The organism is Nitrospira sp. SG-bin1 (genome assembly GCA_002083365.1).
In the GTDB taxonomy this organism is placed as follows: domain Bacteria; phylum Nitrospirota; class Nitrospiria; order Nitrospirales; family Nitrospiraceae; genus Nitrospira_D.
In genome coordinates this window covers 1-168,304 of the sequence record LVWS01000043.1, presented here as the reverse complement: position 1 = coordinate 168,304, position 168,304 = coordinate 1, and the positions used below count along the sequence as shown (strand labels likewise).

151 protein-coding genes and 3 pseudogenes are annotated in these 168,304 nt (G+C 55.8%); 27 read left to right on the top strand and 127 right to left on the bottom strand.

Annotated features, from left to right (window positions below):
• Positions 1–731: 731 nt before the first annotated feature.
• Entirely contained in the window at positions 732–1,655 is a 924-nt protein-coding gene (locus tag A4E19_09210) for a hypothetical protein (protein ID OQW30913.1), read from the bottom strand.
• 8 nt (positions 1,656–1,663) lie between these two features.
• Positions 1,664–2,446, bottom strand: coding sequence for a hypothetical protein (locus A4E19_09205; protein ID OQW30912.1), 783 nt, complete (start codon positions 2,444–2,446; stop codon positions 1,664–1,666).
• A gap of 812 nt (positions 2,447–3,258) precedes the next feature.
• On the opposite strand from A4E19_09205, the gene A4E19_09200 reads away from it, so the two are divergent.
• Both A4E19_09200 and A4E19_09195 read left to right on the top strand, forming a co-directional pair.
• Complete coding sequence (locus A4E19_09200; GenBank protein ID OQW30911.1) at positions 3,259–4,032, top strand: hypothetical protein; 774 nt, start codon at positions 3,259–3,261, stop codon at positions 4,030–4,032.
• 784 nt (positions 4,033–4,816) lie between these two features.
• Positions 4,817–5,803, top strand: coding sequence for a hypothetical protein (locus A4E19_09195; GenBank protein OQW30910.1), 987 nt, complete (start codon positions 4,817–4,819; stop codon positions 5,801–5,803).
• Positions 5,804–6,686: 883 nt separating this feature from the next.
• Here the strand turns inward: A4E19_09195 and A4E19_09190 are convergent.
• A complete protein-coding gene (locus A4E19_09190; GenBank protein ID OQW30909.1) occupies positions 6,687–6,875 on the bottom strand; it encodes a hypothetical protein in 189 nt (62 codons plus the stop codon).
• A gap of 634 nt (positions 6,876–7,509) precedes the next feature.
• On the opposite strand from A4E19_09190, the gene A4E19_09185 reads away from it, so the two are divergent.
• Positions 7,510–8,481 (top strand): hypothetical protein, encoded by a 972-nt coding sequence (locus A4E19_09185; GenBank protein OQW30908.1) that lies wholly within the window; start codon positions 7,510–7,512, stop codon positions 8,479–8,481.
• Here the strand turns inward: A4E19_09185 and A4E19_09180 are convergent.
• The 3 genes from A4E19_09180 to A4E19_09170 all read right to left on the bottom strand — a co-directional run bounded on the left by A4E19_09180 (position 8,478) and on the right by A4E19_09170 (position 12,031).
• On the bottom strand, positions 8,478–9,062 hold the full coding sequence (locus A4E19_09180) for a hypothetical protein (GenBank protein ID OQW30907.1): 585 nt from the start codon (positions 9,060–9,062) through the stop codon (positions 8,478–8,480). The genes A4E19_09185 and A4E19_09180 overlap by 4 nt on opposite strands.
• Positions 9,063–9,135: 73 nt before the next feature.
• Entirely contained in the window at positions 9,136–9,597 is a 462-nt protein-coding gene (locus tag A4E19_09175; GenBank protein OQW30906.1) for a hypothetical protein, read from the bottom strand.
• 16 nt (positions 9,598–9,613) lie between these two features.
• Positions 9,614–12,031 (bottom strand): hypothetical protein, encoded by a 2,418-nt coding sequence (locus A4E19_09170; GenBank protein OQW30905.1) that lies wholly within the window; start codon positions 12,029–12,031, stop codon positions 9,614–9,616.
• 1 nt (position 12,032) lies between these two features.
• Between A4E19_09170 and A4E19_09165 the strand changes: the two genes are divergently transcribed.
• The 3 genes from A4E19_09165 to A4E19_09155 all read left to right on the top strand — a co-directional run bounded on the left by A4E19_09165 (position 12,033) and on the right by A4E19_09155 (position 14,263).
• Positions 12,033–12,440, top strand: a complete 408-nt coding sequence (locus A4E19_09165) for a hypothetical protein (GenBank protein ID OQW30904.1) — start codon at positions 12,033–12,035, stop codon at positions 12,438–12,440.
• A gap of 204 nt (positions 12,441–12,644) precedes the next feature.
• Positions 12,645–13,706 (top strand): phospho-2-dehydro-3-deoxyheptonate aldolase, encoded by a 1,062-nt coding sequence (locus A4E19_09160; protein ID OQW30903.1) that lies wholly within the window; start codon positions 12,645–12,647, stop codon positions 13,704–13,706.
• Positions 13,707–13,774: 68 nt separating this feature from the next.
• Complete coding sequence (locus A4E19_09155) at positions 13,775–14,263, top strand: hypothetical protein (protein ID OQW30902.1); 489 nt, start codon at positions 13,775–13,777, stop codon at positions 14,261–14,263.
• A gap of 261 nt (positions 14,264–14,524) precedes the next feature.
• Here A4E19_09155 and A4E19_09150 read toward each other — a convergent pair whose 3' ends face one another.
• The 11 genes from A4E19_09150 to A4E19_09100 form a co-directional block, all read right to left on the bottom strand.
• Positions 14,525–14,758 carry a hypothetical protein gene (locus A4E19_09150; GenBank protein ID OQW30901.1) on the bottom strand — a complete coding sequence of 78 codons (234 nt, stop codon included), beginning with the start codon at positions 14,756–14,758 and terminating at the stop codon, positions 14,525–14,527.
• 24 nt (positions 14,759–14,782) lie between these two features.
• A complete protein-coding gene (locus A4E19_09145) occupies positions 14,783–15,187 on the bottom strand; it encodes a hypothetical protein (protein ID OQW30900.1) in 405 nt (134 codons plus the stop codon).
• A gap of 167 nt (positions 15,188–15,354) precedes the next feature.
• Entirely contained in the window at positions 15,355–16,161 is an 807-nt protein-coding gene (locus A4E19_09140) for a hypothetical protein (GenBank protein ID OQW30899.1), read from the bottom strand.
• Between the two features lie 55 nt (positions 16,162–16,216).
• Entirely contained in the window at positions 16,217–16,924 is a 708-nt protein-coding gene (locus tag A4E19_09135; GenBank protein OQW30898.1) for a hypothetical protein, read from the bottom strand.
• Positions 16,921–17,955, bottom strand: coding sequence for a hypothetical protein (locus tag A4E19_09130; GenBank protein OQW30897.1), 1,035 nt, complete (start codon positions 17,953–17,955; stop codon positions 16,921–16,923). The genes A4E19_09135 and A4E19_09130 overlap by 4 nt, the downstream gene beginning before the upstream one ends.
• Positions 17,942–18,223 (bottom strand): hypothetical protein, encoded by a 282-nt coding sequence (locus A4E19_09125; GenBank protein OQW30896.1) that lies wholly within the window; start codon positions 18,221–18,223, stop codon positions 17,942–17,944. The genes A4E19_09130 and A4E19_09125 overlap by 14 nt, the downstream gene beginning before the upstream one ends.
• Complete coding sequence (locus tag A4E19_09120) at positions 18,220–19,287, bottom strand: hypothetical protein (protein ID OQW30895.1); 1,068 nt, start codon at positions 19,285–19,287, stop codon at positions 18,220–18,222. Before A4E19_09120 ends, A4E19_09125 begins: the two co-directional genes overlap by 4 nt.
• Entirely contained in the window at positions 19,275–20,252 is a 978-nt protein-coding gene (locus A4E19_09115; protein OQW30894.1) for a cobalamin biosynthesis protein CobW, read from the bottom strand. The genes A4E19_09120 and A4E19_09115 overlap by 13 nt, the downstream gene beginning before the upstream one ends.
• Positions 20,253–20,453: 201 nt before the next feature.
• On the bottom strand, positions 20,454–20,762 hold the full coding sequence (locus A4E19_09110; protein OQW30893.1) for a hypothetical protein: 309 nt from the start codon (positions 20,760–20,762) through the stop codon (positions 20,454–20,456).
• Positions 20,753–21,169, bottom strand: coding sequence for a hypothetical protein (locus A4E19_09105; GenBank protein ID OQW30892.1), 417 nt, complete (start codon positions 21,167–21,169; stop codon positions 20,753–20,755). Before A4E19_09105 ends, A4E19_09110 begins: the two co-directional genes overlap by 10 nt.
• Positions 21,170–21,265: 96 nt before the next feature.
• Complete coding sequence (locus A4E19_09100; GenBank protein OQW30891.1) at positions 21,266–23,608, bottom strand: hypothetical protein; 2,343 nt, start codon at positions 23,606–23,608, stop codon at positions 21,266–21,268.
• On the opposite strand from A4E19_09100, the gene A4E19_09095 reads away from it, so the two are divergent.
• Positions 23,595–23,810, top strand: a complete 216-nt coding sequence (locus A4E19_09095) for a hypothetical protein (protein OQW30890.1) — start codon at positions 23,595–23,597, stop codon at positions 23,808–23,810. The genes A4E19_09100 and A4E19_09095 overlap by 14 nt on opposite strands.
• A gap of 400 nt (positions 23,811–24,210) precedes the next feature.
• On the opposite strand, the gene A4E19_09090 is transcribed toward A4E19_09095, so the two are convergent.
• The gene (locus A4E19_09090) at positions 24,211–24,645 is read right to left on the bottom strand and encodes a hypothetical protein (protein ID OQW30889.1); all 435 of its coding nucleotides are present in this window, start codon (positions 24,643–24,645) and stop codon (positions 24,211–24,213) included.
• 219 nt (positions 24,646–24,864) lie between these two features.
• Positions 24,865–25,080, bottom strand: a complete 216-nt coding sequence (locus A4E19_09085) for a hypothetical protein (protein ID OQW30888.1) — start codon at positions 25,078–25,080, stop codon at positions 24,865–24,867.
• A gap of 106 nt (positions 25,081–25,186) precedes the next feature.
• On the opposite strand from A4E19_09085, the gene A4E19_09080 reads away from it, so the two are divergent.
• The gene (locus A4E19_09080) at positions 25,187–26,656 is read left to right on the top strand and encodes a hypothetical protein (protein OQW30887.1); all 1,470 of its coding nucleotides are present in this window, start codon (positions 25,187–25,189) and stop codon (positions 26,654–26,656) included.
• A gap of 247 nt (positions 26,657–26,903) precedes the next feature.
• Here the strand turns inward: A4E19_09080 and A4E19_09075 are convergent, their stop codons facing one another.
• Entirely contained in the window at positions 26,904–27,206 is a 303-nt protein-coding gene (locus A4E19_09075; protein ID OQW30886.1) for an antibiotic biosynthesis monooxygenase, read from the bottom strand.
• A 104-nt stretch (positions 27,207–27,310) separates the two neighbouring features.
• On the opposite strand from A4E19_09075, the gene A4E19_09070 reads away from it, so the two are divergent.
• A complete protein-coding gene (locus A4E19_09070; protein OQW30885.1) occupies positions 27,311–28,273 on the top strand; it encodes an AraC family transcriptional regulator in 963 nt (320 codons plus the stop codon).
• A gap of 430 nt (positions 28,274–28,703) precedes the next feature.
• Here the strand turns inward: A4E19_09070 and A4E19_09065 are convergent, their stop codons facing one another.
• From A4E19_09065 to A4E19_09020, 10 genes and pseudogenes are all read right to left on the bottom strand, one after another.
• Positions 28,704–29,951: a hypothetical protein gene (locus A4E19_09065; GenBank protein ID OQW30884.1), complete on the bottom strand. Its 1,248-nt coding sequence runs from the start codon at positions 29,949–29,951 to the stop codon at positions 28,704–28,706.
• 498 nt (positions 29,952–30,449) lie between these two features.
• On the bottom strand, positions 30,450–30,920 hold the full coding sequence (locus tag A4E19_09060; protein ID OQW30883.1) for a hypothetical protein: 471 nt from the start codon (positions 30,918–30,920) through the stop codon (positions 30,450–30,452).
• Positions 30,921–30,943: 23 nt separating this feature from the next.
• The gene (locus tag A4E19_09055; protein OQW30882.1) at positions 30,944–31,786 is read right to left on the bottom strand and encodes a hypothetical protein; all 843 of its coding nucleotides are present in this window, start codon (positions 31,784–31,786) and stop codon (positions 30,944–30,946) included.
• Complete coding sequence (locus A4E19_09050; protein OQW30881.1) at positions 31,783–32,157, bottom strand: hypothetical protein; 375 nt, start codon at positions 32,155–32,157, stop codon at positions 31,783–31,785. The genes A4E19_09055 and A4E19_09050 overlap by 4 nt, the downstream gene beginning before the upstream one ends.
• Positions 32,147–32,572, bottom strand: a complete 426-nt coding sequence (locus A4E19_09045) for a TonB-system energizer ExbB (protein ID OQW30880.1) — start codon at positions 32,570–32,572, stop codon at positions 32,147–32,149. The genes A4E19_09050 and A4E19_09045 overlap by 11 nt, the downstream gene beginning before the upstream one ends.
• 370 nt (positions 32,573–32,942) lie before the next feature.
• Positions 32,943–33,203 carry a hypothetical protein gene (locus A4E19_09040; GenBank protein OQW30879.1) on the bottom strand — a complete coding sequence of 87 codons (261 nt, stop codon included), beginning with the start codon at positions 33,201–33,203 and terminating at the stop codon, positions 32,943–32,945.
• A 144-nt stretch (positions 33,204–33,347) separates the two neighbouring features.
• Positions 33,348–33,731, bottom strand: coding sequence for a hypothetical protein (locus tag A4E19_09035; protein OQW30878.1), 384 nt, complete (start codon positions 33,729–33,731; stop codon positions 33,348–33,350).
• Positions 33,683–34,450 (bottom strand): hypothetical protein, encoded by a 768-nt coding sequence (locus A4E19_09030; protein ID OQW30877.1) that lies wholly within the window; start codon positions 34,448–34,450, stop codon positions 33,683–33,685. Before A4E19_09030 ends, A4E19_09035 begins: the two co-directional genes overlap by 49 nt.
• A gap of 328 nt (positions 34,451–34,778) precedes the next feature.
• A pseudogene (locus tag A4E19_09025) lies at positions 34,779–37,814 on the bottom strand (multidrug transporter AcrB).
• 55 nt (positions 37,815–37,869) lie between these two features.
• Positions 37,870–38,937 (bottom strand): hypothetical protein, encoded by a 1,068-nt coding sequence (locus A4E19_09020; GenBank protein OQW30876.1) that lies wholly within the window; start codon positions 38,935–38,937, stop codon positions 37,870–37,872.
• Positions 38,938–39,299: 362 nt separating this feature from the next.
• Here A4E19_09020 and A4E19_09015 point away from each other — a divergent pair, with 362 nt between their 5' ends.
• The gene (locus tag A4E19_09015) at positions 39,300–41,234 is read left to right on the top strand and encodes a cytochrome C (GenBank protein ID OQW30875.1); all 1,935 of its coding nucleotides are present in this window, start codon (positions 39,300–39,302) and stop codon (positions 41,232–41,234) included.
• A 135-nt stretch (positions 41,235–41,369) separates the two neighbouring features.
• Here A4E19_09015 and A4E19_09010 read toward each other — a convergent pair whose 3' ends face one another.
• The 3 genes from A4E19_09010 to A4E19_09000 form a co-directional block, all read right to left on the bottom strand.
• The gene (locus A4E19_09010; GenBank protein ID OQW30874.1) at positions 41,370–43,964 is read right to left on the bottom strand and encodes a hypothetical protein; all 2,595 of its coding nucleotides are present in this window, start codon (positions 43,962–43,964) and stop codon (positions 41,370–41,372) included.
• 99 nt (positions 43,965–44,063) lie between these two features.
• Entirely contained in the window at positions 44,064–45,020 is a 957-nt protein-coding gene (locus tag A4E19_09005; protein ID OQW30873.1) for a hypothetical protein, read from the bottom strand.
• Positions 45,021–45,121: 101 nt separating this feature from the next.
• Positions 45,122–45,715 carry a hypothetical protein gene (locus A4E19_09000; protein ID OQW30872.1) on the bottom strand — a complete coding sequence of 198 codons (594 nt, stop codon included), beginning with the start codon at positions 45,713–45,715 and terminating at the stop codon, positions 45,122–45,124.
• Positions 45,716–46,003: 288 nt separating this feature from the next.
• Between A4E19_09000 and A4E19_08995 the strand changes: the two genes are divergently transcribed.
• Positions 46,004–46,771, top strand: coding sequence for a hydrolase TatD (locus A4E19_08995; GenBank protein ID OQW30871.1), 768 nt, complete (start codon positions 46,004–46,006; stop codon positions 46,769–46,771).
• On the opposite strand, the gene A4E19_08990 is transcribed toward A4E19_08995, so the two are convergent.
• Positions 46,758–47,321, bottom strand: a complete 564-nt coding sequence (locus A4E19_08990; GenBank protein ID OQW30870.1) for a hypothetical protein — start codon at positions 47,319–47,321, stop codon at positions 46,758–46,760. The genes A4E19_08995 and A4E19_08990 overlap by 14 nt on opposite strands.
• A gap of 84 nt (positions 47,322–47,405) precedes the next feature.
• Here A4E19_08990 and A4E19_08985 point away from each other — a divergent pair, with 84 nt between their 5' ends.
• The 3 genes from A4E19_08985 to A4E19_08975 all read left to right on the top strand — a co-directional run bounded on the left by A4E19_08985 (position 47,406) and on the right by A4E19_08975 (position 49,856).
• Entirely contained in the window at positions 47,406–48,671 is a 1,266-nt protein-coding gene (locus tag A4E19_08985) for a hypothetical protein (protein OQW30869.1), read from the top strand.
• Between the two features lie 30 nt (positions 48,672–48,701).
• Positions 48,702–49,439 carry a hypothetical protein gene (locus A4E19_08980; GenBank protein ID OQW30868.1) on the top strand — a complete coding sequence of 246 codons (738 nt, stop codon included), beginning with the start codon at positions 48,702–48,704 and terminating at the stop codon, positions 49,437–49,439.
• A gap of 108 nt (positions 49,440–49,547) precedes the next feature.
• Complete coding sequence (locus tag A4E19_08975; protein OQW30924.1) at positions 49,548–49,856, top strand: phosphate starvation-inducible protein PsiF; 309 nt, start codon at positions 49,548–49,550, stop codon at positions 49,854–49,856.
• A gap of 83 nt (positions 49,857–49,939) precedes the next feature.
• Here the strand turns inward: A4E19_08975 and A4E19_08970 are convergent, their stop codons facing one another.
• The 64 genes from A4E19_08970 to A4E19_08655 form a co-directional block, all read right to left on the bottom strand.
• Positions 49,940–50,590, bottom strand: coding sequence for a serine O-acetyltransferase (locus tag A4E19_08970; protein ID OQW30867.1), 651 nt, complete (start codon positions 50,588–50,590; stop codon positions 49,940–49,942).
• A gap of 19 nt (positions 50,591–50,609) precedes the next feature.
• On the bottom strand, positions 50,610–51,095 hold the full coding sequence (locus A4E19_08965; protein ID OQW30866.1) for a 2-C-methyl-D-erythritol 2,4-cyclodiphosphate synthase: 486 nt from the start codon (positions 51,093–51,095) through the stop codon (positions 50,610–50,612).
• A complete protein-coding gene (locus A4E19_08960; protein ID OQW30865.1) occupies positions 51,092–51,769 on the bottom strand; it encodes a hypothetical protein in 678 nt (225 codons plus the stop codon). The genes A4E19_08965 and A4E19_08960 overlap by 4 nt, the downstream gene beginning before the upstream one ends.
• 154 nt (positions 51,770–51,923) lie before the next feature.
• Positions 51,924–53,468, bottom strand: coding sequence for a hypothetical protein (locus A4E19_08955; GenBank protein ID OQW30864.1), 1,545 nt, complete (start codon positions 53,466–53,468; stop codon positions 51,924–51,926).
• 37 nt (positions 53,469–53,505) lie between these two features.
• Positions 53,506–54,429, bottom strand: coding sequence for a fructose-bisphosphate aldolase (locus tag A4E19_08950; protein OQW30863.1), 924 nt, complete (start codon positions 54,427–54,429; stop codon positions 53,506–53,508).
• Positions 54,430–54,472: 43 nt separating this feature from the next.
• On the bottom strand, positions 54,473–55,471 hold the full coding sequence (locus A4E19_08945) for a fructose-bisphosphatase (protein ID OQW30862.1): 999 nt from the start codon (positions 55,469–55,471) through the stop codon (positions 54,473–54,475).
• Positions 55,472–55,526: 55 nt separating this feature from the next.
• A complete protein-coding gene (locus A4E19_08940) occupies positions 55,527–56,303 on the bottom strand; it encodes a hypothetical protein (protein ID OQW30861.1) in 777 nt (258 codons plus the stop codon).
• Positions 56,304–56,344: 41 nt separating this feature from the next.
• Positions 56,345–57,775, bottom strand: a complete 1,431-nt coding sequence (locus A4E19_08935) for a phosphomannomutase (GenBank protein OQW30860.1) — start codon at positions 57,773–57,775, stop codon at positions 56,345–56,347.
• Between the two features lie 48 nt (positions 57,776–57,823).
• Positions 57,824–59,275 carry a hypothetical protein gene (locus tag A4E19_08930; protein OQW30859.1) on the bottom strand — a complete coding sequence of 484 codons (1,452 nt, stop codon included), beginning with the start codon at positions 59,273–59,275 and terminating at the stop codon, positions 57,824–57,826.
• 8 nt (positions 59,276–59,283) lie between these two features.
• A complete protein-coding gene (locus tag A4E19_08925; GenBank protein OQW30923.1) occupies positions 59,284–59,775 on the bottom strand; it encodes an HAD family hydrolase in 492 nt (163 codons plus the stop codon).
• A gap of 152 nt (positions 59,776–59,927) precedes the next feature.
• Entirely contained in the window at positions 59,928–60,779 is an 852-nt protein-coding gene (locus tag A4E19_08920) for a hypothetical protein (protein ID OQW30858.1), read from the bottom strand.
• An 83-nt stretch (positions 60,780–60,862) separates the two neighbouring features.
• Positions 60,863–61,879, bottom strand: a complete 1,017-nt coding sequence (locus A4E19_08915; protein OQW30857.1) for a dTDP-glucose 4,6-dehydratase — start codon at positions 61,877–61,879, stop codon at positions 60,863–60,865.
• Positions 61,880–62,620 carry a spore coat protein gene (locus A4E19_08910; GenBank protein ID OQW30856.1) on the bottom strand — a complete coding sequence of 247 codons (741 nt, stop codon included), beginning with the start codon at positions 62,618–62,620 and terminating at the stop codon, positions 61,880–61,882. It lies immediately after the preceding gene.
• 113 nt (positions 62,621–62,733) lie between these two features.
• A complete protein-coding gene (locus tag A4E19_08905) occupies positions 62,734–64,635 on the bottom strand; it encodes a hypothetical protein (GenBank protein ID OQW30855.1) in 1,902 nt (633 codons plus the stop codon).
• Positions 64,626–65,723: a hypothetical protein gene (locus A4E19_08900; protein ID OQW30854.1), complete on the bottom strand. Its 1,098-nt coding sequence runs from the start codon at positions 65,721–65,723 to the stop codon at positions 64,626–64,628. Before A4E19_08900 ends, A4E19_08905 begins: the two co-directional genes overlap by 10 nt.
• Before the next feature lie 55 nt (positions 65,724–65,778).
• On the bottom strand, positions 65,779–66,594 hold the full coding sequence (locus A4E19_08895) for a glycosyl transferase family 2 (GenBank protein OQW30853.1): 816 nt from the start codon (positions 66,592–66,594) through the stop codon (positions 65,779–65,781).
• Positions 66,591–67,391: an alpha-L-glycero-D-manno-heptose beta-1,4-glucosyltransferase gene (locus tag A4E19_08890; GenBank protein OQW30852.1), complete on the bottom strand. Its 801-nt coding sequence runs from the start codon at positions 67,389–67,391 to the stop codon at positions 66,591–66,593. Before A4E19_08890 ends, A4E19_08895 begins: the two co-directional genes overlap by 4 nt.
• Positions 67,388–68,704, bottom strand: a complete 1,317-nt coding sequence (locus A4E19_08885) for a hypothetical protein (protein OQW30851.1) — start codon at positions 68,702–68,704, stop codon at positions 67,388–67,390. The genes A4E19_08890 and A4E19_08885 overlap by 4 nt, the downstream gene beginning before the upstream one ends.
• A gap of 148 nt (positions 68,705–68,852) precedes the next feature.
• Positions 68,853–69,881: a hypothetical protein gene (locus A4E19_08880; GenBank protein ID OQW30850.1), complete on the bottom strand. Its 1,029-nt coding sequence runs from the start codon at positions 69,879–69,881 to the stop codon at positions 68,853–68,855.
• Positions 69,882–70,057: 176 nt separating this feature from the next.
• Positions 70,058–71,041: a hypothetical protein gene (locus tag A4E19_08875; protein OQW30849.1), complete on the bottom strand. Its 984-nt coding sequence runs from the start codon at positions 71,039–71,041 to the stop codon at positions 70,058–70,060.
• A 60-nt stretch (positions 71,042–71,101) separates the two neighbouring features.
• Positions 71,102–72,247 (bottom strand): glycosyl transferase family 1, encoded by a 1,146-nt coding sequence (locus tag A4E19_08870; protein ID OQW30922.1) that lies wholly within the window; start codon positions 72,245–72,247, stop codon positions 71,102–71,104.
• A 169-nt stretch (positions 72,248–72,416) separates the two neighbouring features.
• The gene (locus tag A4E19_08865; protein ID OQW30848.1) at positions 72,417–73,301 is read right to left on the bottom strand and encodes a hypothetical protein; all 885 of its coding nucleotides are present in this window, start codon (positions 73,299–73,301) and stop codon (positions 72,417–72,419) included.
• On the bottom strand, positions 73,302–74,486 hold the full coding sequence (locus A4E19_08860) for a hypothetical protein (protein OQW30847.1): 1,185 nt from the start codon (positions 74,484–74,486) through the stop codon (positions 73,302–73,304).
• 22 nt (positions 74,487–74,508) lie between these two features.
• On the bottom strand, positions 74,509–75,255 hold the full coding sequence (locus A4E19_08855; protein OQW30846.1) for a methyltransferase type 11: 747 nt from the start codon (positions 75,253–75,255) through the stop codon (positions 74,509–74,511).
• Positions 75,248–75,868 (bottom strand): hypothetical protein, encoded by a 621-nt coding sequence (locus A4E19_08850; GenBank protein OQW30921.1) that lies wholly within the window; start codon positions 75,866–75,868, stop codon positions 75,248–75,250. Before A4E19_08850 ends, A4E19_08855 begins: the two co-directional genes overlap by 8 nt.
• Positions 75,869–76,079: 211 nt before the next feature.
• A complete protein-coding gene (locus tag A4E19_08845; protein OQW30845.1) occupies positions 76,080–77,006 on the bottom strand; it encodes a hypothetical protein in 927 nt (308 codons plus the stop codon).
• Positions 77,007–77,044: 38 nt separating this feature from the next.
• Complete coding sequence (locus A4E19_08840; protein OQW30844.1) at positions 77,045–79,276, bottom strand: hypothetical protein; 2,232 nt, start codon at positions 79,274–79,276, stop codon at positions 77,045–77,047.
• Positions 79,277–79,494: 218 nt separating this feature from the next.
• Positions 79,495–80,367 (bottom strand): hypothetical protein, encoded by an 873-nt coding sequence (locus A4E19_08835; protein ID OQW30843.1) that lies wholly within the window; start codon positions 80,365–80,367, stop codon positions 79,495–79,497.
• A complete protein-coding gene (locus A4E19_08830; protein ID OQW30842.1) occupies positions 80,364–83,843 on the bottom strand; it encodes a hypothetical protein in 3,480 nt (1,159 codons plus the stop codon). Before A4E19_08830 ends, A4E19_08835 begins: the two co-directional genes overlap by 4 nt.
• 266 nt (positions 83,844–84,109) lie before the next feature.
• Complete coding sequence (locus A4E19_08825) at positions 84,110–84,571, bottom strand: hypothetical protein (protein OQW30841.1); 462 nt, start codon at positions 84,569–84,571, stop codon at positions 84,110–84,112.
• 20 nt (positions 84,572–84,591) lie between these two features.
• Positions 84,592–85,764: a hypothetical protein gene (locus A4E19_08820; protein OQW30840.1), complete on the bottom strand. Its 1,173-nt coding sequence runs from the start codon at positions 85,762–85,764 to the stop codon at positions 84,592–84,594.
• Between the two features lie 118 nt (positions 85,765–85,882).
• Positions 85,883–87,466, bottom strand: a complete 1,584-nt coding sequence (locus A4E19_08815) for a hypothetical protein (protein ID OQW30839.1) — start codon at positions 87,464–87,466, stop codon at positions 85,883–85,885.
• A gap of 16 nt (positions 87,467–87,482) precedes the next feature.
• The gene (locus A4E19_08810) at positions 87,483–88,829 is read right to left on the bottom strand and encodes a hypothetical protein (protein OQW30838.1); all 1,347 of its coding nucleotides are present in this window, start codon (positions 88,827–88,829) and stop codon (positions 87,483–87,485) included.
• An 18-nt stretch (positions 88,830–88,847) separates the two neighbouring features.
• Complete coding sequence (locus tag A4E19_08805; GenBank protein ID OQW30837.1) at positions 88,848–89,636, bottom strand: hypothetical protein; 789 nt, start codon at positions 89,634–89,636, stop codon at positions 88,848–88,850.
• Positions 89,637–89,720: 84 nt separating this feature from the next.
• Entirely contained in the window at positions 89,721–90,659 is a 939-nt protein-coding gene (locus tag A4E19_08800; protein ID OQW30836.1) for a hypothetical protein, read from the bottom strand.
• A gap of 45 nt (positions 90,660–90,704) precedes the next feature.
• Positions 90,705–91,406: a phosphohexose mutase gene (locus A4E19_08795; GenBank protein ID OQW30835.1), complete on the bottom strand. Its 702-nt coding sequence runs from the start codon at positions 91,404–91,406 to the stop codon at positions 90,705–90,707.
• Between the two features lie 7 nt (positions 91,407–91,413).
• Positions 91,414–92,568: a CDP-4-keto-6-deoxy-D-glucose-3-dehydrase gene (locus tag A4E19_08790; protein ID OQW30834.1), complete on the bottom strand. Its 1,155-nt coding sequence runs from the start codon at positions 92,566–92,568 to the stop codon at positions 91,414–91,416.
• A 70-nt stretch (positions 92,569–92,638) separates the two neighbouring features.
• Complete coding sequence (locus A4E19_08785) at positions 92,639–93,175, bottom strand: hypothetical protein (GenBank protein OQW30833.1); 537 nt, start codon at positions 93,173–93,175, stop codon at positions 92,639–92,641.
• Positions 93,176–93,183: 8 nt separating this feature from the next.
• Positions 93,184–93,783 (bottom strand): hypothetical protein, encoded by a 600-nt coding sequence (locus A4E19_08780; protein OQW30832.1) that lies wholly within the window; start codon positions 93,781–93,783, stop codon positions 93,184–93,186.
• A 101-nt stretch (positions 93,784–93,884) separates the two neighbouring features.
• Positions 93,885–94,856: a GDP-fucose synthetase gene (locus A4E19_08775; GenBank protein ID OQW30920.1), complete on the bottom strand. Its 972-nt coding sequence runs from the start codon at positions 94,854–94,856 to the stop codon at positions 93,885–93,887.
• A gap of 7 nt (positions 94,857–94,863) precedes the next feature.
• Positions 94,864–95,865, bottom strand: coding sequence for a kinase (locus tag A4E19_08770; GenBank protein ID OQW30831.1), 1,002 nt, complete (start codon positions 95,863–95,865; stop codon positions 94,864–94,866).
• Positions 95,866–95,913: 48 nt separating this feature from the next.
• A complete protein-coding gene (locus A4E19_08765) occupies positions 95,914–97,440 on the bottom strand; it encodes a B12-binding domain-containing radical SAM protein (protein OQW30919.1) in 1,527 nt (508 codons plus the stop codon).
• 102 nt (positions 97,441–97,542) lie between these two features.
• The gene (locus tag A4E19_08760) at positions 97,543–98,406 is read right to left on the bottom strand and encodes a hypothetical protein (protein OQW30830.1); all 864 of its coding nucleotides are present in this window, start codon (positions 98,404–98,406) and stop codon (positions 97,543–97,545) included.
• A 74-nt stretch (positions 98,407–98,480) separates the two neighbouring features.
• A complete protein-coding gene (locus A4E19_08755) occupies positions 98,481–99,443 on the bottom strand; it encodes a hypothetical protein (GenBank protein OQW30829.1) in 963 nt (320 codons plus the stop codon).
• A gap of 53 nt (positions 99,444–99,496) precedes the next feature.
• The gene (locus tag A4E19_08750) at positions 99,497–100,984 is read right to left on the bottom strand and encodes a hypothetical protein (GenBank protein ID OQW30828.1); all 1,488 of its coding nucleotides are present in this window, start codon (positions 100,982–100,984) and stop codon (positions 99,497–99,499) included.
• A gap of 33 nt (positions 100,985–101,017) precedes the next feature.
• Complete coding sequence (locus A4E19_08745) at positions 101,018–101,494, bottom strand: hypothetical protein (protein ID OQW30827.1); 477 nt, start codon at positions 101,492–101,494, stop codon at positions 101,018–101,020.
• Between the two features lie 122 nt (positions 101,495–101,616).
• The gene (locus tag A4E19_08740; protein OQW30826.1) at positions 101,617–102,120 is read right to left on the bottom strand and encodes a hypothetical protein; all 504 of its coding nucleotides are present in this window, start codon (positions 102,118–102,120) and stop codon (positions 101,617–101,619) included.
• Between the two features lie 172 nt (positions 102,121–102,292).
• The gene (locus tag A4E19_08735; GenBank protein ID OQW30825.1) at positions 102,293–102,880 is read right to left on the bottom strand and encodes a hypothetical protein; all 588 of its coding nucleotides are present in this window, start codon (positions 102,878–102,880) and stop codon (positions 102,293–102,295) included.
• Between the two features lie 104 nt (positions 102,881–102,984).
• A complete protein-coding gene (locus A4E19_08730) occupies positions 102,985–104,016 on the bottom strand; it encodes a hypothetical protein (GenBank protein ID OQW30824.1) in 1,032 nt (343 codons plus the stop codon).
• Positions 104,007–105,038, bottom strand: a complete 1,032-nt coding sequence (locus A4E19_08725) for a hypothetical protein (protein OQW30823.1) — start codon at positions 105,036–105,038, stop codon at positions 104,007–104,009. The genes A4E19_08730 and A4E19_08725 overlap by 10 nt, the downstream gene beginning before the upstream one ends.
• 103 nt (positions 105,039–105,141) lie before the next feature.
• Complete coding sequence (locus A4E19_08720; protein ID OQW30918.1) at positions 105,142–106,074, bottom strand: methyltransferase type 11; 933 nt, start codon at positions 106,072–106,074, stop codon at positions 105,142–105,144.
• 193 nt (positions 106,075–106,267) lie between these two features.
• Positions 106,268–108,010, bottom strand: a complete 1,743-nt coding sequence (locus tag A4E19_08715; protein OQW30822.1) for a hypothetical protein — start codon at positions 108,008–108,010, stop codon at positions 106,268–106,270.
• The gene (locus tag A4E19_08710; protein OQW30821.1) at positions 107,964–109,055 is read right to left on the bottom strand and encodes a hypothetical protein; all 1,092 of its coding nucleotides are present in this window, start codon (positions 109,053–109,055) and stop codon (positions 107,964–107,966) included. Before A4E19_08710 ends, A4E19_08715 begins: the two co-directional genes overlap by 47 nt.
• A gap of 1 nt (position 109,056) precedes the next feature.
• Positions 109,057–110,391 carry a hypothetical protein gene (locus A4E19_08705; GenBank protein OQW30820.1) on the bottom strand — a complete coding sequence of 445 codons (1,335 nt, stop codon included), beginning with the start codon at positions 110,389–110,391 and terminating at the stop codon, positions 109,057–109,059.
• 105 nt (positions 110,392–110,496) lie between these two features.
• Positions 110,497–111,150: a hypothetical protein gene (locus tag A4E19_08700; GenBank protein OQW30819.1), complete on the bottom strand. Its 654-nt coding sequence runs from the start codon at positions 111,148–111,150 to the stop codon at positions 110,497–110,499.
• Positions 111,151–111,166: 16 nt separating this feature from the next.
• Entirely contained in the window at positions 111,167–112,912 is a 1,746-nt protein-coding gene (locus A4E19_08695) for an ABC transporter permease (GenBank protein OQW30818.1), read from the bottom strand.
• Positions 112,900–114,042: a lipid-A-disaccharide synthase gene (locus tag A4E19_08690; GenBank protein OQW30817.1), complete on the bottom strand. Its 1,143-nt coding sequence runs from the start codon at positions 114,040–114,042 to the stop codon at positions 112,900–112,902. Before A4E19_08690 ends, A4E19_08695 begins: the two co-directional genes overlap by 13 nt.
• Positions 114,043–114,133: 91 nt before the next feature.
• Entirely contained in the window at positions 114,134–115,081 is a 948-nt protein-coding gene (locus A4E19_08685) for an oxidoreductase (protein ID OQW30816.1), read from the bottom strand.
• A gap of 94 nt (positions 115,082–115,175) precedes the next feature.
• Complete coding sequence (locus A4E19_08680) at positions 115,176–116,030, bottom strand: hypothetical protein (GenBank protein ID OQW30917.1); 855 nt, start codon at positions 116,028–116,030, stop codon at positions 115,176–115,178.
• A 23-nt stretch (positions 116,031–116,053) separates the two neighbouring features.
• On the bottom strand, positions 116,054–116,872 hold the full coding sequence (locus A4E19_08675; GenBank protein ID OQW30815.1) for an acyl-[acyl-carrier-protein]--UDP-N-acetylglucosamine O-acyltransferase: 819 nt from the start codon (positions 116,870–116,872) through the stop codon (positions 116,054–116,056).
• Between the two features lie 114 nt (positions 116,873–116,986).
• Complete coding sequence (locus tag A4E19_08670; protein OQW30814.1) at positions 116,987–117,439, bottom strand: 3-hydroxyacyl-[acyl-carrier-protein] dehydratase FabZ; 453 nt, start codon at positions 117,437–117,439, stop codon at positions 116,987–116,989.
• 31 nt (positions 117,440–117,470) lie between these two features.
• Positions 117,471–118,013: a hypothetical protein gene (locus tag A4E19_08665; GenBank protein OQW30813.1), complete on the bottom strand. Its 543-nt coding sequence runs from the start codon at positions 118,011–118,013 to the stop codon at positions 117,471–117,473.
• Positions 118,014–118,032: 19 nt separating this feature from the next.
• A complete protein-coding gene (locus A4E19_08660) occupies positions 118,033–118,605 on the bottom strand; it encodes a hypothetical protein (protein OQW30812.1) in 573 nt (190 codons plus the stop codon).
• Between the two features lie 13 nt (positions 118,606–118,618).
• Positions 118,619–120,892: an outer membrane protein assembly factor BamA gene (locus A4E19_08655; protein ID OQW30916.1), complete on the bottom strand. Its 2,274-nt coding sequence runs from the start codon at positions 120,890–120,892 to the stop codon at positions 118,619–118,621.
• Positions 120,893–121,425: 533 nt separating this feature from the next.
• Here A4E19_08655 and A4E19_08650 point away from each other — a divergent pair.
• The 5 genes from A4E19_08650 to A4E19_08630 all read left to right on the top strand — a co-directional run bounded on the left by A4E19_08650 (position 121,426) and on the right by A4E19_08630 (position 128,062).
• The gene (locus A4E19_08650) at positions 121,426–122,310 is read left to right on the top strand and encodes a UTP--glucose-1-phosphate uridylyltransferase (GenBank protein OQW30915.1); all 885 of its coding nucleotides are present in this window, start codon (positions 121,426–121,428) and stop codon (positions 122,308–122,310) included.
• A gap of 248 nt (positions 122,311–122,558) precedes the next feature.
• Positions 122,559–125,057: an endopeptidase La gene (locus A4E19_08645; GenBank protein OQW30811.1), complete on the top strand. Its 2,499-nt coding sequence runs from the start codon at positions 122,559–122,561 to the stop codon at positions 125,055–125,057.
• A gap of 9 nt (positions 125,058–125,066) precedes the next feature.
• Positions 125,067–126,113: a hypothetical protein gene (locus A4E19_08640; GenBank protein OQW30810.1), complete on the top strand. Its 1,047-nt coding sequence runs from the start codon at positions 125,067–125,069 to the stop codon at positions 126,111–126,113.
• A gap of 9 nt (positions 126,114–126,122) precedes the next feature.
• Positions 126,123–126,629 (top strand): hypothetical protein, encoded by a 507-nt coding sequence (locus A4E19_08635; GenBank protein ID OQW30809.1) that lies wholly within the window; start codon positions 126,123–126,125, stop codon positions 126,627–126,629.
• Between the two features lie 14 nt (positions 126,630–126,643).
• Positions 126,644–128,062 carry a hypothetical protein gene (locus tag A4E19_08630; protein ID OQW30808.1) on the top strand — a complete coding sequence of 473 codons (1,419 nt, stop codon included), beginning with the start codon at positions 126,644–126,646 and terminating at the stop codon, positions 128,060–128,062.
• Between the two features lie 192 nt (positions 128,063–128,254).
• On the opposite strand, the gene A4E19_08625 is transcribed toward A4E19_08630, so the two are convergent.
• The 6 genes from A4E19_08625 to A4E19_08600 form a co-directional block, all read right to left on the bottom strand.
• Entirely contained in the window at positions 128,255–128,845 is a 591-nt protein-coding gene (locus A4E19_08625; GenBank protein ID OQW30807.1) for a hypothetical protein, read from the bottom strand.
• A complete protein-coding gene (locus tag A4E19_08620) occupies positions 128,842–129,978 on the bottom strand; it encodes a hypothetical protein (GenBank protein OQW30806.1) in 1,137 nt (378 codons plus the stop codon). The genes A4E19_08625 and A4E19_08620 overlap by 4 nt, the downstream gene beginning before the upstream one ends.
• Before the next feature lie 107 nt (positions 129,979–130,085).
• On the bottom strand, positions 130,086–130,769 hold the full coding sequence (locus A4E19_08615) for a TIGR00266 family protein (protein OQW30805.1): 684 nt from the start codon (positions 130,767–130,769) through the stop codon (positions 130,086–130,088).
• A gap of 41 nt (positions 130,770–130,810) precedes the next feature.
• Entirely contained in the window at positions 130,811–132,295 is a 1,485-nt protein-coding gene (locus A4E19_08610; protein OQW30804.1) for a hypothetical protein, read from the bottom strand.
• 96 nt (positions 132,296–132,391) lie between these two features.
• On the bottom strand, positions 132,392–136,366 hold the full coding sequence (locus A4E19_08605) for a hypothetical protein (protein ID OQW30803.1): 3,975 nt from the start codon (positions 136,364–136,366) through the stop codon (positions 132,392–132,394).
• Between the two features lie 516 nt (positions 136,367–136,882).
• Positions 136,883–137,266: a hypothetical protein gene (locus A4E19_08600; protein OQW30802.1), complete on the bottom strand. Its 384-nt coding sequence runs from the start codon at positions 137,264–137,266 to the stop codon at positions 136,883–136,885.
• A 273-nt stretch (positions 137,267–137,539) separates the two neighbouring features.
• On the opposite strand from A4E19_08600, the gene A4E19_08595 reads away from it, so the two are divergent.
• Entirely contained in the window at positions 137,540–139,057 is a 1,518-nt protein-coding gene (locus A4E19_08595; GenBank protein OQW30801.1) for a hypothetical protein, read from the top strand.
• 154 nt (positions 139,058–139,211) lie between these two features.
• The gene (locus A4E19_08590) at positions 139,212–139,556 is read left to right on the top strand and encodes a hypothetical protein (GenBank protein ID OQW30800.1); all 345 of its coding nucleotides are present in this window, start codon (positions 139,212–139,214) and stop codon (positions 139,554–139,556) included.
• Between the two features lie 180 nt (positions 139,557–139,736).
• On the opposite strand, the gene A4E19_08585 is transcribed toward A4E19_08590, so the two are convergent.
• The 14 genes from A4E19_08585 to A4E19_08520 form a co-directional block, all read right to left on the bottom strand.
• Positions 139,737–140,576: a hypothetical protein gene (locus tag A4E19_08585; protein OQW30799.1), complete on the bottom strand. Its 840-nt coding sequence runs from the start codon at positions 140,574–140,576 to the stop codon at positions 139,737–139,739.
• A 125-nt stretch (positions 140,577–140,701) separates the two neighbouring features.
• Positions 140,702–141,589 (bottom strand): hypothetical protein, encoded by an 888-nt coding sequence (locus tag A4E19_08580; protein ID OQW30798.1) that lies wholly within the window; start codon positions 141,587–141,589, stop codon positions 140,702–140,704.
• A 139-nt stretch (positions 141,590–141,728) separates the two neighbouring features.
• Positions 141,729–142,613, bottom strand: coding sequence for a hypothetical protein (locus A4E19_08575; GenBank protein ID OQW30797.1), 885 nt, complete (start codon positions 142,611–142,613; stop codon positions 141,729–141,731).
• Positions 142,614–142,988 (bottom strand): hypothetical protein, encoded by a 375-nt coding sequence (locus A4E19_08570; GenBank protein ID OQW30796.1) that lies wholly within the window; start codon positions 142,986–142,988, stop codon positions 142,614–142,616. It lies immediately after the preceding gene.
• Positions 142,989–143,160: 172 nt separating this feature from the next.
• Positions 143,161–144,033: a succinate--CoA ligase subunit alpha gene (locus tag A4E19_08565; GenBank protein OQW30795.1), complete on the bottom strand. Its 873-nt coding sequence runs from the start codon at positions 144,031–144,033 to the stop codon at positions 143,161–143,163.
• 155 nt (positions 144,034–144,188) lie between these two features.
• A complete protein-coding gene (sucC, locus tag A4E19_08560) occupies positions 144,189–145,367 on the bottom strand; it encodes a succinate--CoA ligase subunit beta (protein OQW30794.1) in 1,179 nt (392 codons plus the stop codon).
• An 80-nt stretch (positions 145,368–145,447) separates the two neighbouring features.
• Positions 145,448–147,031, bottom strand: coding sequence for a fumarate reductase (locus tag A4E19_08555; GenBank protein ID OQW30793.1), 1,584 nt, complete (start codon positions 147,029–147,031; stop codon positions 145,448–145,450).
• Positions 147,032–147,105: 74 nt separating this feature from the next.
• Positions 147,106–147,819 carry a 4Fe-4S ferredoxin gene (locus tag A4E19_08550; protein ID OQW30792.1) on the bottom strand — a complete coding sequence of 238 codons (714 nt, stop codon included), beginning with the start codon at positions 147,817–147,819 and terminating at the stop codon, positions 147,106–147,108.
• Between the two features lie 84 nt (positions 147,820–147,903).
• Entirely contained in the window at positions 147,904–150,132 is a 2,229-nt protein-coding gene (locus A4E19_08545) for an isocitrate dehydrogenase (protein OQW30791.1), read from the bottom strand.
• 25 nt (positions 150,133–150,157) lie between these two features.
• Positions 150,158–152,407, bottom strand: coding sequence for an aconitate hydratase (locus A4E19_08540; protein OQW30790.1), 2,250 nt, complete (start codon positions 152,405–152,407; stop codon positions 150,158–150,160).
• A 156-nt stretch (positions 152,408–152,563) separates the two neighbouring features.
• Positions 152,564–154,384, bottom strand: a complete 1,821-nt coding sequence (locus tag A4E19_08535; protein ID OQW30914.1) for an ATP citrate lyase — start codon at positions 154,382–154,384, stop codon at positions 152,564–152,566.
• Between the two features lie 75 nt (positions 154,385–154,459).
• Positions 154,460–155,656, bottom strand: coding sequence for an ATP citrate lyase (locus A4E19_08530; protein OQW30789.1), 1,197 nt, complete (start codon positions 155,654–155,656; stop codon positions 154,460–154,462).
• A gap of 176 nt (positions 155,657–155,832) precedes the next feature.
• On the bottom strand, positions 155,833–156,672 hold the full coding sequence (locus A4E19_08525; GenBank protein OQW30788.1) for a hypothetical protein: 840 nt from the start codon (positions 156,670–156,672) through the stop codon (positions 155,833–155,835).
• Positions 156,673–156,911: 239 nt separating this feature from the next.
• On the bottom strand, positions 156,912–157,322 hold the full coding sequence (locus tag A4E19_08520; GenBank protein OQW30787.1) for a hypothetical protein: 411 nt from the start codon (positions 157,320–157,322) through the stop codon (positions 156,912–156,914).
• A gap of 100 nt (positions 157,323–157,422) precedes the next feature.
• Here A4E19_08520 and A4E19_08515 point away from each other — a divergent pair, with 100 nt between their 5' ends.
• On the top strand, positions 157,423–157,782 hold the full coding sequence (locus A4E19_08515; protein OQW30786.1) for a hypothetical protein: 360 nt from the start codon (positions 157,423–157,425) through the stop codon (positions 157,780–157,782).
• Between the two features lie 38 nt (positions 157,783–157,820).
• On the top strand, positions 157,821–158,000 hold the full coding sequence (locus tag A4E19_08510; GenBank protein OQW30785.1) for a hypothetical protein: 180 nt from the start codon (positions 157,821–157,823) through the stop codon (positions 157,998–158,000).
• Positions 158,001–158,250: 250 nt separating this feature from the next.
• Here A4E19_08510 and A4E19_08505 read toward each other — a convergent pair whose 3' ends face one another.
• The 3 genes and pseudogenes from A4E19_08505 to A4E19_08495 form a co-directional block, all read right to left on the bottom strand.
• Positions 158,251–159,399 (bottom strand): hypothetical protein, encoded by a 1,149-nt coding sequence (locus A4E19_08505; GenBank protein ID OQW30784.1) that lies wholly within the window; start codon positions 159,397–159,399, stop codon positions 158,251–158,253.
• Positions 159,400–159,570: 171 nt separating this feature from the next.
• Positions 159,571–159,878: pseudogene (locus A4E19_08500) on the bottom strand (transcriptional regulator).
• A gap of 10 nt (positions 159,879–159,888) precedes the next feature.
• Complete coding sequence (locus A4E19_08495) at positions 159,889–161,067, bottom strand: hypothetical protein (protein ID OQW30783.1); 1,179 nt, start codon at positions 161,065–161,067, stop codon at positions 159,889–159,891.
• Positions 161,068–161,105: 38 nt separating this feature from the next.
• Here A4E19_08495 and A4E19_08490 point away from each other — a divergent pair, with 38 nt between their 5' ends.
• Positions 161,106–161,354, top strand: coding sequence for a hypothetical protein (locus A4E19_08490; GenBank protein ID OQW30782.1), 249 nt, complete (start codon positions 161,106–161,108; stop codon positions 161,352–161,354).
• Positions 161,355–161,498: 144 nt separating this feature from the next.
• Here A4E19_08490 and A4E19_08485 read toward each other — a convergent pair whose 3' ends face one another.
• The 5 genes and pseudogenes from A4E19_08485 to A4E19_08465 all read right to left on the bottom strand — a co-directional run bounded on the left by A4E19_08485 (position 161,499) and on the right by A4E19_08465 (position 165,640).
• Positions 161,499–162,833: a ferredoxin oxidoreductase gene (locus A4E19_08485; protein OQW30781.1), complete on the bottom strand. Its 1,335-nt coding sequence runs from the start codon at positions 162,831–162,833 to the stop codon at positions 161,499–161,501.
• Between the two features lie 39 nt (positions 162,834–162,872).
• Positions 162,873–163,637, bottom strand: a complete 765-nt coding sequence (locus A4E19_08480) for a 2-oxoglutarate:ferredoxin oxidoreductase (protein ID OQW30780.1) — start codon at positions 163,635–163,637, stop codon at positions 162,873–162,875.
• 115 nt (positions 163,638–163,752) lie between these two features.
• A pseudogene (locus A4E19_08475) lies at positions 163,753–163,983 on the bottom strand (hypothetical protein).
• 22 nt (positions 163,984–164,005) lie between these two features.
• Positions 164,006–164,722 carry a ferredoxin oxidoreductase gene (locus tag A4E19_08470; GenBank protein ID OQW30779.1) on the bottom strand — a complete coding sequence of 239 codons (717 nt, stop codon included), beginning with the start codon at positions 164,720–164,722 and terminating at the stop codon, positions 164,006–164,008.
• Between the two features lie 24 nt (positions 164,723–164,746).
• A complete protein-coding gene (locus A4E19_08465; protein ID OQW30778.1) occupies positions 164,747–165,640 on the bottom strand; it encodes a ferredoxin oxidoreductase in 894 nt (297 codons plus the stop codon).
• Between the two features lie 465 nt (positions 165,641–166,105).
• On the opposite strand from A4E19_08465, the gene A4E19_08460 reads away from it, so the two are divergent.
• The 3 genes from A4E19_08460 to A4E19_08450 all read left to right on the top strand — a co-directional run bounded on the left by A4E19_08460 (position 166,106) and on the right by A4E19_08450 (position 167,698).
• Positions 166,106–166,354, top strand: a complete 249-nt coding sequence (locus A4E19_08460; protein OQW30777.1) for a hypothetical protein — start codon at positions 166,106–166,108, stop codon at positions 166,352–166,354.
• A gap of 26 nt (positions 166,355–166,380) precedes the next feature.
• Complete coding sequence (locus A4E19_08455) at positions 166,381–166,800, top strand: 7-cyano-7-deazaguanine reductase (GenBank protein OQW30776.1); 420 nt, start codon at positions 166,381–166,383, stop codon at positions 166,798–166,800.
• A gap of 91 nt (positions 166,801–166,891) precedes the next feature.
• A complete protein-coding gene (locus tag A4E19_08450) occupies positions 166,892–167,698 on the top strand; it encodes a diadenosine tetraphosphatase (protein ID OQW30775.1) in 807 nt (268 codons plus the stop codon).
• A gap of 14 nt (positions 167,699–167,712) precedes the next feature.
• Here the strand turns inward: A4E19_08450 and A4E19_08445 are convergent, their stop codons facing one another.
• Entirely contained in the window at positions 167,713–168,258 is a 546-nt protein-coding gene (locus A4E19_08445; protein OQW30774.1) for a hypothetical protein, read from the bottom strand.
• Between the last annotated feature and the right edge of the window lie 46 nt (positions 168,259–168,304).

The following is a 168,304-nucleotide window of genomic DNA, read 5'->3' as shown; positions in this document are numbered from 1 at the left end:
CACGGCGCTTCGCCGTCCACCGCTCAATGGGTTCAGTGGGTTCTTCTGCCATCTCGCCACCTCCTCGGTCCACTCAGGACCCTGTCGTGAAGGTGGTCTCCATTGCAAGGGGAGCAGGATAGCAGTACATACGGTACCCAGCCACAAGGTCGGTGTCATCTATGACAATCACTATTCAGTTGGTAGCATGAAGATCAATCCCCGTACGACATCTCATCGTACCATTCATCCACATAGGTACCTTGAAAATGACTGCCAGGATCTCAACGCATTAAGGCTCATGGCAGTCTAATTCACCTAACCTATCCTGCTATACCCAGCCATGGTTAAGTCAGTGAGGACGCAATCATGGTCCGAAGGGACCGAGTATTTGTTGGACATGTCCAACAAGATGTCATCTCTTCAAACAGACAACATCAGATTAGCAGCCGATCCACAGTCGCAGGGCAGACACAGGTTTTACCGGGAGAGCGAGCAGGGTCGTCGACGTGCCCCAAGTCTAGTTAGTCCGTGACGAGTGATACGAGGCAGCACGGAGGTTGTTGGACATGTCCAACAACCTCGCCCCCAGCCAAACTCATGCGACTCGATGGCGAGATCAGCGTGATAGCTAAAATTGGCTATGGGAAATTCCAGAAACCAGGAGCTGATGTGGCGGCTTGATGTAATGAGCGGTTCCCGGTCGTCCCCCTCTCCGTCTCTGATTGGAGAGAGGGACGAATGACGGGGAACTACTGGAAAATGATCTGCTCAATCTGACATTGACGAGCCGGTACTTCTTCTTGCTTGCCATCCGCAAAGTTGACGATCAGGTGATTCGGTTGCTGCGGGGCATGCTGCAGGTCCACCGTCCCTGATCGATCCTGAAAGATAACGATTAACGACGGCATCGTTGTCGCTGAACTTGGCATCTGCTTCTCATTTCCCTGCTCATTTTTCGACAGGGGAACTTTCTGTTTTTGTGGGCCTCTGAGCTTGGCGGATAACGCCGACACGGTCGCACGCGTGATCTCCTGGTCGGCGGCACACCACCGTTCGACCTCCTTGGGAAACTCCCTATGCAGATTCCGCAAATCGTAGAGCGTCTTCGCTGAGAGACATTTCCCTGACGTGTAAATTTCCTCGATGCAAGCCGGTGGATCGATGAGCGCGAGATGATTGGTCACCATCGACCGATTCACTCCAAGAAGTTCGGCAATTTGAGCCTGTTTTTCCCCCTCGTCCATCTTCCGCTTGATGAACATCGCCAGCTCGCGTGGCTTCAGATCTTCCCGCTGCAAATTCTCGATGACTTGCTGGTAGTCGGTATGCGATCGATCGACAAACGCGGGAATCGTGTTTTTCCCGACGGCTTTGGAGGCCCTGAGCCGGCGCGCGCCAAAGTTCAAGATCCATCGCTTTTGCTCGGTTGGGTGAGGACGGATCGATACGGGCGTTTTGACTCCGTGCAGCCTGATGCTGCTCTCCAATTCCTCCATGCCCTCCGCGTCGAATTCTTGGCGGGGCTGAGCCGGATCTTCATCAATGTCCTTGACCGGAATTTGAAGCGGACGCCCCAAGACTTCAGCCGTCACGGTCCGCTCTTTCGCGATCGGATCGGGAGCCGGAGCCGGTGCAGTACGATCTAGAGCCGTGAGATCCAACGTTGCGATCATCGGTTTTTTCATTCCATCACCCCCATCGTATGAGCCACTTTCTGAAAGATCGGTTTGAGATGCAGCCACGCCTCGCGTGAACTGGTTTTTTGCAAGGTCCAGATCGGTGCCCCCATCGCCTGCGCCTCCGCCACGGCCGTGCGTGAGGGAATGGCGGCCATCCGCCCATCCTCCAGTCGAATGAACAACGAGGCAAACGCCGTACAGAGTTGTTCGAAATTCGCGCGTTGAAAGGGTGTTGGCTCGACAAGATTCGGGAGGAGCCCAATGAATCGGAGATCTTTATTCAGCGTACTTTGTATCTTCAGGACCTGCGCCCGCAACGCGGCGATGCCGTCGACGGCCTCTTGGTTCAATTGAATGGGAGACAGCACAAAATCGCCTACCACGAGTGAGGCGAGCACACGGATATCAGGGTTCGGATTGGTGTCAATTATGGCCACATCAAATCGGTCGTCCATTTCGTTGAGGAATAGCCTGAGATTGTTCGCGAACTGGTTGTGGTCTTCTTCTCGTCGCTCCAGTTTGAGCAGATCACCGTGTGACGGAATCACCACAAAGGTTCCACCCTCAATGGTGGTAACCGGCTCGGTCAACAGTTGGTTGGCCGTGACGGACGAGATGGTGGCCAGCTTTGAGGTGCTGATGTTTTTTGACGTGTTCCCCTGATGATCCAAGTCAATGATCAAGACCCGTTTCTTGAGCTGTTCGACGAGAAAGTACCCGAGCTGGCAAGCAATCGCCGTTTTCCCCACGCCGCCTTTCTGATTGGCTAAGACCAATGTTTTCATCAACCTCTCCTTCTTCCTGGACGTGTGACTCCGACCTTCTTCAGTGGCTTCTTTTCAGAATGACCTGCGTCACGAATCTCTCGCCTTCATTTCCCATCTTGTGGAAACTGACCACGACGTGAACAACGTGTTTCCTCAAATCTGTCTGGAAAATATTCTCCCTTCCGTTCTGAACGGAGCAGTATCCTAGGCAGGGAGAATTGTCAATCCTCTTCCACACTTTTCATTCCTAAGAGTGGTCTGGTGAGTACCAGGCTAGGAGTGAACAGAGAGGGTGAGTTGGAAATCCAGCACGTCGGAAGGTTCGAACGAGCAAGTGCGCGCATCGTTCCGCGAAAAAAATGAACGGCGGCGAACGAAAGTATGTTCGTCCTGAGCCGTCCTCCCGAGATGAGAAACGGTTGGCAATAAATATGATGTCCACGAACAGGCCGTTCTGCTGCACCCGAAGAACTCGATGGCTTGGCAGCGGAGTTTGTCACGCCTTGAAACAATACTGCTTGGGTTAGGATGGATCATCCAGAGTTGAAACTGCTGAAAGTACACGGGATCAACAGATCCTCTGAGATATCTAGTCCAGTGATCCGCCCTTGACATCCTCCCGTGCAGTGTATAATCAGGCGTCCTTATTATTGCGTGAAACCTTAATAGGCTGTTGTGAGAGGTCCACCTGGAAAGTTGGAATCCTTGTGAGAGTGTTCACACCCCATGTCACTGCCGCAGTTTGTTTGCTTCTCGCGGGCTGTTCCCTGGTCGAACCACCAAAGAATGGGACGGAGCCCCGATCCGCTGATCCTGCTTACGCGGCGAGCGTGAGCGTCATTGCCGAAGGCAAGTATGTGGATTCCTGTCGCGCGAAAGGCGTCCCGATTCCGCCCGATTGGAAATCCTCCTCATTGGAATGGGAGGCCCACGGCAATCTCAAGACCATTCTCCTGACGCCGAATGATCTCGACCAAACCCCGGTTGATCACACCTCGTTCGCGAGCATCTGGTCACACGCCCCTCCTCAAGGAAAAGGCGCCTGTATCGCGCTGGGCAGGAGTGACGGATCGTTCCAAATCATCTGCCAAAGCGCTACGACGGGATATGCTTGTTTTTGGGGGAACGACCCACATGCATCGAGCACGAGGTGGACACCCGACACCGCGGAAGTGCGGCTGTCCTCACTACGCGACCCCGTCCAGGGATTTGCTCCGGATACCGTCCCATGTACCGAATGCCATCGCGGCAACAACGCTTTCCTGTATGCCCCTGATGATCCCACCTGGGCGACCCTGTTGAGGCCCGAACATGCTCGTCCGACATTCACGACCCGGGTTGAACAGTCGTCACACTACGGACACCTGACGTTCGGCGCCACGACCATCACATATCCTCGTTTTATTCCCATTGGAGGAAAATCCATGGTCTTGAACAACCCGCTTCCCACCACAACCGGCTGTTCCGGATCCTGTCATGAATTGCATGTAGCGATCCTGAAGAAAAACCATACCACTGCGGGCTACGTCCGTGTCCCACGGCCCATGGGCCCCAACTGCGCGGAAAACTCCCCACCAGACGATCCCACGAGGAACTGTTACTGACCGACGGGCCAAGGTCCGATACAGATCAACAATACGGTAAGGCCTGTCTAGGTACCAGCCCCCGGTGATCGGAAGCCGAGCACCTTCGTTTTCGCCTATCCCCCATAACCCATCATGATGCGAGGAGGGCCGCCCACCCTCCGCACATCAATACGTGACGGCGAAAACGCAATGATAGAATATTAATATTAAATACCTAATCAACGTGTTTTCTTCATTGTTCCTTCATTATTGGAGGCTGAACCATTCATACCTGCTATCTCCCATGTGTATAGAACGGCGTAAGTGTTTGGAATAAAAGCAATCGCTCTTCACTACAGTTCGGCATATGTGTTGCTTAATTCATTTCCTCTAAGAAGCGGCCTCCAACATCACCTGAAAGTCGACTGTTTCTACTGTTTTCCTTACGATCTACCCATGGTCTGTGCTGAATCTCACGCCGATGAAAATGGATCAGGATCTTTCGTATTTTCATAGACTCTCATGGAAGACGCCCGTTCGCACTATGGCATCGAGGTGGAATTCCAACACTCCGAGTGTTCCCCTCGATATCCACAATGGAGAATCGTTACAGGAATACGATGAATGAGACATGTCTTTGCGTTCCAGCCCTACGCGACTGGTAAAGCCATTGTTCTCCTGGTCGTACGACATGAAGCCACTATTCCACATGACGTCCAGCGGGAGACTGCCTCCGATGCGGGGCTGATAGCGAATGGCGCGAAGTATGATGAGCGCGATTGTTAAACCGAGAATAAGAACGGATCGGAATCCGGGTGCGCGGATGGATCGAACCATCGTTCATTATTCTGATGATGCGGTCGCTCCTGGGAAACTTGGAACGTGCTTTCGAGAAGGGGCCAAAGCCGTTCTACTCAGTGATCCTCGAGCCGCTTGGATCTGGAACCAAGTGGTGGATCTTCAGTCACCCAGTCGCGCCTTGGGTTCTGAAATCCTCTCCGGGAAAAACGACTTCCTCTTTCGACTCGCGCACAATCATATTTCCAGGAATCACACCGCGGGGGACATGTTGCGGTTTATCCCCGGTGGGATCGGTCACGTTGCACGAAAGATTGTGATGAGACGCGAAGAAAATGGGCGCTTCGAAACACTTCCTTCGCATTTTTCCGGTGATGCCGTTCCCAAGGATCTCTTGGACACCAGCTGGAATCTCATGACGGATATCATGCGAGCCACGTTTCCCGCGCAATGTTCTCTCCCGCCCTACAAGGTCAGTGTGGAATTGCTGAAGTATCCCTCCTCTTTCGAAGACATCGAACGTATCGGCAGTCTACTTCGGGACAGCTGCGGCGAATGGACTCGCATTGGAATGGCGATGGATACATGGAAAGCGAGAACCGTTGGGCTGTTTGACTTCAAGTTTTTAAGGGATTGCACGGCCTTCGCGTCGCTCATTCCCGGCGTTCACGGAATTCTCAGTGCGATCAATGGATGGATGGTTCCCTTTAGCAATAAATGCGCTCCCGACGGAACCTCCATTATCGGATCTCCACATTGCGACGGAGGAAAGATCTTGACCGCTTTGCTCAGTGAACGCGAGACATTGATCACGCAAGTATACACGGGCGAGCGGTGGCAGACTTTGCCGCTCGCCTCGGACCATCTTGCGATCTTGCCATCCGCACAACTCGATGGCCGGCTCGGTATTTCTCCAACGTTACACCGCATTTTGATCAAAGACCGTTTGCGCGGTGAGTTCCCGACCAAACCCAATATTACGTTATGTCTAACGGCTAGTTTGCATGGATGACGGATTTTCTGCTTGAGAATGCGGAAACTGAACTCCTCAACTCGGGCCGGCAACCGGCGGCTGGTAGCCTATCCCGACTGCCAACCGGCCTCATCGTTTCTTGGTTCCACCCTTATCCTTACATCAGAGAGGTGCTAAATCCGCGAAGAGCCTTGCGGCTTATACACCGGGTTTCGGGTGGGTTTGCTCCAGCCGGTTACACGAAACCGATTGACTCACCCCGCGAACGGAAGGTGTCAGCCTTACTCACACGACACTCACACGACTGATTCGCTTAGAAACCGTCAAAACAAGCGGAGCTGGCCAAGATGCCGTATGCTTTTCCTCCATGCCGACGATCTCCGCTTTCTCAGTGGTTTCCCCGTAGATTGACCGGGTATCTGCAGAGCGTCCGCTGGTATCCAGGTCCCCACCAACTCGAAACAGGCAAGATCTTCCTCTCGAAGGTCCACACTCCACGGTGAAACGGCTTTGGTTTGTGTTCCCACAGGCCGATTCAGGAACCGTAATTGGCAGTACCATTCGCCTGTCCACCTTGTCCCGACATGATGGACCACGGCGAGTAGGCCCGCCGGGCTACCGAACCAAACCGCAGTCTGCCGAAGATAGGTGCCCTCAGTAATGTCATCACACCTCATCATGGTAGCCAATGGTTACATAATTGAAAGGTAAGGTCAAGCTGAACATCGCGCGATACCGCGATACTATCCTTGTTTCTTGGGGGCCTTTCGGGAAGCCCTGAGATGGTCCAGAGGTGCGAGACGGCAAGAAGCCTGGACAGCGTACGTCAGGAACTCAGCGAAGAGTAGACCTTTGACGGGGCCTGACGGAAAGAGAACAGACGGAAACTTCCACACTTCATCAGCTCAGTCTTAATTCCCAGTTACTGTCTGGAATCTCTTCCGGTCCTGCGCGTGGGTCTGACGAGGAATTGGAGCATGGTCCCGTCCGTCGTTTTCGTCATCACAGAATGCGACGGTGACGGTAACCAACGGCGACTCTTCCACTCCTTGTACAATATGATCCCGACCGCCATAGCCACCATCCCTCCGAGTAGCCACCATACGATCATGCATCCTCCCTGACCTTAAGGCTCAATGCGTGCTCGCATCGACACGATTCCGCGGACGCGAGATATCCCTGGACAGCAGGTCTATTCCAATACTCCGTCGTTTACGATCGGCCCTCAATGCGACGAGACACGACCGACAACCTCGTCTCTTTTATCATAGACCGATGGAATTGCATAATGTCTGATACAGCACCGCCTCGGGTGCGGACTGTCGATTTCGTCATTCTCCTTGCCAGAGCGTTCCGCCGCGACTCAGTCAGACCCACTTCATTGGGTTGGATATCGCATGAGACTGTTCGAGCCCTTCCGGCCACCATCGAAAACCGACCGCTGTCGCAAACACTCTCGACATGAACTTTTCGGCTTCAATGCCTGGTAGCTGTGGCGGACGATGTACTCACTGAAACGGCCTCCCCATTGGGGCTCTGACTCGAATCCTTCTCGATCCGGCAGGCAGGAGTTTCCGTACAATTAATCATCCTCCTGTTGCCGATACCTGAAGTGGCGCAGCCATTCCTTCGCCTCAGTGATCCACCGCCACGCAGAGCACACTCTGCAGCTATCCTTAGGACCGACACCCTTCATCTTCCCGGCTCATCCCGGTACAATGACCTGTGCCCGATCCAGGAAGAGTATGAACGTAACTCCGATTCCTTTCTACATCCTCTGCGGTTCGCTCGGCGCCGGAAAGACCACTCTGCTGATGCGGCTGCTGGAACATTGGAAAACACAAGGTCGGCGCTCCGGCGTCCTGATGAATGAAGCGGGGTCCGTCAGCATCGATGGTCCTCGTGCTGGAACGCTGGCCGAGCAGGTCATGAACCTGGCCGGCGGTTGTGTCTGTTGCGACACGAAAGAAGATCTCTCATGGGGAATCGCACAGCTGGTGCGCGATCATGGGTCGGATATCGTGATTCTGGAATGTTCTGGCCTGGCCGATCCGGCTGAAGTCATCGATGCGGTGACGGACGCCTATACGGCACGGTTGGTTGCTCTCGAACGAGTCATCGCACTCTTGCATCCGGTCTCGACAGAAGAAAGCCACTCCAGCGCCTATGTGACGACGCAAGCCATCCGCTGCGCCGACGAACTCATCTTGAACAAGCGGGACCTCTATGTTCCAGGCCATTGGGAGCGGTTCCGCGCCGGGATCCTCGACCAAAACCCCTACGCCCGTCTCTGGGAAACGTCACATGCACGGCTTGATGCCGCCGATCTTCTGGCGCCACGTCCATCGATGAAACAAACCGCACCGACGAATGTGCTGTTCGGCAAGTCGCGATCAGGCTCCTCGCAGCGCGCGACATACCATCCCCTCGCCACAACGATCCCGCTGCGGGGTCCACTCAATCGGCAGCGATTCCTAGCTTGGATCAAGACGTTCCCCAAGGAACTCGAGCGGGCAAAAGGCTATTTCAGATTTGCGAAAGAGCCGGAGCTGCAAGAATTCCAGTATGCGTTGCCGGAACAGGCCACGATCACGCCGCTCACTCTGTTGGATGAACCGGAGCCGGCGCTGGTACTCATTGGACGGGGATACGATGTGGAACGTTTGCGAACTGATCTCTTAGCCGCCTTGGAACACCAACCGGGGCATGAGTATTAGGACTGCACTTCCGCTTCCTTGACCAGCCCTACGACCGACACCAACTTTTTCCTGAACCGAGGCCATCGCAGGAGTGCCCAGGCAGCCCCTCCACCCAATACCCCTCCAAGCCCCCACCCACCCAGTACATCCGTCACATAATGCGCGCCGACATAGACCCGCGCAAACCCGACCAGCGCCACGATGGGCCAGCTGATCCAGCCCGTCCTAGGATAGAGGACTTGTAAGAATGCCGCGATCGCGGCGGTATTGGTGGCGTGATTAGATGGAAAACTGAACAACGCTCCGCAGCCGCTCGGCTCTATCTTGACTGCTTCGACAAGCGCTCGACATGGTCGAACCCGTTCAAAGACCCATTTGAGCTGTCCGCCGAAAAAATCGGACAATCCGACCGCCGCTCCTAAAACCGGACCTCCCAGCAACGCCTCTCGTCGATTACTCCAAATCCAAAACGCGATGGCGCACGCTCCAGGCACATAGAGCATGCTGCGATTTCCCACTTGAAGGAAGAAATGATCGGCGGCCGCCGACTGGCCAGCCAAGCCGTTGATCGCCAGGAACAGCGTCTCATCCACGCCCATGGGTGCGACGATAAAGTGTTCCCCGTCACCGGTCAAGCATCAACCGATCTCTCGCCGAATCGTGTTGGAAGTTTCACCGTGTTCGGAAATGGATGCGGACTGTCAGCTCGCCGTCGACCGGATCGTCCCCATTCATCTGGGGATCGAACGTCCACCTGCCCAGTGCATGAACTCCGGCTGCCGTCAGCTCTCGATGTTTACAGGGTTCAAGCACCACGACGGTCACCTTCGCGTGCTTGGAGACCAAGAGGCGGGCTTTCATCCAATCGTCGATCTCTTGACCGTTGAGCGAGGCGGGAATACCGGGCCATGGGGTGGACTTGGCCACGGGACCCAACTGCCGATCTTTATTCAGAGGCAGTCCATGAACATGCACCTCCGGCAACTCCAAGACATCTTCCTGGTGGTCGCCTTCGTGCGTGGCCTCGTCGCCCACCGCCGCGAACGCAGCGGCGGGGCTAAGCAGCAGGCCGAGGACGCAGGCCTGTACACTTTGTCTGCCGATGAACCGTAAGGTCTCAACCAATATATTCATCGAGGCACTTTATATATCAGAAGAACCATTGCCCGCGGAAGAAGAAGGAGCGCGGCATGCCGGCATGCGAGACACCGAGGCCGATACTGCCCTCCCCCTGATTGATGAAATACTTTTGATCCAACGCATTCACGATATCGAACCCCAACAAGAATTTCTGGCCATGCCAGGGTAACGGAATCACATGCGCGATCGAAAAATTATAGATCGTGTATGTCGGGCTATGACTCGAGTTGGTCTTGGCGCCTTCTTCTGCCGTCCGCAAGCCTGATGCAAACAGCACCTGTCCGGTGATGGTCGTCCGTTCGAACAACCGATAACTCAGGACTCCTGACGCGGTCAGCGTCTGCTGGTGATCACAATGGACCCCGCTCCGTGAATTGATGTCCCCGATTTCCGCCGCCTCCAATAAAAAGTGGCCGGATTGCAGCCCATACCCCTTACACTGTCCCCATGCGATATTCCCACGTCCCGTTAGATTTTCCATAAACCACACCTTGAGCGCGGCATCGGCACCTCGGGCCCAACCTCTCTCAAAGGCAAAATAGTTCAACAACGGCGTTGTCCCAAACTGACCGGCGTCCGAAAGATAGTTGGCTAACTTATAATAGCCCGTCAGCTGCAGAGTTGCCCAATCCGTCAAGGAATGGACACTGCCGATTTGAAAGTAATGGGCCCGTTCCGCCCGAGGTTGGTTGTTGGTCGTATCTTCCGGAGCCGCTTTTGTTCCGGCCGTATTCAACTTGGCGAAGGAAATCGCTTCCAGATTCGGAGGAGTAAACATGCGACCGTAGAAGGCGTGGAAAGCATGGGAAGGATTGTATCGGTAGGTCACGCCGATTCGGGGACTGACCTGTCCTTCGTCACGAAGGTACTGGACTATATCGGCACGTACACCGATGTTGAACGTCCAATGTTCGTTCGGAGTCCACTGATCTTGAATCCAGAACTCCTGTCGCCAGCCGATCAATCGATTATCGGCGTTCGGAGTGATCACGCCTCCCGTCGGATTTCCCGCTCCGTCGTCGAGAAACGTAAACAGTCTCGTCTTATTGATGGCTTGAGTCCGATCGATCTGAAACCCGGCTTTGATCAAATGTTCCTTACTATGGACGTACGTGTAATCCAGACGCACGCCGCCTGAATAGCCGGTGCGATCTTGGCTGCCGGCTGAGAAAGGCTCCGTTTCGTCGGGCACATAGGCCAAAACATTGAATGGGTCTGTCCTGAACGTCGCCCGCGTGTGGCGGAAATATCCCGCGAGGCTGAAAAAGTTACGCGTGTTGATATCGTGGCGCCACACCAAATGGCCATATTGATTGTTCTCTTTCTGGTTCTCATCTACCATTTCCGATGGCACGGGCGTAAACCCTCCCGGTAAGAGACCCACAATGGTGGGATTGAGAGCCTGTCCAGGGAGCGTGGGAATCTGATACTTCGCGATGGAGTTCAAGAACAACAAGGTGAAGTTATTGTTGTTGTCATGCTGATAGTCTCCACGAAACATCGTTTGGTTGCGCTCGCTCTGGCCATGAAAAATTGAATGACCCAGAGTAGGCGGTTCGATGCCACGATTCGTGGCTGTATGACTGTTCAAGAAATAGTAGCGGAACTTCTCACCGATCGTCCCACCATACTCGACCGATGGGTTGATCGTTTTATTGGAGCCGCCGAACATTTGGATCGAACCAAATCCGGGTTTCGTCCCGCTCTTGGTCGTAATGTCGATGAGCGCAGCCGTTTTGTTTCCCACGTTGGCTTCCATACCGCCCAGCACGATATCGGCCCGCTCCCAAGCCCGCGGGGTAATCACATCAGAAAACGTGGACGACACCGTGTCCGGAATCGGGACGCCGTCGATACGCAGCTGAAGATTGGCATGGTCTTGACGAATGTGCACTTGCTTTAACGACCCGTACACGGCACTCGGAATCGTCACCAGCAAATCTTCAAGATTGATGTTGTTTCCACGAGGAAGGACTTCGATTTCCCTCCGACTGAGGGAATAGGTCTCGCTGGACGCTTTGGTCGGGATGGGAGGCAACGGGGAGACCACCTCAAGCGCCACTTCCTTCGTCTTCGACAGGGTGAGCGTTACCGGCTTCTGTGGCTCCTCGCTTAAGCTCAACACCACGTATTCGCTCCGATAGGTCTCCTGCACTGCGCTGACGGAGTAGGTACCCTTCTCCGGCACGGTCAGTTTGAATTCGCCGGCAACGTTCGAAACCCCGGACGATACCATTTCACCTTCCTGATTTTTCACTTCGATGATCGCCTGCGGCACCCGCCGAAGGTCCTGGTTTTGGACAACCCCCTTGATCGCCAGGATGTACTCGTTGTCCTGCGCATACACGACCGAGAATAGCCCCCCTACCGCAACCAGAACCATCAGCGCAACGGTCCTGTTCAACACACGTCTCATGACTGGATGCATCATGTCCCTCCTCACTCACAAACCCGCAATAAGTAAGCTGAAACGGATGGACTTGGCAGACGTCGTCCGCACGGCCCATCCATCGATTCTGTTACGTGACGTGATATCTCAGCTATACTTGAGGCGGAGCGCGGGAAGGACCGATGAGCAAGAGGGCTGTCGACAGGAGTACGGATTCTGGTGGAGGTTCCTGCTGCCGGACAACATCGCACACGGCGAATCGCGGAAGATCCAGATCGACCGAACCGGCAATATGGTGCTGGACCCACTGACAGATGTCCGTCTCCGAATGTTCATGGCCATCCGAATCGGCGGCAGCCAACTCGTGGTGAACATCCTGAGCGGCGGCGAACGGAGCAAGCCCCAGGATGATGCAGATCATCCCCAACGCCGCTCCGGAGCGGAGTAGCGGCCAGAGGTATCTCAGCCTTCTCAAAAACATGGCGGTAGAATAGCCATCCATAGGTCAGAATTGCAAGAACCGCTGAAACCGGTCGTCAGATGACTCAATCCAGTCCCATCAGCAACCGGTATGGACTTTTACGGTGCGATTCGCTACAGTGCTACCCCCTCGGCCAGGGCCGTTGAGAACACTTACGGACGCGACCATATCATGAGTAGACCCATCGACAATCAACATGTTATCGAAATTAAGGCGCTGCCCTCCCCGCGCGCCATCAAGACCAAACTTCCGATTACCGATCAAGCGGCTGCCCTCGTTGTTGAAACCAGAGAAGCCATTCGTCGAATCCTCCATGGAGAGGACCGAGACCGTCTTCTGGTAATCGTCGGCCCTTGCTCCATCCATGATCCCGGAGCGGCCTATGAATATGCCGCCAAACTGAAGCCCGTGGCCGATGCTTTGCGCGATCGCTTCCTGATCGTGATGCGGACATATTTTGAAAAGCCACGCACCACAGTCGGATGGAAAGGCCTGATCAATGACCCGCATCTCGACGGGACCTGCGATATCGCAACGGGGATGGAGTTGGCCAGAGCGATTCTCCTCAAGATCAATCAATTGGGCCTCCCTTGCGGAACGGAACTGCTGGACCCCATCAGTCCACAGTACATCGCCGACCTCATCAGCTGGGCGGCGATCGGTGCCCGTACAACCGAAAGCCAAACGCATCGAGAAATGGCCAGTGGCGTGTCCATGCCGGTTGGTTTTAAGAACGGCACTGAAGGCAGCCTCCATGTCGCCGTCAATGCCATGACTTCCGCCCGCACCCCACACCACTTCGTTGGCATCAATGCCGACGGCCAGACTGCCATCATCAAAACCATGGGCAATCCCGACCGCCATATCGTGCTTCGCGGCGGAGGCGGACGAACGAACTACGAAGCACAGGATGTTGCCAAAGCTGAGGCTGCGGTCGCCGGAGAAGGCATCGCCCGCCCGATCATGATCGACTGTTCGCATGACAATTCCAAGAAAGATCACACCCGCCAAGGTTTCGTCGCCCATGAAGTGCTGCGGCAGTTTCGTGAAGGTCGCCAGACCATCATGGGCTTCATGCTCGAAAGCAACCTGCATCCCGGGAAACAGGCGTGGAGGGAAGGCGTGGCTCTTCAGCATGGCGTTTCCATCACTGATGCCTGCTTGGGCTGGGGCGAGACCGAACAGCTGTTGCATGAGTTGGCCACCGCAATCACTCCGAAGCCCGTCTCCTGATCTCTACCTGTTCCCTCTACCAGAAGCTCTTGTGCCTTTGCAGCAATGCCCACAGGACTTCGTGACCGATGGGCCATCGGGATGCCGATGGCCGCAACCGAGATCACCGAGTCCACCGCCGAACATGTTCTTCAACGTTGCAAGAGGCGCCAACGAATCCGCAGGCAGGTCCGACAGACCGGCCATATGTGCAGCCAAATCCACGCCCGCCGAGAAAGACGACAAAATTCTCGACAGCCCAGTTCCACATCGCGGACACGTCTCAACCGGAGGCTCGCTCATCGATTGCCGAAAAGCGAACCGTTTCGGGCAGTACAGTGACTCCAAGCAGTGCTCGGCCACATATTCATAGATCGGCATGGTTGACGGCCCCCTTCTCTTCCTTGATCTCGAACCGAGCTTTTCTTACGTCTCACCACGACAAGCTGATCAGGATGAAGTCCGGCAAAGCCGATCGTGCCAATGTGTATCCAATCGGAGTCATTACGAAAGGCTCGGTTGGGCGTGAATTGACCGACTTCCGAGCGTTGAAGGAAGCCGGTTGTGTCGCGGTGTGATGACGGCCGGCCAGTGATGGAGGAACAGCTCCTGGATCGAGCACCCAGCCGCCAGCTAGAATACGGACGAAGGGCTCCGCCTCTGAGTACCTCTTGTTGACCATCCGTCACCATCGGTCTAGACTTTATCAGGTCGTACCCAACTCTGTTCACGAAAGGAGTCCTTCGATGAGTGACCACCCTATCCATGTGCATCACAATCATCGGCATGGCACGAACTGCGGGCATCCGGCCATCTCCCATGATGACCACACCGACTATCTACATGACGGACATCTCCACCATCCGCATGGCGACCATGTCGATGAACACCAGCTCGACATCACCACACAGAACCCGGCGGCATGCACGCCAAGCCATCGCTGCGATGGGCATGAGGCCGGGCATCGCCATGGTACGAACTGCGGTCATCTGACTGTGCCTCACGGTGACCATGTCGATTATCTTGTCGCCGGCCACTTGCACTTCGCCCATGGCGCTCACTGTGATGATCATGGATTCCTGCAACTCGCTTAGTACCTAGTGTCCGGTGCTGGCGTGGGACGCTTGACTCAACGGTGCCCCAATCTCGCCGATCAGCCGTTCTAGAAATCCTCTTATTGAGGCCGGCCGCATTTGATCGGACGGAATCTCAACTTTTAGAAAAACCCCGTCCCGCAATGCGAATAGTCCGTGAGCGATACGATGATGATCCTCCACGCCGACTCCAAAGGCCTCCCGACTCGCCTGATCCGCGCAACAGAGGGAGTAGCCTGCGGCTTGAACATTCGGATGAAAACGGTCCACTTCCCGCCAATGGTCCTCGTGATCCGCGGACACATGAACGATCTTCCATTCCGGCAACCGTTCGCGGCCACGCTCCTCAAGATCGACGATTTGCGCGAGACAGGCATGCTTTTCAATATTAGGCAGCGTCGAGACCACAACCAGACCGTAGCGAAGTTCATCAGCGGTGAGCGGTTTATCGGCAAGCCTCGCAGCAGGAATGACGGACTCGCGATCAGGGGTTCTCCACGAAACGGAACCCGTCCTGTAAGTTGATGCTCTCTCTCCTAGCTGCGCTTGCCTTGTCATCTTCCGGCCTTCCGTCGTTAATGCGGCAACATGGTCAACGTCGCGATGGTCACCATTCCCGCGATCATCATGGCGAACTGCCAGACCCCCTTGGCCGCCCCCATCCGTCCATGCAAACCAGGCACGAGATCGGCCAACCCGATATACAGGAAAGAAGCGGCCGCCACGCTGAGCGCATAGGGAACGATCGTCTCCGCATAACCGAGTCCTCCATAGGCGGCGACGACACCGACCAGCGTCCCCATCCCCGATAGGGTGTTCCAGAAAAACGCTTTCCAGCGAGAAAACCCGCTTGAGAGGAGAATCGTGAAATCACTCAGCTCTTGCGGCACTTCATGGCCCAACACGGCGAGCGTCGTGACCAACCCCAGTCCCGGCGACGCCACACAGGCCGCACCGATCGCGATGCCGTCGGCCATGTTATGGACCGCATCGCCGATCAAGACCAACATCCCCGTCTTCTTCTCCATCCCCTGAGCATGGCCCTGTCCATGTCCGTGGGTCTCGTGTCCGCTTTCAGGCAGGTCCTCGTGCGAATGTCTCCAGATCACCGTCCACTCCAGCACGAAGAACAGGACGAGTCCCGCCAGAATGGATATTCCCACTTCGTAAACATTAATTCGCTCCAACGCCTCGGGAATCAGCCCGATGATCGCGGTAGCCAACATCGTCCCCGTGGCGTAGCTCAGCAGATAGGGCATCACGCGTTGACGCCACCCGTCCGGAATAAACAAGACGACCGCGGCGGGCAAGAGAGCACCCAGACTTCCCAACAGCCCTAGACACAACACAAACCACCAGGTCGACTCGTTCGGCAAGCTCACCGCTCCTCACAACGGCCATGTTGCTCCTTATGAACACCGTTACAAAGCTGCATCGTTATACCTCGTGCTCCGACAGTTCGATCACCCGCGTTTTCACCAATCCTCGTTCGCCGAATGAGACGCGCCGACGCCAGGGAAGCCACAGGCCATTGACGTCCTTATATTCATTGACGTAGCTCTCCATTCCGATCACGGACTGCCCATCGAGCGAGAAATAGGTCATCACATAGTGGCTGGAGTATTGTTTTCCATCCGGCGCATGATCACAGCGCTCGATGGTGTTGACTCGCCGCTCCGTCATCGGCGTGATCCGCCCGATCTGGGTGTACTGCCCGTCCTTGATCCGATACCAGGAATCGAGCCGTCCTCCGGTCAGCAGCACACGACGACCTCGTGGGTGCGGCACAGCGGGATCATCGTGGGGATCGAAGGACAGCACATACTTGCCGTCGCCTTCTTCGAACGTGGAAAACGCCAAGTGCATGCCCTGGGTCCAGAGCCGTTCTCGCACCCACTCTTGAATGGCGGCATCGGCTGCATCCAACCGCACCGTCGTCTCCTTCCTCGGCACCAGACTGACGCTGCCGCTGTAGACACGCCCCTCATCGTTCAGCGAAAGCATCGCCCGGTATCCGGCAAAATCAGCCGGCCATCGATACATGCGACCATGGGCGTCTTGAACCTGCCGGCGCGCCGCCGGATCATCGGCAGGCGTTGCCGCCTGGCTCGCCATCGGTTTCATGGTCTCACTCCCTTGCATCATGACGTCCTCCTTGTCGCACCACCCCATCGTGCCGTGTGGGGTTTCCCCCGGCGAGTGGGTCTCACCAGGCACGTTTCCAAGCCCTCGAGAAAGCGTTGCCAGGGTACCCGCCGTCCAATGACCACGAGTCTGGCCTGTGATTGTCTGACTCCTGTATAGGGAGTCAGTGCCAACGACCCCATAATCCATTGAAGCTCTTGAAACCCAGTTCGCCCCTGCACTTTCACAAAGCCCTTCATGCGGATCACAGATCGCTCGAATCGCTTCAACCAGGCTTCGAGACGAACGGGATCGAACGATTTCAGAATCTTGAAACTCCCACTCCGATACCCGATCGCTGAATCCTTGACCGTACCCAGTTCAATCGATGGTGTCTTCATCATCGCCATCCCCGTGAGCACTCGGCCCAGTTCAACCTCGGCATGCACCGCCCGGACGATTGTGGCCGTCGGATTCACGGCCTTGATACGCCGTTCCACGAGATCGGCCTGACGGCCGTTGATCTGATCCAGCTTGTTCAACACCACCACATCCGCCTGCTTGAGATGATCTTCCGCCGCAGGCCAATAGGCCCCGAGTTTCAAAAACCGTGGCCCATCGACCATGACGATCACCGAGGCCAACGCCCCTCTGATTTGTGAGCTCGACTGAGTGAGCGCCTTCTCCACCCCCATGACCACTTGGCCGGTATCCGCCAACCCGGTCGTCTCGATAAACAGCGGTGCCCCCTTCGTCTCCTTCACCAGGTGTCCGACTTTTTCGCTGAACTCTCCCGACAGATCACAACAGATACAGCCACTGAGGAGTGCCTGGAGTTCGATGTCGTTCGAGCGAGGATGGTCATGGAGCAAGGCCCCATCCACGTCGACTTCTCCGAATTCATTCATGAGCACGGCCGGCTTCACGCCTCGGTCCAGTTCGTGCGCCAGTGCCCGTTTGAGCAGAGTGGTTTTTCCGCTCCCCAGAAATCCGGCGATCACGTAAATCGGTGTCACCTTGCTGCGGCGGCGGGCATGATCAATGCCGGTCATGATGTGCCTCCCCCTTGACGGCCAACTCCTCGACATCGGATGGACCGATTTCAGTGGCTGTCTTATGAATCTTGTACTGTTGGGTATCGCGCGATCCTTTAAGTACGGCGATCACGGTTTCGATCGGCGGACAGCCTGGTTCGCGACATTCCAATTCCGTGACCATGACCGTCGTCTCGTCATTCAGATGAAACACCGCTCTAGTCCAAGCTTTAATACGATCGGCCTGATCCACCGGAATCGTCCGCTTTCCACCGAACAAGTTCATGCCCGATCCTCAATGCCATGAACGGAAAAGAGCGACACCACGCCGTCACTGGCGCCGGTCGCCAACCAAGAATCATTGGAACTCCAGGCCACGCACGACAGTCCACCGGTCTTGTTCACCTCCTGACTCAACAGAGGTTTGGTCGTCTGCGGCTCCCAGAGACAGAGCAGCCCGTCTTCTCCGACCGTCGCAACGAACGATCGGTTGGGATGGCAGGCAATTTCCTGAATCCATCCCAGATGTCCTTTAAAGAGCCGACCGCCGGTGCCTTCGAATTTCTTCATATTCCATGAGACCAAGGACGGGCCGGACGCGGTGAACAGGTTGAGACCGTTATGGTCGAATCGTACCGACGTGACTTTCACGGGATAGCCGGACATGTGCCAGTTCTGCTCACTGTCCGTGCGGAACAAATGGACTGACCCGTCGAGGTTTCCCGAGGCCAGATATTGCCCACTCGGACTCACCGCGACAGTCAACAGGGCGCCGTCATAGGGAAAGGGCCTCACCGGTTTCTCCTGCCCGATCTTCCACAGCCAAGCTCCCCCATAGGCAGAGGCCACGACGCCACCGCCACGCGGCATCCAAGCCAAAGCGGAAATCGTCGTCTTATACGCCGGCACTTCAGCGGCAAGCTCAGGGATGGACGCAGGGTCGATCCTCCAGATGCGAAGCGTTTTCCCCGCCGACGCGGCCAGATACTGACCATCCGGCGACCAGGCAAGATGCTCGACCCACGAACCTTGCGCTCCAACGGAGAGCACCGCGCGTTCCTCTCCGGTGTCGGCATTCCATATTCGGACGACACCGTCCTGCCCCCCCGTCGCTAACTCTTGCCGCTTTGGATGCCAGTCCAACGTCATGGCGGACCGCTGATGCCCCTTCAGTTCGCTAACAGGGTTGAGAGAAGCAGCTTCCCAGATGGCCACTTGGCCCGACGTGGCGCAAGCGGCGAGTCTCGTGCCACCGGAAGAAAAGGATACGCGATGAACGTAATCGCCGAGCAGCACTCGACCGATCGGGCTCAGCGTGACGACCGCCTGGCGTTTAGCTAGACGAGGCATGATCGGAATCCCTTCGTCAGCGCGGCACGATCCAAATCTTTCCCGATGAATACCAGCTGATTATTGCGAACCTCACCGGATTTCCACGGGCGATCGGCTTTGCCGTCGAACAACATATGCACGCCCTGGAAAACGAACCGATGGTCCCGATCTTCAACATTCAAAATGCCCTTCATCCGATAGATCTTTGTCCCCATGGTGCTCAGCACCTCGCGGAACCAGTCGTTCACCTTTCCCTCATCGACCAATCCATCCTCGACGAGGGCCACGGAGAACACGCTGGGATCATGCTGGTGCGCCTCTTCTCCTAAGAAGTTGGGATCGATTTCGAGCTTGCGGCTCAGATCGAACGCGCCGATATTCAGCAATCGATTGATCTCAATCCTCGCATCCTTGGTCCGATGAATCTTCGCCATCACGTTGATCGCCCGCACTCGTGCTTCCAATACATTGACCGCCCCCGCCGGAACGAGGTCAATCTTGTTCAATAAGATGACATCGGCAAAGGCGATCTGCTCCTTCGCTTCGGGACTCTTGTCCAGATGTGCCCAGATGTGCTTGGAGTCGACGACGGTCACGATGCCGTCCAGCAGAAGCCGCCGCTTCATCTCATCATCGACGAAGAACGTCTGCGCAACCGGGGCCGGATCGGCCAGTCCGGTCGTTTCGATCACCATGTAGTCAAATCGGTCCTTCCGTTTGAGAAGATTCCCGATGATGCGGATCAAATCTCCCCGTACCGTGCAGCAAATGCAGCCGTTGTTCATCTCGAAAATCTCTTCATCTGCCCCGATGACCAGCTGATTGTCGATGCCGACCTCGCCGAACTCGTTCACAATCACCGCCACTCGCTTGCCATGCTCGGTCGTCAGAATGCGGTTGAGCAGGGTCGTCTTCCCTGCCCCCAAAAAGCCGGTCAACACCGTCACCGGCACCGGAGCTAACAATTCAGCCGTGGTCGCCATACACACCTCCTCATGACACAGGTTGAAAAACTCCTCGGACACATTCTGCAGGAGAAGATCGGATGCCATTCTTCAGGGTACTGAAGAACGCCCAACCCCTTGAGTGCCGGTTTCCGGGAGGCGGAAAGCGACAACTACCCGATCTTCCCCGCATAAGGTGCAGAGAACAATCCACAGCCACTCAACAGTAGAACTGGATAATTACGAGCTGAAGGAAGGAGGACCGCGGACAGAATCAAAAGGACGGGAGATGTACCTGAAAGCGACCTCGACACGAGACGGAGGTGCGACAATAACGGGAAGGAGCACAGGCGGTGGCGTAACAGAATGGAGACCAGCACTGGCGGCATGGTCGAGCCAGGCACAGACATCCTGATCGGAATGTTCATGACTCGTTCCGGCGGCAAAGGTATGTTCCAGCAGCAACGGATGGAGCGTCAGCACCAACAATACATAACCGACGACAAGAGTCCACCTGCTACCTACACCTATCAGTCGAGTCATCGGCATTGCGGACACCAACCAAAAAATTCAAGAGCGTGACCGTCTACGGCAAATTTAGTCTGCTCCTCGATGAGCTTCGTCAACTTTTTCAACGGGCACAGCATCAGATCAATGATTTTCCCACAGCCTCGGCATTGAATATGGTGATGATGGGCCCGTCCATGAACCACTTCATAGCGCATCTGTCCTTCGTGAAACCCGACGGCATTCACGAGACCCAACTCTTGGAGCATCGCAAGGTTGCGGTAGACCGTCACAAGATCGACATCCGTTCTGGCCTTGACCAAACCCGCATGCACCTCGGCGGCAGTGATCGGGAGTGTGTTTCGCTCAAGAACGGCGAGAATGGCCTTTCTGGCCTTCGTGAGCTTCTTCCCACCCGCTTTGAGACTATCGACAATTGAAGTGGCCATTGGCATTCTGTAATGCAAGTTGTTTGCATTTAACAGTTTCTGTCGCCTCAAGTCAAGCGACCGCATCGCGAAGCGTGCTGCCTCGTGGTCCAATCATCACCACCGATACGTGATGCTCCCCACCACGGTCCGTTGCGCGCCGGGACTGCAGAAATCGCTCCCGCTTCGCGTAAAACATCCGTAATGATCCTGGTTCAAGAGATTGTTGACGTTGACCGCGAGTCGGTAATTCTTCCAGACATAATCCACCATCGCGTCTCCCAACACGAAACTCGGCACATTGAAGGTGTTGGTCTCATTGCCGTAGGTTGACCCTGTGTATCGCGCTCCACCCCCGATCCCCAACCCCTTGAACATTCCGCTTTGGACGGTGTACCTTCCCCAGATCGACCCAAACTGTGCCGGTGTCTGCACGAGTCGTTTCCCTTTCTCGGCGGGATTAACAGTTTCCAGCACCTCATTGTCCAAGAACGTATAGGAGGCGATCAGATCGATCCCCGACTTGAAGCTCATCAATCCTTCCAGCTCCAACCCACGGGAGCGCGCCTTCCCGCGCTGCACCGGCAGAAAGGTGCCAGGATCGAACTGCACGTAGTTTTCCCTCGTCAGGTCGAACAGCGCGACTGTGAACAAACTGCGGGTGCCCGGCGGCTGATACTTGATCCCGAATTCATATTGTCGGCCGGTCTCCGGCGTAAAAGGCTGCCCGGAGGCGTTTATCCCGATCGATGGTAGAAAGAACGTCGACCAGCTGGCATAAGGCGCCAACCCGCTGTCGAATAGATAGGTCAAAGCGGCGCGGCCGGTGGCTTTCTGATCATCCTGCTCGCTTGTGAGACCCGTCAGGTTGTTCTTGATTTTGTTGCTGGTCCAATCGTGCCGGCCTCCCACTGTGAGAAGCCAATGATCCATAAATTTGATCTGGTCCTGGACATACAGGCCGGTTTGAAACTGAGTCGTCTGCTGATCCAGAAATGTCGGAGGCGGAAGAAACGATGCGCCGAAATCGTGCGGATTGAAAATGTCGATGGGAGACGCGCCTGCAAACGTTTGCCGAGAATGTACCCCGATTCGCTGGAAATCGAGACCGCCCACGACCCGGTGATGGAACGGGCCGGTTCCGAAGGAGCCGTGCACCTGATTGTCGAGAGCGAATGAGGTCAGATTTCCAAAACTCCCGAAGACACCGCGTTGCACGGTGCGCAGATCGGCGTCGAATGAACTGCTGAACACCGTGACATCGTCCACCCGCGTCTGGTTGTACCGAAACTTCTGCAGGAAGCTCCAGTTCCCAGGCAACTGATGCCGCAGTTCATACCCGAATGACGATTCCACGCGATCATACTTGTCCACTCCGGGTTGTCCCGTAAAACGATGACGCGCGATACGGCCGTTGGGATTGAACCGCAGTGATCCTTCGGCGGGGAATGCTTGCGAACTGCCCAGCGTGTCCTTCTGGTAATTCACAAAAAACGTCACCTGTGTCTCGGAACTGATCCGCCAGGTGAACGCCGGTGCGATATACACACGATCATTCGGGACATGGTCGAATTGCGTGCCGCTTTCCCGAAAGAGGCCGGTCAACCGATAGCTGAAGGCATCGCTGTCGGTTAGTCTCCCGCCCAAATCCATCCGTCCCTCGTATCGACCAAAATTCCCCGCCAAGAATTGAAGCTCCCGGAGGGACGTAGTGGTAGGACGCTTTGAGATATAGTTGAGCAACCCACCGGGACTCCCTTGCCCGTACAAGAACGACGCCGGTCCGCGCAAGACGTCGATCTGCTCGGCGCCGTATGGCTCCAGGTTGTACCCCAGGGCGAATCCGGGATTCCGTAATTGCAAGCCATCCTTGAACAAGCCGTCGGTGGTGGCGTCAAATCCCCGAAACCGGAGCCATGTGAATCGTGGTTCAAACCCGAACGTCTCCGCTTGCACACCCGGCGTGTACCGCAAGGCTTCGGCGAGTGTATGCACCTCTTGGTCCACCATACGCTCGCGCGTGATGACGGTGATGGACTGCGGCGTCTCGATCAATGGAATATCGCTCTTGGTCGCGGTCCGCGTGTCCTCCGCCACATAGCCTCGTTCTTTCACATCTTGCACGACGATCTCCGGAACCGTGACGGGCTTCTTGACAAGAACGTCCTCCTCAGATTCGTGCAGCGGATCGGACGACACACGCGAAGTTTCATCCGCTGACACGTCGGTATCGGATGCCTCCGACACCAACGTGCCGGCACGAGGTGCAGTCATGCGAATGCCGAGCCTGGAACGTGACAAGAGTTCCGCAAGCGCCGTTTCCGGCGGCATCTCACCGGAGACGCCATCGCTCTCCATTCCTTCCACCATGTGCTCGCTGTACACCACTTGCCAACCGCTTTGGCGGACAAAGGCGTCCAACGCACCTCGGAGAGACTGCCGCTGGATGTCAAACATCATTGCCGCGCGTTCGATCGGTGACGCTGTCGGCGGCGGAGGCTCGGCCCATGAAACGTTGGTCAGTACACAGACCAGGCAGAAGATGACACAGGATTTCCCTCGACCGCTTCGCGGTCTATCGATCGGTTGGTTCACGATGCTCCTTTCATTGCATTCAACCTTGGTACGTATTCGTCAGGCGTTTACAGAAACTTGGCTCTAAGAAACCTGTTTTTGTCCACATGTCGCACAGGCGCCCGCCAGCTGGACGTTGGGCACACCCGTCTTCCTCACGCTCGTTTCAGCCAATCACCGACCTGAGGATGTGGGTGAAATACTTGTCTGTGATGCCGCTACATCTTGCGAAACAAGGAGCCCATTGTCGCCACTACGGCAGACCTACATCTCTTTCAATCGTCACTCCGGCCGCCCGCTCTAGGACACTCGACCACACCCATATCCCTACGGTCGCGGCGACCAAAATGGCGATCGCGGTCGCCAAACTGAGGAACACGGGGAGAGCGTCGTGGATGCGAAAGTCTCGTCTCGTCATGCGCCATCCTTTAGGTCAATGTCATCAACACACGGATTGATTCAATTCGGTCAACTCCTCAAGATCTCCCTTAGTGACACACTTCACTCGCGCCAGATCGGGTGGCTTGCGACGTTTGACCGAGAGAGGGCTGTGCCACAATCGATGCAAGGCGCCCAACCGCTGCCGCAAACGCCTGAAACTCCTCGCGTGAAAAGTGAATGGTCATTGCTCCGCTTATGAGGCGAAGCCCACCGCAATCGCATAACACCAGTTTCATCGGCTGATCCGTTCTGAGCAGTTTTTCCACGTTGCGTTTCTCCTTGTCCGTGTGAGTTGTTCTTACCTGTACGTACGGCGATGCACCGGGAGGATAGGCCGGCCAGGCCACACGAGCGCCTCCTCGCGATACCAACCGCAGTTCACGCACTTCCAATGCCTTCCCTGGTAGAAATCCATCGGCAGTTCCCCAATCAACATCTCTCCGCATTTGGTACAGATTCTCTGCATATCCCCCCCCTGACATGCGCCGACACTCGCATCCTGTCGGCGCTGCTTCGAATTGCGAGGCAATAAAAAAGCCCAAGGGTCGTCCTTCGACACCTTGGGCTCCGGTCTTGTCGACCTCTGGCCTCGCTACTTAACAGCGCGTACTACATAATCCGTATACTTCTCAGTACGCCTCTCCTCACAATTGATATGAGTTCTCAATATCATTATAGACAAGCCTTGTCAACCCCCTCCATTAGTCCCGCATTACAGTAGGCCACTGAGAAATGTGCGAAACAGCGACGTACTCGACATGAGACTGGTCATATGGCGATTGACCGTACCAAACCCGCATGTTGATTCTGTTCCTCACCAAAATGCCGGCGTACCAGTTGTACCTCGCCTCCGCTGCGCTGCAGCCATTCCCATTCCCGATGTGCTCCTCGATGTCCACAATCTCGATAGGGGTCATCTACTTGCGGGCTGCGGCAGTTGCATTTCTCTCCCTTAGGCGATGACACTAAGGGACATCATACCTTACCGTATAATTCCGATGTCTCGACCTGACAACCGTTTCCATGATCGGCTTCGTTCTCCCCGTATCGCGGCGGCTCTGGAACGTGAAATTAATTAAGTTGCTCATCACTCCGGATTTTCGTCTGCCTCGACTGCCGGGCGTTCCTCTGCCTCGTCGTCAGGTCACCTCGATTTATTACGACACGACGGCATATGACCTCGCTCACGCACGGATCACCTTGCGTTATCGGATAGATCAGGGGAAAAGGACATGGCAGCTTAAAATTCCGTTGGGTGACGACCGGCAAGAAGTGGAAGCGGCGGGCGACCAGACCGAACCTCCAGCCTCGCTGCGCGGCTTACTGATTCTCCACCTTGGACATCGGAAATTGGTGCCAGTCCTGACGCTGCGCGTCTGGCGAAGGGGCTTCCTGGTGCGTCATGGCCGAATACCCGTCGCTGAGATCGTCCTGGACACGGTGTCGGTCGAAAAAATGAACGGATCCGCCATTCAACGCTTTCGCGAACTCGAAATCGAACAGCGGCAGGGCGATGCGGCCGCGCTTCGCTCCCTCGAACAGCACATGCGCGAAGCCGGTGCTTCCGATCATGACGGACGGCCAAAGTTCTTTCGGGCCCTCTCGCTCCCAGTCCCCACCCCCCCTTCCCCGCCTGACGCGAGGGCGCCGGTGCTTGAGCACGTGAAGTGGGCGGTAGCCACACATGTTGGATGGCTCCTTGCCCATGACCCAGGCACAAGGCTCGGCGCCGAAAACGAGAGCCTGCATCAACTGCGGGTCGCAACGAGACGCCTGCGTGCGGTGCTCCGCACAGCTCAACCGATTCTTCGTCCTGCCTGGGTGACGTCCCTGCAACAGGAGCTCGATTGGCTCAGCGACCTTCTGGGGACGGCCCGCGATCTCGATGTCCAGATCACTTACTTTACGGAAGAAGCAGCCGGATTGAACGTACGGGACCGCAAACTGTTGGCCAAATTTATCGCCCATCTGTGCTCTCAACGAGAGGCCGTTCAGCAAATCCTCGTCAGTGAGCTCACGAGCGCCCGCTATCTCGAACTCATCCGACGGCTGCGACAAGCGGCACAGAACCCCTCGGTCGTGGAATCTCCCCTGACCGTGCGGCAACTCGCCAGACGAACATTCAAGCACCTGCGCAAGGCGATCGGCCGGCTCGCCTCCTCTCCATCGGACGCCCAATTGCACAAGATCCGCATCAAGACTAAGCGAGCCCGCTATGCGGCGGAACTAGCTCGCCCCTCGGTGGGCAAACCTGCCGGCCGTTTTATCGAGTCGGCGCGTGCAGTCCAGGATGCCCTGGGTATCCATCAAGATGCGATTCAGGCGGAGCGTCACATCCGTCAATTCTTGAAGTACTCGACGAGTGTGCGCGCCGGATTTGTCGCAGGACGCATGGCTGAACGACAACACCTTCGTCGAGACACCGTCCGCAAAGGGATGAAACGGCTGTTCAAGGCTTTGCTGAAACGGGGCAAGAAGGCCTGGGACCGATGATACCGTCGGACGAACCGATCAATTATAAAGAGAAAGCGAGACCCTCCACGACAGTCGCTGATGACTCGGGATGCGCACGGTGACGGGTGATAGTCCGCGAGGATCGCTACCTCGACTCCACTTCCGTACAAGTCATTTGATCCTTCGCCACATTGCGCACCCTAGCGACACCCTCTTCTCCAACGGTGCGTCACCGGAACGGTTACCAACGGGTTCCACTGGTATCCACCTATGTCTTGCGACCGCGTCACTGCGTAATCTTTGCTGCAAGCACATCGACCTGTTCGATGTGGGGTGGTTCAGCCAGCAACTCCGACGCTTTCGCCATCAGCGCTGCAGCAATCTGCCCGGCCAGATGCGCTTTGCGGCCCGCCTCATCGGCAAACGCATCGAAGATGCCGAATGTCGACGGCCCCAACCGCAGTGCGAACCAAATTGGCGTCGCGGCTTCCTGATTCGCCAGAGCAAGCCCACTCTCAAGAAAGCTGGCGACCTCGGCTTCCTTTCCCGGCTTGGGATGCAATCGCACTAATAATCCAACTCGTACCATGATGGCCTTCCTTTCCAATGTTGTGGATAATGGCAGGCGTATTCTAGGCACAGCATCCCGAATGAACTAGTGGCAAGAATGACAATTATGATACAGTTCTCGCCATGCGGATTTACGTGCTGACTCTCTCTGAAGTGTTCGACACAGGCTTGTCCACCCTTCTCGACACGTTCAGCGTGGCAAACGCTCTGGCGGAATCCGCCGGGACATCATCCACTCGCTTCGATGTGACGATCGTTGGTGTTCGATCCCGTATCCGCACGAGCCAGGGGTTGTCGGTACCGGCGCAGTCGACGTCAGGACTTCCCCATCCCGATGTTGTACTCGTTCCAGCCATCGGGGCGAAGCAGCCCGACACATTGCGAACGGCACTTGAACGGCGAGAGACAGCCGATGCACAAGCGTTGCTCCGTGCATGGTCTACCCGTGGCACCCTCGTCGGCGCAGCTTGCACCGGCACGTTTGTCCTCGCCGGATCATCGCTGCTCAACGGCCACCATGCAACGACGTCTTGGTGGCTCGCCCCGTTCTTCCGTGAACGGTATCCGCATGTCAAGCTCGACGAATCACGAATGATCGTCAATGCCTCGCGCTGCGTGACTGCCGGCGCTGCGCTGGCACACCTCGACCTGGCGCTATGGCTGCTGCGACGCCGAAGCCCAACATTGGCGTCCCTGACCGCTCGCTACCTCGTCGTCGACCCGCGGCCGTCTCAGGCGGCGTTTGCCATTCCCGATCACCTAGCTTACTCGGATTCGTTTGTCGAGCGGTTTGAGCGGTGGGCACGGCGGCAATTGCCTGACGGTTTTTCTCTCTGTGAAGCAGCTCGTGCCGTCGCCACAAGCCCACGGACGCTGGCACGCCGTCTGCAATCCGTGATGGGCAAGTCTCCACTCGCATACTTTCAGGATCTTCGTGTCGAACGAGCGATTCATCTGCTGCAGACCAGCGACGCCAGTGTTGACGAGATTGCCGCACTGGTCGGTTATGCAAATGGGGTGACGCTGCGAACGCTCATCCGGCGGAAGATCGGGCGTGGGGTACGCGAGCTGAGAGCGCGAATCTGATCTGACTTTCGACGGGCCGATACCTCCAAAAATCCGGGCGATTCTCGCCACGACAGACGCGGTGCTCCCCCCATAGCCTCACAGGCACGATGCAGAACAGCAGCTCGCGCCTTTCAACAGCCCTCCGGACGCTTCCAGCGGGCTTCTGTCATCACATACCGCTCAATCGCATCTATCGGCTTGCGCCCGTGCTCGGATTCTGGTTCAGAGAGAGGAACTACGTTCTGCCTTCTAGCTCATATGCGCATTCATGCTTTATCACTGCTTTTCAAAAAGGCGTCACGGGCCGCGATGCCGCGATCGGTGTGATCCGTAAAGAAACCATCGATCCCCGCACTCGGAAACGCTTTGATCTCGCCGGCGCCAGTGAACGACATGTTATCAATCCCCTTTGGTCTATTTTCGAACCCATCTCACACCACGAGAGTCGTCACCCCCCGTCGTCATCACACGTCTTTTGCCGCCGATGCGCCTGTCGCTTCAACCACCACATCCGCAGTGCAGTCACATAAAGAATGAGCGGAACGAACCCGCACACAAAGACGACCCATCGGCCGGCAAGACCGAATGCCTCACCGTTATGAAGCGGAAAGAGCCACGCCACAAAGGTGTCGCCGGCGCTGAAAGTCTCCCAATCACGGACCTTAAGAACCGTTCCGCTGTACTGATCCAACGAAACCACACTGTTGCCACTCGATTCTCGGACATCACCGGGTTGACGCACCCAAATATGGTACACATCCGTAACCTCATGGGGAATACCGATGAACGTAACCGCTCCTTGCGGAAACAGTCCCTTGGCGAGACCGACTGCTCGCTCGATGGAAAGGGCTGGCGCACCCGAGTTGGGATGGGATTGCAATGAACGTTCGTCGTCTGCTTCATCGACCGGGGAAAACACGGAGACGATTGGGATTACATAAGCTGGGAATACCAGATACAAGCCCGTGACCGCGAGCACTGACAGCACGATTGCACCATATGCTCCACTGAGTTTGTGCCCCTGGTGATGGCGACGGATCCGGCTTGTTCCGGCGATCGGGAAGAACGCCTGCCGCAACTTTTCTGAGCGAGGCCACCAGAGATATAGACCCGTGCCGATCGACAGGAGGAGTAAGATCGCGACCAATCCGACGATCGTCTCACCGGGGTCATCCAGCAGCAATGACCGATGCAACTCATAGATGAACGAGACGAGGTACCCACCCCATTCTCGATCCCGACTCAAGACCGCTCCGCTGTACGGATCAATCGTAACCTGGTACCACCGAAATTGGTCGAGTTGGTCAGTCGGCACCTTGTGCCAAGCTTTAACAACCTCGCCTTCGTGAGGCGGCAGCTCAAGGCCGTCCAGCCGGCCGCCGGGAGGAGCCGCGGCCTGGGCTGTCGCGAGCACTTCAGTCAGCGACTTGTAGGGACCGGAGCCGTTCGTCGTCAGCAGTGCCGGATTCAACCATTCATCGATGGCCTTATAGAACACTAAGAAACTGCCTGTGAGGCCCATCAATACGAAGAGCCCACCACCGAACAGTCCAAGATAGAGATGTACACGCAACCACAGGCGGCGGAATGGATGGCGGGGGATGGACGCGACAGACGGCAAGTCAATGCGGCGAATCTCGGGCACAACCGCATGAGTCGTACTCGACGCCCGCGCAATAGTCTCCTTGCGATTCATCATGCACATCCTACGAATCACCGGCACAGAGCCATACAACTTCCCGGCATATCCGTCATTAATGAGTGCGAGCTGGACAGGGACCGGATCAGAACCTACTGATGGGAGTTTACCGACGATGATTCGGATTCAGCCGCTGGGCGGCATTCCTCGGATGGCTGAATGGTGAATGGTCACGAAGCGCCCGCAACGCGTACACTTGATGACGAGCTCCTCCCCCTGCCACCGCGCGATCAGCTTGCCACAGTGGCACCGGACGTCCGTTCCCCTGGCCGGTGAAACGCATTCATTCATGTCACCATCTCCGCCTCTTCCCGTCATGATCGTGGCAACCGATCATGACATTCCTGGCCGGCACGCTCACGTTTCCCGACATAGCGCGCCGCTTCCATCCTCATTAATAGATACCGGAATTCCCCCGATCCGAAACGTCTCTCACATTCTCTGCCCATAGGCGCACAGATGATCGTTTATGCAGTGGGCACTAGCGGGCCCTGGTTATTTGAACGTCAACTTCTTGAGCTCGGACGCCGCCAGCTCCACTTCTCCGAAATCGGATTGCCCCTTGAAGCTGCCCGCGATGGCCAAGACAAAGTCGCCGGTCTTGCCGTCCGCCAGCGTAATGGAGATATTGGGCAACGACCCATTCCCGGACGGTTTGAGATCGATGAACTTGATGCTGTCGAATTTGATTTTGACCGTGGCTGTCCCTCGCTTGACCGGCACTTCTTTGAGTTCATGGGGGACAAACGATGTCTCGCTGATTTTTTCTTCCCAATAGAAAATGACGTTTTTCAGATCCGTCTCGACGCCTTTGGCATCCATGGCGAAGGCGTGAAAGGCCTTGTCCGCTCTCCCATCCGTTTTGTTCTGTGCCCAGGCCGGGCCGCCAGGCATCCAGAGCGCTCCGATGACGAGCATGGCTTGCGCCACATGCATTGTCGTTCGAGGGATCATCCAGCGATTCATAACAATTCTCCTTATTGATCGAATCACCCATCCAATCGATAGTTGATGGGGATAAGAATGGTGATCTGTCGTTGACCGAGAGGGTGCTTCAGTCTCAAGGGAGAGGCTTTCCTCATCACCGCCATAGCCTCCGCATCCAAGACCTCCCGGCCCGAGGTTTCGGCGATCTGAACTCCCATCACTTCTCCATCATCGCGAATGACCGCCGACACAACCACCTTGCCTTCCCAGTGGTTCATCCGGGCCAGCGCTGGATATCGTTTCAGCTCTTCGATGCGGCTCCAGAGCGTATCCCTCAGCCAGCCGTAATCCGCCCGCGTTTCGCGATGAAGCACCTGCCGATACTCCACCGGACGATGCTCGGTGCGTGGAGCGACCGACTCAACAGGCGCAGTCTCCTCGATCACGGGTCGCTCTGACGATTCCACCGGCGTCTCCACGACAGGGGTCGAGGTCACCGGTTCACTCTCTGTCGATGCGACGGCCGCATACTCCATCACCGGCTCGGCATTCATGACCACGTCCTGGACCATCCGAGTCGTTTCCACCGGAACGGTGACCTCCTGCTGCGCCGGCGGCTGTTCGGCGATCACCGGCTTGGTCTGTCGGACGGAGGGACTCGGCTTGGCAGGAGGGGGCGCCGGTTGCACGACCGGTTCAGTCTGTTGTGACTCCGTGTGTGTCGGCGCTTCCACCATTGAGATCTCCCATTGAAACAGCGACGGCGGAAGCGGTGGCTCCATGGCTTCTACGACGAGCAGCGATGCCGCGATTCCCAGGCCGTGCAGTAGAACCGACACCAGCCACCCATGCGTTTGATCGGACACCACACTTGTGTTTCGACGATCGACCGCCAGAGTAGTCATGATCGGAGCACCTCCAAACTCACTTGTCGAAAACCAAGCCCTCTCACCTCATCAACCACCCCCACAAACCGCTCCAACACCGTGACGCGATCAGCCCGGAGCACGACCGCGGACTCACGCGGATGCTTCGTCAGCACGGCCGTCAGCTCATCTCCTGGGATTGGTTCATCATTCAGGAACAGGCGGCCGTCGGCCGTCAGGGTAATCATCAGGGGCACGTCCTTGTGGTCGTTCACTGCCGTGGCTCTCGCCAGTTCGACAGGGACCTGCCCCGTCGAAATGAACGTGGCCGTGGTCAGGACAATCACCAAGAGGACCAACATGACATCGACCAGGGGAATAACGTTGATCTGATTCAGCTCACGTTCCATGCTGCACCTTATACAGCGTGAGCAACTCAGAGACTCGCCGCCGGAGGATGTTGTTCAGCACGACGCACGGGATGGCTACCAGCAGCCCGATGGCCGTCGCCTTGAGTGCCAAGCTGAGCCCAACCATAATTGTGCCGACCGCCATCGTGCCCGACGTCCCTATCGTATGAAACGTCAACATGATGCCCGAGACGGTTCCTAATAACCCAATGTAGGGTGCATTGGCAGCCACGGTGCCAATCACGATCAGCCGTTTGGTCAATGCCATTTCCAGTAGTTGTATGTTCTCGAACTGCGTCGGTGTCACTCGCCGATAGTAGAGCCACCGCTCCACCGCCACGGCCAGCGCCCATAGGCTGAGCGTGACCAGGAGCCCGATAATCCCGTAATCCACCAAGTGCTTCAGTGCATCCATCTTTGCTTACCCTCTTCCAAACATGAAAAAAGCCCACAGCCGCCGTACAGGCAGCCATGGGCTCCGGTCTTCAAGGACCTCTGGCCTCTGACTGAGACCATCGCGCAGCGTCGGTCTCAGATAGTGATTTTGATAATTAGTATCAATACATGGTGGAGAGTGTCTCTGTCAACCCCTTCTCTGGACACAACCTAGACTGGGCCCTGCCGCTAAATCTGTTCCTCTAGAACATAGCCAATTCATCACAGACCTAGCCATGACGGAGAGACACGCTCAACTTTATGTAGACGAATCGCGTACTGATTACCTCACCTCCACACAGAACAAGAGTCCCCTCGCCGATGGCAGCCCAGGTTGATCACACGGGACGCTACGACAGTTCCAGATGATAGCGGTCCAACGTCGTGGCCTTGTGACGCGCGAGATTAGACAGCGACTTGTTGTAGTCGATGATGGCCCGCAACTCGTTCCCCTGGGCCGTCGCCAGGTCGCGCTGGAAGTCCAGCGCGAAACGCGTGGTACTGAGCCCGACTTTCAGCCGTTCCTGTTCGGTTCTCAGCTGTTTTTCAGCCAAAATGCGCGCCGACTGAGTCGTTTCAATTCGTTTAAAGTCCGTCTGGACCCGACGCACGGCCTCACGAACGCCGAGGATAATTGGTGACGGACGCTTTCAAGGGCGATTTCGGCATTCTTGGCTTCCAGTTGCCTCCTCGTGTAGGTGCTGATGGCGGCGCGATTGCCGAGCGGGTAGCTGAACAGCAGGCCCGCGCCATAATTATAGAAATCTCCGCTGAAGTTTCTGGTGAACGAATTGCCAGTCGCTTCCCAGCCCAGAAAGCCCCATTGTGCCTTGGGTGGAGAGCGTGGGAAGCAACTGGTTGCGGGCGAATTGCTTATTGAGCTCGCTGGACTCAATATGCTTTTGGGCTTGGACGATTTCCGGGCGCTGCTCGATTGCCGTATCGATGGCCGCTTCGAGACTGAGGGGTTCGAGATAGACGACGGGGGCGTCGATGGGCGTGACGCGCACATTTTGCCGCAGTTCGGCTTCGCCTGGATTTAAGATGGTCCGCAGTTGATCTTCTTCATCGCGAATGATTTTCTCGGCTATCAAGACCTGTTCCACTCTGGAAGCGACGGCGGCCTCGGCCTGGAGCACATCGACGACAGACATGACTCCTGCCTTGGCTTGGCACGATTGTTCGCCAAGAGCTCTTCAGCCGCCTTCAACGCAGCTTGGGCGACCTTCACGTTCTCCCTCGCAAACACCAGTTCCCAATAGTTTTGTTCGACCGACGCAATGACGGTCAGGACCCGATCCCGAAAATGTGCTGTTCGACGACCGCATTGTTTTTGGGCGGCCTTGATGAAGGTCGGATTGATCGAGATCCCGGCATTCTTGAGCAGCGGCTGATTGAACGTGAGCGTCAACCCGCCTGTCCAGGCAGGGTTGAACAGGAATCCTTCGGCGAGATCCTGATTCACACTGTTTCGCGCCGGGCGATAACTCACGTCCACCGTGCCCCCGTCAAGAGGTTTGGTCGCGGCATCGACGCTCAACACATGGTTGCGCTGGTCTAACTTCGTGATCCGGTTGAGCTGAAACCCGGTCGCCCCGAATACGGGCCGATTGAGAGGATCGACCGTTCGGAGATACTGACCGTTCACACTCACCGTGGGATCGAACTTCGCTTGTTCGACGACGATGTCGGTCAATCGACTCTCTTTGGTGTGGCGACTGATGCTGATGTCGAGGTTGTTCTGCAGCGCGCGAACCGCCGCATCCGCCAGCGACACCGCTTTATGACGTTCCTCAAGAGGAGCCGGTGGGATGACATCCTCGCTCCAACTCCGAGATGGAGACACAAGGCCACACATCCCAACGATCATCACCGCTGCGAGCCCTGGGTGAACCGAAAATCGAGAGTCCATAACACCTTCCCATGACCAGCGTCTCCGCCGGAGAACCGGCACAACATCGGCTCTATGAAGTGATCGATCGCTCTCTCGAAGCCTACGACCCTATTCCTTCTGGTGACGAGACTACCCGACGTGCTCCACACTACATAAGCGGTCCTGCATCGGCCGATCTTCCCGAGTCGAAAGCCGAGGGGCTTTCGCGTAAGTCAGTGGTGGCGGCAGATCGCGGATCGATATCGCGGTTTGCGCCATGAAGACCATGAGGCTGCCACGTCCCATCGGTCTCAAGTCCCTTCGCGCCTGCAGAAAGGATCCTATAGCCGGCTGGAACCAGTATCAGCGTCACAAGGGTGGAAACGAAAAGCCCTCCGACGAGGACGACCCCGATCTGTCGTCGGCCCGCGGCCCCTGCACCGGTGGCCAGTGCGAGCGGCAAAGCTCCGAGGATGGTCGCACAGGTCGTCATCAAAATCGGACGAAGTCGTAACGCGGCCGCTTCAATGACCGCCCGGGACACATCGAGCCCTTTGTCACGAAGCTGATTGGCGAATTCTACGATGAGAATCGCGTTCTTCGTGACGAGCCCGATCAAGATGACCAACCCGATTTGACTATAGATCGTGAGAGTTCCATCGATCGCCGCCAGAGACAGTACCGCCCCCGACAGAGCCGGGGGCACCGCAAGAAGAATCGTCCATGGATGCCGGAAACTCTCGAATTGCGCCGCCAGTACGAGGAAGATCACCGCCAACGCCAGCACGAACGTGACATACAGGTTTCGATTGCTCTCCGCGAACATCTTCGACTCTCCGGCGTAGGCCGTCCTCATACCGGGCTTGATGACGTCCTTTGCCGTTTCATCCAAATAGTGCAAGGCCTGCCCCAGCGTAAAGCCGTCGGCCAGACCCGCGCTGACCGTGACGGCGCGCATGCGATCGAAATGATTCAGGGCTTCCGGAGCGGGCACTTCACTGATCGTGACGACATTGTTGAGTTGGACCAATGCGCCGTCATTTCCCCGAACATAAAGCCGACTGATGTCCGACGGTGTCTCGCGTTGCCGGTCGTCGATTTTGGCGATCACCTTGTACTGTCGGCCGTTGTGTATGAAGGTGCTCACCGGCCTTCCACTGAGCAATGTCTCGAGCGTCCGTCCGATGGTCATGACCGATACGCCGAGGTCCGCCCCCTTGTCCCGATGCATCTCGACGGCCACATGCGGAGTATTCAACGCTAAATCCATTTCGGGCGTCAGGAATCCGGGATGGTCCGCCAGCCGTGCCATCATGGTTTCCGCAACCCGCTGCAACTCCTGATAGTCCAATCCTCCAAGGACGAACTGCACGGGCGTCTTATCGGACCATTCCCCGATAGCAGGAGGATTCAATAAGTAGGCCTTCACGCCGGCCAACTTGCCGAGTTGTTGATTCACACTTGCGATGATCTCCTGCACGCTCCTGGTACGATCGTTCCAATCCTTCAAGGTGATCCAACTCTCGGCTCGATTGACTCTCGTCGGACGGTCTCCACGGGCTACGATCGTATAAATGTGTGTAATCTCGGGGACCGTCTTGAGCAACGATTCCAATTCCTTGGCGTAGGTATCGGTATATCGGAGCGTCGCGCCCTGGGGCGCGGTGAGAAAGCCGGAGAACCACCCCGCGTCTTCGAACGGGGCCAGCTCGGACGGGAGTCGATTCACGATGGACAGGCTCGCGAGGCTCGCTCCGATCGCGACGAGGACGATGACCGCCCGTGCGTTCATGACCCATGTCAATCCATGACGATAGCGTTGAACGACATCGTCCGCCAGCCGTGCCGCCGATTGAAACCGGATCGATCCAATGTCACGGCGAAGCAAGCGTCCGCACATCATCGGCGTGAGGGTCAGCGCCACGAAGCCCGACAAGAGCACGGCCGACGTGACGGCGATCGCCAATTCGGCGAACAGTTGACCTACGATTCCGGTCAGAAAGGCGATGGGGACGAAGACCGCCACCAGCGAAATGGTCGTCGCGACGACGGCAAAGGCGATTTCGTTCGTACCTTCGATGGCCGCCCGTACAGGTGACATGCCGGCGACGATCCGTCGATGAATGTTCTCCAGCACGATGATGGCGTCGTCCACCACGAGTCCCATGGCCAGCACGAGTCCGAGCAGGGTCAGCACGTTCAACGAACAGCCGGTCACCGCCATGACCGTGAAGGTGCCGATGATCGAGGCCGGAATAGCCACGGCAGGCACGAGCGTGGCGCGCACGCTCCCCAGGAAACAGAAGATCACCAGCACGACGAGAGTCAGCGACAGCCCCAAGGCCACATACACTTCATGCAGCGACTGTTCGATCGGGGTCGAACTGTCCCAGGCGAGCGTCATATGCATGCCGGCCGGCAGTCCCGCCGCGATGGCCGGAAGCCGTTCCTTGACCGCGCGCGCCACGGCCAACGTATTGGCCATGGACTGGCGAGACACGGAAACACCCAGCGACGGCTGGCCGTCGAATCGCCCGAGTTTGCGGGTATCCTCCGCGCCGAGTTCGACACGGGCCACATCCTCCACGCGAACCGGATACCCATCACGGTAGGCTACGATCAGCGATTCGAACTGTTTCGGCGAGTTCAACGCGCCCTTCAGCGACACACCGAATTCCATTTGACCGCTCTCGATACGGCCGGCCGGGATCGAGGCGTTCTGGTTGCGGATGGCCTCTTCGACCTCCTGAACGGTCAAACGTCGAGCGGCGAGCCGCTCTGGATCCAACCAGATCCGCATGGCATAGCGCCGTTCGCCGTCGAGGTATGCCGCCGACACTCCGGGAATCATCACCAACTGCGCCTTGATGAACCGGTCGGCGATGTCGGACATTTCCAGCTCGGAATGGCGGTCGCTGGAGACGGCAATCCACAGAATTTCCGTGTTCTCGGCCGCGGCCTTTTCGATATGCGGTTCGAGAATGCCCAGCGGCAGCAGCGGGCGAATCTGGGACACCCGATCGCGGACATCGTTGGTCGCCCCGTCCAGATCGCGCCCCAATTCGAATTCGAGCGTGATCAACGACGTTTCTTCGCGGCTCGCCGACGTGATCGTCCTAAGTCCTTGAATGCCGCTGAGCGAGTCCTCAAGCGGCGTGGTCACGTCCGACTCGATGACGGAGGCGCTGGCACCCGCGTACACCGTCCGCACCGAGACGATGGGCGGCCTGATGTCGGGATACTCGCGCACCGGCAATTGGAGAAAATTCAAACATCCGAACAGGATCAGCAACAGCGTCATGACGATCGCGAACACCGGCCGGCGGATGCATGTCTCGGAAATGTTCACAACGGCACCCGATGAATCTGGGAAGTGACGCTCATAGCAGGCAGGATTTCCGTCGTTACTCGGATGAGGTGATCGAGACGAGAGCGCCGTCGTGGAGCTTGTGGGTCCCGGTCCGGACCACATGATCGCCCTCGTGCAAGCCCGAGCGGACCTGAACCATTCCCCGTTCACGCAGGCCTACGGTGACTTCCGTCAGCCGGGCGGTTCGGTTCTCGACCCGAAACACCATGGCTTTGTCGTGCCGCAGAAATTCCGCCTCTTCAGGGATCAGCAACGCATGGGTATTCTCGCCTATGGTCAGCTTCACGGTGACGAAGAGGCCAGGGCGCAGGGTACCGGCCTGATTCGGAATCGCCGCACGAACCGCGACCGTACGATTGGTCGAATCGACTCGCGGGTCGATCGCCGTTACACGACCCACGAACGTCTCGCCCGGAAAGGCTTCCGTCATGACGGTCAGCTGCTGACCGATATAGAGACGACTCAACAAGACTTCAGCCACCTTGAAATCCACGTGGAGAGTACTCAGGTCCTCCAGGTTGACGATGGCTTGCCCCGGCTGGACATAATCTCCGACTGAGACGCGACGAAGCCCCACGGTTCCGCTGAACGACGCACGGATGACGGTTTTCTTCAGGCGGGCCGCATACAGCAGGCGGTTCGACGTCGCCGCTTGCCAGGCCATTCTGGCTTCATCGATCTGTTGAGCCGGCACAATGACCTCTTGCTGATCGTTCAGCCGTTTCAACCGTTCGTACGTCACCTGAGTCATTTTTTCCTCCGCCGCCGCCTGATTCGCTTGGGACTGCAGCTCTTCCGGGTCCAATTCGACTAGGGGGATCGCCCGCGCGACAAACTGGCCATCTTTAAAGTGGATCCGGCGGATCACGCCCGCAATCTCCGGCCTGACGATGATCGAGGCCATCGCTTCCAGCGTTCCCACGGCCTGAACTGATTCGGTGATGGACCCGGCGACGACCGGAACCACGTCCACGAGAATAGGCGGATCAGACCCAGGCGCGGCGGTCGGTGATTCGCTGGACGACCGGCCACCCAGCTTGATCGTCATGAAGACGGTCAAAACCGCGATCCCGACGGCAATAGTGAACGTTTTCAAGTTCATACCTGGCCTCTTCTCCTCGCCATAAGGTTCCAGACGGAGCCGATCGAGGCGGTACCCTAGCGTATCTAAGACGGATGAACCATTGGAAACCTCACCTACTAATAAGGACTATCACCTTAGGATTCCTCGCAGTGACATTCTTAGGGTGGGATTCGGTTCACGATGCAGTGAACCTAATAGAATGAGTCTTCACAGGACTTTTGCGGAATCTAAAATTCCTCTTGTCCTGTATCAGTGTCTTCATTTACAAATGCCTTTCAACTCGCTGTCGTGCGCCGGACTCGGATGGGTCCGAGCGACGTGCAACTCTGGGTAACCCCGGAGAGGCGCACATGTCCAGGAAGTCCGACGCGATAACGCCCATGCGTATTTTCTTATTATTGAGCCCTTTGCCATGGTGGCTGGTCACGGTGCTGGTGACCGCAAGCCTGCACGGCGTTGCCATGGCCTCGCCGGCTGACGACGAGAAGGCACAGACCATCGTCCACATGCTCGATTACATCGCCGTGGATTACCCGGAGTGTGTGCAGGATGGCACGGTCGTCAATGCCGACGAATACACGGAACAGCGAGAGTTCGCCATTCAGGCCGTCACGCTCCTCAATAAATTGCCCGCCGTGCCGGAACAGCCGGCGCTCCTGCAGCAGGCTCGCGGACTGCTCGCGCAGATCGACGCCACGGCGTCGGGTAGCGAGATTTCGGCGCTCGCCGGCCGGCTGCGTCTCGGCGTAATCCAGGCATGGGCGCTGAGCGTGGCTCCGCGACAGCCTCCCGACCTCCGGCAAGGTGCAAAACTCTTTGCGCAGCATTGTGCTGGATGCCACGGCTCGCAGGGGCGGGGCGACGGACCGCTGTCGACCGGGATGGAACCAGCACCACGCAACTTTCACGATGACGCTCGCATGCGCCAGCGCAGCCTGTACGGCCTCTACAACACCATCTCGCTCGGCGTGGGCGGCACGCCGATGCGCGCCTACACCGATTTTTCCGAGGCCGACTGCTGGGCCTTGGCTTTCTTTGTCGGTGGCCTGCGCGCGGATTCCGATATACTGGCGAAGGGAGAGGCATTGTGGCGGCAAGGCGAAGGGAAAGGAACGTTCAATAGTTTCCGCGCGCTGGTGATGACACCCCCCGGCGAACAGGCCGCCGCCGACTCGCCAATGGACGCCGTGCGCGCCTACCTGACCCGGCATCCCGATGCGCTGCAGACCATGGTTCACACACCACTCGCCTTCTCGCGCGCCAAGCTCGAAGAGGCATCGCGGGCCTATGCGAAAGGCGATCGAGACAGCGCGCGGCGCCTCGCGATCGCGGCCTACCTCGAAGGGTTCGAGTTAATCGAATCGACATTAGACAACGTAGACTCGCCGCTACGCCTTGAAACAGAACGTGAGATGATCGCGCTCCGCTCGGCCATCGGTGAAGGGCGACCGTCCGAGGCCGTGACGGCGCAGTCGGTACGAGTCATCGCGCTGCTCGACCGTGCGGACACCGCGCTCTCTGGAAGTAATCTGTCACCGAGTGCGGCCTTTGCCAGTTCCCTGGTGATCCTGTTACGCGAAGGACTGGAGTCGATCCTTGTGGTTTCGGCTATTGTGGCTTTCGTCGTCAAAACCAAGCGACAGGAGGCCTTGCCCTATATCCACGCCGGATGGATCGGAGCCGTCGCGTTGGGGGGTGTCACATGGGGAATCGCCGGCTACGCGCTGAAGATGTCGGGCGTCGGCCGCGAATTGACCGAAGGCATCACCGCCTTGCTGGCCGCGGCCATGCTGCTCTATGTCGGCTGGTGGTTGCACAGCCGCTCGAACGCGCAAGCCTGGAACCGCTTCATCCGCGAACAGATCACCGTGGCGCTGGGCATGCGCACACTGTGGGCCATGGCCGGCATCTCGTTCCTCGTCGTCTACCGCGAGATCTTCGAGGTGATTCTCTTCTACGAAACGCTGTGGGCGCAGGCCGGCGTCGATAGGCATGAAGCGGTGCTGTGGGGCATCGTGGCCGCGGTGCTGATGCTGGTCTTGATCAGTGGCGTGATTCTTCGTTACAGCGTGCGCCTGCCGATCGGTCCGTTCTTCACGATTTCCTCGATCCTGCTGGCCTTGATGGCCATCGTCTTTGTCGGTAACGGAATTGCGGCCCTGCAAGAGGCAGGTGTGTTGGACGTGACAAGGATTCGCTTCGTCTCACTGCCTTTACTGGGCATCCACCCGACCCTGCAGACCCTTGTGCCACAGGCGCTGATGCTCCTCGTGATCGCCGGAGGGATCTGGGCTAATCGGGCGAAGACGGACTAGCGCGAACAGCACCCGAATGAGTGCGTGCAACGTGCAAGTGGATGGTCGGTTCTTGGTTTTGCACCTCTCCCGTTTGATTGGCCGAGAGCAGTACAAGGTCAAGAACTGTCCTCCATTTCACCTCGAACAGTTTGACTAATTGAACTCCAGTTTCACCGAACCGATCACGGTCAGCGGAGCACCGGGATACAGGGCCAGGCCGGAGAACTGAGAGCCCGTGAAGTAGCGCTGATCGAGCAGATTGGTGAAATTTATGGCCGCCAAGAGATTCGTCCTGTGGAACAGTTCCGGTTTTCGGTAGTACACTGCCGCATCCAACCGGACAAAACCGGGCATGTCAAACGGCGTTCCGCAATCTGCCGGATTCTGGCATGTGTTGATCCCCTGACGACGTCCCTGCGCATAGATTCCGACCCCCGCCCCCAACCCCTTGGCAAGTCCTTCCTGGAGAAAGTACGTCGTCCACAGGCTCCCTTGATGCAGCGGCACATTCGCGAGCCTACTCCCGATGGCGAAAGTATTGTCTTCTGTGACCTTCGCGTCCGTATAGGCGTAGGTTGCAATGATGTTCCAGCCTGGCCAGATCTCCCCGTTCAGATCGAATTCGAACCCCCGGCTGCGCTGCTCGCCCGCGGTGACCGAGAAGAACGGGCCATTGACGGGATCGGTCGTCAACACATTCCGCTTGGTAATATTGAAGCCAGCCAGGGTCGAGCGGAGCCGCCCGCCCGCCGCCTGAAACTTCAGACCACCCTCGATGGCTTTCCCCCGTTCAGGTCGAAAGATGTCTCCCGTGAAGCTGCGCGCTCCCGCGAACTGCGGGGCAAAGGATTCCGTGTAGTTGGCAAAGATCGACACCCACGGCCAAGGCTGATACGCGGCTCCGATGGAGGGGCTGAACGCGGTTTCCGTCGTATTAGTCCCTCGCGTTGTAGGATCGAAGTCATCCGGCCGGCTCCTCTCTTTTTGCTCAATCACATCATATCGCCCACCCAGATGGACGTGCAGGTTCGGCAAGAGGTCGATCTGGTCCCCTGCATAGACGCCCAGAATGCTGTTCGTGCTGAGAAAATTATCCGCAAAAGGAAGTGGGCCATCGGCAAAGAGGCGCTGCGCCGGGTTAAATATATTGATAAACCCGCCCAGCGCCGCAAAATCGCTCCGGAACTGCTGCGATTGCACTTCTCGTCCCAGCTCCACGCCAAGGATACTCTTGTGTTTGACCGACCAGGTCGTGAATGACCCTAGCAGTTCATTCTGCCAATAGTGCGACTGATTGGTCGAAGGCAGTTCAAAACGCACCAGCGACAGCACGCCTGTGGACGGAGTGAGTTCCCAGCCTTCGAGACTCGAGTAGTTTTCACGCGTGACGGCTGCGCGAAAGGCGCTGCGCAACCGAAGCTGAGCATTCAACTCATGAAGCAGTATCAGTGTGGCCTTTCCACCATGCGACTCCAGTCGACGAGTCGGATCGCCAAGAAAGCGGCTGATCGGAATGGGCGCCGGCCCGCCACCCAGCGCAACAATGCCGCGATCAATCGGCGTCTTATCATATAAATATTCGCCTTCGAACCGAAAGGTCGTGCGCGGTCCGATCTCCCACCCGATCGTGGGGGCCAGAAAGACTCGGTCGGTCTTCACGCCTTCCCGGAAACTCTCTGCCGACTCATACATGCCGTTGAACCGATAGGTCAGCGTTTTGCTCTCATTCAGCGGCCCGCCGACATCGATGGTCGGACGGTACAGGTTGTAACTTCCAAAAATCATTTCGGGGGCATAATATGAGCTTTTTAGGGGAGCCTTCGTGATCTGATTGATCACACCTCCCGGATCGGAACGGCCATAGAGGTAGGATGGGGGGCCCTTCACGACCTCAATGCTTTCAAGGTTGATGATATCGCGTGACACCCGCGAACCGAACGTACTGTCATCGCGGAACCCGTTCTTGAACACATTCAAAGTTGACGTGAACCCACGGATCATGAACTGGCCGCCTCTTCCACCTTGCGATTGTGACAGAAACACGCCGCTCACGTTCCGCAACGCGTCATTCATGCGAATCACTTTTTGATCCTCCATGACCTGCCGCGTAATTACTTCGACGGAGCGGGGAATATCATGGATGGGCACCGGAATCCTCATGGCAGTTGACGCGTCCTCGGCCGTATAGCCTTGATTCCGCATTTTCACCTCTTTCACCGTGACTTCCGGGACCTTGATCGGCTTTTGCTGAGCAATCGCCATCGACTCACCTGCCGGATCCGGTGACGTTCCCCTCTCCTCCCCCAGCACCGGAGAAGTCGCAGCGGGTGGATCAGCGCCCGGCACGAGCGTCACGGCATTGGCTCCGGTCACGCGATAAGTCAGTCCTGTTCCGGTCAACAGCACTTGCAGCGCCTCCTCCGGGGTACACTTGCCGCTGATGCCGGATGAGATCCTGCCGGCGATCAACTCAGTTGGAACACTGACCTGCCAACCAGTGGCCTCGGCGAAGGCATTCAACGCACTGCCAAGCGGTTGCGTGGGTATATTGAACTCGAGAGGAACGCTTGGCGCCCCAGTGGAAACATTGTCTTGAGCAAAAATATCGCCCGCTACAGGCACCACGAGAGTAAAAAGGAACAAGACCAAGCTGAATCGCCGCAGCCATGATGGATATATCCACCCTGCCCTCTCCTCTTGAGAGTGTGAAACACAGTTTTCGTGGTCGTTCATTGCTTGCCGTTTCATGATCCCAAACGCCTCCTGTTCTGAACCATCCCTTAGGAGACGCAGAAAAATAGGCATTCCCTCACCTGTTTCGATGCACAGGAAATGTTTTTGAAAAAATTAGAAGAGAAGAACGAAACGATTAGCCAGACCGACCATCGAGACCGGAACAGTTTTGACAAGCAGCTCAAGCGCGGCAACGGGATCGTCCACGTTATAGGTCCCTGTCACGTTGGTTTCACCCACACGCTGGTTCAATAGGACGATCGTGCCTGGATGATACCGTCGCAACTCTTCCAGCACTTGGGCAAACGGCACGCCATTCACAATAAGCCGTCCCTGCAGCCAGGCAGAGGCCACCGGCACATTGACAGAATGCGGTCGACCCATGTGGCCATGCTCCGTCCGGATCTGCGATCCGGCTGTGACCGCTACCGGAGAAGTGGTCTGACCGTGAGAATGAACTTCGACGGCCCCTTCGAGGACAGTGATTTGCTCTCCACTCGACTGTGCCCGGACGACGAAGGTTGTTCCAACAGCTCGAACGGCGGTTGCGGTACTGTCCACGATAAACGGACGGGCTGCATTCTGCTGAACGTTAAAGAGGACTTCGCCTTTAAGCAGCCGAACACGACGAACCCCGTCGTCAAATAAGAGCGCGATCGCTGATTGCGTATTGAGCGTGACAATCGAGCGGTCCGGTAACTCAACCGTGCGCCGCTCTCCGGATCCGGTCCGATAATCGGCCTGCCAGCCTGTGGTTACATCAACATGATCGGCTAGGATAGCCGCCAACACAATGCACGCGGCAGCCAGAATCGGCCATCGTAGAGCGAAGACAGGCTTTGCCTTGAACCCGGACGCCCCTACCCCAGCCGCAACAGCCGCAGCCGCGCTCAGCTCAGGACTCTCCCATAATCGAGAGACCTTATGGTACAGGAGGGCATGCCGAGGACTCTGCGCCTGCCAGGCCTTGAACGCTCGATGGTCCTCCTGCGATCGGCCGCTGTTCTGCAGACGAATGACCCAAGCTACGGCTTCTTTCCTGAGCCGGGCTTCTTCCTCCGAAAGCACCATGTTATCTGAATCATTCGTATTCTGCATAAGCCGGTCTTGTCGCAGGTGAGCGACGAGACCGGAGCCAGTATACAGTGTGACGATTCAACGGACCAAGATCCTCACTGGCGGCGGTCTATTGCGTCGAGAGCCTCACAACTTTGATCCAGCGCACGCATCAGTAGCTTTTCCACCCCGCTCTCCGAGATGTTCATGCGTGCGGCGATTTCTTGATAGGAATACCCATACACTCGGCACAGCACGAACGCTTCACGGCTGCGCGGAGGAAGCTGCCCGATCGCCTGGAGACACAGGCGAAGCCGCTGTTTGGCGAGCAGCTCCCGTTCCGGCGAAGGCGCTTGAGAGGGTACTGCCATTGCGGCATCCATGCCATCGATGGTTTGGACGCCGTTCTTCTCTTTCCGCAGATGGTCTATCGCCAGATTCGCCGCAATGCGATGGAGCAACGCACGCGGCTGCTCAACAACGTGCGTGTCGGCAAGCCGAAGCAGCCGCAGATACGTATCCTGCACGAGGTCCGCCGCTGTTTCGCGTGATTTCACCATACCGACAAGCCGACGTGTGAGCTCTTCCCGGTACCGATGAAACAGAGAGGCGATCTGCACATACGAGAGGGTCAGTGCGGTTCCCACATCAGAAATATCACGTGAAACTATGAGTTCAGCTTCTACGAGATGTGTGTCTTGAGTCCTCATCATCCATCTCCTTATGATCCATCGCGCTCAATAAAAAAGCCCAAGGCGTCACGACGCCTTGGGCTCCGGTCTCCACGACCTCTGGCCTCTTCAATGATCTTGATAATTGCTATCAATAGATGATGGGTTCTGTTTCTGTCAACCTCTTTCTCCTCTACCGAGATGGAGCGTTCGTATAACTAAGGTTCCGTATCATTTACAACAACTCCCGGTCCGAGCTTCAACGACGGATTCATCCGAGGCCTCCGGCTCTTCCGCTGCAGGAATCGCCCGTGCTACGATACCCCGATGCTGATCGACACTCACACGCATCTGGACGATGCCCGTTACAACGACGACCGGGAAGCCGTGATCGCCCGCGCACGGGAGGCCGGCGTTGAGGCCTTTATAACCATCGGCTGCGATCTCGCCACCAGCCAAGCGGCCGTACAGCTTGCTGACCGGCATCCATTCGTCTATGCCTCGATCGGTGTTCACCCGCATGAAGTCAAGCACATCCAGGACACCTGGTACGACGAGTTTCGTCGCCTTGCGAAACATCGACAGGTCGTGGCCTATGGTGAAATCGGACTGGATTTTCACTATAACCATTCGTCGCCGAAAGACCAGCGTGAGCGGTTTCGTGAGCAGGTTCAGCTCGCGCGTGAACTCAAGCTGCCCGTGATCATCCACACGCGGGAAGCCCAGGAAGACACGATTACGATTTTAAAGGAAGAGAAAGCGTCAGACGTCGGTGGGGTGTTTCATTGCTTTTCCGGGGACGCTTGGCTGGCAAAGGATGCGCTGGACCTGGGATTCTATCTGTCCTTTTCCGGGATCCTCACGTTTCAGAACGCGACCATGCTCCGTGAGATTGCCGCGAATACGCCGCTGGACCGCCTGTTGATCGAAACCGATTGTCCGTATCTCACGCCCGTTCCCTATCGGGGCAAACGAAACGAACCGGCGTATGTATCGCAAGTCGCGAAACAGCTGGCGTCGCTCCACAATATGTCTGTGGATGAAATTGCCGGACGAACCAGCGGCAACGCCAAGCGGCTGTTCAAAATCGCTTAAGCCGTCGGTCCCGCTGCCTTTGTGATTTTGAGGGCTTACGCGGATTTCCTTTCTTCTCCGGCCCTCGTGTCGGTCGAGCATCATCCCCTAAATCCAGCTCTTTATAGGGGATGGTACCCGTGGCACCCGGTGACATCCTGAGCTTTTCCGCGAATTCACGAGCCCCCATGACAAAGGCCCCGTGAGCTCTGGCTGCATTCACGATCTCATGGTCGGAACTCACGACAGCACAATCCGCCCCATACTCCCGTGCCAGCCGTTGGATGACCTGATCCGCCCGTTCACCGCGTTTTGAATAGATCACGTGAACTCCGGCACGATGTTCCCGCTGCTCCGTCGGCTGGCCCTGCTGCCACCCGTCGAACACCACGGTAATGAGATGGTTCTTGCGATGGCGATAGGCTGCCAGATCCTGCATCAACCTGTCGCGGGCCGATTCCAGACGACCGGAAAGGTGTCGGGCACCGGCCAGCAAGTTATAGCCATCGATGATCAGATGCATCGGCATACACCACGCTACCGTGGCCACGAGCAGACAGTCAATCCGCATCCTCCTAGCCAACCGGCGTAATTCTTGACAAGGCAACGGACATCTGAGAATAGTTTCCCATTGTCATCTATCCCCAAAGGGCCCATGCACGTACGAAAGCCTCGGCTCCTTTCATTCCAGCCCATCTTCCTCATGCCCAGTGTCCTCTTCTTTCTCTCTCTCCAGGGAATCCTGATCCAAACGACTTGGGCTCGGTTATCGGATGATCGTCCGCCGCCCGTGCTGTCATCGAAACAGGGTCCCGTGAGAGGGACGATGGCGTCCCTGGCTCCCGTTACGATTCGTAATTTCCGTGTGATGACGAGTCCGGAGAAAACCAGGTTGGTATTGGATCTGGACCGTCACGCTACCGTCATCGAGCGGCGAGTGGCTAATCCAAGTCGCGTGGTGATCGCCCTTCCACACGCATGGCTCAGCCAACCGGCGCAAACCAAGGCCAGAAACGGCACCGTCCCCTCACCTTTCATCGTCACTCAATCGCTTCCCCACGCTGTCGCCGTCTCTCTCCCGACCACATCGTTCCAGAGCTATAAACACTTCACCCTTTCCAATCCCCCGCGGTTGGTCATCGACGTGATTCCTCCCGCTTCTTCCGCAATGGATTCGCAGGAAGCTCCGCAGCGGTCAACTTCGCCCCCCTCACAGCTTGTGGTGCCGCGTGCCAAGGGCTACAGGACCATCGTGATCGATCCGGGCCATGGCGGGAAAGATCCTGGGGCTCGAGGCATCCGAAAGACCGAGGAAAAGGATATTACGCTCAGGGTTGGACTCCAGCTCCGTGAGCTCCTCATCAAGCAGCCCGGCGTGCGGGTGCTCATGACCCGAGAGAGTGATGTATTCATCGAGCTGGAAGACCGCGCCAAGTTTGCGAACAGCCACGAAGCCGATCTTTTTGTTTCCATCCATGTCAACTCTCACCCGTCACGCGCGGTCAAGGGGATTGAAATCTATCACTTTGGAGAAGCCAAGGATCAGCGGGCTCTCGAAGTCGCGGCACGGGAAAACGGCACGCCGATCAGCCACACCGGAGTCGGCTTGGAATACCTGCTGGCGGATCTCTTGACGACGAAGAAGATCGAGGAGTCACTTGAGCTCGCGTGGAACGCGAAAGAAGCCATGGTCTCCCAGATGAACGGGCCGTACGCGGTCAACGACCATGGCGTCAAGACGGCTCCATTTTATGTACTGCGGTTCACGAGCATGCCCAGCATCTTGGCCGAGATCGCTTACATTTCCAACCCGGACGAAGAAGATCTTCTCAGGAAACCGACGTTCGTCCGGGATGTCGCTCAATCACTCTACCATGGCATTGTTTCATTCCTTGCCAATAATAGACCGGATGTCCGATGAACGTTGAACTCGCCGCCTCCCACATACTTCATGTCCACCATCAAACTCGTTCTCGAATATGACGGCACGGCTTACGCCGGCTGGCAACGTCAACCCAACCGGCCCACGATTCAAGAAGCGGTCGAAACCGCTGTCTTCGGTGTCACACAAACTAAAGTGGCGGTCATTGGCGCGGGACGCACCGATGCGGGAGTGCACGCGCTGGGACAGGTCGCGAGCTTTCGTATTGACCATGGCTTATCGCCACGGCAATGGACCAGGGCGCTGAACGCACACCTCCCGGAAAACATCGTGGTGCGATCAGCCGCGCTCATGCCCGACACGTTCCACGCGAGGCACTCGGCACAAGGCAAACTGTATGAATACCGTATTCTGAATCGCCCGGAGCGTCCGGCGGTCGAGCGTGACCATTGCTGGCATGTTCATCAGCCCCTCGACGACGCAGCGATGCAACAGGCAGGACGTGCCTTGATCGGCACCCATGATTTTTCGTCATTTCAGACCCAGCCCACTGACAATGACGACCCATTCTGTCACCTGCAGCGGCTCACCATTGCGCGAGAAAATGATTTGTTACGGATGGAATTCTATGCCGACCGCTTTTTGAAACAGATGGTACGCTCCATCGTCGGGACGCTCGTTGAAGTAGGCCAAAACAAACGCACCCCGGACAACTTCACAACCATCCTTGGGGCGCATGACCGCTCTGCCGCCGGCAAAACCGCTCCGTCACAAGGACTCTTTCTTATCCGTGTCGATTATGGATAAGACACCGTCATATGTGCACTACAGACAAATACGTACTATTTTGCTATGATGGCATGCATACTTGCACCTCACATCTCACCACAAAGGAGTTACGATATGCGGACAGTCGTGCATGTCCTGACATTGACATTGTTTGTCTTGAGCCTGGGAGCACCTACGTTGGCCGTGGCCGCGCCCGGCCAGCAGAATAAGATGAAGGCGTGCAACGAACGGGCGGATGCAAAGGGGTTTGGTGAGGGGAAAGGCGACGAACGGAAGGCGTTTATGAAGGAGTGTCTCTCCGCCAAGTCGGCGAAAGGCGGAGGCGGCAAGGACACTCAGCAAAATAAAATGAAGACCTGCAACAAGGAGGCAGGGGAGAAGAAATTGAAGGGCGACGAGCGGAAACAATTCATGAGCGACTGCCTCTCGAGCTAGCTCGCATCCAGTCTTTATCCCCGGCGCGGCCCACGCCGCGCCGGATCGATTCCCCTACGCAAGCCGCTCAATAGTGAGGACTGTCATGGCAGGGATGGCTTGTCCTGATTTTCGAGTTTCTTTCGGAGGTCGATCAACTCTTGCTCGAGCGTGAGGAACCGATCGCTGATGGGGTCCGGCAAATTCACTTGATCCATCGTGGCGTCAGGCAAGCGTTCGCCCTGAGTCTTGATCACACGGGCTGGTACACCGATGACGGTGGAATTGGCCGGCACGTTCTTCAAGACCACTGAATTGGCTCCGATCTTCACGTTATCACCGATGGTAATCCCTCCCAGGATTTTCGCGCCTGCTCCCACCACCACGTGATTCCCCAGCGTCGGATGTCGCTTGCCTCGCTCTTTTCCGGTCCCGCCCAACGTCACGCCTTGAAAGAGGGTCACATAATCCCCGATTTCCGCCGTTTCTCCGATCACCACGCCCATCCCGTGGTCGATGAAAAAACCGGTGCCGATTTTCGCAGACGGATGAATCTCCACACCGGTCACCCAACGGGCCAGCTGCGAAATGACCCGCGGTAGGATCGGGACATCCTGTGCCTTCAGCCAGTGAGAGATGCGATAGGCCAGTAGCGCATGGAACCCGGCATAGGTGAGGATCACTTCCAGCTTGCTGGTCGCGGCCGGATCCCGGTCAAAAACCGCTTGGAGATCTTGTTTGATGGCGGCAAACATAGATGAGTGTCTCGTGATGTCAGGCCGGTTCGATCAGACACACCGCATGCGCGATCATCCCTTCTTCGTGCCCGACCGCGTCCAAACCTTCTCCACTTTTTACTTTGACATTGACCAGATCTGGATCGATGCCGGCGGCCGCGGCTATTTTCTTTTGCATGGCGTGAAGATGCGGTCCAAGCCGAGGAGCCTGGGCCACAATGACGGTGTCGATGTTTCCCACCCGATACCCCTTCGCATGCAGTTTCCCCATGACGTCTTCCAACAGCTTCAAGCTCGAGATCCCCTTATACTTGGAGTCCGAACTCGGATAGTGACGACCGAGATCTCCCTCTCCCATGGCTCCTAACAAGGCATCGCAAACCGCATGGACCAAGACATCGGAATCAGAGTGGCCGAGCAAACCTTTCTCATGCGGGATTTCAATTCCTCCCAAGATCAATGTACGGCCCTGACCAAGCGGATGAACATCATAGCCATAGCCGATCCGAAATCCTTTGTTCATATCGATCCTTTCATACCGCTCATACCGCCCGATCGACGCGATGCCAAGATCGCTTCACCAATGACCATATCCTCCGGCCTCGTCACCTTGATATTCTCCCCGCTCCCTTCCACGACCACCACCTCGTGACCGGACCACTCGAACAAGAACGCATCATCGGTGGCATGAACCCCTTCTGCATGGGCTTTCCGATGGGCGGCCAGCAATCGATCACGCCGGAATGCCTGAGGCGTCTGCGCCAGCCAGAGCGGTCCGCGATCGACCGTCCGTTCGACACGACGGCCCGTTCCAACCTGTTTGACGGTATCACGCATCGGCAAGGCCACAATCGCTCCGCCCACTCGGCGGGCCGCTTCGACGACCTCGGTCACCATACGCTCGGTGAGAAACGGCCGCACCGCATCATGCACGACCACGATCTCGGTTTCCACAGGCACGTGCTCGAGCGCATGCCGGACCGAATCCTGGCGTTCCTTTCCGCCTGCCACCACTTTCGTGATTTTCGAGAACCCAAACCGAACGGCGAGATCGTTAAGACAATAGTCGAGATCGGCCTGCGGGACAGCCAATATGATCTGGTCGATGTCGGGAGAGGCCTGAAGAACACGGAGCGAGTGAACAACGAGCGGTTCACCACCCAAAGCGAGAAATTGTTTAGCAACCGAGCCGCCCATGCGAAGGCCTCGTCCGGCGGCAGGGACGAGAGCCACAGTGTGGTTCTTCACGACCGTAGTCTAGACTATCCGTACTGCTCGAGAAAATCGAACGAATCTGATTGTTCGGGATACTTTGGCATCGCCCCGCAGGCTAGACCGCCTTCACCATTTCTCATGGGCGAAGCGTCAGATAGATCGTCCGCCCCTGCCGTTTCAACAGAAGCAAGACGGCTTGGTCCTTCGGTAGCTTGCCGGCGATCCGTTCAAACGCCTTCACCGACGTCACAGACTGACGATTCACCTCGAGCACGATATCGCCCTCTCGGACGCCCAATTCTTCCGCCGTACTGCCGGGCTTGACTCGAACGATCACCACACCTCGCTCGCTCGGTTTCAACCCATACCGGCTCGCCAATTCTTCGTTCAAGTCTCGGACATCAAGGCTGGAAAGCACGCCGGTCGGCGTGGCCGATTCCCCCCCATCGTCATCGCCGTTCTGCGACATCGACTTGGGCTGCTCAACGATCGTGAGATCGACGGTTTTCGGCTTCTTGTCGCGAATAAACTTGATCGTGACTTTTTTCCCGACCGGTGTCTGAGCAACGGCATTGCGCAGATGGGTCGGTGAATCCATGGGTTTGCCGTCATATTCGATGATGACATCGGCTCGTTCGAATCCAGCCTTTTTCGCCGGACTGTCATCCATGACATCGCTGACAAGCACACCCTTGGTCTCCGTGATACCGAACTGGGACGCCAATTCCGGTGTCAACTCTTGAATGGAGACCCCGAGCCAACCCCGAACGACTTTTCCGGTTTGTACGAGCTGCCCCATAATGGACTGAGCCATGTTGCTCGGCACGGCAAAACCGATCCCCATGTTGCCGCCACTCTGGCTGAATATGGCGGTGTTGATCCCGACCAACTCACCCCGCACATTGACCAAGGCTCCGCCGGAATTGCCGGGGTTGATGGCCGCGTCCGTCTGGATGAAATCCTCGTATTCGGCGATACCGGCGGCGCGTCCGAGCGCGCTGACGATTCCCAAAGTGACGGTCTGTGTCAGTCCGAACGGATTCCCGACGGCCAAGACAAACTCGCCGACTTCCAGTTTGTCCGAATCGGCCCAGGGTACGGTCGGAAGCCCTGTTGCGTCGATCCTCACCACGGCCACATCGGTCTTCGGATCGGTCCCGATCAGCTTCGCCTTGAATTCGCGTTTGTCCGAGAGAGTGACGCGGATTTCGTCCGCCTTCCCGACCACATGGTTGTTGGTGATGATCAACCCGTTCGATTCGACGATCACACCGGATCCGAGCCCCCGCTCCTTTCTTTCTTTCGGATGCTCGAATTTCCTGAAAAACTCGTCGCCGAAAAACTTCCGGAACAATGGATCGTCAAACGGCATTGCGCCGGAACTGTCTGAACGCCCGCTCTTGGTTGCGTAAATATTCACGACCGCCGGCTTCACCGATTTTGCAATATCTACGAACGTTTGATTGCTCCCACTCAGTACGGGCTGCGGGGCGGTCGAAACCGGCCTGGCGATGGGAGGCGGCGGAGCGACCGATGAATCAGGGACCGCATGCCCCGTAGGCAACCAGCCAAGGTCCGAAGCCACCACAAACCCGATGATGATGCCGGCCGTCAACAACGTGGCGGCCACAAGCCAGCTTCTGGTGCCCTGAGGTTTACGGTCGAACTCCGGTTGATTCATGGTATTAATTCGCCTTTAATTGCTGTTACGCGAAAGCTTACTGAATCTCGCCGCTGTAAATCCCCATAATGGTGTGGAGAAACTTAATGGCCTCGGCTTTCGGGCGCTGGAACGAATTCCTCCCGATGATGCTCCCGAAGCCTCCTCCATCCCGGATCCCCCGGGCTTCTTCAAACACATTCTTGTCTTCGCTCTTGGCTCCGCCTGAAAAAATGACGATCCGACGACCATCGAACGAGCTCTGGACCACGTGCCTCACTCGCTCGGCCAGCGTTTTGATCGGAATTTGGCTCGATTCATACACCTTTTTGGCGGCCGCTTGTTCCAAGTGCGCGGTCGGCAACTTCACCTTAATGATGTGCGCTCCCAGTTGAGCGGCGATTTGCGCTGCGTAGGCCACGACATCCATGGCCGTCTCACCCTCTTTGCTCAAACTCGATCCTCGCGGGTAGGACCACACGACGACGGCAAGACCGTGGGCCTTGGCTTCTTCCGCAATGGCCCGCAGTTGCTCATACATGGCGTTGCAATGAGTGGAGCCTGGATAGATCGTGAATCCGACGGCCGAACACCCCAACCGGAGGGCATCCTTCACACTTCCGGTCACCGACGGCAGCGGATCCTTGTCGTCATGGAGCACATCGTGATTGTTCAACTTAAGAATCAACGGAATCTGGCCGGCGAACTCGTCCGCGCCGGCTTCCAGAAAACCCAGTGGCGCAGCATACGCGTTACATCCCGCATCGATCGCCAGCTGGAAGTGATAGTGCGGATTGTATCCCGGGGGGTTGGGCGCAAAACTTCGCGCCGGTCCATGCTCAAACCCCTGATCCACCGGGAGGATGACTAACTTGCCGGTCCCCGCTAATTTACCGGAGCGCAGCATGCGCCCGATATTCGCCTTCGTCCCGGCATTATCGCTACCGTACCAACCGAGAATCTCTTGTACACGATCTCCCATGATTCCCTCCCGAATACCATCACGTCATCATACCAATGCGCAACTAGGCTCTTCCCTGAATATGGGCCTCCGCCTGCTCGACATCGAGGCGGCTCCCGATGATCAACGGCACACGCTGGTGTAGTTTTTTCGCTTCCACGTCCAATATCCTGGACGTTCCAGTCGTCGCCTTTCCACCGGCAGCTTCGACAACAAGAGCCAGCGGGTTCGCCTCGTACAGTAGCCGAAGTTTCCCTTCGGGTTTATCCACTTCACCCGGATACAGATAAATGCCCCCCCCGAGCAACAGACGGTGCACATCGGCGACCAAACAACCGGAATAACGACCACTGTATGGACGACCGGTGGCCTTGTCGCTGACTTTGAGCCAATCGAAATACTTCCGTGTTCCCTCCAACCACTTCTGCGAGTTGCCCTCGTTTGCAGCGTAGATCTTGCCTTTTGCCGGAATCTTGATGCGCTCGTGCGACAACACATACTCTCCGATCGCCGGTTCCAGGGTAAAACCATGCACCGCTTGACCGGTCGTGTACACGAACATCGTACTCGATCCGAACAACAGATACCCTGCGGCCATCTGTTCGACTCCCCGCCGCACCAGCGCAGCTTCTGTGGGCAACCGATCGGTCGAATCGTGTTTGAGGATCGAAAAAATAGCACCGAGCGGCATATTGCAGTCCGTATTGGACGACCCGTCGAGCGGGTCGAACAATACCATGTACTTCCCACGCAATCCCTTCCCCGACACGATGATCGGCTTCTCCATTTCCTCGGACGCCAGGGCACAGACGCATTCGGTCGACTGCAAGACGTTCACGAAGGTGTTGTTTGCAATGACATCCAGTTTCTTGACGGTTTCACCCTGTACATTGGTTTCGCCTGTTGTTCCACGGATATCCATCAGACCGGCACGCCGGAGATCTTGTGCGATCTGTTTGCCGATCAAACCGATGTCGGTCAGGAGACCGGTGAATTCCGCTTTCTCCTGTGGAATCAACGACTCGTGTTGGGCGACGAAACGATTCAGTGTGGGTAGCGTCATCGTCTATGCAGTATAGCCTGGTCAAGAGTGCCTGAGCAATCGATGCTCCGTGATTTTATTGATCACGTCTGGATGTCGGCATCCCGTCTACCAAATCGGCAACGATGGACCCAAGCACGACCTTCGCTTTCATTCGCACCGGGATCTTCCGTTCATCATTCGTAACCCATACGCGGATGTTGCCCTGATTCATAAACAGTCCATGGAACGGCATGATCACCAGCACCCGGACGGTTTCCGTCTTTCCCCAGACGCCTTCAATAGTTTCGATGGCTTCGACACGAACCTCGACAGGACGATTTTTCTTGTCGTGATACACATTCATCTTCAGTGAAGCACCCGGACTCGGCGGCAAGATGGTACGGGTATAGTACAAGCATGAAATGATGTCCTGCGTCCCGGCCGGGATAGGGAGCGTCTCCGTCGTCCCTCCTCTGACAGCCGTGACCGTGCCCTCTTTTTGTTGGAAGGCGTACTCAATATCTTCTTTCTTTTTACCTTCACGCCGGCGGAACGTCATATGTTCCGGAGTCAGTGTTTCCAAGTCCAGCTGTGATTCCACTCGATTGTCAACTGGGAAAAACTTGGTGATGATGGGAGTTGACTGCGCAGTCCCGACCAACTTCGCGACGGTTTGGTCATGTGCGCCATCCATGCGGGTCACCTCCATCACCGCAATCACGGCAGTAAGATTGAGCCAGGAAACCTCGTAGGTCAGCCGTTCTCCAATGTGAAACGGACGCTTGGCTTCGCCGAGAGGTTCAAGCTCCATACAGGCCGCTGAGTGTGGTGAAAGGGCGATCATAGCCAGGATGACGACATACCGACACATCCGGTCAACGGCGGGAGTCTCAAGAGGCCACCCGGGGCGTGTCAGCACCCGACCGACCGTTTTGCCACCGCGAGTTCGTCTTCGATGAGCGCCCGAATGACGTGCAGTTGTGCGGAGGATGTCGCCTCAAATCTCAGGACCAAGGCTGGTTGGGTGTTGGAAGCTCGAACCAGCCCCCACCCATCGTCGAAGATGGCGCGGACGCCGTCGATCGTAATCAGGTTTTGAAGCGCCAGTTTCCTCGGCCCAAGACCCTGTTTGGCCTTCAGGTATTCGGTAAATCGCTGGCGAATCCGCTCAACAACATCGAACTTGACGGCATCAGGGAGATCCACTCGGATCTCAGGAGTGACGACCGACGGAGGCAGATCAGACACCAATGCCGAAAGCGGCCGATGAGCCTTCGCCAAAATTTCCACGAGCCGGCACGACGCATAGACGGCGTCATCGTACCCAAAATACCGATCCGCAAAGAACATGTGCCCTGACATTTCACCGGCCAAGACCGCGGCCTCTTCCTTCATTTTCGCCTTAATCAGCGAATGACCCGTCTTCCACATGATGGCGCGTCCGCCGCGCTTGGTAATGTCGTCGTAGAGGCTCTGAGAAGCCTTCACTTCCGAGATGATGGTGCTGCCGGGCTTCGTAGCCAGGATGTCGCGTGAGTAGAGAACCAAGAGACGGTCGCCCCACAACACGTGACCCTGCTCATCGACAGCTCCGATTCGGTCTGCATCCCCGTCATATCCGATTCCCACATCGGCTCCATGATCCTTCACTGCCCGCATGAGATCGGAAAGGTTCTCCAGCACCGTGGGATCTGGATGGTGATGGGGGAAGCGTCCGTCCAAATCGCAATACAAGCCTGTGACTTGACATCCCAACAACTCAAGCGCTTGTTTGGCAACGAGGGAGGCCGCGCCGTTGCCGCTATCGATCACGACTTGCAGTCGATTCGCGTGAACATGAGAGAAGCTTTTCTTGATGTATGCCAGGTAATCCGGGATGATCGGATGCTCCGAGAGATGCCCATTCCCCGACACAAATACGCCTTCTTCCATCACTCTTCGAAGTTCCTGAATTTCCTTTCCGTGGATGGCCGTCTTGCCGACACAGATCTTGAACCCGTTATATTCGGCCGCGTTGTGACTCCCGGTAATCATGATACCGCCGCCGACCGGGAGCGTGAACAACGAAAAGTACACCAAAGGAGAGGGACACACTCCGATGTCGATGACATCGAGCCCTCCGGCAAGCAACCCTTTTACAAGCGCCTTGTGAAGTGCTGGGGAGCTCAACCGACCATCGCGGCCGACGCTGATCGTTGTCACTCCGCGCCTACCTACATATGTGGAAAAGGCCCGACCCAAGCGTTCGGCCAAATCTTCAGTCAATTCGCTGCCGACAATTCCCCGAAGATCATATTCGCGAAACAAACCCACACACCCTCCTTCAGAAGACCGATTCCTCATCAGCCCCACTCGGTCCTCTGCCCGCTCTCGTCGGCTTCATCACACGAATCAACTTTTCGCTATCCGACCGTAATCGTCCTTGAACCGCACGATATCATCCTCGCCGAGATAAGGCCCGTTCTGTACTTCGATGATATGCACCGTCTCCTGCCCGGGATTTTCCAAGCGATGTTTGGTTTTCACCGGAATGGCCGTGCTGTCGCCGACCGTTAAATCGAAGACCTCCTGCTCCCTTGTCACGCGCGCGGTGCCGGCAATCACCACCCAATGCTCGCTTCGCCGATGATGCATCTGGAGCGAGAGTCGGCCACCGGGATTGACCGTCACACGTTTGACTTTGAACCCCGGCCCTTCTTCCAACACCGTATAAGACCCCCATGGCCGCTGCACGGTCAGGTGTTCCAAGTGTTCGGGTGCTTGCTGCCGTTTCAGAATGTCGACGACCTGCTTCACATCCTGCGCCCGCGATTTCGGACACACCAACGTCGCGTCAGGAGTATCCACCACCACCATATCTTCAAGCCCGATCGTTGCCACGATGCGCCGATCTGCATAGACGATCGAACGCCTACTTTCAAAGTCGACCACCCGTCCCGTGACCACGTTACCGGCCTTGTTCTTTTCCGCGACTTCGTCCAAACTCCCCCAACTCCCGACATCGGACCACTTAAACGTCACCGGTACCACCGCCGCCTTCGACGACCGCTCCATGACACCGGTGTCGATTGAGACCGGTGTGATTTGACGATACACGTCATCGATCGACTGTCTTGACGCACCCTCTTTTTTGAGTTTCCGGATGCGATCCATCGAGGCCATGATCGCCGGTTGGTGAAGGCCGATCTCCTCCAAGATCGTGGCCGCGCGCCAGACAAACATGCCGCTGTTCCAAAAGTAGTCTCCCGCCTTCACGTACTGAGCTGCTTTCGTGGCATTGGGCTTCTCCACGAATTTTCGGACGAGATATCCTCGTAACTTTCCTTGCTTGCCCAGTAGAGCCTTGTCCTTGGGCCTGATATAGCCGTAGCCGGTTTCCGGCCTGATCGGCTTGATCCCGAACGTCACCAAATAGCCTTCTCCGGCCAACTGTGACGCCAATTGAACCGCCGCTTCAAAATCACGCTGGCCCGTCACGATATGATCCGCGGGAACGACCAACATGAGACCCTCCGGATCACGTGCCGCTACTTCCAGAGCGGCAAGCGCGATGGCAGGCGCTGTATTTCTCCCTTCCGGTTCGAGGAGAAATCCATCCGTAAGGTCTTCTTTCCAGTCGACCAATTGCGTGCGAATGAGGTCGGCTTGTGCGGCATTCGTCGAGATCAGCACATGGGAAGCAGGCGCACAGCCGAGGACGCGTCGCATGGTCTGCTGGATCAACGTATGCTCCCCGCCTATCCGCAAAAGCTGCTTGGGAAACAGATGACGACTCAACGGCCAAAACCTGGTCCCGCTCCCTCCCGCCATGATCACCGGATACAACGCATGTGTCTTTGTCATCGTTCACCTCAACGGCGCGACTTGGTCGTCTTCGGTTCGTCGTAAGAGTCGTAAGAATGGAGGATCATCTCGGCAAGCTCACGCACCGCCCCCTCCCCCCCCTTCTGTCGGCAGACATAGTCGACGACGTCCAACACTTGCGGAAGAGCATCCGCAGGGGCTGCGGACAATCCCGCCGCCTTCAAGGCTTCGATGTCGTTGACATCGTCACCGATATACGCAATCTGCCGGAGCGAGAGACTGTATCGCATGGCCATATCTCGAAGCACCGACAACTTGTCCATTACTCCCTGATGGAGCTCGGGAATGGCGAGCTTTTCGGCCCGTCTGGCCACCAATCGGGTTCGCTCTTGGGTCACGATGGCGGTGATGAGTCCGGCCTTCTGGAGCAATTTGATTCCCATCCCGTCACGGGTATTGAACTTCTTCCATTCATCGCCCGACTCGGAATAGTACATGCCGGCATCGGTGAGGACTCCGTCCACATCAGTGGCGAACAACCGGATTTCTCGCAAGCGATTCTTCGCGGGTATGTGCCAAGTTTTCGATTTCACGCGCGTATCGGTAGAGGAGTCGGATGTCCTGGAAAGAATGAGTTGCTATCTTAACCAGTCTCTGAACACTTGAAAAGGTTTTTGACCGATCGGAGCACTCAAATAGAACTCCCAGGAAGCGGGTGGGCGGCTTTGGCAAATCGGGCCAGAGCCTCGCTCCATTCCGGTAATACAAGGCCCAGAGAGGCCAATCGGTCCGGATTCAATACTGAGTACGACGGTCGCTTGGCTGGACGTCCTGCTTGCTCCGTTGTAATCGGTATGACGGGGCAGCAGAGTCCCATTTCACGAACGATGGCTTGCGCAAACTCATACCATGTGCACTGGCCGCGATTGGTCACGTGAACTATTCCTTCCGCATCCTTCCCGACCAACGAAGCCATGGCAGCGGCCAGGTCTTCGACATACGTAGGGCAACCGGATTGATCATGCACGACCTTCAAGATCGATTCGCTCTGCGCAGCCCGCATGATCGACTTCACAAAATTTTTTCCGACTGATCCATAGAGCCATGCGGTCCGGATGATGAGCGCCCTGGCGCCAGACGCCAGAACGGCCTGCTCTCCTTTCCATTTCGAAAATCCATATCGGTTGATCGGACGAGGACTATCATCTTCACGATACGGGATCCGCTGCTTCCCATCGAACACATAGTCGGTGGAAACATAGATCAACCGTGCCCCGACCCGAACGGCGGCACGTGCGATTTGCTCGGTTCCCGTGGCGTTCACCGCCAACGCGAGGTCCGGCTCTCGTTCGGCCCCGTCTACATCGGTGTAGGCTCCCGCATGGATGATCAAGTGGGGAGCGGATTCGATGATCTCTTCTTCAACACTCGAGCGAGTCAGATCAAAGTCCGGCAAGTCTTTGGGTATGACTGTTTCGTACCCAAACACCTCGCATAGCGCGCTGCCCAGTTGCCCGCCGGCTCCGGTAAGCAGAACTCTCATATCGGCAATGAACTCGGTTGAGACGAAGCTGCGGTGAAGTTCTCGAGAAAGTTACGCGCGGCTATTCAGCGGCAATCGCCGTCTCAACTGGCTTGTTGTAACCGCTTACCGTACATCTGTTCATAATACTTTCGGAACTCTCCGGACTTGATGGGGCGCCACCAGGACTCATGTTCTCGATACCATTGAATCGTCGCGCGCAGCCCATCTTCGAACGGGACGACCGGACGCCATCCAAGCCGACGAAGCTTCCCGCTATCAACCGCATATCGTCGATCATGACCGGGTCTGTCTGCCACGAAGCGGAGCAAGGTCTTCGGTTTGCCTAGGCACGAGAGAATCTCCTCGGCGACCGCAATGTTTTCGCGCTCGTTTCCCGCACCGATGTTGTACACGGTTCCCGGCTCTCCATGGAAAAAAGCCCGTTCGATCCCGGCACAATGGTCTTCGACGGCCAGCCAATCGCGATGGTATCTGCCGTCGCCGTACAAGGGCAACAGCTGATCATCTATCGCATTCGTGACGAAGAGAGGAATGAATTTTTCCGGATACTGATTGGGGCCATAGGTATTGCTGCCCCTCGTCACCACCACCGGAAATTGATAGGTAGTCCAGTAGCTCAACACCAGGAGATCTCCGCCTGCTTTGCTGGCTGAGTAAGGGCTACGCGGCTCAACTCGATCTCCTTCCGTTGACAGACCGGATTCGACGCTGCCGTACACTTCGTCGGTACTGACTTGAAGAAACCGTTTCACCCCAGCATGTCGTCCTTGTTCAAGCAACACGCCCGTGCCCACCACATCCGTGCGCGCGAAGCATCCCGGATCAAGGATCGAACGGTCGACATGCGTCTCCGCCGCACAATTGATGATGCCCTCGATGCGATGCTTGCGAAGCACGGATGAAACCAACGATCCATCACAAATGTCGCCATGGACAAACACATACCCGCCCTTTCGGCTGACCGTATCCAGATTGGTCAGATTCCCCGAATAGCAGAGAGCATCGAGGTTGACAACCTGGTGCTGTGCAGAGGCGACTAGACGCCGGACAAGGTGGGACCCGATGAAACCGGCACCGCCGGTGACAAGGATGCGCATCTATGCCGCCAGATCAAGATTGTTGGCACCGGTTTGGCCGACCAGCTGATTGGCCAGATGGAGAGACTCGATGGTGCCGGCATCCGTCCACCATCCCTCGAGCAGATCCCATGTCAGCATTCCGGCCTTGATATAAGCGTTGTTGACGTCGGTAATCTCCAGTTCCCCCCTCGCTGATGGTTTGAGCGAACGAATAAACCCGAAGACTTGGGAATCATAAAAATAAATCCCCGTGACGGCATACGGAGATCGAGGATGAAGCGGCTTTTCTTCTATCTTTACGACACGTTCTCCTTCCAAAACCGGCACGCCAAACCGTTGTGGATCCGGGACTTCTTTGAGGAGAATCCTTGCCCCACTTCGCTGATGGCGAAAGTGATATGCTGCCTTGGCGACGTTCCCTTGGATGATGTTGTCGCCCAACATGACGCAAATGGATTCTCCATCGGCAAAGTGCTCGGCCAACCGAAGTGCGTCGGCAATGCCACCCTCGCCTTCCTGATAGGTATAGTTGAGATGTTTGAGCCCGAACTCTGTTCCGTTCCCGAGCAATCTTAAAAAGTCACCCGCATTGTTCCCACCCGTCACCAACATGATTTCAGTCACACCCGCATTGACCAACGTCTGAATCGGATAATAGATCATCGGCCGGTTATACACCGGAAGCAGATGTTTGTTTGTAACCTTGGTGAGAGGCAATAACCTGGTTCCCAACCCACCCGCCAGCACGACGCCTTTCACTGCGATACCGTCCTCTCGTACGCGGTTCCTCGCTGTCCTTGTCGATTAATCTCAGTTCACACCATCTGGACAATAGCACGAAGGAGGCAAACCGACACTTGAATGTGCAAAACCTACGAAACCCACTGGGAAAGCTTAGGTTGGAAACTCGGCACCAGCCGCTTGAGATCGTGAAGCAGTTCTTCTTCATCGCTTTTAGGAAGCCTTGCCGGCAGTGACTCTACCCATTCAGCCAACTCGCCCACCGGGACAGGAGTGCCGACCGCTCGATGGATTTTGGGATGGGCGGTGGGTTCCGCTCGCTCGCTGTGCTCAAACAATTCTTCGTACAACTTTTCTCCAGGCCGAAGCCCCGTAAAGACGATGTCCACGTCCTTCCCTGGCACGAGGCCGGCCAACACGATCATGTTTCTGGCCAAATCGGCGACTTTGATTTGCTCGCCCATGTCGAGAACGAAGACTTCTCCTCCCTGCCCCATCACACTTGCTTGGAGAACGAGATGGACGGCCTCGGGAATCGTCATAAAGAATCGCTTGATCTCCGGATGGGTCACGGTCACCGGACCACCTTTGCGGATCTGTTCGGAGAACAGAGGCACCACACTCCCGTTGCTTCCCAACACGTTGCCGAACCGTACGACCGTAAACTTTGTGAGACCGGTGTGATTGAGCTCCCGTACCAGGTGCTCCGCGATCCTCTTGGTGACGCCCATGACACTCGAAGGGTTGACGGCTTTATCCGTGGAGATCAGCACAAATCGCTCCACGCGTGTTTTCGACGCGACCTCGGCGACCGTTCGAGTTCCCAATATATTGTTGCGAACTGCTTCCTTCGGATTCAGTTCCATGAGGGGAACATGCTTGTGTGCGGCAGCATGAAAGACGATATGCGGTCCGGTCTCACGAAACACTTCCGCCACGCGATCACAGACCGTCACGTCTCCGATGGCTGGCACGATCTTGACTGCCGGGAAACCCGCTTGTAACTCTAGGACAAGCGAATGGAGTGAATTCTCGTAGCGTTCGAACAGGACTAAGGCGTGGGGCTTATGTCGGGCGATTTGCCGGCATAATTCCGATCCGATTGAACCTCCCGCCCCCGTCACGAGCAGCGTCTTCCCGGTAATGAGGGGATACAGCTCGTGGCAATCCGTATCGATCGGCTCCCGCTGCAGCAAATCATCCAAATTCATCGGTCTGACTTGCTGAAGCAAGACCGAATCGCCGAGGAGTTGCTTCACACTGGGCAAGGTCTTGATCGGAACCGTGCAGCCCTCGGAAGCCGCCAAGATTTTCTGTTTCACCACCGTTGAAGCCGATGGGATAGCGACGATGATCTCTTGGGCATTCAGCTGATCGGCCGCTTTTTTGGTATCTGCGATCGTCCCGACGATCGGAATTCCATGGATCTTTTTCTTCTGTTTGATGGGATCGTCGTCCACGAACCCAACCGGACGGCAGTCATAATTCGCATCGGACAACATGTCTCTGACCACCAACTCGCCCGCATGGCCTGCTCCGATGATCAAGACGCGTCGTGCGCTCGGACTGACGACCTGGAGCCACTCCCGGAAGCCCCGTACGGCCAATCGGATGCCGGCCAAATACAATCCGTTCAATACTCCCGTCAAGATGATCACGGATCGGGGATACTCTGTAATCCCCCCGATATGATGGATGACTCCATAAAAGACCGCTGCGCTGATCAAAGAAGCTATGAGGATCTTCCCGAGATCGTGAAGACCGACATATCTCCAAAGACCTCGTTGGATCCCGAACACCCATAAACCCGCGCCGAATATCAGCAACACGGCGGGCACATGGTCCCACATGATGTGCCTGTATTCCGGAGGGATGTCTCCCTCGAAGCGCAGCTCAAAAGCCGCCACGTTGGCCGCCAAGATCAAGACCAACTGTGTGCCGATCACGACAAACGATCGGTAAGCAAGCACGAGGTTTCCGTATCGCCCAGCGATGGCGTGGAAGAGCTTCGCGGCAGTCTGTTTCATACGCATGGAGTCGGGAGGCGGAACCTACTTTCAGCCAACATCGTTTCAACGGCCTGGATCACGCGATGCACAGACAGCCGTTGGAGGCAGTCGCTTAAGCTGTTCACGTGGCGGTCGCACCCTTCGCCAAGACAAGGCACGCAGTCTCCTTCTCCTTGAAGGAGAAACACATTTCCCTGCCGCTGCGATCCCTGTCTAACCCACGGGCTTGGCGCCGTTGGAGGAAAATCCTTCGGCCAGGGTCCCCACTTCACGGGATTCGATGGACCAAACAGCACGACGCTTGGTGTGCCGACGGCGGCCGCCATATGACTGACGGCCGTGTCCGTCCCGACGTACAGATCGGCATGGGTCAGGAGGTAACCAATCGCCGGCAAAGTCACACAACCGACAAGATTCACTGCATCCGGCAGTCCTTGGATCACCTGTCGGCAATACTCCTGTTCGGTTGATCCCATTCCAGTCACGATAACCTTCATTCCACGGTCGTTCAGCCAATGTCCGAGCGCAACCCAGCCGGCAACGGTCCAGGTCTTATAGGCAAACTTAGGAGTGATATGAAGAACCGCATATGGTCGAGACCCGTGCATTTGAGGAAACACACGACAAACCGATTCTTCATCATCGGCAGTCCAGCGGACAACCGGAGTTCCCAGCGATTGGACGTCCAAAGATGCCAGTAGCCTGAGATTCATGACGACCGTATGGGTATGGAGGTTGTCAAACGGCACCCACCCATGGAGCAGCTCCCGTTTCCACCACGACTTGCCGTCGGTCAAGAGAGTGCCCAGGCGATACTTCCCCGCAACCCAGGCATGAAAAGTCGGACGGTCGCCCGCCAAGACCGACAAGGCAAGGTCGTAGCGACGCCAGATCGAAGCGAGCAGCATGATGTGCTTTCCGATCGACGGACGTTCGGCGATCGTCCAGATGCGATGGATATCGGGATTCGCGGCTACGACGGCCTGTGTTCCTTCAAACACAAGCATATCGATCATCAGATGCGGCAACGCCGCCTTAAGGGAACGTACGACCGGCGTAGCTAACAGAACGTCTCCAATTCGACGCGTACACACGACCAGCGCGCTGTTCATTTCCCGGGTCAATTTACAATCCGTATTTCGTCGTTACGGCGCCGGCCGGTCAACATCAGAGACCACCACATTGTTCGAGCCCGATGGCGGCTCGAACGGTGGACGAGCGCAAAAGATCATCCAGACGCTTCTGATTGTCGGTTAGCGTCATGCGATCCTGCTCCGGATGCCATAAATGGAACACCGCCGCAGCCATCCGTGCGTTCTTATGCTTCACTCCCGCGTGGAGCAGTCGAATGACCAAGTCGGAATCCTCCAACCCCCATCCTTCGTAGGACTCATCGAGTCCATTCACACGGATCAGATCATCCCTCCATACGGAGAAATTGCATGTCTTGATCCCTTTCCAGCGATCAGGCGCCCATTTACGAAACGGACCATCAGGGATTTTTATCAGTGGAAGCACTCGATTGACGTCCCGTTTCGACCAACACCATACCCAATCGATTGGGCTCCATGTATGGATCGGCAATCGCTGGCGAAGGATACGGCTCGTCAGCGCGGCTGAAAGCAATACGCGATTCGATCCGAGGAAGTAACCCGGCTCCGCCAGTCGTTTATGGACTTGCACGAAATGTCGTGAGGGAACACAGTCTCCATCGGTAAAAACAATATAGTCGACGCTCACCGACGCGACGGCACGATTGCGGATGGCGGCGGCTCGAAATCCCCGATCTTCCTGCCACACGTGCGTGAGCGGGAAGGGTGCCCGTCGTACATAGTGCCGGATGACCTCTTGAGTCTCCTGCTTCGAACCGTCATCCGCAACCACGAGCGTGAAATCTTGATCGCTTTGACTACAATACCCTTCCAGCACAGCCGCCAGCGCATCAGGACGATTGTATGTCGTCACGATCACCGCAGTTTTCATTTCGAAGGCGAGCTGCCGGGGCGCCGGAGCGGCATCTGTTTGGGGAGCGACCACATTTCCTGCTGTTCAAACCGTTTGGCATACCGATAAAAGGTTCCTTCGAAATTACCGAATGCGATGACAAACCCGGCCCAGCCGTCCAGAAACCCCCGCTTCGCCACATAATGCTTGAGAAATGACCAGATGCCATGAAACAACGCACTCCCCATCGATACTCGTTGGTCGGCAAGCTTCAACACTCCCAATGATGAATAGCGGTTGGCCTTCTTGACCACCTCCTCAAAGTCCCTGAATGGGATCTGCCAAATCGCATGGTTCAGCCGACCGACCGGCTTGGGAGTCAATAATTCATATCCTTCGTGAACGGGAGATTCCACGTAGTTCATGGATCCTTTGCGAAACAATTGCGGCTGACGAAAATTCGGATACCAGCCGGAATGTTTGATCCAGCGTCCCATGAAGTAATTCCGTCTCGGCACAAGATAGGCGTCATGCGCCGGAGTTCCGCTCAGGATCATGAGGATTTCATCCCGGACCTCCGGCGTGCATTGTTCGTCCGTGTCGAGACTGAAAATCCATTCATACGTACAGGCTTTGATGGCTTGATTTCGCAGATGGCCGAATCCCTGGAACGGAATCTGGACGACGCGGGCTCCCAAGTCTTGGGCGATTCGAGCGGTCTCATCGGTACTGGCGGAATCGGCCACGATGATTTCGTCGGCCCACAGCACACTGTTGATGGTATCGGCGATCTTCTTCGCTTCGTTGTAGGCGATGATATAAGCGGAAAGGCTCATGTCTTCGTTTCAAATCGTGGATCAGTCCCGGAACACATGAGACCGGAGAACAGGCAGTAAAACAGTTTCTCGGTATGGTCGTTGAGCGCAGGTTGGAAGAGACATGCGATTGCAATGGTGACGACCACTCCTCTGGCGATCAATCGGTCCGTGGCATCACCGACAAAAGGTGACCCTCGCCATTGTTGCGCGAAGAGCCAGAGCAGGAGACAAAGTCCGATCACTCCGACTTGTACCATAATCAGGAGGTATTGGTTATGGGGATGAGTCGGAACAGACAGGCCGAGCTTCTGGACGCGCATCGCGTATGCGTGGGTAAATCCTCCGGTGCCGACGCCCATCAGCGGGTGATCATGAATGATCTGGACCGTGTGATAAAAGAATTCCATCCTCTCCGTAACCCCATCGTACGTAGTCGTCTGCGGATTCCATTGCGCGACACCGCTGGCCACAAGGTCAACGCGATCGCGGAACGATGTCGAGACCTGATAGGCAGCCGAAAAAGTCACACTGAGAACAATGGTCGCTGCTACGACACCTCGCCATCCAAAGTACATGTGGAAAGCCACCATAGCAAGTCCGGCCAACACCACGTACCCCGTTCGGCCTTGTACCATCAATAAGACATTGCCCGCGGCCAAGCATGCCGCCCCGGCCCAGCCCCATCGTGCCCATCGATGCGAGGACTTCCAGGCGAGCATCCCGAACAACAAGACGCCGAATGCCATGAGCATGTTATGGGTGGTGTGCTTTTTAAATATACATGGGTTGGACAGATCACACGAAATGGGTATTGAAAGCACACAAGGATTGGACGAATCACAATTGAAGATCCAGCCCTTCGGAAGGAAGCCTCCGCTCAAGGCGAGAGACAGTGCCAACGTCACGATCAACGAAGCCGCCAATGCGCGGAGCGCGCGATTCCGATCTTGAGCATCGACGGCCAAGGAGATCAACAGAGGGATCAGGAGTAGCGTAGCGTACTTCTTTACCGACAACGCTCGATCTTCTACCGCGCCCTCGCCCCACAAAGTCCCTACCAGCAACCAACCGAACAATAGGAGCGCGGCCAACGCCACGGGATTCGCACTGACTCGGCGGAGTCTCTCCCGCCACCCTCCACTGACCGCCCAACACAATACGAGAAGGCCCAGGAGGATACTGTCTGCGACGACCCAAATGGGAATGGTGAACCCAAGCGCAGTCGTCGTCCAACCCGCCGCACGCTTCGCCTCCGTCTGGAGCAGGCTCATGCGCAATAGGGACGAATCGAGAACCGGTCCGATGCCTGAAGTTCTCTTTGTAACGGACATCTCTCGAAGCTATCCTGATTAAGGAGCCCGCCGGACACCGTGTCGCGCGTGGTCTTCAGCGTGAAGGGCGTCTGATCATCCATGCCCTTATCATGTTCGAGGAAGAGTCGAGCTCGTGTGATACGGCGAGGCGCCAAACAAGACCGCGCTACGCTTTGACGGTCACACGCGCAGGAGCCTGTTCAGAAACCGCCCGTGCAGAACTCTCTTCGCCAACCACATGAGCCTCTCGAACAGGGCGAGATTTTCGGGGCGTCTGTTCCAACCGATTGACGAGGATTCCCAAGACAAGAAACATCGCCGACCATACACCTAAAATAATGAGACGCCATTTTTCCGAGGAGTGATGATAGAGGACCGCCAGGCCTCCACACAGCATCATGATTCCGTACTCCGTGAGCACGGTCCTGCGATGACTCCATCCGCTTAGAATCAACCGCTGATAATAGTGTTCCCGGTGGGCTTCCCAAATCTTTTGGCGACGAATCGCTCGTCGGAGTAACGTCACGGTGGCATCCACGATGAATGGCGAGAAAATCATGACAGGGACCCACAGCTCGAATATTCCGTCGCGAACGCCGAGAATCATCAATGTTCCCGCCAAGAATCCAATCGTAATGCTGCCCGCATCACCCATGAAAATACGAGCCGGTGGGAAGTTATGGACAAGAAACCCAAACGCACTCATTGCCACGAAGGACGCGATAATGAACAAGACGGGGAACTGAGCCTGCCATCCAAAATAGGCGAGAAACCCGAACCCCAAAAAGGTCATTCCTCCAGCAAAACCGTCCATACCATCCATGAAGTTATACAGGTTCGCCATCCAGAGGAGGACGAGGATACTGACCGGAATCGAGGTGATCCCCAGCAGCAGGGTCGGTCCTCCGGGTATGGGGATGGAAGACAAGGTCAAACCCACACCCCCGATAATGATGCACGCGGAGACCGCCTGTATCCCTAAACGGAGACCCGCAGGGAGACCGACACAGTCATCGAGAAAGGACACCGTAAACACAAGGAGCATGGACGCCACAATCCAGAGACTTCCTGAGGCGAGGCCCTTTGGCAAGACAGGCTTCGACGGCTGTGCGATCGCAAGAACGCTGGCGGCAGCCATGAGCGCGATCACCACACCTAACACGATGGCCAACCCTCCGGTCTGGGGGGTCGGCATGGAATGCAGTGTCCGTTCGTTCGGATGAGCGAGGACGGAGAGAAACGATTTCCGGGAACATAAGTTTCTGGTGAGCCACCAGGCGCATATACCGGCCAAGAGAGCCGGGAATATGACTATTACACTTGGCATAGCTGGCGGTTATCTGATGTAGGCCACTTTTTTGTATACCGTGCTCAGACTCTTATCGACTGCCGATAGAACGCAATCAACTCCGGAACCGTTTCCTTAAAAGAGTGTGCGGCCTGATATCCTAATTCATGAGTGATGGACCCGGCACTGAACCAAGCACTACCGATGAGCTTGGTCAGCTGATTCGTCGTTAAGGGAGTATGCCGCCCACTGAAGACTTGGAGCAAGTCCCCCAATCGGGCGCCCCCCTTGAGTACCCAGAGTGGAACTCGCCATCTTGCAGGCGTCTTTCCCAATCCTGCGCGCAACCACTCATACAGATCAGTCACACAATAGGGGTCGGCATCAGCGACAATATACGCTGATCGCCTAAAGCACGACACCTGCAGACAAAGGGATACCGCATGCACGAAGTTTTCGACATGCAAAAGACTTCGGACCGTCGAAAGACGAGGCAAAGGGGGAAATCGCCCATGGTCGATCGCTTCGATCATTCGGTACAGGTTGCCTCTCATGGTCGGACCGTAGACCATCGGTAGACGGAGCGAGACTGCCGTGAAGCGATGGCGCGTTGCATAGTCGGAGATAAGTTGCTCCGCTTGCCACTTTGACTGACCGTATGGAGTCTGTGGATCGGGCGGTCGTGCTTCATCAATACATCCACTCGTCTCTTCCCCAAAGACTTTCACTGAACTCGCAAACACCATCCGAGGCACCCCGGACCGCACCGCTGCATCGAGGATGTGCCTGGTGCCTTCGATATTGACGACTTCGTAGTCCTTCTCTTGTCCCGAATCCTCCATTGCGTGGACTTTAGCCGCGAGATGCACGATGGCGCCACACCCGCTCGCGAGTTCCGCAGGCACCGGATATCGAACATCCGCAACGATCGTTTCGGCCTCCCGCGGGACCAACGAAGACCGGCCCGGTTCACGAATGACCGCCCGCACTTGGTATCCGGATCCGCAGAGCCTCCGGACAAGACATGATCCCAACAATCCGGATGCGCCTGTCACCAAAACCCGCATATGAAGTCACTGAATCGGATCGAGGTCCTGCAGTTCCAGCCGATGAACCACTCATTAGGATCATGTGCCACTGCAGAGTACTTCATGATACAAAGCCAAGGTTTGCCGAGTCACGACGGTCGAGGAAAATTCCTTCACGACGATCTCTCTCCCTCGACAACCCAATTCACTTCTCAATTGCGGACTCATTAGTAACATGACGATGGCATCTGCCAACGCAACGGCATTCCGGGGAGGAACCAGGAGACCGTTTATACGATGCCGGACAACTTCGCGGCAACCCGGGACATCGGTCGCGATGATCGGTTTTCCACATGCGGCCGCTTCCAGGAGACTGACGGGAAGTCCTTCGCGGTAGGACGGCAACACAACGATGGCCGCGTTTCCGAACACCATCGGCATATCGTTTCGTTGTCCCCACCACTCAATCACCCCTTCATCCTGCCATTGGTACAATTGATTCGAGTGAATGCTTGCCGGGTTGTCTTCATCACACCGCCCTGCAAGGACAAACCGCGCATCCAGCTTCATCTCTTTCACGATCCGCGCCGCTTCCACGTACTCCCCGACTCCTTTATCCCACAACATCCGGCTGGCCAACAGGACAACGAGTTCTTGAGGATTCTCGTCCATAGGACGGAACCGGTTTACATCTACTCCCGTTCCCCGAATAACTCGCGTTTGACTGTGCTCTACGATGTGATCACGCACCAGCTGAGCCTGATCCTCTTCATTTTGGAATACCGCGATCGAGCTGGCGGCTTTGCAGGCCACATGCAGCCCAAGCTTTAAGAACTGACGGAAGAATCTTGCCTTCAATTCTTCGCTGGTGAACGCGTAGCCTAATCCGGCAAATACATTGATCACGGAATGGACTCCCGCAAGGCGGGCCGCGATGGCCCCATAGAGAATCGGCTTGATGGCGACGTGAAAGACAAGATCAGGCTTTTCCGTTCGGTAAAGCCGAACCAACTCCATAATGGCTCGAGATTCTCGTATCGGGTTCAGACTTCGGCGAAGCAGAGTGATAGGAAACAGTTTGAAACCTTGTCGGGTGATCTCCGGGCCGTGTTCCTGGACGCGCATCGCGAGCAGCACTTCAAACCCAGCATCCCGCGCCGCCTGTGCGAGCCCCACCCAATGCAGTCGGAAGTACCAGTCCTCCGTGATGAAAAACAAAATCCTCGGGATGGAATTTGGCCGCACTGTCACGATGAGAACGCTATCCGATGACGCACATCACGGTTTCATGCTACTGAATGAACGCTTTCGACCGACAACCTTAGATGGTCAAACTCTAGGGCAATGATGCGTCGTAACACAACGGCTGAAGATCCAGCAATGAATCATGTCATTGCTCCGTCAACAGTAGCTGTCATCTGGTTCCGCACTCCGACCCACTCACGTCTTGCCAAACCACCCGCCATTCATTCCGCACCCGGTCGTTCACAGCCTGAAACGACCGCCTCGACGATCGGTTCAGTGCACCAGCCAGATCCAGCAGGACATCTCGTCCAAACCCGAGGCTATGGACGAAGATTCCTTGCATGGAGCGAAGGGCGGAATGGGTATCGTGTACTTGTCCGACGAGTCGGCGGCAATAGTTCAATCGACCACGTCCCAATTTCCTTGCCGCAATTCTGTCCATGCGATAACCCAAGAGCACTTCCTCCAACGCCGCAAATCGGCTGTGAGCAAAGCTCTGAAGAAGGAGTGCCTGATCTTCGCATCGCGTATCTTCGTCGGAATAGGGATGGGCCAAGAACCAGCCCCGCTTGCCCATCCATGTCGGATGGGCAAGCGGAAATCCCCACCATGGTCTTCGACAAATGGCTTCATGTGAGCTAGCCGTGGGATAACATCCGATGATCTCGCCTTCGCCCTTGAAAATCACGGCGCCCGTTCCCAGCAAATCGATGTCGCGATGCTCTTCCAGGAATTGAACCTGCCGCTCAAGACGTTGCGGATACGCCACATCGTCGGCATCCATCCTGGCGACATACTGTCCCTTCGCGAGACGCACGCACTGATTCAACCGTGAAGCGAGGCCCATATTCCCTGTCGGCTCTTGAAGGAATCGGATTCGAGAATCTTTCACACTCAATATGATCGCTGCGGTTCGATCGGTCGAACCATCATCGACGACGATCAGTTCCCAGTTTGGATACGTTTGGGCAAGGATCGACCGCAAAGCCAGGCCGATGGTTCCGGACGCATTGTACGCCGACATCGCAATAGTGACCAGAGGCCGGGCGTCCAATCAACTTTCCCTGTAGAACATCCGACCCGGCCACCCCGCGGCGGTATAGGTCCAGGCACCGCGTAGTCTCCAAGACAGCTCGAAAACCAACCGACGCGCCGCACGAGGGCCGCGGTCTTTCCCCCAGACGAGTGAAACAACCGATGCCAGCAGTGCTCGGATGATTCGAATGGCCGTTCCTGTGGAGTGGTCCTCTGCAGCGGTTTGAAACGTCGCCCAATCCACGGGCAACGCGCGCCGACGTGGAATACGGCGGGTCAGCTCGTCCAATAGCTCCTCAAACCGTCGCTCGTAGGTATGGTCGCAGCGCACCCGTTCATATCCGGAACGGGCGATCCTATCGCGCCGATCAGGACATGAGAGCAGCATCTTTACCTGTTGGACCATTTCCTCCCCACCCTCGAATGTCACAACCTCTTCCCCGATCCGGAAGTATCGCTCAAGGTTCGGAGCCTTTTCGGTCAGGAGACAGCCTCCATACCCGGGCACTTCGAAGACGCGCGCTTTGATCTGTCGGCTCTCTGGATTCAACGGACCATGTGCTCCATCGCTAAAATTAAGGCTGATCTGCGACTCGCGAATGATGTCCCCCATCCGCTTAGTCTCCACCGCGCCTTCCTGCCATCCATGTCCGAAACAGGTGACCTCGATGCCTTCGCGGCGAAGCCGGGCGATCATGGCTCGACGGTTCCCATAGGCGGCACCGACAAAGCTCACGGGATATCGACAGGCCTCAGCAGGGAGAGGAGGCATCAAGCTATCAGCCTTGGCCGCCCACTGAGAGAGGCAAACCGAATTGATGCCGTCTTGATGGTAGCGGTCGATCATCTGGGGGTAGGTGGTCACAAAGAGATCGAATTCCGACGCGATCAGTTTGGAAAACATCGGATACTTCCAGGAATCATCCGTCGACCAATTGATCACCCAGGTTCCACTGTTCCGAATGACTCGAACGGTCTCAAGCCACACTTCATAATGCATCAGCACACAGAAGACAACGTCCGGTCTGGTCTCTTCCACCCGTTGCAACAAAGCCTGATTCAAACGAGAAAAATCCCCATGGGGTTCGCGCGACAATGACTCGAAGAAACTGACCTGATGTTCTAATCGTCTGAGTGCGGGAATAAAATTCGCAAATTCGGGACCTTCTCCGCGCACAGGGTCGCCATAAGCATGTTCTCCCATCACACACAAAATCTTCATGGCATCACGTGTGCCGAGTCCGTCTGGCCGTCACATGGTAGCCGACGGTAAACCGCCTCTCGTGGTCGAACTGATCCAGCCATTTGCACGATACAGGGATGATGAAACCAAGGACGGGACAAAGCGCGACCCATATCGGAAGCCAGAGTAGCCGAATCCCGAGGGGAAGACTCCTGCTTATCGGATTGGTCGTTTGAAGAAACCTCAAGGATTCTTGTGCGAAAAATCGAAACGACCCTTCGTTCGGTTCAATCGAGATGTCTTCAAATCCGGCTGCTTTCAAAAAGCGCTCGTACCACCAAGGCGTATAGCCGCCGTAGTAATGATAAGGTTCTTGATGAATTCCTGATCCAAGCGGTGCGGTGAGAACGAGCGTTCCTCCCGGCTGAAGAATCCGCGCCAATTCGTTCACCACACGGATAGGCTCTGGATGATGCTCCAGCACCTCCGTACAGAGCACCACCCCAAAGCTGCCGTCCGGCACCGGGATGGCGGTCACGTCCGACACGAAGTCGAGAGCCCCATAGCCCCCATGTCGGAGCTGGTCGCCCCGCAACGGGGCGAGGTCTTGCGTACGGTAGTGGCAGTGTGCGAACAGTGCACGATACGGGCAAGAGCCGGCGCCGACATCCAGCACGCTCGTCCCACTCGGCACCAGCGACGCCTGTTTCGCAATCCAACGATCGCGCCGCACGACGTTATAAGCAAACAGCTCGCTCTGAGCCAACCAGGCCCGTAGAGACCTACTCACGTGCTTTCACAAATTCGAAAAGGCCACATCCATACTCTAGGTTGGCAGCAGTTTCTGGTGAAACATCCTCATTGAACTGTCCCACATCGTCTACAAGAGAAAAAGATATGAGCATGAGTTCCTTGAAGAAGTCCCTGACCGTCTTCGGCGAAAACACTCGATGCGCATTGAAACAAACCCGTTCGCGTCCGACCGGTACTGATAGAAAGAGCGTACCACCGGGCATTAACACGCGCTGGAGTTCAGAAGCTGCGAGCTGACTTCCGTCAGGATTCAGCGGATCGCCATATCGCCCAAGACCCACATGTTCAATGACATGCAGGGATGATAGTGACCCAATGCTGTCATCACCGAATGGCAATCGCACGATATCTCCTGCCAGCGAAGTAAAATTGGAGAGGCTGACGCGAAGCGGACGATAATCGACGAACACGGTTTTCACGGCGGCGCTCAGCACATTGATCATCATCGCACTGGAACCCACGTCGACATGAAAAGCCGGACGGGATCCTTGTAACCGCCTTGCAAGCCATGCAGCCTGAAAGAAATAATGCGGATCGAAGGGCGTGTCTACGACACGGTCAACAAGGCAGGGGTAAGAGTCCCTGAGCAACAGCTGCTGGGTGGCAGCCTTCTCGTTATAAGCTTTCCATTCCGCGAGGTAGCGAGGCAATGCACCAAGACTGGTGAGGAAGTGGGGGCCAAGAAACGCCGCACCCCATCGGATAATTGCGCTATTGCGAAAAAGATGCCTCACAACGCGGGAGAGAGCGGCAATGGTCAATGGGAGCGGCCTGAAAACGATGGGACAAGAGAAGGATGTACTATTGGCATACGCCGTCGGTGATACTCCAGTATTCAAGTACATCATGAGGAAAGGGTCTTTCTCGCTCAAACATCTGTACCATAGCGGAATAGCTCGTCAGGTCTCTGACATAGAGCGACTTCCAGTCATCAACGCACTGTTTCACCTGGCTTGCCCAATCATGGTGTTGAACATCCACCTGGGTACAACAGGAGGATATGTGAGAGCTATCGTGTGTCCCCAGCGAGACTGTGGCTCGTCCGCTTTGGAGTCCGGCGATAACTCGCATTAATGACAACCACTGCCAACCTCCTCGCTGAGGAATATTGACAATCACTTTCCCCGACCGATTGATTGCGTTGCGACGCTTCCTTGATACGAATTTTCTCGGACACATGACGGATAGCCCCGCAGCCTCCAACATGGAAAGCAGCCGAGCACGATATTCCGTCATGGCTCCGGTAAACACAAGATCGTTGACGACGATATCAGAAGGACTCTCTGTCTCAAAATTCAAGCCTCTGCCGAGATCCGGAAATGGGATTGCACGCACCTCAACACCAGGCACAAGCGTTGAGATATTTCGCAACTCAGGCAAGTCACCCAAGACGAAGAAACAACGGAGATAGGGCAGGCACTCCAACAGATGCTCCATCCGAGTGAGAATTGTGGACGAGTGCATGTAATCGTTGTGACTCCCCAGCGGAGCACCGTGGAAATAGATCTGGCCATGCTGAAAATCCACATGCTCGGTCATGATCACCGCGATTCGTTTCCGCGATGACCGGCAAAAGTCGAGCAACACATTTCTACTGTTTTCCGTGGAGAACCCTTCAATGAGAACATTCAGAGACGAGGGACGCGGCTGTTTCCCGACGGAAACCGGATAGCCGTGCTGACGGAAAGCAGTGACCGCAAAGCCCACTTGATCACCGATCCCATACAATTGATGATTGTAGACCCAGCAATGGATCGAAGGCTTCTTCAGCGGGTGCCTCGTCTCGACGCTTCAACAGAGTCGGCAGGATTCTGCCAGACCTGGTGCCATGCCGACTCGACGGTGGATGCAGTCAAAATTTTGCGTTGAACTTCTTCAAGCGAGGGGCCTGAAAAGAAAGGAGTATATTGTTTTGATAGTAACTTTGATTTTACGAATGCGCCCTCACTTTGCAAAATAGCGTAAAACTCTCTACCTTGACGGACGATATTGAAATTGTGAAACCCTTCCACAATAACCTGAGCTGATTCAGTGTCTTCTTCAAAATCGAACGACTTCGATATCGACATGCTGGCAACGATGCTTCCAAGCACCTCATCTACAGAATGTCCTCGATAACAAGACGAATAGCCACCGGCCTCGGCCTTCTTCGGAGAAAATTCTCCTTCGCGCTGAAGTATGGCATAGTATCGATCACGATGTCGGATAATGTTATGTCCCGAGACTCCCTGACGGACGAGTTCGATATCGGGCTCTGCGTTGGGCCTGGCGAACCCGAGTCCTCCATGCCGACGATACACCGCAAGGACCGAGGCTGCGTAGTGATACAAGGCTGGAAATGGCCTCAGAGTTTTGGAAACCCATCGAACCAACTTGCGCCGTATTCCTTCCCGACGCCCTCCGAGCGGGTGAAGGTATGTTCCTTCCAGTTCTTCCAAGGTATACGCGTACGTCACTTCTGGTGCGCTAGGTTTATGATATCGGGCCAATACGGACCAGTCATTCAGCTCGATGCGAGGATTGCCGTAGGTCTGGATCATGGCACCACCCAATTCCCATACCATGGCGAACTCCGTCTTTATTCGTAACATAGGCTGCGGGGGGCTCTCAAACACTCGTGCCCACTCACCGCTCTTGATCGTGCACTCGTTCAAGCAACGGCTCAGGTGATCAAAACCGGACTCTCCGGTAACGGACGCTGGCCTGAAGCGAGCGTATAAATCCACCACCAAAGCCCAGAAATCCTGGGCAAACCTTTGCCCCGAAAACCGCTCTCGGGCATACGTCTGCGTACACCTGTGCATATCCCAATAAGTATCTTCCTTCTCCAACAAAGCACACACGCGGCTTCTCAGTTGTTCAACCAGAAGATTGTCAAGCTCGGCGTTTCGACTAGATTGGCCAAACAAGAGATCCGTTCCTGCGCCTTTGGGCCAGACTTCCTTTCGTACACCGTATAAAACGATCCCATTTTCCCCATCGGCGACGCACACCGTGATACCCATGGCATCGGACACGACTGGAATCGCTCCCGCTCTCATGGCCTCCATGATCGAAACCGAGTGCAAATCCGCACTAGGGAGCAGGAAAAAATGCGCGCTGGCCATCAAAGATTGTATTTCATGGCTGGCCAAATAGCCTTGATCCCAAACAATACTTCGGCCGATTTCACCCTTCACCCAAGATACATCGACTCCATACTCCTGCAACTCGATATCACCAGGCATGGCACAACGAAGCATCAGGAGGCCGCCTCGACCACTGACGACCATCTCCTTCCAAAAACGTAAGACGAGATGCCCCCCACGACGAAAGAAATTCACCGGATTCTGGTTCGCGGAATTGACAAACAAGAACCGCGGCCTGGAAAGCGACGGCTTTTGACATGGTTCGTGAAGAGGGAGCGCATCGTCACTTAGCCCAATTCGCGAGGGGAACAACTTCTTGTCGATGGTTGTGTCGGACAAGAATGCGCTAAGCGCACGAAGCGTCTCGGGCACATGGGAAAAGATTCCGAGGCACAGAGGATGGGCAAAAATGCTTCTATAATGCTTCCTGAGATCTTCGTCGCTATCAACACTGTCGCCCCCTTGTTGCGCAAAAGGGAACAAGATCGGTGCAAACGACTCGCAGTGAAAAACAAACGGCCGTTTGAGAGAGGGGAACGGTGCAGTGTGATGAAACTCTATGTCGCCCTCCAGTGCGGCAGTCAGAACCTGGTCGGGAGGCCAGAAATATTCCTCATACTGAGTTGCAACGGGGTTTTCATCAACTCGACGAGAGCGGGCGGCGTGCTTTTTTATTTTCTCGACCGTGGCCTTCCGTACCGACGCATCGCCCTGAAACTTGCGATACAGTTCGACGTTATCCCACGCCGACAGCTTGATATTCTCGGGGGCATGATCAAACAATGCTCGATAAAGCGGATGAAACCCATCCAACGGAATGTAGTGGCTTAGGTTCCAAGGGATCGCGACGTTCAAGATAGGGCTGGTCATTTAATGCTATGTCGTCAGTTCATTGACCGAGCGATGGACCAAACAGCACAACTCACTTCGGTCGTGCGTCAGGGGACGGGGCGTTCTCTTATCGTTATCACGCCCCTCTCCTCTTTTATGATGTATTTGCGTACCTGTAATCAACCTCTGCCAGACCTTCACCTCAGATAAATGCGCACCTATGCTCAAACTGAAAAGTGATGCCGCTACGTGATGCGTTACTGCGTGGCCAAGAGTGATTGAGGGTATTCTTGAGTGAATGCAAATGCGAGATGGCGTCCGTCACGATTGAAGAAAAACCCGTTGGGACCGCCAGGCGGATGGGACAGCAACACGAGCACCATGCTGACCACGGCGTACGGACTCTCTATGGATCCCTGATTCATTTCCGTACGCGCTTCGCCTGGCACCAAAACGTTGATCTGAACGTCCTTGCCCGGATATTTCAAGGCACATTCGGCCGCAAGAGAGGCCCCTAGCGTATTAAGAGCTGATTTACTGATATTGTAGGGACCAAAACCAGGAGTCGAGGCCCAGCCGGCAAAAGAGGATAGAAAGATGATTCTAAATTCATCGTCATGGCTTAAGAATGGCATAGCCGCCTTGCAGGTCAACCAGGGTCCCGTCACATTCGTAGCGAGAAGGTCCGTCCATGCCGCAGCACTTTGGTCTGCAAGTGGATAGGACGTGGCTCCCTGTTGAGGGAGCGCGGCGCTATGCACCAGCCCATAGAGACTCCGAGTGAAAAGGCCGATGGTCTCCGACGCCCGGGCCAGGTCGGTTTCCAGTCGAATATCCGCCGGGACCGAAACGCAGCGGCTGACGTCAATGCCGAGCGAAACCCCCTCGGCCAGCGTCTCGTGCAATTTCTCGATTCGTCTTCCTGAAATAAAGACTCGGGCGCCGGCGGCGGCAAGCGCCAGCGCGATGCATCGTCCATATCCGGTGCCTGCGCCTGTTATCCAAAAGCTTTTGCCTTTCAGCCGTTCCCATCTGGCTAGCGGCAACCCGAACCGATGCTCCTGCCAGGACGCCGGGGCGAGGTTCTGTAAGATGCCGGGAGTTGAAATGTTTTTCTGGAACAACCTCATGCTTCAACGGCACTGCACGATCTGACATTGTTGTGACCCAGCGCAAGGATTTCATTTTCCACCGCATCACGGGAAACGTCGCGAATGACGCCTGGCATCTCTAGGACGTCGATCTCCGTTAGATCAATGGGCCCTAACGCATGCGGCATGCCATAAATCCAGCCCTCATAGGAGATCACATCGTATCCTTCCTCCGGCATCGTACGAAGCAAGACAGGCGACTTTGTAAATCCAGATGCGTGCGAACGACCATCGCTTGTGGCGGCCGAGACCTTCCCTGACTCTCCCCCGAGTTTCCGGATCAGACCATCCACTTCGGCTATGGTGTCTCCGACCAACATGCCGGGAATCGACGAGAGTAACCCGGAATCCCATTCCACATAGGCCCCATGTGGGACCCCGTAGAACATGCCGTCAAACTTCACGAGGTTGTAATTGCCGATCGTCCACAACAATTCCGGTTGAGCATTCTTGGTCACGACGGACAGGATGGAGAAATTTTCCCCTTTCACAGGCACTCCGATCGGTGTTTCATTACCGACGCCTCGTCGCGCGACAAGGCGCATGGCACGCTTCAGCGGCTCTTTGACATACGCAACGACGACTGCGTGGGGGAGCATGCAGGCGAGTTGCAGATCGTTCAGGTGCCCACCGTTCCCTCTGTTAAAACGTTCCTGACGGATGAGGCGACGAAGCTCTCCTTCAAATGATTCGGGCAGCAGCTCGACCATCCGGCGCCATACACTGACATTGCGCTTACCTGCTTCCTCGCCCCTCGATCGTCTTTCGATGGACGATTTCCGCCCAAACGGATCCTTCAGGACCTCTTGGTCCACGGCGATATGCATCTTGCCGACTCGTAGGATGCGGGGCTTTCTGGGGATCTCAATTGATTCGGACCTTTCCCCCACGCTGTCCACGCGCATGTAGGATCCGGATTCCCGCTGCTTCTTTTGATCATCGTAATGACCGCGGGAATTCGCCCATCGGGCACTTTCTTCAATAGCCACGATGAGGTCCTCTTCGGTTGGATGCCGAAGAATGCCGGGGATTGCGGATGCTTCCGGACTGGTTATATCCACGCTGCTGAGTGCGGCCGGAATTCCATAATACCAACCGTTATGGAAAATAATCGTGTGGGTGTCCATTTTGCGAACCATGCGCGGCGCCAGACCGGCGATCCCAAACAACGGCGGTTCCGCGGCTGGCTTCGCTGAATCCTCCGATGGCTTGCCCGCTTCCTGAAGCATCGGCAGCAGTTTGGCGGGGCGTGACGGCTCAAGGACCGCGAGAGGGCCACGCTGGCTTGAGGCTTCCAGCGCCGCCTGTCCTTCGATGTCGTTGGACTCCGCATCACGGTCTTTTCCTCCGGCGATTTCAAATTCCCCGGCGCTGATCGACGTGCCCGATGTCCCCGTCCTGGCTTTATCACGATTGAATTTAACATCCTCAATCACCCGGTTGGCCCACGCTCCAACATTAAACCCGGCGTCGTGCAATGCAAGCACGATACGCTCGAATCGTTCCTTGCGGACTTGCGCGTCGATGTATGGATCGATACTGTGCCACTGATCTGCGGGAAGAGCTCTCGGATACTTCTCGTACATTATTTCCTTGGGTTCCTTCAGTACAATGTCGTGAGATGCCGGATCGATCCAATAGACGCTTCCGTTCACCAGGATCAGCGGATTGATGTTCGCCAAACGCCCGATATAGTGACGATTTTTAAGAATGAGCTCGATGCCCTCCTCCACGTCTTGGTCGGTTTCCCCGGGAACACCGATGACCCAGTTAACCTCCGTAAAAATCCCGACCTCCCAGCAATCCTTCAGGTTCTGGGTGATCATGTCAACCGTGTACCCCTTCATCTGCAGCCGCAACGTCCGCTCCGAAAAAGCATCGATTCCGAAACGAAGCGCGACAAAATTGGCCTCCCTCAGCTTTTCGAAGAAGGCTCGGTTTTGTTTCTTATTGACGCGTAGCTGGCCGGTAAGCTTCACCTTGCGGTGTAGGCCGCGGCGGATGATCTCATCACAAATCTCCATGACCCGTTCGGGCATGCCGCCGAGATCGCTCTCGTTAAACATGAACAAGTGGCAGCCACGTCCGACCAACCACTCCAGTTCATCGACAAAATTTTCTTTGGTGCGAATGCGCCAGTAGAATCGTTCCGCGCAGAACGTGCAGCGCGACCAGCGGCATCCGCGGCTTGCGATGATGGGAGTCAGCTGGTAGTCATTGAAGTTTCTGTACACGCTCAGATCGCACCACTCGTATTTGGGAAATTCGATTTGATCCAGATTGTGAATCATGGGAGCTGGAAGATAGGAATAGTCCGGCGTATCGAAGCGGGACAGGACACCCGGTTGGTTGAACGGTCGCTCACCCTTTGCCAATGCCTCCAACAGCGGACCGGCCGTGAGATCCGCTTCACCGATGCACATATAGTCGCATTCCGGGAATGCGCGGCGGCCGACATCCGCGTTGTAGCAACTGAACCCGCCGACCACGATCATGATGTCGGGCAATTTCGCTTTGACGCCGAGCGCAACTTCCCGCGCCGCCGCCTCATTGCATCCTTGGATTGAAAGCCCGAGTACTTTCGGCCGTGCTGCGACCAATGCCGCGATCGCCTCGTCGATGACCGGCCTGAAGAACTCCAACACTTCATTGCGCCCGGTTGGACCTGAAGCTCCTCCACCCGTTGCAGTCCACAGATCGTAGTGCTCCGCTTGCCACGGATCCTCCGGCAACACCAAATCACCAGGGAGCGTGATGCGGCCGCCCATGTCAAAGAGCCGGTGAACATGAAATCGATGGTAGGAAATAATATCCAGATCGACGATTTGAAAGGACACTGCAGTCTTCTTCAGGGCGTTGTTCAAATATCCCAATCCATTGGGCATCAAAGACAAGTTACGTGAGGGACAGTCCACAATGGCCACATCGAGATCTTTCCTGAACTGGATCTCAGGGATATCGATCGGATAAATATTGCGCGGTAACGGCGTCCACCCGCGGGCTGGAATGACCTCGGGTTCGACGTCGGCTAAAATCATGAGGTCGACGATAGTGACCGATCGAGGCAATTGCCTCGCCATCTGCATACGTGGAACCGCCAATGTTTCGCAGAGGAAGACGGTCTGTGTCTCGTTTGGCAGCGCGCCCAACCGGATACTGGCCAGACCATGCGGCTGATGCAACTCCGGGGAATTGTCGTACAACACGGTGCCGACAATCCTGGCGTTGAGATCAGGGACATGCTGCAAAAGATAATCTACAAACCTCTTCGAACCCACCAGGGCAAGGCCGGGCAACGTCATGAGATGCGCGCCAAGCGCATGCAAACATGCGACATCGTCCTGTCCATTGTCGAAGGCGAAGCATTGATGAGGGCTGAATATGACGCGTGTCCCCTCTACCTTAGTAGTTGCATGGCCTTTCTTAAGAGTCAGAACGACGGCTGTATCGGTCATCACTTACCTCATACGCAGATTAAAGATCCATACCTCACCTGTTATTCGGTCCTCGGGGATTACTTCCATCGGGCAGAAAGACAATACTGATGTGACCGAATAATGACCTAAGATACACAAGCACACATGTGGCATCAATTCACTTTCTGACTGTTCACGATCACATAACCATCCCTGCATCAGATCCAGAGCCAATCACGGTCCAACTCACAGTTTCTCCTCGTGATGAGGTTTCCATCGCGGTTCAGTGGAGCACCAACGGCGGATTATCGATGCGAAGGCTGCGGTGCATACCTTGGGAGAGACCGCACTTGGTCAATAGTGGCGATCAATTGGGCCGCGTCCCATTGACTGCTCGCGTCGCACAGTGCCATGAGTTCGTCCGGAATTGTCCCTTTATTGATCGCGGGCATACCGACAATGGGCTTATTGTGTTTCTTTGCCATTTCGACTTCCATGTCGACCCACAGTCGGGCGCTCCGAATCTCATATACCCCAGCAAGGAGCACGACGACGTGCGCGGGAATGATCTGGCTTTCCAGGGAACTACGGATAAATCGGCCTCCGGCTTCCGTATTCGGACTGATGGCAGGATCATGCCAAGGCAGACTGAAGTTGCGCCACAGAAGTCTCGGCACCTTGTCCATGAGTTCTGTAAATTTTGTCCAATCTTCATGAAATCTCCAGGCATGAGTGACAAAAAGGTCATAATTTTTTGAAGTTCGCATTATGAGCATCCCGGAATTGATCAAAACCTAGTATAACCCCTAGAGGCCACGTAGACTTTCTGTAGGAGCCCCTCGTAGTTTTCAGAAACCAGCAAATCTGGATGAACTCTTCCCTCGTCCGTCGACAGATCAAGGTTGCCGACGCTTTGAGGCGCCGCGTAGAAAGCATCTTTAACTTTTACGATATTGTATCCCCTCACGGAACACAGCAATGTTGGATGGTCCGCCGGTACGTTATGATTCACCCTGCGTGGGGCGACATGATTTCTGTACAATGCGCCCAGCATTCCTGTGAGACGTTGACCGACAAGTGAAACCATGTTCTTGCGAATAGGTTTCCACAGGTGATCTCCGAAATAGCGCCCCATAATTTCTTTCGCCAAGGAGACCCATAACCACCTGATTGCCCACGGTGAATACCCCCCTTGCCCCGTCAAATCGGCGTACCGTGTCTCAAGCGCGGATCCGATACAACGATCCTTCATCCGTAAAGCCCAGATCTCAGAATTTTCACGCAACGGTTGAAATCGGCCTGTCGAAAACGCTTCAACGGCCGTCAGCGCATGACCATCAACATGGGGATAGGCCTTTTCCAGCAGCTGTTTCAGTGATGCCTTCTGACCATTCGTGCCGATGGGATCCGGATGCGCGAAATGCCACAGAGCCACTGATGGGTCATGCCACTGTTCAGGCCACCCGGCATTGATCAGGCGCCATCCCAAATCATAAGGCCCGCACAGATAGCCTTTGTAACTGGGATGTTCATCGAACCCTCCGAATCGGATCGCGTCGCTCCGGCGTACGGTCATACAAGCCCCCTCGTTGACGATGAGGGGCCACCATTGCCAGCGGTCGCGGTCTTTCAATGTCTCGGTGGCGGTCAGGCCTTCGGGATAGAGGAGGGACGTGCGCCATTCATAGTGCATGAGCACCAGCGGCACGGCAGACTTCTCGCCCTCCATCTGAAACGAGCGAAAGACCGAACGAACAAAATCCGGCGGAAACACAGCATCGCTATCACACACGCAGATCAATTCACCGCGCGCATGCAGCAATCCCGCGTTGTAACCGATGTGCTTGTGATAGATACCTTGCTGATTGCATGTGATGACGACATCCGCTTTCTTCATCACTTCGTCGACGACACGGTCATAGACTTCCACCCAGATCAGCTCATACTGATCCTTCGGCACATCCTGTTGCAGTAGCCAATCAAGAGTGGTGAACCGTTCGCGACAGCTCCAATCCAATAGAATAATGGACAGGCGAGGTGAGGGTGGTGATGTGTTCTTGTGAAGGATCATAGAAATACTACCCAGAGACCGCCTTGAGCCTGCCGAGTTTGCGAACGCGGGCCAGAACCGCCTCACATTCCGCTTCGACTACCACATCTGGAATGGTTGAGAAATCGGTCTTGTCAACCTCTAGGGGACCAAGCCGATGCGGTATGCCAAAATACTTACCATCATATGCCACGATGTTGTAATCACCTTCTGAGAACACCAGCTGGGGAGGCTTCAGGGTAACCTTCGCGTGGTTCCGCCTGGATTCAGAATCAGCGTTACGAACACGAGCGAGAGCCGAACTAAATCTACCTTCCACGATCACGTTTGGAATAGTGGAGAAATCGGTCTTATCTACCTCGAGACAACCCAGACGATGCGGTATGCCAAAATACTTATCATCATATGCCACGATATTGTAATCACCTTCTGAGAGCACGAGTCGGGGGGGTTTAGGGGAAACCTTAGCGTGGATAAGTCCGGTCATAAAATCAACATCGGTGACGTAAGGGCCGAGCTCCGCCGTGAAGTAGTTTTCAACGCAGTCTGCATCAAGCTTGTGAAAGGCGATACCAAATTTGTAACAGTCGCAGGCCGCACAGTCCGACGGCTCATTAATTATCAATTGCCGTATTCGATTCGCCTCCTCACCGAACCAGATGTCCTCGAAGCTGGCATTGTGTAGATTGCCGACCGAGTACTTATAACAGAGTTGGATATCACCATTGGCCAAGATCGTGGCACTAGTAAAAGCCGCACGGCAGTCATAAAAATGCATCAACGGATGATCGCCGAGCTGAAATCTCTCCCGTAAGCTCAGAATCTTTCGCTTCTCCGAATTGTTGGAATAGACATACAAACCAGCGTAGTTCTCTGGGAATCTTTCTCGAACCGGAGAGGCGTATAGATATGGAAGAAGCATGACCGTTTTCAGATTATGCTCGATCAAATGCACCGCAGCACTATCAAATACCCTCTTCATCTGTTCTCTAACTGGGTACAGGCTTTCTGGGATCAACTCCTGATCGGGATAGCGTACCTGCATCGGCAAAAACCGCACTACATCAAAATCATGACGATCCCAAAAGTCGAGAATCTCGATCGACTCATCGAGGTTACTTCTCATCGTTGTTGTATTGATAAGGAACCCCGTTTGCCTACCCGCAAATCCCGATCTTGCAGCCAAAATATTACTCATCGTGTCATTATGGTCGGCTCCGCGACGGATATACTCGAATGTATCTTTTCGAATCCCATCGAAAGAAAAATTGATGATTTCCATATCGCAATCAAGCAATCTCTTTAACTTATTTTTATCAAGGAGTGTCCCATTGGTAATGAGTTGCATCCTGATGCCTAGATCAGCGAGTCCTCCCATAAGCCGGTCAAAGTCGTTATATAACAACGGCTCAAAACCGGAACCGATGGAAGCGTATGCTCCCTTCAATGCCTTCAACTTAGGAACTAGATTGACGTCAAAAACCGGATGTTTCTCGGAAGGCATGAAACTGACGTGACACATGCGGCACCTAAGATTACACGCCTCTACCGGGTCGATTTCGATCATTTTCGGCAAGGACAGCATTCCATTCATATCGAAGTATCGATTCATTGTTTGGTTCCTTAAGTCAATCGTAAAATGAAGGTCGAGCCCGTGCTTGCTCCTCTAGAACCTCAAAGGTCGGATCGAGATCGACAAGACCATCAAACGGTCGGTCTCGTTCCAAGGACACCATACAATGGGCAATCGATCGGCGAACATCCAGCACACATCCGCCTCGAGTACCGTCTACTTCCAGAACGGCAAGATCCAAAAAATAGTCTCCGGGACTTACTGTGAGTGCAAATGCAAATTTAAAAATCCATACATCTCCGCTAGAGGCAGATCTTATTTGCCTACCCATAATAATTGTATTCGTGGCATAGACATAAATTCCCTCCACAGTCTTAATGCAGAATCCGGCTGCAGGAGACGGGACATCACCAAAGAATGCCACCTTTACATAGATATTGAGATTCGACCGAAAGGGAACATCCACAACGTCCCACACATCGTCACATTGAAGCGCATAATCGACGATCTTGGCTTCACCGTTTCCAAATCTCGTTTCGGTCTTATTGTAACTTCTCCGTGCAGAGCAGATATCGTCCATCTGAGGCTTGCCAAATAAATCAAGCCCTCTACAATTCATACTCTTGCCGACTTCATTTTCAGCGACACTCCGCAAACCTTGTTCAGAACCGTTCCTTCCAAAGAGCAGCTCATGATACTTATCGACAATCAAACCAGGCTCCCCGACCGCTATCAGCTTCCCATGATCCAGTAAAACAACCTGCTGGGCATAGGTCGTGACCAGCGCCATACTGTGAGTCACGAACAAGATCGTGATGCCTCGCTCGCGCAAGGCCGACAAATGTTCGTAACATTTGTGTTGGAACTTCGCATCTCCTACCGCCAATGCTTCATCAATAATCAGAATATCAGGATCTACATGAATCGTGGCGGCAAACGCAACCCGCACGAACATTCCGGAGGAATACGTCTTGACCGGTTGATCGAAAAACTCGCCAATGTCGGCAAACTCTTCGATGAGCGGCATGCGCCTGATCATCTCATCACGGGGGACTCCCAGTAATGCGCCATTAAGCATCACATTGTCGCGACCAGTGAAATCTGGATTGAACCCAGCTCCTAATTCGAGCAACGCCGCAACCCGCCCATTCACAACTACGCTGCCGCTTGTTGGTTGGACTATTCCTGCAACGATCTGAAGAAGAGTAGATTTCCCAGATCCATTACGTCCGATAATTCCGATGGTCCGCCCCTTTGGAATGTCCAGACTCACCCCGTTTAGGGCCAAGAACTCTCGGTGATACCGTTTCCGGAATGGATGGAATGTCTCGAAAAGCCGCTCCTGGGGAGAAGCGAAGAGCCGAAACTTCTTCGACACGTTTCTAACGGAAATCGCGATCATCTGATGGCGTAGAAGAGGCTAGATGACATCCGCGAATTCCTGTTTCAGTCGGCCGAACACATAAGCACCCGCTAGAAAGAAAAAGAACGCAATGCACCAAAAAAACACGGTCTGGCCAACATCCGGCACCTGATGAGAAACCATCACATCGCGATACCCCTGAATAATGTAACCAAGAGGGTTGTACCTTAAAATGGACCGATACTGCTCTGGCAAATTATCGGGAGACCAGACAATGGGAGTCACCCAAAACAAGAGATTCAACCCGATGCCGAGACCGTGAGAGATATCCCGATAGAACACTTGCATTGCGGATAAGAACCAACCTAATCCTATGACGAGGACACAAATGCAGAGAACGAAATAGAACGCCAGAAACATAGAGGGATGAAACACGACATTATAGTACGCCAACATCGCCACTAGGATGACCGTGAAGACGGCGTGGGGAACTAGACTTGCCGTTAGGTGGACTACTGCCAACACTTCAGACGGGAAAACAGTCTTCTTTATAAAATGTGCATTCCTGACGACGGAATCGGTGATCGAGGTCAATGCCTCGTTGAAAAACAACCAGGGCACAAAGCCGGACACAAACCAGAGAATAAATGGTGTACCACCGGTCACCTGAGACCGAAATCCGATCGCAAAAACGAAATAGAAGACGGTTACGACGGCCACTGGATGCACGAACGTCCAGAGGATACCTGCAAGCGTTCCAGCATACCGACTTTGGAGATCTCGCCACGCCAAAGGGTAAATCAGGGCCTGATGACGATAAATAGAACTGAGCAGGTGCACGATCATGCGTAACGAGAAATCATAAGGATTGCAGCATGCGATTTTGACGAGAATGACGGCAATGCGGCTATTGTGCAGTCTCAGATTGCCTTATACATTCCCATAACACGTGTTTTTGATCATCGTGTAGCCCTTGATCAAGTCGCTGATTCCTGCGTCGAGCGAATACATCGGTTTGAACCCGGTAGCCTCGATTTTCGCATTGGACACGATGTAGTTCCGTTGATCTGGATCCTTGCCGACCGGCGCGTCGAGAAACACAAAGTCCGGCACTTGCTTCTGGATGTGTTCGCACAATTCTCGTTTGGATACATTGGCATCGGATAGACCGACGTTGTAGATCTGGCCTTTCATCTTGTCGAAATGTTCGATGCCATGCTGGAACACCCGCGAGACGTCGCGCACATGGACGTAATTGCGCTTGAAGGAACTTTCGAACAACACGACGAACCGGTCGTAGACCGCTCGGTAGGTAAAATCGTTGACCAGCAAATCGATCCGCATGCGCGGCGACATTCCGAATACGGTAGCCAGGCGAAAACTGATCGCGTTTTCCCGCTGCATCAGCTCCTTCTCGATCGCTACCTTCTCCTTCGCATAGATGGAAATCGGATTAAGCGGCGAATTTTCAGTACAGAAGTTATTCTTATCCCCCGTTCCATAGGCGCTGTTGGTGGTGGGCATCAGTACCATCTGCTGCTTCGACAGAAGCTTGAGCATGAGCATAATGGCATCATGGTTGACGGTTGTTGCACCCACCGGATCCTGGCTGCACATCGGGGCCCCCACCAACGCGGCCAACGGGATCACGATATCGGCCTTCTTGATCAAGGGAGCCATCACGCTTTCGATGCGGATATCGCCTTTCCTCACCGAAAAGTTCGGATGATGACACACATGGTTGAGGCTGGCCTGTTTGTACAGGAAATTGTCCAGCACCGTAACCTTGTAACCCAACTGCAGAAGGTCCGGGACCATGGTGGAACCGAGATAGCCGGCGCCGCCGGTAACGAGAATGTGGTAACTCATCGACATATCCTCTTTTTGTGATTGATGACCAGTACGTTCATCGTCCTAGCCCGTTAACAACGTCGTAGCCCGATGATAGTCATCGGGCACGCCGATATCGATAAACGTCCCCGTGCACTCCACTCCAAACAACCGACGGCCCGCGGCGAAGGCTTCAGGGAACAGATCGCTTTCCAAAGACATCTTTTCATTAGGTCTCCGGCTTCCCGGCAGTATGCGTGGATGCACCCAATAGACCCCCCCATTGGCAAGGCGAGGTCCTTGCTCCACGCCGGATTTCAGCGACGTGATGCGACCCTCAGGCGACACCTCCATGCCCATGTACCGTCCCTCCTCACTGGTCTTGAATAGAGAGAAGCACCAATCTGCGTCACACTCCAGGGCATAGGTGTTTAATATGCTCCAATCCACTCGGAAATAGGTATCTCCATTCAGGAGCAAAAACGGCTCTCGGTGCCCGACTTTCTCCGCGGCAAGCAAGAAACCTCCTCCGGTCCCAAGCGGATGTTCCTCAACGGCATACTCGATGTCCGCCCCTTTATATCGAGACCCGAAATGCCGAGTGATGGCTTCGTGCCGGTAACCCACGGACAACACAAACCGGCCGATCCCCTGGCTGATCCAATAATCGAGTTGGTATTCAAGAAACGGACGGCCATTGATCGGAGCCATGGGCTTGGGCAGTTCCGGCACGGTGCTGCGTAACCTGGTCCCCAACCCGCCGGCAAGAATCACGGCTGAGGGCATGACACGCTCACACGGAGTTTAGAACCCGGCACAACTCATCGATCTCCTCATCGCGCAGATCCGGATAGTTGCCGATGTAGAAACCGTAGAAGTGGACATGCTCCGTTTCCGGAAAGAGCAGGTGGTGATCCTTGGGAACGATGCCTTTCAAATAGGGCTGGCGGAGTTGATTGCCTCCACCGGCGCTCCCGCGGCGAAATTCGATCCCCGCCTCGCGCATCACGCTCATGAGGCGCTCGACCAAGACCTTGTCCGGTCGTTTGAGAATGAGATTGAACGCGTAGTTACTCGAGCCCTCGATCTTGAAATCGGTGCGGTATCGACTGGAGTCGAGCTGCCGGAGGAACCGGAGCAGATTTTCGGTCCGTCGTTTCACGTTGCGATCCAGACGTTTCAGTTGGCTGCGTCCCAGGATGCCGCCGATTTCCGTATTCCTGGTGTTATAGGCCGGGAATGCAAAGATGAAATCAGGATTCAACTCCGGATTCGCCGATCGGTAGGCCGCAAGGACCGCCGGATCGTTGGCCTCGCGAACCATGCCGTGAGAACGCAACATGCGAACCTGTTGATACACCTCTGCATCATTCGTGCAGATCATCCCTCCCTCGATCGTGCTCATATGGTGCGCGTAGTAGAAGGAGAAATTCGAGATCCACCCCACACTCCCCAACTTCCGGCCATCGTGGGTGGCTCCATGAGATTCACAGACATCCTCGATCAAAGGGATACCCCGCCGGCGCAACTCACTCAACAGCCGGTCCTCCAACCCATCGAACCCCTGAACGTGGGTCAGGAATACCGCACGGGTTCGTTCCGTGATCGCCGCCAGGATCTTCTCGGGATCCATCGCCAATGTCCGTGGATTGATGTCCGCGAAAATCGGGGTGAAGCCGTTCTGCAGCACGGATGCGATATCGGACACCCAGGCCAACGGCGGCACAATCACGTCTCCGCCTTCTGGGTAGCGGATCTTCAAGACGGCCATCGTCAGGAGGTTCGCGGACGCTCCGGAATTGACGAAGACACTGTGCTTCACTCCCAGCCAGGCAGACCACTCGCTCTCAAAGGCCCGCACGTTCTGTCCGTGGGTCAGGATCGGATCATCCTGTTTCAGATGCTCGATGACCGCATCCAAATCTTCACGAAGTATATTGTTGCGCATCAATGGAAATTTCATGAACACCTAATAGCAGGATGCTGAAAATGAGAAGCACGGTCCGTCGCCATTACTTCTACTTCTCGTTGTAGTAGTCCCCGTATTCGACCACGATCGTACTGCGTCCGTCGTCGCGCAGCAACGCCCATTCATAGGCGGGGAATACGTCTTTCGGCTCTTCCAGACGGATGACCTCGATCGTACTGCACATCATGCGGATCGCCTCGGTGAAATCACCCACATGTTGATGCTGAGGATGGAGCGGACGCTGCGAGCCGATACCCGTCCGGATGATCGCCTTGGTCTTGTATCCGCCGTTGGACATGACGTGAATTTTGTCCAAGTGGTTGACCAACTGATTGGTCGCCAAGAGCAAAAAATTCCATCGCGGGAACATACTCACGGGAACGAGCCCGGTCAGCGCCAAGCCGGTGGTCATCCCCATCTGCATTTCTTCGGCGACAGGGAGCTCGATCAAGCGATCGGCCGGCACCTCCTTGAGCGTGTTGCTCATCGCGGTTCCCGCGACGGACACCGCTTGCCCAAGAAAGACCGTCCGCGGGTCTTGCGCCAGGAAATTCATGGACCGTTTGAGTTCATCAAAATATTTCATGTCTCACCTTAGAACTGGACCCGCACGCCGGCCCCGGCGTGCGGATACTTCGTTTCATAGCGGTAGTAGCTGATATACTCGTCGGCGGTATCTTCGAAACTCAGACGAGGCTGATTCCACACTTCCCTGGTATCGGTACAAACCGATTTTGCGTTGTCCTCAACGACGAAGTGGATCGGCAAGCGATGGTTTCGGCTGTATTTGATCGCCTCATGCGCGACTCCGGTTTCCGCCGTCATGTCACCCATGAAACAGTAGACCTTGGCATCCTCCCCTCGTCGTTGGATCGACATCGCGGCACCGACGGCAATGGGCAAGACACCGCCGACGATGGCCGAGGAAAAGACACGTTGCTCGGGAAAACAAAGAGAAATCGACCGCCCGGCGAGGATCTCCTCTCGCACACGGTCTTTTGGCACTCCCTTCAACAAACATTGATAATGAGAGCGCCATGAACAGAACACCCAATCCTGAGCACGAATATTGCGGAACACGCGGAGCATCGCCTCTTCATTCCCATAATAGAGATGAATGGGAGCCCGAATTTTTCCCGCATTGAATACCGCCGCTATTTCCTCTTCAAAGGCGATCAACTCTTCTTTCGTCATCTCCTCATCCTTCGTATGCCGCGCGCGAATGCGCAGACGGTTGTTGCCTTACCTTCGATCAGCTGCCATGCTGAACACTAGCCTCCTGCTACCCGTCCAATTTATCCTCGGACCTCTTGCAGGGAAGCCGACGCCGTCTCGACATGCCTTGCATACCATTGGTAGGTCTCCGCTAAGCCCTCGTGAAGCCCGATTTTTGGCTTCCACCCAAGCGACTGGATCCGTGCACTATCCAGCAGTTTTCGAGGAGCGCCGTCGGGCTTTGTCGAATCCCACTTGAGTTCCCCTTGATAGCCGACGACGCCGGCTATCAGCTCAGCCAGTTCTTTGATGGATACATCCTGTCCCACCCCAATATTGATGGGAAGCTCCACAGTCAAATCGTCTTGCCCGAGGAGATGCACACAGGCATCCGCGATATCGTCCGCATGGATAAACTCCCGTCTCGGCGAGCCGCTTCCCCACAAGGTGACCGATTCGGCACCGTTTACTTTCGCTTGATGGAAACGCGCCATCAGTGAGGACAACACATGGGCCGATTTCGGGTCAAAATTATCGTGTGGCCCATAGGCACTATTCGGAATCACGGGGATGAAGCGGGTCTCGCGGTCTTGTTTGTTATACGAGAGACACAGATACGTCCCCGCGAGTTTGGAAATAGCATAGGGGAGACTCGTCGGTTCAGGCCTACCCGATAAGAGCGCATCCTCGGCCATCGGCTGCGGACATTCTCGAGGATACATGCAGGAAGAACCGAATAGAATCAGCCTCCGCACGCCGGCCCGACGCGCGGCCTTCAGCACATTGAGTTGAACGGCCATATTCTCATCCATGAAATCGGCGGGAAAGGTCTGATTTTCCATGATTCCGCCGACGCGGCCCGCCGCGAGAACCACATACTCCGGATGCACCTCTTCGAAGAACGCGGACACTTGTCCGGCATCTTGCAGATCCAATTGACTGCGCCGCCTGGTGATCGGAGTCCGATATCCCTCCCGCTCCAACCGCCGAACGACCGCCGAGCCGATGAGACCGGCATGGCCCGCGACATACATGACGGCATCGCGATTCATCATCACGTCAGGAAAGCCCCTGAGGTTGATACAGGACGACTCGACTGCCGGTGCTTTCAAAACGGAAGGGAACATGCACTAAGTGCTTCAGCCGTTCATGGACCTTTGATTGCAGTTCGGGCTTTACGAACAACAACAGGAATCCTCCGCCGCCGGCGCCGAGAATCTTTCCCCCTAGAGCACCCACCCTCATGGCCTCTTCATACAGATGGTCGATCTCCGGCGTGGAGACCTTCCCGGAAAGACTGCGTTTACAGAGCCAGCTTTGATGGAGCAGTCGGCCGACTTCCTCGATCGGGGTCCTGGGGTTTTGAAGGATCTGGATGGCTTCATCGACCATCTCTTTCATACGGTGGAGTTCGGCCTCTCGGCTCTTGAAGTTGTCGATCTTGGACTTGGCGACTTCCGATGCGATGCGGGAGAACCCGGTGAAACACAACATGAGATGCGATTGAAACTCGCGCAACCGGTCCTTCGTCAAAATAATGGGCGAGACCTGAAACGTATCGTTTCTCTTGAAGTCGATTCGATTGAATCCGCCGAATGCCGCCGAGATTTGATCCTGCGATCCAACATTCTCCTTGATGATGTGTTGCTCCATATTGATCGCTTGGGAAGCGAGCTCGTCTTTCGAAATGTACTTCCCCCGCAAGGCCGCCAAGGCATGGATCAGTCCCACCGTAAAAGACGAACTGGACCCAAGGCCTGACCTTGCCGGCAGATCACCGTCGTGGTGAATTTCCAGCCCTTGGTCATCACACTCCGCCCAGGCCAGTATCGCGCGGACGGCGGGATGCTTGATTTCTTCGACGCGACGCACGTTCTCGATGATTGAATAGACGATGCGATGTTTGTGCTCGAAGAAAGGCGGGAGATAGCGACAGCTGATGTGACAGTACTTGTCGATGGAGGTCGCCAACACGACGCCCCCATGTTCTTGATACCAGGCAGGATAGTCGGTGCCGCCGCCGAAAAATGAAATGCGGAACGGTGTGCGCGTGATGATCATGCCAGAGTACTCATCGCCCTCTTCCCGTTCATAAGAATCGGAATGTCGTCAATCGCCCAGCAGCTTCCGGCGCAAGCGCACTTTGGCCATGGCTTCGACATTGGCCCGCTCCTTCTCGCCAAACTTCGTTTCGACCAAGGTGAGATACGCTGGATTCGAAAAATACTGTTGCCAGGCCTCATCCCGGAACTTGAGCACCTCGGCCGCCGTCACATGCTTTGTCGGAAGCGGCTGACTATCGTACGACAGAAAGGCATACCCGCTATAACTATCCGGCAACTTCCACCCTTGCTGCTTGGCCATATGGTACATCGGACTTCCCGGCAAGGCTTGACAGGGATACATATTGGCCATTTCGGTATTCAGTTCAAGCGCCAAATCCAACGTTTCCCCCATCGTCTCGAGCGTGTCGTCGGGAAACCCAAAGATGTAATTGCTGATGATGTTCATCCCGGCAGCCCGCACGTTATCGCATACTGCCCGAATATTGACCTCTTGAAAAGATCCTTTTGAGACCTCTTGCCGCACCGTTTGGTTGCCTGCTTCGATCCCAAGCGCCAACCAGTTGATGCCGGCTCGCCTAAACAAGTCGACATATTCATGGCGTACCGTGTCGACTCTGGCGTAGGCCCACATACGCAAGTGCAGGTCTCGCCTGATGATGTCCTGCAAAAGCGGCTCATAGTATTTTCGATTCAAGAAAAACATTTCATCGCTGATCCGGACCGTCTCCACCCCCATCTTCGCCAGCTTTTCGAGCTCGCCCGCGACCAACTCCGCGCTCCAGAACCGCATCCCTCTCGAATGGGAGGCATCGACGCCGTCGCCGTTATTCACGCGATTCACGATGTTGATCATGCAGAAATCACAGGCAAACGTACACCCCAACGACGTGTAGATCGCCGCGAAGGGAGTGCGTTTATCATGATCGAACTCGGCGTGCCAAAAATGTGCCCGATACAAATCCAGCGGACGTGACCGGTATGGCAGAAGATCCCATGCGTAGCCCGGCATATCGATGTCCATCCGATCTTGAGGGACGATTGATTGCGGCTCGTTCAGCACTGTTCGACGTGTCTCTCCGGAATCGCCCGCCTTGTATCCGATTCCCTTCACGGTCTCCAGCCCGGACTGGAGGTCGGTCCGCAGAAGATTGTGTAATGCATACACGCCTTCGTTGAGAAGCACGAAATCGACATACGGAAGTCGCAGGACATCCATCGGCAAGGCGCTGGTGTGAGACCCTACGAAACAGACGGGGAAGTTTGGATGATGTTGCTTTAGTTCAGCGGCCAGTGCGCTGGCCCCGATCATTCCGGTCGTGCCGGAATTGGGATTCTGTCCGTACACCACGAACACGACCAGCCGAGGCTGTGCGCTGTGTATCCGACTCACGGCTTCGGACAACGACAACTTTTCCGCGTCACAATCGAGAATCGCCACGCCGAAACCTTTTGCTCGGCATGACTGTGCGAGCAAGAGAGCCCATGTAGGAGGCTCAATCGCCGAATAGGTCTTTGCCAAGCCTTGATAGGCCTGTAACGATGAATCGGCGTTGACGAAGAGCACATCCAGTTGTCGGGAGTTTGTGCGTAGCTTATCCATAAGAAGCGTGATCTGATCTTTCAAGTGTCAGAAAGCCGGACCTCTATGAACTTAACCACCGAACACTACCTTCTAACTCTTTACGGCCTTGATATAGCAAACCCGATCAACGAAAGCACGTTGCCAGTAGGTCTTTTCAATGTGAAACCCTACACCCGCAATAAGGGAACACAATTCAGCGTAGGTTGGGTGCCATATGTGATGATCCTTGTATCGGCTATTCATTCGAGAAAGCACGAAACGGATCGCTTCCTTAAGCCTTTCCTTCGGCGTTAAGCGGCCCATTCGTCCGCCTTCCACGTACAATCCGACAATAAGCTGCCCTCCCCTTTTCAGCACTCTATGGGCTTCGAGCAATGCAATCTCCGGATTGTAGAAATGGTCTATGCAGGATCTCATATGAGCAGTATCAAATGATTCACTCCTAAGAGGAAGATGCTCCGCTAGGGCACAAATAAAGTTCGCTGGCTTTCTTAAGGATGCGAAAACTTCAAGGAGATTACTTTGTGAAGTAAGCCCTTCAAACACATCCAGATAAGGGTCGATAGAAACGTATTCCTGATCCTCTGCGATATATTCTCGCAAACGCCCTTGATGGCCTCCAATATCCAGACATCGTCCTACAAGAGGAATCGCCTCATATACGTCCCGCACGCCATCTTTTTCTTCAAGATAGAATTGTTTGGAATCACGAGATGCGAGTTGGTCCGTCCAACGTTCATATTCCTTCTGTCCCTCATTCCATAACTCCCCCACAACTCCCACATGCTGCGTCAGCAGACGTAAATCATAAATGCCTCTCACCATCGGATAGTGGCGGCCATAAGAAGATACAAGTGATGTCCCGCTTATAGTTAGAGGACTCTTATCAAGAGGGTCAACAAGAATCTCCTGTAACCAGGGGTCGACTTTTACGAACTTATTCATTACTACCATACATCTCCCACCGACTTACATCACCAAAACCGTCTTCCAAGAAACAATGCAACACGACCTTGGCAACCACTAGCTCAATAACTGCGCCATCGTCGACGAAATCGGCGGCTCAGCTCCCTTGCAATCGTATAAAGATCCCGTCTCAGTAAGTGGGACCTAAGCAGTTTGTGTCTCCAGATTTGACGCCGCAGCCGGCCGCGATCCTTTGACTCAAGTGTTCGCACTATGTCTCCTCGTCCGTTACGAAAGACATGAGTGACATCTCCCCTGAGTACTTGACGAACGTACGTCTTCGTCTGCCGGAGGTAGTCTTTCAGTGCGGGACCTTCAACATTCTGCAGGCGTTGGCTCCGCTGGTCATGATGCAGCCGCCCGAAGTTGGCCACAACCGGAATGAAGTATGGAACATACCCCTGTGTCATGAAATTGTATGTAAATCCAGGATGCACGCATGTGCGGAACCATCCTTCGGAGTTCTCATCCGGAAACCAACGTTTAATCACACTACTTCTGACGCAATAGTTTCCCTCCGTCAGTGGGAACCCGCTTGCCATCCAATATGCGAGAAATTCCTGCTTCTGTGGCGGTGGATCGTTAAAGAATTCCTGGAACGACACATTCAAGAGGTCGCCATCCTCCGACATGGTTTGAGCAAATCCCCATACCAGCGACACCTCGTCATCTTTTTCCAGAACTTCAACGCATTTTCTGAACCAATTTGGATCGAGAAACCCGTCTGAGACACAGCACTGGATGATGTATTGGCCTCTCGCCATCCCGAGAGCTTTTTGATAAGCCTCCACAACATGGTTGTCTTTTTCGGACACCCATCTCACGTGCGGATACTGCTTGAGGATAGAGACTGTTTCGTCTGTCGATCCGCCATCGACGACGATATGTTCAAAATTTCGGAAGGTCTGCGCTGCGACACTTTCAATCGTTTGCCGGAGAAAACGGCCATGATTAAGCGACGGCGTCACGATTGAGATCACCGGCTGCGTCACGGTTCGCAGATCCTCTCCAATCAAGGCATGCATGATCACTCGAACGTATTCTTATCGTTCTGGAATAGGTCCTCGTAAACAATCATTCACTGTTGAGACCCAGCACCGTATTCAGGGCAAGTTCGAGTCTCTTCATAAGCTCTACCTATCCCGGGAACGTGACGGATCCATTCTCTCGCCATGGCATACTGCAGAAGCACCATGGCAAGTCCGGAGATGGCCAGCGCCGCCATGGCTTTGCCGTCGGATAACTCCCCAAATCCGATACCCATCGCGCGTCCCAACAAACACAACGGAACGGCTAATGCTGCCGCGTACAACATTCGCCGAACCGGCCATGCGACCGGCAGAGCACGGCAACTGATGGGAATGACGGCGGCAAATACCACCACCGCAGCCGCTAGAAGCGCCAGTGCCGTACCCAGCAGAGGCTCGTAGGAAGCCAGAAGATAGACGAGCGCGGGCGCGACCAACGCGCCGAGCACGACGGGCAGAACGTTCACCGTCATGTCGACCTTCGCCAACCCAAGATGATGGAGCGTCGAGGAGATGGCTCGAAACGTCTCGGTCAATGCAGGCCATATGAGAATCGAGGCGATCGCTTGGAATTGTTCTCCCAAGAGGAGCTTCACCATGAAGGTTGCATTCCCTATCAAGAATGCGCCAAACAGCATGACGGCGGGAATGTAGGCTGCCGCATAATCGTTCCACGCTCGAGCCATCCCTTCCCGGTCTTGACCTTTGAGTGCTCGAAATAACGTCGGACTATAAAATTCGTTGAATAGACTTTCAAACGTCTGCATGGGTACCGAGCAGATCATGTACCCGGCTGCAAACAACCCCACGGTCGTGATGTCAGCAACCCAACTGAGCACAAACCGATAGCTTTGTGTCTGGATCCAAAAAAATAAGAACGCCATGGCCTGCGGCCCCACAAACAGGACGACCGTGCGCCAATCGAACGGGAGTACCTCCGGCGGGTGAGAGGCACCTATCGATACAATCGCTCTGGCATACCGATCTAAAATCACATAAGAAAGGGACGAAAGCAGAAACCCGCAGAAGATTCCGAACAACCAGATCTCAGGACTAGCTTCCTGTTTCGACCACCAGAGTGCCAACAGTAGGCCTCCCCACGCGGCAACATTCATGAACAAGATGTAGAGAAATCGATGGCCGATGAGATTCAGCCCTGAGCTCCCCATCGTATGAAGCGCAAAACCAATGGTATACAGTACGACTAGTCCTGCAGCCCAAGCCGGAGCCATTCCTGAAACCACTGCGAACTGAGCCTGAATCGCCCAGACTGCCGAACCACATGCCAGAGCAACAGACACGATCACGAATAGATAGGAAATCAACCGTCGACTGAGGATGCCGGCGTCCATCCACTCGAGACATCCACGGCCAATATAGGCCGTCATGGGCATTAACAAGGCCGATGTCCCGAGAATGGCAAGACTCATCAGTTGATTCATGCTCCCGACTTCGCCGGGTGACAACACCGTCGTCGCGGTTTTGATGGCAATAAGCCCCGCGAGGACTTGGAGACCTCGCCCAAGACTAAGCACCATGATGTCGCGGAATGGTGTTACCACGAACTCATCCTAGCGGAGGACTCCGCATCGCCCCTCCAATGCATCGGCAAGAGGTTGCCGCGCCGGAGGCACTATCTGTTCAGGTAATTGGGACGGACTGAAGAATCGTACTTCTTCGCTTTCATCACTACATGTGATGCACCCGGACAACACTTTCGCCCCAACGACAGCATCGATCAACTGAACGACATCCCCATTATCAGGGTACGTCACGATACGACCATCAGGATCGGAATACACGCCGATCAGATGCGTCACCTCCACGGTAAGGCCGGTTTCCTCCAACACCTCTCGTACTGCCGCATCAACGAGCGATTCTCCGGGCTCCACCTTTCCTCCTGGCAATCCCCACCACCCGCAATCACGACGTTTTTCCAAGAGCAAGGTTTCTCCTGGTCCTCGGACGACCACTCCGACTCCGACTCGTACCCGCATCCCCTCGACTACCGTGTTCCCGTACATCGAGTAAATCTTGGACGTGTTCATGCAGATAGCCTCAACCCCATGCTCTACAAGATTGGCTAAGCCAGCCGCTGTCTTCCCGCCGAAGAAGGAGATCGGTCACTTCATCGCAAAAGAGGAAATCGTCTGGTTCTACAACAGACTTTTCACGCCGGCACCACATCATTCACATCTATTTCTACCACCGCCGCCTGCTGGATCACACGAACCCCGATCACGAGTCGATATCGCTTATCCTTCCGCAAGAGAATCCCGTGTGCTCCCTGCAATGGCCCTCGAACAACTTCCACCTTCATCCCTTCATGAAGATAAGGATGGGGATCATAGGGAAGAACGCTGGTCATGAGGCGGCGCAGGCCGTTGATTTCCTCTTCGGGGATCGGTTCGGGCCGACTTCCGCTCCCGACGATTTCGACGACACCCACGATCTTTTGTACGGGAGTTTTTTCGTGCTGGGAGAATCGCACGAAACAATACCCCGAGAACAGCGGAACTTCGATTTCCTTTTTCCTGTCCTTCCATTGACTCAACCGTTTGATCGTGGGAAGCAATGGTTCGATTCCCTGCTTGTCCAACTGATCTCGCACCAGTTTTTCGTGGCGGGATTTGGTACGAAGGGCGTACCAATGGAGATTGTCTGTCCGATCCATTGGATCTATCTCGTGTGTGTCCGGCCTGTTTCGACTCTCTGGTCTTCCTCCTCTGCATTCCTTGTCTGTTCACAGATAGACAAGCTAGAGCTCTTCAACCAGACAGACCCTTTTCGACACAGCTTCGCCTTCTCACTTACAGTGAACAGAAAAACGAACCATTCTTTAACGCTTAGACCGGCAGGCCCAGCGTTAAAATCTTTTGGTCTGGGACGTGATACTGTCCCAACTTTTTTCGATGCTGCGCCGTCTGTTCAATATTCGCCAGCAGCACCGTATCGAACTCCCATCCGCTTAACGCTTCCAGAGGCCAGACCGGATAAGATAAGAATGACTCCGGCTGCGTATCATCTACGAATCCAACCAAGGTTATCTGCATTTCGCGAAGCGAAAGATAGGCCATTTCCGCAAGTTCACCGGTTCCATAGATGACGACTCGTTTCGATCCATGGTGAGCCGCGTGGGACAATGCTTGTCGTAGCCGCGCACGCATATCACGATAATGTGATAAGGAATACTCCATATAGAGATAGGTCAGCCTGGATTTTTCAGCGAATCCTTGGGGAGTCAGTAAATATCGGACGCGGTGCGAGGGAATCGTGGTGATCTTAATGTAGCCCTTCCGTGCCAATCGCTTAAGATAGAGATTGGTGAGACCCAGAGCAACTCCTAACTTTGTCGCGAGAGACCGCTGTGTGACCGCACCGTCCCGCTCAACTTCGGTCAGCAGGAGAAGATCTCGTTGCCCTTGGAGATTCATATAGTTAGAGTGATGAGTCCGACGTTCAGGATATGAACACAGAAGCGTATTTGAGTCAAGAGCGACATACAGAATGCAACGTTTCACCCGAACGGTCGGCCGTCTTACAGATGAAGCACGGTGAGCGCTGATTGAGGGGACGACTCTGACACCTTGGCGATGGCGGACGTGACCTTTGCAACAGTCAATCGATCAAGACAATCCCAATAGGGGCAGACCTCCCCGATACACTTGTCGCACGTGGGAACATCTGGTCGAAGCAGGACTCCGGTCCCTAGCGGCTTCCATCTCACCGGTAGATTGTTTCGCCGAGGGTCAAACATGGTGACCGCGGGAATACCCAAGGCCGCCGCCAGGTGAGCCGGTCCCGTCGCTCCCGAGACGACGACGTGGGCATTGGCGATCACCGACATCAGGTCTCGCAGCAACAGCTGACCCATAAGATCCACTACCCCTGAAGGAAGCGCCGTAGACCGCCGGAGAACATGTTCAAACTCTCCCCGCTCCTGATCGTTGCCTGTCAGCACAACGCCATATCCTCTGGATGCCAACTTCGTGACGAGATCGCGGTAATGTTCCAACCGCCACCGGCGCGCCGAAATTCCTCCCGGATGCACCACGATACGAGGACTCGGCAATCCCGACCAGCGGGATGCTCCAACGGCCCGTTCGACTTCGGTCAGGGTGAGCCCCGGCGGGATCACAGGCTGCGGACGCAAGCCCAATCCTTTTAGCATTTCAACGTTGTACTCGGATTCATGTTTGAGAAATTCGCTGCGATGTTCGTAGACAAGGCGATTGGCCAACAGGCTATACCACCGGTAACCAGTGGCGACTCGAATCGGTACGCCGGTCACCCATGCGGCCCACATGAGACGGCGAAACGGTTTCAGAAAAATCGTCGCCTCGACTCCGTCTGAAAAGGCGCGACGGAGTTCCTTCAATGAATCCGTGAAGCGAATGGTTCGTACATAATCCACGTCGGGATGGTGATCGAGAAGGGGCGCAACCGTAGGACTGGTGAGAAACCCAACCGCCACCCCAGGCATAAGACGCTTCAGTTGCGTCGCCACAGGAAGCGAGAGCAGGACGTCACCGATGCCGTCCGGGCGAACGATCAGGACGTTCATCGACATGGGGCGTGAGTCGCGGTCAGCGATCGTATCAGCTCAACCACGTGAGTCGGCTGAATGAGATGAAGACATTCCAACTCTGGATCATGTCGGCAGACACGATTGAAACAAGGGCTACAGGGAACTCCACCGGTCAGCACCTGATGACCATCCCCATACGGTCCGGTTCGAGCCGCACTCGTGGGTCCGAACATCGCCACGACCGGCACACCAAGCCCCGCGGCGATATGCATTGGGCCGGAATCGTTCGTGATCATGGCGGTCGCTTTCGACAGCAATGCCGGCAAACAGCCCAATGGAATTTCACCGCACAGGTCGATGAACGGATGGTCCGTCAGGGCCCTCAATCGCTCCGAGTAGATACGCTCCTCCGGACCTCCTATTATAACGACCGGATCACGATGCGCCTCATACAACCGATCCACCACGGCTGCGAAAGAGGTCAGCGGCCAACGCTTGGTCTGCCATCGCGCCCCGATATTCATGGCGATCCATGGCCGGTCCACCGAGAAGCCCCTGTGCCCACAGAGCGCTCGAACCGACGCCATGTCTTCCTCCAGCAACCTGAATCCAAATCGCGGTTTGGCAGGCAGAGACGCTCCCAACGCCGAGACAACCGAAAGATATCTGTCAACGGCATGGATATCGGGGCTGAGAACCGGTACGCGACGAGTATAGAACCATGGACTCCCCTCTCTGCCGTTCGCGAATCCAATACGTGTCGGTGCGCCGCTCACACGCGCCAAGACACCACTGCGAAACAACCCTTGCAAATCGATGGCGAGATCAAACCGTTCTGCCCGCAGCGCCAAACTTTCTTTGATCCAGCTCCTCACCGTCATCTCCACCGGCCACACACGGTCCACCCCCTCGGCCCGTTCGACCAAATCAGTCCACTGTCGTTTCACCAGCCAGGTCATATGCGATCCCGGCCATTGTGTTTTGATTGCCGACACAACGGGCAACGCATGGACGATATCGCCGAGAGAACTGGGCTTGATCAAAAGAATGCGGGCACTCTTCACAACCGCTGAGAAGCGCTTAGCGACGCAGTTCACAGTTACACCCTGGTGCGACCTCACCGAAGGACCAAGTAAGAACAGGTGTGATCATGCTTGCATATTCCGCTCATCCACATTCCGTCGAGCGGTCGCGCGATTGTGCCGAATAAAGCCCGTCGAGCAGCGCCTTCCCGCTCCTCGCGTCGGCTGTTTGGCGACGCTCTCGCAAAGACCGGCAGAGGCGCTGCCACATCCGCAGGTAAGGCAGCGGCGTCAGATGGTGTCGCACATTGCCGTGCTGACGCACGATCCTCGACACCCACTCATAGTTACCCGGAATAACGGCTTCGAACTGATCCGCGATCAGCGGTGCGGTGCGCGTGAAGAACATCGTGATGTTTCCACCGTCGCGGGAGATCAAGTGCCGGGCCTCGAACAACCCGTGTTTTTTGGCCAACCTTCGAAGGGACACGACATTGAAGTTATAGAGATGCGCTTCATGGAACGTACTGCGAGGAGACTGGCAAGTGGCCTCGACATTCGGCACTTCTACGACAAGCGTGCCGTCCGGCTTCAGCCAGGAACGGAGCAGCGCCAGAATGGAACCAGGATCCTCCGTATGTTCGAGGACATGCCAGATCGTCACCACATCGAACGAGTCGAGAGGGAATGTCGCGTCTTGCACGAACCCAACTTGAACCGTGAGCCCATATTCCCGTATGGAATAGTCGGCATAACCCCTATTGGGTTCAATCCCACACACACGATGTCCGAGCGATTGAAGCAGATAGGCGAACTCCCCTCCGCCAGTGCCGACATCGAGCACGGCTTTCCGATTCAGGAGCAGCCGTTCGATCTTTTCAAATCGTGACAAGGCCACATGGCCTGCGCGCAGAACATGCTTGGGTTTTGGGCTGTAGGTGTGCTTATAGGAGAGGCGATATTCCTCTTCGTAAAACTGCCGGGCGTCATGAGGGCGCGGATCCGACCATACAAGCCCGCAGGCCCGACAAATGACGGTCCGCAACGGCTTCCCGCTTCGGCTCCTGTTTGAAAGAATCGAGATCTCAGTACCACCGCAGAGGTTACAAGGAATGGAGCACCCGGTTGCTTGCGGATTCACGGTCACCATCCTCTTGCTTGAGCCACTCAGTTGACTCTCGCACGCATCATGCTCTCCACCCATTAACTTACGTATACGTCTCAGCCGGCACAAGACCGAGATGACACAGCATCTCCTCTCCTTAACGTACTCAGGGAGGCGCCGTCTGATGCGTACGATTCGAAGCAGCCATCCTCTCTGCATCGGACAATAGCCAGTCCGCAGCCTCTCTCAATGAAGCGGCGATCCAATCTGGAGCAGTTTCTGAATCCTTCCACCTTTCGGCTTCCTGAGAGGATACGACTCCCGTCGTCACCAAGATACTGCGCACGCCCGCCCTCTTCGCCAGCTCGATATCACGGAGGTGATCCCCGATCAGGTAGGCCCGGTTGAGATTCACCCCTCGGTCCCTCACCGCTTGATCAATCATCCCACGGTTCGGTTTCCGACACGCACATCCGTCGTCAGGATGGTGAGGACAGTAATAAATCGCGTCAAGTGAGGCGCTCGCAGCCTCGAGGAGACGCTGAAGTTTCACGTGCACGGCATCGAGATCCTCGCGCGACAAAAATCCTCGTGCGACTCCCGATTGATTGGTGACGACGATCAATCGGGCGCCGGCCCGTTTCAGGCTCGCGAGCGCCTCCGAGACGCCTGGAAACAACTCAAACTGATCGGGAGATTTGATATAGCCTGGGTCGGGATTGAGTGTTCCGTCTCGATCGAGAAAGATGGTATAACCGGAAAGGATCTGGTCTGTCTGGTCTGGACCAGATAGACGAGGCAGACCAGACGGACCGAATACACCCGCAAGTTGAGTCATTGCCGTCTCGTACACTTGCTCTACCGAAACCCTTGTCATACAACGGTGATCAATGGGACATTCCCTGAGGAGGCAGGGGGCACAGTCGACGGCTTCCCGTACGATCGACCGTTCTTGCCCATAAGGCGCGGTGGTTCGCCAATCGGTGGGACCGAATACCGCGACGACCGGGACACCACAGGCGGCGGCGATGTGCATCGGCCCGGTATCATTGGTAATCAGCAGGCGGCAACGCTTCACCACTCCCATGAGCTCCCGAATGGTCGTCGCACCGGATAAGACAACTGATCGCCCACCGACCTGATTTGCAATAGCCTTCCCCAACGGCTCCTCTCCCTTCGCCCCAAAAATGACCACGGCAACCTGCAAATTTCCAGTCTGGTTCAATTGGCGCACGAGTCGCTTCGCGACTTCGGCAAATCGGTCCGGCTGCCAACGTTTGGCATTACCATAGGTCGAGCCCGGGTTGATTCCGATAAGGAGATCAGAGGATTCGATACCGGCTGAAGCAAGCCGTACCTCGGCCATTCGGTCCTCGGCTGCCGATACGGTCAACGTGGGGAAAGTGGCTCCACCGGCCAGTCCCAATGGCTTCAGCAAGTTCCAATAGTACTCGACTTGATGCACCGGCACAGGGCCGTCGGGAAGAGCGATCGGTTCGGTCAGGAACAAGACTCGCCCGTCCGTAGCATAGCCATACCGCCGCGGAATCCCGGCGAGCCATGCCAGGAATGCCGCTTCGAATGCGTTCTGAAACAGTACCGCCAAGTCAAAGCCATACCGCCGTAACATACCAGCCAGCAACCACTTCCCTGCAAGCCCCGCATGAGCCCCTTGGTCATCGTACAGGAGCACGCCGTTAAGGCCCGGGTGGGCGGTGAATAACTCCGCGATGGCGGGTTTGGCGAGCATCATTACGTTCGCCTCGGGGAACAAAGACCGCAACCCCCGGACGGCCGGCTCGCACATGACCGCATCGCCGATCCAATTGGGAGCCCGGACCAAGATGTTCCGAGACCGATCTTTACGCATGAGGATCCAATCGCTGTATTCCGTCTGATGGCGGTCCATCGATCAACCGATGCAGCCGATCTTCTCCGCGGGTCACTTCAGTTCCAAGGCGCAGCATCCACCAAGAATCCTCGGGGAGAAGGAAGGGGGATAGTTTTCCGCCGTCCTTCTCGGTCGTCAGGACGATCTCCGCTCGATTGACTCGCAACTTGGCCCGGATCTGTCCGACTTCATGGTCATGGTAGCGATGATGATCGTCAAACACCGTCTCTCCAACGATCTTCACCTCAATGGATTCGGCTAACCGGCGGAATGATCGACTATTCCCGATCCCGCTGACCAACCAAGCTGTTTTCGTGCGACCCCATGCGATGGATTGTTGTTCCCCTGAAACGATCGCCAGGAATGATTCCGGTCGAAACACCGCTTCGATGGCGTCCTCGTATGGGAAAGCCACCGCTCGCAATCGGCTATGGATCGCTTCCACATCGTGATGCGAATCTGCCCGGGTAATCATCACGGCACTTGCCCGATCCAACTCCTGCAAGGGTTCGCGCAATCTTCCAGCTGGAAGTAGTGCATCGAGGCCTTCAGCGTCGGTGGCATCGAGCAGCACAAGATCGACATCACGATGCAGCGCCCGATGCTGAAAGCCATCATCGAGCACGATGCAGTCGACGGGGTACCGTTCCAGCACCCATCGACCAAGCGCGACTCGATCGGCTCCCACCGCGACAATGGCCTGCGGACAACGCTGCGCCATGAGAAACGGCTCGTCTCCGGCCTCCGATGGATCGACCAACAGCCGCGATCCATCGGACACCAGAAGATAGGGAACCTTGCTTGTCCGTTTGTATCCCCGGCTCAAGATGGCGACCCTTCGCCCCTGGGCCAACAGCCGCTGCGTCAGAAAAATAACGACGGGCGTTTTTCCTGTCCCCCCGACGGTTAGATTGCCGACACTCACGACACAGCAGGGTAGCCTGGTGGTCGTGAACCAACCTTGTCGATAGCACCACAACCTCAATCGGACGATGAGGCCGTACAACCCGGCAACCCAATACAGCCCTGTACGGACCGGTTGTCCAGGATGCAAGAGCGTCATGTTACGGTTTGGCCATAAGAGGTCCCGGCCCCGTTGCTACACACGAATCGGAATACGATGGCGCCGTGCCGAGACAGGTTTCAATGAACTCCAAACTCCGTGTGAGTGCGCCTTGGTTGTCCAACACCGCCTGCTTGGCTGCCTGTCCTACTCGATATCGGGTCTCAGGCTGACTCAGCCATTCTTCAAGAGAAGTAGCGAGGTCCTCTCCCGTCACTCGGCGACCCCCTCCAGCCTCGGATAAGAGCGTCGCAACCTCGGCACAATGGTCCGTATAGGGCCCAAATAGAACGGGCGTGCCCCACACCGCCGGTTCCAGCAGATTATGCCCTCCCACGGGAACCAACGTCCCTCCCACAAATGCCACGACGGCTTCCCGATAAGCCCGAGCCAGCTCCCCTCTGGTATCCAGGATAACCACACGCGGGCCGGATTGCTTTTCCCGAAGTTGACTCTTCCGGTGGACGACCAATCCGGCTTCTCGAAGCATCGCTTCGACTCGTTCAGCCCGTTCGATATGGCGCGGCGCCACCATCAATACCGTTGAGGGATGAGTCTTGACGATTTGCCGATAGGCCGCGGCCAGCAGTTCCTCTTCTCCGGGATGCGTGCTGCCGGCAAGAATCAGCTGTTCGTGCTCATCAACCCCGAAGCTTCGGCGCGACATCCCATCCGAACGAACGTCGGGCAGCGGTTGATCAAACTTGATATTGCCGGTGACGTGAACCCCCGTGGGTTCCGCCCCCAATGCAACAATACGATCTGCATCTCTCTCGGACTGCATCAGACAGAGAGTGAGCGTTCGGAGCACGGAGCGATAAAAAGAACGAATCACGGGCAAGTCCTGTCGGCGAAACGACCGGGAAGATAACCGTCCGTTCACCAGGACAGCGGGCACATGCTGTTCCCCTAACGTCCACAGTAAGTTCGGCCATAGTTCGGTCTCGACGAACACGTAGAGCACGGGGCGTAGGCGTCGAACCATCCCGGCCACGGCCCAAGAAAAATCCAGCGGGGCGTACCGATGTTCTGCAATGCCTCTTAAACGTTGTTCCACTGCCTCGCGTCCGGTCTCGGTGACCGTCGTCACGATGTAGCGGCACTCCGGATGGCGTTCGTGCAGGGCCTTCACGAGCGGAACGGCCGCCACCACTTCTCCGAGCGAAACCGCATGCACCCAAACAAGCGGCTGAGGTGATCCACCGCCGTCGGGACTGTGACCCTGCCAGCCCATTCGCTGGAAAAACCCTGGTCGACATCGGGGCTTGGCGAAGAGGACGCCTCCGATCACCGGTGCAGCGAGAAGAAGACCGAGGTTATAGAGAAGCTTCCACATGGACACACCACCGACCGCCGCGTGTCATACATACACATAGAGCACCGAGAAGCATTCGTCACTGCGCTTGGCGGTTACCAGTGATCTCTTGTTCCGCCTGATCCGTCAGTCGATTGAGGACCGTCTCGAGTTCCATACGGATTGATTCCAGCGAGGCTTCATCCGCTTCGCGTGAGACCCAGAGCGGATGTCCGTAGAGAAACAGTCCTCTGGAAAACGGATACGGGACCATGTAGCGATCCCAGCTCGCAAAGAGTTTTTTTTTGAGCAGGCGAAGACCAGCGGCACGATGGGAAGGCCTGTCGCCTTGGCGAGATGAACGACGCCGAGCTTTGCGACCTGGCGAGGTCCCTTCGGACCGTCCGGCGTCACGACCACATCCCGACCGGATCGTCCCAGCTTGATCAGGGCCCGAAGCGCCCCGGCCCCACCGCGCGTACTCGACCCTCGAACCGCTTCATGGCCGAACCGAGCGATGATCCTGGCGATGATTTCTCCATCGCCATGTTGGCTGATGAGCACATGCGAACCTCGCCCTCGGTACCCGACCGGGATCATCAATTGTTGAGCGTGCCAAAAGGCCAAGATAATGTTGCGCCCCTCCCGATACAACGCATCGAGCGCTTCGTGGCCGCGCGTCTCACACCGCATCGAGTGCGCGACGGTGCGAATGGCAGCGGCTGCGATCGGAGGCAGCAGCGAACACTTCACCCACTGGGCGGCACGCTTCCGGCTGATCCCATCCTCAGCACTCAGCACTCAACACCTCACGTCGTCACACACTGGTCACATCCTGAAATTGCATGGCATGTAGGCGGCGATAGACGCCTCCCTGTCGAAGCAATTCATCATGAGGACCTGTTTCAACGATGGTCCCGCGATCTAAGACGATGATACGATCGGCGTTTTGAATGGTCGAGAGCCGATGAGCGATCACGAGGGTCGTTCGGTTTTTCATCAAATTGGCCAGAGCCAACTGTACGATCCGTTCAGATTCGGTATCGAGTGCCGATGTCGCTTCATCGAGGATCAGAAGCGGCGGATCACGAAGAATGGCTCGGGCGATCGCCAGGCGTTGCCGTTCGCCGCCCGATAGCTTGAGGCCTCGTTCTCCGATGATGGTATCGTATCCTTGCGGCAGCCGCATGATAAAATCATGCGCATAGGCCAGTTTCGCCGCTTGTTCCACGTCGGCCTGATCGGCTCCGCTCTTTCCGAAGGCGATGTTGTTTCGGACGGTGTCATCGAACAAGACGACCTCTTGCGAGACGATTCCGATATGAGCCCGCAGCGAGCGTAACTCGTACGAGGCCAAGGGAATGCCGTCTATGAAAATACGCCCCACCGTCGGCTCATAAAAACGGGGCAATAAACTGACCAAGGTGGTCTTTCCGCTTCCGCTGCTTCCGACGAGCGCCACCACTTCGCCGGGTTTGATCGTGAGATCCACATCGGTCAGAGCGGGGACCGTTTGATTCTCATACCGCAGAGAAACGCCCTGGAATTCGATCGCCCGATGAATTCCGGACAGCGGAATCGTACCACGATTCCGAGACTGCTCGGTTTCCATGTCCAACACGTCGAAGACCCGTTCGGCCGCCGCCAACGCCTGTTGAATCAAATTGTTGGCCCCCGACAGTTTTTTGATCGGCGTATAGGCCATAAACATCGCCGCCATGAAGGAGAAAAAGGCCCCGGGCGTCATCATGTCATGAATGACCAAATAACCGCCGTACCAGATGATGATCGCGACGCCGATCACGCCGATGATTTCCATATGCGAATGACCGAGCGACCACACTTGATTGGACTTCAACGTGGTCGAGAGAAAGGCCTGATTGCGTTCCTTGAATCGCTCGGCCTCCGCCTCTTCGCGCCCAAACGCCTTTACGACTCGGATGCCCGCGAACGTTTCCTGGAGCGTGGAAGCCATGTCCCCCATCTGTTCCTGTCCACTGGCCGCCAGCCGCTTCAGCCGTTTTCCCACCCGCACCATCGTCAGCGCCGAAAGCGGGATCACGACCAGCGAGATCGCCGCCAACCTCCAATTCTGATAAAGGATCACGCCGACCATCGCGAGAAAGGTAAGACCGTTCTGGAAAATGTCCTTCACGACACTCGACGCGGCATTGGCCATCATCCCCACATCGTTCACGATTCGGGAGACCAAACGTCCCGACGTATTGGTGTCGTGAAACCCGACGGACAACCGCATCAGCCGCTGGAACAGTTCCTGTCGGATATCCGCCACGACACGATTGCCGACATAAGCCATCAAATATCCCACGCCGTAACTAAACACCGCCTTCAGCGTCGCGATGCCGAAGAGGGCCAACGGCAATACCAGCAGCATCTGCTCGTTTTTCTGGATGAAGATCTCGTCCAAGACCGGGCGTGCGAGCCAGGCATAGGCCCCGCTCAACAGCGCCACCAGACCCGAACAGACAAAGGCGGCCAGGAACCGCATGCGGTACGGCTTGACATAACTCATGAGTCGCCTGAATCGCTCTAAGCCTGACATGCCGCCAACACCACCTTCGCCGCTTTGGCTGACGCCCCTGGTGCTCCTAACGCGGTCCGAACCTGTGCCAAGTCTTGTTTCATCCCGTCATAGATCGTCCGATCCTCCAAGATTCGAAGAGCCTCTTCATACAATCGCTGCCCTGTCGCAGCGGACTGAAGCAATTCCGGCACGACCGTCCGGCCCGCCACCAGATTGACCAACCCGATCCATTTGACCCGGATCATGAATCGAATCACGATATTCGCGAACCAAAACGTCAGCGGCGTGGTTCGATAGAACAACACCATCGGGGTTCCGACCACAGCCGCTTGCAACGTGGCCGTCCCGGAGGCCACCAGCACAAGGTCCGACACCACCATCACTTCGGTGGCCTGTTCTTTCACCAGCGCGATAGGAACCGAGCTTCCCGCCAGGAGAGGCTGCAACAGATTATCGTGTATGGTGGAAGCTTGCGCCAGAATAAACTTCGTTTTTGGGTCTCGGCGAGCCAATTTCTCTACCGCATCGAGAAGAATCGGCAACAGAACCTGCACTTCACGTGGCCGGCTCCCCGGCAACAAGGCGATGACTCGCTCACCGACGGAAAACCCGAATCTGGTTCGGAGTTCCGTCCGATCATACCGGCTTTCCACTGCATCCAATATAGGGTGGCCGACGAACGTACAAGGCACACCCGCCTCATCGTATAACGACTTCTCAAACGGGAGTATGACCAGGACATGATCCACTCGCTGCTTGATCCAACGAATCCGGTAAGGGGCCCACGCCCAGATCTGCGGGGCAATATAATAAATCACCCGTAACCCGGCCGCCTTGGCGAAATACGCGAACCGCAGGTTGAGACCCGGATGGTCGATGAACACCACGGTGTCCCATTGTTTTGATCGGAATAACCGCCGCATCATGAGGAACCGTCGAATGATCGACAGTAAGGCCAAGGGACCGACCATCCCGATAACGTCAAATCGCCCCATTTCCTCCACCAATCGCACGCCGGCCGCCTCCATCGCACGCCCACCGATTCCAGCCAATGAAACCTGAGGATCGCGCGCTTTCAGCGCTTTGGCAAGATTGGCTCCGTGAAGGTCGCCGGAAGCTTCGCCAGTAACGATCAGAATACGGGCCATGACGATCTACAAGACCATAGGCATGATAGCGATCTGGTTCGCACGGCCGCTGAAGAACCGACATGGTCGGCCGACAGACGAATCTCCTCCGTCAGATCGCACGCGTTCCGAACGTCTTGATGGCGGAGAGCACGTGATGGGCCAGCTCAAGAGCGGCCGTTCCATCTTCGCCCGATACGACCGGACACGATTGGGTGCGAATGGCCTGCAGGAACGACTCTAGTTGTAATCTGAGGGGCTCATCATCGCCCGCGTGGACCTCTTCAACGGCCACCATCGGTCTCGCCCCAGACTCAGGTGTTCGGCGGCCGATCACTCCCTGACGAGATTGAAAATCCATCCAGAGATACCCATCCGGTTGGAATAGACGCAGTTGCCGCATCGCCTTCAATGAGACTCGGCTGGCGACCAAGCTGGCGACGCTTCCGCTTTCGAATTGGATGTACGCATTGGCGACATCGTTCGTAGAAGAACGTACCGACAGGCCGGCAGCCCGTACCTCTTCCACCCGACCGGGATTGCAGGATAACACCAAATCCAGGTCGTGAATCATCAAATCCAAGACGACATCGACGTCCGTGCCGCGCTCTCCGTAAACGCTCATTCGCTGGCCCTCGAACAACACCGGCCGCCGAATATGGGGCCGCATCAGCTGCATGATGGGGTTGAACCGCTCGCTGTGTCCGACTTGTAATGTGCACCTATTGATCGTGGCCAGTTCCACCAGCTCCCGAGCCTCCATCGGCAGCACGGCGATTGGCTTTTCCACCAGCACATGTTTCCCGGCTTCGAGGCAGGCTTTGGCAACGGGATAGTGCGCGGATGTGGGGACGGCAATACTGACGAGATCGACGTGTTTCAAAAGGTCTGGCAGACCATCATATGTCTGGGCCCCATATTGACGGGCGATGAGAGAAGCCCGTCCGGAGTCCTGATCGACCACGCCGACCAACATCGAGTCCTGCAACGAGGCATACAGTCTCGCATGGTGTTGCCCGAGATGCCCGACCCCGATTACTCCGGCGCGAAGTTTGGCCATACTAGCATGGGGTTCAATCTTGGAAAGTCTTGGACACCGATAAGGGATTGTCGTTTCGATACAGATGGATCAACAGCCATCGGTTCCATTCAGCTTACCCATTGGCCGTCGCCGCAGGGTTCGGCTCTTCTTCGCGAGCCACCCCAACGACGGCGATTCCGGCACTCTCCGCTTCACGGAGAAGGAGCTCTCGATCCAGCATGACGGACCGACCCGCTTCGACTGCGAGCACGGAAGCCTTGACGGAACGCATGACTTCGATCGTCCGCGGGCCGACGGCGGGCAAATCAAATCGGAGATCCTGTTGTGGCTTGCACCGCTTCACCACCACCGCTCCATCCTTGGCCAGTTCGCCTCCGCGCTTGATCGCTTCGTCGGTTCCTTCGACCGCTTCGACGGCCACGACGACTCGGTCTTTAATCACGACGCATTGCCCGATATCGAGACGGCCCGTCTCTTTGGCCACATCCCACCCATAGCGAATATCCACCCACTCTTTTTTGGTCGGCTGGCGGGATGTGAGCGTCCCTTCCTCAACCAATATTCCTTCGAGGCCGAACGTCGACTCGCAGATGGTGATACCGTCCTTTTCGAGTTCTGCCGCGAGTGCGCGTAGAATATCATCATCCTTCCAAAGAACCAATTTCGCGGCCAGAGCCAACACGCGGAAATCAGGACGGGCATGGCTATAGACGTGAGTTTTCTTAATCCCTCCCAACATGACGACGTTCCGCACGTCGTCGGCCTTGAAGGCGTTGATCAACTTATTGAGCTGGCCGATCTTCACCCAATGGATCCGATCGACATGCCGTTCAAGCTCCGGCTCCGTTTCACCTTCGTGAGCCACTGCAAAGACTCGAAGACCCATCTTGCGCGCGTTATCGGCAAAGATGATGGGAAACCGTCCATTCCCGGCAATCACCCCGATTCGACCGTCCGCTATAGGCATGGCCATGGTCATCGTGACAGGGGCTAGACGGGTTGATCGAACTCGCGTTCCATATCGAGGCTCACCGCCCGGGAGATTCCGCGTTTAGTACCTTCCATGAACATGAGAATCTTGGCGACGTCGGCCTGCCCCTTAAATTCCTTCTTCGCCAAGCGAATCGCCTCCGCCGTTCGATGCCCCTCCCGAAAGAGTAAATCAAACGCTTTTCTCAGCAAGGCGATACGGTCCGCCGAGAAGCCGTGCCGTTGCAAGCCGACGGTGTTGAGGCCATACAGATGTGCTCGATATCCCCCAGCGGCGAACGTAAACGGAGGAATATCCTGACCGATGGCGCAGCAGCCGCCGACCATGACGTACTCTCCGATGCGCACAAACTGAAGCACACCGGTCAACCCCCCGATCACGGAATGATCCCCGATGGTGATATGTCCCGCGAGGCTCGCCGCATTGGCCATGATAATCTGATCGCCGAGCCGGCAATCGTGCGCGACATGTACGTAGGCCATCAGAATACTCTTGGAGCCGAGCGAGGTCACCCCGCCCCCTTGAACGGTTCCCCGGTTGATCGTGACGTACTCACGGATAATGTTCTCCTGACCGATGACCACTTTTGTGGGTTCCCCTTTATACGCCAGATGCTGAGGAGGCCCTCCAATGGAAGCAAAGGGATGCACTTCATTCCGCTCCCCTATCTCCGTCCATCCCTCTATGTTCACATGCGAGAGGAGTCGGCTCCCTTTCCCGATCGCCACGTGCTCTCCGACGACACAAAATGGCCCAATCTCGACGTCATCATCGAGCGTCGCCTTGGGATGGACGATAGCTGTTGGATGTATCTTCACACATGCCCCCTTATGGTAGCGTCAAACATTACCGGCCGTTGGCCAACCACTGGATCACTGCCTTGTCCACCACTTTCCCCGACGGTTCAGGGGATTCCGGAGCGATGGAACCGCTTACCGTGTTTCCGTCTTCTCTTCCATCACCATCGCCGTCACCACGGCTTCACAGACCACTTCGTTGTCCACGTACGCTTTCCCTTGCATCTTCCAGAATGGCGGACGCTTCTTGAGTACGTCGATCTCAAACCGAAGCTGATCGCCCGGGACCACTGGACGCCGGAATTTGGCCTCCTCGACACCGGTCAGATACATGATCGTCTTCCCGACCGTTCCTCCCGACTTGAATACCAACACACCACCTGCTTGCGCCATGGCTTCGATAATGAGCACTCCCGGCATCACAGGGCGTCCTGGGAAATGGCCTTGAAAGAACGGCTCATTGATCGTCACATTTTTGACTCCAATGATCCGCTTATGCGGTTCAAATTCTTTGATTCGATCCACCAGCAAGAACGGGTACCGGTGCGGAAGTAACGCCTGAATTTCAGCCTGCTCGACCGCTGCCATTGGCTCTGCCTCCTCTCTGTCCCGAATAGGTTTACGGGTTCTGCCGATCAAACTCCTTGATGACCGAGTCCGTGACGTCCAACGCGGGTTGATAATAGAGGACGATGCGGATGAACGCCTCGTTCCCTTTGTCGAAGATTGCCGCGTAGCCCTCTTTCTGAGCCACCGCCCGCGCGGCAGCGGCGATCTTTTGCGCATATTCCGCGACCATCTCGCGCTGTTTTTGCTGCACTTCTCGATTGAACTCTTGAAGACGACGCTGATACGCTTCCATTTTTCCCCGTAATTGCTCCTCTTTCTCTTGCTTCGACTGATCGGTGAGCTTGGCGTTCGGATCTTGCAAGGACTGATCGAGATCCTTCAGTTCCTGCTCATCGGCGCTGATGATCTTTTGCCTGGTCATGGAATATCCCTTCATATCTTCCAAGGCCAGCTTCCCGGCCTTCGTTCGTTCCATCACCAGCTGCTGATCGATCACTCCGACGCGGACCGCCTCCCCTGCGTAGAGCGGACCCCCCCCCTGCGTCAGCAATACCACGATGCCCAGCCATGTCGCCCGCATTGCACCCGTCATGACGTCCCTCCCTCAGAAACTAGGGATATTCTTTGTTGAACTCTTCAATGACCGGCCCTGAAATGTCCAGACTCTCCTCATGATAGATGGTCGTCCCTCCCTTCGTCTTGTCGACGACAACCTGCAATCCGAGACGCTTGGCGACCTTCGCGGTGACGGTTTCAATCTTGTCGCGAAACCCTTCCAGAACGTCTTTTTGTTTTTCCTGGACTTCCCGATTCAATTCCGACGCCTTTTGCTGATATTCCTGCATGCGGCGCCGAAACTGTTCTTCCCGCTCCCGTTTCGCGGCGGGGCTCAAAACGGAAGACTGTTTGACAAAGTCCTCCTCCATTCGCCGCAATTCCCGTTCTTCCAATTCCATCAAGGCCTGCCGATTTTTCGAGAAGGAGGTCAGATTGTCTTTCGCCTTTTTGCCGGCGCTCGTCTCGTTGAGCACGCGCTGAGAATTGATCACGCCGATCTTCCCGTCGATTTTGCCTCCGCTTGCGGCACACCCGCCTAGCACTAGCATGGCGGTGACCGCCGTCGACATCAATGTCCATTGACACCGACCCGCCAATGGCCACCGTTTTCCACATCGATCCACCACGTCAAGGCTCCGACTAGAATAACGTCCCGATCGTAAACTCGAATACGCCAAATCGTTCACCGGTCCTTCGATCAAGGTTGAGTCCATAGGCGACACGCAATGGGCCGAAGGGAGAGATCCAGCGTCCCTCCAAGCCGGCCGCCGATCTTAAGTCGAGCGACAACGGTTCGTCGTCGTCAAACCCTTTTCCATAGTCAAAAAAGAGTACCCCGTTCAATTTTGCTTCGGAAGAGATCGTAAAGATCAGTTCATTGCTGAAAATTAATTGCTTGGCCGCACCGAATGGCGCCCTCGTCGTGGGAACGACGGGACCGGCCCTCCCGAAGGCAAACCCACGCATGGTATTGATGCCGCCCACAAAGAAGCGTTCACTGAGCGGGATCTGTGTCCCACCGAGTGCTTGAACCTCGCCGAAGCGCGCCCGCAGCGACACTCTCATGTCAAACGGAAGCGGAGTCACCTTGATCACATCGACGTAGTACTTGATAAAATTGTTGGACCCTCCCATAAGAGGCGTTCCGATATCAAACCCTCCACCGATACGCCAGCCGGAGCGAGGATCGAGGTAGTAGTCTCTGGTGTCACGGAACAAGGCAAACCGAAATCCCGTCGATGACTGTGTCCCCAATTGGCGGCATACGATCGGAACCAGATCAGGACAAATGCCGAATTGAGGGTCTTTGAACGTGATTTGCTCCCCAAAGATGCTGACGCTCCCCGTTACATATTCCGACAACCAGCGGCCGAGCGTGACGTTTCCGCCGGTTCGGTTCTCAAAATAGGACAGGAAATTCGTCTGCGTGAGGTAGCCGTCTATTTGCAATGACGTCAACGAATCGTACAGGTAGGGATTGCGGAAGGTAATGGACCCAAGTTGTCTTCGTTGGCCCAGCTGGCCGCGAATGCGTCCCAGATAACCGTACCCGCCTAAATTTCCTTGCGTGATATCGGCAATCGCGACCAGTCGGTCCAGCGTACTGAACCCACCGCCGAGGCTGAACATCCCGGTCGGTTTTTCTTTCACACGCACGTTCAGATCCACCTTGTCGGGCGCGACCTGATTCGGCAGTATTTCGACGGTCTCGAAAAAATTCAAGTTATTGAGCCGTTGAAAACTGCGTTTCAGAGAAGCCGTATCGATCACATCCTGTTCATCGACTCGTATCTCCCGTCGAATGACATTGTCCCGCGTTTTGTCGTTGCCATAGATATTGATCTGCCGGATCCGCATCATCTCCCCTTCTTTGATATTGAAGATGATACCGACCGTCCGTTCCTCATTATTCGGATTGACACTGGGCGTCACTTCGGCAAACGAGTACCCTTTGCTCCCATACAAATCCGTGATCCGCGTGATCTCATCTCGGATCTTGGCACGCTGAAAAATCTCCCCCTCCTTGAGCCTCAATCCTTCTCGAAGCTCGGGTTCTTCAAACACCGTATGCCCTCGAAACCCTATTTCTCCTATCGTAAACGGCTCTCCCTCGGTAATGGGGTACGTGACAATGAACCATTTGTTATCTTCGGTCAGTTCCACCGACGGCTGACCGACGCGAACATTGAAGTACCCCTTATTCAGCAGCACTTCCCTGATCCGCTCCACATCGTTGGTCAGCTCGTCGCGCTTCAAGACACCCGCATCGGACACCATCGATGGCAGCTTGAGCTTCGTGAAGAACCCGTACCAAGGGATCCATTCCCGAGTCGCCATGACAGCCAACATCTCGTTCTTCGTGGCCGCACGCAGTCCTTCGAAGATGACCGTCTTAATCCTGGCCTTCTCTCCCTCCGTAATATGGAAGGTCAGACGTTTCCGATCCCCGTCTAACGTCTCGATCACGGGAACAACTTGTGCGTTGTAATATCCGTCATGCTGGTAGGCCAGGCGGATAGTCTCTGCGCTTTCCTTCACCTGCTGTTGATCAAGAAATGTCTGGTTCTTGATGGTCGTTTTTTCCTTCAATTTCTCGTCGGTCAACTGTTCATTGCCGTCGAAAACGATCTCGGTAATGAACGGTTTCTCCTGCACGACAAAGGTCACCGCCATCCCCTGAACGACCGATTCGGTTTCAACCTGCACATCCTCGAAGAAACCGGTGTCGTATAAAATCTTCACTTGTCCGCGTACATTGTCCGGCGTGTAGCGATCGCCGACTTTCAGGGTGAGCCGACCGGCAATCGCCGGAACTTCGATTCGTTTGGCTCCCCGAATCTCGATCGAGGCGACCTTGAGTTCTGGAACCTGTGCGAGTGCTTCGAGCACGCTCCATAATATGGAGACGACCATGGCCGCGACCACGAACGATCGAGGTCTGTAGACGACATGCTCGATCACCGATAAGGATTCCTGTGACGAAGCATGGAGATGGTGGATACGGTCGGAACCATCACTGAGATCCTCTCCGTTATCGACGCACGTCAACTATTTGAACAGACGTCAAGTTGTCCCGCTCTGGAGAATGCACCCCGCCGCGAACGTACTCACATCGAGCCTCCGCGCGAGGCAGCTCATCGCTCGCATCTCCTCACACCACCCGTCCGCGCAAAAACTTCCGGATTATATTGAGGTCATCCCGCATTGTAAAGAAGCGCCCGCTCCCTGAAATGCGCGCATCCTCCTGGCCTGATCCGAACGTCGCCAAGCTCTCGCATTAATCCTGAACCTCACTCGCCATTCCAGAGCAGCGACACGCCACACACCTCGTTCGTGAGTATCGCCCGTATCTGTTCGCAACGACGACCACCTCACTTTCCATGCGATGAGTTCGTCGGTTTCTTGACTTCACACACCCCATCACATAGTATCCTTCCATGTCACGTCTGACTGTCAGAAAAGCGGTCATTCCCGCCGCCGGTCTTGGCACACGATTCCTTCCCGCCACTAAGGCATCTCCGAAGGAGATGCTGCCGCTGGTCGACAAGCCCCTCATCCAATATACGGTTGAAGAAGCGGTGGCCTCGGGTATCGAAGACATTATCGTCATCACCGGCCGTGGGAAACGCGCCATTGAAGATCACTTCGATCGATCCGTCGAGTTGGAAGAAAACCTGAAGGGCACCGGGAAGAGTCAGGTGCTCCATCAGATCCGTCAGATCTCGAACCTTGCCAATTTCTGTTATGTGCGACAATCCGAAGCCCTCGGCTTGGGACATGCCGTGTTGTGCGCGCAACACCTGATCGGCGACGAACCCTTCGCCGTCATTCTCGGGGATGAGATTATCGATGCCGATGTCCCGGGACTCGCACAATTGATCCACGTTTATAAAAAACGCCATGGAGCGGTTCTCGGGGTTCAGGAAGTTCCCAAGGCGGACGTCAGCCGGTACGGGATTGTGACCCCGAAGCGCCTGGCTCACGGTCTGCATCGGGTTGAGGATTTAGTCGAGAAGCCGTCACCGACCGATGCTCCATCCACCCTGGCCGTGATCGGCCGATATGTCCTTCCTCCGGAAATTTTTCCGATCCTGAGAAGGACCGCTCCTGGGAAAAATGGAGAAATTCAATTGACTGATGCACTCAAGACGCTTGCAAAAAAATCTCCGATGTATGCCCTTGAAGTAGAGGGACAGCGCCATGATGCTGGAGACAAGCTGGGCTTTCTGATCGCCACCGTTGAGTTCGCATTGAAGAATCCGGCATTGGGTGCAGAATTCCGCGACTACCTTTCGACCAGAATGCATACCGCACATAATCGTCGAGGATGATCCCATCGTCGTGGTGGGCGCTCAGTCGCGAAATTCCCGGCAACGACCATTCTGTACCCGACGTGATCGCGAACTGATCGTTGAATCTGGTGCACCGCGCCACCCAGATCGGTCATCAGGTCCAGGATGCCCCCTGCAGCTTATGGGTGACGCGCTTCATGTTGTACGGACGCGTGACGAATGGTTCCAAAATCTGGTTTGTCGAGTTCGCCATCTCTTTATGGGATAGATAAAGAACAGGCAGGCACATGACCGACCCAAACGAACAAGAAATTCAGCCTCCCCAAAATATCGAGGTTCCCGGCCAGCTCCCGCTCTTACCGGTGCGGGATATCGTCGTCTTTCCATACATGGTCCTGCCGCTTTTCGTCGGACGAGATATGTCGATCAAAGCCATCGAAGCGGCCCTGGCCGGCAATCGGATGATCTTCCTCGCGACTCAAAAAGCGCTCGATGTCGAGAATCCCACTCCAAAAGACATCCACGCGATCGGCACCGTCGGTCTCATCATGCGGATGCTGAAGCTGCCGGATGAACGGATCAAGATCCTGGTGCAGGGCATCGCCAAGGCTAAGATCACCAAATACATTCAGACCGACCCATACTACTCCGTTCGGATCGACAAGCTGATCGATACGAAGCCGACGGCCACGGCTCTCGAGGCGGAAGCCGTCATGCGGACCGTGAAAGAACAGATCGAGCGAATTGTGAGCCTAGGGAAAGTCTTGATTCCCGATGTCATGGTTGTCATTGAAAACCTTGAAGAGCCTGGCCGATTGGCCGACATGGTGGCCTCCAATCTCGGCCTCAAGGTCGATGCCACCCAAGCTGTCCTGGAAATCTCCGATCCGATTCAACGCCTTCGCCAAGTGAGCGACATTCTCGGGAAGGAAATCGAAGTCCTCTCCATGCAGCAAAAGATCCAGGCCCAAGCCAAGGGTGAGATGGACAAGACCCAGCGGGAGTATTTTCTGCGGGAACAGCTGAAAGCCATTCAAAAGGAGTTGGGGGAACTCGACGAGCGGGCGGAAGAAATCACGGAATTCCGCAAGCGGGTCAAAGACGCAAAGATGCCCGAGAAGGTGTTGAAGGAGACCGAAAAACAACTGAAGCGTCTGGAGAAAATGCATCCGGATACCGCCGAATCCGCGACGGTGCGGACCTATCTCGAATGGATGGTCGAATTGCCATGGTCCAAGCGGTCGAAGGATAACCTGGATCTGAAGGCTGCCGCCAAGGTGTTGAACGAGGATCACTACGACCTCGAAAAGGTCAAGGAGCGAATCCTGGAATATCTGGCCGTCCGAAAGCTCAAAGAGAAGATGAAGGGGCCGATCCTCTGTTTCGTCGGCCCACCGGGAGTCGGAAAGACTTCGCTGGGGAAATCGATCGCCCGCGCATTGGGGCGTGAGTTCGTACGGATCAGCCTGGGCGGCGTACGGGATGAAGCGGAAATTCGCGGGCATCGCCGGACCTATGTAGGTGCCTTACCGGGACGGATCATTCAAGGCATGAAGCAAGCGGGCACCGGCAATCCCGTGTTCATGCTCGACGAGGTGGACAAAGTCGGAATGGATTTTAGGGGCGATCCCTCGGCGGCCCTGCTGGAGGTTCTGGATCCGGAGCAAAACAGTGCGTTCACCGACCATTACCTCGGAGTTCCTTTCGACCTCACTGAAGTCATGTTCATCACCACGGCGAATCTGATCGATCCGATCCTTCCCGCGTTGCGCGACCGCATGGAGATCATCGAAATCCCGGGATATACCGAAGAGGAAAAACTCGGTATCGCCCAGAAATACCTGATCCCGCGCCAGCTCGAAGAGCATGGGATTACAGGCAAACATGTCCGCCTGACGGAGCCGGCGATCCGCCAGATCATTTCGCACTACACGCGGGAAGCCGGAGTGCGGAATCTGGAACGCGAGATCGCCAACGTGATGCGCAAGGTCGCGAAGAAAGTCGCCGAGGGCAAAGGCCAAGGGTTTCCGATCGACCCATCCAACCTCCATAAATATCTCGGCGTGTCGAAATATGTCCCGGAAGCAGAGCTGGAAAAAGATGAAGTCGGTGTGGCGACCGGCCTCGCGTGGACGGAGTCGGGAGGCGATGTCCTTTATATCGAGGCGACGGTAATGAAAGGGAAAGGCCAGCTGACGCTCACCGGCCACCTGGGAGATGTGATGAAGGAATCCGCTCAAGCGGCACTGAGCTATGTCCGCTCACGAGAAAAGACCTTGCATCTCAACCCCGGCATGTTCAGCAGGCAGGACTTGCATATCCATGTCCCGGCCGGAGCCATCCCCAAAGACGGCCCCTCGGCCGGCATCACGATGGCGACCGCCATCGCCTCGGCATTCTCCGGCACGCCGGCGAGACGTGACTTGGCGATGACCGGAGAAATCACCTTGCGCGGCCGTGTCCTCCCCATCGGAGGGCTCAAGGAAAAAATTTTGGCTGCGAAGCGGGCGAAACTCACCACGGTGATTCTCCCGCGTCGAAACAAGAAGGACCTGGAAGAAATCCCCAAGCATCTCCTCAAGGGTATTCAATTGGCTTTTGTCGATACCATGGACGACGTCATGAAGATTGCCCTCCGCCGAAGAGTCAAGACATCACCGGTCGCCAAGAGGCACTCGACTCCTCCTACGCCGGCCCGTATCCGACCTTTACGACCAGGGAAAGGCCGGCGATCGCCTGAACTTCCGGCGACGGTGATGGCAAACCGGCGGCCAGCCCGGTCATAGGATAGTGCCGTGGCCCGTCGTCAGGCCGACGCCTCCATCCATGAATTTGCGCTCATCCGATCGCTCGCAGACCGATTTGCCCATCGCGCACCGGGTCTCGTTCAGGGCATCGGCGATGATGCAGCCGTCATTGAGACCGCTTCCCAGGCCTGGTGGCATTTCACAACGGATTTGCTTGCCGAAGGGGTCCACTTTGACCTGAAATCGACTCCCCCTGAATCCGTCGGATACCGGGCGGCCATGGCGAATCTCAGCGATATCGCGGCAATGGGCGCCGTCCCTCGCTATCTGCTCGTTTCGCTTGCCATCCCAAGAACATTCAAGCAGTCGTATATCTATGTGCTGTACCGCGGTTTGATGAAGGCCTGCCGCCCCTATGATGTGGCGCTCATCGGTGGAGATACCTCGGCCTCCAAGGCCGGACTCTTTCTCAGCATCACCTTGGTCGGCACAACGAACGAACGTCGGGCGCTTTTTCGCCACGGGGCCAAAGCGGGAGATCGCATCTATGTCTCGGGTACGTTGGGTGACTCCCTGGCGGGTCTTCAGCTTTTGATGAGCAGCACCTCCTCCTCTCTCCGCCGGGGAAAGCAGAAAACCGAATTTTCGCGCTCCCATCGGCAATTTCTCATCCGCCGACACACCCACCCCGCTGCGAGAGTGGCGGAAGGCCAGTGGCTGAACGATCGACGACTTGCCTCCGCCGCCATCGATCTGTCCGACGGCCTCTCCGGAGATCTTCGGCATCTCTGCGATGAAAGCAAGGTCGGCGCCGAGGTTGAGCTCGGAAAGATCCCGATCTCACCGGCCTGCCGAGCCTATGCACGGGCGATCGGAGTCTCGCCGATTCGGCTCGCACTAGCCGGCGGTGAAGACTATGAGCTTCTGTTCACTGCATCGCCGCACAACTGCGATAAGATTGATCGGCAAGCACGAGCACGAGGTTACCGCATGACGCACATCGGAACGATTCGCCCGCATCGGTTCGGCATTCAAATGACATCCGAGGGTCAGGCCCGGCCTATGCCAGTCACCAGTTACGAGCACTTCCGCTGAAGTCCTGATATGGCTCACCAGAACTCAGCTCGGGGGAACCGATCATTCCGAGCGCTTCTGCGCCAAGTCCTCCATTTACAAGAGTCACCGCATCGCACCGCGCTGGCGTTTGCGCTGGGCGTCTTCATCGCCTTCTCGCCGACCTATGGTCTTCATACGGCCATGGTGGCCTTGTGTACCTGGCTCTTCGGTCTTAACTTTTTAGCCTTGTTGACCGGAGCGCTGATCAACAATCCTTGGACGCTCATTCCTATCTTAGGTGCGACCTATTGGACGGGCGCCTTGCTATTAGGACGCACCGATGCACCAACGTTCGATTGGCATGATCTGAGTTTCAACGGCATCTATGAGCAGGTTCTCCCCTACGCCGGTCCATTTATGCTCGGAGGACTGATTCTCAGTGTACTCGGAGCGGCAGTATCATACCCGGCTGCCTACTTTCTCATCACGAAATACCGCCATGCGGCCGGTGCTTCCACGACTGAACCGTTGCCGCCTTCGGACCGGGTGGGCTAAGATGTCCGTTACCCATGGAATCAGTAGACCGGCCCGACGCTCCGTATGATGGCTCTGCGCTTATTGCCGATCCCATCCATAAGTACGTCACCTTTACCGTTCCGTTCGCGAACCCCGATCCTCACGAGCATACCGAGAAAGACTTGATCGATTCTCCATGGGTTCAGCGGCTGCGATACATCTACCAGCTGCAGAGCGCCCGCTGGGTCTATCCCTCGGCTGAACATACCCGGTTCGTCCATTCTTTGGGAACGATGCACGTGGCGGGGCGATTCGCCCGACATCTGTATCCCTTTCTCAAGAAAGCCGTCAAAGACGTGCCCTCGGCCAACTTTGTCGAAGCATTCTTACGGGTGACGGCCTTGGTGCACGATATCGGGCACGGACCCTTTTGCCATTTCTTCGATGACAATTTTCTCCATGCCCATGGGCTCACCCATGAACGGTTGGGGCAAATCATCATCCGTGAACATCTGGCCCCTCTCATCAGGAAGATCCGACGAAGTCCCTCCGGCCCCTTCGCGAAAGGGGAGGAACTGAATCCCGACCAGATCGCCCACCTGATTCTCAAGGAGAAGGGTAAGGACAATTCCCGCCTGCCTCGCTGGTTGAACATGCTTCAGCCTGTCATCTCAGGCAGTTACACGGGAGACAACCTGGACTATGTTTTAAGGGACTCGTATATGTGCGGCGTGGCGGTCGGTCCGGTGGATCTGACGAGATTGATACATTATACGATCGTGACGGAGAAAGGGTTCACGATTCACAAAACAGGGCTTCCGTCCCTTCAAATGTTTCTGAACACCAGGATGTATCTCTACTCCAATGTCTATTTTCATCGAACCACCAGAGCGATTGATATCCATCTGCGGGATATCTTCGGTCAGACAATGAAGCTGCTCTGCCCCGAGGATCCGCGCAAGAACATGGACCGGTACCGTATCCTGACCGATTGGTCGCTCTTGGAAGAAGTCCGCGAATGGAAACAATCCCGACACAAAGCTCGCAGACAACTAGGACAGGAGTGGGCACGGATCTTGGGCCGGGACGTCAAGTGGAAAATGGCGTACAGCACGACGCTGAAAGAAAAAGGACAAGAGCGCGGCATGACATTTCCCAGCCATCGTCACTTTGAGCAGCTGATCGCCAAAGAACTGCCTTCCGGCCTAAGGCGGCTGCCGTTTCGCGTGGACATGGCCTTACTGGATCCACGCCCAGACCCCAAGGACCGCCGGGGAAATCCACTCTATGTGTACGATCCCGGGACCGGCCAAGTCTCTTCCGAACCGCTGGAAGAGTTCTTGGATCTTCTCCCCACGAGACTCATCCAATTTCGAATCTATTCTCTCGACCACCATCACGACGCCGCACTCTCGCAAGCTGCCGCCACCGTGCTCAACAAGACACCGACCAGCCTCGAATCCAACTACTGAACGATCGATGCCTCAATCGTCATGGCGTGAACATCAATACAGGCGAATCCTCCAGCTTGGCTGCCAGGGACCTCTCCCCACAAGGGAAAGGCTCAGATCAGCGTCCGCCGCGGTACTCGCGCGGCATCCATGAGGACTTCCGTGCCATGCGCCTATCGGCTTGATACGGTCACGACTTCCAACAGCGTGGCGTCAACGCCTGCGCTGTTTCCACGTCTTTACATTCGTGTGTCCGGAGCCATGCGACTGAAGACAGGAAGTGTCGCCTTGGGAGTGAACCTTCTCTGCTCGATCGGCGAGTGCGACATGGGAAGCACCGACTTCGTTTTCGCGGATTGTAATAAGTCCCAGCTCTCGTGGCAGTTTGAATCGCTTTGGTCCTGCCGAGCCCGGGTTGAACAGCAGCGTGTCACCGAACCATTCGTTCTTCGGTTGGTGGGTATGACCGAAGATACAAATGTCCGGTCGAGTGCGATTCAAAAATGCTCGTCCTTCTTTCGTGAGCTTTCCTCCTTCATAGACGACATGACGAATGGCGATTACACAGCCGGCCAACTCAATCGTGGCCTCAAAGGGGAAACCACTTCGTTCATACCCATCGACATTGCCGCAGACGGCCGTCACGGGAGCAATCGTTTCAAGTTGTTCGATGACGCCTCGCCCGCCGATATCACCGGCGTGAACAATATGATTCACGCCATGGAAATGGCGCATGATTGCCGGGTCGAACAGGCCATGCGTATCGGCAATCACACCGATGCGGATTGTGCCGGAGCGGTTCACGGGCTAGCCGGGGCACCGAGAGAGGTCTGGACCTTGGCCCACTCGAATGTAAAGGGTGCGGTATGCTGCTTCGACATACCTGCGAGCTCAACTCTCAGACGATCCGCTCTCGCGCTGCTCATCGGATGGGTGGAAAGCCACTCGACTCGTCCCCCATCTTTCTCCGCCAACCGCTGGAAAAAGGTGATCATGCCGGACGGATCGATCTTGGCGCGGTGGAGCATCTGAACACCGGTCACATCTGCTTCTGTTTCCTGCGCTCGGCCGAACTTCAGCGTCATCAATTCCACGCTGAGCTGCTTCATGATTCCCCCGAGCCCTTGCTGGTTTCCAAGCACGATTGACACAACGGTTACAAGACCCAGCTGCTTGACGATTCGTTCGAGCCCATGCCGCTGGAGCACATGGTTCAGCTCATGGGCCAGTACGCCCGCCACCTCTTCCGGGCTTTCCGCTTTTTTCATCAGTCCCGTGAACACGACGATATACCCACCGGGCAAGGCAAAGGCATTCACCACATCGCTCTTCACGACGGTGATCTCGAATGTGTAGGGGTTCTCCGGAATGGGATCGGTTAAGCGATGGGTCATTTCTTTGACCGCGGCCACGGACGGGCCGTCTTTCACCACATCTTGCTGCGCAAGAAAGTCCCGATAGGCCGATTCGCCTAGTTTCTGCTCCCACTCGACAGGAATTCGATTCACCGCGAGTTCAACCAGCAGGTCGCTTCCGAACCAGAGCCCCAGCACCAAGGCGAGGACGATCCCGCTCGTGACGCCCCAGACCATCCGATGCCGGTGCCGCACTCGACGCACTTGCTCCACCGCTCGCTGAAGCGGGACGGTCAGATGATCGGGCGCGGCTTGCCGGAAGGCATGAATCACATCGGGATGTTTCAGATAGAGTGTTCGCCGGCCCATCGGCCCCACCCAGTCGAGCACGAGCTGATCATGATCAAGCCCGCCGGCTGAGACCTTCATACTTGAAAACGGCACGGATGACGGCTGGCCCCGGCCGGCCTCAACGGTAAAGTTAATGGTGAGCCCATGGGCTTCGACATGGACCAGGCACGGCATGCCGCTGGCGGGAAGTTCGTCGCCGAAGCAAAGAGCGTTGGGAATGGGATCAGTCATCGAGTGGCATGCGGCGGTTCATATTTCTGCGACAGACAGCGCAGCCGTGGAGCACGAGAGAGTTATCCCCAGAGCTAAAACCTTCTCAGCAACCATGGCAATCGACGCTATTCTGTGACCGGAATGAACTGGCGGACCCACGCCCCGAACCCGCCTGGATTGCGGCTCTGAATGAACACGATCCCTGGCCCGCGGAACCGGCAGACAAAGCCTTCGCCGGACGTGAAGCTGGCGACCCATCCGGACGTGGCCTTTTCGATGTTGTACGTGGTCGTGGTGGACCACGCAACCAAATGGCTATTGTCCACGATATATTCCTGACCGGGTCTCAACTCGATCTTGTGAATGGCGCCGAAGCTGTTGAGAACGAGCATCCCTTTCCCGCTCATTTTAAGGATGAAGAACCCCTCTCCGCCCAGCAATCCACGGCTCATGCTCTGCATCTGGCTATCGATTGTAATTCCATCGGCACCAGCTAAGAACCCATCCTTCTGCACCATATACTCGTTGACACCATCGAGCTCCAGAATGACAATTTCTCCCGGGACAGTAGGTGCCAACAGCACCTCACCGGCACCTCGACTGGCGCGTAGCGTCTGGAAGAAGAACTTTTCTCCTGTCAAAAACTTTCGCGACAACGCTCCCAGAAATCCGCCCTCCATTTTGCTTTCGATGTCGATGGTCGGGGAGCAGGCCACCATCGCGCCGGACTCAGCCTTGATATGCTCTCCCTCTGCCAGCTCCACACGCACCATGGGAAATGCACCGGGATACAGGATCTCGCTTTTCATCCTACTTCTCCTCTATGTATGTCTTCAGACCTTTTGCCCGCTCATCCGGTCACCCATCCGTACACTCTTCGACTTGGCTCCGGTCCCTCCTCCAGATAACTCATTCTGAGCCGACCGAGGGCATCATTCGGCACCTCGAGCCGCTTCGCCTCCACATTGACTCCAAACACCTTGGCTGCATTCAATCCAAAAATTCGTTCCTTCACCCGCCTCGTCAAAGGCTGATACTGATGCTTTTCCAGCAATTCTTCGGGAATCTGGAATCGCCGGAACGCCTCGATCTGCCATTGCGGCGTTCCATACCAGATGGAATCCGTTCCCCACAGGACATGATCGACGCCGAATGCGCGAATAATCCGCCCCAGCAGATGCGCGCAGATCAACGGATAGGTCGTCACCAACTGCGCGAAGGTAGAACCCAACTCCATGTAGATATTCGAGATGCTCGGCTCCGCTTCTTTCAACCGGCAGAATTCAGTGGTCCATGGAATGTCACCGGTCTTCGCGAACACCTGATCGATCGATGCCACGCCGCGGAGCCCTGAGTGATACACCAAAAAACTGAGATCCGGGAAGTCCTTCGCCGCTTTGATCAGATCTCTCGGATGGTTATAGTCCGGCACAGGACCGAGGGGCAGCCCCTTGTGCACACATATGCGCTTCACGTCGAGCTTTCGCGCCTGCTCCAACATCGGATAGGCGATGCGCTCATCATCCATCCACCAACCTCGATCGAATCCCTTCGGACAGGAACCGGTGTAGCATTTCCATGCGTCGACCTTGAGCGTGTCAACCTGCATCGCCATGAATTCTAAATCAGCCGCGCCCAACTGAGGGGTCGTGAGACCGTGCGCCAGCATCCGTTGCGACCCGGCCAACCGATTGACCTCATCACGAATGTGGGCCATCTCTTTCGGCGGGACGACGGCCTCCTGAGGATAAGGCCCGGGCGGCGTACTGATCAAGCCGAGGGTCGTCTCGCTGTCGAAGAACACTTCTTTTACGAAATTCTTCCATGACAGATCATCGAGGGTGCCTCGATCATCTGCCAATTTGGGGTTGAGTCCTGCCTCTCGAATGTGCTTTCTCAACGACAACAGAGCCTGTTTGGAAACGGCACCCTTCCGACGGGATTCGGTATCGGACGGATCGTAGTGGGAACTGACATAGTGGGTCTGCACGTCGAAGATAAAATATGGATCGGCCTGCTGCTCGGCAAATGCCGCCGTTTCAAACAGCTCTATGTCGCCGATACTGAAAAACCGGCCGAATATGTCGTTCATGGCAAGCAGCGCAGCCGCCATACTTCCCGTTGTTTTGAGAAACTCCCGGCGCGTGGTCCCCAGCCGAGCCACCGCCGTGTTCACCAACTCCCTCGTGACTCGTTCGACACAGGCCTGCTCGGGCGTCTGTGCCATCGGGAGAAACTCCTCATTGGCTACGATCTGTGTCGGAACAGGCGTCGGCAACGTCGTCCCCTTCTTTATGGAAAGATCGCCAACACGTACGCGTAGTGACTGCTTCATGACAACTCCTCATCTCCCCACGGCCCGTTGATTGTGTGAAATACCCCAAAGCGATGTCAAGCAAACGTTCTCAGAACGGACGGACGTAAGGGGAATTTATCTGAGCTTGGAAGAGGACGATGAAGATTTCCCGGAAACAGCAGGCGTTTGTCCGGCAGGGATCTCTACCACCACATCTGACTGAGGATCGGCATCTTGATCCTTCCCGTCGTGTCCCACACTGTAGAGGGCACCTTTTTTCATGTTCACCAACATCGGCAGGCCCGTGTAGGGATCATAGAAACTCTGTCCTGCTTTGGCGATCCGTGTGAGCAGATCGCCCTCGGCAGAACCTCGCCTGAGCCAGGTCTGTAAGCTGGCCAGCCGAAGGTGGGCATCGGTATCGACCACCAACCCGCTGTACAGATCCCACGCAGGCAGCGGCTCGAGCCCGATGATATTCTCGATCGGATTCGTAAGATAATGCATCAGGCCGGATGCTGGAAAGTCGATATAGGTTTTCCATTTCGGCAATGAACTATATTTCCCTTCGGCCGCGGCTTTATTCGACGCATCGTAATAGTCCGCATAGTCATTGAGCCGCCGTTGCATCGGCAAGGGTAGAGTCGATGCCACCATGGTGTAGACCGACTGTTCTTCGGCTCTCGCGGCTTTCATCCTAGTCTCGTAGGTCTTCGAGGCCGAGACCAGTTCACTTTGCATGGGCCAGCGCAAAGAAAGTTCCACCTGATCCAGCGGGCGAAGGATTTTGGTGAGTGACCCCAAGTATCTCCCCTCAAAGTCCGAGCGTACGAGCAACCCCGAGGCGACAGCGATGTCGTCATTGATCGCCTGCAACGCCAGCATTTTAACCGGCAGAGTCCGCGCCTGAGCCAGCACGATGCGCCACGCTTCCATGTCCGTTTCGAGTCGATCGACACCGAGATCGGCACTGTGCAGAAACCCATCCGCCACATGGAGTTGATGGGCGAATGCCATCGCGGTACAGGGTGGACTTCCGGGTTGGCCATACCCCCAGTCTTCAAAGGAGAGCTTTTGCCACTGACCATACCGATGGAGCATCAACTGATGCTGGCTGGTCCATCCCTTGATGGTCTCCTGATGGGACTTGAAGGCACCGACGGGATCTGAACTGCGGACCCACCCTCGCATGACATTGGCTGATGCATTCGATCCTTCAACCAATCGCGACCCGGAACCTCCAAGACAAGCCAACGCCAGGTTGCCGTCGGTAATATCAAATTTCCGATCATGCCCTGCCTGTATCGGATCCTGACCGGACGGAGCGTCAATTCCGAGCAGGAGAAAGTATCCGTTCTTCTTGAAGTCCGACAGTGTCTGTTGGGGAGTAGTTGTGAGGCTTTGAAACGCAGGAGACGGCGACTCTTCCATGATGACCCAGGTCAGTCCGATCGCACCGATCCCTAGCGCGATGAGGATTACCGAAAGCATCACCAGTCCTACACATGTCATTACAATGGCACGCGTAGTCGAAAAGCATGTGCTCACAAATCCGGCTATCGCAATACGGGCTCGGCTCAGCGCAGAACTGGATTTTCGGCTGGGTTTTACCTCCGCGACATGTTCTCGCGTCTCAGTCGCTCGGACATTTCGGGACGACTCAAAGAGTACATCAACGGCAGCCGCCACTGACATGGACCGACTGTTTTCCTGTCGCTCTGAAATCGCCGGATGCACGTGGGCGGCCGAAGAGGTTTGAGGCTGTTCAATGAATCGAATCGATTCTCCTTCCTTGCCCCATTCATCCTGTTCAGGCGCTGGATCAGGTGTAGGAATTCGCGCCTCAACAAACGCGGTAGCCTGTGGTTGCGATTCATGAGTCTCCACCTCGGTGGACTCTTTGGCGAGATGCGGAGTTGTCGTCATGTCAGGTGGCGACTCCAAAATCCTTTGTCGCGCCGTGGACGACGGAGGAAGAGTCTCTTCCGTTTCCCTGCTCGACACCTCGCTGGTCAATGGTGATGGAGCGACTGGATACTCCTGAACCAGGTTCTCAACAATCACAGTGGAAGAATCATTGCTTGTTTCTAAAATAGAGCCAACATTCTGAGAGGGAACTTTCGGAGGAGTCACCACATCACCTGCAACCGGTCGGTTCTCCAAGAGCGGCGGAGGTATCGCCGCCATGGGAGCTTCCAACGGCTCTGGCACATCGATCATGCGAGCGCTCATCGCAGGAAGCTGCTGTGCTGGGTCTGTAACAGTGAGAGGCTTTTCTATCGGAAAAGACGTTTGCTTTGAACCAACAGGGGAAATCTCAGGTTCAGGAAAGGTGGCTGTCTGTGTAGTTTTCGCAATCGAAAATGAATCCGTGTCTGGGGCTGAACTATCTTGTGGTGACGGAGATTGTGCCAGGCTTTCACGAACCTTTGAGGTTGAATCAAGCTCCGGTCGATCGGACGAATGGGCTACCGCCGACTTCATATTCTCCGCCATCGGAGAATCCGCTTGCGCCGGAGGGATCGAAAGGACTGACTCCTGAACTTGATCCCATGGCATCGGTGCAATTGGAGACGCAGAAACGGCTTCGTTTTGGAACGGCATTGATCCTTCGTGCTTCGTGATCTCAACGGCTTGCTCGTCTGACACTTGCTCGCAGAGCGGTGATGCCGCGGAGGCGGGAGCAGACGGTTCCTCTACGTGAGTCCTCGTTAATTCAGCGGGGACAATCTGTGCGGCGGGATCATCTTTGAATTTCCACGCACTGTCAAAGACGGATTTCCATGAGAACCCGGGGTGTTTCCATGGTTCTGAAATCTCCTGATTTGACACCGGTTCTGGGCTTGATGGAGCAGCCGTGCTGAGCGGTTCCTGTGGAACCACCTCATTCGCCTCGGCCCGGGCAAGCTGGAAGGGGGGGTTGTCTTCTGACTCTGCTACTCCGTGCGTCGTGGGTTCCGCAATCCTGAATGCGGGCGGCGCCGCCTCTTCAATCCAGGACGAAGGCAGTAGGCTCACATCTTCATTCGATTGCGCCAAACTCGCCGGAGGCTCTTGGACATCGGCAGGCGTCACGAGTGCGGAAACCGTTGGCGCGCTGTTTACATCAACGGACGGCTCCGATCTGGTCTCGGCCAACAGCATATGTTGTTGCAGAGCCACGGAAGGATCCACCGTTGACATCACCGGATCTGGCGTTGGTTGGGTCTTGAAAAGTTCAGCAGCGGGCTCTGATGGAGTAGTGGATGGAGAGACATCTCCAAGAACAATGTGTCCGGTGGATTCGTCCATCCGCGCATCGGCTGGTGTACTCTCACGTTCATGGATGAGGGGTTCTTCCGATGCGGCAACTTGGACTTCACTTACGTGGCTCGCTATCGACTCGTGCCTGGGTGGATTGGAGGTCGGCAACGCTTCATCGAGAGACTGGTCCGGAGGTGCAGGAGAATCCGTGAACGTAGGCGAGTTCGGAGATTCCGATGATGGGACATTGGCTATTGTAAAGGATTCGGACTCTGTGGTTCGAGCATCTTGAATTTCCCATGGCATCACCCCATCCATTGGTTCAGACCCTGCCTGAATACCGTGACTTCCCTCAGACATGTCTTCTGATGGAGCGATAGTCGATTGCTCTGCATCGTTCGGCTGACGGGCTAATAACTCACCGGTTTGCGAGTCAAAAAAGGAAGCCAGCCGAAAGGCGACCGGACTCGCAGGAGCAAGTTCCCGTATTTTCGCGTAGAGCTCGGAGGGATGATGTGGGTTGTCGGGGTCGGGGTCTTCGATCAGGATATCGACCGCCTTGCCATACTCGGCCACGGCTTCGAGGGCGTCTCCTTTTTCTTGATAGAGCGCGCCAAGTTTTTCGAGGTAAGGTACACATCGCGGGCCGGCAGCCAAATATTCGCGAAGCAACGATTCTGCGAGCCAGTAGTCTTGGCGCTGAAACGCCTCGTCGATGAGTGAATCAAAAGCTTGTCTCGCAGGGATCAGGCTTCCGAGACGGAGATGGAGGGTCGCGAAAAGTCTCCGCGCCTCCATGTTATTCGGATCAAGCGTGAGTAATTCTTTCAGTGCGGTAGAAGAACGCCCATACTTCCCGGCGTTCATTTGAGTGATGGCGTCCTCGAGCAGAGCGGTCTTCCTGCTGTAGCCAACCACACCGCGCTTGTGGCCACGAAGGGCTTGGGTTTTATCGGATTTTAAAGGGGATTTTTTGTTCGCCCGCACGCTACAACCTTAGCAGATCGGCGCGCCGATGAGCTTGTATCGGTGTTACATCCGCGCTCACTGGATCCCTGGCATGGGCACTCATATAAAAGGTAAAACTTTCAAAGGACTGCAATCCGGATGCCTTACTTCCCTCATGACTTCCAAGAATAAGTCATTGAAAAATAAGAGTACGCCTCATGGGCACTTCCAGGGTTGCAATCTGCCATTCATTTTTGGACAGATCTTTGCCCTTCCAAGTTTCATGTGTAAGGATGAAAACCAATCAATCAGTCTATTTCCGTATATTTGTGAAATGTATGAACCGGCATCGCGTTTTGAGAAATCGGTCTGAATCAGAACTAGAAACGTCCGGTCTCCTTGGACGCTCAGGATGGCTGCGGCAACGCAACGCCACTATGTGCAGATTTGGTACTCATCAAAGGGTTCACTGGTCAATCGACCCCCAATCTCAAATACGTATCCTGGCAGAAGTGGCTCCCATTCCTTCTGTCTATTCCGTACCAACGCTTTTCCACAACGAAGACAATGAAGTCCTCCTTCCCATGAGATTTCTCCGACAAGATGCTGAACGGGCTTTGTGGATTCTTCGAAGTTGTCAGGCATCAGAACACGTCGGACCTCAATGATCAGAGGCCAGGCATGGTCTGGAGACTGGAGCTCTCCTCCATCCAACGCAAGAACCAGGAGCCCCAGGGCTCGCACGGGGTCACTATGGGCCTCATCAAGCAATTGCTGGGCTAGTGCCGTCACCTTTTTCTGTAGATTCATCGGGTCCATAGGCTGCTTCGTTCATGTGCGTATCCTCTTATCGGTTTTTTCTCGAAACTCATTAGCCATAAAGAGCTGAGTCGTCCCTTATCAGGCACAGTATCTCTCTTGCCTAGACCTCCTTCGAAAAACGTCATCCTGGTTGTGTCCTTCGACATGCCTGTGGTACGGTCAGGCTCACATGTTCAACCGGTACCACGAAATCAATAGTCCATCGTGCAAGCCCTTCCAAGAGTGTATCGTCCATTAAAAACGTCCAGGAAACTTGCAGCCTGCCTGCCTTTGTTGCTGCTGCTCTCCCTGGCCTTTCCACCGCTTCTGTTTTCCCAGGGCGGAGGAAGCCACCCGGCAAAAGTCGCATTGGACTTCAACGAAGTCGATATCCCCGTATTTGTCCGCTTTATCAGTGAACTCACCGGGAAAAACTTTGTTTTGGACGAAACCATCAAAAAGCAAGGCGGAAAAATTTCCGTGTTTTCTCCGACCAAGGTCTCGCCGGACCAGGCATTCAGCATGTTCGTCGCCGCGTTGGAAGCGGCCCGCTTAGCCGTGGTGCCGAAAGGAGGAAACCTCTATCAGGTCGTGCCCATGGGCGACCTTCCTCCTGAGCGGGGTGTGTTTGTGTACAAGCTCAAACATGCCAATGCCACGGACCTGGCCGCCGTACTGACCAATCTGGTGGCACGCTCTCAAACCGTCGCACAAGTCACGCCAGGCACCAGACCTCCGATCAGGCCGCTGACGGAATTCGAAGCCCCCGTCCAAGTATTCGCCGACAAGGCGACGAACTCGATCGTGATCAGTTCGACCAAACTCGCCTGGAGTCATCTCCAAGCCGTGATTCGTGAACTCGATATCCGGCGCAAGCAGGTCTTCGTGGAAGCGGTGATCCTGGAGGTCCAAGTGGATCGCCTTCGCCAAATCGGCACAGATCCGACCCAGGTCCTCGGTGCGGGAAAGTCCGGATTTTTACAGGGGATCGGCGGGTTCAACAGGGCACCGGAAGATCTGGCAACCTTCGCTCAAGCGATCACCGGCGCGGCGGCCGGCGGGGCAACCGGCGGAGCAGCACCGCTCCTGAATACGCTGAACGTACGCGCATTCATGAACCTTTTGATGAACCTGACCGATACGAATGTCCTCTCCACACCCCAGGTGCTCGCTGCCGATAACCAGAAGGCAAAGATCGTCGTCGGTGAAAATCGACCATTTCCGACCGGCCAGGCTCAAGGCATCACGGGGGGAACGCTCGTCACAATCGAGCGGAAAGACGTGGGCGTGACCTTAGAGTTGACCCCGCAGGTCCTCGAAGGGGATTTGATTCGCCTGGAAATCAAGCAAGAGATCACGGCCATCGCGGAAAACGTGGCGCAAACTATCGGCTCCGGTACGGCGAGCATCCCCGTCGGGCCGACCACGACGAAGCGATCCATGGAAACCACGACGGTCGCGCAGGATCAACAGACACTCGTGGTGGGCGGACTCGTGCGGGACAACGTCACGATCAGCGAACGGAAAATTCCTCTTTTGGGAGACATTCCATGGCTCGGGTGGCTGTTCAAGTCGCAGAATCGCCAGACAGAGAAGCTGAATCTTCTCGTTTTTCTCACGCCGCACTTAGTTCGGGACGATGCGGACGTAATTGAACTGAATGCGAGGAAAGCCAAAGACATCAATACCCTGCAACGAGATAACCGAATTGAGGAGCCCACCAAACTCAAGCAAGATGTGCTGGAGCGCCTCGAACTACCGTCAACCGTCCCTCCTCCTTCTTCGATAGACCACCCCAATAGGCCGTAAGGCAGATACAGCTATAAACCATTCTCCATCACCTACCTCAAACACCGATTCCGCACATCGTTCGAGAAGCTATGGTAGCCTCCGGCCCCCCCTTCGGGGAATGGCCCGTCGTCACCTATCTCGTTAAGCTGCAGACCGAGGGAGGGCATACCACATGGTTGATACAACCGTGAACTGGCGAATCCATCGGCGGCTTCCTGTCGCCTACCCCGTGATATTCGGTGGCGCCCCGTTCGTTGGAGAAGGGGTGGTTTCTGACCTATCCGTTGCCGGCTGTTCCGTCACCTGTAAACGAACCGTCCTGACCGGGAGCTACATCAAGCTGAGTGTTCTCCTGCCGGATCCGACCTCATCTCTGTTCATCGAACTGGGAAAAGTCCGCTGGGTCAAGGAACATACCTTCGGCGTCGAATTCATTCGCATCCCGATGATGACCCGCCACCGATTGGATCGAGTCGTGTCTCAACCGCTGGCCCACCCTCCTGCAGTAGTCGTCTAAGCTCCTCTATTACCACTCCTGCTCAAACTAATACGACGAGTCGGTCAGGAGGTCAGCCGACCCACACACTGGTTATTTGACAGGGGAAGAACGGTTGGAAGGAAATGTCGGTAGTTGAAACTCAACCACCCACCCCACTTTCACGTGGAGCGGGTGTGCGGTCAATGTTCTCGTAAGGGTCTACGGCTTGATGTCAAAGTGAATCGACATACCCGCATGCGCGAAGATCGTGTCGATCGTGGATTCATAGGGGTTAACAACAAACTGGCCATTTGTGAAGGCAGGGGGGGTCTGCACGAACCGATCCGTCGTCAGGTCGTCGTGATGGGCGTGGATATACTTCGCCTCCGCAAACACGGCCACGTACTTGAAGAGATGCACCTTGATTCCTCCCACGCCCTGAAATCCTATCGTTGTACTTCGTTGGTCGGTGATGGCGTTGAAAAAACCCGTCCCTCTTTGTCCACCTGGCCTCATCGCCATCTGGTGCGCGCCCACGCCGATTCCGACGTACGGAAACCACCGCCCGTTGGGATAGGCCTCGGAAATCGCCAGAGGGTAGCGAAGCAGAAAATTGGAGCCGACGTAGATGCCCTGAACCTCCGTCGTTTCGCCTCCATTTGCCGGATTAAAATTAAAATTTTCCACGCAGCAGGCTACATCCGCATACCAAATAAAGCCGGTGATTTCCACGCCCAGATCGAATCCCAACAACTTGTTTCTGGTTGGAAACCAGATCCCCGCGTTGCCGCCGACCGAGTGTTTCGTCTGATAGTCGATATTCGGGACCACCGTCGGCTGGGTCCCGTCCAAAAACGTGGCGTCATGGCTGCGTGGAACTGCGATGCCTGCCATAACGGAAATATAGGGCTCGAGCGTTCCGGAGGACATGGTCGGAAGACCAGACGAGAGGGCATAGGGATCGGCGACCCGTTGGCTATACGGATCATCTGCCCGAGTAAGATCCGCAGAGCCGAGGACACAGAGGAGACATACCATCGCCGAAATTCTCGTTTTCATTCAGCGTCCTCCAAAGATATAGCAACCATGTTCTGCGATGAATCTCAAAGGGACTGGCTCCGCCCAAAGGGGGACAACCCTAGTTAGGATAGTCCCCCGCGCGCTGCCTGTCCCCATTTTTCCCCCTACGGCTTCCAGTCAAAGTGAAGGGACAAGCCCGCATGCACCAAGACCGTATCGATCGTGGATGAATAGGGATTCACAAAAGGAGTCGGCAACGAACCGTCCGGATTAGGGAATAGACCGCCATCGGGGGAGTTCGCGAACCGATCAGTCGACAGCCCGTTGTGCTTGGCATAGAGATACTTCGCCTCCACAAACGCCGCCACGTACTTAAAGAGATGCGCCTTGATGCCGCCCACTCCTTGAAACCCGACCGTCGTATCCCGTTGGGCCGTGTTGACGGCGGTCAGAAAGCCCCCCCGAAATCCACCAGGCTTCATCGCCATCTGGTGCGCTCCCACGCCGATTCCGACGTACGGAAACCACCGCCCGTTAGGATAGGCCTCGGAAATCGCCATCGGGTAGCGAATCAGGAAATTGGGGCCGACGTAGGCGCCTGAGATTTCAGTCGTGGTACCCCGATTGGCCACTCCGTTAATATTCTGACTCCCCGTGGGGTCATTATTATAAAAGTCCCGACAGCAGGCCACGTCTGGATACCAAACATAGCCGGTGAGTTCCACGCCGAGATCGAATCCCCACAACTTGTTTCTGGTTGGAAACCAGATCCCCGCGCTGCCTCCCCATGAGTGTTTCATCTGATAGTCGACATTCTCGATCACCGTCGGCTGGGTCCCGTCTTGAAACGTGGCGTCCCTACTGAACGGAATCGCCACGCCCGCCATAAAGGACATATAGAGCTCGAACGTCCCGGAAGACATATTCGGGAGACCAGACGAGAGGGCATAGGGATCGGCGACCCGCTGGCTGTACGGATCGTCCGCTCTGGTGAGATCCGCAGAGCCGAGGACACAGAGGAGACCTATCATCGCCGAAATTCTCGCGTTCATTCAGCGTCCTCCCAAGGTAAAGCAACCATGTGTTTCGACGAATGTGGGTCGCGCAATCTAAGCTCCATCAGTCGATCATCACTGACTCAGTGTTACGGGACGAGTACGTCTGCCTGCAACTCGCCTTAACTTCCTGACCCTACGGCTTCCAGTCAAAGTGTAGCGACAAGCCTCCATGCACCAAGATCGTGTCGATCGAGGACGAATATTGATTAAGAACTAGAGGGCTCCCTTCTGGTGGGGATGGAAACGTGATGATTTGGGACTGCCCGAACCGATCCGTCAGCATCCCGTTGTGATGGGCCTGGAGATACTTCGCCTCCAGAAAAAACGCCAGGTACTTGAACAGATGTGCCTTAACTCCTCCCATTGCCATCCATCCGACCGTCGTATCCCGTTGGTCGGGGATGGGGTTCGTCTCCAAATTACCCCCATTCACACAGCACGCACTCAGTCCCCGGGATCCACCTGGCCTCATCGCCATCTGATGCATGCCCACGCCGATCCCGACGTACGGAAACCACCGCCCGTTGGGATAGGATTCGGAAATCGCCATCGGGTAGCGAATCAGAAAATTTGGGCCGATGTAGAGGCCTTGGATCTCCGTCCCGGTGCCTTCACCCGTCGCGGGATCACGATTATAATTGTCCCGACAGCAGCGCACGTCTGGATACCAAAGAAAACCGCTGAGTTCCAGACCGAGATCGAATCCCAATAACTTGTGTCTGGTTGGAAACCAGACTCCCAAATTGCCACCGATCGAGAATTTCGACGTATAGTCGACCTTCTCGACTATCGTCGGCTGGGTACCATCGGTAAACGTAGCGTCCTGACTGAATGGAATTCCCACTCCCGCAAAAAAGGACATATAGGGCTCAATCGTCCCGGAGGACATGGTGGGGGGATCAGGCGAGATCGCATAGGGATCGGCGACCCGTTGGTTGTACGGATCTTCCGCCTGGGTGAGATCCGCAGAGCCGAGGACACACAGAAGGCAAACGATCGCCGAAATTCTCGCGTTCATTCAGCGTCCTCCCACGGTAAAGAAACCATGTGCTTCGACGAATTGGGGTCGCGCAATCTGAAGATCCGTCAGTCTATTGTCGATGGTCAGTGAGGCGATCCGAGACGATGACGTCTGCGTGAGACTTGACTTGATCCCCGGTTCGGCTGGAGTGGTTCTTGACATAAACATCCACCTCTCCGCCTCCAGAGCGATCAAAAGGGGATGCTCTTGTCGCATCGTAGGGGCGGCCGGCGCCCACAGTAGCAACCCCGCGTTCAGTTTTGAAAATAGATAAAACGGATTGAAGCTATCGGTAAATCCAATATCCCAGCAGGCATGACCGTGTCGACGGAATACCGGACTCTTGTTCACACCTTCGCCGGCGGTCGTCACAATTCGCTCCTCTACAGCTCCGCAACACCAGCGAACAACTATTGAAAAGCATGGCAAGACATGACAATCGTCACACCTGCCCCACGGAGGGAAGCTGATGCACTGGCTGGAGAGATGACGCCCACAACGTCGTGGTGAAAGAAGATGGGAACAGGAGCACGTACTCGGAAACCTATCGTCCTAACGCTTTCTTGACCGCTTCGCCGATCTCCGCCGGATTCTTGACGACTTTGACCCCGGCCGCTTCCAGGGTTTTCATCTTTTCGGCTGCGGTTCCCTTGCCGCCGGAGATAATGGCGCCGGCGTGGCCCATGCGGCGGCCCGGAGGCGCCGTGATGCCGGCGATGAAGCTGATGACCGGCTTCTTCACGTGTTTCTTGATGAACTCGGCCGCTTTTTCCTCGGCGTCGCCGCCGATCTCGCCGATCATGACAATGGCCTGCGTCTCCGGGTCTTTCTCGAACAACGGCAACACATCGACGAACCCCGTACCGTTGACCGGATCACCGCCGATGCCGACGCAGGTCGTTTCACCCAAGCCCAACGTCGAGAGCTGGTGCACGGCTTCATAGGTCAAGGTGCCGCTACGGGAGACGACTCCCACCACGCCTTTCTTGTGGATGAAACCCGGCATGATGCCGATCTTCGCTTCATCGACCGTGATGACGCCCGGGCAATTCGGTCCGATCAGCCTCACCTCGCGACCGCGGAGCGCCCGCTTGACCTTCACCATATCGTTGACGGGAATGCCTTCGGTGATGCAAATGACAAGCTTGATGCCCGCATCGGCCGCTTCAAGGATGGCGTCGGCACAGAACGGCGGCGGCACGAAAATGAGCGAGGTATCGCACTCGGTCTTCTTCACCGCGTCTGCCACCGTGTTGAACACGGGAATGCCTTCGACCTCCTGACCGGCCTTCCCCGGTGTGACGCCGGCGACGACCTTCGTTCCGTAGGCCTTGCACTGGGTCGCATGAAACGACCCTTCCTTGCCTGTGATCCCCTGCACTACCACCCGCGTATTCTTATTGACGAGAATGCTCACGATTCCCTCTTTTCCTCTCCTTCTTTTTCAAGAAGGTGTGACGGGCTGGGTCTCACACTGCGCGCATCCACCGAGCACCGCCCATAGTGATCGTCAACTATTAATCCCGCGTGCGCGATGGGCGAGCACTGAGACTCTGCCCGGCGCACCTTCTCCTACGCCGCTTTCCCCGTCAGCTTCACAATCTTCTGCGCCGCTTCCCACAAGTCATCGGCCACGTCCAGCTTCAACCCGGACTCCCCCAACAGTTTGCGTCCTTCCTCGGCATTCGTCCCTTGCAGACGTACGACCAGCGGGACCGTGATCTTCACTTCTTTGGCCGCTTCGATCACGCCATGCGCGATGCGCTCGCAGCGCACGATGCCGCCGAAGATGTTGATGAAGATGCCTTTGACGTTTGGATCTTTCAATAGAATGCGGAACCCGGCTGCCACCGTTTCTTTCGTCGCGCCGCCGCCCACGTCCAGAAAGTTCGCCGGCTCGCTGCCTGCCAGCTTGATGACGTCCATCGTCGCCATGGCCAGTCCCGCCCCGTTCACCATGCAGCCGATATTCCCGTCGAGTTTGACATAATTCAGATTGTTGGCCGCGGCCTCGATCTCCAACGGCTCTTCCTCGTTCAAATCCCTCATCTTCTGCACGTCCTCGTGCTTGAAGAGACCGTTGTCGTCGAACGACACTTTCCCATCCAACGCCACCAGTGTTTTTTCCTTGGTGATGATCAACGGATTGATCTCGACCAATGCGGCGTTCTTCTCCATGAAGAGGCGGTAGAGGCTGTCCAGGAGCTTGACGAACTGATTGATGACGGCCGGTTCGATGGTCTGGAGGCCCAGCGCAAAGGCCACATTGCGACCGTTGTGCCCCTGGAATCCGACGGCGGGGTCGATCGCCTCTTTGATGATCTTTTCCGGCGTTTTTGCAGCCACTTCTTCGATCTCCATCCCACCTTCTGTGCTGGCGATGAAGGTCGGCCAGCCTGTATCTCGATCGACAAGAAGGGAAAGATAGAGTTCCTTGGCGATGTTGGCTCCCTCTTCCATCAAAAGGCGGTGGACTTGGCGTCCCTTGGGACCGGTCTGATGCGTCACCAGCGTCTTGCCGATCAGCTCCTTGGCCAGCCCGGCCACAGTCGCCTTATCCTTGGTGATCTTGACGCCGCCGGCCTTGCCCCGTCCACCGGCATGGATTTGTGCCTTGACGACGAACACCGGCGTATTCAGCTCATTCGCCCAGGCCGTCGCAGCCTCCGGAGAGGTAATTTCCTTGCCGCGCGGCACCGGAACGCCGAATTGGGCAAACAACGACTTCGCTTGGAATTCGTGCACGTTCATCTGAATCCTTTCAGGTTAAGGTCGAGGTGAAGGCTGAGCCGTGCGAAGAATCATATCCATCCCCACTCAACCGTGGAGCCTCAGCCTACCTTCCGAGTGTACGCCGGCAGAATCATCGGCGAAATGACACCGCTGACATTACCGTGTTTCTTGGCTTCGGCGCGGAATCGCTGCAGGTGTTTCAACGTGAGCTTGCCCTGTTTCACGGTGCCGATCCGACCGGCCGCGGTCAGGCCGGACCGCTTGCCGAAAACCATGAGATCGAGCAGCGAATTGCCCATCAAGCGATTGCGTCCATGCAATCCGCCGGAGGCTTCTCCGGCCACGAAGAGGTGCTTCACGTTCGTTTCCGAGTTCGTATCGATCTTCACGCCGCCGTTCTGGTAATGCAGCGTGGGATAGATCAAAACCGGGTCCTTGCTGATGTCGATGCCGAACCGCTCGAACTGGAGCATCATGGCCGGGAAATGTTTCTCCACTGTTCCGGGCCCATGCTCCGCGTCCAGCAACGGGGTATCCAGCCAGACCCCGACACGGCCGGACATCGTTCTGATCCCGCGGCCTTCTTCGCACTCACGGATGATCGAAGACGACACGACGTCTCGCGTGTCGAGTTCGTTCACGAAGCGTTCCCCCTTCGCATTCACCAGCTGTCCGCCCTCGGAACGGATGCCCTCCGTCACCAAGGCCCCGATCAATTGCTCGGGATACACCGCGCCTGACGGGTGGTACTGGAACGTATCGATATGGGCCAACTTGGCGCCCATACGGTAAGCCAGGCAAAGTCCATCTCCCGTGGCCCCATAGTGGTTGCTGGTCGGGAATCCCTGAATGTGCAGCCGGCCGATGCCTCCGGTCGCGAGAATGACCGCCTTGGCGGACACCACCACGTGCCGCTGATTATCGAGATCTTTGAAGATGGCGCCGGTACAGTTTCCTTCGCCGTCGCTCAACAATTCAATGGCCGCGGCAAATTCGAGTAATTGGATTTTTTGATTGAGGACCTCGTCCTTGAGCACCCGCATGATTTCGAGGCCGGTATAGTCGGAGCAGGTCAGCAGGCGAGGCTTGGAACTGCCGCCGCCCTTTTTCACATGGAGATTGCCGTCCGCCTGACGATCGAACAGCACCCCGAGCTCGATCAGCCACTGGGCAATCGACGGTCCTTCCTCGACCATGACTTTGAGCAGGGCATGGTCGTTCTCCATATGCCCGCCCTTGAGGGTGTCGATGAAGTGCGTGACCGGTGAGTCCTCCGGCGCGACGGAAATCTGCATCCCTCCCTGCGCCATCACGCTGTTGGAATCCCCCAATCGCAGCTTCGTGGCAAGGATCGTTTTCGCCCCGGCGCCATGGGCGTGCAACGCGGCCGCGCACCCGGCTCCGCCACCGCCGATGACCAAGACATCGGTCGTGTAATGCGGCGTCGGATCGAAATCGTCCTGAATCGGGCTGTCGCCTTCGAGCAAGGTGGCCAATTCGACCACGGTCTTCTCGCCTTCATTGGGGCCGAAGCGAATCGGTCGATAGGCGCTGGCTCGAAAGTCCGGATGGTACTTGTGAATCAGTTGGTCGCGGTCCGCGGGAGAAAACTTCGGGAGGGTCTGCTTGCGGCGGGCATCCCGTGTTTTGTGCACGATTTGTTGGAGGGCGTGAATATCCATGTCAGGCTTTCTGCGACAAGCGTTCAGCGCTCCCATCTCGGAAAGCTGAGCACTGACGACCGACTGGGTTCAGACTATTTCACCATGGCGCAGTGCTCGGCCAGTTCCTTCTCATTCATGTTCAGAATCTTGCTCCACTCCTCGGCATATATCCCGTCTTGAATTTCCTTGATGCGGGTATCGAGGCCGACCGGCTTCTCGGTGAAGTGCGCGCCCTGTGCGCGACTGACATAGAGCGCCACGAGGTTCGGCGCGATATCGGCGATGCAGACCGGCGTGCACATGCCGCACATGACACAATCCATGAACATTTCGGAGACGCTCTTGAAGTCTCCGAAGACGGCCTTCCACACCCCCTCGCGGACGTCGATCTTCTGTGGGCAGGCCTCGGTGCAGGCGTTGCAATTTCGACAAAGCGGCGCTTCGGGATACAGATTGAACAGGTCTTGTTTGGGATCTTGGAGCGTCTGAATTTCGTAGGTCGCCTTGCGCGCGGGAAACGGCGGCATCATCGTGAAGGACATGCCGTCCTGCACCGCCATCTGACAAGCCAAACAGGTACGGACTTTGGGATCGTCCTTCGTGCGATAGTAGGTCGCGCAAGCGCCGCAGAAACCACCGAGGCAACCGACGCCGCGCACGACGTCGATACCCGCGTACCACATGGCCTTCACAACCGTGATCCCTTCCGGCACGTCCACTTTCTTGCCGGCGATTTCGATCGTGACCATCCGAGGTTTCATGATCTCGGGCTGATCGATCACATTCTCTGTGTTTTCTTGAGCCATTACTAAGTTCCGCTACCAGCTCTCAGCCGTCGGCTTTCAGCTTCGAATTTTCATGAGCTGATCGCCGACGGCCAAAGGCCAGTTCTATGCAATCGCATCGATGATCGCGTTCAACGTCGCGCTCGGACGCATCGCCTTGGAGGCCTTGGCATCGTCCGGATGATAGTAGCCGCCGACATCCTGCGGCTTGCCTTGCGCGGCGAGCAACTCCTGATCGATCTTCTTCTCATTGTCGCTCAAATCCTTCGCGATTTTCTGGAACTTCTCCGCGATCTTTTTGTCCGCCGTCTGCGCGGCCAAGGCTTGCGCCCAGTAGAGGGCGAGATAGAAATGACTGCCGCGGTTATCGATTTCACCGACCTTGCGCGCCGGCGACTTGTTGCTCTCGAGAAACTTCGCATTGGCCTGATCCAGCGTGTCCGCCAAAATCTTGGCCACCGCGTTGTTCCCCACCTTGGCCAGATGCTCCAGCGAAGCCGCCAATGCCAAGAATTCGCCGAGCGAATCCCAGCGCAGATACCCTTCTTCTTGGAACTGCTGCACGTGCTTCGGGGCCGATCCTCCCGCGCCGGTCTCGAACAGACCGCCGCCGTTCAACAACGGGACGATGGAAAGCATCTTGGCGCTGGTGCCGATCTCGAGAATCGGGAAGAGATCGGTCAAGTAGTCACGCAGGACGTTCCCGGTACAGGAAATCGTATCCTTCCCTTCCTTCATCCGTTGAATCGACCAGCGGCACGCTTCCGCGGGAGACATGATCTTGATTTCCAGCCCGTTCGTGTCGTGCTTCGGAAGATAGGCATTCACTTTCTTGATCAGTTCCGCATCGTGCGCCCGATCCTTGTTCAACCAAAAGACCGCCGGTGCACCGGTCGCCCTGGCTCGAGTCACGGCCAGCTTTACCCAGTCCTGAATCGGGGCATCCTTCACCTGGCAGGCGCGCCAGATGTCACCCTCTTCTACCTTATGCTCGTGCAGCGTCTTGCCCGAGGCATCCACGATACGGATCGTCCCGTTGCCCGGCGCCTTGAAGGTCTTGTCGTGCGAGCCGTATTCCTCCGCCGCCTGCGCCATCAGACCGACGTTCGGAATCGACCCCATGGTGCGAGGATCGAACGCCCCATTCTTCTTACAGAACTCGACCACCTCGTGGTAGACCGGCGCGTAGCTGGCGTCAGGGATCACGCACTTGACGTCCTGCAGTTGGCCTTGGGGATTCCACATCTTGCCGGAATCGCGGATCACCGGCGGCATGGAGGCATCGATGATGATGTCGCTCGGCACATGAAGGTTCGTGATCCCCTTGTCGCTGTTCACCATCGCCATCGGCGGTCGCTTCTGATAGACGGCCTGGATGTCGGCTTCGATCGCCTTCCGCTGATCGTCCGGCAGCGCCTTGATCTTCGCATACACGTCGCCGAGGCCGTTGTCCGGATCAACACCAAGCTTCTTGAAGGTCTCACCGTGCTTTTCAAAGACATCCTTGTAATAGACCGTCACGCCATGGCCGAAGATCTTCGGATCGGAGACCTTCATCATGGTAGCCTTCATGTGAAGCGAAAAAAGAATGCCTTTTGCCCTCGCATCCTCAATCTGCTCTTCCAAGAACTTCCGCAGCGCCTTCACACTCATGAAGGTGGCATCGAGCACTTCACCGGCCTGCAGCGCGACTTTTTCTTTTAAGACGGTGGTCTTCCCATCCGCCCCGACGAATTCGATCTTCGCCGTCGTCGCGGCGGGAATCGTGAGCGATTTTTCATTTGAAAAGAAGTCGCCTCCCTTCATGTGGGAGACATGGGTCTTTGAATCGGGAGACCAAGCCCCCATCTTATGCGGGTGCTTACGGGCATAGGCCTTCACCGACAACGGGGCGCGACGGTCCGAGTTCCCTTCGCGCAGAACCGGATTGACGGCACTGCCCTTCACCTTGTCGTACCGAGCCTTGATGTCCTTTTCCTTGTCGTCCTTCGGATTTTCGGGATAGTCCGGCAGCTTGTACCCTTGTTTCTGCAGTTCCTTGATCGTCGCGACCAACTGCGGAATGGAAGCGCTGATGTTTGGCAGCTTGATGATGTTCGCTTCCGGCGTCTTGGCCATTTCGCCCAGCTCGGCCAAGGCATCGTGTTGTTTCTGTTCCGCGGTCAGGTATTCCGGAAACACGGCCACCACACGACCTGCGAGCGAAATGTCGCGCAGTTCGACCGTGACGCCCGCCGCCTTCGTGAAGGCATTGATGATCGGCAGGAATGAATAGGTCGCCAACATCGGCGCTTCGTCGGTTTTCGTATAGATGATTTTGTCTGCTTTTGCCATGGTTTTCCCTCTCTCGATATATCGGTTAGTTCAGGGCGTTCAACGCTGAACCGGCCTTGAACCAAGTGATTTGTTGTGCCGTCATACTGTGGTTCGCTTGAATCTTCACGTCGCCGCTCGCCTTGTGAATCACCACCGTCACCGGCTTGCCGGGCGCCAAATTCGCCAAATCCACGACACTCAACCGATCGTTCATGTCGATCTTGTCGTAGTCCTTTGGATCGGCGAACGTCAACGGCAAAATGCCCTGCTTTTTCAGGTTTGTTTCATGGATACGCGCAAAGCTCTTCGTGATGACCGCGCGCACATTGAGAAACCGAGGGGACATAGCGGCATGTTCCCGGCTGCTGCCTTCACCGTAGTTTTCGTCGCCGACCACGATCGATCCGATGCCCTTGGCCTTGTAGGCACGCGCGATCTGCGCGATCGTGAGATTCGCTTCACCGGTCAGGACATTGGTGCCCTTGCCCGGCTCCGAGGCAAAGGCGCTGTTGGCGCCGAGGAACATGTTGTCGCTGATCCTGTCCAAGTGGCCGCGGAACTTGAGCCAGGGACCGGCCGGGGAAATGTGGTCGGTCGTGGTCTTGCCCTTGGTCTTGATCAAGAGCGGGAGCTTCTCGAAATCCTTCCCGTCCCACTTCGGGAACGGCTGCAAGAGTTGCAACCGTTCGCTGGTCGGCGGAATATCGACGGTGAGTACATCGCCATTGTCGGCTGGCGCCACGTAGCCCTCTTCACCTTTCGCAAAACCCTTGGCCGGCAACTCCTCACCCACCGGCGGTTGGAGCTTGAACTCCTTGCCATCCGCGCCTTTGACCGGCTGATGGACCGGGTCAAACCCAAGATCACCGGTGATCGCATAGGCCGTCACCACTTCCGGACTCGCCAGGAAAGAGAGCGTTTCGTTAATGCCATCATTACGGCCCGGGAAATTCCTGTTGAAGGAGCTGACGATCGAATCCGCTTTGCCTTTCACCCCGTCTGCCCGCTTCCACTGACCGATACAGGGTCCGCAGGAATTCGACAACACGGTCCCGCCAAGTTGCTCGAACGTCTCCAAGAATCCGTCACGCTTCATCGTGTGATAAATGCGTTCAGACCCCGGGGAAATCAAGAACGAGGCCTTCGCCTTCAAACCGGCCTTCAAGGCTTGCCGCGCCACATGGGCCGAGCGGCTGATGTCTTCATAGGATGAATTGGTGCAGCTTCCAATCAAGGCCGCTTTCAGTTCGACCGGATAGCCCTTCTCCTGGGCCTCTGCTCTCAGTTTTGAAATCGGTCGAGCCAAGTCCGGCGTATGGGGACCGACCACATGCGGCTCCAGCTTCGAGAGATCGATTTCGACGATCTGATCATAGTACTTCTCAGGGGACTGACTCACTTCCGGATCGGCGGTCAGCAACGCCTTGTTGGCCTGGGCCAATTTCGCCCACTCACCCCGATCCGTGATATTCAAATAGTCGACCATTTTCTGATCGAATGGGAACACCGACGTGGTGGCGCCCAACTCCGCACCCATATTGCAGATGGTGCCCTTACCGGTCGCGCTGATGGTCTCCGCACCGGGGCCGAAGTATTCGACGATCTTGTTCGTGCCGCCTTTCACCGTGAGCAAGCCGCAGAGGTAGAGAATCACGTCTTTCGGCGAGGCCCAGCCGTTCAACTTGCCGGTCAGTTTCACCCCGATCAACTTCGGATGGAGCACTTCCCACGGCAACCCGGCCATCACTTCGCCGGCATCCGCTCCTCCGACGCCGATCGCCAACATCCCCAACCCGCCGCCGTTCGGCGTATGAGAGTCGGTCCCGATGATCAAACCGCCCGGAAACGCATAGTTCTCCAGCACGACTTGGTGAATGATGCCGGCGCCCGGCTTCCAGAAACCGATACCGTACTTCTTCGCGGCGGAGGCCAGGAAGTTATAGACTTCCTTGTTCTCGTCCATGGCGCGGAGCAGATCTTTTTCGGAACCCATTTCGGCGCGAATCAAGTGGTCGCAGTGGATCGTGCTCGGCACGGCGGCTTTCCTCTTGCCGGCCTGCATGAACTGCAACATCGCCATCTGCGCCGTCGCATCCTGCATCGCCACGCGGTCGGGGCGGAGCGACAACATGGCTTTGCCGCGCTCCCACTGCTGAGTATCAAAGTTGTCCGCGTGCGAGACGAGAATCTTTTCCGCCAGCGTCAACGGTCGGCCGAATTTCTTTCTGGCCTTCTCAAAGACCTCCGGCATCTTGGCGTAGAGTTTCTTCGCGAGCTCGAGTGACATTGCGATCTCCTTACGAACGGGCGTGGGACTAGGAGCCAGGAGCCAGGGAGTCGCTCTCCCGGACCACGCTCCATCACCAGCCTTCAGTTAGGGCGGCGTGCTCCACCACTCAGAAGGCGGCGGAACCTCCCGCAATTATTTCAGCGGTGGCACTTCGCGGGCCTATTTCAACGGCGGGACCTCACGCCGTTTGGGCGCCGCATAGTTCACCAGGTAATCGAACAACCGAATCAAGCGGCTGTCTTGCCGCTTCTGATCGACCCAATGGCCGATTAAGCCGATCGTGCGCGACAGAATGAAGAAGCCGTTCAAACTGTCGATTGGGAAGCCCAAATCGACCAGCACGGCCGCCATCGTGCCGTCCACGTTCAGAATCAGATTGTCTTTCTTCGCTGCCGTCACCTGCTCGACCTGCAAGGCGAAATCAAGACAGGGTGTCTTGATATTCAAACTCTTCACGTACCCCACGAGTTCCTTCACTCGTTTATCCGGATTCCGCAAACTTTTCACTCGATGACCGATGCCGGGCACAGGCCCGACGTTTTTCTTCATGTAGACGAGAAAGTCGTCGACCGTCATCTTATTGTCGACCGCATACTTGAACCAGCGACCGGCATCTGTGACGGCGCCGCCGAAGCGCGGACCGATCATGATCAAGCCGGCCGCCACTGCTTGTGATAAGCCGATCCCGGCGCAGGCCGCCAGAATCGTCGCATAGGCACCGCTCACGCAGGGCCCATGATCGGCGGAGAGGATGATGATGCGCTTGATGATTTCCGCTTCCTGTTTCGAGATGAGACGTTTATCCCACAGCAAGCCAATGACGTGTGGAATTTCGTAGCCCTTGTTGATGAGTTCGGAAGCCGGGTATCCGTCATAACAGGGTTCGTCGCCGCGGTCGTCGCTGATGGTGGTACGAATCAATGGCGCGGCGATCACCTCGTCGGCCTTCATCGCTTCTTCGACGGTCTTGGGAAGCTTCGGCAGACTGGTCGGCTCGATGATTTCCTTGACCTGTCCGGACTTCAACAATTCCTGATACGTTTCCTTGATGGCAGGGCCCAAGGCACCAAAAGTGGGGGGTACAATCGCACCCGCTTTCTTCAGGGCATCGGACTTGGATCGAGCCGACCCTTCGCCTTTCATGCCCTCTTTGGCTCCGGCGTGGCCGAACTTCATGCCCTTCGGCAAGCTCTCCTGGCAGAAGCCGGAGACCACACCGATGAGCTTGACCCGCCGCTTTTTCGCGCCGTACCACTCGGCCGCCCGCTCTTCGAGATCGCCGCCCATCTCGCCGACGATCACGACCGCCCTGGTTTGCGGATCGTTCTCGAACATTTCGAGATAACTCACATAATCGGTACCGGGATAGGCATCGCCGCCGATGCCGATCGCCGTCGTGATCCCGTCGGCGAACTGCGAGCAAATCCAGATGATTTCATTAGAGAGCCCGCCGGACTTGGTAATGACGCCGAACGACCCTTCTCGATAGAGCTTGGACAGCACGAGGTTGTCGAATGCGCCGCCGATCACACCCAACCGACAGGCCCCGGCCGAAATGATGCCGATCGAAGAGGGGCCGTTGAACACCTTGCCGAGCTTCCGTGCATGGGCGCCGAGCAGCTTCGCGTCCTTCTCCGGGACACCCTCGGTGATCATGGACACCACTTTGATGTGGGGATCGTCCAGCGCTTCCATGCCGCCTTTCATTGCACGGTCCGCTCCGATATAGACCAGGCTGGTGTTGATGGTCGGATGGCTCTTCGTCGCTTCCGCGATGGTCTTGTAGACCGGGATGGCGATGAGCCCGCTGCCGTAGGGAATTTCGTTGGTCTTGCCGGCGTCAGGCGGATAGACAAAGGCTTCGACGTTCAGCGGGCGCTTGATCAGGTAGCAAAACTCGGCCATACGGCGGGCCGCATTGACACCGGCGGCACCCCCTTGAATCACGACGCGGGTGTCTTTATTTGCCAGAATACTCATCGAAAATCCTCCAACAGTGAAGCCTTCAGCGGTCGGCATTCAGCCGACAGCCGATGACTAATAGCGATAGCTCTTTTATTTTTGCAGCGCCTTGTCGACGATATCCGTCAGCGGGGTGTATCGATCGAAGACGTTGATGTCGAAGCCTTCGTCCTTCAGCGCGCGCATCGCGTCCAGCCCTTCTTTTTCGCGGGGCCCACCGCGCCGCACCCAGATCTTCACGCCCTTCAGTTTCCCGTCGCCCTTCGCTTTGCGGAATCCGTTGATGATGCCGCCAAATGTCTTCTTCACGTCGGTGAAATTAGCAATCGCGCCGCCGACGATGATGTTTTTAATACCGGGTAAGGAGCAGATCTTTTCCGTCAGCACCTCCACCGCCCAATCCGGGGGATCGCCAGAATACTCGGCGTAGTTCGCCAACTTGCCGCCCCGCGCCACGACCGCATCGGAGTAGTAGACGCTGGCTCCGCCGCCGGCGGGAAGCATCGCCGTATCGCCGCCTGGGATCTCGATGAACTTAACGGACCCCTTGATTTTACTGTCGACCGCCATGACTTCCATTTCATCCTTGCTGTAGGCACGGCCGAATTCGGCCGCAAACTGGAAGTTCCAATCAGGATGGCGGAACTTGGCGTCACCGTCCAGCAAGGTCACGGCATCGAGGGCGACCAATTCGCCGTCGCTCTCGCGTGTCACGACGGGATTCACCTCCAGATACTGCGCATCTTCATTATCGAAACAGATGAACATCTTGCCCGCAAAATCAGCCATCTTCTTCGTCAGGCCACCCGAGAAGCCTGCGTCCTTCGCCAACCGCTCCAAGGCTTCCGGCGTCGGCTGCTGTCCGACCTCCAGGGAGAGGCGTTTGACGCGATCCCAGTTCGATTCCACTTCGATGCCGCCACAGTTGGCGACGAGGATCTCGGTACCTTCACGGGTTGACTTCACCGCGCAATAATATTCTTCCTTATGCGGGATCATTTCGGAGATGATGACCTGCGTGACGGTAATGCTGCCGACCTGGCGACCGATCATTTCCTTCGTGGCACTGACGGCCCCGCTGAGGTCAAGCCCCACCTTGACCAATCCCAACTTGAAGCGAGAGCCTAACGCTTCATGCGCTTTCGCCACCAGCTTGGAGGTCTTCATCCAGTCATTGACTTGCCCAAGCTTGGCAAGTTCGTCTGCGGAAGTGACAACGACATAGTTGGGGGTATGAATGCCCCACTTCTTCATCAACCCCATGCCGGGGCCTTCCAACACCTTTGCCATACGAATTCTCCTTCGTCGTGAACTCAGCCAATAGGGGAGCAGGATTCTAGCGGAAATCGACAGGATGACTCAAGAAGCCAGAGGAACTAAGCAATGAGGGTTCAAAAGACCTAGCATCAAATTCCACGGTTCACTTTCTCTCTAAACCCATAAAAAATAGGAATTTTCTGGGGAAGCTATCCTCCGGCCCGGCTGGACTGACAGCGGGGACAAAAATATGAGCTTCGCTCGCTGTGAACACGTCGAATCACTCCACCGCACTGATTGGGGCAGGGACGACTCCCTTTTCCATAAACCAGATGCCGCCGCTTATACTGTCCTTCGGTTCCATCAGGGGCAAAAAAGTCTCGCACGCTCGATCCCCCACAGGCGATCGCCTCACGAAGGACTTCTCGCATGATGTGGTAAAGTTTTTCCACCCTGTCCACCGACAGTCTGCTGACTGGAATCTGGGGATGTAAACGGGCCCTGAAGAGAATCTCATTGGCGTAGATATTTCCGATGCCGGCAATGACTTGCTGATGCATCAAGAGTGATTTGAGCCGGCCACGTCGCTCGTGCAACAATCTGACAAAGTCCTGCTGCGACACGAGCAGCGGGTCGATCCCGAACCGCCGAGCCAGGTATCGCTCAAGTCCCGTTTTGTCCAAGAGCGAAAGCCGCCCGAACCGGCGAGGATTCCAGTACCGTAATTCCGGCTCACTCGCCCCCTCGAACATCAACCGGGCATGCACATGCTGCGGATGCTTCGTCGGGGTGGACCGGAACAGCAGAAGGCCGGTCATCCCGAGTTCAGCCACGACATAGCGACTGGTCTGATCATTGACACATTCAAGGGCGATGCTCTTGCCGTATCGCTCGACCGACCGCAACGTGACGCCTTGATACCACAATCGGGCGGAATACCCTTCGCGAACGATATCCTCACGCCCGATCCACACATCCCTCAACTGCGCTCCAAGGAGGCGCGAACGGATCTGTCGAGCGACGACTTCTGCTTCCGGAAGCTCCGGCATAACTCATTCCTGGGTGGACGCTGGCGTGGCACTCCATTACGCCATGAGAATGGAGGAAAGGCAAGGTCCGCGACGCGAAGAATAATGAGCGTCACGCCTATGGACGCCCGCCGAGTCGGGAGGCGGCGGTGTCTTCGAGAGCGGCAGTGTCCCACGAGCGCCCGGTATCTTAGAAGCCGAGTCGCTATCTTTGTCTGAGTAACGTGAGAACGAAACGGGAGGACTTTCTCAACAACCTGCTACGCGGCGCGCCGGAGTTGGCGGACTTGCTCGATCGCGACTTGCAGATTAGGCAGCGGCATGGCTCCCGGGCGTCGAGCCATGACCAACTTTAGGACCTCATCGTAGGTCCGGCCTTCCACACAACACAGATAGGCCATAATCACCGAAACGGAGCGCCCCATGCCCGCTCGGCAACAGACCAGCGTTCGACCTTTTGGCGCGCGTGGTTCAAGCCACTGCACCGCTTCCATCAACTTATGCGGATCGGCCTTGGCAAACTCTCGAAACGGGATTCGATGATAATCCACCCACCCCGCCGGTGTAAGGGAAAACTCCTCTGCCACCAGCAGAAGCGCCTCGATCGCCTCAGGCGGTTCCTGCGCATCATCGATGCTCCCGACCAGGAGATTTTCCGTAATCACATGCATTGCGCTGTCAGTATATCGCGACGCTGATGGGCGTCAAGCGATCTGTGTTCGGCCGGCGGTCCGCTTGCGCTTTCAATTCTCGGGCCGCTATACTCGCGATATGGTCACGATGACCCAGCAAGAAGTCGAACGTCGTCTGAATACGGTGCAATGCGCGGTCTGCAAACAATCCAGTTTCGCGATCGATGAACGGTTCATGGGAGCCGACGGCGATTGGCGAGGCATCTGTAAGAAGTGTTTTTACACGTTTCCGGTCTATACCGATATGGAGTTTTATCTGCGGACGCAGCCGGATGTGCCGCTGCGATTACGGGAGATTTCGTGCACCGCCTGCAATCATCGCGGCGTGAGTCTTGATTTTCGAGCGACAGTCTCTGTGCGGGATGCCTATTACTTCGTCACATGTCAGGGTTGTAATCGACAATTTGTTGAGCGTTCTTCGTTAGAGGCCTTTGAATAAATCCGCCTGCGTTTGAGTGTTTAGTGTATACTGCACCCATGTCTGACAACGTCAAAAAGGAAGTCCCCTCACCAGACGAAAAACCCAAGGCGAGAAAAGAGATCCCTCTCATCGCCATTCAGGATGATGATGCTGTGATGGCCGAGGAAATGGCCGATCTCTTCGAAGAAGATAAGGTGTCCCACCAGCACGGCAGTTCAGAGCCGGAAGCGGACTAGCGTAACAAGCTTACAGCTATCAGCCGTTAGCTTTCAGTTCAAGACAATACGATTCAACACAGCGGCGCTGGCCGTCTTGCTCTTGCTCAGACGATCTTGAAGTATTTGAAGGCTCCAGCGAGGTGTGCCCGAAGGGTTCGTCATTGCTCGGCTGTGCAACGTATTCCATTTGTTGACTGCGCCAATGGAACTCGAACAGCTCAAAAAAGCTCTGGAGTGAACCGTGACAAATTACGTGGTGCCAGTCACACTAAGGATGGGACCTTGACGAAGGTTCCGTCATCATTGGCCTTCGATATACTGGTCGGAAAGGCCAATAGTCTTGAGTGCCTTCTTTTTGATTGAGCAGAAGGGATTTGGAATCTCTATCAAGCAACATGCTGCCTGGCCATTGATATCTCATATTCTCAAACGTGGTCTTAATCTCGCCGGTTGAGCTCATGCGATAGGTTCCCTCGTATTTGACCACGTCATACCCGTAGTACGTCATATTGACAGTGTGATCCGGGAAAAACGTCATCTCCCACTCGTCTACCTGCCTATTCCCGTCCCCGGATCGGAAAGTAATTGAGCCATTCTTCGACATTAGACTTTTCAGTTCGGCTGTGGCCGTCATAGCGGCTGGTTCGCCAAATGGCGCTGACGGCAAAACATTACCTCTCCTGGATGTTTCCGAGTTAGCAAAGCTGATAACGATATCGGCATAGTCATATGGACCAAAAGACTTTTCTGAAGAGCCTTTTTCCGCTCTTATCTCCACTATACTGATTCTCCGAAACGACGTCCCGGAAGGGACAAACGACTCACCGGGCCCCAGCGTATGAAGTTTCCCATCGACAAATACCCGGACGTTGGCGAGGCAGTATCCAGCTCCCCACTCGACTTTCCGTTCGAGGATATGAAGAATGTTGCACTCGACAATGGCTCCCTCTCTAAGGTCAATGCGTGTATCATCGTGCAGATAGACGCCATGCAAATAGTCACGGGTTATTAGATGCTTCAACTCGCCTTGACCGGTGCGGATCTCTACCTCGCTATCGATATGGTAGCAGCTTGTCGAATCCAGGATGAGGATATCCCCAACCTGAAGCTCGATGAGAGCGCTTTGTTCGGGGCCAATGGAGACATGATCGTCCCACGCCCTCTTTCCCGATGGATCATTTGCATAGGCTTTTGCAACGCCTGCTTTCAGATCAATGTTCACTGACCGTCCGATATACGCTGCTAAGTCGAGCGACTGGACCTTCGTCAAATGAACAAGGGTGCTGTTCGTTTGGACTCTTTCGACCGCGCTAACGGTCCCTATTCTTGCTTTAGGCACATCACAGTCCACGCTGTACGCTGGATTCGGTTCGCAGCATGCGACAATTAGGGCGGTGATCACTGCGTATCTAGTCATAGCCGAATTCACTTTCAGTGCACCCTTCTCACACCGCCAGTTTGGTACTGTGAAGCTGCTTTTGGCGTTGTTTGGGCAACTTCACACTCACGTTTTGGTGCAAGACCGCTCAGCGCTAATGAGAAACGTCATTGACGCGTCGCTTCTATACCCCATCGCTTGGCGAGTCTTTCAAGCAATCGTCAGCGGAGATTTGCGGTTGATTCTGCCCTTAGCTTGCTTTGCTGCTTCCCACAGATCAATCGCTCTCTGGCGTTCAACCAAAACTCCGGGCTGATGCTGAACAAACGAGAGAGCCGCAGCACCATTTCTGGGCTCCGAAGCACTTCATTCACCGTCTGGCGCGACACTCCGATGGCCTTGGCAAATCCTGATACGGTCAGCTTATAGCCCGGCAGGAAGTCCTCGCGCAACATCTCTCGAGGATGAGTTGGCCGGACCTTCCGAAATCCTTTGTATAGCCATACCAAACCTCGCATCAATGATACCTTAAACGGAACGAATGAATTGTACCTTTGCATCCCGCTCGATCCGTCCCAACGCCGACACCTTTCCCCTCCGTTCCTTGTGGACGATCTCTTCGATCTGCACGATCGCCCCGCGATGCCACTGATCGAAGGCTTCGTTTTGAGGAGAGGCAAGACGATCCTGCCGGCCCACTTCCTGCCTGCCTTGTTCATTGCAGAGCCATGCCCGCTTCTCTCCTTTCAGTTCTCGTAGTTCGCTGACCACTCGATAGATGTGTGACTGTCGGCCGACGATAGTCTTGCCATCCTTTCGAAGCAACAGATAGGAAAACTTCAGGGCGTCTTTGATGAAGCCGACCGCTCTATCGATTTCCTGAATCGACATTGGCGGTTGCCAAGCCCGCTCTTCATGGCACCAATCATCGGGCTTCACCAATGCGGGACAACTTCCCTCATGGAGACAGGGGCTATAGATGGTGCAGTGCTTTTCTTGAAGGAGTCTGTCGCGCACGTGGTGCAGTGATCGGGAAGTTTCACGTAAGGCGGGCTCTACGATTATCATCGTGCCGTGCACGGCGAGCATCGACAAACAGTCCTTTACTAAGCCCGTTCGGGCGTCGATCGGATCAGTCTCACCTGCATGGATCTCATTCAAGCAATTGGCCAGAATAACGAGATCAAACGGCCCTTTCGGCCGGATCGGTTCCATCCATACTCGTTTTTCTAAGTCCTCCTCATACTTCCCGAAGCTCGCGTTCCGGATATCTGCCGCCTGACAATATCGTTCCCATACCTGTTCAGCTTGTCTGAGGGACATCATGGAAGCATCGACAGCGGTTACTGACAAGGTATAGGACGGCTCTTGCTGATACCACCAATCGAGGACGGCCAAGGCGCCGGTCCCCGGGCCGGATCCAATATCCAGAACGGAGAACCGCTGACCTACCTCAGGTGTCGGCATCTCATTCAGCAAAGTCTGAACTTTTGCAAGATTGACCGGCAGAAAGTACTGAAGATAGGCAGCCGCACATTGCGGATCGTCCAGATAAGTGTGCGTGAGGGAGTCCCGCTTTGTAGTGAAACGCCGAGACAGTTCGAGTACCCTCTGTGTCAAATTCCCCTGTGAAAGACCGTCCCTCTCGACCGTCTCATGGATCACACGAAGCAATATCGGCGAGACCGTAGCGTTGTGGGGTCGCATTCCGGTAGTGTATGCTCTGCTTATTGCGGAGGACAACCATGACGGATGACATCCTGAAAGCCTATAAAGACGTCGAATCAGCCGTAGAACGCTATATCAGGCTCTTGCACGACCATGTCACGATGTTACAGAACGTGGAACCGCCCGGCTCCGACAAGGTCGTCCGCCTGACGGCCGGCTCGAAGGCGATGACTGATAGTGCCTCAATTTATCTCTCATACGCGAAGTATGTGGCCTACGGCATGCCGGCCAGCGAAGAAATGATAGAGGATGAAATTCAAGGGTAACGACGGTACTCGTATCTCGTGAAGCGTCCGTTGCAATGCTTGCGGGATCGTTTCACGGATGACGGGCCACGCGGCGGCCAAAGCAAAAGAGCCTGTCCGGTCTCCCGGACAGGCTCTTTATTTCATTCACGAGAATATGCTGACTCAGATGCTGCGCATGAAGTGGGCGACCTCGTCCTGATTGACGACGCCCCCCATGATCTGCGACATCGCAACGTTGGTAGACTTCTTTCCGCTCACACCGGATTCAACCTCATCCACGATCAATTCCACCGGCATCGACTGACCACCATACACGCGCGGGCCGCCGATGATTTTTGCGTTGGAGAACCCGTAGATGGCGGTCGCCACTTCCTTCGCCAACCAACCGACGTAATTGAATTCAGGGACTACGATCAGCTTGGCCTTGCCGCACAACTGACGGAGTTCCTTCGTCGGGAACGGACGGAGGGACCGGACTTTGATCAATCCGACCTTCATGCCCTTTTCCTTGCAGAGACGAACCGCTTCGCGCGATTGCGCGGCAGCGCTGCCGGACGCAATGATGATCACTTCGGCATCGTCGACATTCTCTGCCGTGAGCAATCCGCCCAGATACCGATCGATGTATTTGCGCGAGCGCTCGACTGCCGCCCAGACTTCCTGTTGCCAGACGGCGTGAATGTTGTACGCCATGAAATTTGATTTCTGGACCGGCGCATCGCGGGACAGACGAGCGGGAGGATTTTCTGCATCGAGCACCGGAACAGCTCCGCGCCAAGCTTCTCGCGGCGGCAACTTGATGCCACGATCCTGCATGCGCACATAACCACGGGCATGCGTTACAAAGAAGCCGTCGCAGCAGACCCCTACCGGCAATGTCACGTCATTCTTTTCGCTAATCGTGAAACCGGCCATCGTAAAGTCGAACATATCCTGCTGATTTTCGGCGTGGAACACAATCATGCCGCAGTTGAGCAGGTAGGACACTTCGATGTTGTCCGGTTGAATGGCCAGCGGCGCATTGACCACGCGGCAGGTAAACATGGCGACGACCGGAAGACGGTGGCCCGGCCAAGAGGCAATCCCTTCCAGACCGCGCAGCGTACCGGGTCCGGCCGTGGCCGTATAACATCGGACACCCGAGCGCGATCCACCGGCAATCGCCGCCATCACGCCCACCTCTTCTTCGCCACGGTAGTATTCTTTCACGTACCCTTCGCCGTAGAGTACTCCGACGAGCTGCATGGTTTCGCTCTGCGGCGTGATCGGATAGGCGATGGCCAAGTCCACATTCGAACGGCGGATCGCCTCCTTTGCCGCTTCGCTGCCTGTAATGAACTCTTTTGTCCGAGGCGCCTCGTGAAACATATATTCCGGCGTCACCACCCGCTGCCTTTTCGCTTCGCCATGGGGATCTTTTTTCCCATCCGACTTTGGCACCGCGACGCTGGTGATCGGATCGCCTTGTGGATTGGTTTTGACTTCGGTCTCGCTCATGGTTTCACCTCTATAAAGATGGTGAGCTGTGCGCTCAACCTACCCTTCTCGCTTCATCTGTTCTGCTGAATGACCGAACATCGCCGCGCTGCCGGCCCCCCCCGGTGTCGGGACAAAGGCCATCGGATTGGTATGGGTCTTTCCGCCATGCACTTTTGATTGCGTTCCGGTAAAGCGCACGTTCTCACCGTTTTCCGGTAATTTGATGCCCATTTGTTCACGTACCCGCTTGAAGATTTGAGCAACACGCTTCAATTTGGCCGTATCTGAATCGCGAATGGTGAGCATCGCATCCTCATGGCCCTGCTCGGCGCAAATTGCCATGGTGCAGCAATTCGTCCCCGCTCGGATCATCTTGAGGGTCAAATTCGCGTAGTGACAATGCACACCGATGAAGATGCAGGCTTCGATCTTATTGCCCCAAATCGTGAGGTTGGGATGATTGGGGTTGATGACTTCTTCGGGATCGATCTTCGGATACTTGGGCCGATAATCCGGCATTGGAATGATCATGACTTCCGGAATTTGCGCGGCGATTTCCAATGTCGCTTTTGCTTTTTCCACGGCATGGTCGTTCCAAGCCCAGAGCAACAGCGGTCCTGGGAAGAGAGTCGCGTTCGGACTCGTCAGCATTTTCCGCGCCATCTCTTCAATGACGACTTCTTCATTCGGCTCCAGTAACCCATAAAACAAACCCTGCCCAGGATCCGGTAGTGACACACCCAATTGCGCGGCTGACGGAGGATGGAAGCCCGCAGGCCCGGGTACGATGATGCGCTCTCTAGTATCCTGTGTTGTTGCCACGCCCTTCCCCTTTCCTCGATACTTATCCGACGACCGGACTGGCCAAAACGGCCGTCGTGCTCTTTTCACCATAGGTGATGTTCTCTGTCAGAGCCGCCTTCGGTAACTGATCGATCATGATCATCTTGATGGCGTTGTTCTTGGCCATGTTGTCGCAGACCCACACGCATTGCGCGCAGCCCTTGCAGCGATCCACTGCCACGTAGGCCGAGCCGTATTTGAATCCCTTATCCTTGCCCAGTTCGTCGCTGTACTGAATCGTATTGGCCTCCGGGCAATATTGCGTACAGAGCTTACAGCTCTTTGCAGCACAGATTTCAACACTGATATCGGCTACGAGGTACATAAAAACTCCTTATGTGGCTCGACTACGCGGTGGCCGTTGCCACCGGCTCTTCCGCACGCTTGACGTCGGCTGAGGCCCACCCATGGTCGACGGCATAGTTCCATCCCGCCCGCATGACAGCCACGTTTTTCTCGATCAGTTCCTGTTTCTTCTTGAACTTTCGCTCCACAACGCTGTCGAGCGCAGCGGTTCCGCCGGACACCACGAACCCTTTGCCGAGGAACCGATCTTTCACCGCCTGATCCAGCCCGGCCATACTGGTCAAACCCGTAATTGCGCCAATACAGCCCATGAGCGCCATGTTCGTGGCGAGATCCATACCTGCGACTTCCAATGAAATCTTCGTCGCGGGAAAGTAATAGAGTTTCGCGCGACGCTCTTGCAGCTCACGCGCCTGATCTCTGTGGAGGTTCATCGGCCCATCGTTATTGATCAAGGCAATCCCATCTTCCTTCAGGCCAAAGTAGAACGGCATCGTGTAAGACTTGCCGTGCGTAATGACCTGCGGATGAAAGATGATGATGATATGCGGAAAAGTAATTTCGCCAATTTCATAAATCGGCTCATCCGAGACCCGGACGTAGCTCTCGACCGGCGCCATCCGCTTCTCCGATCCATAGAACGGTACGATCGTACTTTCTCCGCCGGCATTGATGACGGCCGTGCTGAGAATATGTGAACCAGTGACGACACCCTGCCCACCGACACCCGCCATTCGAATATTGAAACGTTTTGCCATGATTAACCTCCCCCTCGTGAGTGCTTAGGCCTTGCTCGGAATGGCAGCAGCGGGCTTGGCAAGAAACTCCTTATACCCGTAGCGCTCGGTGAGGTATTGCTTGGCTTCTTCGCTGACATATTCCGTGAACTGATACCGGTCGTTCTCGACCGTCTTCGCATCTTCCATGACCTTGTCGGTCGGAATGGCATATTCGATATTGCACGACGTGTAGGCTTGTATATAGGTCGATCCAACCTCGCGCGCGATCAACACGGCTTTCTTGATGACGCTTTCCACACGGCGCGGGTTGTTCGGCACTACCGTGGCGACATAGGCACACCCGGCAACTTTCGCCATCTGCACCATGTCCATTTTCTCGAACTTTTTACCGAGCGGTGCCATCTTGAGTACGGCGCCGCGGTTGGTCATACCGCTCTCCTGGCCGCCGGTGTTGCCATAGACCTCGTTGTCCAACATGATCGTCGTGAACCGCTCTTTTCGGAACCAGGAATGGAGCACCTGTTGAAATCCAATGTCCGCCGTTCCACCGTCTCCAGCCATCACAACCACGTCCTTCGGCTTGTCGCCGAAGCGAAGACGGAGACCTCGGGACAGACCGCTCGCGACTCCATTCTGATCGCCGTAGTTGCCGTAGACAAAGGGAATTGCAGCCTGAGAGATGGCAAGTCGACCACAACCAGCAGTGCCGACCGTAATGGTGTCTTCGGGATTGGGAAATGCGATCATGGCGAGTCGAATGAAGAGTGTCATCGCGCAACCGGCACACATCGGATGCTCTTCCAACACTTCCTTGAAACTTCCCATTTGGGAAACAGTGACCTTTTTCCCAAAGGGCCCATGTTCCACCATGTCTCGATATTCCTTTGGCATAAACTTCTCGAATCCATTGGAAAATTTGACATAATCAAGACTCATCCGGCACCTCCCTTATATCGTTGGCAACGGGCGACCGCTGCTCATATTTTTTCACACGACCGACATGCATCGAAAAAACTTGGGGGCTTGGAGATTTGGACTACTTAAATGGTCACCTAACCTCGGGCATCCTAGCAAAGCGGAAAAAAGACTGTCAATCTTTGCCGGTCCTTTTCTCGCCCTGAAGCTATCCCCACATACCCAACATACAGACTCCTTACACAGACTCCCTACTGACTCCTTTCGGGATTTTTTAACGAACTTTCTTTGATAGTATAACGCCATGAAAATCAAAGCAACTTCTAAGATGGCCCAAGATATCCAAAAGAAGGCCTAGATTCAGCCAGCAAGATAGGCCATTCGCCCCAAACGGCCCAATAAGTGAGGACACCTTTTTAAACTTCCTATGCGTCATGTCACGTTTAGACATTGCTGATCCACTGCATTCCGTTTACACTGCACATCATGCCATTACGCGTTCTTATCCCGGGTGAAGATGATGCCGGTATCCATGTCGGAGGCGTCCATAAACGTCCGCCGATTCCCGACAATTCAGTCAAGGCTGAATGTCCGAAATTCATGGCACACGGTCCCTGCGGAGGGGTCCGCAAAGGTGGACTTTGTGAGGTCTATCCTGAGATGAAGTGTCCATGGGTGTCGCTCTACATCGAACTGGAGAAACTCGGCCAAACTGAATGGATGAAACAAGTCTGAATAGTGAATGTAAGAGATAGAGGTAGATGGTGAAGGGTAAAACGGTGAACAGGAACGGGCGAACGACTACGCTTGGTTACAATGAACGGCATGCAAAGAGCGGAATTCATTCTCCGTTGCCTGAGATTGAAACGTTCCCGAACCAGTACAAGGGCTACGAGATCACGATCGAGATTCCAGAATATACGGCCATCTGCCCAAAGACCAATTTGCCGGACTTCGGAACCATTACCCTGCACTACATGCCCGACAAAGAATGTCTCGAGCTCAAAGCGCTCAAGATGTACATCCACGCCTACCGCAATCTCGGTATTTTTTACGAAAACGCCGTCAACAGGATCCTTCACGATATTGTCAAAGCCTGCCGTCCCGTCTGGGCATCGGTCACCGGTACATTCACCGCACGCGGAGGCCTGTCGAGCAAGATCGAAGCGAAGTATCCATAGGCGATCCGCAGCAAAGCTGATAAATTCAAGAACCGCACTTCCTTTCCCCTTCACCTCCAGATGCTAAAACAGACGGAGGCCAAGTCAGTCCATGGCGACATACGCAATCGGTGATGTGCAGGGATGTCACGATGCCTTGCAACGTCTCGTACGGCGGATCCGATTCGATCCGGCCAAGGATCGTCTCTGGTTCGTCGGCGATCTGATCAATCGAGGGCCGGACTCGCTCGAAGTCCTCCGCTATGTGAAGACACTCGACGGCTCCGCGCGCACAGTGCTCGGCAACCACGACGTGTTTCTGCTCGCTGTTGCAGAAGGAATCGTGCCGCTACGACCGAAAGATACGATCCAGGATGTGCTGGCAGCTCCTGATCGGCACGAACTACTCGCTTGGCTCCGTCAACAGCCGCTGCATCACCACGAGAACGGTTTCCTCATGGTCCACGCGGGACTACTGCCGCAATGGACGATCGCGGACACTGTGCAATATGCGGAAGACGTAGAGGCTGTATTGTCCGGCCCCACCTATCGAACCTTTCTCCAAGAGCTTTTTTCCGGTCCGGCGCCGCAGTGGACCCCTTCGCTCGTGGGAATAGACCGGCTGGTAAGTATTGCGCGTGTATTGACCAGACTCAGAACCTGCACGCCGACCGGAGAACTGTCCGATTTTTCCGGCCCACCTGAAAAAACTCCTAACGGGTTCGCTCCCTGGTTTCGCATCCCCCATCGTCGCAGTGGCGACGCCACGATCATCACCGGCCACTGGGCGGCCCTGGGTCTTCACCTGGAGCCCGGCCACCTCGCACTAGACAGCGGCTGTGTGTGGGGACGGCAACTGACAGCGGTTCGCTTAGAGGATCGCGCCGTCTTTCAGGTGGACGGGTATGTGGAGCGGTGACTTCTCTTCGCCGGTTAGAATCCCGCAACGAGACGGGCCAGAGGAACCTTTTCCCCAATCCCGAACGAGATGGGTTCTTTGACCTGGTCCGGGTCTGTGTAGGTTCCAAACAGACGATCCCATAGACTGAATGTCACGCCGAAGTTGGTGTTATAGAGGGCCGGATCGCAGCTATGATGAATATGGTGATAGCGCGGCGTCACCAGCACCCACTCCAGCCGATTCGAACGCCAAGTCACGTTCATATGCATCCAGTCGTTCAGCACCATGTGGGAAGACAAGGCCAGCAGATACATCCACCAGGGGGCCATACCGAATAAAGAAGATGCGAACATCCATGGCAAGTTGAAGAAGACCAGTTGAGTAAGCGATGTCCGATAGCCGGCCAACCAGTACATGGTGGTTGGCGAATGGTGCCATCTATGCATTCTCCACAAAGGGGCGAGATGCAAAAGCCGATGAATCCAGTAGGCTCCGAAATCGCCCACTATGTAATAGAGTACGAACAGCATCGCCGTCGGCAAGGCCAAGATGGCTTCCGGAATGGCAGGATGAATCACGATCCTTTCACTTAGGGAAGGTCTGATTTATTCTCCGCGCGGAATG

Coding starts and splice junctions, on each gene's coding strand:
- A4E19_09210 (OQW30913.1), bottom strand. CDS start 1,655: ATGATCGCAACGTTGGATCTCACGGCTCTAGATCGTACTGCACCGGCT.
- A4E19_09205 (OQW30912.1), bottom strand. CDS start 2,446: ATGAAAACATTGGTCTTAGCCAATCAGAAAGGCGGCGTGGGGAAAACG.
- A4E19_09195 (OQW30910.1), top strand. CDS start 4,817: ATGGATCGAACCATCGTTCATTATTCTGATGATGCGGTCGCTCCTGGG.
- A4E19_09190 (OQW30909.1), bottom strand. CDS start 6,875: ATGATCGTATGGTGGCTACTCGGAGGGATGGTGGCTATGGCGGTCGGG.
- A4E19_09185 (OQW30908.1), top strand. CDS start 7,510: ATGAACGTAACTCCGATTCCTTTCTACATCCTCTGCGGTTCGCTCGGC.
- A4E19_09180 (OQW30907.1), bottom strand. CDS start 9,062: ATGGGCGTGGATGAGACGCTGTTCCTGGCGATCAACGGCTTGGCTGGC.
- A4E19_09175 (OQW30906.1), bottom strand. CDS start 9,597: ATGAATATATTGGTTGAGACCTTACGGTTCATCGGCAGACAAAGTGTA.
- A4E19_09170 (OQW30905.1), bottom strand. CDS start 12,031: ATGCATCCAGTCATGAGACGTGTGTTGAACAGGACCGTTGCGCTGATG.
- A4E19_09165 (OQW30904.1), top strand. CDS start 12,033: ATGTCCCTCCTCACTCACAAACCCGCAATAAGTAAGCTGAAACGGATG.
- A4E19_09160 (OQW30903.1), top strand. CDS start 12,645: ATGAGTAGACCCATCGACAATCAACATGTTATCGAAATTAAGGCGCTG.
- A4E19_09155 (OQW30902.1), top strand. CDS start 13,775: ATGGGCCATCGGGATGCCGATGGCCGCAACCGAGATCACCGAGTCCAC.
- A4E19_09150 (OQW30901.1), bottom strand. CDS start 14,758: ATGATCATCACAGTGAGCGCCATGGGCGAAGTGCAAGTGGCCGGCGAC.
- A4E19_09135 (OQW30898.1), bottom strand. CDS start 16,924: ATGATGCAAGGGAGTGAGACCATGAAACCGATGGCGAGCCAGGCGGCA.
- A4E19_09130 (OQW30897.1), bottom strand. CDS start 17,955: ATGACCGGCATTGATCATGCCCGCCGCCGCAGCAAGGTGACACCGATT.
- A4E19_09125 (OQW30896.1), bottom strand. CDS start 18,223: ATGAACTTGTTCGGTGGAAAGCGGACGATTCCGGTGGATCAGGCCGAT.
- A4E19_09120 (OQW30895.1), bottom strand. CDS start 19,287: ATGCCTCGTCTAGCTAAACGCCAGGCGGTCGTCACGCTGAGCCCGATC.
- A4E19_09115 (OQW30894.1), bottom strand. CDS start 20,252: ATGGCGACCACGGCTGAATTGTTAGCTCCGGTGCCGGTGACGGTGTTG.
- A4E19_09110 (OQW30893.1), bottom strand. CDS start 20,762: ATGCCGATGACTCGACTGATAGGTGTAGGTAGCAGGTGGACTCTTGTC.
- A4E19_09105 (OQW30892.1), bottom strand. CDS start 21,169: ATGGCCACTTCAATTGTCGATAGTCTCAAAGCGGGTGGGAAGAAGCTC.
- A4E19_09095 (OQW30890.1), top strand. CDS start 23,595: ATGTCAAACATCATTGCCGCGCGTTCGATCGGTGACGCTGTCGGCGGC.
- A4E19_09100 (OQW30891.1), bottom strand. CDS start 23,608: ATGATGTTTGACATCCAGCGGCAGTCTCTCCGAGGTGCGTTGGACGCC.
- A4E19_09090 (OQW30889.1), bottom strand. CDS start 24,645: ATGTCAGGGGGGGGATATGCAGAGAATCTGTACCAAATGCGGAGAGAT.
- A4E19_09085 (OQW30888.1), bottom strand. CDS start 25,080: ATGACCCCTATCGAGATTGTGGACATCGAGGAGCACATCGGGAATGGG.
- A4E19_09080 (OQW30887.1), top strand. CDS start 25,187: ATGATCGGCTTCGTTCTCCCCGTATCGCGGCGGCTCTGGAACGTGAAA.
- A4E19_09075 (OQW30886.1), bottom strand. CDS start 27,206: ATGGTACGAGTTGGATTATTAGTGCGATTGCATCCCAAGCCGGGAAAG.
- A4E19_09070 (OQW30885.1), top strand. CDS start 27,311: ATGCGGATTTACGTGCTGACTCTCTCTGAAGTGTTCGACACAGGCTTG.
- A4E19_09065 (OQW30884.1), bottom strand. CDS start 29,951: ATGAATCGCAAGGAGACTATTGCGCGGGCGTCGAGTACGACTCATGCG.
- A4E19_09060 (OQW30883.1), bottom strand. CDS start 30,920: ATGAATCGCTGGATGATCCCTCGAACGACAATGCATGTGGCGCAAGCC.
- A4E19_09055 (OQW30882.1), bottom strand. CDS start 31,786: ATGACTACTCTGGCGGTCGATCGTCGAAACACAAGTGTGGTGTCCGAT.
- A4E19_09050 (OQW30881.1), bottom strand. CDS start 32,157: ATGGAACGTGAGCTGAATCAGATCAACGTTATTCCCCTGGTCGATGTC.
- A4E19_09045 (OQW30880.1), bottom strand. CDS start 32,572: ATGGATGCACTGAAGCACTTGGTGGATTACGGGATTATCGGGCTCCTG.
- A4E19_09030 (OQW30877.1), bottom strand. CDS start 34,450: ATGTGTGGCCTTGTGTCTCCATCTCGGAGTTGGAGCGAGGATGTCATC.
- A4E19_09020 (OQW30876.1), bottom strand. CDS start 38,937: ATGAACTTGAAAACGTTCACTATTGCCGTCGGGATCGCGGTTTTGACC.
- A4E19_09015 (OQW30875.1), top strand. CDS start 39,300: ATGCGTATTTTCTTATTATTGAGCCCTTTGCCATGGTGGCTGGTCACG.
- A4E19_09010 (OQW30874.1), bottom strand. CDS start 43,964: ATGAAACGGCAAGCAATGAACGACCACGAAAACTGTGTTTCACACTCT.
- A4E19_09005 (OQW30873.1), bottom strand. CDS start 45,020: ATGGTGCTTTCGGAGGAAGAAGCCCGGCTCAGGAAAGAAGCCGTAGCT.
- A4E19_09000 (OQW30872.1), bottom strand. CDS start 45,715: ATGAGGACTCAAGACACACATCTCGTAGAAGCTGAACTCATAGTTTCA.
- A4E19_08995 (OQW30871.1), top strand. CDS start 46,004: ATGCTGATCGACACTCACACGCATCTGGACGATGCCCGTTACAACGAC.
- A4E19_08990 (OQW30870.1), bottom strand. CDS start 47,321: ATGCGGATTGACTGTCTGCTCGTGGCCACGGTAGCGTGGTGTATGCCG.
- A4E19_08985 (OQW30869.1), top strand. CDS start 47,406: ATGCACGTACGAAAGCCTCGGCTCCTTTCATTCCAGCCCATCTTCCTC.
- A4E19_08980 (OQW30868.1), top strand. CDS start 48,702: ATGTCCACCATCAAACTCGTTCTCGAATATGACGGCACGGCTTACGCC.
- A4E19_08970 (OQW30867.1), bottom strand. CDS start 50,590: ATGTTTGCCGCCATCAAACAAGATCTCCAAGCGGTTTTTGACCGGGAT.
- A4E19_08965 (OQW30866.1), bottom strand. CDS start 51,095: ATGAACAAAGGATTTCGGATCGGCTATGGCTATGATGTTCATCCGCTT.
- A4E19_08960 (OQW30865.1), bottom strand. CDS start 51,769: ATGGGCGGCTCGGTTGCTAAACAATTTCTCGCTTTGGGTGGTGAACCG.
- A4E19_08955 (OQW30864.1), bottom strand. CDS start 53,468: ATGAATCAACCGGAGTTCGACCGTAAACCTCAGGGCACCAGAAGCTGG.
- A4E19_08950 (OQW30863.1), bottom strand. CDS start 54,429: ATGGGAGATCGTGTACAAGAGATTCTCGGTTGGTACGGTAGCGATAAT.
- A4E19_08945 (OQW30862.1), bottom strand. CDS start 55,471: ATGACGCTACCCACACTGAATCGTTTCGTCGCCCAACACGAGTCGTTG.
- A4E19_08940 (OQW30861.1), bottom strand. CDS start 56,303: ATGTGTCGGTATGTCGTCATCCTGGCTATGATCGCCCTTTCACCACAC.
- A4E19_08935 (OQW30860.1), bottom strand. CDS start 57,775: ATGAGGAATCGGTCTTCTGAAGGAGGGTGTGTGGGTTTGTTTCGCGAA.
- A4E19_08930 (OQW30859.1), bottom strand. CDS start 59,275: ATGACAAAGACACATGCGTTGTATCCGGTGATCATGGCGGGAGGGAGC.
- A4E19_08920 (OQW30858.1), bottom strand. CDS start 60,779: ATGAGAGTTCTGCTTACCGGAGCCGGCGGGCAACTGGGCAGCGCGCTA.
- A4E19_08915 (OQW30857.1), bottom strand. CDS start 61,879: ATGCGCATCCTTGTCACCGGCGGTGCCGGTTTCATCGGGTCCCACCTT.
- A4E19_08905 (OQW30855.1), bottom strand. CDS start 64,635: ATGCGTATGAAACAGACTGCCGCGAAGCTCTTCCACGCCATCGCTGGG.
- A4E19_08900 (OQW30854.1), bottom strand. CDS start 65,723: ATGAACAGCGCGCTGGTCGTGTGTACGCGTCGAATTGGAGACGTTCTG.
- A4E19_08895 (OQW30853.1), bottom strand. CDS start 66,594: ATGAAAACTGCGGTGATCGTGACGACATACAATCGTCCTGATGCGCTG.
- A4E19_08890 (OQW30852.1), bottom strand. CDS start 67,391: ATGAGCCTTTCCGCTTATATCATCGCCTACAACGAAGCGAAGAAGATC.
- A4E19_08885 (OQW30851.1), bottom strand. CDS start 68,704: ATGTCCGTTACAAAGAGAACTTCAGGCATCGGACCGGTTCTCGATTCG.
- A4E19_08880 (OQW30850.1), bottom strand. CDS start 69,881: ATGCCGACCCCCCAGACCGGAGGGTTGGCCATCGTGTTAGGTGTGGTG.
- A4E19_08875 (OQW30849.1), bottom strand. CDS start 71,041: ATGCGGGTTTTGGTGACAGGCGCATCCGGATTGTTGGGATCATGTCTT.
- A4E19_08860 (OQW30847.1), bottom strand. CDS start 74,486: ATGGGAGAACATGCTTATGGCGACCCTGTGCGCGGAGAAGGTCCCGAA.
- A4E19_08840 (OQW30844.1), bottom strand. CDS start 79,276: ATGACCAGCCCTATCTTGAACGTCGCGATCCCTTGGAACCTAAGCCAC.
- A4E19_08835 (OQW30843.1), bottom strand. CDS start 80,367: ATGAGGTTGTTCCAGAAAAACATTTCAACTCCCGGCATCTTACAGAAC.
- A4E19_08830 (OQW30842.1), bottom strand. CDS start 83,843: ATGACCGATACAGCCGTCGTTCTGACTCTTAAGAAAGGCCATGCAACT.
- A4E19_08825 (OQW30841.1), bottom strand. CDS start 84,571: ATGCGAACTTCAAAAAATTATGACCTTTTTGTCACTCATGCCTGGAGA.
- A4E19_08815 (OQW30839.1), bottom strand. CDS start 87,466: ATGAATCGATACTTCGATATGAATGGAATGCTGTCCTTGCCGAAAATG.
- A4E19_08810 (OQW30838.1), bottom strand. CDS start 88,829: ATGATCGCGATTTCCGTTAGAAACGTGTCGAAGAAGTTTCGGCTCTTC.
- A4E19_08805 (OQW30837.1), bottom strand. CDS start 89,636: ATGATCGTGCACCTGCTCAGTTCTATTTATCGTCATCAGGCCCTGATT.
- A4E19_08800 (OQW30836.1), bottom strand. CDS start 90,659: ATGAGTTACCACATTCTCGTTACCGGCGGCGCCGGCTATCTCGGTTCC.
- A4E19_08795 (OQW30835.1), bottom strand. CDS start 91,406: ATGCCCTCAGCCGTGATTCTTGCCGGCGGGTTGGGGACCAGGTTACGC.
- A4E19_08790 (OQW30834.1), bottom strand. CDS start 92,568: ATGCGCAACAATATACTTCGTGAAGATTTGGATGCGGTCATCGAGCAT.
- A4E19_08785 (OQW30833.1), bottom strand. CDS start 93,175: ATGAAATATTTTGATGAACTCAAACGGTCCATGAATTTCCTGGCGCAA.
- A4E19_08780 (OQW30832.1), bottom strand. CDS start 93,783: ATGACGAAAGAAGAGTTGATCGCCTTTGAAGAGGAAATAGCGGCGGTA.
- A4E19_08775 (OQW30920.1), bottom strand. CDS start 94,856: ATGAATCGCGATGCCGTCATGTATGTCGCGGGCCATGCCGGTCTCATC.
- A4E19_08770 (OQW30831.1), bottom strand. CDS start 95,865: ATGATCATCACGCGCACACCGTTCCGCATTTCATTTTTCGGCGGCGGC.
- A4E19_08760 (OQW30830.1), bottom strand. CDS start 98,406: ATGGTAGTAATGAATAAGTTCGTAAAAGTCGACCCCTGGTTACAGGAG.
- A4E19_08755 (OQW30829.1), bottom strand. CDS start 99,443: ATGCATGCCTTGATTGGAGAGGATCTGCGAACCGTGACGCAGCCGGTG.
- A4E19_08750 (OQW30828.1), bottom strand. CDS start 100,984: ATGGTGCTTAGTCTTGGGCGAGGTCTCCAAGTCCTCGCGGGGCTTATT.
- A4E19_08745 (OQW30827.1), bottom strand. CDS start 101,494: ATGAACACGTCCAAGATTTACTCGATGTACGGGAACACGGTAGTCGAG.
- A4E19_08740 (OQW30826.1), bottom strand. CDS start 102,120: ATGGATCGGACAGACAATCTCCATTGGTACGCCCTTCGTACCAAATCC.
- A4E19_08735 (OQW30825.1), bottom strand. CDS start 102,880: ATGAATCTCCAAGGGCAACGAGATCTTCTCCTGCTGACCGAAGTTGAG.
- A4E19_08730 (OQW30824.1), bottom strand. CDS start 104,016: ATGTCGATGAACGTCCTGATCGTTCGCCCGGACGGCATCGGTGACGTC.
- A4E19_08715 (OQW30822.1), bottom strand. CDS start 108,010: ATGGACCGCCATCAGACGGAATACAGCGATTGGATCCTCATGCGTAAA.
- A4E19_08710 (OQW30821.1), bottom strand. CDS start 109,055: ATGACGCTCTTGCATCCTGGACAACCGGTCCGTACAGGGCTGTATTGG.
- A4E19_08705 (OQW30820.1), bottom strand. CDS start 110,391: ATGTGGAAGCTTCTCTATAACCTCGGTCTTCTTCTCGCTGCACCGGTG.
- A4E19_08695 (OQW30818.1), bottom strand. CDS start 112,912: ATGTCAGGCTTAGAGCGATTCAGGCGACTCATGAGTTATGTCAAGCCG.
- A4E19_08690 (OQW30817.1), bottom strand. CDS start 114,042: ATGGCCCGTATTCTGATCGTTACTGGCGAAGCTTCCGGCGACCTTCAC.
- A4E19_08685 (OQW30816.1), bottom strand. CDS start 115,081: ATGGCCAAACTTCGCGCCGGAGTAATCGGGGTCGGGCATCTCGGGCAA.
- A4E19_08680 (OQW30917.1), bottom strand. CDS start 116,030: ATGCCTATAGCGGACGGTCGAATCGGGGTGATTGCCGGGAATGGACGG.
- A4E19_08670 (OQW30814.1), bottom strand. CDS start 117,439: ATGGCAGCGGTCGAGCAGGCTGAAATTCAGGCGTTACTTCCGCACCGG.
- A4E19_08665 (OQW30813.1), bottom strand. CDS start 118,013: ATGACGGGTGCAATGCGGGCGACATGGCTGGGCATCGTGGTATTGCTG.
- A4E19_08655 (OQW30916.1), bottom strand. CDS start 120,892: ATGGTCGTCTCCATATTATGGAGCGTGCTCGAAGCACTCGCACAGGTT.
- A4E19_08645 (OQW30811.1), top strand. CDS start 122,559: ATGACCGACCCAAACGAACAAGAAATTCAGCCTCCCCAAAATATCGAG.
- A4E19_08635 (OQW30809.1), top strand. CDS start 126,123: ATGGCTCACCAGAACTCAGCTCGGGGGAACCGATCATTCCGAGCGCTT.
- A4E19_08630 (OQW30808.1), top strand. CDS start 126,644: ATGGAATCAGTAGACCGGCCCGACGCTCCGTATGATGGCTCTGCGCTT.
- A4E19_08620 (OQW30806.1), bottom strand. CDS start 129,978: ATGACTGATCCCATTCCCAACGCTCTTTGCTTCGGCGACGAACTTCCC.
- A4E19_08615 (OQW30805.1), bottom strand. CDS start 130,769: ATGAAAAGCGAGATCCTGTATCCCGGTGCATTTCCCATGGTGCGTGTG.
- A4E19_08610 (OQW30804.1), bottom strand. CDS start 132,295: ATGAAGCAGTCACTACGCGTACGTGTTGGCGATCTTTCCATAAAGAAG.
- A4E19_08605 (OQW30803.1), bottom strand. CDS start 136,366: ATGAACGCCGGGAAGTATGGGCGTTCTTCTACCGCACTGAAAGAATTA.
- A4E19_08600 (OQW30802.1), bottom strand. CDS start 137,266: ATGGACCCGATGAATCTACAGAAAAAGGTGACGGCACTAGCCCAGCAA.
- A4E19_08590 (OQW30800.1), top strand. CDS start 139,212: ATGGTTGATACAACCGTGAACTGGCGAATCCATCGGCGGCTTCCTGTC.
- A4E19_08585 (OQW30799.1), bottom strand. CDS start 140,576: ATGAAAACGAGAATTTCGGCGATGGTATGTCTCCTCTGTGTCCTCGGC.
- A4E19_08580 (OQW30798.1), bottom strand. CDS start 141,589: ATGAACGCGAGAATTTCGGCGATGATAGGTCTCCTCTGTGTCCTCGGC.
- A4E19_08575 (OQW30797.1), bottom strand. CDS start 142,613: ATGAACGCGAGAATTTCGGCGATCGTTTGCCTTCTGTGTGTCCTCGGC.
- sucC (OQW30794.1), bottom strand. CDS start 145,367: ATGAACGTGCACGAATTCCAAGCGAAGTCGTTGTTTGCCCAATTCGGC.
- A4E19_08555 (OQW30793.1), bottom strand. CDS start 147,031: ATGGATATTCACGCCCTCCAACAAATCGTGCACAAAACACGGGATGCC.
- A4E19_08550 (OQW30792.1), bottom strand. CDS start 147,819: ATGGCTCAAGAAAACACAGAGAATGTGATCGATCAGCCCGAGATCATG.
- A4E19_08545 (OQW30791.1), bottom strand. CDS start 150,132: ATGGCAAAAGCAGACAAAATCATCTATACGAAAACCGACGAAGCGCCG.
- A4E19_08535 (OQW30914.1), bottom strand. CDS start 154,384: ATGAGTATTCTGGCAAATAAAGACACCCGCGTCGTGATTCAAGGGGGT.
- A4E19_08530 (OQW30789.1), bottom strand. CDS start 155,656: ATGGCAAAGGTGTTGGAAGGCCCCGGCATGGGGTTGATGAAGAAGTGG.
- A4E19_08525 (OQW30788.1), bottom strand. CDS start 156,672: ATGCCGGAGCTTCCGGAAGCAGAAGTCGTCGCTCGACAGATCCGTTCG.
- A4E19_08520 (OQW30787.1), bottom strand. CDS start 157,322: ATGCATGTGATTACGGAAAATCTCCTGGTCGGGAGCATCGATGATGCG.
- A4E19_08515 (OQW30786.1), top strand. CDS start 157,423: ATGGTCACGATGACCCAGCAAGAAGTCGAACGTCGTCTGAATACGGTG.
- A4E19_08510 (OQW30785.1), top strand. CDS start 157,821: ATGTCTGACAACGTCAAAAAGGAAGTCCCCTCACCAGACGAAAAACCC.
- A4E19_08505 (OQW30784.1), bottom strand. CDS start 159,399: ATGACTAGATACGCAGTGATCACCGCCCTAATTGTCGCATGCTGCGAA.
- A4E19_08495 (OQW30783.1), bottom strand. CDS start 161,067: ATGCGACCCCACAACGCTACGGTCTCGCCGATATTGCTTCGTGTGATC.
- A4E19_08490 (OQW30782.1), top strand. CDS start 161,106: ATGACGGATGACATCCTGAAAGCCTATAAAGACGTCGAATCAGCCGTA.
- A4E19_08485 (OQW30781.1), bottom strand. CDS start 162,833: ATGAGCGAGACCGAAGTCAAAACCAATCCACAAGGCGATCCGATCACC.
- A4E19_08470 (OQW30779.1), bottom strand. CDS start 164,722: ATGGCAAAACGTTTCAATATTCGAATGGCGGGTGTCGGTGGGCAGGGT.
- A4E19_08465 (OQW30778.1), bottom strand. CDS start 165,640: ATGAGTCTTGATTATGTCAAATTTTCCAATGGATTCGAGAAGTTTATG.
- A4E19_08460 (OQW30777.1), top strand. CDS start 166,106: ATGCCATTACGCGTTCTTATCCCGGGTGAAGATGATGCCGGTATCCAT.
- A4E19_08455 (OQW30776.1), top strand. CDS start 166,381: ATGGTGAAGGGTAAAACGGTGAACAGGAACGGGCGAACGACTACGCTT.
- A4E19_08450 (OQW30775.1), top strand. CDS start 166,892: ATGGCGACATACGCAATCGGTGATGTGCAGGGATGTCACGATGCCTTG.